Source organism: Leptolyngbya sp. FACHB-541 (assembly GCF_014695875.1).
In the GTDB taxonomy this organism is placed as follows: domain Bacteria; phylum Cyanobacteriota; class Cyanobacteriia; order Elainellales; family Elainellaceae; genus JAAUTN01.
Genome location: NZ_JACJPC010000098.1, coordinates 1 through 230,686, shown reverse-complemented (window position 1 = coordinate 230,686; position 230,686 = coordinate 1). Strand labels below are relative to the sequence as shown.

Here is a 230,686-nt window from a genome sequence, read left to right as displayed (position 1 = left end):
GTTGCGATCGCCTCTTCGGCGGGTGGGCTAGATGCTTTGATTCAAGTTTTGTCAGGTTTGCCTACCGATTTTCCTGCTGCGGTCGCGGTCGTGCAGCATCTTTCTCCCCACTATCGCTCTCAAATGGCAGAGATTTTAAATCGGCGAACTGCCCTATCGGTCAAGGAAGCGAAGACCGGGGATCTGCTCAAGCCAGGATGTGTTCTCATTGCACCCCCTGATCACCATTTGTTGATCAGTAGCGATAGATCGGTGATACTCAATCAAGCTGCAAAAGTTCGTTTTTCTCGCCCTGCGGCTGACATCTTATTTAACTCGATTGCTGCAATCTACAAAGAACGGGCGATCGCAGTTGTGTTGACTGGTAAAGATGGCGATGGTGCAGCTGGCTCTCAGACAATTAAACAGATGGGTGGAATTGTGATTGCTCAGGACGAAGCTACTTCCAAATTTTTTAGTATGCCGAACGCTGCTATTCAAACGGGAGTCGTTGACTTTGTGTTGCCCCTGACTGATATCCCTACCACTCTAGTTAGGTTGGTGATGCAGCGGGTTGCATAAAGGACTATCGAATGAACACAAACGATGAAGATGCTGTATTTGAGGCACTTCTAGATTATCTCAAACGAGCCAGAGGTTTCGATTTTACGGGCTACAAGCGCTCTTCATTAAAGCGACGAGTGCACAAGCGGATGGCATCAAGAGGCATCAACCGCTTTGAGGATTATCTAGATTACCTGGAAGTCTATCCCAACGAGTTTGCAGAATTGTTCAATACGATTCTGATCAACGTCACCAGCTTTTTTCGGGATCAGGCTGCTTGGAGCTATCTACAGGAACACATCATCACTTCTTTAATCTGGGGAAAGCCAGAAGACGAACCGATTCGGGTTTGGAGTGCGGGCTGTGCGTCGGGTGAAGAAGCCTACACTCTGGCGATCGTTTTGGCTGAAATTTTGGGAGATGAGCAGTTTCGGCAGCGGGTCAAAGTTTATGCCACAGACGTAGATGAAGAGGCGTTGGCTCAGGCTCGTCAGTCTAGCTACAGCACTAAAGAGCTTGAGCCAGTTTCGCTGGAGTTGCGAGAGCGATATTTTGAGCCATTGGGCGATCGCTTCACCTTTCGGGCTGACCTACGCCGTTCGGTGATCTTTGGTCGTCATGATCTGGTGCAAGATGCTCCAATTTCTCGGCTTGACCTGTTGGTTTGCCGCAATGCGCTGATGTATTTTAATGCTGAAGCTCAAGCTCGCATTCTAAACCGCTTTCACTTTGCGCTGCGAGACCCTGGCATCTTATTTTTAGGCAAAGCGGAGATGCTGCTGTCTCATGCCAATTTGTTCACACCCACGAATTTGCAGCATCGAATTTTTAGTAAAGTCCCGCGGATTAATTTGCGCGATCGCTTTTTGTCCTTTTCACAAGCCAATGATGATAGGGTAAGCACCGATTTATCTAGCTATGTCCGGCTTCGAGAAGTCGCTTTTGATAAGTCTCTAATTCCACAAATGGTTGTAGATGTCAACGGCAACCTGATATTTGCTAATTCGTCTCTGCGCGTCATGTTTGGGCTGGTGCAACAAGACCTGGGGCGACCGCTGCAAGACCTGGAAATTTCTTATCGACCGCTAGAGCTGCGTTCTCAAATTGAGCAGGTCTATGCCAACCATCAAACGATCATCGTGAGGGACGTGACCCGCCAACAGTTAGATGGCAGAGTTCAGCATTTGGACGTGCGAATTGCGCCTCTAGAAGATGACAACGGCGAAGTTATGGGAGCTAGCGTTGCCTTTACTGATGTCAGTCGCTATCACGAGCTTCAGCAAGAAATTCAAAACTCTAATCAAAAACTAGAAACCGCGAACGAAGAGCTTGAGTCTAGCAATGAGGAACTAGAGACGACGAACGAAGAGCTTCAGTCTACCAATGAAGAACTGGAGACGACGAACGAAGAGCTTCAGTCTACCAACGAAGAACTGGAGACGATGAACGATGAACTCCAGTCTACGAATGAGGAGCTTCAGACGATCAACGATGAACTACGTCTACGTACCCAAGAACTGAACGAGGCAAATGCTTTCCTAAACTCCATCCTGACTAGCATGAAGGCTGGGGTGATTGCCCTCAATCGTCAGTTTCAAGTGATTAGCTGGAACAGTGAAGCAGAAAATCTGTGGGGGCTACGTAACTCAGAAGTGCAGGGCGAATCGTTGTTTAACCTGGACATGGGTTTGCCCGTTGACCAGTTACGAGACATGATTCGTCGCTCTTTAATAGGAGAAAAAACCTCCCTGGAAATTACTTTAGATGCCGTCAATCGCAGGGGACGAAAGATTAAGTGTCGGGTGGTGTGCAATCCCATGTTTGACTCTGAAGAAACCACCCAGGGTGTCATCTTAGTTATGGAAGAAGCTTGAACTTGCTCCACCCAACCTCCATCAGAAGATTTGTCAGTCAATCAGCTATTCGCAACTTTCAAAAGGAAGACAGATTTTTTTTCTACCGCAGATTACCAATCTCCCTGTGGAGACGTGGCAAGCTGATTTGAGAACGCTAAAATCTCAGTAATCTGCTAATTTCTAAGCTGGTGATACTTGTTTGAACTGAGACGTAACAGATTCTTTCGTATTAAGCTTGGCAGTATCAAGCCCCTCCTGAAGTTTCTAGAGGCAGTTGATTAATCACTCTATGCCCCCTTAAGCTTTGCAGTAAAGCGATCGCCCTATGAACATAGCTGACTTTGAGCAACAGGTCAGAGGTGCCCAGAACCGGCTAGACAACATCCTTCAAGCTGCCAGCCGCAACTCAGCTCAATCTGATTCATTTGATCTCTCCTTAGAAGGGCTAACCGAGGAACTGCACGTTTCTTTGGAAGAACTCTACGTCGCCCTTGAAGAACTAAACACTCAAAACGAAGAGCTAAAGATTAGCCAGAAGGCACTCGTTGCAGAACGTAAGCGTTACCAAAATCTGTTTGAGCTTGCTCCAGATGGGTATCTGGTGACTGACCTGAACGGGATGATTCGAGAAGCAAACTGGGCAGCAGCAACGATGCTAGGCATCCCCCAAGAGTTTTTGGTTGGTAAGCCACTGATAAACTACGTCATCGATGCAGATCGAAAAAGGTTTCGCAACAAGTTGAGCGAGTTGCTGAGCCTGCGCCGCCTCACCGATTGGGAGATTCAGATGCAGCCCCGCAAGCGGGAGCCGTTTCCGGTGGCGATCGCCATTTCGACGATTCGCAACTCGGCAGGCGAAATCACTGACATGCGCTGGATCATTCGAGATATCAGCCAACTCAAGCAGGCAGAGGCAGCCATTCGCGACCAGCTTGCCGCAGAAAAGCAACTTAGCGAATTAAAATCTCGAATCATTCAAACTATTTCTCATGAGTTTCGTACTCCTCTTACGGTCGTTCGTACCTCAATTGAAATTTTGGAGCATTACAGCGATCAGTTAGACGAAGCCAAAAAAGAAAATTACTTCCATCGAATGAAAGCTGCAATCCAGTACACGACCCGGCTATTTGAAGGGGTCTTGATCCTAGATGAAGTGGAGTCTAATCGACTAGAAATCCAACCTTCCCCAGTTCAGTTAGAGCAGTTTTGCCAAGAGCTGATTGATGAAGTTCAGTTGACTAGCGCGATCGCCCACACGATTCATTTTGTCTATGAAGGAGAACAGCGCCCCGCCAGTTTTGATCGCATTTTGCTGAAGCAAGTGTTTGGAAATCTGCTGTCTAATGCGGTGAACTATTCCTCTGACTCCAGCAATATTTACGTAAAGTTGACGCACGAGGAAACTCAGGTCATTTTTCAGATCCAAGATGAAGGGGTTGGCATTTCTGCTGAAGAACTGCCGCATTTGTTTGAGCCTTTTTATAAAATTGGGAACGGCAAAAACGCTTCAGGAGCCGGACTGGGGTTGGCAATCGCTAAAAGAATTGTAGATTTGCACGGAGGCACCATTGGCCTTCATAGTGAGGTTAACGTAGGTACGACTGTTATCGTGACGCTGCCCTACGCGACCCCATAGATGCCCTGCAAATTTCTACTGAACTGACATGAATTTACCAACCGCGATCACCTTCTCTCGTCTGCTAGGGGTGCCGCTGCTGCTGTACTTGCTATATCAGCCAACGGAACAAACTCGCTGGATCAGTGTGGTGATCTTCCTGATTGCCGCCGGTACAGATTGGCTGGATGGCTATTTGGCGCGGCGACTCAACCAGGTGACTGATCTGGGCAAGTTTCTCGATCCGCTGGTTGATAAGCTGCTGGTGTTGGCTCCGCTGTTAGCGCTGATTGAGTTAGGTCAGGTGCCTGCCTGGGGCGTATTTCTAATTTTGGCGAGGGAATTGACGGTTGCCGGATGGCGGGTCAGCCAAACCACCATTTCTGGCGCAAACATCTGGGGCAAGCTGAAGACGGTGAGCCAGATTGTGGCGATCGCCCTTCTCATCGCTCCGTTACCTGCCGCTTGGATAACGCTTTCGCTAGTCGCCTTTTGGATCTCAGTACTGCTTACCTGGATCTCTGGTGCCATTTACCTGATGCCCAAAACCGCTTCATCTCCAAGTCCCCAGTAAGGGGCATAGCATTCAGTTCTCCCCACGTCCCTGTAGGGGTGCGGTGCGCCCCTCCCACTGCAACATCTTCCAGCCGTTTCCAGATGGGTAAAGCCATAGCGTAGGGGGGCAGTTCGCGAACTGCCCCTACCGTTACAGCAAGCTCAAGGTGTTGGGTTCCGCTCTGCTCCACCCAACCTACGGTTCTACAGGTTGTGTAGGTTGGGTGAAGCGCAGCGGAACCCAACATTTAAAGCCTGCTATCAGCATTCAATATTAATAACCAATCAGGACTGCAAAATCTCATCATCAGTCGAAAAATCGATCGCACTCTGATCACGACCACTGGTCATGTAATCGTTTTGAAAAGAATCCTTTAACCCACCGACCAGGTCAAACTGCGGCTGCCAGCCCAACTCCTGCTTCGCCTTGTGAATGTCTGTAAAAAAGTGCTGAACCCGCATCGGAAAAGCTTTGCGCTTGCCAAAGTCAAACTGCTTGGGGTCGTAATGCACGATTTTTGTGGACTCTGGCGATTTCCCTGCTGCTGCTGCACAAGCACGGGCAAGCCCATCAAAGGTGACAGCGCGATCGCCCGATATGTTATAAATCTGCCCGCTCGCCTGCGAGTTACCTAAAACTGCCGCCATTGCTGCTGCCAAGTCCTGGACATGACCAAACTGGGTTAGATGCATTCCGTTTCCGGGAATAGGAACGGGGCGATCGCGCACAATTCGATCAAAAAACCAGGCTTCTAAATCGTTATAGTTTTGCGGCCCGTAAATATAGACCGGACGAATCGACGTAAACGGAATGCCTGCTTCTGCCAGATAAGTTTCTGTCTCAAACTTCCCTTTATGGCGGCTCTTCGGATCAACGAGATCGCCTTCTACGTGGGGCATCTGGTCAGACTTGAGGTACACCCCCGCCGAACTGACGTAGACAAAGTGCTGCACCCGGTCTTTGAAGATTTCGGCAAGGGGCTGCGTATCGCTCAATTCGCGGCCGTTGTTGTCAAACACCGCATCAAATTGCTCGGAGGAAAGCTTGTCTTTGAGTTGGGCAGCGTCGGTGCGATCGCCCTGAATTTGCTGCACTCCCTCTACTGGAGCAGGCTTGTTGCCGCGATTAAACAGCACCACCTCATGACCCTGCTCTATCAGAATTCGCGTCAGGTAAACGCCAATAAACCGCGTTCCACCCATGATCAAAATCCGCATTCTGTATCGCCCCTTTACCTACGCTAAGGATTATAGAGGCTACAGCCGCAGTTGGGTGATCGCAATCTTGCCCGAAAAGCACACGTCCACATCAGCACCCGGATCGCGGGCGCGTTTGGGGTATTCGCCCACGTAGCGCAAATATTCTCCTTCAACCTGGTAGACGGCTGGCAAAGGCTGAGTGCAGAGTGGACAAAAAACAACTTCTGGGTCAGGTGATCCGGGCTCCAGGTGAGGCAGGTTGACGTTCCAAAAGGCTCCTGGCTCAACGGGTTGTTGCATCAGTTTGTCTAACACCTGTGCCGTCCAACGGGCTGCAAGCTGCCAGTCGATCGCCATACCCCGTCGAATAAAGTGGGAAACCGCAATTCCGGGTACCCGATGTAAAACGGCTTCTCGCACTGCCGCTACGGTGCCAGACAGATATACATCTGCTCCTAAGTTGCCGCCCGCGTTGATCCCCGAGAGGACAAACTTGGGTTTGAAATTAAGGTGATGCAGCGCAATGCGAGTGCAGTCAGCCGGGGTACCTGCGATCGCAAACTCTTGATCAGAACGGCGCTGAATGTGAATGAGGCGATCGCTCGTCACCTGATGGCTACAGCCTGAATGAGGCTGCTGAGGTGCGACAACGATGCCCCGTCCCCCAACAGCCTGCCAGAGCGCTCGAATTCCGGGGGCGTCAATGCCGTCATCGTTAGTCAGAATTAGGGTCACAGCGTTAATTGACCAACTGGAGCATTTCGTCTGCCATACCCGATTCCTGGACGCAAATTGCGTAAAGCTGAATGGAGGTTAATCCGGGTGTTTGCTGTCGCGCCTGGTCAACCGACATGCCAGGTGCCGTGCAGAAATTATCAACAACCTGAGCGTACTGTTCTGCCGTACCCAGCAGTCCCTCAAGGTTTGCTGAACTCTGTAGGCTATTTCGCAACTTTCCGACTACTTCGTTTGCCAAAAGTGCTGTAGAGTCTTCCGCGTCAGCAGGCAAAAGCTGACTTTGGACGATGACAGACTGAATTGCATTGTAGAAAGTTGCTGTACCTTGGGGGTTTGAGAAAACCGTCACCAACATCTCTGGCGTAACTCTGGGATCAGCTTCCACCACCGTTCTAAAGCCAACTAGCCCACTTGCCGCCAAGATATCTGAAATAGTGTCCAGGTAGCTTGTGTAAGAGACTTCTGGCTGGCTTGAGCCATCTCCACAGACGACTGCACCATCGCTCCCTGCCCCTGCTGCCAGATCAACCTTTCCCCGGTCGGCACAGGCTGAGATAGTGTTCTGGATGTCTATGGAAAACATTTCTAGCAAGCGCTGGCTAGCTGGAGAGTTTTGCAGCGTGCTGAGATTGTTAGGAGGGCTAAGTTGGGCGATCGCAGGCAGTGCACTAAACCCCAGCCAAGCTAGGGAACTTAGTCCTAAACAGCTACCAGCAGAACCTAACCGCTGCACAAACTTTTGCGTTGACATGATTCAGGAAGTGAAGTGAGGAGTAACTAGCGGCCGCAAATCACTTGCCGCATTTTTCGCATATTAGCAGGCAAATCAAGCCGCATTGCTTCCTGAATAAACACAGAAGGCACCGGAATCGTTGGAGTTGCTTGCACAGAATAGCTTAGTAACGTACCGGACTGGGTACCAGACTGGTGATCCTGAAGCTTTAGATCAGCCGAAAAATCTGTAAAGCTGCCTCTTTCCATCCGAAATTGAATCTGCTGACGGGCGCTAGTATGAACGGTTTCGATTACTTTCAGATAAATTTCAACCTGGGCTGAAAGCATGAAAAATGTTTTTTTGGCGACCTGGTAGAGTCGTTTGCACCCCTGTAGCCCTTCTCCGTGAGTTAATACCTCACTACACACCAAATCAGGAAAGTATTGAACCCAGCGGGGGTAGTCTGTCACTTGCTGCCAGACCTGCGATCGCTCCAGAGGCAGGTACATCCAGGCGGTGACTGCTCCTCCCCAGGCAGAGTGCGATCGCGTCTCTAGCAAAATTTCTCCGTTTAAGAGCGCTTTCTCTCTAGCGACATCAAAGCTTTGACCTGACTCGGAGTCAGCATAGCCCAACACAGCAAATCCGGTCATCTCAGTTCAGCAACTCCTGGTGAAACAATTAAGTGGTTCAAACTAAGGGGCTCAAACTCAATAATTCAAGTAGTTGGTTTTCGATTTTGCAGGAACTCCATCCACTACCATAACCACGTCCACTGAGGAAATCACCAAACTAATTTCAACCAATTATAAAGATATTCGTGAATTTGTTAAATTTTCTTTGCGAATATGCTGTTTCGCCTACAGCTTAATTCGGTTAGAACGGGCTGACCCTTGCCATGTCACAATGGGGGTTGAAATTTCTAAAGGTGTGAGGAGAAGAGTTTGTGGGTAGAACCCCCAATCTTGCCATTACGATCGTTCTATACGTTTTTGGTTTTCTGCTGGTAGCAGTGGCAATCATCCTATTGCTACAGGCTTACGGTGTAGCGATTCCTAGACCCGCAGTCGGGGCGATCGTGCTGTTGTCCATCGGGGTTGGAATTCTGACGGGCATTCAAAGCCGCAGATGGACGTAACTCGGTGTGTATAAGCTGTAGGTTGCTGTCTGAGGAAGAAAGATGAGCAGATCGGTCAGGACAGAAACCGCGATTTTTCTGTCATTTGTGGGGATCACACTGGTAGTTTGGGTGCTGAGAGGCATTGGGATTTTGACGTTTTTGCCAGGTTTGGTGATCTGGCTCTTAATTTTCCTGTCGATTGGAGCCGGGGTTTTTGACTTCATCCAGCGCATAAAACGCTGAGAGCTGTGGACTCTATGGGATTTTACTTACGCCCAATGCGAAACCCTCGCACCAATTTTAGACGGCGTGATTGAGGCTGCTCTGTATCAGGTTTAACGATCGCTACATCCTCAGTTTCATCATGGTGATGCCGAACTAGCTTCGCCCGTCTTTGCATCGATTCGCCAACGGTTACATTCAACTGATCTCCAATCAACATCACTAGAGAACTCATGTAGAGCCACAAGAGCAGCACAATTACGGCTCCAACGGCTCCATAAGCTTTGTTGTAGTTGCCAAACTGAGCAACATAAAAACGAAATAAGTTGGACAGGATAGCCCAGGATATCGCTGCCAGGACTGCACCTGGGAGAATGGGTTTTCCTGGAACCCACTGACTTGGGCCAAAGCGATAAACAAAGGCAAAGGCAATCGACACAATGCCGAGTGCTAGAGGAAAGGTCAACAGTCGCCACAACGTTTCTAGAAGGCTGACATCCGCTAGCCGACGAACAACCAGGTCGCCTACAAAAATGAGGGTCGAGGCAAGCATCAGCAGCAAAATCGTCCCGATCGTCAAGCCAATGGAAATCAGCTTTTTCTTCCAAAAGGGGCGAACTTTTTCTGGAGGAATTCGATGAATCTGGTCAAGCGCGGTCATGGCTGCACTCAGCGCTCCAGAAGATGCCCAGAGTGCGATCGCAAAACTCAAGGAAAACAGCCCACCGTTGCTGCTCTCACTCAATTCTTTAGCGACCCCCTGAATTAGCCCCAGTGCCTCTAAAGGCGCTAGTTCACTCACCTCATCTGCCAAACGCTGAAAAGCAGTCTGCAAGCGTTGAAACAAGCCAATTGCAGTAAGTACAGCCAAAATTGCGGGAAACAGGGCCAGCATTGCGTTATACGCCATCTCAGAAGCTAGACCCGGTAGACGCTGCTTGCCTACGCAATCAATCGTTTTCCTGATGGTTGCTAGATTAAGGTGCTGAAAAAATCGAATAAAACGAGCAGATATCATAGGTAAATGGCAGCAATACCTTCTGAATCACTCTGCCAGATTTAGAGCGCGATCGCCACTCAACAAAAAATAGCCCAGATGAGACTTCTCATTTTAACGCGGGGCTGTTCGTTACCTACAAGGACATTTCGCGAAACGCCTCTACCGGATTCGTAACTTCAAATTAGCAATGCCTAACGTCTAAATCTCCGTCTGGATCTGAGTGGGTAGCCGCACCGTGAAAGATGTCCAGCCATCTGTGCTTTCCGCCTTGATTGTTCCGCCAGACTGTTCTACCAGCTTTTGTACGAGCGCCAGCCCTAATCCCGTCCCGCCCCGTTTCCAGGGATCAGCATTGGGAACCCGGTAAAATTTCTCAAAAATATGGGGCAGTTCAGAATGAGGAATATTTGCCCGATTGCGAAGGGTAAAGACCGTTATTGAATTTAAGTTCAAGCCGAGGTTTGATTCCTGAGACACCTTGAGATAAATCTCACCCGCAGGAACAGTATATTTGCAGGCATTGTTCAACAGTTCTGCGAGGATTCGTCGCAAGACAACTGGGTCTGCCACCATCGGCAGCAGATTAGAAGGGTAGGAAACATCTAGGATTTGATCGTGAACTGTAGTTCGAGCATGGAAGGGTTCTGTGATCCCCGGTAGCCAATCTTGTAGACGAATGACCTCGAAGGTGATGGGGTAGCAAGCATCTTCTAGCCGCTGCAAATCGAGCAGGTCGTTGATCAGTTCCGCTTCACGGGTCGATTCTGCGTCCAAAATTTCTAGATACCGCTGCCGCTTCTCTTCCGTTGTGGCAGTTCTGAGCATGTGAATTGCCATCTTGACGTTGGAGATGGGAGTCCGCAATTCATGGGAAACGGTGCTGAGGAATTCGTCCTTGAGGCGATTGAGTCTTTCTAACTCACGCACCTGAACCTGAGCTGCTTGATACAGTCGAGCTTGACGAATGGCGATCGCACACTGGTTCGCAACCTGCCTGACCAGGCGAATTTCAAACTCGCTGAACACATAATCTTTGTGGTTGATTAACCACAGGTCGCCTAAAACGACTTGCTCAACACCCTGAGAAGACTCTGAATCAACGAAAATTGGGCAGGCCAGCATTGCAACCTGTCCCCGGACCGGGTTGGGGGATAGGGAGCAAAATTGAAAGTAATAGCCCTGACGGAGCTGGCTGTAAATTTCTGGGAAATGGTTCATCTGAGCGACTCTTCCCTGATACGCAGGAATCGAGTCAATGTATTCGTAGTGAATGGTGGACGTGCCCTGGTCGAGGTCGTACAGCGCTGCGTTACAGCCGCTCAAGCCCAGCACCAGGGTCAGCTCACGTACAGCAGTTTCTAGAATCTGACTTTCGTCAAGCGAATCTCGCACTTTATCAGTAATTCGCTTCAGCATTGATTCAAATGCCACTGCTCTCTGTACTTCAATCGTGCGCCGCTGCACTTCTTTTTCTAAGTCGGCGTTGAGTCGCTGAATCTGTTGATAAAGCTCTGACTGGTGGAGAGCGGTTGCTAGATGGTCTGCTAGCTGTTGGAGTGCATCAATTTCTGACATTTGCCAGTTACGGGGGCTACGGCACTGATGCACCGATAGAAATGCCAGAACCTGCTCGTCTTGAATAATTGGAATGGACAGGAGCGCTTGAATTTGGTAGTGATGGAGCAGTTCCAGACTTCTCGGTGAAAGACTAGCTTGCTCAATGTTGTGAATGGTGTATGCACCTTTTTGTTGGTAGACATCAAGACGCTCTGTTACCCACTCTTTTTCTACTGCAAAACCTAAAACGGAGGTCCAACCTGATTCAAGTGCCTCGGTTACATTTACCCAGTCGCCATTTGGTCTGGCGCGAGAAATCAGCACTCGATCTGCTTGAAAAAATGACTTGGTAGCAGTTGCCGTAGCGTCTAGAATTTCTTGAGGGTTGAGCGATTGACGAATGCGACGAGCGATCGCCCCCAGCCACTTTCCCTGTTCTACCTGCTGTTGAAGCTGTGTTTCGGTTTGTTTGCGATCGCTAATGTCTTGAATTAGCCACCGTAACCCCGCTACTTGACCTGTCAAGTCAAAAACTGCGTTAATGCTGAGAATTGTATGAAGCAAATCTCCCTGAGGCGTAACGAAGCAAATTTCTGCTGACTGCTCTGCTGAGTCTTGCTGTGACTGAGCTAACATCAACAAAAATTGGTCTAAACTTTCAGCAGCTACAAAAGCAGCTAGAGACTTGCCGAGCAGTTGACCGTTAGCAACTCCAAATAGATGTGCGGCTACTTGATTTGCCTCCTGCACAAGCCCTGCTTGGTCAGTGATCAAGTAACCTGCTGGGGCTTGGTCAAACAATTCTTGGCACGAATGAATTTGAGCTATTTTCGGCTGCTGATTCAAGTTTTCTATGTTCACATTCTCGCCTCTTGCCGTTGCAATAGCGGTTGTTGGGGCTAACACGACTGGACTTAGAGAGGCATTCTTCGGCGATTTTAGCTTTGGTCTCAACTCTATGAGTGGGACTGCTCTATTTCTTGAGTCCAGTTGCCCAAAATCGGCGACTAAAAGATGTCTCTCCTAGCATTATTCCCGCGATCGCTTAAACATCTCCTATGTACGGAATGTTTTAGATTTTTATGACTTAATCGAATCTTGCAAGAGTCTATCCGAATCTGAAGGGTTGGGGAAAGCAAAAGAGGGGAAAGAACTTGCGCTCTCTCCCCTCTTAGTTTCTGGCTGATCTGCTTGCCGCTTTAACTTTTGCCGCAGACCCTTTAGCTGCTTCAGTTTTTGTCGCTGTCGGGCACTGCCCCCTTTGCCTTTGTCGTTTCTACCTTCCCGGCGGGGAGATTCCCACCGCTTGAGCTGTTGAGACATTGATTTTCTCCTATCACCTATCAGGTTATTGGCTGACCGTTGTTCTCCAGATAAGTTTTTTAAGAAACCTATTCTGGAGAAACTTGATTCAAATTAATGGGCAGAGCGAGACTCGAACTCGCATGACCGAAGCCGCCACATTTTGAGTGTGGTGCGTCTACCAATTTCGCCATCCGCCCTCTGGTTTAGCTTCACCATTATAGCCGATTGTGCGGTTTTGGAGTAGTGATTGGTAAGTTTGGCTGCCTGCCCAGCGATCAATTTCTCTTGCTCGCAATACTGGAACGGGGTGAGTCAGTTGAGCAGTTTGAGCTTGCTTCAGCAATTCGCCTAGTTCACTGTCGCTGATGTCATCGTAGGAACGAGCCTGTGCCAGAAATGCATCCAGGTTTAGCTGAGAGGACAAGGTGGGTGAGCCACCGGTCAACTTCATCAGTACGGATGCGACGATACGGGGATCTTGGGCAACGAGCAAGGCAGCGCGATCGCAGGTAAATTCAGCGCAGCGAACCCACTCCAAAATCTGTGCCTGAAGGTTTTGAGCGATCACTCCTCCTAACGGGATCAGGTTTCCTGCTGCCAACACGACTAAGTTGGCTAGAGTCAGGTAAACTCCGTGATCGCACTTGAGATGCCCCAGTTCGTGAGCGATCACTGCCTGAATTTCTTCAGGAGTGAGTAGCTCAATCAGTGAGGTGTGAATCACGATAAACGGTTGCTTGCCTCGCACCGCAAACGTGTAGGCGTTGGGTACTGGATGTTGACGAATGTAGAGTTGTGGAGTCTCCAAATCTAGAACCTGGCAGGCTTCGACCAGCAGCTTGTGCAAATCGGGCAACTGCTGCTCACTGACTAAAATGCTGGATGCAATATTCTCTAAATAGAAAAATTGTTCAGCGATTGGCCCAAGTAGATTGCGAATGAGCAAATCCAAGCCAGGAAGCTGTTTTAGCGCTTGGGTTGCTTTCAAATCTAAAGGGTGACGAAATTGGTCAGATTTAAGACCAACCAGAAAAGTTTTGGAGAAGGACATGGCGAACTGGAGGGAAACTTTGTAAAGCAGGTTACACCCGGCTTCGAGTTTAGTATAGCGAGAAGTTTAGCTTGTCGGGGGAGCGATCGCCGGGGCTAAGAGGCGATCGCATCAGTTGGACTGATTAAGCTGTGACACCTGTTTCTGATGAGTCAGTTGAGACGGGTTGAATTATCTCTGATGGGTCTGCTGGAACTCGTTGCAGTTTAGCTCCTAGTTTTTGCAGCTTGACCTCCAGATTGTCGTACCCCCGATCAAGGTGCTGTAGCCCTTGAATTGTGGTCATTCCCTCTGCTGCCAGGGCTGCTAGCACTAGGGCAGCAGAAGCCCGCAGATCGGTTGCTACGACTGGAGCACCCGACAATAGAGGGACGCCTCGGACAATGGCATGAGTTCCTTTGACGCGGATATCTGCGCCCATACGATTTAGCTCTGCCACGTGGCGCAGACGATTCTCAAACACGGTTTCTGTAATGACGCTATCGCCTTCGCTGAGGGTCAGCAGCGCCATAAACTGTGCCTGCATGTCTGTTGGGAAACCAGGATAGGGCAAGGTTTCGATGTCTGTAGCGAAGTGAGTTTGAGCGGGAATGATCCGCAGGCGATTAGGAGCGTCAGCTACCACTTCTGCACCGATCGCCTGAAGTTTGGCAATGACTGCCGCGAGGTGGTCTGGCACAACAGGAGCGAGGGTAATTTCAGAATGGGTAATTGCTCCAGCAACCAAAAAAGTCCCCGCTTCAATCCGGTCGGGAATGACGGAGTAGTCGGTGGAGTGCAAACTCGGTACACCTGAAATCAGGATGGTGTTGGTTCCTGCTCCGCGAATTTTTGCCCCCATTGCTCGACAGAAATTTGCCAGATCAACAACCTCTGGCTCCTGAGCAGCATTCTCAATCACCGTTTCTCCATCGGCTAGAGTCGCTGCCATCATCAACGTTTCGGTCGCACCTACGCTGGGGTAGTCCAGATATATTTTGGCTCCTTTGAGCCGCTTGTTTGCTCCTGTGGTGTAAGCATGAACCGTGCCATGCTCAATTTGCACGTCAGCCCCCATTTGCTGTAGCCCTCTAACGTGCAGGTCTACAGGTCTAGCACCAATCGCACATCCTCCCGGTAGTGGGACTCTGGCAACTCCTAACCGCGCTAGCAGTGGGCCAATCACAAAAAAGCTAGCTCGGAGTTGGCTAACCAACTCGTAAGGGGCTTTAGATTGTCCAATGTGCCGTGCATCGATTTCTAGAGCGTCACCATGCCGTTCTAATTTCACGCCCAAGGACGACAAAATTTCGCCCATCCGCTGTACATCCACTAAGGATGGGACGTTGCGAATACGGCAATCTTGAGGGCAAAGCAATGAGCCTGCCATAACGACTAAGGCTGAATTTTTGGCTCCGCTGATTTTTACTTGTCCTTGCAAAGGGGCTTTGCCCCAGATTTTGAGTACGGAGTCGCCTTCCTCGGGTAGAGAGCGAGGGCTTGATGAACTACTTGATGAACTAAAAGAAGGAGTAATGGGTCTGTCCTCCAGAATCGGTTGGTTATCTGTGACTTCAAATTTGGTTCTGATTCTACCGGAAAGTGTTGAGATGTCGAGAATTCTGACTTACAGCAATTTTGCTGAACTGAAGCTAGAATTCCCTACGGGCTAGAATTAATTTAAGGATTTGCTTGACTGTTGCTCAAGATTAGGGGATGATAGCGAATCGCAGCCCTAAAAAGCGCTAGTGCGGAACTGGCGGAATTGGTAGACGCGCTAGATTCAGGTTCTAGTGTCTGCAAAGACTTCCGGGTTCAAGTCCCGGGTTCCGCATTTTTGAATGCGAAATTAAGTCCCGATTTAGCTTGAGCTAGATCGGGACTTAATAATTTTATGAAACAAGCTAAGTTCTGTAATTCGTCAAACTTATACGTTTGTCGTCTTGTGTAACAAAATTTCAATCTATTCTTCGACAAAATTTTGCTTGTTGCGATGCTGACTAGTTTGCAAAATCCGCTGGTCAAACAGATGCGAAAGCTGCATCGAGCGAAGGAACGGCGGGAACAAGGATTATTTTTGCTGGAAGGGACACATTTGCTAGAGGAAGCTTGTGCAGTGAACTGTCCTTTGGCAGTAGTGTGCTGTACTCCTAACTGGCAAGACCGTCATGCTCAGCTTTGGGAGCGGGCGAGTCAGCAGGCGAGTCGGGTAGAACTGGTGAGTGCTGAGGTGTTGGGAGCGATCGCCACCACGGTTCAACCTGATGGTGTAGTCGCTGCGGCAGAACGGCGATCGCATGATCATGCTCTTGATTCGAGGATCAGTTTGGCTGTCGCGTTAGAAACGCTGCAAGATCCAGGCAATTTGGGTACGGTGATTCGTACGGCAGCGGCGGCTGGTGCTGACGGTTTGTGGGTGAGTGCAGATAGTGTTGATTTGGACCACCCTAAAGTGCTGCGAGCATCCGCTGGACAATGGTTTCGGTTGCCGATGGCGACTAGTAAAAATTTGCGGGCAGAGATCTTGCAGCTTCAGACACATGGCGTGCAGGTGGTGGCAACGTTGCCTACGGCTGAGTTGACTTATTGGCAAGCAGACTTTAAGCCACCGACGCTACTTTTGCTAGGAAACGAAGGTGCTGGGCTGTCAGAGGAACTGACAGCAATATCTGATGTGCAGGTCAAAATTCCTCTGGCAGTAGGCGTAGAGTCTCTGAATGTGGCGATCGCAGCTGCTTTAATCTTGTATGAGGCGCAGCGGCAGAGGGAGAGCTTAGGGGCTGGGAGCTAGGGAGTGAGGAGGAAGTTTTGCTTTATTCCCTACTCCTTTGACTCAGGAGGCTCGTTTGAAAGCTGAGTTTTTGCTTGAATGAATTGCTCAATGTCGGCAGCGGCATCTGCCAGCGCGTCTAGGTCAAAGGCGGAATTAGCGCTATCGGCTTGCTGTTTGGCGTTTTCGGGTGGAGAAGTTGTGAGATCAGTGACCTCATTGGGCAATTGCAGAGTGGTTTCTAGCTGGGCGATCGCCTGCTCAAATGCTTTAGCGGCAGCGCGACGGAGTTCTTGTGAACCTTGATCCATGGTGCTAGCTCCTCATTCCAAAACGAGATCATTGAACGCACTTCGTATAAGAACAGAATGCACCGCTCATTAAGCAGATCTATCAGGGATGGATAGGCTGATTTTTGAGCGGATTCTAACATCCGTTTCGGAATCGTGTAACTGGGGTTCAACAGTTAGGGAGTGCTGTTTGCCACTTAGCATCCGTTACTCTGGCTTTTGAAATCGAGCCTACACAGGTGGAAAACTACTCGGCTTCGAGGAAAGTGACTGTTGCAACGGCTCCTCTAGTTCCCAAGGGTTCGGGGGATGCTCCATTGAGACTGGCTAAGACGGCTCCAGCATTTCCGGCTCTAATGACTACCTGTTCTTTTGCACTCCAAGTTTGCTGTTCTCCTTGGGGCAGGATTCCTTCATACTGAATTTCGCCATCAACGGTAACTCGTAGCCAGGATGCTTCAGTTAGGTTAATACTGACTTCGATGTCGTCAGTGGGGACGGCTGAGGGCTGAGGTGAGGCAACAGGGCTTGCTTCGGTCTGAGGAACAGTAGGAGTGGAAGAACTAGATACATTGGATTCAGCCGTTTCTTGCGAAAATTCGCTTGACTGAGGCTTGATCTGTCCGATTAGGAAGATGCCTCCACCAATGATGAGAATTCCGGCAATTCCATAGAGTGCGTAGAGCGGATTGAAGCGAGTTGACGTTCTGGAAGACTCTGAGTTAGTTAGTTCTGGCTCAACATCTGAGCTGGTCGTATTTGGGCTAAGTGTTGGTGTGTAAACGGCTTTTGCCACAGGAAATTCCCGCTCAGAGACGACTGGCTGAGATTTTACGGGCTGTGGTTGTACAGGTTGTGGTTGTATTGGTTGTGGAGAAGCAACTTTGGGTTGCTCAATTTTAGCGGATGTAGCAGTGGTGCTATCGAGTGAAAACTGTTTGGATAAAGCCATTCCATCCAGTCCTACAAGGTCTCCATAGCGACGAATAAAGCCCTGAATAAAGACAGGTTCAGGTAAGACTGCTGCTTGACCGACTTCTATGGCTTGTAGCAGGCGCAGGGGGATAAAAGTTTTGGCTGCAACTTCTTCAAGGGATTTAGACTGCTGCTCTCGCGTTTGGTGCAGCTGCACGCCAATTTCTTTGAGTTGCTCTAGCTGAATGGGATTTAACTTGCTCACCGACTACTCCTTACTCCTCGGACGTTGATGCTTACTCAGGGGAGTTAAGCTACTCCATCTACTAGTACCAGAAATAATTCGGATGGTGCTGGTCTCATAAAAATTTGTCAGCTTTTTTAATCAGCTTTTTTAAACGGTGAGCAGCAGTACTGCGTAGATTCCTGCTCCTAGAACAAACGATCCAAAATGGCTTTCGCGATCTTCGGGTAGTTCCTCCTTAAGGACGTTGAGGATAATTCCTCCTGCTAAAAAGGCAAAGAGGAGGGCGATCGCTGCTTCGTGAATGTGAGTGCCATAGCCAATTGCTGCTCCTACAAGGACTGCGGCTGCCAGTATCCAGCGTCCTGTTTTGTCGTAAATGTGTTTATGGTTGTCGCGCAACCCGTAATCGTTGACGATGAAGTGAAACCCTAGGGCGATCGCAAACAAGAGTAGGCTCCAAAGTCCCGGTTCTTCACGATGGAACAACAAGTAGCCGATTAGGGCGTTATAGAGTGCAAAGGAGCCAATGTGTAGCCAGAATATGCCAATTTCGGGAATATCGCCTTTGCCGGAGTCCTGGTTGCGCTGTCGTGATACGGTAACAGCCCGCTCTAGTCCGTAAAAGACCGAGATGCCCAGGAGAGCCATCAGGTAGATGTGATGTTCTAAAAATAATAGAGACTGGTTTACCGAGGTTTCGTCCAAGGTTTGACGGATAGTTTCTTGAGCTTCGCTCAGGTCAGGCAGGATGTGAACAAATACATAAGCTACAGAAATTCCGCTACTGAAGGAGAGCCAGCGGCTACGCGGAATGGTGTTGAATGATCGGATGTTACGCGCAAATAAGTGCACCAGGGAGAGGGCGATCGCCAAAACCCCAGCCAAAAGAGCTAAACCAGAGCCAAATTGCAGTTCTGAATTCATAAGCGCTCAACTGCTGACCGAATTCCTCCAGCCAAAAAGAAGTTGCTAAAAGCAATCCCTGTTAGCACAACGTTTGACAGCATGAGGATAAGGCTGTCATGCAGGTTTTGAATTTTGTCAAAGCCTTTAGGGCAGACAATTCTAACTGCATAAGTCTCCCGTCGATTATGACGTAAATGATAAGTAAAAATGAGTAGCTTTTTCTCTACCTTTAGTGAGTACAATTGCCGAGGATTATAGTTTGCTCGCTCTGCCTACTCTAAACGTGAGCCGAAAAAAAGAGGGTTGGGAGGCGAACCCCCAACCCTTGATGATCTATGTCCAATAAAGGATTCGAGCTTTGGAAAAACGTTGAGCAATCTCACGCTCAAAGAACTGCCGTAGCTCTTTCATGATGTCAGTGTCATAAACATACTTGGTCCCACCAAACTTGTTGCGCTTAACGCTACGGGTTGTTTCGTCCATGTCCAGCTTGGTCTGTGGATACCAGGTGGTCAACACTTCTTTGGATTTGGGTGTAAAACGATGAGAAATGAGTTCAAAAGTCAGATCACAGTCAAAATCTAGAGCTTCGCTAATGGAGTCTAGAAGCTGAGTATAATGCTCAACCCAATTCTCCATGACCATGATTGGGGCAATCACCAGCCCGATGGGATAACCTCCTCCAGATTGCGATCGCGGCAGTGCCAATTTGCGTAATGCCTGGAGCCGGGCTGCAACGGATGCAGTGCCTCCTTCAAACCGACCGGAGATGGGTGTGGCATTGACACTGGCGCGACAGCGAGTGTGCCCGTTGTGTGGTAAGTCTAACAGTCCATCTACTGCGTCAAATTTGGACACCCAACGAAGATGCATTCCCTCGTGTTGACCAAAGTAGCGAATGCACTCAGCAAGGCTTCCCGTCAAATGTTCAATACCCAGCGGGTCGGTGTAACAACTCACTTCAAAGGAAGTTATCTGTCCAGGCTGCTTATAGTGAGTCAGGTTGTCTAAAATCTGCGGTAGGTTGGCAAAGGCGCGAATCACAGGAGGTCCAGACAGACTACCAGCTAGATAACAGTACTGACAGTGAGCCGGACAGCCCTCTGCTAAGTGAAATTGCCAGTCGGCAGAGGGAGGAATCGGGCTAAGTTTGAGGGCACTGGGCGGGGCGGTGACGACGGCAAGAGTACGTTTAGAAATGTCGTAGGTGTCGCGATCGCTCTCTCCTCTCAGCCCTGTCAGACGATTGCGAGGCAACTCATCAACAGGCAAGTTGAGGGACTGTACTCGTGAAAGAATTTGCTGTCCCCAAGGCTCTTCCAAAGCAGCTGGGGTAAACATGACCCGCTCGGGCATCCAGAGCCGGGCAGACCGTACAGGCTGAGTTGGGATAAGAGTGGTTGTGTCAGTATTCTGCAAAATCTAATCCTCTAGTACTTCACGAATGCGTCGCTCTAGACGCTCCAAGTCAAGTCCACCTTCGTCACGAGCAATCCGACGAACCGTAGCATTGACGTTACTCAAGTCATTCACCAAATCTCTCAGAATCTCCTGCTGCTGCCGAGACTGAGTCACTTCACGCGGCTCTTGCACCAGGTCACGCACAATGGAATCTTCTGCACGTGATGCAATCAACGGGTCAGACTGCCCCTGAAGCTGAATAAAGGTTCTACGACCGGGTCCGCGGTCTTCCTCAATTGGTATTACGGCAGTCACTTGATCTGAACGCACATACTTACCAAATCCTAAATGAACCAATACAGATGACTGAATTTTCATGTAATGTTGTGCTTCTTCCTGCTTACCTCTATTCCTATTATCGCTTCTACAACAGAAGCTTGGATTGCTTAGGCAGAGCGGCTTTTACCTTGTTTTGGTAGGGGTTTCCTCTGGCAAATTAGGGAGCTATTTTGACTTGCGTTTGAACTCACGTTTTAACGATTTAGGAGCGGTTTTTGAGCAGTTCATGGATGCTCTGAAGCTCTGCCAAAATTGCTCGCAGCAATTCATGAGTAACCGTCTCAGCAGGTTGTTGAATTTCGATGGTGACTTGCTTAATTCCTAATACATCTTTTGCAAATCGGGCTACCTCATTGGGATGAAACAGCAGTGGGTCATCTTTGTCGAGTCGCAGTTCAGGATTTAGCTTCTGAGGGTCATAGGGCAGGTTAGAGTTCTCTGGATCGGTGTTGGCGTAGCGATATACCGAAGCGCGAGAGCGGTTCAAAGCTTTTTGCACGGCTTCGACTGACATCAATCCCTGAGGGTTGCTTGAAGTTTCAACATCCATGACTTCTTTCCATCTTGAGACTCACTAGTATCAATACTAGTCTTATTTCTAGAACGATTAGTCTTAATTCTTGCAAAAGCTGATTTATATTGAGACTTGCTTGTCTCAATTTGAATCCAGAGATGATACTACTGAGTCTCTATTGAGATGAGTTTTTTGTCTTAGACGGAGACTTCATTGTATCGGTATGAGTCTACAACTGAGTTTACTTAGTCTAGATTTGAGAAAAGGTTTTAAGGTCTGATTTGTTTTCCCTACTTAGAGGCGTAGCATTCAAGCAAGAATCGCGAGTTCATTTCAAGGACACCTCTGAAATTCATTCTTTTGAAGAAAATGCCCCTTGAAATTTAGGTTTTGTTTTAAGTAAGAATTTGTACAAAGCGATCGCCTGCTTCAATGATCCTCTTTGTTACCACACTTCCTTAAGCTTTGTCTTGGGATGAGACTCAATTGTATCGCTGTTGGTCTAAATTTGATACTGCCTAATCTCACTGCAATCTTGAGATTTTGAACTTATCGAGTTGATGAAGCCATATCTACTTCTAGATGCAAGTAGCTAGCCCCCAATAGCTTTTGCAGAGATGCAATAGAGTGTGTCCTCTACAAGTACTACAAGATGCTTGCTTGACATGTGTTGCTTTTCAACTAGCTTTGCCGCTCTAGCACAGCCTTTCTAGTCTCACAGTAAGACTTAGACTTGCTTTTATGAGTCCAATTTTGATACAAATGAGTCTAGAGTGGAGTGTGAGTTCTGAGATTGTTGACTAGAGTAATAATTCCGTTTAAGTCATTTCGGAGCTTGTACAAACGCGGTTGATCCTGTTTCGGCTGAAGCCGATTACATGCCAAGTATCTTTCTGAGCAGAATTTACTTATGTCTCTAAAGGAGGAACGAGACCTCAATAAGGTCACACTGAAAACAGAGAATAGGCTAGAAGAATTGCAATACATTGGTGTTCGTGCGCTGTGTGAAACAGTCCCAACAGAAAATTTATGTAGTTTTTCTGGGCTGGAAATGCACGATAGATGAGACGAAATAGAGGAATTGAAGATGACACAGCAGCTCAATCAGAAAAAAGTTGCCATTCTAGTTACGGATGGTTTTGAGCAGGTGGAAATGACTGAGCCTAAGCAGGCTCTTGAGCAAGCAGGGGCTCAGTCCCATATCATTTCACCCAAAAGTGGCACTGTTCAAGGTTGGAATCACTTTGACAAAGGTGACAATTTTTCGGTTGACTTGATCCTAGATAATGCAAATCCTGGCGATTACGATGCTCTTTTGTTGCCGGGTGGCGTAGCGAACCCCGACCAATTACGCACTAATGAAAAAGCAGTGAAATTCATTAAGTCGTTTTTTGAAGCGGGCAAGCCCGTTGCCGCAATTTGTCATGGGCCATGGACGTTGATTGAGGCAGATGTTGTGAAGGGGCGCACGGTAACTTCCTGGCCCTCTCTTAAAACTGACTTAAAGAATGCAGGTGCAAACTGGGTCGATCAGGAGGTCGTAGTTGATCAGGGATTGGTAACGAGTCGGAATCCTAGCGACATTTCTGCGTTTATAGACAAGATGGTCGAGGAGTTTGCAAAAGGACAACATCAGGAACAGCGTCGTTCTGCTTAAGAATTGGCTGAACTAAAGTCTAGAGATCTAATATTATTCAGGCGAGAAGCATAGTTCTGCTGTGTTTCTCGCCTGATTTTTTGCTGAGTAACAAGCTGTTGTGAATCACGGTCATACGAGTCTTAAAGCTTTTTGCTAAGAGAAGTACTGGCGAGATTTTAAGTAGAAAGGGCTGAGTAGCCAGTTAGCGTCTTACTTCGAGGTTAAAGCGTCTCAAATTAAGTCTTGCCGTAAAATTAGTTGGTCTTAACATAAGACGCTCAACTTGAATGCAGGAGTAAATGGCCGTGCGGATGAAAAACTAGGGTATGAATGTTAAATTACTTTGCGGGTAAGTTGTTCTGGTTCTGCTAGTTTCAATTTACTAATTAGTTTTAGGTGTTGAAGGAACGGCAATTTCAAAAGACTAAAAATGGATTTTAATTTGCTTATAAGTCAATTTCTGCTTGGGTGTTTCTCGATCGTTTTAGCAGAATTAATTCGAGATTTTTATCATTTGGCAGGGCATTACTGGCAGCCTATTCAAGCTTTTCATACGTTGCACCACAAGGCTTATCGTCGAGATTTAACGATGGTCAGTCTTGAAGCTTATCGTAAGGCGCAGCTTTATAATGATGTGCCCGAGGCGATCGCCATGACCCTTATTACGGGCGCGATCGCAGGTCTTGCTCAAAGTTATGGATTTGCAATTGGCTGCGTTTATTCGTTGGGTTTTTTAGTCTCAGCTTTAGCTCGTTCTCAAGGCCTATTGCTGCAAACTGATCTAACCCATAAGCCAGGAGATTTGGTTGAAATTCCGACTCGATGGACGGTGAATCGAACCTATCACTGGCGACACCATTTTGATCAGGGAAATTCCTATTATTCTGGTCACTTTACTATTTTCGATAAGTTATTAGGAACCAGTTTGTCGCTTAAGGGAAAAGTGGTTGCGGTAACGGGTGCTTCTGGCTCTATGGGACGGGCGCTGATTCAACAGTTGTCTCAGCAAGGGGCAAAGGTGGTTGCGTTGACGACTTCAGATGGGCTGGAGTTTGATACTCCGACTGAGGTGATCCGATGGCATCCGGGACAGGAGAATGAGTTGGGCGATCGCCTCAAAACGGTTGACATTCTGATTATCAACCACGGTATTAATGTGCATGGCGATCGCACCCCTGAAGCAATTCAAAAGTCGTTTGAGATCAATACTTTCTCTGCCTGGGCGTTGGCGGAGCTATTTTTGAGTACGGTACAGAAGTCAGAGCATAAGGCAATCAAGGAGCTTTGGATTAACACGTCTGAAGCGGAGGTTAGTCCGGCACTCAGCCCTCTATATGAATTGTCAAAGCGAACCCTTGGAAATTTGATTACTTTGCGACGACTAGATTCCCCTTGCATCATTCGCAAACTGATCTTGGGACCATTCAAGAGCACTTTGAATCCGGTTGGGGTGATGAGTCCAACTTGGGTTGCTTGGGCGATCGTGGCACTTGCCAGACGCGACTTTAGAAACATCATTGTGACAGTTAACCCAATCACCTATGTAGCGTTTCCGGTGAAGGAGTTATTGCAGTCTATTTATTTTCGGTTGTTTTCTCGGAAATGAGGATCAAGCATCTACTTCTTGGAAGGTGAACCTCAAGGTTTATGAGTCTGGCAATTTATTGCGTCTTGTGCAAAGGCGATCGCAAAGAGGGCAGTTGAATTTAGTCCAAATTTAGTCCAGTCCGTTCTAGAATCCTCTGAAACTCCTTTCGAATAAGAATTGTAAGAATTTGAGTAGTTGCGGTGTAGGCAACTACTCAAGAGAAGATAGCTTGCTAATCTGCTCAAATTCATAATCATGAGCAAGGCGGCTCAAGCATTTTGCCAAGAAGGTGTGGACTGTCGGAATTTGTTGGATTAGCTGGTCAATTTCTTCCTCGTCGCAAAGTTGGGATGCACCGAGTAGTGCAGCAATCCAGGCAGTTGGCATGACCCGTAGACTCTCGCGAGTGAGGAACTGGCGATCGCCCTCCTCGCTTGCATCAGGTATTGACGGAGGCACCGCCTCGTAAATAAACTGCACCCCCAAATGCTCAGTCATTTTGTCGCAAAGGACATTTTCTCGAAATGGTTTGGTGACAAAATCGTTGCAGCCTGACGCGAGTGCCTGAGCGCGATCGCTCCTTGAAGCTTGAGCTGTCAGCGCAATAATGACAGGCTGATCTTGTGAACCAGCGCGAATTGCTTGCGTTGCCTCATAGCCATCCATTATGGGCATTCTTACATCCATCCAAATTAGGTGAGGCTGCCACTGGTGCCAAAGGGCGATCGCTTCCTGTCCATTGGCTGCTTGCTGCACATCAAACCCCAACTGCATCATTAGACGAGTCAAAAGCAGGCGATTCTCAGACTGATCGTCTACTACTAAAACCCGGTAGTTCAGTTGGCCTGGAAGCAGTCCAATCACCTGCTCTGGGGAAGAAGTACTTTGTACATCAGATGCTTGAGCAATCTGAACTGGAATGTGAACGTAGAAGATACTACCCTGTCCCAGAGTGCTGTTGACTGAAATTTCGCCGCCCATCAGCCTGATAAACCGACGGCTAATTGTTAACCCCAACCCTGTTCCACCGGGAGTCATTTTCCCAGAATGGCTTTGTACGAATGCATCAAAAATGTGGGCGATCTCAGTTGCAGCAATTCCCATGCCCGTATCTTGCACTTCAAATGAGAGTAGGTGAGTTGTATGGGATTCAGTTTTGGCAGGGTTCGACTGCTTGACGTGCAGTGTTACACTTCCCTGTTCCGTAAACTTAATGGCATTGCTCAGCAGATTGAGCAAAATCTGACGCAGCTTGCCTGCATCAGCAATGAGATATTGCGGCACATCTGAAGCCAGTTCAATTTCAAATTGCAAACCCTTTGACTCAGCTCTCTGTTGCAGCATTTCCTGCAAAGATTTTAGCAAAGCCATCAGGTCAAAGCTGCTTTCATCTAAAGTTGTGCGTTCTGCTTCTAGTTTAGATAGGTCAAGAATATCGCTGATTAAATTGAATAACTGTTCGCCACTGCGATGAATGATTTGAATGGTTTCAAGTTGTTTATCCGAGAGAGAGGCATCACGGCGCATCACTTGAGTGAAGCCTAAGATTACGTTGAGTGGTGTTCGCAACTCATGACTTATATTGGCTAGAAAAATGCTCTTTGACTGACTCGCAGCTTCAGCCGCTTCTTTGGCCTGTTGGGTCGCTAGCTCAGCCGCTTTGCGATCGCTAATATCCATACTGATGCCCAGCAGCCGAACTCGCCTTTGAGGATCAGGCAACGGAGTTAAAGTCGTCAGAAAACTGTGAACTTGATCCCCAAATGGCAACGACTCTTCATAGGCGATCGCTTCACCTCGCCACAAACACTGATAATAGTTCTTGCGAATTTGAGCAGCCATTTTAGCGTCCCACAATTCATCCAGGCGTTTGCCTATAAAGCTGTTAGCCGATCTGCCAGTTGTCTCAATCGCCTGATTCATGCTGACAATTTGAAATTCCCCATCCTCAAGCTGCTCAACCACCCAGATTGCCTCTGTCGCTGAATCGTAGATGCTGCCCAAAAACTGTTCTCGCTCCTGCAAAGCCAGTTCTGCTCGTCTGCGTTCTGTCACATCGATCGCCACGCCACCCACTAGCATTTCATTGAGTGCTGCTGGAAAAGGAAACTGGTAAACTAAAAACTCACCGGTCATTCCATCAATGCGACAGATAGACTCGACCGTCTCATTCGCTTGCCCCGTCTGAGCAACTTTGTAAATGCTTCCCAAAAATTCCTGCCCAAACCCGACCGCATCAAGGGTGTCGGTTTGGTCAACGCTGGAATGGATAGGTAAGCGAAACATTTGAGCATAGCGCTGACTGGTATAGAGCAGTTGTCCTGACTCATCCGTAATCCAGGCTGCTGCTGGGCTTTGATCCATAAAAGTCTGAAAGCGCTGCTCACTCTCTCTCAGTGCCCGTTCTGTGCGCTCTCGGTGAAACAATTCTCGTTGCAGCCGGTTATTTGCGACTTGCAGTTCAACGGTGCGTTCTGCGACACGTTGTTCTAGTTCTACCTTATTTTGCTGCAATTCCTGGGTGCGTTCCGCTACCTGCTGTTCTAGGCTCACGTTCAAATTTTGCAGTGCTCGTTCTGCCCGTTGACGACCATAGTCCAGTCGGTTAAAGATATAGCCATTCCAGCCAATTAATGCCGAAAGAACAAACACATTCGTAGTACTAGACAGAGCAGATTCGGCTGTGGAACTGTAGAAGTTTAGCCGCAGTCCTACTTCACTCAATCCTTCTGAGAGAATCGGCACTGCGATCGCCAGCGGCAACAGACGACGAATCATTTGGTTTCCGGCTTGCTTGCCTAGCAGCAGCAGCATAATTCCTCGATCAGGACGGCTACAGAGAATGCCGCTACTCAGGAGCAGGAAGGCGATCGCCGTATGCGGAGCCATTCCCACGTAAGAAGTTGTCGTATAAGAATAGACTCCACCATAAATATGTCCCAACAGCCCAACCAAACCGAGAAACCAGATCGCTAGCGACACCCCCTGTGAAACGAGATCAATCTGCCAAAGCTGCAACAACAAAGCCAATCCCAGCAGCAAAAGTGCGGTTGCAGAGTTGATTGCCATTCGCCCTGGAGCAACCATGCTGCCCAATGGTTCTGGTTGCTGCATGAACAACTGATCAATTCCCAAATCTTTGCCAAAGCAATACTCAATCAGAGTGAGAGTAGCCAGCAGGGTGATTAAAAGTGAGAAATTAAGAATTAAAAATTGAATAGCCCATCTCCACAGTGCCGACCGAACACCATGTTGCTGATACCAAAGAAGATGCAGCGTTGCTCCGCCCAAAATAAATCCTAGAGCAATATTGACCTTCATGCTGGTCGAGTGGGAAAAGCAGGTCTTAAGCAATGGGATATCAAACATCCATCCCAAAATGACCAAAAAACCGATCGCCATCACTATAGATGCGACTTGTCTAGAGAAAGATTGCAGTCTCAATATCCAAGCTGAATTACTTTGATTAGACGGTTTCAGGATATACATCAGAGGGATTTAGTAGCAGTATGTGTTACGTCCCTTTTCCTTAGCGGCATACAGTGCTTTGTCAGCCGTAGTAATCAAAGATTCCAGTCCATCGTGATGTGAATGAGGAATGGCACTAGCAATGCCAATGCTCACCGTGACAAACTCACTTACTTGAGAAGACTTGTGCGGAATTTGTAAATCTGCCATAGCATTCTGAATGCACTGAGCAACATAGATAGCGCCTTTGGAATCAGTGTTTGGCAAAATTACAGCAAACTCTTCGCCCCCATAACGAGCAGCTAAATCCGCAGGGCGCTTAATACTTTGTCCGATCGCCTGCGCCACCCGTTTTAAGCAATCATCTCCATTTAAGTGACCGTAGTGATCGTTGTATCGCTTAAAAAAGTCAACATCACACAAAATTAGCGATAGGGGCAACTGTTCTCGCCTGAGTCGCTGCCACTCTTGTTGAAGCACCTGATCAAAGCATCGTCGATTAGCAATTTGGGTTAAACCATCACTATTAACAAGCCGCTTTAACTCTAAATTTGTGCGTCTCAGCGCTTCCTCAGCTTGTTTACGTTGCATAAACCCGCCGAGCTGTAGGGCGATCGCACTCACCAAGTTAACTAAATTAATCTCAAACTCACTGTGGCTACGCTTAAAAAATAACAGAACCGCTAAAACCTGCTCTTCCAAAACAATCGGCACCGCAAACGCAGACGTTAGACCAGCCAACTGAGCAACAGGCGATCGCAAAAACATAGATGTGCTCTGAGAAATATCTGCAATCCACTCCGGTTGGCGAGCAGTCCAAATTGTTTTAAGCAAGCTGACATTCTGATCAAAAGACAGATCTCGGCTCATCTCATGAAATTGCTGAAGCCGAACATCCTCAGCATCATAATCAACTCGACTGAGGTGAAACGCTGTATCATCCAGGTCAGAAGTCCAGGCTTCACTGTAGTCCCAGGCGATCGCCCGTCTCACCTCACACAGCACCGCATCCAGCGCTGCCTCAAAATTAGTTGCCTCATCCACTGCCTGAATAATCGTGAGCAAAAGCTGAGTTTCTGACTGGGCTTGTTTGCGCTCCTGAATCTCTCGCTGAAGCCGCTGAGTTTGCCACTGAAGCATCAACTGCTGGTGAACTCGCGCCAGCACCTCCTCTGCCTGGAACGGCTTTGTAATATAGTCAGATCCGCCAACTGCAAATGCCCTTACCTTATCGGCAGCACTATCCACTCCACTCAGAAAAACTACCGGAACTTCACGAGTTTCAGGAGAAGCTTTCAATGCCGTACAAACCTCATAACCATTCATTCCCGGCATCATAATGTCTAACAAAATTAGGTCAGGGGGGTGAATTTGTGCAGATTGCAGGGCGATCGCCCCATTCAACGCCTTCCTGACCTTATATCCCTGCTGATCTAAAATCGAAGACAGAACCCGTAGGTTATCTGGCTGGTCGTCAACAATCAGTAGATTCCCAATAGCATCTCCGACCACTAACTTGCCCCCATCCTTGTAAATTAAACTCCCAACCTTTTCAGACTTATAGATTTATCCCTGTGGGCAAAAGATTTAAACCGTAATTTCCCCGTTCTAAACCGAACCCCCTTAAGATTTCATTAAAAACTCTTTCGGCTCTATGGGTTTTTACTAGTAGCTTTTAGACATCATGTAAAGATCTAGCAATACTCAGCCTGATTCTTGGAGATTGGATGTGACGTAACAGAATGCAATTCAACCTTCAGCTAGATGAGCCAAAAGCTAGAAACCTGTCTAATCATTGACAACATCGCAAAAGAGAAAGTCCAGCAATGAGGCGCTTCAATCTTTTTACCCTGATCTATTTAGCCGCAGCGACAGTATTTGCCATCATTTGGTTTTCGCTCAGCAGCACTGGAGCAGCACTCGCAGCTGGATTTGCCCTGACGCTCATGGTGTGCAGCCTATTTCCCTGGTGGCAACGCACAATTGGTGATATGGGTAAAAAGGGGAACTACATTGTTGATGCGATCGGAATTTTGGTGCCCTTAGCAATTCAGATTTACGGCTTGATCTCAGGAGAATTAGGGTTGAGCTACTTTCTGATTGGTTTTGCGATTGTAATGCTAATTTCCACAATTGAAGATGTAGTAGTGCTAAATCGCTTAGAAAGGGCACAGCGGCAAGTGTAAAGGAAACACAACCAAATAGGGTTATTAGGCAGTTGGCTTATGCTTAGCCAGTTTCAACGCTGATAGCAACAAAACTGTACCCAAGTTTAAGTACAACAGAGAGCTTGATACGTACCTTAAAAGATTGCTGCCAACAAATGCACCCAAAATTGAACCAGATGCCATTGAAACGATAAATTTCTGTTCTGATTTAGCTTCCCTGAACCTTTTCTGACTTCTGTACTTAAACAGACCCATCACAATAGTTGGAATACTGATCGCAAGACTCAAGCTTCCTGCCAGCTTAATATCAACCGAAAACAACAAAATGATTGTTGGGATAATTAACTCTCCACCTGCTACACCCAACATACTGCTAAACACGCCAATTACGATTCCTGCCAAAAATCCTAAGCTGATTCTTAAAAGGCTCGGCAATTGCAAACTCTCCAGACTAAAGATGAGATGATGCCCTATCAGTACAACGCTAAGAAAAATTAGAAAAACGACGACAACTCGGTTTAATACTCGCTCGTTAATTTGAGTTGCATAATGCACTCCAACATAAGAGCCGATTAGAGAGCCAGCCAAAATATTTATGATCACTGCCCAATTTGCAGCAACATTTTCTAGCCCCACAACGCCACTCCGAAAAATGAATGAAAATATTACTGTGACAAGGCTGACAAGGAGGTTGATAATGACTGCTTGTAAAGTTCGATAGTGAAAAACACTGACTAAAACGGGTAAGCGGAACTCTGCACCGCCCAACCCAATCAGTCCACCCAGAACCCCGACTAAAGCACCCCAAGCAAACGCCCAGAAGTTTCGCATTCAAATCTCCACATCTAGCGACAACAAGATTGTGAGCGGCGTGCTTTGAGGTTGAGGTAATCAACTTAGCAGCACTTAATTCTAATCCGGGTAGGGTGCGTTGCTATCAAGCAACGCACCAGGTCATAATGCTCGATCACCAATTAGCTTCATGCGCATCTCGAACAGCTTGAGACAAATTTTCGGGGGTGCCAATGTCGAGGTAGCGACCTTGCTCAAAAACCTCAGCTTCTACTCGAAAACCCTGATCGATCGCTGCTTGAATCACATCGCCAATGGGCAACTCTGGTCGCGGATCGGTCAAAGATTCTGAAGACAAGGAATACTGGGAAGCGATCGCCTTCAAGTACTCATGCATAAATTGGGTGAACTTCGGCGTCCAAGTGGCGATCGCCCACATATAGCGCAAATCAGTTTGAAGCGGCTTCTCAATCACATAACGAACCCGCCCCGACAAATCAAAATCTACCATTCCTGCCTTGCTCGGCTGCTCAGTTGGAAACAATCCCAGCACGACATCAGCACTCCCGTTTGCCTGACGTGCGAGAATTTTGGCAAACGCATCCTGCGGTTGAAACAAAATATCGGGAAATCCCAGCGCAATCACCGCATCCTGCACAAATGGGTAAGCCTGATCCAGTGTATAGGGAACTCCAAACGGCACGTGCACCGTCAGATAGGCAAGATGCATGTCCAGCATCGTACCATCGCCAAAATAGTTTGGAATATCCCACTTTCCCGGACGCAGCACCAAGTACGCTGTTGTAACGCCCGCCTGCCGCATCTTCTCCAGCAGATAATGGCAGACTACCTTAGGGCGCAAACTGCCATTCGCACCCCGGCGAAACCCAATCGGATAAAGCTCCTTACTCATCGGTAAAGGAGCAATCCTTGTCGCCCGACCCCCTGCAGGCAACAGTCCAATAACTCGTTGCGGATAATGACTTACCAAATCTTTAATTTTCAAAGAAGTAAATAAAGATCTGACCCAACCAGTACTGCGGCATCTGCGTATTGATCAACATATAGTGACTCAAGCTGCATCCGACAAATCCGCTTGCCAACCCAAGGAGGAATTGGTAACAGGAGAGCTTTACGATACGACACGCTTACGGATTTGATGGTATAGAGCTCTTGCGGCCGCAAGAGCTTTTTTAGAATTTCGAGGTATTTCTGGACGAGCCTTAGACCAAGGAGACAGTTTGAGGTATCGCCAATAAAGTGCCCTCTCATGAGCGATGCACCAACTGTGCCAGGGTTTAAGTGAGCCAACAAAATGAATAATTATAGATTCTTTATTAACATGGGATGTACCCTCACTTAAATCGACTAAAGAGTTCCATCGTCTGTCCAAGTTTAAGAAACGACCGTCAATAATTTTATTTAGCGCATCTTGATCCATATACTTGGCTAAACGAGAGTTCTCAGCGAGCCATTGAAGGCATTGATCAGCAATAGCTTGCTCTCGCCACAACGAAAAGTTAAAGAGGATGACACCTGCATTGAAATAGAAGTCGCTCTTTAAATCAAGCCTTGCTTTTGTTGTAACAACCCTTCCTCCACAAGCAGCAACAATATACTTGGAAATATCAAGGTTGTAAAGTTCAAGGATAGAACCGTTAACGATTAGGTCAGAGTCTAGATAAAGCAATTTATCTATTGTTTTAGGCAAGAAGTTAACTGCTACTAGACGGTAGTATGTTGCCAAAGAAATATGCGCAGCGACTCTCAGTTGCTTGAGGCTATTTTCCTCAACTTCATAAGTATAGAAGTTAAGATTCGGGAAGTCGTTAAACTCATCAAGTTTAGATCGAAAATCAGAACTAACTTGATTAGTAATGATATAGATATCCTTTTGTACTTCTGGATTGTTTAGAATCAGTGATGTTACAGCGGCTCCAAAATGCTGTTCGTAGTTTGTGTCAAAGCAGAATAGGACGTTCATATCACAACATTTCCTTCAATTAAACCTAATGCCTATTTAGTTTTAAGTCCGGATAGAACGAACTTCTTTGGAATAAGGGGCTTACACTCTTTGTTTAGAAAGAGCGTCACAAGGAATTAGTACAACCAGTGCAACGCAGAACCAATACAGGATTTTCTCATTATTTATAATGTGTAAACTTTAAACATTAAGGGCAGCTAATACTCTCTTAAATACCGTGATGTGCCAAAAGGTTTAAAGCATAACTTTATCGCTATCTCTAGATGCTTTGTAACATTAATTACCCAAGTCAATCGATCTTATCGAACCTAGAATTATGAAGTACAGCATTCTACAAGAGAAGATAGACAGTTTAGATTAACAACTACTAAGTTGCTTAGAGCCTAGCATCGGAATTGTCCACTGTCCACTGCACTATCCTTCCTAACTCTTCTTAGAAATAAGACTAGCTAACTTCACGAATACGTAAGACCACTAACCCAACGCTAGAGATGCACCCCTGTGTTGCAGAGACGTATCTGTAAATATCTAGGAATATAGCGGTCTTACTCAGTTTGTGAAAGCACCCACCCGCTTCACAAATCATTTTAGGATGGATGGCACTGACTTGACCTTTAACCCAGGGATTCATCTCCAGGCTCGTTAGTTCAGTACTATTCCGTTTAGGATTAACCCTCATGATTGCTATGTGGATGAAAAGGGAGCAGGCAGCCCACCAACTGGTTCAATCAATTTGCTGGGACTTCAGGAACATCCTTCTTCCAAGAAACATCCTCTTTCTAAGGATTAAGCTTACAGAATCTTTAATTTTCCAAGAATAGATGAAGATCTGACTTGACTACTACTAAGGCAACTACGTATTGACTAATATATAACCGAGCCTCAAGCTTTACACGACGATTCCGCTTGCTACCAAATTTGTGATTGATCCCATTGGATTCCTATGCTGAAAACCAAATCGACCAAGAAGTCAAAGTGGAAGTCGAAACAGCAGGATAGTTCTGAAGCTCCAGTTCCGTCACTTAAAGAGCGGATAGCTCAAAAGAAAAAAGCTGACCGATTGCGTAAAGAGATTATTAATTTTACGATCTTTGCAGCTTTCTTTGCCGCAATTATCGGTCTCATTGTAGGGTTAGCTGGCGGCTGGAAAGTGGGAGTTGGCTCAGGAGTCGGTATTCTTTACACTTCGCTGTCCTTTAAGTATCCCCGTCATGCACTATGGGCATTTCTGATTTACCTGCCCTTTGGCGGCACCATCACTTACTACATTGGTAATAGCCCTCTGCTTCAGCTTGCCAAAGACGGCTTTTACATTCCTGCCTTATTTGGCGTAATTCAATACTGCCGCCGGGAAAACCTGCCCTTACTTATTCCTAAGCGATTGGTCACTCCGTTAGCGATTTTGCTTGTCCTCTGTTTGTTTACCTTGACCTTTGTTAATGGAATGCAGCAATTTTCGGCGGCTACTGGTCCTTTAGAAGGAACTTTATATGCAGCGGACGAAGGAATTTTGTATGAAGATGCTGACATTTCCGCAGGCGGTAGCCCATTCCTGATGGGAGTTCTTGGACTTAAGGTTTTAATAGGATACATTCCTCTAATTGTCTGTGCTTACTACCTAATCCGAAACAAAAGCGATTTGTTATTTTTGTCTCGACTGACCGTCGTTTTGATTTTGACCTGCTGTGGTCTTGCCTTTGTTCAATATTTGTTTCTAAAAACAGGGCGATGCGAAGGCACTCGGTTCGCAGAAGGATCTAGTTTATTCAGGGCTTCTCTAGATGCCAAATGCTTTGTTGGTGGCTCTTTACTTTATAGCCCAGAGCATGGGCAAATTCGCCTACCAGGGACATTCGTTGCACCTTGGCAGTGGGGTTGGTTTCTGATTTCGGCTGGTTTCTTCGGTTTTGCCTCCGCTTTTAGCGATCCTTTCGCACGTTGGAGGACAATGGGACTGCTGTCAATGGCGGCTGTCTTTGTGATGTCTGTTCTATCAGGGCAGAGGGTTGCGCTGGGGCTGGTTCCAGTCTCTATTATGGTACTTCTTGTCTTGACGGGTCAGATAGTCAACTTAAAGCGATTCCTTCCTGCTGCATTTATATTAGCTATTCTTTTAGGAATTGCTTCTGTAAACAACCCAGCAATCGTGCAGGAAAGGGTTGATAGCTTTTGGGGTAGATGGGAAGCTTCTCCTCCTCAAGAGTTCATTGTGAGTCAGTTTGAATGGGCATTAGGGGTTCAAGAGGGCATACTGGGCAAGGGGTTAGGTAGGGCTACCAATTCGGCACGGGTATTTGGCGACACTGCATTTTTTGAAACCTACTATCCCAAGTTACTCTACGAAATTGGACCACTCGGAACACTGGCATTTTTGGCAGTGGTGACAGTTTTAACCATAGAGACCTTTAGGGCTTATCGCTCTGTTAAAGAACGCAACTTGAAAAGCTTTGGTGCTTCTTATTGGGTGTTTGTTCTACTAATTAGCTACAACACCTATTACTATCCTTTGGATGTTGATCCGGTTGCCGTTTACTACTGGTTTTTTGCTGGGGTTGTGTTAAAACTACCCAAGTTAGACCGTCAGGAAAAGCTAGCTGCACAAGGCATAGAAGAGCCGGTGGGTAGGAAGAGGAAGCGCTTAAAACGAGCAGGATTCAGTTAGTTTTGTGTTAAGAAGGGTGTGGGTTAGCCTAGCCTAATCCAATCGAATGAGTTGGCGATCGCTTTTTGTTAATCGTTTTTTGTTGATGTATACGCTTATCAAGGTTTATTAGGAGCGTCTCCCTTGACTTTGCCTCTGATCTCTGTCGTCATTCCAACCTATGGTCGCGAGGAAGTTCTACGGGACACCTTAACCAATGTCATCCAGCAGGACTACCTAAACTATGAAGTGCTGGTAGTAGACCAAACGCAGAACCATGAGCCTGAAACTGAGGCTTACTTAAACGAACTGGCGGCTACTGAGAAGATTCGCCTGTTTCGGGTAGGCTGGGCCAGTTTGCCAGGTGCTAGAAACTACGCAGTTCGTCGTGCTTTGGGAGAAATTATTCTCTTTATTGATGATGACGTGCAGTTACCGCCCGGATTTATAGCTGCCCACGCTCGAAATTTTGCCCGGTCAGAAATTGGTGCAGTCGCAGGTCGAGTATTTGACCGGATGAAGCTGGCAGATGCTGATCCAGGTTTGACGATCGAATATTTGCCTGCTGAAGCGATGGACCCTGGAATTGCCTGGTATCACATTGATTTGGTGCATACGATTAAGCCTCAGCGTGTTTTGACGGCAAGAGGCTGCAATATGTCCTTTCGCCGTGACCTGTTTGAGAAGTATGGGCTATGGTTTGACGAACGGTTCCGGGGTAGCGCAGTGCGGGAGGAGTCAGATTTTTGCCTGCACATTCGCCAAACGGGGCTGCAAATTTGGTATGACCCAGAGGCACACCTGGTGCATCTAGGTGAGGAAACGGGCGGCTGTCATGACATCAGTACGCGATCGCTCAAATACCAAATTACCTTCTACCACAACCACTTCCTTCTGGGGCTAAAAAACCTCACCTTTTCTCAGGCACTGCGACTATTTGCCCGACTGTTTGACTGCCATGTGCTGGGTCGTCCACCCTGCCATAAAAGCGGTTCTCCCCTTAAGATTTTAAGTCGAGCTGGATTCTACACGGCTGGCTTCTTAAGTGCTCTATGGACAGTGCTCCAATCACTTTGGAATGATGGACAGTCCTATAGCCGTCTGGATCAGGAAGATAGCAGTCCCCAAATCAGCCTAAAGCCTAACCATCAGCCGCAAAGTTAATCAGCCGTGGAGTTGTAAAGTGAGAATTCTGGTAGCGAGTCACACCTACATCGTTGACCTGAACTGCGAAAAACTCAGACTCATGGCTGCGTTGGAGCCAGGTATTGAAGTTACGATTGTAGTGCCTCGACGCTGGCGACCCGGAGGCGTACAAAATAAGCTGATTGAAACGCGATTTCGACAGGAAGGTTCGTTTCAGGTTGTACCTGTCTCTAACTTCAGCGAAAACAACCAGGGACTTTTACTATTTGGGGCTGACCTAGTTTCGTTGCTGCGAAAATTTCGTCCTGAAATTATTCAAGTTGAGCAAGGTTCTAAAGCACTGGCTTACTTTGAGCTAATTACCCTGAATCGCATCCTACGGCTCAACGCTAAAAACGTGTTTTTTACCTGGTGGAATTTACCCTACGACCTGAAGTTTCCGATCTCCTGGCTAGAGAGCTACAACCTGCGCCACACGCAGGGACTAATTGTAGGAAATCAGGATGGAGCCGAGATTTTGCAGCAGCGAGGCTATCGGGGAGCCACAAAAGTGATGCCTCAGCTTGGGGTAGATGAAAAACTGTTTTGCCCTCGGCTCCAACCCGAACTAGCAGCTAAAGTTGGCGTTAAGCCGCATGAATTTGTGGTGGGTTTTGTCGGTCGGTTTGTCCCAGAAAAGGGACTGCTAACGCTGCTTAAAGCCGTTGAGAAATTGGGCGATCGCCCCTGGAAACTGCTACTGCTCGGTCGCGGTCCATTAAAGCAAACGCTGATGGATGAAGCAACCGCAATGGGAATTGGCGATCGCATCATTTGGGTCGAGAGCGTTCCCCACGATGACGTGCCTCGCTATATCAACTTAATGAACTGCTTGGTCTTGCCCTCCGAAACTGATAAGCAGTTTAAAACATTAACTTCTGCTGGCTGGAAAGAACAGTTTGGACACGTCTTAATTGAGGCAATGGCGTGTCAGATTCCGGTTGTCGGGTCAGATTCGGGCGAAATTCCCTATGTGATCAAAGATGCAGGTTTGATTTTCCCAGAAGGGAACGTGGTTGCTTTGTCAGACTGTTTAGCCAAGCTGATTGACCAGCCAGAGCTAGCTCGTGATCTTGCCCAGCGAGGCTACAGCAGAGCCATGACCCACTACACCAACCTGGCTCTAGCAAAGCAACAGCTTGAATTCTATAAGCAAATTCTTGGCAACCGCCACTAAGTCCAGCCACTATGCATCACCCGCTGCGGATTCTCCAAATTGTTCCCTCGATTTCCTTGGTTTATGGCGGGCCGAGTCAGATGGTGCTGGGTCTTTCTAAGGCGTTAGCGGCTGAAGGCGTTGAGGTGACAGTACTAACGACTGACTCAAATGGCGACGTAGGTCAGCCACCCTTAAATGTACCGCTCGATCGCCCCGTTGCTCAAGAAGGTTATCAAGTTCGTTACTTTCGCTGCTCCCCTTTCCGCCGCTACAAGTTTTCGTTGGGGTTGTTGCGCTGGCTAGCTGACCATGCCGATGAATTTGACTTGGCTCACATCCATGCCCTGTTTTCTCCCATCAGTAGTTTTTCGGCTAGCGTCGCTCGTTCTAAAAATCTTCCCTACTTATTGCGTCCGTTAGGAACCCTTGATCCTGCTGACTTACAGAAAAAGAAGGCACTCAAGCAAATTTACGCGGCGCTGTTAGAACGTCCAAATCTGGCTGGAGCTGCCGCTGTCCATTTCACTAGCCCCCAAGAAGCCAAAGTCTCAGAACGCTTTGGAGCCGTCACACAGGATTTGGTAATTCCTTTGGGAGTTAACTGGCAAAAATCAGACCTAACAGATTCTCAAACAGCCCGTAATTCTGTACTGCAAAATTTAAAGATTCCACGGCAACAGGATGTTCCCCTGGTGCTGTTTATGTCACGGATTGATCCTAAAAAAGGATTGGATTTGCTGTTTCCAGCACTAGAAAGACTGCTGGCAGAGGGATTAAAATTCCATTTCGTGCTGGCTGGTGGTAATCCACAAGACCTAGATTATGAGAATCGCATTCGCACCCAGGTGCAAAGTTCATCTCTAGCGCCACATTCTACAATCGTCGGATTTGTTACGGGTGACTCAAAAACGGCCTTGCTGCAAACGGCTGACCTATTTGTGCTGCCGTCCTACTACGAAAACTTTGGTATCGCTGTCGCAGAAGCAATGGCGGCGGGCGTGCCCGTCGTCATTTCAGATCAGGTACACATCTGGGAAGATGTGAAACAGTCAGAGGCAGGCTGGGTCAGCGCCTGCGAAGTGAATGCCCTGACAGACCAGCTGAGAGCCGCAATTCAATCTGTGCCGGAGCGGCAACGGCGTGGCGCAAACGCTCAGGCTCATGCGCTCAAACACTATAGCTGGAAGGCGATCGCCCAACAAACAATCCAGGCATACCAGCAAATTTTGGCGAAATAATCCTTACCCTTCGTTTTGCCGAACTAAACAAGCCAGCGCCTCTTCCATCTCGACTTGAGGAAACTCTGCATAAAAGCGGCTAACACTGAGGAAGGTTTCGGGAGCGGCTAACACAATCACGCGATCGCCCCAATGCTTTAACAAACTGACCAACTCTAAAGGAGCAACCGGAGCGCAAATCAAGATTTTTGCAGGTCGTCTTGCCCGTAGTGCCCTGGCTGCGACTGCCATTGTCATTCCCGTCGCAATGCCATCATCTACTAGAACGGCGATCGCCCCTTTGGGATCGATCTGTGGACGGCTAGCAGTAAACTGTTCCAATTGCTCCTGTGCTTTAGCCTGTGCCTCTTGCAGTGCCAATCGCCAGGAGCCACCAAGCGGTTGAATAAAAGCACCCTGACGAGAGCGAATGATATGCCCATTTGCCGTGACTGCACCAATTGCTAGCTCTGGGTTTTCGGGACGAGTTACCTTTTTGGCAATCACCACATCAAGTGGACAGTTTAGCGATCGCGCCACAGGAGCCGCTACGGGCAACCCGCCCCTCGGCAACGCATAGACAATAGCCCTCATAGGCAGCAGCAAGTCCAACTGTTCAACTTCCTGAAGAACGGCTTGTGCTAACTTTTCTCCAGCTTCCTGGCGATCGCGAAACAAAGGAATAGGCGGCATCGCTCCCTCCAGGTGCGGTGGGATCAAGCCTATCATGCCTGATTTTGTCGTCTAATCAGGAAAATCTTGAATTCCCAAGCTAAATAAGTCCTGGCTAGAAAAAATTGGCTCTAAAATTTAAAAGATTGCCCTAACTGCAAGCAACAACCAAACTGTTTAGAGAAGCCCTGTCTAGAAAGACGACAAGTTTAGGAATTCTTTCCTGCTCTCGCTTGCGGTCAATACGCCGACACTTTTAAGAACTACATGCCTGATCAAATTGACTTGTTTAACCTGTCGGAGGTCAAAGACACCGCGCCCCCTGCCGACTTTAATCCAGACCTGATCCCCACTGATGTAAAGGTGCCAATTCCGCCTGGCACTTACCCGACGCTTGATCAAATCCCCGATCACTGCAATCGCTGCCACCGCTGTGACTTAGGGGCGACGCGTACTCATGCGGTAGTTGGGCGGGGCAATCCAAAAGCAGACATCATGATCGTGGGAGAAGGTCCAGGGCAAAACGAGGATGAAACCGGGATACCCTTTATCGGCAAAGCGGGACAGCTTTTAGAAAAAATTCTAGAGTCCGTTAAGCTCAGCAGTCAGGATGACGTTTACATCTCCAACGTTGTGAAGTGCCGTCCGCCCAACAATCGCACTCCGACGACGGATGAGATGGAAGCCTGTAAGCCCTACCTGATGGAGCAGATCCGCTTAGTTGATCCCAAAATTATTCTGCTAACCGGAGCAACGGCAGTAAAAGGCATAACGGGTGACAAACGAGGCATTACTAAGATCCGAGGGGAGTGGTTGGAATGGGATAACCGGCTCTGTATGCCAATTTTTCACCCTGCCTACCTGCTGCGAAATCAGTCACGGGAAAAAGGCGGCCCCAAATGGCTGATGTGGCAGGATATTCAGGCAGTACGGGCTAAGCTCGATGAAATTCGGGGATCAGGAGCCTAACTTACAAAGGCTGTATGTCTCCAGCCCGGCAGTCCCTTAACCAAGTCTGAATCGCCCGACCAATTACGCCATTACTGGTGTCTGTCGGGGGGGAAGGGGGTTCGTCGGGAGGACTGCCGATTTGGGAGAGCATTAGCACAAAGCGCCAACCACTCTCTGTTTGGGTGAGAAACAGCCAGTGATAGTGCTGAAACCGCACAGCTTCACCGGCTACATACTGCCGTTCTAGAGTCGTGAAGAAAACTTGGTCAGGATCGTCTTCCGGTGCCGTTGGCGTGTACTCACCGGGTCCAAGGCTCAGCGGCTCAAATTCGGGTCGTCCTGCCAGTAAGACGTAGCCGAAAACATCGAGCGATCGCTCCCGATTTCGTGCCCGCTGGCTCACCCGGTTTGCATAACTCGGCAAATCTCGTAGCAGCATTGCAGTCAAGCTTTCTAAGTCATCCGGGCAAGTAACCTCAGGGCGAATGTAGTCAGCGGCATCAGCGTGTCCTGGTAGTGCGGTGGGATGGTCTGAATGGGTTGTTGTTGCAAGAGATGGCGCAAATCCGCCTGCTACCAGCCCACCCGCTATCCAACAAAGCCATTTCTGTGTGGCTTGCCACTGCATTAAAGTTGACTCCTACGATTACAGGACGGTGGCTAATTCATCACAAATTCGCTCAAAGGCAATGACAGGATCTTCTGCCGCCGTGATCGGACGACCAATCACCAAATAATTGGCTCCTGCTTTTAATGCAGCCGCAGGGGTAAGCGATCGCCTCTGATCCCCTGCTTCTGCCCAGGTCGGACGCACTCCCGGACAGACGAGCAAAAAGCGATCGCCACAGGTTTGGCGCAACTGTTCCACTTCCTGGGGTGAACAAACTGCCCCAGCTAGACCGCTCTCCTGAGCTAATAAAGCCATTTGCAGCGCATAGTCTGTTAGCTCCAGCGGAATTTTTAGCTCAAACGCCAGCGATCGCAAATTCAAACTAGTCAATACCGTAATCGCAACTAGCTTGGGTGGGGTATGGCTGGCGGCGATTGCACCCTCCAGTGCTGCAGCCTGTGCAGCCTTAAGCGCTTCACTGCCTGCCGTCGCATGAATCGTCACCAGGTCTACCCCATAACTCGCTGCCGCCCGACACGCTCCCGCAACCGTATTAGGAATGTCGTGAAACTTCAAATCTAAAAAGATTTGCTTCTGGCGTTCTTTCAACACCGTCAAAATTCCAGAGCCGCTGCTGACAAACAGTTCCAGCCCCACTTTCCAAAAGCTGACCTGCGGCAGGCGATCGATCAGAGCGATCGCCTCCCTTTCACTAGAAACGTCTAACGGAACAATGATGCGATCGGCTGGAGACATACTAAACCACTAAGCGAACAAACCTATTTTTGCCGACTTGTAGCACCTTGCCGTTGAGGTCAGCCGCCGTTTCAAAGATGAGATTGACATCTTGAATGCGATCGCCATCCAGCCGCACCCCCCCATTTTGAATCTGTCGTCGCGCCTCAGAACTGCTGCTACACAAGCCACTCACGCTAACAATATAGAAAAACTTGGCAGGAAACTGCACCGATTCCAGAGAAAATTCTGGCACCGCCTCAGCGCTAGCCGTACCACCTTGCACCAGGGATTGGGCTGCTTGTTGGGCTGCTAGGGCTGCATCTTTACCGTGATATTGAGTCACGATGTCTAGAGCCAGCATTTTTTGGCGATCGCGCGGAGCCTCGGGCAACTGGTCAAGTGGAAGGTTAGTTAAAAGCTCGAAGTACTGCTCAATTACGCTGTCTGGGGTCTTTTCCAGCTTGGAATACATACTCAGCGCATCTTCCGATAACCCAACGTAGTTGCCCAAAGACTTTGACATTTTCTGCACACCGTCCGTTCCAGGCAAAATCGGCATGAGCAAACCGAACTGGGGCGATCGCCCAAAATGCCGCTGCAAATCTCGTCCCACTGCAATGTTAAATTTCTGATCCGTTCCGCCCAGTTCCACATCTGCATTCAATGCCACGGAATCATAGCCCTGCATCAGCGGATAGAGAAATTCATGCAGATAGATTGGGTTACTTTGCTTGTATCGCTCCGCAAACCCTTCTTTAGCCAGCATTTGCCCGACAGTCATCGTCGCCAACAGTTCCAAGATCTTGGACAGATCAAGCTGTGACAGCCACTCCGAGTTATAGCGGATTTCCAACCGTCCCGGAGTCTCAAAGTCTAAAATGGGTCGAAGCTGTTCGATATAAGTTTGGGCATTTTGCTTGACTTCCTCAGCGGTAAGCTGCCGACGAACTTCTGACTTTCCAGTTGGGTCGCCAATCCGGGCAGTAAAATCACCGATCAGCAAAATCGCCGTGTGTCCCGCATCCTGAAATGCTCTCAGCTTACGGAATGCAATGCTGTGACCCAGGTGAATGTCTGCCCCCGTCGCGTCAATTCCAAGTTTGACTCGTAGGGGTTTATCCGCTTGAGCGATGCGCTGCACCAAATTTTCGTCAGGCTGGTCAGAATCAGGCTGATTGGGGAAAATTTCACTCAAACCGCGATTCAGCCATGAAAGGGAGGTTGCATTTGCCGATTCAGAAGCCATACTTGGCACAGATAAATCCATTTAGCACTGCTTTATATTCAAGCATTTGACGAGCAAACTACTATAATTGCAAAACTTATAGGACATAGAAAAGCCCTAGTCTAATTCTTACTGTCCGGGTGGAGGCGATCGCTATCATGCCCTCCACGAACAAGAGAAACAATACGTTACGCTAACGCTAACGCAGCCTAAACTAGAAAGCCATTCAGGCAACTTCTGTAAATCTCCGGACTCTCAATTCAAAGCTCAAGACGCAAACCAGGTACTTAATAAATTTTCTGTCAACTCTCTGCAGAAGCAAGCCACTCTCCTCTGTAAGCGTAATATCCAAAAATAACCGCTTATTTTGTTTCCTTTTATCCTTGACTTCTGCCTCTACTCTACGTTTTCACAACCCTCTCTGATTTTCGACTAAGGAATTAAACTGCTGTGTCGTCTAACCCTACTGTCAAAAATAAGCAAAAACAATCAGAAGACCTCGCTCCAGTCTTTCAATTTGTCCAGACAGTGGGCAAGGTGACAGCCGGCACGTTGCTGGGCATCACGATGCTGACCAGTTCTGTGATTGCAGGTGGGCTTGTCGGTTTGGCAATCAGCTTTCGTAATCTGCCGGACGTGCGGATGTTACGAAACTATATTCCTTCAGAAACGAGCTACGTCTACGACATCAACGGCACTCTGCTAGACAGCATTCATGATGAAGTCAATCGGGATGTCGTTGACCTCAACAGCATTTCTCCAGACCTGAAACGGGCAGTGATTGCGATCGAAGACAGCCAGTTCTTTTCCCATCACGGCATTAACCCTGGCAGTATCGCCCGGGCTTTTCTGGCTAATTTGGAGGAAGGACGAACGGTTGAAGGTGGCTCCACCTTGACTATGCAGTTGGTGAAAAACCTGTTCCTTACACCGGAGCGATCGCTTAGCCGCAAAGTCGCAGAAGCCGTATTAGCCCTCCGACTAGAGCAGGTTTTCACCAAAGACCAGATTTTGGAAATGTACCTGAATCAGGTCTACTGGGGACACAACACCTATGGTGTAGAAACTGCAGCCCAAAGTTACTTCAACAAATCAGCCTCTGAATTAACTCTGGCAGAGTCCGCCATGATGGCAGGCTTGATTCAAGCACCAGAGAGCTACAGCCCCTTCCTCGACTATCAGCTTGCCAGGCAGCGGCAGTCTGTCATTTTGAGCAGAATGCGCCGGTTAAACTGGATCACCGCTGAAGAAGAAGCCACTGCCAGACAGCAGCCCTTACGTTTGGGGCAAGTGACCTCTTTTCGGGCAAGTCAAGCTCCCTACGTAACTGAAGCCGTACTGCAAGAGCTAAACGAGCGCTTTGGTCAAGATTCTGTCATTAAAGGCGGAATGCGGGTCCAGACTACAATCGATCTGAAGCTCCAGCGAATCGCCGAAGAAACGGTCACACGCGGCTATCAAACTATCCGACGGCGAGGCTTGAATGCAGACCAGATGGCGCTAGTCGCCGTTGATCCTCGGACGCATTTCGTGAAAGCAATGGTTGGCGGAGTAGACTACAACAACAGCCAGTACAACCGAGCAATTCAGGCAATTCGTCAGCCTGGTTCAGCCTTTAAGCCATTTGTTTACTATGTTGCGTTTGCCTCTGGCAAATATCGCCCCGACTCAATCATTAATGACACTCCCGTCAGTTATCCCGACGGTTACGAAACCTACAGTCCGCAAAACTACGGTGGTGGCTTTAGCGGCCCAATTACCTTAAGATCTGCCCTGGAGCAATCCCGAAACGTTCCTGCTGTACGTCTGGGACAATCAGTCGGACTCAATCGCGTTATTGAAGTGGTGCGAACCTTAGGCATTACTAGCCCAATCGAACCGGTCACATCACTACCACTCGGCTCTGTTGACCTGACTCCCCTGGAGATGGCGGCTGCTTATGCGACCTTTGCAAGTGGTGGTTGGCAATCCCAAACGACCTTTATCGTTCAGGTGACTGATAGCACAGGTAAAACACTGCTAGACAATACCCCCCAGCCTCAATTAGTTCTAGATCCTTGGGCAGTTGCCTCTCTCAACGATGTATTGCAAGGAGTCGTGACTCGCGGTACAGCTACATCCGCGCGTTTAGATCGCCCAGCCGCAGGAAAAACTGGAACTACTTCATCTGAGCGAGATATCTGGTTCGTCGGCTATGTGCCACAGCTTTCGGTTGCCGTTTGGATTGGCAACGACGACTATCGCCCCATCGGTATTGGAGCGACTGGCGGTGGTTATGTCGCTCCAATTTGGCGTGACTTTATGCAGCAGGCATTACAGGGCGTACCTGTAGAAAACTTCCCGCCTGCCTCAAACTTTCCGCGCCCTGACTAGACCTGTTTCTCTAATTCAGACTTCATGCGTTCGAGGGTGTAATGCATCTGGTCAAACATCTGCTGAGGCGTTACACCAAATTGACCTAGCTGGGTTTTTAGCTGCTCAACAGTCATTTGTGCCATGAAGTCTTCGGATAGTTCAAACCGCTTCATGAAGATGCGGTAGCGTTCCATCATTTCTTCCATTTTTTCGATGAAAAGCTTCTTGCCCTCACGGTCAAACTTGCCGTAGTCACCGCCTAGCTGCATGAGGTTCTGGTAGTCCTCAAACAACTGTCTAGCCTCTTGCTGAACAATTTCAGAGTCAAAGAATCCCATTTCTATTCACATCCACTGATGCTCTTGCCTATGCTCTCTAGGTGATAGAGAGTTAACTATGCTTTTTATTTAAACCTATCTTAATCCAACCTCGAGTAGGCTAGAGGGTCGGTAATCCCTACAGTTGAAGTTTTCCAACAGAGCTACTATTGCTTTTTGGCGAACAAACCAAAAAGCCCTCCTTTTTTAGCAGGACTGGGTGGATCTAGCTTGATTTTTAGTTTCTTGGCATACTCCAGAGCCAGTGAGTCTTGGGGATTTAGTTTAAGCGCCTGCCGAAAGTGGACTGTTGCCATGCCAGTCAGATTTTGCATGAAATAGGCTTTTGCCAACAAAGAATGAAACTCACTCTTGGTTGGCTCTAACCGAATTGCATCTCGCAACTCTTGTACTGCCATTGACCAGCTTTCTTTTTTCATGTACTCTTGCGCACGAACATAGTGGCGTTGGGCGTAATTGCCATTAGACTGTTGTTTTGGATCGGCTGAAGCAGCGGTTTCTCGTTTGATCTGCTCAGCCGGAACCAACCCGGTTGGTTTCGGGCGAACAGGCTCACCCATTTTTAACTGGAGGTAAACCAAGTTGAGTTCGGTAAGTTGTTGGGTGATTGGCTCAAACTGACCAAGCGGTTGATATTGGGAGTCAGCTAACTGGGCGATCGCCTGCTCATAAAACACATCCACGGAGTGCATGGGTGTTTTAATCAACTGCCGAGCAGGGTCGCTTTGGGGCAATAAAGGCGCTTCATGATTCATTCGCCGCACATGAATTCTAAGCAGAGCCAAGCTTTCAGCTCGACCTTTGTCTTGCTTGAGTTTTTGGTAAGCAGGACTGATCAAATGAGCAAAGAGCTGACTGGCGAGATTCCGGTCTGCTGGGTCTGCGGTGGTGTATCCATCAGGATGTAAAAGCTTAGCCACAGCACGATAGCGCTTCAATACTCGGCGATCGTCAGCCGAGACAGACAGTCCCAACACAGCATAGGGATCTGAAAATTTTTTCAGCCAATCTGTGGAAAAAGGGATCTGTGACATTGATTAGGCTGCTCTTAAAAGTGGGTCAGTGTTAATCAAATACGAACTGGTCTTTAGCATTGATGAAGATGACCCTTGCTTGAGCAAATTTTGGTATGCCCGATTAAAAAGGTGCCGATGTGTAGAAACGCTTTGCTTTTTTCCCAGCAAGACAAATTTAGCTAGGTAAGGTAGCGCCTTGTTTTCATGGCTCACACCCTTCAGCACCTTTAGAATGCAGCTTATGACCCTGTCTCAAAATGATACTGCCTTAATCTATCAGGTAAGTTAACCTACCGATATAGGTTGTTGTCAGCATGGCAGAGCTGCGCTCTTACCAACAAACTCTGTTTGATAACTGAGCAACTCCACTCTAATGTATCTCTTAAGGTAGATGTTGTGCGACTGAGCTTGGAGAACGAAGGGGTAGATTTCAATACCTGTTTACTCTTTTTCCGCTAAAAGAATAGGGATGCATTCTCACGACGCGGGTGCATCCCTGTTCTTTGAGTACCTAATCTTTGGTCGGTCAATGGAGGGGTCGTGCGGTTAATGCCTGAAATAGGCTGTTCAGTTGAGACAAAACGCCTTGAGAAGGCTGAAGCTGGGTCGAATTCCTTCGAATTCCTTTCTTCATTCCAGCTTGGCAGCAGAATCGATATGATGTGGAAGTAGGTTCTGTAGCATAATGGCGCTGCTAACCCCCATATTCGTAAACTTAAAAGACTTTAGCGTCCCTAGCATGTTGAGCAAGTTCAAAAACCGTAAAGTCGCCGTCGCTCTAGCATTTGCTGGAATGGTAATGCCCGTGTCGGGGTTGCATAAGTTCTATCTGGGGCAGCCAATTTGGGGTGTGTTGTATTTGTTACTGTCGTGGACACCCATTCCCAAAGTTGCCAGTGTAATTGAAGGGGTCTGGTATTTAGCCCAAAACCAGGACGACTTTGACCAAAACTTTAATTCTGCTTTAGCATTGGGAACAGTTGCAGTTCAGTCGCCTGGGGTAGATCCGGCCCAGGTGGGCGCGATCGCCGATGCTCTCCGTCAGCTTGACACGCTGCGCCAGGACGGACTGATCTCTGAGTACGAGTTTGAGCAAAAGCGCCGCCAGTTGCTTGATCGGATTGCTTAGGGCAGGTATTTTGATGGGGGCAAGCAGTCCGGAGGAGTCAAAGGAATGGGCATTTCTGACTGGTTTTCACCTGGGCGACTGAGTGCTGTTGCAAAAGCTCCCTTGCGAGTGAAGCTGCTGAATGATCCCTACTACCGCTTGCAGTCTAACGAAGAAGTACGGCTTGCGGCGGAGCTAGGCATCTACATTGACGTGAATCAGGCAGGGGTAGATGATTGGTTGCGGCTGCCAGGACTGTCGATTCATCAGGCGCGATCGCTTACTGCTCTGACTCAGTCTGGAGTTCAGCTTCACTGCCTAGAAGATTTAGCCGCCGCGCTAGGACTGCCCCTACAGCGTTTGCGCCCGCTAGAGCCCGTGCTGAAATTTTGCTACTACGATGCTGAAAGCATCTGCACGATTCGACAAATTAGTCCGAATACAGCTTCAGTTGAGACGCTGAGTCAGATCCCAGTCGTGGATTTGTTTTTAGCTCGGGCGATCGTGCAAAACCGCCAGACTTATGGCGCTTATCGCAGCCTAGCAGACTTGCAAAAGCGGCTATCACTTCCCGGTCAGCTTACTGCTGAACTGCTGCACTATCTGCACTTCTAGCGTTTGACTTGTCAGAAATTTTGCCGACTCGCTCTAATGGAAAGAAGCGGAATACTGCCTGGCCAATAATATTTTCTTCAGGCAAGAAGCCCCAAACGTGGGAGTCGTTGCTGTTGTTGCGATTGTCTCCCATGACGAAAAATTGTCCCGCTGGTACCAAAACTGGAGGCATTTCATATTCAGGCGGTTCAGCAATGTAATCTTCTGCCAAAGGCTCTCCATCAACGTAAACTGTGCCTCCCTGCACCTCCACAACTTGCCCTGGTTCGCCAATGATGCGCTTGATGAATGCCTGATCGGCGGTATACCCCTGAAATTGCAGCTGCACAGGTGGGTCAAAGACAATGATGTCGCCTCGGTGGGGTGGATGAAAGCGGTAGGCGACTTTTTCCACCACCAGGCGATCGCCCACATCTAAAGTCGGCACCATCGAGTCTGAGGGAATATAGCGCGGCTCCGCAATAAACACTCGGATTAGAAGTGCCAGAAAGAGAGCGATCGCTAAAATTTGTAAGTTTTCACGCTGAGATTGCCAAAACCCAGGTTTTGCAGAATTCTGTAAATTTTGCGGCTGAGATTCGGTTTTCGCTTCAGCAGGTTTTGCTTCAGCAGTCATCGGCTTTTCATCGGTCATTCGTTATTCGTCACTGGTTGTGAAGTGCTAGCAAATTTTACAACGCTGAGCCTACACCCCTTAACCAAAGCTCAGCCGCCGGACTTCTTCATTCGCTTCTAGCTCCAGCCACAGGTTGCGGTTGCGAGCTTCGATCGCCTTTAGTTCATCGAGCTTGCCCATGATGGTACTAGTAAAGTCATCTGCTTCGGGTAGCTGCTCTGCCAGGTACGAGGCTTCTAGCTCAATCTCAATCATCCGAATTGTTTGAGCGTACTGGTTGATCAGATGGCGATCTTGATTAATTCGCTGTTTTAGCAGCTTAATCGCTCGGTCGATTCTAGCAATGCGGGTCGTGTAGAGAGCTGCGCCAACGCTCAGCATTTTTTCTTTGAGTGCGGTTAGCCGTTTGATAAAATCACGGTGGGCATAGCCTTCATGCCGCAACTGCTCAATGCGACGGGTCAAAATCACTTTTTGATCGGCAAGCTCAAGTTCGCTCATTAACCGCGCATCCCCTGGAACGTCAGGCTTAAGGTCAGGGCTGGTGAGTTCTGCGGTGTCAACCAGACGACTGTACATCAAGAGGGCGATCGCCCCCAGTCCGGTTGTTGCCACGACTCCGGCACCTGTTGCCACGCCCAGGGCGATCGCTAAAGAAGCGCTCCCACGCGTAGCCAGTAGGTAACCCAAGCCAGGAATCGGAGAGGGCAGATGGTACTTTTGCCCGGTCGAATGATTATTGATGGTTAGCAGTTTCTTGATACCGCTGCCGCAGGTCGAATACAAAATCAAAATCTTGTCGCCAGGACGCACCGGAATCTGATCCTGCAAACCGGGTGTAGAAAACTTCAGCAGCCTTAAGCTGCGCCCCGGAGTCGTAATCCGAAACTGGTAGCGACGCTTGTAAAAGCTAGGCAACTGATCAGACAAATACAGCATTGCTTCCGGCTGAGAAGACCAGCCTGAAAGCTTACCGTAGACTGCCCCATAGTTTTGCCGACAGGAGGAGCACTGAATTTGTAAAAGCCCATCGGGACTAATCTGCCCCAATGCCCGGTCGCAACGAGGGCAGTTAACAGAAAGATACATGAGCAGTGTGGAGATGCGTGAGGAGGCAGCAGGCAGCGATCAATCTGAAATGGCTATTTAGTTGTAACAGGGATACTGAATTGTAATAGGGTTTTATCGGTTCTGTTTGGGGTGGGTGAGAAATTCCTAGTTTTTCTTAAAGATCTCCAAGAAGATTTTAAAGAAGGATTTCCCCTAAGAATTTCCCGTGTAGGGGCGCTCGCCCACCCTACAGTGTCCCTAGCACCATACCAAACAGCAGTACAAAACCAATCCAGACATTTTGGCGAAAGATTTGACCGTAGAGCGAAGGATGCGGCTTTTTGGGGCGTAACTGAATGTAATGCCAGACCCAGGCTAGACCCGCAATTCCTAGCACTAGCCAGAAAGCAATTCCTAGCCCCATGCCGATTCCCAAAACTGCTAATAGCAACGCTGTGCCCGCAAAACAAAGCCCGACCACATGAGCCGCCGCTGAGCCAAAAAATAAAGCGCTGGAGCGAACCCCAATGCGGCGATCGTCTTCCCGGTCAGCCATCGCATAGACCGTATCAAATCCTAAGGACCACAATACTGTTGCTCCCCACAGTAACCAGGTTGATGGTTCCAAAGTTCTGGTCACGGCTGTCCAACTGATTAGCACAGCAAACCCCCACGCCAGAGCCATGACTAATTGCGGCACGGGAAAAACCCGTTTTGACAATGGATAGAAGACAATGAAAGGAACCGCCGCCACGCACAGCCCAAAGCTCAATGGATTGGTGACCGGGTTCAGGTAAATTGCTAACCCCAGGGCACAAATGAGTGCAACCAGTGCAACGACGATTCCTGTCTTAATAGAGAGGGCACGAGCAGCAAGGGGGCGATCGCGAGTTCGCGCTACCCTTGGGTCAATGTCCCGATCCCAGAGATCATTGATCACGCATCCGGCAGCGCTGGTTGCCAAACTTCCCAACACGATCACGCTCACAAGTGGAATTGGCGGAGTTCCATTGGCTGCCAGAAACACCGCCCAGAGTGCCGGAAGCATCAAGATCAGCCGTCCAGAGGGTTTGTCCCAGCGCAGCAGGCGCACGACAGTGAGCCAGGTGGGTTCAGGTTTTCGTTGAGGCTGCGTCAGCATATTGATATCAGCAAAGCGATGAGAAAAACAACTGAAGCCGAAGATTTAGACTCGATCAGCAGTTTCGCTCTCTAGGATATCGCTTTGACACGGGGTCGAGACCCATGAGCAATTCAAAACTCAAAACTCCCCTAAACTTGCAATTCTCCCTTACGCTAAGGGATCAGAATTTCGTTAAACATGATCATTACGGTTGCTAGCTACAAAGGAGGCGTGGGTAAAACAACCACAGCAATTCACCTGGCGGCTTATTTGCAGACCCAGGCGGATACTCTGTTGATTGACGCTGACCCAAACCGCTCTGCCACCAGTTGGGCTGAGCGGGGAGAGTTGCCGTTTGAAGTTGTCGATGAATGGAATTCGCCCAGCCAAACCCGCACCTTTAGCCATGTGGTGATTGATACTCAAGCTCGACCGATCAAGGAAGATTTAGCAATTTTGGCAGATAGCTGCGATCTGATTGTCCTTCCCACCACGCCCGATGTGCTGTCTCTGGATGCACTGGTGTTGACCCTGGAATACCTTCAGTCGATTGGCGCAAACCGCTATCGCATTCTCCTGACCATTGTTCCACCTAAGCCCAGCAAAGATGGGGAGATGGTGAGAGGAATGCTGGTTGATGCCGGTTTACCTGTCTTCAAATCCTGGATTCGTCGTTATGCAGCATACCAAAAGGCAGCACAGACAGGAATTCCCGTCTATGCCGTGAAAGATCCTAAAGCAGCCGATGCTTGGCAAGATTACGAGCGAGTTGGAGAAGAACTTTTAGGAAAAGGGTAAATAGTGACGCGGCTCAGCCGCGCCACTATTTACTCTTAATCTTTATAAACGTCGAGTTCGTCGAGTGAGAGAGTGGGTAGGTCGGGGGGCATGACCATGCGATCGACAATGATCTTGTGGCTTTCTCGTTGGGTCGCCATTTCTATGGCGATCGCCTCAAACTGTATCTCAAAACAGCCAAAGGGGACAGTCAGTTGGGTTCTCACTTCCATCTCACCTGAGCCGTTGGGCAAGAAATTCATTAGCCAGTGTGGCCCGTCCAACAGAGAGCGAGTTTGGCGATCGTGAAGCCATAGCTTGACGTAGATGCGAGGAGTTAAGGCGGGCAACTTGACGATGACACAGACTGACTTGCCAGCAGTCAATTCGCCTTTAGGTAGCTCAATTTGCGGCGTGGGGACGGGTTCCTCATCAGGTAAAGCAAGCGTTGTATCGCTTTGTCTCTCCCATCTGCCGTTACGAAATCTAGCAGGAGGAAGGTCATCGTCTACAACCACTTCTTGAGCCACCAGATCCGCATCGACTCCCAAGGTGATGCCATCCACAAAGGGTGACTGATCTGAGGGCGCATTGAGGGAATCTGCTGGGTCAGCGTCCGTTGCTAGAGAGTTGAGCCGCGACCAAAAGCGATTTTTCAGCTTCGCAGTTGGAAAAGCTCTGTCCTGTGTTCTCAAAGGCTCTGTTGCAGGTTCAGGTTGCTGCTCTGGGATAGAGGAATGATTTGTTACTGGGATTTCTGGGCGATCGCCCTCTTCCCCCTCACTCAAAATTTCTGGAGCATCTATTTCTGGAGTTTCTACAGCATTTGAGATATCTTCTGCAATGGTTTCTGTGAATGAATCAACTTCCTCAGCGGGTGATTCATTCATTGAAGCTGATTCAGGAGAAACTTCTGAATCAGCTTCAAACACTTCTACTAATTCCAAATTCGCAATTGTCTGTGCCAATTCTTCTGGCAATTCATCGATCAACTCTTCCGGTAGTTCAAACGGAGTTTCAGAAGCTTCAGGGGTTTGCGTTTTGGTAAGCAAAAATTGCTTAACCGCTTCCGCATTGCCGGACAGCGTAAAGTTTGGATCGTTGGCTAGTGGTAGCTCTAGCGGCTTGGCGGGCACTTCTCCTGGTTTAGCAGGATACAGTTGAGGGGGCAAAGAAGAAGCATTGGAGGGCTGAAACTGCACCACCGAACCGGGAGAGTTTAGGAGATCCAAAAATTCCAGGTTGAGAATGTCTGTGTCGTTCGCAAATGCCAGCGGTGTTTGAAGGTCTAGTGGAGTTGGCTCAGTGGCGATCGCCTCCAACAACTCCTCCATGTCAGCCGCCACAGTAAACGACTGAGTTGCCAGCACCCTAGTCGGAACGCCCACCTTCGGCACGGCATAGAGCAGAACCTCGCCCAAAAACAAATGAGTTTGACCCTGAGCAGGTGTTGCGATCGGACAGCTAAATGAGAAAGGAACTGCCTTATCTGCTAACGGCTGATGCACTTCTGCCACAACGTGACTGGTTTTCGGATCATGCAGGCGAATTTGCATCTTGCTGACGCGCACCGTTGGATTAACCTTACTTTCTGACAGCAGTTCAACCTGTCCCACCAGGTTAAAAGACCGCCCGCGCCGCACCACATAGGATTCTCGCTCCAAAGTTATCTGAAGTTGAGGAGACGCAACCGCTGTGGCATTTTCTAATAAAGGTGCGGTGAATGTAGACAAGTTAGTAGTCTCATCCACACTTTCACCAGCCTGCTCAATGGCTGGATAAACGGGTGCTGACCCAGCCTCAAATTCCTTGAGAATGGATTCCACTGCCTCGTCAATAGTCTGGTTAAGGGTTTGGTCAAATTTTTCTGGGTCATATTCTTCAAATATCGCCTCAACCACTTTCTCTGACATTTGTTCTGCTGCTTGCCGCAGAGAAGAAGCATCGAGCGATTCGGGCAGTGCCTCGGTGGGCTGAGTCACCTCTACATCAGGAGCCGCATTAGCCACATCCATTGACTCTGCCAACGAATCTGCGAGTTCTGCTGCTGCGGCGTTGATGGCAGCGATCGCTCCCTCTTGAGCGATCGCCATTTCGGTTTCCTCTGACCCACTTGTTGCGTCATCAGATAGCAATTCATCAGCAGATTCATCGGACAGCGTTTCCAAAATCTGTGTTTCTACTTCTAGTGGAACTTGTTCTACTTGCTCCAGTTGGACTGCGGTGACCTTAGTTGCTTCTGTCACCTCTTCTACAGGTTGTTCTGGTTCAGATGAAAGAGGTGCATCAGCTTGAGTTTCAGCTTGAATAAAAGTTGGCTCCGATGCAGCTATTCCTGACTCGGCAGTTTCAGCCACAATCTCATCAGGGGCAACCTGAGAAGCTGTATCTGAGGTCGCAACAACGGGTTCCAGAGCGGGTGCTGATGGCTGGGTCGGTTCAGCTTGGGGTAAAGGAGTAGAAGGAGCGATCGCCCCATTTTGCGCTGGTTGGGCGGGTTGCACCTGCGAGTGGAATGCCTGAGCTGCACTTGCTCCAGCCGCTTCAGCCAGCGATTCTGATCCGGAGCCTTCCCAGTCTGGCTCCCAATCATCCACTTCAGGATCGTTATAGAGAACCTGAAGCTGAACCGCATATTCCCAGCTTTCCCCGATCATGTCAGCCATTAGGTCGCTGGTGCAGCGCAACTCCCACCGCCCCGGCTGTAGCCGCGTAAAGGGAATGACCACGAGCAGCCCCTCTCGATTGGTCTGCCCCGATCGCTTCTGCACTCGACGCTTAGGCGGCATCTCAACCGTCGCATCATGGATCACCCGAATCTCTACTGGAGTTCTGACTCGACTCGATCGCGCCACAACTCGATATCGCCCTTCCAGAATCTCAACGCTTGGAGATTCCAATGGCAACCAAGAGCGATCGCCCTCTTTCTGTAGCAGAAATTCCCAATACTCCATCTCGAACCTCCGCAAGGAGCTTCCCAGTCTAAACCAGACAATAGAGGCAGTGTGTAGTGCTCTACATCTGACACTCGTTACTTATCATAAATGACTTCTGGGAATGGCTTTATCTTCGCTATTTAAGCACATTGCATTGGATTTCCTGTGTGAATTGTTGCCGGGTTCTACCACGCAACAATTCACGCTCCTGAAACAGCATTCATACAGAAAGTCTATTGATTTAAGGTTGGGGATTAGGGATTGAGAATTGAAGTCAAAAAATAATTTTTATTCTCTACCCACGACTGACTGCCGCAATGCTGGATAGAGCGAACAATATCGCTGCCATGCTTCTTCTAAAGCAGTTTCTGGAGAATTTGGACGGATTACGGCATCCGGCGGGGTTGAGTTTTGGGGAAGGGCGATTGCCTCATTCACCACTTCAATTCCCATCCCCGCCAAAATTGCTGCGCCTCGTGCTGAAGCTGACGCAACTGCAACAGGACGCAGCGGTACTTGTAGCACATCCGCTAATAGCTGCTGCCACTGGGGTTCAAGGGTGCCGCCGCCAGCCAGCTGTAACTCCCTCACCTCAATACCCGTAGCGGCGATCGCCTCCAATCCCTGCCTCAGCGAAAATGCTACCCCTTCCAATGCCGCCCGCATCAGATGAGCCTGAGTGTGGTGTAGCCCCAGCCCAACCCAAGCCCCTCGTGCCTGTGGATCTAGCAAAGGCGTTCTCTCTCCCGTCAGGTAAGGCAAGAATGTTAACCCTTCGCAACCTGAAGCAACGGCAAACGCTGCTTGATAAACCTCTGCCCAGCTTAAGCCTAGAATGCCGCGCACCCATTCCAACGCCAGTCCCGCATTTTGCATAGCAGCAAGCGTGTACCACTGGTGAGGAAGTGCCGATCGGTAAAGGTGAGTTTGCCGGTGAGGATCAGGAGTGGGATGCGATCGCAGCGTCACAATTTGAGCGCCTGAACCGACCGTAAGCTGCACCAAACCTGGCTCAAGCAGTCCACTGCCTAGCGCTGCGGCTGCCGTATCCCCCGCCCCTGCAACCACAGGCAACCCTGATGGTAAACCTAAATGGGCTGCGGCATCATCCGTCAAATAGCCTGCAATGCTGCTGGAGGGAATTAGCCGAGCCAACCCGTCCGATCGCAGCTTTAGCGCCTCCAGCACATCATTTGCCCAGCCATCCTTCAGCACGTTATAGAGTAACGTTGCCGATGCGTCCGAAGGTTCCGTCGCCACTTCACCCGTCAAGTGAAACCGCAGCCAATCTTTAGGCTGAAGCATCCATCGAGCTGTGGCGTAAATTTCTGGCTCAAATTGCCGTAGCCAGAGCAAACTTGCTCCTGCCATTCCTGCTGTGATTGGGTTAGCAAGCTGATTGAGCAGCGTGGAATCTAGCGCCCGGTAAGCATTCAGTACCGCACTGGAACGAGTATCTGCCCAGAGAATAGCGGGTCGCATTGGCATTCCTGCCAGGTCGCTCAGGACAACGCCGTGCATTTGCCCGGATAGTCCAATGGCTTGAATCTGGTTTGCCTGGTCTTGAACCGTAGCGCGGGTGGCGATCGCCACTGCTGCCCACCACTCATTCGGATCAGTCTCCGCCCAGCCCGAGTGTGGTGATTTCACAGAATAAGGGCTGGAAGCTTCCCGAACGACTGCGCCATCTGTAGATAACAGCAGCACTTTTACCGAACCCGTACCTAGATCGATCCCCAACAGCATAGCGGTAGCCCTAAGTGTTCTGCCGTGTAGTTCACCTGATGTTCAAAATTTGAAACCGAGTGAGCTACGCGACAATCTCATGGGCACAATCAAAACATAAAGCAGGCAGGATTTCTTCCTTCACGAGCTTTAACCTGTTGAGTTTTGTATAGGAGCAGTAGCATGTTGAGAATTGAATCCCAGACAATTTCGCATCACGGTTGGAAAATTGAGGTGGTGCGCGAAGCAGAGGAGTTTTTCTTTCAGTGCTATCATCCTGACCTACCCGACTTCTGCAACGATGGCTCTGCCCATTCCACCGCTGAGACAGCATTTGCAGCGGCGCGTCATTTCATTGATCGAGAAGTTGCAATCCAGGCTTTGTTAGAAGTGGTTGAAACCTGGATGCGAACTGGCAAGATCAGCGAGGACGAATACTGGAATCTCACTGATTTTGCTTGAGCTAGCATTCTCTTTATAGCTCCGAAGGGACAGACTCAGACTGAGGTTGGGGCTGGAGGATGGCGATCATCTGCTCTACACCGCGTTGAATTCGACGGGTAACGGTCATGGGGCTAACCCCAATTTTTTCAGCGACCTCTTTGCGAGATAGGTCACTGTAGTAAACGAGCTCAATCGCAGTGCGAGTTTTTTCCTCAAGCTGTGCCATTGCTCTTTGAATCTGTTGACGGTCTTCTTCCCAAATTTGCAGCGTTTGGGCATGGGCATCGGTAAGGGTGTCGCCCAGGGTAACAGCAGAGTCAACCTGCTGACTCACAGTGGCATCCAGGCTGAGCAGCAAGCGGTTCTTGCCGGATAGCTTAATTTCTTGCCATTCGTTGATGCTGACATTGAGGCGTTCGGCGATTTCGCTATCTTTGGGATTGCGACCTAGTTCTTTGGTGAGCGCTTCTCTGACTCTTTGTCCTTCCTTTTGCATCTCTTGCCAGCGGCGCGGGATTTTTACAGCACTGCTGCGATCGCGCAAGAAGTGCAGCATTTCGCCCCGAATGTAAGGCACTGCAAACGAGCTAAAAGCATAACCATGACCAGGATCAAACCGCTCGATTGCTCGAATTAAACCGAGATAGCCAATTTGCTCAAGATCTTCAAACGGTTCGCAGCACTGACGGCTGACGCGATGAGCAATCTTCCGAACCAAACCTGCATTCAACCGGACCAATTTATTGCGGACAGAAACAGTCGGATTCTGGTGGTAGGCAACCAGTAGTTCTATCGCGGTGGAGCGGGGGGAAGATTGAGTCGTCATCTCTTTAGGACACCTTGCGTTTGAAGTTGTGCCTATTGTCCGTAGAGAAGCCCGTTTGAGACGATCGTTATTCTACGGGTTTATTGGGAAGGCTCTTGAGAAATGCCAGCATAAATACGTAAGCCCTTATGATTTGAGCCAGTCCAGGGATGAATCCTCTCCTCTGTGCGTAAGCGGATTCACTCGCGCTGTGGTTGGACTGAATCGCTGATTTCTTCAAGAAAACGACCGTTTGTCTGTAGAACTGCCCTAGATTCTTTTGGCGCTATTGAGCAGCTTTACAAAACTTTTGCATATTGCAAGAGCGTGCAGGTTACTGTCTTGCACGTCAGCCAGAATTGCTTTGGGCAGAGACGATTTACAAGCCGATGACACTCGTAAATCGTCTCTGCTCACCTGCTTTACCTCGTTATACCAATTCCAAAAGTTAAGGCTACAGATGGAAGGGCACCCCGTGGAGCAGGGTGCCCTTCCATCTGTAGCCCTTTTTGAGAAACGTTATTATTTCAAATGCGAGAGTTAAAAGTTGCATAAGGGTTAAGTTTTGGCATGGTCCAATTGGCGTACCACTGTTTGAGGTAGGGGAGCAGTTCGGCTACCAATGTCCTGTTCTTCTGTTGGTTTGCAGCAGCGTCCATTTGATTGGCAATTTCTTGCCCCACGGCTTGCAGGTCAAATCCAGTAGGCTGACCGTCTTGCAGGACAATCTTGCCGTTGACGAAAACGGTGTCTACATCTGCTGCACGGGCACGTATTAATACGACGTGTAGAGGATTTGCTTCCGGTGCAATCCAGGGATAGGTGATGCGATCGCACTTCACCAATACCAGATCTGCCTTGTAACCTGGAGCAAGCTTACCAATCTTTTGCTGCATCAACAGTCTTGCTCCTCCCGTCGTTGCCATATGAAAAACGTCTGTAAAGCTCGGAGCAGGCGTATTAATTTGTGGGGTTCGATGCAAACGTGCTGCTAACCGTATCTCGGCGAACATATCTTCATCATCTCCCAGAGTTGTTCCGTCCATTCCCAGCCCAACGGTGACACCTGCCTCAAGCAACGAATTTAAGGGAGCAATACCCGCCCGGAGTCGCAGATTAGAACTGGGATTATGGCTGACCGAAGCTCCTGTTTCTGCCAAGATCTCGATATCACTTTCGGTTAACCACACGCCGTGGGCGATCGAGAATCGAGGACTGAGAACCCCCAACTCGTGTAAATGAGCTATCACAGATTTGTCATAGAAACGTGGTCCCATGAGTTTTTCATAGAATGATTCCACAACATGAGTTTGAATGCCTGTATTCAATGACCTTGCCGTTTCAGCAATTTCGATCATTAAATCATCACTCACCCACTGTGGCCCCGGTGGCCCAAACCAGACATCAATGTGAGGATGTGACTGATAGTTGATCACCAGATCACTAATGATCGACAAATAATCTTCTGGAGACAAGGTTTGCTGAAGGGGAACAAGAGTGTTTACCTGTTGGCGAAGGGAGTCAGGCAAACTTGCTAAAAATGCATCGTCTTCATAATGAACCAGGAAACTAGAATAGTTTGCACCGGGAGCCAAAGCCACTCGTAGCCCTGCTTGCTCATAGGCACGAAGCCGCCCTTTGAGGTTGTTTATGCTGGCTTCCGGGGTTCCTGAAATACTGGCAACATCCAGCACGGTTGTGACACCACTTTGTAAGAGAAGAGCTGCACTGAATAAGGTTTTCAGCGTGGGATCTTGCGATCGCAGTGCAGTATTAGCAAATAGCCAAGGTTCTAGGAAGTCATCATCCACACCCTGTAAAGAGTTGGGAACTCCGTTACTGTGGTGATGGGCATTAATGAAACCCGGTAGGATAGCAAACTGACTGGAGCCATGTACATTTGCGTCAGGATATTTGGCACGTAGAGCCTCCCAGGAATCTAGCTCTAAAATGGTGTCGTTCTGAAATGCGATCGCTCCATCAGATAGAGTTTCGTCTCCTGTAAAAATCCAGCGACCTCGCACAAGTTGAACAGCAGTCATCGGTGATGTTTTCATAAGAACTTCAATCAAGGAAATCTGTTAGTTGCTTCAGCAACCTCTTGTAACACAACCGTGCTGACCGCGCAGCGTTTTCAGATACTGGGGGTACCCTTGTGGGTACTTCCGATTCTGAATTAAATTTCTAACAATGATAAGCGGAGCTTTTAAGTTGAAAGGCTACTTACAACTCAAAAGCTCCGCTTACGATACTTAATGCGATCGCCTCATCTTCAACTTTCAGCTACTTCTAACAATTCTGCTGCAAGTAGCTAGCAGTTGTTCTCTCAAGTCAGGCAAACCAAAATTCAGTATCCTGTTTCACCCTTAAGCCTTCCTTATTCAGATTATCTTTCAAGCTAAAAAAGTTTGTGCTTAGGTCTTAGCACGGTTTGGCGAAATAAAAGGGCTGGAGCACTGCAAGCAAAGCACTTTTCCATCAACAACAGACAACAACTGTTAGTAGTTGTCATCTCCAAAAAATGTAGAGAGCAAAACATGACTATTAGTAACGATGTGTTAGGTGATACTTTTGGTTTTGAACCGATTCAGCTTGACATCGAAAGCGTTAATGGCAGAGTGAGCAACGACAATTTGCTCCTAACAGTGAATTTTGCTAATTCCATTGCAGCTCCATCTACAGGCTTGGCTGAAGCTGTCGTTGGTTTTATTGATTTAGACCTTGATCAAGATCCCTTAACAGGCATCTCCTCTAATCAAAGCTTCTTTGCTCTCCTTGGACAACAAGGAGGTTCATTAGGAGCCGAGATCTCAATTGATCTCTTTAGTGAGCAACTGACCACTGGCTTTGTGGATCTAATTAATACGGCTGATTTCACTATCCTTGGACAAGCACCTATTGTCTATCAAACCAACTCTCTTGAAATACAAGTGCCTCTGGAGTTGCTAGGAGATGATGGAGCACTCAACTACAGCACTGTGGTTGGAACAGTTGTGGAGCCAACAGATGCCGCTCCAGATACCGAAGTTGGAGTAGTTGATTTAACTAACGGTGGAATTGGCGAACCGAATGACACTATTTTTGAGGCAATTGCCACGGAACTTAGCTCTGAGAATCTAGGCACTTTCACTTTTGCAGGCTTTATTGGTGACAGTCTCTCTGCTGATCCTAGTTTAGATGTAGACTTCTTCCAATTTCAGCTTGATGCAGGCGATCAGGTCACGATCGATATTGATGCCAATGAGTTTGGTTCTTCCGTAGATACATTTTTGCGAGTGTTTGATTCTGCGGGGAATCAGATTAGCATCAACGATGACACCGCAGCACCTGGCGAACTTCTATCGCTGGATTCATTCCTAGAATTTACAGCTACTTTTTCTGATACTTACTATGTCGGGGTCAGTAGTTTCCCCAACGATCTCTATGATCCCTTTGTAGCGGGTACGGGTTCTATCTCCGGGACAACGGGTGATTACAACATTGAAATTTCTCTCGCTGCTCCGATCGAATTCATTGGTACTCCGAATGATGATCTGATTGTGGGTACAAACGGGTTTGATCTAATTTCAGGCTTGGAGGGTAACGATAACTTATTGGGTCTTGCGGGCAGCGACCAAATCTTTGGTGGAGATGGTGATGACGTAATCATCGCAGGAGATGGAAATGACACCATTGAGGGGGAAAACGGAGCTGATGAGATCTATGGTGACCTAGGGAATGACACCATTGCAGGTGGCAACGGATTTGATGTGATTTTGGGTGGAGATGGCAACGATGTTATTTCAGGCGGTCGTGGTAAAGACCGAATTTTTGGTGATTTTGGTGATGATGTTCTTAGAGGAGAACAGGGCGACGACATCATCAACGCTGGAGAGGGAAGTGATTCAGTCTTTGGCGATGCAGGTGGCGATCGCCTGTTTGGAGACTTTGGGTTTGACTTTCTCGAAGGTGGTGCAGGTAATGATTTTGTTGATGGTGGTGGAGACGATGACTCAGCCTTTGGAGGTATTGGAGATGACCAGCTTTTCGGCAGCTTTGGGTTTGATTCTCTCGATGGTGGAGACGGCGCAGACGTTCTCATAGGTGGTGTTGATAGTGACTCTCTAAACGGAGGCGACGGTAATGACACCCTGATCGGCGTTGATCCCTTCAATCCTAGTTTTGGATTAGGTTTCTTTGAAATCGATTTCTTAACAGGTGGACTGGGCAGCGATACTTTCGTCCTGGGGGATAGCGGCAGTATCTATTACAATGATGGCGATCCCGCATCTGGGGGCGACAATGACTACGCCTTAATCACGGATTTTGACCTGAACCAAGATGTCATTCAGCTTTCTGGCTCAGCTGATTTCTACAGCCTGGACTTCTTTACCTCAAGCTTGGGGACGATTGATGCGGCTATTATCCACGATCCAGGAGTTGAAGCAAGAGGAGAATTGGTCAGTGTGATCCAGAATGTTTCATCCAATCTAAGTATCAGTGAACCTTCCTTCGTATTTGTTTAATCAAGGCGCATAGCCTCACTAAGTTCGACCAAGAACTATCAGAGGAGGTGTGATGCTTTGTACGGTTGTGTCGCAAACAATTTAGAAACCTATGTGTGGGGCTGAATCGTACACATTACAACTCTACTAATCGTGCTTCAGCAATTTTTTGCGACACAACCCTTCATCTGACTACTCTTCGTAGAACCGTTTTCGGATAAGTAAGCCATAGCGTAGGGGCGGTTCGCGAACCGCCCCTACAGCGGTTTGGGATTTATCCAAGTGAAAATGACTGGTAGAACCATAAATGGTTCAAGGCTTGACAAATTTGCCTACCTACTAGTAGGATGAACTCATGAAGCAAACCGATACCAAGACTCAAATTCTAGATGTCGCTCAAGACCTGATTCAGCGCTTTGGCGTGAATGGCATGAGCTACCAGGACATTAGCGAGAGTGTCGGCATTCGCAAGGCAAGTGTTCACACTCACTTTCCTAAAAAAGATGATTTGGTGATAGCGCTACTTGACCGCTATAGCGATCGCTTCTTCAGAATAGTAGACGGGATTTTAGCCTCCAATGATGCGCCAGAAGTAAAGCTACGCCGCTATTGCGGACTGTTTGAGACAACACTTAGAAGTGGTGATCAGGACAAAACTTGTCTCTGTGCCATGCTTGGGGCAGAAACCGTAACCCTGAGTGAGCAACTGACCGAGCGGGTTCGCAGTTTCTACCAGGCAAATGAGGAGCGACTCACCGACCTTTTAGATATGGGTCGGCAAGCTGGCAGTTTTCGCTTTCTTGGGGAAACTCAAGCTATGGCATCGTTAATCTTTGGAGTGTTGGAGGGGGGAATGTTAGTGGTGCGAGTCCACGGAGGTGCAGAGAAGTTTCACCAAATGACCGAACAGTTAATGCAGTTGGTCAAAGGATAATTTTTTTGCCTCTAAAACATCCAACTGGTAGGAAGTAAATCTCATTTTGAGGAAAGAGAGCTATGAGCCAGGATCTTGCAGGTCAGAAGTTAGTTGTGGTTGGTGGTACAAGCGGCATTGGCAAGGCAGTTGCTCAGGTAATTCTCAGCCGAGGTGGGGCAGTGGTGCTAATTGGCAAACGGGGCGATCGCCTACAGTCAGCAACTAATGATCTCAGCCTGTTGGGAAAGGTTTTTGCAGAGCAAGCCGACATCACCAATCCAGGTGAACGGAATGACTTAATTGCTCGAATTAATGCCAATCACGCGGATGCAACACTGTTGGTGAATGCGGCTGGAGTGTTTTTGCCCAAATCGTTCCTAGACCACACTGAAGCTGACTACGACCTGTATTTGAACCTGAATAAGGCAACTTTCTTTATCACTCAAGCGATCGCCAAAAACATGGTTGATCGCGCTCAAGGAGGGGCGATCGTCAACATAGGCTCCATGTGGGCAAAACAAGCAGTCCAGGCAACTCCTTCCTCCGCCTATTCGATGGCAAAAGCAGGGCTACACTCTCTAACTCAACATTTGGCGATGGAATTGGCGAGTCACAAAATTCGAGTTAATGCAGTTTCTCCTGCTGTCGTGGAAACTCCCATTTACGAAGGGTTTATTCCAGCAGACCAAGTTCATTCAGTGCTACAAGGATTTAACTCGTTTCATCCAATCGGACGCGTAGGTCGTGTAGAGGATGTCGCTGAGGTTGTTTCCTTCTTGCTATCTGAGCAAGCTGCCTGGGTGACAGGAGCCGTTTGGAATGTAGACGGTGGCGTGATGGCAGGGCGAAATCAGTATAGCTAATGTGAATAAGGCGTGAGTGGGGTGTTAATCAGGAGGTGTTAAATGGTATCTGTACAAGATTCAACTGGCTTTAAGCAACTGTTCAAAGAGAACCATCTGACTGTTGGCGTGTATTTCCCAATTGAAGCTTACAAGGGCAGCATTCCAACCATGCAGCATCAGGTGGTGTTGGCTCAACGGGCAGAGGCTTTGGGCTTCGCTGCACTGTGGTTTCGGGATGTGCCACTCTATGATCCAAGCTTTGGCGATGTGGGACAGATTTATGATCCCTGGGTGTATCTGGGCTACATTGCCGCGCACACGCAACGTGTTGCACTTGCCACAGGTAGCATTATCTTTTCCCAGCGACACCCGCTACATTTGGCAAAAGCGGCAGCATCCGTAGATCAATTATCTAATGGACGATTAGTGATGGGCATTGCATCAGGCGATCGCCCCGTAGAGTTTCCAGCCTTTGGTGTTGACTTTGAATCGAGGGGCGATCGCTTCCGCCAAACCTTTTTCGACTTCAAGCAGGCGTTGACATCCGAATTTCCAGTCATTCGCTCGCCCCTGACTCACTTAGAAGCAGCCGATGTGTTGCCAAAGCCAGTGAACGGACACATTCCACTTTTAGTAACTGGGCACAGTCGCCAATCGCCTGAATGGATTGCTGAACATGCCGATGGTTGGCTGTATTACCCGCGTCATCCGCAAATGCAGTCTCAGATGATTCAGGATTGGCGTGACCTCACACAACGGTTTGCACCGGGAGTTTTTAAACCCTACGCTCAATCTCTTTATGTGGACCTGGTAGATGATCCAACTCTCGCTCCTAATCCAATTCATTTGGGTTATCGATTAGGGCGCGATCGCCTATTGGATCTGCTATTACATCTGCAATCAATCGGCGTGAATCATGTTGGGCTGAACCTCAAATATGGAGAACGCCCTGCCGCCGAAGTGTTAGACGAGATTGGAAAAAACGTTTTGCCTCACATTCATTCCTCGGTACCCACTTATGAATCCGTATGAATTAGTTAGCTGTAGTTTTTACGATGAGTTAGAAGCACTAGCAACCTTGCGTCGGGTTTGCACGATCCTTTACCGCACCGAAACCGACGAAGAGATCAGCTTAGAAGGACAAATCATTGACCTCTACTCTGTCAACAAAGTCGAATTTATGAAGTTGAAAGACGCCACGGAGATTCGGCTCGATCGCCTGATTTCAGTAGACGGCAAGCCAATGCAATTGGCTGATGACGGCACCTGTCAGATTTAGAGTAAATCGCTCAACCTACTGCTTTAGCTGGTGAAACTCACCCTTGGAGGGAATTATGCAACTCACCAAACAAATGCTCGATCAACGAGCAGATCAAGTTTACGATGTCCTGGTCATTGGTGGTGGAGCCGCTGGACTGTCTGCTGGAATCTATCTGCAACGTTATCTGCTGTCTACCCTAATTATCGACAAAGGTAAGGCCCGCTCCTTCTGGATGCAGGAACTACACAACTATCTGGGTTTACCCCCCGATACACCTGGACAGAATGTGCTGAAACAGGGCAAAGAACATTACCTTTCTCTTGAAGGGGATTACCTGAATGGGTACGTGGAAGAAGTCATCGATGAAGGCGAAACATTTGCAGTTCACGTTAGAATTGGGCGCACAAACCCTACTAGTGCAGTCTTTCGCAGCCGTTATCTAATTGCAGCGAGTGGCATTATCGATCATCTTCCCAAGCTAGCCGATATGCAGAACGTGTTTGACTATGCCGGACATAACCTGCACGTTTGTCTCGTCTGTGATGGCTACGAGATGCGCGACCAACGGGCAGGCGTATTTGGCAGCAGCGAATCCAGTCTGGAAGTTGCATTTCCGCTCGGTTGGTTTACACCCTACATTACTCTATTCACTAATGGTGAGTTTGAAGTGAGTACTGAGTTTCGCGATCGCCTCACTCATCATGGCTACACCTTAGTCGAACAGCCCATCAAGCAATTCTTGGGCGAACACCACCACATGACGGGTGTAGAACTTGCCGATGGCTCAGTCATAGAACTCGATGCCGGATTAGTGTCAATGGGTTCAAAATATCACGCCGATTACCTGAAAAACATTGATTTGGAATACCAGGGTGGTAACTTGGTTACCGACAAAATGAACCGAACCTCTCACCCTCGCATCTTCGCAGTGGGCGACTTAAAGGTGGGAATGAATCAAGTAGCGATTGCCGCTGCCGATGGTGCATTAGCCGCAACCCAAATCTGGCGAGATATTCGCCGCCGTGAAGGAACTCGGCGATCGCCAGTTACCACTCATGCTGCGTAACTACCCAATAGTTTGAGGAATGCAGTGGGCGATCGCCCACTGCATTTTCTCTTTCAGCAACACTAAATCGGCTAACCAACTGCTACTGGGAACTATGACTTCAGTTGTACGTTGCATCACTGACAAGTCGCCTTATTCTACCTAATTAGGCAATAGCTTTACTTACCTTCTGATGAATTGTCTCACTGCAATTGAAACTTCTGGAAATGCTACAGGACTAATTCCTCTATCCGTTAGTGTTCGTTTTTCCCGATAGTTAATATAGTTAATTTTGAGTATTACAGAGGCAACACTTGCAACACTCAAAATCACCCTCTATTTAGAACGCTCTACTAAAAAAACTTGGTCAGAGAAAATCCTGATCAAAATACTTTTGTTAGTAGGAATCTCTAGCACGAAAGCAGAATTTTTATGGCTGATGTATTTTTTGCGGCATCTTACTGCATCAGCCGTGGACTTTAACAATATCGGTCGCAGTTTTGGCGATCGCTCCATTACTTTGTGGCTGCACTTCAACTAGTGTGGTCAGTTTTAACTTGCTGGATGTGAGGAGTTCAAGATGAGCAAGGGTAAAAAGCAGACTTCACCTAAAGTTGGGTTGGGGTTGCTGTGTTTATTAACGGGTTTAATGGCTGTAAAACCGCTGAATGCGGCTGAGACTGAAACAAATGATGTAGATCCGGAAGGCTTAACTGGAAGTTTGTCCGAAATAACAGTAGGGGCGATCGCTGAAGAAGATGCATCAAACCAGGAGTCAGATGATGAGTTAAATCATGAATTGCTGGATTCCCAGTTAGAGCATACGGCATCTACAGAAACTGCTGTTGAGGCAGTTGAGATTCCAGAGGCGTTGTTTGTAGATGTGCCAGAGGTCGTTTTCTCGGAAGCAGACGTCACAGTAACAGCCGAGACTCCAGAAGCGCTGGTTGCAGATTCTTTAAGTCCAGATGTATCTGGTTTGAATACACCCAATTCGACTCTGCCCAACTCGACTGTAACCAGTTCAACTACGCTTACACCAGTTCCCTCGGTCAACTCACTGACAGAAGACACAGCATCTAATTCTATTGGGCAAGTCACCTCGGTGTCTCAACTGTCAGATGTGCAGCCGACAGATTGGGCATTTCAGGCGTTGCAGTCTTTGGTGGAGCGCTATGGTGTGATTGCGGGATATCCAGACGGCACGTATCGGGGCAATCGCGCCCTAACTCGCTATGAGTTTGCAGCGGGGCTAAACGCAGCCCTCGATCGCATTAACGAATTGATTGCTGCTGGACTAGCTGAGGCGGTGACTCGTGAGGATTTGACTACGCTGCAACGTCTCCAGGAAGAATTTTCGGCAGAGCTGGCAACTTTGCGAGGTCGGGTAGATACATTAGAGGCGCGGACAGCCGAACTGGAGGCGAACCAGTTCTCTACCACCACCCAGTTGAATGGGGAAGTCGTTTTTAGCATTGCAGCGGCGAGCGGCGGCTATCCGGGGGGCGATGACCCGGATGCAACACCAGGAATTCTCTCTCACACAGGCGGAGCAGAGGGAAATGATGCTCAGATCGTGTTTAACAACCGAGTGCGGCTCAATCTAACGACCAGCTTCACGGGCAGCGATCTGCTGATTACAGGGTTACAGTCCTACAACTTTGGGGGTGGCTTTGGCAACAGCACGGGCAGCATTCCTGGCGCTTTGGGACTGGGCGATCCGGTATTTGGCACGGCTAGCAATCTAGGTCTGGCTTACGCTCCGCAATTTGGCACAACCAATCCCCAGAATCTTTCTAACAGCGGCTCGAATGATATTGACTTGTATAAATTGCTGTACATCTTTCCGGCATTCGGCGATGTAACGCTGTTTGTTGGTACGAATGCTGAGGTAACAGATGCGTTTCCGGCGATCGCTCCCTTTGCCAGTGACAGTCAGGGCGCACTTTCTCGGTTTGGTGGCTACAACCCAGCAGTGAGGGTTTCTGGTGGCACATCAGGTACAGGCTTAGCATCAGCGGCAGGATTTATCTGGGATATTGCGGATGGCATCGACCTGCGTGGGTTGTATGGCAGTGTGAATGCCTCATTGCCCAACAACCAAGGATTGACGGGCGGTACACCTCTGGGAGCAGGTTTATTTAATGGCAGCTATGTGTTGGCAACACAGCTCACTCTGACTCCCAGTGATACGCTCAACATTGGGCTGAACTACGCCAACAGTTACCACCAAATCAACATTCTGGGAACGGGGCTGAGTGCGTCTGACATTGGCTCTGTCTTGTTTAACCCCAACGCTGAGCAGTTGGCGGCAGTAGGCGGAAATGAGGTTTTGGCGGTCGCCAACGAAGGCATTCGGCTCAACTCCATTGGTGCAACTGTCAACTGGCAGTTTGCTCCCGGCGTAGACCTGACCCTTTCCGGTGCCTACATCTTTGCTGATCTAGTCGATGTCGATGCCTCAACCAACTTCATTAGCTGGATGGCAGGTCTACACTTCCGTGACATTTTTGGTGAAGGCAACACGGCTGCTCTGCTAGTGGGGCAACCCCTAAGCCGAGCCTCGGTTGGCGGCGAGGCATACAATCCTGAAAATGCTGACCCGTTTCACCTAGAGGGTTTTATTAACTTCAGGCTCAACGACAACATTAGCATTACTCCCGGTGTGTATGTTGTGTTTGACCCAGAAGGTTACAGCGGCAACAGCACAACAGCTGTAGGAGCCCTGAGAACAACCTTTACGTTCTAGAAATCAATGAAACTGGCTTACAGCGGGTTTCACTTGATAAACCACAATCTTTTGTAAGGGCGAACGTCCGTTCGCCCCTACGATGTGGCTGACTCATCTGAAAACGGCTGTAACTAAGATCTGCGGCTTCTCTAGAGAAGCCGCAGATCTTAGCGCTCATCTTCGACTGACTTCAGTGCCATTCAATTCAAGATGACTGATTTATGAGAAACACATTTTTCCAATTTGTGCTTCTCGTAAACCCTTTGGAAGAGTTGTGTAGTTGTAGCCAGACGGGTTTAAGAGAAGGAGGTAGGGCTCAGCCTTGCCTCCTTCTCTCAAGAGGTTAGCGCCTTGGAGGTAAAGATACTCAGAAAAACGCAACAAAAAAACATATACACACTGCTGAAAATCTATCCTAGAGCATAATTTTTGAGTCGCCTTTTTCCCTAAAACGGAATGAGGCCAAACAGATGCAGGTGTGAATGATCTTAGACCAAACCAATCAGCAGCAGGTTGAGGAAGATATCTTTGTCTTTCCAGCGTCCTTTGCTCAGCAACGCTTGTGGTTTATTGAACAACTGCTTCCTGGTGACTCTCTATATGTTATTCCAATTGTTCTGCGGCTCACAGGTGTGTTGCAGCGATCGCTCCTCCAGCGCAGCATTCAAGCCATCATTCAACGCCACGAAAGCCTCAGAACTACGTTTGAGGTCGTCGAGGGGCAACTGGTTCAAGTCGTTGTTTCGCAGGGTTCTGAAGGGGCGATCGCATCTGAACTACAGATGCCCCTTCGGTTAACTGATCTGCGAACATTACCCGCAAATAGCCGTGAAGATGTGGCAATGGCTCAGATTTGGGAGGAAATTCAACAGCCGTTTCACTTACATCGGGGTCCACTGTTTCGGGCTCATCTGTGGCAATTGCAAGAAACTGAGCATCTGTTGCTGTTGGCATTACATCACATTGTTTTTGATGAGTGGTCAAGTGGCGTTTTGATTCGAGAATTGGGCGAACTGTACACGGCTTTTGTAGATGACAAACCGCCTGTGCTGCCCGAACTAACCATTCAATATGCAGATTTTTCTCATTGGCAGCGGCAGTGGTTGCAGGGAGATGTGATAAATGCTCAGTTGCATTACTGGAAGCAGCAATTGAAGGATGTTCCAATTCTCAACTTACCCGGTGCAGTGTCTCGTTCAGCAGTGCAGTCTCTAGGACAAAGACATCAAGGTGCCAGTCAATTGCTGGAATTTCCACAGTGGTTGTTGGATGCCCTGGAGGAATTAAGCCAGCAGTTTGGTGTAACTTTATTCATGACCCTATTGGCAGCATTTCAGACATTGCTGCATCGCTACAGCGGGCAAACTGACATTGCGGTTGGATCTCCTATTGCTAATCGGCATCGGAGTGAACTAGAAGGCTTGATTGGGTTTCTAGTCAACAGTTTAGTGTTGCGAACCGATTTAGCAGGCGATCCGACCTTTCATGAAATGTTGGAGCGAGTGCGAGATGTTACTTTAGCCGCGTATGCTCATCAGGATTTACCGTTTGAAAAGTTAGTCGAGGAGCTACAGCCCATCCGCAGTCTGGGTCAAAATCCGTTGTTTCAGGTAGTCTTTGCGTTGCAAAACACACCGATGGAGCAACTGGCGTTACCCGGATTAGTCCTCAGCCCAGTGGAGCTAGAAACCAAGACCGCACGTTTTGACCTGGAGCTATATGTCTGGAAGTGCGGAGATAACTTCAGAAGTCTGTGGGGCAAGGGTTGGCAGCAGTCGGACGGGTTGCGTGGGGTAATCGTTTACAACACTGATTTATTTGATTCAGCTACGATCGCATCTCTACGTCATCACTTCCAAACTTTATTAGAAGGAATTGTTGCAAATCCAGAAACTCCTCTCTCTGCACTACCCTTATTAACAAACACAGAACAGCAGGAGTTGCTGCAACGCTGGCATAGCAATCAGTCTAGTTATCCAGCCAATATTTGTATTCATGAATTATTTGAAGCGCAGGTGAGACAAAGACCGACTGCGATCGCTCTCCAATTCGGCAAACAACAGTTCACCTACCAGGCATTAAACCAGGGCAGTAATCAACTGGCGCGATATTTGCAGCGGCTAGGCGTGAGTACTGGAACCTGTGTTGGAATCTGTTTGGAACGGGGTGTGGAAGCGATCGCCTCCATGTTAGCCATATTAAAAGTGGGGGGAGCTTATGTTCCCTTTGACCCTAGTTACCCAGTGGAACGTCTGCACTTCATGCTGGAGGATGCTGGAATTGCAGTGGTTTTAACGCAGGCAGATTGGGCAGATTCATTCCAAACAGATAACGTAACGGTTGTTTGTTTGGAGCAGGAATGGAACACGATCGCCCAAGAGTCTGATGAAAACTTGTCTACTCCTTGCACCTCTGATCAGCTTGCCTACGTGATCTACACCTCCGGTTCAACTGGAACCCCTAAAGGAGTGATGGTGCCACACCAAGCCGTAAATCGGTTGGTATGTGAGACAAACTACGTACAAATTGGACCAAGCGATCGCATTGCTCAGGTCGCAAACCTTGCCTTTGATGCAGCCACTTTTGAAGTCTGGGGCGCACTCCTGAACGGTGCTCAAGTCATTGGAATAGAGCGAGAAATCACGCTTTCACCCGTTGATTTTGTGAATGAGTTACAGCAGCAAAACGTGAGTATTTTGTTTCTCACCACTGCACTGCTAAATCAAACGGTGAGCCAAATTCCAAATGCCTTTCAATCACTCAAGTACCTGCTGTTTGGCGGTGAAATGGCGAATGTTGATCGGGTGCGATCGCTACTGGAACACGGCAAACCTCAGCATCTAATTCATGTCTATGGCCCCACCGAAAACACAACCTTTTCTACCGGGTATGAGGTGCAGGATATTCCAGGAAACGTCGCGACAATTCCTATTGGTCAAGCGATCGCTAACACTCAAGTATATCTATTGGATGCCCATTTGAAGCCCGTTCCCGCAGGGGTTTCTGGTGAGATTTATTTAGGTGGAGATGGATTGGCAAAGGGATATTTGAATCGTCCAGAGCTGACAGCAGAGCGATTTGTTGCTAGTCCATTTGGGGGACGTGGGAAAGAAACTCCCAACCCTCAACCCCCCGCCCCTAATCCCCGACTCTACAAAACTGGCGATCGCGCCCTTTATCGTTCTGATGGCAATCTTGAGTTTTTAGGAAGAACCGACCATCAGATCAAGATTCGTGGATTTCGGGTGGAGTTGGGGGAAATTGAGATGGCAATCGCTCGCCATCCAACCGTGCAAACGGCAGTGGTAATCGTGCGTGAGCAAAACGGGGATGCACAAAACCGTCAGTTGATTGCCTATGTGGTACCTAAAGCAACAATACTAACTGAACGAGAGTTGCGATCGTTTCTCAAGCAGAAATTACCGAGCTATATGATTCCTGCTGCATTTGTGGTGATGGATACGCTTCCACTCACTGCCAATGGCAAAGTTGATCAGAAAGCATTGCCTTCACCAGAACTGACCGTGACCAGGGAACCTCCCATTTCCCCTACTACTTCCCTGGAAGCAGCTCTAGTAGAACTGTGGACTCAGCTTCTAGGGCGGAAAGTAGGCATTCATGACCATTTCTTTGAACTGGGGGGACACTCCCTGTTAGCGACTCAGCTTGTTTCCCGAATTCGCGATCGCTTTCAAGTAGAATTGCCGCTCCGCAACATCTTTGAAACACCCACAATCGCTGAATTAGCACAACAGATTGAGTCACTGAGCCAGGAAGCAACACTACCTAATTTGCATTACGGTCAACCATCAGATTCGCAACGACGTGAGGAAGTAGAGTTATGACCCAGAGTACAATTGCTGAGTTTGTTTCTCATCTCAAGAGCCTGGATATACAGCTATTGATCGAGGGCAAACAAAACACTTCCTTGGATGAAACTCGTTTGCGTTGCAACGCCCCAGCAGGAACCCTAACCCCTGAATTGCGCCAAGAATTAGCTAATCGCAAAGCCGAACTGGTTTCCTATCTACAAGAAAAGGCAGAGGATAAAGAGAAGGCACAAGCTAAAAAAAACTCATTTCCCTCTATTACTCCTACACCTTACACCCCTACACCCCTACACCCCACCCTCCTATCCTTTGCCCAACAACGTCTATGGTTTTTATATCAACTCACTCCCAATAGCCCCTTTTACAATGTGCCTGCTGCCATTCGTTTAATTGGGAGACTAGATCAAACGGCGTTGGAGCGATCGTTTCACGAAATTGTACGTCGCCATGCAGCCCTTCGCACCACTTTTACAACAGTGAACGGACAACCCGCTCAAGTGGTTGAACCAGATGTCAAAGTTGAGTTATCGGTCGTGAATTTGCACACGGTCGCCAGTAGTGAGCGAGAACGCATCAGCCAGCAATTAGCTACAACTGAAGCCCGACGTCCATTTAACCTTGCGACCGATCCGCTACTGCGAATCACGCTGTTGAAATTTGACCCCACTGAGGCAGTTTTGTTGCTGACTCTGCATCACATTGTTGCTGATGGCTGGTCGTTGGGAGTTTTGATTCGAGAATTGGGCTATTTCTACACTGCATTTGTAGAGGGGCGATCGCCCCTTTTACCTCCCTTACCGATTCAATACCCTGATTTTGCTGACTGGCAGCGTCAATGGTTACAGGGAGAAGTGTTAGAAAAACAACTCACCTATTGGCGCAAGCAATTACACGATTTGCCAGCATTAGAATTACCTCAAGATCGTCCCCGTCCTGCCGTTCAGACCTACCAGGGCGCAACCTATCCACTACACATTTCTCCGGCTCTCACTCAAGCACTAGAAGCTTTGAGTCAGCAATCCGGCGTTTCTTTGTTTATGACTCTGCTAGCGGCGTTTCAAACGTTGCTCTATCGCTATACAGGGCAAGAAGATATTGCGGTTGGTTCTCCCATTGCTAACCGTCACCGTAGTGAGTTAGAGGGGTTGATTGGCTTCTTTGTAAATAGCCTGGTGTTGCGATCGGATCTGTCAGATCGTCCTACTTTTCGTGAATTGCTGGAGCGGGTGCGAACCGTTGCCCTGGAAGCCTACGAGCATCAGGACTTACCGTTTGAGAAGTTAGTAGAAGAGTTAGATCCCGATCGCGATCTCAGCCGCAATCCTTTGTTTCAAATTGCCTTTGCGCTGCAAAATGCCCCGATGCAGCCGTTAGAATTGCCGGAATTGAAGTTAGAACCTGCCCCTTTAGAGTCAAGCAGCACCCGATTTGATCTGGAGGTTCATTTATGGGAACCTGCCCACGGATTGTGGAGCGTCTGGAAATCTCAGGAGGGCTTGAGCGGCTTTATTGTTTACAGTACCGACTTGTTTGAACGTGACAGAATCGAGCGCTTGGTCGGGCATTTTCAAACCTTACTGGAAGGCATTGTTGCTAATCCTGATGCTCGGCTGTCAGATCTGCCTTTGCTTACACCCACAGAACGTCAACAGATTGTAGTTGAATGGAATCGATCCCCTCTAGTCCCCCTTGAGAGGGGGGAAACCGGAAGCAGAGAATCCTCCCTTCTCAAAGAAATCGGAGGCTCGGAAGTCCTCCTTTCTAAGGGGAGTTTAGGGGGATCAATACAGGAATCCTGCTTCCATCATCTCTTTGAAGCTCAGGTTCAATCTACTCCAGAATCGATCGCCCTCATCTCAGAACAAGAATCACTCACTTATGCAGAACTTAACCAGAAAGCCGACCAACTGGCGCAAACTTTGAAGAATTTGGGAGTTAAACCTGACTCTTTAGTTGGGCTGTGTGTCGATCGCTCTGCCGATATGGTGATTGGGATTCTAGGGATTCTCAAGGCGGGGGGAGCTTATGTGCCGCTTGACCCAAATTATCCAAGCGATCGCCTCCACTTCATGTTGACCGACACACAAGTTTCAATTGTGTTGACGCAATCCTGGTTAGTGGAAAAGCTACCCGCATCGCAGGTGCAGATACTTTACCTGGATCAGCTTGATGTTTCCACTTGTGATAGTTTTCTTAACCCTGTCACTCCCGATCATCTTGCCTATGTGATCTACACTTCTGGCTCCACAGGTAAACCAAAAGGAGTTTTGCTTTCCCATCGCGGTTTGTGTAACGTTGTTGAGGCACAGCGGCAACTGTTTCAGCCCTTTCACAATAGTCGTGTCCTGCAATTTAGCTCTCTAAGTTTCGACGCTTCAGTTTTTGAAATTGCTTTGGCGATCGCCTCTGGTGGAACATTATATATTCCCCCTAAGTCTGCTCAACTGCCAGGAATGGCACTGGTGCAGTTTCTCCAAGACAATGCAATCACCCATGCTCTCCTCACTCCGGCAGTGTTGGCAGTTCTCCCCTTTGCAGAACTTCCTGACCTTCAGGTACTTATTACGGGTGGGGAAGCCTGCTCCAGTCAAGTAGTCGATCGCTGGGCAGCAAATCATCGCTTCTTTAACGCCTATGGACCGACTGAAACTACCATCTGGGCAACCGTTGCTCAACTTTATCCTGGCGATCGCCCGCTCATGATTGGTCGTCCCATTGCCAATACCCAAGTATATATTCTAGATGCGGACTTAAATCCTCTTCCTGTAGGTATTCCGGGTGAGCTATACATTGGTGGAATGGGGTTGGCGCGAGGTTATCTAAATCGTCCAGAATTGACTGCTGAAAGGTTTATTGATAGTCCATTCTTAGCGTGTGTGGGGGAAACTTCTAACCCCCAATCCCTAATCCCTAGTCCCCAGCTCTACAGGACAGGCGATCGCGCCCTCTATCGTCCTGATGGAACCATTGAATTCCTGGGTCGAATCGATAACCAGATCAAAATTCGAGGGTTTCGGGTAGAGTTGGGTGAAATCGAAGCAACCTTACAACGCCATCCAGCAATTCAAGATGCGGTGGTGTCTGCCTCTAGTAATTTATCCAACCAGCGCCTAGTTACCTACTTCAGCCTCGATCGCCACCACCTTCAAAAGTCCCTTCAACAACCCCTCCAAACTCAACACCTCCAACACTGGCAAACCCTCTACAACCAAACCTACCAACCCTCAACCCCTAATTCCCAATCCCCAACCTCCAACCCCCAATTCAACATCACGGGCTGGAATAGCAGCTACACCGGGGAACCCATTCCCCTAGAGCAAATGCAGGAATGGGTTGGCGATCGCGTCCGGCAAATTCTTGCCCTGAAACCTAAGCGAGTGTTGGAAATTGGCTGCGGCACCGGATTGTTGCTTTTTAAAATTGCGCCTCATTGTCAGCAGTATGTGGGAACGGATTTCTCAACGGTTTCCCTGGAATCAATTCAGCATCAGTTAGGAACTCTCGATTTGCTTCAAGTTGAACTGCTGCACCGCACTGCAACGGATTTTGAGGGGATTGATCTAGCATCCTTTGATCTGGTGATTTTGAATTCGATTGTGCAGTATTTTCCTAGCGTGGACTATCTGATGCAAGTGTTGGAGGGAGCGCTTCAGAGGGTAGCAACTGGGGGTGTTTTGTTTATTGGTGATGTGCGAAGTTTGCCGTTATTGAAGGCATTTCATACCTGGGTAAAATTTAGTCAGTCAGATGACGGAGTAGAGCGATCGCGACTTCAACAACAGGTGGAGCGATCGCAATTTGAGGAACCCGAACTAGCAATTGATCCGGCACTTTTTTACGCTTTACAGGATAAATTTCCTCAAATTCAGCAGGTGCAGATTCGGCTCTCACGAGGTCGTAGTCAGAATGAGATGACGCAGTTTCGCTATAACGTTTTGCTGTATGTAGAGCAGTCTCAGGGCGATCGCCAATTGTCCAGATCTGCGGCTTCTCAAAGAAGTCGCACTGAACACCTACACGATTGGAAGCGTGATCCAATCACGGTTGAAGCAGTTCAAAAGTGTCTGATCGAGAGTGAACCAGAGATATTTTTAATCACCAATGTAACTAATAGTCGGGTGAATGCAGCGGTCAAAACGGTGAACTGGCTCTGCGATCAAACCTCTCCAAAAACAGTGGGACGAATGCGGGAGATATTGCAGTCTACGGAATTGGCGATCGCTCCTCAAGACTGGTGGAATCTAGAAACTGTTTTGCCCTACACCGTAGAGATTACCTGGTCAAAGCAAACCCACACCGGAGATTATGATGTGCTGTTGGTTCGGCATGGCGTTGATGCAACGGTTGATTCTAATTCTCAACCATTCAACCAGTACTGGAATCACTACACGAACGATCCGCTTCAGTCGTCTTTTGCCCGACAACTCATTCCAGAACTGCGTCAATTTTTGAGAAAAACTCTGCCAGATTACATGGTGCCCTCGGTCTTTGTGCCGTTAGAAACACTACCTTTGACAGCTAGTGGCAAAGTTGATCGGCGTGCCCTTCCAGTTTTGGATGAAGATTTCACTCACTCAGCAAGCCCAGCAAACTCACCATCCACACCTACGGAAACAACTCTGATTGAGATTTGGAAGGAACTGTTGCAGCTTAAACAAGTGAGTACTCATGACAACTTTTTTGAGTTGGGTGGGCATTCCCTCTTAGCTACGCAAATGACCTCTCGTGTTCGAGATGCTTTTGGGCTAGAACTACCTCTGAAATATGTGTTTGAAGCTCCTACGATCGCCCAATTGGCTTCTGTCCTCGAAACACGCAATACTCCTTCTACTTCCCATGCTCCTCCATTAGTCCGGCTGGATCGGTCTGCCTATCGTCGCAAGCGATCGCCATCACTCAACGGCACTTCCCAGCCCTCTCAAGACTTGCCTAAAAGTGCTCCTCCTGACAGCAATCCGATTGCAGTTGCTAATCCTGTTCCACCATCCCGATCGCCTCTGGTTCCCTTAACCCTAGGGGGAAATAAGCAACCTTTCTTCTGTGTGCATCCGATGTTTGGAGTGGTGTTTCCCTATCTGGAATTGGCGCATCAGTTAGAGAGTATTGCGGAGCAGTTTCCTGAATGGGGCGATCGCAGTTTTTATGGTCTTCAACCTATGGGGCTGGATGGCAAATCTGCTCCGCTAAACCGGATTGAAGCGATCGCTACTTCCTACATTCAGGCAATTCAGGCGTTGCAACCGCAGGGCCCTTACTTCTTGGGTGGCTGGTCATTTGGGGGATTGGTTGCCTTTGAGATGGCACAACAATTAACTCAGGCAGGTCAGGAGGTTGGACTTCTGGCAATTCTAGATACTCCTGCCCCTTCTAATCAACTTTCTCTGGGCCAAAGTCTCAAGTTCCTATTAGGAACTGCCCTCTGGTCTACACTGCCCTTTTTGCTGGACTATGGTTCTCTTGCAGCAAATCGGTTGCAATCGTGGCATCCCTGGTTTGCTCGTTGGCAACAATCTGATGCCTCTAGCACTGCGTTTCGGGCGATCGCTCGTCTCCTGCCAGAAGAGTCCCGTTTACAGCTGTTGAATGAGTCTGCAATTCAATCCCTGCTGCCGATCGTTTATGCCAACAGTCAGGCAGCCTATCGATATGTGCCAAAACCTTACCCTAATCGGATTACTCTGTTTAGAGCGGTTGAACAACCGGATGCCATTAGGGATGAGCCATCTTTGGGTTGGAATGCATTGACGAGCGACATTCAACTGCACCAGGTACCAGGCAATCATTTATCATTGCTGAAACAGCCCCATGTGCAAACCCTGGCTCAACAACTGGGGCAATGTTTGTCATGTGCCACACAGTTCAGCGGTGAGTCAGGATGAATCAGTATTTTGCAACGGTGGCAAACGGTCTAGAGCCGCTCGTTGTTAAAGAATTAGAGCAGTTAGGGGCACATTCCGTTAAACCAGGGTTTCGTGGGGCTGCTTTTAAGGGCGATCGCACCCTCCTCTACCGCGTTAACCTGTGGGCGAGACTTCCATTCCGCATTCTGATGAAGCTACACCAGTTTCCTTGCCAGAGTGCAGACGACCTGTATCGAGGTATCCAAAGCATCGACTGGTCAGCCTATCTCACCCCTGATTTAACACTTGCCGTAGACGCAACGGGTAAAACGGAGCAGCTTAACCACACTCACTTTACGGCGCTTCAAGTTAAGAATGCGATCGTTAACCAGCAGCAAGAAGTGTTTGGCGATCGCTCCAGCGTAGAACTGCAAGAACCCGATGTGCGAATCAATGTGCATCTCGATCGCGATGGTTGCACGGTCAGTCTAGACAGTTCGGGAAACAGCTTGCATCGTCGGGGCTATCGTCCTGCAGTTGGAGCCGCCCCACTCAAAGAATCCCTGGCAGCAGCATTAATTCAGCTTTCGGGCTGGCAACCGGAGCAAATGTTTTATGACCCGCTCTGTGGCTCTGGAACCTTACCTCTGGAAGCTTGTCTCAAGTCATTAAACATTGCGCCAGGGCTGTTTCGAGAGCGGTTTGGGTTTGAAACCTGGCTTGACTGTGACCGCGACCTGTTAGACCACCTGATTCAAGAGGCAAAATCTAGCCAAAAAGAGGCACTTCCCGCACCAATTTGGGGCAGCGATCGCGATCCACAGGTGATTGAGCAGGCGATCGCCAATGCCCAAAACTGCGGCGTATCTGACCAAATTTGGTTTTCTGAAATGGAGCTTATTGATGTAGTCGCTCCGACCGATAGCGGCGTGGTGTTCTGCAATCCGCCCTATGGAGAAAGGCTGGGACGCGACAGCGACCTGGGAGCCTTCTACAAACAGCTAGGCGACGTTTTGAAACAGCGCTTCAAAGGCTGGACTGCTTTTATCTTGAGTGGCAACAAAGAACTTGCTCAGGCGATCGGGCTAAAGTCAAGTCAGCGAATCCCTGTGTACAATGGAACGTTGCCCTGCCAGTTGATGAAATATGAGCTTTACTAAAGATCTAGACTAGACATTATAAGGACTCCGTTTCGGAAAGAAGCACTATTTGGTGTACGGGCGAAGCATTCGGCAAAAAAATTGTGCTTCAGTGACAGAGATTGTGACCGAATGCTTCGCCCCTACCGCTCCCGCTACTCCTAGCAACCCTCGCCATCCATTCATGCTCCGACTCACCGAAGTAAAACTGCCGCTCGACCACCCCGAAGAGGCAATTCAGACTGCGATTCTGAAAAAACTACAAATCACGCCCGCCGAGCTAATCCGCTATTCCATCTTCAAGCGCAGCTATGACGCTCGTAAAAAAGGGAATGTTGTTTTTGTTTACATTTTGGACGTAGAAACCACTCAAGAAAAGCGGCTACTTCAGCGGTTCAAAAAAGACCCGCACGTCATGCCCACGCCCGATACGCGCTATCGCTATGTGGCAAAGGCTGGTGAGGGAGCGATCGCATCCACTCATCGTCCAATCGTGATTGGGGCAGGACCCTGTGGTATTTTTGCGGGGCTACTGCTGGCGCAAATGGGGCTGCGACCGCTGATTTTAGAACGAGGAAAGCCCGTTCACGATCGCTCTGTAGATACCTTTGGCTTTTGGAGCAAGCGAAAGTTTAACCCGGAATCTAACGCGCAATTTGGGGAAGGCGGAGCAGGCACCTTCTCTGACGGCAAACTCTACAGCCGTGTCAAAGATGCCAATCATCACGGGCGAAAAGTGCTTGAAGAACTGGTGAATGCCGGAGCCGCACCCGAAATTCTCTACGTCAACAAACCCCACATTGGCACCTACCGACTCGTCAAAATTGTCGAGAATATGCGCTGCACAATCGAATCTCTGGGTGGTGAAATTCGCTTTCAAAGCCGAGTAGAAAAGATTGACATTGAGCAAAAAGGTGAGAGGCAGGTGCGCGGTGTCGTCCTAGCGAATGGGGAATACATCCGCACCGAACACGTCATCCTAGCAGTGGGACATAGCGCCCGCGACACCTTTGAGATGCTGCATCAGCAGGGCGTTTACATTGAACCCAAGCCCTTCTCAGTTGGGTTTCGAGTCGAGCATCCTCAGTCGATCATCGACCAGTGCCGCCTCGGATCGCAAGCAGGTCATCCGATGTTAGGAGCAGCCGATTATCAGTTAGTGCATCACTGTTCAAATGGGCGATCGGTCTATAGCTTCTGTATGTGTCCGGGGGGGCAAGTCGTAGCGGCAACCTCAGAAGTTGGGCGAGTCGTCACAAACGGCATGAGCCAGTACGAGCGCAGCGGCAAAAATGCAAACAGCGGCATTGTGGTCGGCATTACCCCAGATGATTATCCCGGCAGTCCCTTAGCCGGAATGGAGTTTCAGCGCCGCCTGGAAGAGCGGGCATTTGAACTGGGCGGCTGCACCTATGAGGCTCCAGGGCAACTGATAGGTGACTTTTTGGCCCAGCAATCTTCTACCACTCTCGGCAGCGTAAAGCCTTCCTATCGACCAGGGGTACACCTGTGCGACCTTAGCCCTAGCTTGCCAGATTATGCGATCGCCGCCATCCGCGAAGCAATTCCTGCCTTCGATAAGCAAATCAAAGGGTTTGCTATGCATGATGCTGTTCTAACCGGAGTTGAAACTCGCACCTCTTCTCCCATTCGAATCAAACGCAAAGATGATTATCAGAGCCTTAATACAGTGGGATTATATCCGGCTGGAGAAGGAGCCGGATATGCCGGAGGCATTCTTTCAGCTGGGATTGACGGCATCAAGGTCGCCGAAGCTGTCGCCCTCAGCCTGCTGCATCAAAAAGTAAGTTGAGTGCGGAAGTTACGCTCAAATACGGTTGGATTGCTGTCAAAACTGCTGGCGGACATACAACAACCTTGGAGCGATCGCAGGTTCTAACTTCAGACGGTTACATAAGCGTTGCCTTTCCACCTAATCTCGGCTTGTATCATCGCCGTAGAAGAGTGATTACGCCATGCTCATGCCCCTCGATTTTCTCTTGCGCTGGCTGTCCAGTTTACTGACGATCGCGTTTCTGGGCAGTGCGGGATATATTCTTTATCAGTGGTACGAGGGAGAACTGGTGAGCGATCGCTGGCTCATCCTGGGTGTAGTCATGTTGCTCTGGTCATTTCTCGGGTTCTTACCCATTCTGCTGCTGCGCCGCGCCGGTCGAGATGAACCCAAACCCATTCGTAGCAATCGAACGCAGCAACTCGTCCGTCCTGATGGCAGCGAAATTCACGTTGAGTTTTACGGTCCCGACCAAGCTCCCACTCTGATTTTGACGCACGGTTGGGGTCCAGATAGCCTGGTTTGGTATTACGCCAAGAAGCAACTGACCGACCAGTTTCGTGTCATCGTGTGGGATCTGCCAGGTTTGGGCAAATCCAAAAAGCCCAAAAACCGCGACTATTCCCTGGAAAAATATGCCCGCGACCTGGAAGCTGTTCTCAACTTGGCAGGAGATCAACCAGTCGTCTTGTTGGGGCACAGCATGGGAGGTATGATCCTGCTGACGTTCTGCCGCTTGTTTCCACAGCATTTGAGACGACGAGTGGCTGGCTTAATTGTTGTAGATGCCACCTATACCAATCCCCTGAGAACAACCATCCTCAGCAAACTGTTGTTAGCCTTGCAGAAGCCTTTGCTAGAACCGTTGTTGTATCTGGCGATCGCCCTTTCCCCCTTACTCTGGGTCACCAGTTGGCTAAGTTATTTGAATGGATTTACATTATTGACTACTGAGATTTCTGGATTTACAGGCAGAGAAACGCGAGGGCAACTTAACTTCTCCACCCTAATCGGACTGAAAGCAGCTCCTGGCATATTGGCACGAGGAACGCTGGCAATGCTGAGATTTCATGAGGCGGAAACATTACCTCAAATCTCTACTCCAACCCTGGTAGTGGTGGGCGAATCTGACATTGCTACCCGACCCTTTGCCAACCAGCGCATCAGCCAGGATGTGCCGCAAGCCAAACTCGCTGTCTTGTCTCCTGGTGGGCACATGGGTCTAATGGAGCGCAATCAGCAGTTTGCAGAAGTAGTTCGGTCATTTAGTGCGACTTGTTTGGAATTAAGACGGTGAGTTCCAGTAGAGAACCATTTTCGCCAGATCAGACAAGCCAAACATCGGGGTGCCCTTCTATTTGCCCTGCTAGGAGTAGGGTTTGCGGCTTGGGGCTTGGCGCAACCAGAACAACCCAAAAAGGTTTGAAAAGTTAAGTTGAGCAGTACTCAGAGCTACATGACTTGAGCCACAGGAAGGATCAAGATATCGCGTGGGAGGTTGTTTTTCTACACACTGTTGTTTCCCTATAATTACCAGGAGTCACCCCAACGCGCCGTTTGAACTGCCAGCCAAAATGGCTTTGATCGTAAAATCCCGTGAGGGATGCAACTGTGGCGATCGCCATTCCTTCTGCTAAGAGTTTTTTGGCATGGCTAATCCGGAGTTGAGTTTGATAAGCAGTGAGTGATAAACCAATTTCCTGACGAAACACACGACTCAGATGGAAGCGACTTAACCCAGCAAGCTCAGACAACTGATCGAGCGTAACATCTGTAGCAAAGTGAGCATGAAGGTAGTCACACACTTGTTTAATCGCAGTTCTGGTTGACGACAGGGGAGAGCCTACAAGACGGTTTTCAGCGTAGTTCGTCAGCAGGTAAGACAAAAAATCCCAGAGATTTATGTCTCGTTCTAACTGCGATTGCAGGTCGGTCTTTTGCTGTAATGTGATAAACAGTTGGTTGAGTTGAGGGTCAGCCAGATAGATATCTGGAAAAAAGGGTGAAATCTCCGACGCAGCTAGATCAGCAGATGCAGATTGAAACCATTTGGGATGGATAGTCATCATCCAGAATGTGATTGGCTCTGGAAGAAAGGTGCGATCGCTTGGTGCATGAACTTCACCCGAATGGATAATACTCAGACTGGCGATCGGAATATCATGGGATGCGCCTCGATAGTGGTATTGACCTGCACAATCAAAACTTAAACCAAACTGATATTCCTCGTGGCAGTGCTTCGGCAAAGGTTCTACTATACCTGCGGTATAGCAGTATTGTTCTAGCAGGATGCCATCTGACTGCCATGCTTGAACTGAAATGTCTGCTGCTTTTGCGTTCATAGGCAATGATGTGATCGCAATCTACGATATCTTAAGCCAAAGCAAAGCGATCGTATGACGGGTTCTTGCTCAAAAATCAGGTCTTGCCCCGCTGCTGACGAACCTGAAGGCAAGATCTGACAAAAATAGCCCCTGTTTCGCAAGAATCGATGAGACAGGACGTAAAACCATACCTAAAATCTATCTCAACGTTTTATGCTTGAACGCAGTATGACAAAAACTCAACTCACTACACAATTCACTTTATTACAGGTAATAGGAATCAGCTTTATCACGGTTCTTCTCTCTTCTCCTGCCCAAGCAAAGAATTTGGAGAAGGGACAGAAGCAAATTCAATCAGGCACTGTCACTCACAAAGCCGATGAAACGAACGGAACTGATGAGCAGACAAGCTTTTATATTCCTGTTTTAGAGAATCCTACAGAGAACAGTGAGTTAGTGGGTCAAGTCACCTCTGTTAATCAACTGTCGGACGTGCAGCCTACAGATTGGGCGTTTCAAGCACTTCAGTCTTTAGTAGAACGATACGGGGCGATCGCTGGATATCCCGATGGCACCTATCGCGGCAACCGGGCAATAACCCGTTATGAGTTTGCGGCGGGTTTGAACGCTGCGCTCGATCGCATGAACGAACTGATCGCTGCTGGCTTAGCAGATGCGGCAACTGGTGAAGACCTGGAAACGATTCAACGGTTACAAGAAGAGTTTGCTTCAGAATTAGCAGTTTTGCGAGGACGGGTTGATACCCTAGAAGCGCAAACCGCTACCATCGAAGCCAATCAATTTTCCACAACGACTCGACTGACCGGGCAAGCCATTTTTGCCGTGAATGCGGGTGGCTTTGAAGGAGAAAACCTGCTCAGTCCAACTGGAGCGATCTTTAGACAGCAAGACCCAAATGCAACGTTTATTTATCGGGTTAACTTGGACTTAAACACCAGTTTTACGGGAACCGATTTGTTGAGAGTCCGAATAGATACGGGAAGTGGTGGCCCGAATGATAATGCAGGAGGATTTTTAGAACCTAACTTTGGCAGTACCTTAGACTTTTCGGCTAAACCTCCTAGCAATGGGAACTTTGGGCTGGGTCGTCTGTACTACACCTTTAGCCCACTAGAACATGTGGCAGTTTCTATTGGTCCGAATATTCGCACCACCGACTACATTGATCGAAACAGCTATGCTAACCTTAGCTTCCGCGACTTTAGCACTTTAGCGTTAACCAATAATTATGTTTTATTTCCCGTTAATGGACCCAGTGCGGGTGCTGCTATAGATTGGAACGTTGGTGATAGCCCATTCACCGTTCGAGCCTTGTATGCTGCCGCTGATGCAGGTAATCCAACCAACCAGGGTATTTTACGGGGAACTGCCCCTTTCACTTCACTGCTCTATCCAGGCAATACCTCAGCTACCGCAGATAGGGGCGATCGCGGTCTCTTTGGCGATACCCATCAAGGCATGGTTGAACTAGAATACGCCCCTTCTTCGACGCTGGCGTTACGAGTGCAATATAGTGGCGGTCGCATCTTTGATCAATCTTTTGATGCGGTTGGGGTGAATGCAGAAGTGGCGATAGCCCCCTGGCTGGCGCTATTTGGACGATATGGATACAGCCAATATCGCGATACCGCATTTGGCGAGATTGAACCTAACTACTGGATGGTAGGCATTGCCTTTCCTGATTTGCTGCAAGAGGGAAACTTAGCCGGGCTTGCAATCGGTCAACCCTTCATTGCCACTGAAATTGGTAATGCAACTCAAACTAACCTGGAAGCCTTCTATCGATTTGCAATTAGTGACAATATTCAAATCACACCTGTTATTCAAGTTGTGAATGATCCTGCAAATCGCAGTGAGAATGGCACCGTTGTCACCGGTACCGTGCGAACCACTTTTTCCTTCTAAACTGATGAATTTCGATAGACTTTGGGAGATGTTCCAGCCAGATTGCGGAAGTGTTTTGCTAGATGAGTCTGATTTGCAAAACCGCACTCCAGGGCAATTTCAGCAATCGATAGTTCGCTTTGTTTTAACAATTGCTTGGCACACTCTACACGCTGCTGCAAAACATACTGATAGAGAGAGATTCCCATTGACTGTTTAAACAAGTGACTGAGGTAATATCGACTAATACCAATACGGTTGGCAATCGCCTCTAGCGAAATTTCCTCACTCAGATGCTCTTGAATGTAATCTAGCGTTTGTTTCACTACACTCAGCGGCAACTCATTCATTATTAATTTGCCTAAAAAGATAAACGAATTTTTGAATGCTTGATCTACTCATAGGTTCCATCTGCTCTCCATTTGCTCAACCTATGAGAAGTTTAGTGAGATCAGCGTTAAACGTCGCTGTCTGAACGTTTGATTAAGTTTAGACAAAAGGCTAAATTTAATCTGAACTGAGGGTAGGGGTGTGAGTGGGGGGCTAAGGCGAGTTCCTGTAATAATGATTTTTAGAACCCATTGCCATCGCCAGCATCACATTCCTTAGCCTTGTATGTCTCAAAATGCTTCTGAAAGTAGCGTTCAATCCTCTGAAGAGGCGACACCCTATCGGTTTGAGCAGCTTGCTAAAGCAAATGCCGTACTCAAGAAAACTTTAGATATTCTGGCTAGCGAACCGGAACTCGACACCGCTTTGGGTCATGTGCTGCGTGTCATGACCGAGTGCTTGGGTTCACCGTCTGCGGCTCTGTGGTTGGCTACTCCAGATTCAGATGCCTTTCATGTGCATCTAGCCTATTACAAGGGTGAGGTGTTTGAGGCTACACCAGATGGTAAACAACTGCCAGGGCCCTGGCCACAGGGGCACGATCTGTCCTGGAAAACCCATATCTGCGATCGCCATCCTACCATTTACGACGTTGAAACTGCACCAGAACTAACTCCTCGGCAACGTCAGTTTATGCAGCATTTAGGCGCAAAAACCCTGTTGGGAGTGCCGTTGCTGTTGCGAAACGAGATCATTGGCAGCTTTACCCTCCGATTCATGGAACGGCGAGAGTTTCAAGCCGATGATCTGGAACTCATGCAAGCTCTGGCGCACTACGCTACTTTGGCGATTCAGTTATTACGAATGGCAGAGCGCGATCGAGAAGCTGCCATTCTAGAAGAACGCAATCGCTTAGCGAGAGAAATCCACGACACGCTGGCGCAAGCATTTACTGGAATCTCGATTCAACTGGGAGTGGCAAAGTGGCTGTTGCAGCGAGACCCTACTGCTGTAGCTGAAATCATCGATCGGGTTGAAAGCTTGACCCAAAGCGGCTTAGCAGAAGCACAGCGATCGGTATGGGCACTTCGTCCTCATGATAAGGAATATGCTGATCTGGCACAGCAGTTGGCTAGCAGTGTTGAGCAAATCGGCACAGGCTCACCGATCCAAATCGATCTGCAAATTGTGGGTACGCCTCGGTTGCTCTCTCCAATCATTGGAAAAAATATGTTGCGGATTGGTCAGGAGGCGATGACTAACACATTGAAACACGCTCAAGCAACCACACTTCGGATTAAACTCACGTATGAAGGGGCGATCGCTGAATTGTGTGTACAGGACAACGGGCGGGGCTTTTTGCCCAATGTGGATACGGGTGGATTTGGATTGATTAGTATGAGTGAGCGGGCCGATCGCATCGCTGGGCAACTGACCATTCATAGTCAACCGGGACAGGGCACAGAGATCTGTATTCAAGTTGCTGTGAATTAGGAGAATAAAGCGGTGTCAGAGCAACCAATTCGGGTTTTAGTAGTGGATGATCATCCGATTGTTCGCAATGGTTTGGTGTTGATGGTGCAGTATAAGCCCGAAATGGAAGTTGTTGCTGAGGCTGCAAACGGCTTGGAGGCAGTTCAGTTATTTCAGCAGCACCACCCAGATGTCACCTTGATGGATTTGCAAATGCCCGAAATGAGCGGAGTTGAGGCGATCGCCACCATTCGCCAAGCTCATCCAGAAGCCCGCATGATTGTGTTAAGCACCTACGACAGTGACGAAGAAATCTATCGGGGGCTCCAGGCTGGTGCAAAAGGATATATTCTCAAAAATGCTCCAGTGGATGAAATTGTGAGAGCCATTCACATTGTGCATTCGGGTAAAAAATATATTCCTCCAGAAGTGGGAGAGAAGCTAGCAGAACGTATGAGTCGCCCTCAGTTGACTCAGCGAGAACAGCAGGTACTAGAGTTGATTGCTCAAGGCAAAAGTAACAGCGAAATCGCTGAAGCCCTACATCTGTCCGAAAGCTCAATCAAATATCACGCTAATCATGTGTTTAGCAAATTAGGAGTGAGCGATCGCACTCAAGCCGCACTGTTGGCAGTAAAAAAAGGGATGGTGAATCGGACGCTAGCTCCCTGAGCAGTTTAGTTCTCTCCTTTGCTTTTGCAAGCTAACCGAGTTCGGGAATTGCTTGCTCAGGTTAAGCGTGAGATTTACAGGCTGCTTTCAGAGCAGTAAGTAGAAGGTTGTTATGTCAGACGTAATGAATATTTATTGCTCATTTTCGTCTTGCTGTTGCCGATACAGAGACTCAGAGATAATCTGCTGTATCTCAGAGCGGAGTTGCTCGTAAGCTTCTGCCGCACACCAAGAACGTAGATATAAAACAGTCTTCTCGCGACTAACGGAAGCGACATTACAGGTAGGTTTTGGGGTATTCAATACCAGAGGATGGGGTTGGACTAAAGATAACAAGTGAGTAATGGTTGGTTCTATTGGGCGATCGCCAATATCTACTTCTAAATCAACCCGCCGAGTTCCCATTGCGGTCAGATTTTTCAACGTTCCAGAAAACAGGTTGTTGTTAGGCACAATAATTTTTATATGATCTGGAGTCAGAATCGTTGTTGAGAAAATTCCCACACTGTCAACAATGCCTGCAACTCCCGCGCCTTCGATTACATCTCCAGCCTCAAACGGGCGGAAGGCAATTAACATGATGCCAGCCGCAAAGTGAGAGAGTGTATTCTGCAACGCTAAGCCAATCGCTAAACCTGCCGCTCCTAAAACTGCTACCAGGGTTGTTGTCTGAATTCCAATAACGTTGAGGGCTGCAATAATTCCAACGACAAGTGTGAGAAATTCAGAGGCTTGAATGAAAAACTTTCGTAAAATTGGTTCTACTTGAATGAGCAGCCTGCGAGCTGTGTGACTAACCAGATTGACCCCAATGCGGGTGAGAATCAGGATGCCAACTGCCCATAGCAGCTTCAGCAGAATCTGAAGTGCGATGTCACTTAGACTTTGTCCTGTTGTTGGAGAGGGAGTCGGAGCAGCAACTTGAGCCAGGAAAAGAGGCAGCATATCGATTGAACTGTAGGCTTTAAGGAAAATCACTCTTCACTTTAAAGCGTACAGTTCACAGTCCTTAAACCCGAGTAGGACAGTCGCTAAAGCGTCTCAAGGCGTGATTGCATTCAAAACACGTCAATTGTTGGAAATTTTGCTTGGGCTTGCAGGCAGTCCCACAGATAAACCGCTAGACCCAAATCCCCTGTCCACAGCGGATAGCGCAACTGCCCGTAGAGCTGCTTAGAAAGACGGTATTGCTCAATTGCGTGCATGGCAAAGGCTTTGGACCGATCGAGCCACATCTGGTTTCCGGTTCGGAGGAACAGCTTGAGAAACGCATAGCCGTTGCCGCCAGTGCCGTGGCACAAATTCGACCCTTTCTTCAACGGACCTGCGTGCCAGGTTAGTTCGCCGCCCTGCTCTAAAATGCGATCGAATGGCTCATTAATACCGCTCGGCAGCAGTGCCAAAGCTGTCACCATTCCAGGTGCTCCATGACAATACTGCACCAGTTCTGGAGCTTGACCGGAATTCGCTGTATCATAGGCTGCGTGCCAGTTTGCCCTTTCACCATCTGTCACTGCAGTATTCACCAGAGTCATCATAGCTTTGGCTGAAATCTGTTGGAACTGATCCTCCTCTAATAAAGACTGTCCAATTAATAATGGCGTTAAATTACTGGCGAAGCCATGTACAGGACCCAAAAATTGCTTCTGACTGCCGTACAAGTCGATCGTCCATAAATATCCAACCTCACCAACAGGTTGCCATTCCTGTAACAGTAGGTTTGCCTGAGTTTTGAAGATATCTTGCCATCTCGGTTCTTGTGTCCACTGATGCATGAAATAGGCAGCCAGCATTGAACCTGCAATTCCCCACATCAGCTCTCGAATCGGTTGAGTATCATTCTTATGAACCGATCGCCAGATTTCGTTCGCTTTATCCTCAGAGGGGGCGAGTTTATATTGCAGCAGGAGCAGCGACAGTTCCCCAAACAGATAAGATGATTGCTCTGGATAAGGACTGACCTGCGGATAGCGCTGGCGATTTTGCGCTAATGTTGCGTCGAGATGAGTAGTAATATCAAAGGCTGAATCCACTGCGCCAACGGTCTGCAAGTAATCGATCGCCCACAGTACACCCGCTTTGCCAAAATACAGGTCACTGCCAAGACCGTAATCATCCATTGGATGCCCAGACAATATTGGTACGGTTTGCAGTTGGGCGATAGTTTCGTGGACGATCGCTGCGATCGCCTCCTGAGCCGTATTGGGGTTCCAATCCCGTTGCAAGAGTGGATAGTGTCTGGCTGTATCAAATAAGGTCATCTCTTTACCTCAGTGCGATCACGACCCTCATTTCATTTATTTATTGTCATTGTAAATCGCAGTCTTTTGAGCAATTGCTACAAAGGGTTGTACCGCAAGGTGGGCATTTCTGCTACAAGGGAGAAGCAGGTTATTTCTCAAACCCATGACAGCCACCCTCAACCCTTACCTCGCTGACAACTTTGCCCCCGTCCAAACAGAGTTAACTGTTGAGCAATTAACCGTCATTGGTGAGCTGCCACCTGAGCTAAATGGAATGTTCGTCCGCAACGGGCCCAATCCTCAGTTTCCACCTTTAGGTCGCTATCATTGGTTCGATGGCGATGGGATGCTACATGGTGTTCACATTCAGGATGGCAAGGCAAGCTACCGCAATCGCTACATTCAGACTAGAGGGTTTAAGCAAGAGCGGCAAGCAGGGCAGGCATTATTTGGGGGACTGCTCGAACCCTCGCAGGAAGGCTTCAAGAATGTCGCAAACACAGCTCTCGTGTGGCATCGCGATCGCCTGCTGGCTCTCTGGGAAGGGGGTGAACCTCACGCAGTTGAGCTGCCCAATTTAGACACGAGCGGCACATACACCTTTGAGGGTAAGTTGTCTTCCCCTGTCACTGCCCATCCCAAAGTTGATCCGGTGACAGGGGAAATGATGTTCTTTGGCTACTCTCTGGGGCAACCACCCTACGTTAAATACAGCGTTGTGTCTGCCCAGGGAGAGTTGTTGCAAACTGTTCCGATCGACCTGCCTGTGGGAGTGATGATGCATGACTTTGCCATCACAGAACACTACACCATTTTTATGGATTTACCCCTTACCTTTCGGTTGGAACGGCTGCAACGGGGAGAACCTGCCTTTGCTTTTGAGCGCGATCGCTCCAGTCGGTTTGGGATTTTGCCTCGGCACGGTGATAACGAGTCGATTCGGTGGTTTGAAGCACCGAGCTGTTATGTCTTCCACACCCTCAATGCCTATGAAGAAGGCGATGATATTGTTTTAATTGCCTGTCGGACAAACAGCACCAGTGTTTTAGGCGCATCTCCCAGTTCCCATGAAGGAGATAATCGTCAGGTTAGAACTGATGTGCCGTTGCTCTACCGCTGGCGTTTTAACCTGAAGACGGGAACTGTGCAGGAACAGACGCTGGATGATCATTCCTGTGAATTTCCTCGAATCAATGAACAGTATTTAGGCAGACCTATCCGCTACGGATACGCGGGCAGCACTGCGCCAATCGAACTGCCAAAATTTGATGGTTTACTCAAGTTTGACCTGGATAAACAGAGTGTTCAGAAGCACTCATTTGGTGAAGGTCGTTATGGCGGGGAAGGTGTATTTGTGCCACGACCAAACGGGACTTCAGAGGATGATGGTTGGCTCATGACATTTGTGCATGATGAAACTCAGGACAGGTCGGAGTTAGTGATCATCAGCACCCAAGCGATGATGAGTGAGGCGATCGCCCGCATCCAGATGCCGCAGCGCGTCCCCTATGGCTTTCATGGCACCTGGGTTACGTTGCCTTAAGAACTATTGCATCGTCCAACTAGATAACCTCCCGACGATGATCAAACAACACTTTTCTCGCTGTTCACTGTCGATAATGGTGAGTTCAGTTACACAAAACTCTAGAAATATGGACGATTTGAAACGGCTTCAGCAAATTTTGCAAGGCTCTGCGATCGCCTCTGTCTTACCTGCGCTCGCAGAGCTCAATTTACCAAACTGGTGGCTAGCAGGTGGAGCAGTGCGAAACACAGTCTGGCAAGCAGTTTTGGGTGAAGATTGTAAATTAGTGATCAATGATTTTGATATTGCCTTTTTTGATTTAGCAGGCGATCGCGCTCAAGAATTAGCAGCAAAGGCGACCTTGAGCAAACAGTTCCCTCATTACAAATTTGATGTGAAAAACCAAGCCAGCTTTGCCCGCTGGCGAACAGGGCGTAGACCTTATCACAGCACTAAAGATGGAGTCGCAGACTGGCTCCACACGGCAACCGCAGTCGGAGTGCAGTTGGATCAGCAGGGACAATGGCAATTTTTCACGCCCTATGGTCTGAACGATTTATTGCAGGGAGTTGTCTGCCCAACGCCTGCTCACGTTCACAATCCTGATGCCGAACGCAAAGCAGCGTCATTTATGGAACTGTGTCCTGCACTACGCTTGGCAGCTCCTCTCGAAGATTCTTCAAGTGAACCGTTGTCAGGTTCAGAACATGCGTAACAAACTCACTATCACAGGTCGTAAAACCAAGCGACTGATAGAACTGACCTGCAATAGGGCTGGTTGTACGAACATGGAGCCAATCAAAACTCAGTGCTGTTTGGATAACGTGGTGAACTAATGATCGCCCAACTCCCTGACGGCGATCGCTCTGCGTCACGTATAAACGTCGTATTTGTCCAATCCGAGTTGAATTGGCGTAGGGATCTTGGTTTAACCCACAGATGCCAATGATGTGGTTTCCCTGCTTTGCCAGGAATAATGCTTTTCCGGGGCGATCGAATCGATTTACTCCTGCCCTCCACTCGTTGATTAAGCGATCGATTGCTCGAAAGCCAGCCGTTTTGCTCTCAGCCAGCATTTCGCCTAACTCCTGTACAGGTAAATCTAGAATTCTTTGAACTTCGTACATTGTCCTTCAAATTCTACGGCACTGCCGATCTGATGTATCAATTTCGCAGGGACATGGCATTGCCATGCCCCTACAGAAGGGATTGAGATCCGTGAACCACACCCGCATTCACCAGCGCTAATTCTACAGGTTTAATGATTGAAGGGTTAGGCCTTATCAGAACGGCGATCGACTTCTCCAAACCAACAGAAATTGCCATTCCAGCGAAGATGATTTGCTCAAAAACAACTCCCTCTTTCACCAGATGCACAGGGACAGGTTTGACTTCGTCTACCCTTGACGCGGGGTGACAGAAATTGAGTGGATTGTATTGTGCTTGGTCACTCACAATTTGGTTCAGTAGCTTGTGGATATCAGTCATGGCTGGCACCTCATTGCAGTAGGTTGTCTATCTCTGTCGCAGGGTGGCTGCACGTTGTCCCGTAATGAGTACACTGGAGTAAAACTGATGCAAACGTGATTGTGTAGGTGAGTATGGTTGCTGATGACTCCGCAAATGTACCAGAGCAAGTTGCTCAAGAAGATTGGTTTAGCCGTGGTAAATCAGATGCACTAATGGGCTATTCCAAACAACCTCCTGAAACTGATCCCGAACAAGCCAGCCAATATGACTTGGGATATGGGGAGGGGAGTATTCAATACTCTCTTGCTCAAAGATCTGAAGCATCGGATGATGCGATCGCTACAGAGAAATAAACCTGGTAGATCACTGCACAGTTATATTCACTGTTAAATATTTGTCCAGAATTTTGATGTCACCAAACTGATGTAGACGTATATTGATTCCCTTAGCCATCAGTTTCTAGCACTATGAGATATCGAGGTGGAACCTCATCTACTAGCCAGACCCCGTTGTCTGAGCAGTAAAAGGTAAATCCGGCTTGCTGCATGAGGGCAGTATCAACTTTCAAAATCACAGGGCGACCATGCCGCATTCCCACTTTTTGGGCAGTTTCCACATCTTCAGTCAAATGCACATGATGCCGTGACATCTTGAGCAACCCTGATTGCAAAATTGCAGGAACAGATTGTTCGCCCGTCCCGTGATACAACACGTCTGGTGGAATTTGGGGTTCTAGTTGCAAATCGACTTCAGTGCTGTGTCCCTGATTAGCACGAATACGAGTTTTGGTTTCATCAAACGAGAACCTTTGTTTATCGCTGGTGGCGACTATATCCTCTAATTCTGTACGAGTAAGAGGAAACTGATGGGCTGCACAAGCAGACAACAGCTCATCAGCGCCTACCCAACCACCAGGAGCCAAAGTGAGTCCAAGATGCTCTGGAGTATGCCGCAGATGTTTGCTGAGGTATCTGCTGATTTTTGTCTGCCGTGCTTTGTCCATTGCTGCAAATTCCTATGCTTTTTCACTTATGAAGATTGCTTTTTGAGCGATCGCCGAAGTAAATGTAGTTAAAACATCTTTTTTCCTCTCTCATAGTTCTTGTTACTTTTTATGAAGTGATCTAAATCACAGGAAATTCATCGCTCTACAGATAGGTTTAGCTAGTCCAATGATAGGTTTGTCGAGACTAAATTTGTCAGAAGAGTTTGAGCTTTAAGGGGTCGAGTTTTGACGAGCTACAGTGATATTGATGATGAGCTAAAACGATTGAAGAAAGCAGTCTTGTATCCTGGAAACCCGTCGGATTCATCAACCTATGAAGAAGCTCTAAAATCGGGAACTCAGAGTCTACAGGAAAGCATTAAAGTTTTAGAAGATCTTTGCTCGGATTTGAGAAGCAAGTGTCAAATGAGTATGAGCAAGGCAACTACTAGCCATAACAAGGCTCAAACTGCTTTGATTGAGCAAGATATGGCTTCAGTGTTTCAGCATTCGATCGATAAACAGGTTCACATTCGGCTAGTGCAAGCATTGAAAACAAGAATTGAACAAGTCGAGACTGCTAAAGTATCTCTAGAGAAGCATTTAGGTAATTTAAAGGCGTTGCTTAAATGCTCCTAACTTCTGTTCTTTTGATATACTCACTTTGCAAGGGGTCGCCCTTCAAAGCGAATATGTACCATTGCTATCACCTCTTACTTATCAACAAAACAGCGGAAGGAGGAGGAGTCGAACCTCAATAGCGTTACACTATCCTCTGGTTTTCCAAACCAGTTGCCGTCCACACAGCCGCACCTTCCATCAGCGGAAACTGGAGGAATCGAACCTCTACAGAATTGACTGCACGCCTGTTTTCGAGACAGGTTGTCGCCCATCGACCGCAATTTCCATTTGGGGTGACTGACGAGAGTCAAACTCGCTAACACTGGTGTCACAGACCAGCCCCTCCACCACTTCGGGTTCAGTCACAGTGGATTCTGGTCGGATTTGAACCGGCATCTTTCTGCTTGCAAGGCAGACGCTTTCCCAATTAAGCTACAGACCCACGATTGCCACCTGGCAATAACTTGAATCAATGGCAGGAGTGGTAGGGCTCGAACCTACACAAGCCGATTTAGAAGACCGGTGCCCATCCATTAGGCGACACTCCCAAAGTTTGGTAGTCCTGGCAGAATTTGAACCTATAACCGTGCGGTTAATAGCCGCCCGCTCCGCCTTTGAGCTATGGAGCAATGAGTCAGTAGTCAATCTGTTGCAAGCTACACTTTGAAAGGCTTGCAGAAGATGATCAATACTCACGAGTGGGAAGTGACAGAATCGAACTGCCTTTTCACCGTCTTCAATGGCACGTGAGCACCAGATTCACCAACTTCCCGTTTTGGCGGAGGATAGAGGAATCGAACCCCTAGCCCAAGGACTACCCTGGTGTTCAAAGCCAGTTGCCGACCATTCAGCGGTATCCTCCACAATTGGCGAGAACGGAGGGAGTTGAACCTTCACTCTTCGGTTTCGTAGACCGACGTGTTCATCCAGTTACACCACGTTCTCAAAGATTTTAAAGACGTGCTGCTCGTCCACTTCGCTTCTGCACCATCAACGTCGTGGTAATGTCGTGCAAGTCGAAAAAGCTGTTATTCATACACAGGATTTGCACCTGTATGTGACTGTTTTTCAAAACAGTTGCCTTTACTATTGGGCGAGTATGTAGCTTTTCCGGTTAGGGCACGACAACGCACAGACGAGGATTTGAACCTCGAACAACGGTTTTGGAAACCGTGATGTTGCCGTTACACCATCTGTGCATTGGTTGCAGTGGTGGGAGTCGAACCCACATAAGCTCGGTTATGAGCCGAGTACCTTAACCATTAGGTGACACTGCAATGGTTGGACTCCAGGGCGGGAATTGAACCCGCGAATAGTTGGTTTTGCAGACCAACGCCTTCCCACTTGGCGACCTGGAGGGGTAATCTAAAAGTTTGGTGGAGACGTGGGGAATCGAACCCCAATCCTGCAACCGTCCGTTTGTTGGCTTCGGAGCAGTCGAACACCAATCGCGTCCCCACAGCGAGGATGACAGGAGTTGAACCTGCAGCTTTCTGTTTCGAAGACAGGCGCTCTATCCATTTGAGCTACATCCTCATTTGGAAGTATCGACGGGAGTTGCACCCGCTTCTCCGTGCTTGAGAGGCACAGCGACTGCTTTGATTCAGACTAAGCTACATCTCCAAGGTGGCGATTCAGTTGTCAAGGTTCAGGTTCGCTGATGTCAGCAGGAATTAGAGGAAGCAACGCCGTTCCAGGTAATGAGTTTGCTGGAGGTGATGAATTGCTTTAATACGTTGGGTTGAAGATGATCCCTGATTAGAAGGTTTATCTCGAAGGGGTGCAGAAGCACCAGAGAAATGAGTTTGTAAGAACTCCGAACACTTTGAGAGAAGACCTATTGATTGAAGGGAGCGAGTAGTCATTGGATTAGCTCCTTTGTGTTTCATCTCATGCTACAAATATAATACAACGTACTACAAAATGTCAAGGGCATACTACAACTTTTTTGGGAGGGAGTTTGGAAGGGAGAGGGGGAGTGCCTCAAAATGTCTGCATCACCCTCTCCTACCAGGGTTGTCCATTACGCCAGGGAAGAAACGTGTGCTTCACTCATTTGCCATAGCTTGTAGATGAAGAACTCGGTGCGATGCGAAGCAGTTCCCTCTTCGGGGTAATCGCTTATCGCCGTTAGAAACATCCCTTCGTGAGCCTCTTTGCTTTCGGCAACCCAGCTTCCGTTCAGGCTCACTTCTACAAACTCCTGATCCACAGGAATGAGCGTGACGGTTGAGCTGCCTTCTTGCTGCAACGCGATCGCTAGTTCTTCCAGTTCAGGAATATCAGCAGGTAATAGAAAGGAGGCACGACCTGGTTCAACGTGGAGCGGTTGTCCTAACCGCATTGCCAGAACGACGCGCTGTGCGATTAACATCTCGGGTGCGGTCATCGTCCGCTCCATGTACAGTCCGACTTCGGTGTAATTCAGCTTTAACATGGGTAATTTACTCCTCAAAAAATAACCCCCGCCTCTGATGACCAGGAGCGGGGGTTTGGGAAATTGATATGGTTTTCCCTAGGTGGGTGTCAGGGTTGCGCTGCACCTCCCGCTTGCGGTCAGTTGATCTGAATTGAACGATTCGGAGTGAATGCGATCCGAATAAATTGCTATATCAATGCTTTTACGGACATCAATGCCTTTCCTGACGGATCTGCCGCCGCTAAAGCGATATGTCCCCTCGAACGCAAACAGCGCCAGTGCGCCTAAACCTGGCTGGGATTGGCACGATATGGCGTTGCTTGGGGTGACAAAGAGAAGGCGTATCATGGAAGGCTGTAGTATTCGTATTACAAGTCTGGACTATTACATACTACACTTGTAGTATTGGGTTGTCCACTCTTTGATCAAAATTAGGACGTTCGATCATGAATACACGCAAACGAGGTACTACTCCGGAGATGCAGGTCACGAGTATCCGGTTGGAATCTGAGCTAAAAGAGCGATTGCGAGAAATTTCCGGTGAGCAAGGCTATCAGACTCTCATCCGAGATATACTTTGGCAGTTTGTGGAGCAACAAACAATATCAGATGATAAGGAATTATCCCAAGTGGAAAATTGCTTTGCATCGCTTTCTGATAAAAGTAGGCGATCCTCGGATCAAGAAGTTACAACAATGCACTTCCACTCATCTCGGTTGTCCATGTCAAATATTCGAGCAACTTTTAGCGCGATCGCACACAAAGAGGAGAGATGCGCCATTACCGGACAATATATTCATCCCCAACAGAAAATATGGTTGGGATTGACAGATACTGGCGAACTTGTTCCTTTGAGCTTATACAATTAACTGACGGGAGCATGTTTCCTCTTGGCAGAAGTCTTTGCGCCACAGTCCTCTAGCCAGCAATGCCTCATACAATTCAGCGTCTGCCTGTCAGGTCCCATAGCGTAGACGTATCGGTAGGCAAACTGCCGCCAGGCTGATAGGGATATGCCGCCGAGCCAGTACTCATCTGACTTCTCCCAGGTGCTGTTGAAAATATTGACGATACACAGAGCAGCGCGGTTTAGCCTCGTTGCTTGTCAGCCGAATGAGTTCCATACTGTGAAGCTGATAGGCGGCGATTGGCTCTAGCTGAACAGAACTGGTTTGTCCTTGGTTTAGCAGGAAGATTGCTTTGACAGAAAGAATTGCTACATACTATCAGCCACAAAACTTTAGACCCGTAGCCGATAACCTACACCCCGAACCGTTTCAATACGATTGTCTCCCAGCTTTTTTCGCAAGTGCCCGACATAGACGTTGACAATGTTAGTGCCGGGGTCATAATCATATCCCCAGATACGATCGAGAATCTGTTCTCGTGTAAGTACTTGCATTGGATGACGCAGAAAAAATTCTGCGAGTAGAAACTCTCGGGCTGAGAATTCGATGGAGCGATCGCCCACCCATGCCTGACGAGTCAACAGATTTAGTGTGATATCAGCTACCTGCAATGAGGTATTTGGCTGAGTGCGGGGTACTTTATTGCGAAGCTGCACTCGGATGCGGGCAAGCAATTCTTCAAAGCTAAAGGGTTTAGTGATGTAATCATCTGCGCCACCCTCTAATCCAGCGACCGTATGTCCTACGCCATCTCGTGCTGTAAGAACAATGATCGGAATGGTTTGTCCCTGTCCGCGAAAGGCTTTGAGGACGGCTAACCCATCCTGATCGGGTAGCCCTAAATCTAAAATCACCAGATCAAAATCTCCGGCATGGCTTACTTGCAGTGCTTCTCGCCCGGTGTTAACGGCGATGGTCGTGAAGCCGTGTGCCTGTAGCCCGGATTCCAGAAAGTCGATGATGCGGAGATTGTCTTCGATGATGAGAATTCGACTCATGGATAGTGGCTGGAGTAGCGTCAAGTGGAATCACAATCGTAAAGGTAGCACCATGACCGGGATGACTGGAAAGCTCAACCCAGCCGCCATGAGCATGGGCGATCGCTTCCACAATAGAAAGCCCCAATCCATGATTTTCGCCCTGAGTTTCCTGTGCTGTGGTGACAAAGCGTTCAAAAATACGCACCTGATCTTCTAGGGCAATTCCTTCTCCTGTATCGCTCACCCAAATGTGAGCATGGTTTTCGCGGATTGAGGAACCGAGGGCGATCGCATCCCCTACTTGAGTATGGCGAATAGCATTCTGCACTAGGTTCATTACAGCTTGGGTAATCCGCTGGCGATCGACCCGAATTGGGCTTAAACCTTTCGATTCCAGCTTCCACTGTCGATTTGCTAGAGAACGGACTTTGAGATACAGTTCCTCGGTTAACCAGTCCAATTCTTCCAACTTGAGCGTGAGAAAATCGGGTCGTTCTGCCTTTGCCAGGAGCAATAAATCATTGACGAGGCGATTCATTCGCTCGAGTTCATCAATTGCCAGTGCGATCGTTTGTTCCTGTCGTTCCGGGCGATACTTTAAAGTTTCGAGATAGCCGCGAATCACGGTAATCGGGGTTCGCAATTCGTGACCAGCATCTTTCAAAAATTCCTGCTGGCTCTCAAACGCAACCTGAAGTCGATCTAGCATCGCATTGAAAGTGGTCGTCAATTTGGCAATTTCGTCTGTGCCCTCTACCGCAATTCGCTGAGTCATATCCGACTCGGTGATAGACTGTGCGGTTTCAGTTAACGTTCGCAGCGGAGACAGCACTTGTCCTGCGGTTGTCCAGGCGATTACCGCTGCAATTCCCATGACCCCCAACATGACCGGAATGATCAGTAACACTGCTCCATCCACCAACTGATAAATACTATCAGCACAGTGAACAATCACTAACACTCCCTGAGCTTGTCCATCAATAATGATAGGTTCCGCAATGTAAAACAGTTCACCCGCTGAAGTATTGACGCTTCCTTGCTCGGCATTCACTAACTGTCCCCATTGTTGAATTAAGGCAGCATCTTGTGTTAGCAATTCCGTTGGAAACAGGTCAGTGTATTGATAAACCTCGCCTTGTAGGAGAGCGATCGCATAGTCGTCTGCATCTATTGGTTCGTATTGGGACAGGAAAACATCAAAAATCGTAGCAACTTGCTGTCCAGCGGATGCATTAGAACTTGGACGATACTCACGCACAAGTTGTTGAAACTCATCGGTTTGGCGTGAAACATATTCCTGAGAGTGGTCACGAATCCGCTCATATAGAATATGGTGAGTTACCAAAATAGATGCAACCCCAGAGAAGGTAGTGAGTAAAAAATACCAGATCAAGATCCGAGGACGGGTACTGTTAAACCATTGCCGCCATTGCCTGAGAGGAGGCATGTAACTCATGGCAACCTCCTCAGTTGGCGAGAGAACAGGATTTCTAAATGAATTCGCTGCTGCTTTGAGAATTTAACAGAAGCAGTTTCGTCAGTATGGACACTCCCTGAGTTCACATAAGTCATCTGCTGTTGCAAGTAACTCATGTATTGCTGCACAGAGAAGTAGGATATTGATTGAGCCATGATGAACTGCACTCCAGTAGGGCTAGTTAAGTGATGTTTTTTTCAAGGCTTTGCCTACTCGTCGCCAGAGCGATCGCACATACTTTTTCTGATCAACCATGTGCAGCGCAACAAATCCTAGAAATGTGTACGCGATCCAGAAGTGTAGATCTCTTGCCAACTCTACAATAGCCGCCTTCTCAGGAAAAATGTCCGGTAGCGTCGCAATCCAGAAGAAAGGAACATTCCCGCTTTGATAAGAATTGGATAGAAGAAAACCACTCAGAGGAACTGCTAGCATAAACAGGTAAATTGCTGTGTGCAGCAGGAATGTGCGAATCCACTCACCTGTAAACTTGGGCAAGCGGCGCGTATACTTGCGCCACCAGACGCGCTGCAAAATAAAAATTCGCCAAGTTAGCAATGCCATTGTTAATGCACCAACTGACTTGTGCAAGGTGTAAGCGTTGTCCTGCAGGGCTGTATCTTCTGGTAGCCGTACCATTCCAAACCCTCCAACCCATAGCAACAAATAGCCACTTGCCATGATCCAGTGAATTGACCATAGCTGTTTGAAAGCTAAAGTTAATCTGGGTTTAGCTACCGCTTTTTGAGGCACTAATTGAGAACTCATGGGAAATCTCCTGCATTTCAATGACGTTTTTGCTCTGTCATTCAATATCCGAGAGTTCCATAAATTCACAATAAACCGTTGATAAAAACTTTTTTATAAATCTGGCAAACAACGTTTCTTTTGCACAAATCCCTTTTTACAGCCGTTTTCATTTTTAATCATTACGTGCAAGCTGCAAGATTACAGAGCAAGTTGCAAGATTACAAACTTTCAACAATTTCCTTGACTACATGAAGATTGGGATTGAATCGGGCATACTACCCTATGCCTCTGATATCTTAGAGCACTCAGCGACACATCGTTTCCCGCTTCTCCCATGCAAAAACCGATCTATAGCCCTCAAGAAATTCGCAGCACCCGCTACAGCACCCTTGCCAACCTATTGCGCTACAGGTTTGACAATTTTATGGCTAGGGGTACTGTCGCCTTAGTTAGTGGATTAGCACTAGTTTCTTTCGTGTTTATCTTGCTGATGGCAGTTCTGGTCAATCTGTCTGGAATTGCACCAGAAGATGGCGATCGCCTCAGTTTGCCAGAAGCTGTGTGGGGGGTGCTGATGCGAACGCTCGACTCAGGTACGGTCGGTGGCGATACGGGCTGGGTGTTTCGTCTAACCATGCTATTTGTCACCTTTGGCGGCATCTTTGTAGTGAGTACCCTCATTGGTCTACTCAGTAGTGGAATTGATGCAAAGTTAGAAGACCTCCGCCAAGGTCGCTCACGGGTAATCGAAACCGATCACATTGTGATTTTGGGCTGGTCCCTCCAGGTTTTTACCCTGATCTCTGAGTTGGCTCTAGCAAATGCCAACCGACCCGATACTTGCGTTGTTATCCTCAGTGAAGCAGACAAAGTGGAAATGGAAACCGCGCTTCAGAGTACCTTAGGGAAACTGCCTCGAATTCGGCTAGTTTGCCGCACCGGCAACCCCAGTAATATGGCTGACCTGGGAATTGTGAACATCCAAACCGCGCGCTCAATCATTATCCTGAATTCTGCTCAAGATCATGCAGATGCCCAGTTAGTGAAGACACTGTTAGCGATTACTAATATTCCGCGATCGCACTCTCAGCCTTATCACATTGTTGCTCAGGTCCAGACCGCTAAAACCCTGGATGTGATCAACATCATTGGGCAAAGCGAAGTAGAAACATTATTAACGAATGACCTAATCTCGCGTATCGTCGTACAAACCTGTCGGCAATCAGGATTGTCTGTGGTTTACATGGATCTGCTTGATTTTAGCGGGAATGAAATCTACTTTAAAGCGGAGCCCACACTACAGGGAAAAACGTATGGTCATGCGCTTCTGTCTTACAATGACTCCACTGTAATTGGGATTCAGCGCATTAATGGAGCGATTCAACTCAATCCGCCCATTCATACCCCTATCCAAGCAGGGGAACAAATCATCTTAATTAGCGAAGATGACGACACCATTCACTTATCAAATCTCGCTGATACGTTAATTGATTTCCAAGCTATTCGGGCAGCAAAACAAGCTTTAGCCAGAGCCGAACACACTTTGATTTTGGGCTGGAACGATCGCGTCTGCATGATCATTCAGCAGCTCGATCAGTATGTTGCGTCTGGTTCTACTGTGACGGTCGTAGCTGAGTTTCCAGATGCCGAAGTTGATTTGTCAAAAGAAACACTCGAACTACAGAATCAAACGGTGCGCTATCAACAGGGTGATCCAACCGATCGAGAAGTGCTAGAAAGCCTCAATTTAACCGAATACAATCATGCTGTTGTTCTATGCAATCCAAATTTGGAGGTTGAGCAAGCAGATGCCCAAACTCTGGTAACACTGCTGCATTTGCGGGATATTTCCGATCGCCATCACCATAACTTTCAGGTAGTCACTGAAATTCTGGATGTAAGAAATCAAGCGCTCGCTCAAGTTGCTCGTCCAGATGATTTTGTCATCAGTGAGCAACTCATCAGTTTGATGCTGGCGCAAGTGTCTGAACAGAAAAACATTAATGCTGTACTGAGCGACTTATTCAGCCCAGAAGGATCGGAGATTTACCTCAAACCCGTTGCGGACTATGTTGAGATCGATCGCCCCGTTAACTTCTATACGATTGTTGAGTCTGCTAAAAAACGAGGAGAGTCAGCGATCGGGTATCGGTGCAAAGCGGATGCCAATAACCTGGCGAGATCTTATGGCGTTGTGATTAATCCATCCAAAAATCAGCTTGTCGAGTTTAAGCCTCAGGACGCGATCATTTTGTTGGCTGAGTCTTAAAGTGACAGTCAGTTATGAGCTGCTAGACACTACAGATCTCGGTTCTAGAGGATGCTTTTATTCAACTCTAGCTGAATAAAAGCATCTTCCTAAAGACAGATTTTCTTTCCCAATAAACTCGGTTTGAATGGAGATCCGTTTACGCATACGGACTGCTGCTCCATGAAACGCGATGCGACTGGTAAGTTTGTCAACAACTGGGCTTTAGAGACTAAGCAACGAGTTAGCATTTCTCTCACCAGTACAGCGTGGCGATCGCTTGACCAAGCAGCTCACAAGCAAGGAATATCGCGCTCTGAAGTGATTGAGCACTTTGCTCGTAGCCTCGAGGCTGGGCATTTTACCGATTCTAGTGAGATTAGTACTCAAATCACTTTGCTGCAAAATCAAATCTTGGAGCAGCAGCATGAAATTGCCACCTTGCAGCATCAGAAGCAGGAATTAGAGGCGCTTTTAGAAGATACTCCAAAGGCAGACAAAGCAACGGAGCATAAGGTCGCGACAATTTTAGAAAGCATTACGGATGCCTTTGTTGCCTTCGATCGGGACTGGCGCTACACCTATGTCAATCAGGCAGCAGCTCAACTTCTGCACAAAACACCAGAAGAACTGATTGGCAAACACGTTTGGAACGACGTTTTTCCTGAATTGGTAGGTGGAGTCGCCTACCAAGCGATGCATCGGGCAGTCGCAGAACAAGTTCTTGTTACATGGGACGAATTTGGTGAATCAATTCAACGCTGGATAGAAGCTAATGCCTATCCTTCTGCAGAGGGAGTCGCCGTTTATTTTCGGGATGTGACGGAACGCAAACAAGCAACGGAAGCACTAGAAAACCAGCAGAAATGGTTGGAAGCGGTGCTGGATTTGATGCCAACGCCAATGGTGTTTATCGAACCGGGAACGGCAAAAGTCACCTTCTCCAACCGGATTGCAAACCAGTTGGCAGGGGGTGATTTACCCAAAAACAAGTCTCTGGATGAGTATGTTGATGCCTATTACTGTACCGATGGGAATGGCGATCGCATTCCCACAGAACGAATGCCTGCAGTGTTGCTCGCCCAGGGAGAACGGCTAGAGAACTACGAGATGAACTGGTATACCCCCGGCGGTATTCGCTCAACCCTGTGCTGGGGAGAAACGCTGCCCGCCATGCATGGACATCCTGCGATTGGAATCGGCATGTTTCAGGATGTGACCCGCCTCAAACAGATTGAAGAGAACCTGCGACAAACTGAAGAACGGCTACAGCTTGCCCTTACGTCCGCTCAAATGGTTGCCTGGGACAGGGATTTAACAACGAACCAGGTTGTGTGTTCTCCTAATGGGGCAGAGGTTTGGGGCGTTCATATTGGGACAGCAGAAGATTTTATGGCGGTGATTCATCCAGAAGATCAGCAACAGATTGTGCAGGCGGCTGAACGGGCACTTGCGGGTGACCAGTCCTATGTTCAGGAGTATCGGGTGATTGGTCCAGATGGAGTGCATCGCTGGATCAAGAGCCAGGGACGTGTTTATCTGGATGAGGCTGGGCGCGGTATTCGTATGAGTGGTGTTTCACTCAATATTACTGAGCGCAAGCAGATTGAAGCCGAGCGCGATCGCCTGCTAAAGCAAGAACAGGCTGCCCGACGATTAGCCGAAAATGAACGTCAGCGGTTGAGAGACATTCTCATGCAAGTCCCCGCCATGTTTGCAGTGTTGTCAGGGCCTGAGCACATCTTTGAGTTGGCTAACTCCACCTTTCTTACCGTTTCTGGACGTAGTGAAGACATTATTGGCAAAACGGCACGAGAAGCCTTTCCCGAAATGGAAGGTCAGGGCTATTTTGAGATTCATGATCGTGTCTATCAAACTGGGGAGATTGTTCAAGGAGATGAGTACCTGTCTTGTTGGGATGCAGATGGTAGCGGCAATTTAGTTGAAGGAGTTTTCAATTTTGTTTTTCTGCCGCTGAGAAATATCGACGGTCACATCGACAGTATTTTGATTCATGGAATCGAAGTCACTGCCCAGGTACAAGCCCGTCAGCAGACAGAAGCCTTACTCGAAGAGCTTCAGCGAAAGGAACGTCAGCAGCAATTTTTGATTGAACTGAATGATGCCATTCGCACTATTCAGGGTTCGAAGGATATTATGTGGCGGGTCGTGAGCGCTACAGGGCAACACTTTAATGTCACTCGTTCTACTTACGGTGAGATTGATCCTACTCAAGAATATGTGATTGTTGATCGCGATTACTGTAACGGGGTGAACAGCATTGTTGGCAGACACCACATGAATTCGTTTGGTTCTGAAATTGTGGTCGAGCTGAAGCAGGGTAAAACCATTGTGGTCGAGGATGTCGATCACGATCCTCGCACGGCCGGGGTTGGAGCGGCGGCTTTTGATGCAATTCAAACCAAGTCTGTTCTGTGTGTTCCCCTGGTTAAATCAGGGCAATTTGTGGCGCTGCTGGCGTTGCATCATGCGGTTCCTCGCCATTGGACTCAAGAAGAGGTGGCAATGCTGGAGCGAACCGCTGAAAAAACCTGGTTAGCTGTGGAGCGATCGCGAGCAGAAGCAGAATTGCGGGAAAGTGAAGCTCGTCTGCAACTCTCACTCAAACTTGGACGGATGGGCACCTGGGACTGGGATATACAGCCAGGTACAATCGCTTGGTCAGCAGGGCATTTCACCATACTAGGTCTACAGCCTTGTGAGTGTGAACCGAGCTACGAGATTTGGGCAAGTCGAGTTCATCCTGACGACCTGGCAGAAACGGAAGCAAAGCTTCAGCAGGCGATGCAGGAGCAAAGCGAGTACCATCACGAATATCGCCTACGCTGGTCAGATGGCTCGATTCACTGGGTCGAAGCAAGAGGGTTGTTTTCCTACGACACGCAAGGACATCCTAAGCACTCAATTGGTGTTGTGATTGACATAACGGAGCGCAAGCAAGTTGAACAGGAACGAGAACAATTGCTTGAGCGTGAACGCATTGCCCGATCGCAGGCAGAAGAGGCTCAACATCAACTGGCAACCATCTTTGAAACATCCCCGATTGGACTCGCATGGTTAGACGCTGAGCAGCGGTATATTGCCATCAATGAAGCGTTGGCTGAAATCAATGGACTAACCCGCGAACAACACTTGGGTTGTTCAATTTCAGATATTTTTGGTGAGTTCGAGCCTACATTAGTTGAGGTCTTCCATCGGATTTACACGGCAGGAGAACCTTTTATCTCGCCAAATCTCGCACTCAATGTACCCGCACGAGGCGATCGCCGTCCTGGTTATTACAACGTTCACTATCTACCAACGGTCAACTCAAACAATCAGGTCGAAGGTGTCCTCGTTTATGTCGTTGATGTGACGGAGCGAGTTAGGTTAGAGCTTGCTCAACAGTTTCTCTCTGAGGCAAGTGCTGTGCTGGCATCTTCCCTGGATTATCAAACCACACTAGAGCAAGTCGCACAGCTTACCGTACCGAAGTTGGCAGATTGGTGTACCGTTCATACGGTTGAGGAGGATGGCTCGATCGACCAGATTGCGGTCGCTCACATTGACCCTGCCAAACTGGAATGGGCTTATCAGATTCGAGACAAGTATCCTTTAGATCCTGATGCGCCTCGTGGCACAGCATTTACCCTGCGAACCGGACAACTCGACTTCATCCCAGAGATCCCTGACGAACTGCTGGTGCAAGCGGCTCATGACCCAGAGCATTTAGAAATTCTGCGACAGGTTGGCTTTAGTTCTGTGATGACGGTGCCTCTACGAACTCAGTCCCGGACGATAGGAGTAATTTCCTTCATTGCTGCTGAGTCTGGGCGGCAGTATACCTCACTCGATTTGCAGTTAGCAGAGGAATTAGCTCGTCGCGCTTCTTTAGCCATCGAGAATGCTCAGCTCTATCAGGCAGCCCAACAGGATCGGTCTAAAGCAGAAGCCGCTAACCGCGTCAAAGATGAGTTTTTAGCAGTGCTGTCCCATGAATTGCGATCGCCACTCAATCCCATTCTGGGCTGGACGAAAATCCTACGCAATAGACAATTAGACGCAACCAAAACCGAACAGGCTCTAGAAACAATTGAACGCAACGCCAAGCTACAGGCGCAACTCGTTGAAGACTTGTTGGATATCTCCCGTATCCTACAAGGAAAGATGGTCTTAAACACGGCATCTGTGAATCTGGCTACCATCATTCAATCTGCTTTGGAAACGGTCCGTTTAGCAGCCGAAGCAAAACAGATACAAATTCAAACCATATTGAATCCCGTTTCAGGCACCGTTTCGGGTGATGCAAATCGGCTTCAGCAAATAGTTTGGAACCTTCTCTCTAACGCGGTGAAATTCACGGCACCGGGAGGGCGCGTGGAGGTCAAGTTAGAGCAAGTTGGTGCATCTGCTCAGATTCAAGTTAAAGACACTGGAAAAGGGATCAAGCCGGAGTTTCTTCCTCACGTGTTTGACTACTTCCGCCAAGAGGACGGCACCACAACCCGACAATTTGGTGGACTCGGATTGGGATTGGCGATCGTGCGTCAACTCACCGAACTGCACGGCGGAACGGTTTGGGCAGAGAGTCCAGGACAAGATTTGGGAGCAACCTTTACCGTCCAACTGCCACTCAATATCGTCAGTCAGGTGCGATTCACTCAGGATGAGCCTTTAGCAGCACCAACAGACTTGTCCCATATTCAAATATTGGTGGTAGATGATGATGCCGACATGCGAGAGTTGGTGTCCTTTGTTCTCAGCCAGTCTGGGGCACAAGTGACCACTGCCGCTTCCGCTATCCAGGCGTTGACCCTCCTCAACCAGTCTGTGCCTGACCTGCTGCTCTGTGATGTTGGGATGCCAGAGATGGATGGTTATGCCCTGATTCGACAAATTAGGAAATGGGCACCTGAGCAAGGCGGCACCCTTCCCGCGATCGCCCTAACTGCCTACGCTGGAGAACTGGATCGGCAACAGGCAATCGCTGCAGGATTCCAACTTCACCTTTCAAAACCTGTGGAGCCAAAAGAATTAATCCGGGCGATCAGGTCATTAAGCGTGATTTGAGATGCAGAGGCAAGGTTTGAGAACTCTATAGCTCACCTGTTTCCTTTGGCGATTACATTTCTGATTCCCCAAAAGTTAATCCATCCTTGTAGGCTAGAAAAGCTGCTTTTTTGTTTAACGGTGTTCGATTCATGCAAAAGACTAATGCCTTCGCCATTCTTGCCCCCGTTCCAGAAAGGCACTTGATTTCAGGGTTAGAGGCGATCGCCACGCAACTTGATTCTGATGACTTGCCGCCTGACCATTCGCCCAAAGTTGCCTTTGGCAGCATGGACTTCGAGGTGTTGGGCGAAGTCGAAAAGCTGCGGAATGGAAAGGCGATCGAAGTCTTCATCTATGCCTCCGATGCCCAAGGCGATCAACCCCTAAACCCAGAAGTGACCTGGCGGGGACTGTATGTAGGCTATGTCGGCTCTCGTCGCGGTCGCTATCCGGGTAAATCGATTTATCGTCCCCCGTCCACTGCAACTGACGCTCCAACCTGGGCAGTGTTTTGGGAGGTGCAAGAGTTAGAGCAGCTTAAGCAGGCAGTCCCAATCGGCAACTTGCGAGGAAAAAACAAGAAAACCAACTATCAGGCTCGATTTATTCCAGAAGGACCCGTTCTGATTGAATATCCTGCAATTCGTCAGCGTTAACTCACAAGGCGATCGCAATTCTGAAACCGCTGAAATTTGTTATTACGAAGAAAGATCATGCACCAGAGTGTGTTCACGATGTTTCGCTGTAATAGGAACCTTCTGCGATGAGTCCCTTACGTTTTTTGATGGTGGCGATCGCGCTGGCGATCGCTGCTTGCACTCAAACTCAAGCAACCCTGGAGCAAGAAACAACCTCCGCTCAATCTACCCCTCAATCTACCGAAACGGAATCTACTGAAACTGAGGTCGCTCAAGCACCCCAACCGCAAAACCTGATTCCGACTGAACCCTTAACCCCCACGCCCATTCGCATTACTCCGGCTGACCTGCCCGAACCCTACGCCAGTCAAAGTGCTTCTCAGCGGCCCAACGTTGTACCCATTCCTGAGAATCCGTCCTTGCAGGTACCCGAGGGGTTTACGGTCAACGTTTTTGCTGAAGGGCTAAACGAACCGCGCTGGCTAGCTTTAACGCCTTCCGGTGACGTGTTGGTGACAGAAACCCCAGACAACCGCATTCGCCTGTTGCGAGACACCAATGGCGATGGCGCAGCCGATGTCAACCAAATCTTTGCTGAAGCCGCAAACGGGTTAGACATTCCCTTTGGTATGGCGTTTGCCGATGACTTTTTCTTTTTAGGCAACTCTGCCGAAGTCCGCCGCTATCCCTATACTGAAGGGCAGCAGCAGCTTACCGGTTCCGGCGAAAGAATTGCCGACCTCCCCGGTGGTGGCTACAACCAGCACTGGACACGCAACGTAGTCACATCTCCTGATGGTCAGCAGCTTTATGTGTCCGTCGGCTCTCGTTCTAATGCCGATCGCGAACCGCTGCCCCGTGCCTCTGTGCAAGTGATGAATCTGGACGGCTCAAACCCACAGACCTTTGCCTACGGACTACGGAACCCCGTTGGTTTAGACTTTCATCCCGAAACTGGCGAACTTTACACCACGGTGAATGAGCGGGATGGTCTGGGGGACGACCTGGTACCAGACTACTTCACCCGAATTCAGCAAGGGGATTTTTATGGCTGGCCCTATGCTTACTTCAGCCCTGACCGACTTGATCCTCGTCAAACTTCCGGTGGACAAAGCATCAACCCAGAACTAGCAGCCCAAACCAAAGCCCCTGATGTCCTTTTTCAGGCGCATTCAGCCGCTCTGGGGATACAGTTTTACGACGGTGAGACCTTCCCCGAACGCTATCGCAATGGCGCGTTTGTTGCCTTCCGTGGCTCTTGGAATCGCAGCGCTGGCACAGGCTACAAAATCGTGTTTGTGCCGTTTGAGAATGGTCGCCCAACCGGAGAATACGAAGATTTTGTCACCGGGTTTCTGACCGATCCATCTGGCCCAACCACTTGGGGGCGTCCAGTCGGGGTACTCGTACTGCCCGATGGTAGTCTCCTATTCACAGAAGAACCGAATGGACGGATATATCGGGTTCAGTATCAGGGATAGGGCGGAATGGATAGGGAGAAGTAATTCATGACTCCTTCTCCCTATCCACTGCCCAACCCTTAAGATCAAGCTGTCCCTAACCTAAATTGCTGTGTTCGGTTTTTTAATTGTTTTACTCGCTTCCTTCTTTTTCTGTTTTCAGAATGTCATCGTCAGGGTTCTCTTCAACCAACACGCTGTTTTAGGGGTGTTTCAAACGGGTGGATTTGTTACGCCAAATCTGCAAAATTCGTTTTTGCTGATGTTTATGCGAATGGTATTGGTGGTGCCGTTGATGGCATTTCTAGTGCCCAAGCTGCATCCGCCAGCCTGGAGAGAACTCCGTCAGTTGTGGCAGGTAGAACAGCGATCGCTCCTGGGGCGATCGCTCCTCGCAGGATTTCTCATGTTTCTCTATCTGGCGCTGCTTTACGTCTCGATTGGGGTGATTCCCGCCGGGATCGCACTAACGCTGTTTTTTACCTATCCCGTGTTTACAGCGCTGTTTTCCTGGCGTTGGTTTGGCGATCGCCCGTCTCTCCTGCGCTGGGGCATCATGGGATTTGTCTTGTTGGGTAGCTTTTTGACTCTTCCCCATGTCGATCCCAGCAGCACCAGTGGCAGTTGGCTGGGCATTATCACGGGCATCACCTCTGGAATCGCTTACGCTCTTTATACCGTCGTTGCCCAAAAGAGTTTTGAAAGACTGCATCCCTTTCCTTTCACCTGGATTAGCTTTGCCACCACATTAGTTTTGTCGGCAGCCTGTTTGCTGGTTTGGCAGATCCACGAGGCTCAGCTTCCGTGGCTGGCTTTATGGATTGGGGGATTGCTCTCCGCCATTTTTACCTTTGCCGGACATCTGCTCAACAATCTCGGAATTCGTCTGATTGGAGCAACTACAGCCTCCATGATTGGCGCCAGCAACCCAGCGCTAACGGTTGCCCTAGCATGGCTGACGATTCAGGAAAGGTTGAATGTTGTGCAGGTTTTGGGAGTGGCGATCGTCACCCTCAGTGTTGCTCTGCTCAGCCAGGAACGTCGATTTGTTAAGGGATAACCTGATTCACGAATCAAACTCGATTGTATTTTTTGGGTAAAGTTAGAGCAGTTCAGTTGCGATTTGTGTAAAAGTCGTGCCAGCATTTCTACGTATCTGTCGGCTATGGAAAACTTATGCTTTCAGTTAAATTTATCTAGTTATGGTGCGAAGCAGCACGGATAATTCGTTTTGCTGTTCGTTTCAACCCAAACCGTAAAATTTATATGAATCGAGTTCTAAATAATACAATTGGTTTAGGGTTTTTACTTAGACTAAAACTTTAAGCTTTCGATCAACTTTTACTAAGGTGTAGCTTTTGAGTCGTTTCGTAAAGGGCAAGGCGGGCAATGGTGAGTACTGAGCAGGCTAAGGCTGATGAGTTAGCGACTGATTCTCAAAATCAGCAGAACCCTGGCGCGCTTCGATTAGTTGACCAGATTAGCAAGGTTCTGATTATTGCCTACCGCGAATCGACTCAGGTGCTTGAAGCAGCCCTTGTCAAAGAGGGGTTTGAATGTGAAGTGGTGAGGCAGGTTGACCGCGAAGAGCTACGCGGCTCATCGCCCAGCTATCTCTGCATGCTTAACCATCAGCGGGCTTGGCAACAGGCATCCGAGGCAGAGCAACCCACTCTGATTGTTGAAGCAGATTTTGTGCCAGTTGAAGGCATGGGCAAGCTGCCAGTGCCCTACGAGCCAGATGACCAAAATATGGGAATTACCTGGTTGTACACCTGTGCTCCGCAGATCTATAGCGTTTCTGAGCGTGGCTATGCGCGCGGCTTTTCGACTGCGATGGTGGCTTATGTTCTCACACCTCGAAGTGCGGGCGCGTTAGTCGAGATGGTCGAGGAAATTCGCGCAACTAGTGGGGCAAACGCTTACACGACTTGGGATTCACAGGTTGAAGGATTTTTGCGGGCAAGGCGGTTTAGGAACTATATTCCTTTCCGCAATTATGGCGAACATGGCGGACGACCCAATCCAGAACATCGGCAGAATGGGCTGAGTGCTGTACATCGAGCGGATGTACTGTATGGCAAGCTGGCGTTTTTGCCGCCCTACGCAGTTCAGGAAGATGGGAAGGGCAACCAGCTTCAGCTTGTGACCGCGAGACTGCAAGCCCGCCTTAAAGGAATTGCGCGACTGGCGCGGGGGCGTTTCCTGCGGTTTAAGATCGTTCGCACGTCAAGCGTCCCAAGTCGGCTAATTGGGTTTGCGCTACGCAGACAGCTTTCACCTTGGCTCTAACAATTCTTCGAGGGAAAGCCTTAGAGGGAAGGCACCCCGCTTCGCGGGGTGCCTTCCCTCTAAGAATTAGTACTCAGTTTTACGGTGAAGGCGGTTGAGGGGTTGGTTGCATGTCATCCCAGTTGATCAGTTGGCGATCGCTCCCCATTCTCACCTGACGCTGACGCAATCGCGGATAGTCGCATACGTCAAAACTCCGTCGCTCTCCACCCATTAGATAAACCAAATCTTCCTCAAACGGATTGCTCAAACTGTGGGGCAGTGAGGGGGCAGTAAAACCCATGAAATCCCCGGCGGCGACTTCTATGAAACGATCGCCAATTTCGGCAATGCCGCGACCTGAAAGGATGTAAATAAATTCTTCCTCCTGGTGGTGAAAGTGAAACTGGGTGGTTTCTTTTCCGGGTTCAACTCTCACCAGATGAATAGCTAAACGAGTCATCCCTACGGTATCGCTAAGGGATTTTGTGTTTCGCACCGCCTTTGAATTAAGTGCATGAGTTTTAACGATTTCAGGCATTGCGGCGATGTAGCTGGCCTTGAGCAGCGGCGCTAAATCCTGATCTTCTTCCATTTTCTCCTCCTACCATCTCACTCCTACAAGTCCATGACTGCACAACTGATCAAACCCATCCTCACCCTGCTTGCCGTGCAATCCGATGATTCCTCCAGCGGAGTAACGCTGTGGAATGCTCCTGTGAAATTGATTAAAGCCATTCTAAGCAAGCAGCCCGAAATTAGTGAAGCGATGAAAGCTAAGGGGCAGCCTGTTGATTGGACAGAAACTCCCGCTGTGAGGACAGCAAGTGGGGCGATCGCTTCCACTAAAGATGCAGCAGGCGAACTGTCCCAAAAAGTCGCTCACTGGTTAGCCACCGTCGCCACCTCAGCCCAGGAAAACATCGGACAACTGACCGCAGGAAGCACCCAACCCCTTCAAAATGCTGCCTCACAGGTTAAGCAGGCGATCGCCCAAACGACTCATAGCGCGACAGACTTTCTCCAGTCCACTCAGTCGTCTATTCAAGCCACCATTCAAGGCACGATTGACAGCGCCACCACCTCGACTACCAGCTTTTTTCAAACGGCTGCTCATACCCTGCAAGATTCCACGGCTGAGCTCGGTACGGAGGCTGCGACAGGTCTAGGAGACTCCGTTGAAACAGCTACTTCCTTTACCTTAGAAAAGGTGGGGCAGGCACTATCAGGAGCTTCCTGGCTGGTCGTCAAAAGCTATTTATGGGTCAGCAGCAAAGTCTCAACCGGCGCACAGCAAGCAATCTTAGAGACAACAGGCGCTGAAACGATAACTCCTGATCCCACGCCAATTGTGACTGCTGCTCCAGAAGTAGGTAGCTGGGTGATTTTTGCGGAAGTATTCGGGGTGCTGGTGTTTTACGCAGCCCTCGGTTGGTACGCTTTCTGGGTTTGGCAAAACCTACCCTATCGACCCGGCAAACGGCTTGTCGGTAAGCCCGACTTTGACCCTAGCCGCTGGATCTGGTGGAGTCAAGCCAGTCCTGAATCCGGACTCGATCAGCCCCATCCAGAGCAATCGTCCCACCCAGAACAACGGTGGAACTGGCACAATTTACCCTATGCAGAAGTATTGAAAGGGCTAATTAGCAGAACTGGAACTTCCGAACGTTCTAACGACCAGTAATCTTTTAGCCATAAAAGTTATACCGATTTACTCTCCCATTAGAAGATTAGGGAAGCATCCCCACGACGCGGGAGTGCATCCCTAATCTTTTAGGATCGTCCTCCCTGAGCATTGAGCAAGTACACATCCCGTTCTCCGCGAATGACGGCATGGTTAATCACTGTGCTATTACGACCTGCCTCAAACTGGACTTGCTCTGTATGCACAGCAGTAGCCGAATCCAGTAGGTCACTCGCCTCCAGACCAGCCTCATTTGTAAAGCGCGGTCGCACCTCTTCGCAATCGGCACTAGCCAGTTCCATGTCTGGCGTAACGATTTCGCTGGGGGTGATACTCCAGGTTTCTTCAGTATCCTGTACGTCATACTCAATCCAGGTGCGAATTTGGGCAGCTAGTTGATCTCCTTCCACAGAGCCGGAAATCTTTTGAGCAAAGGAGGAATAGTAGTTTTGAGCCTCGTTGCTAATGGTGGCGCGACTGTCTCCGGTGACGGTTTGATCCGCTGCTACGGTTAAGCGCAACACCGTCGATTGCGTGGGCTGGTCAGCACTGTAACAATATTGTCCCGGTACGATCGCCTCTGTAGAAGTATCTAAGGGCGGTTCTGAGGATGCAGACGAATCGCTTAGAGCCGGTGCAGCAGAGCTAGAACTGGACTCTGGAGCAGGAGGTCGTGATTGATCGGTACAGGCGATCGCGATCGGAATCACCCCTAGAATTGCCAGAGCTAAAAATTTGCGCGTAAGCATAACACTATCTTCTCGACACAGTTGATGGAATTGATACAGTTGGTTTCGTCGTAATCATCCTACTCAATGTGCTGTTAGGGCTATTGGGGTATTGCTGATCTGATGTATGAATTTCGTAGGGGCATTGCCATGATCAGCGCTGACGTGATTGTTGGAGCGATCGCCACAAAAACTTCCCAACCCTCCAAAGCAGAATCGCAACTAAACCCAAGTTAAGAACTACCAGCCACAAAAGGTGAATTTTTAGGACATTGCTTACTCTTCCCGCGTTCAAAGCAACATAAAACAGCACAGATGTCCAAAGCAGAACCAGAACCAAAGTGCCGACCACTCTACCGACTGACTGAGTGAATGACCAGGGACGAAGAATTAAGTAAAGGCAAGTAATTTCAATCAAAGAGGCAAAAACATTGCGTGACAAATCATCTTCAAAGTTTTGGGCAAATGCTGCCCCTTCAGCATCAGTTGGAATAGGAAGATTATCAATAGTCTCCAGGTACATCAATCCTAAAAGAATGACCCAATAGACGGCAAGGCCATAGAGCCTTGACCAACGAAAAAAAGATCGCATATTCCTCAACCCAAGAAAGATTTATGAGGTGAAAAGTGTGATTCAAACAATTTGTAGCAGGGGTTAGCGCAGGGTAACTCATGCTGCTCCAGTGAATAAATGTATTACGTTATGACTAGTTCACTCTGGTTTTATGTGAACTATAAAAGCAATTTATTCATAAGGAAAAAAGACCAATCAACAGTACCACTAACAAGACGAATCACTCTTCATTGAATAGCCTCAACTAAAACAGACTTAATTCTTAATATCTCTTCATTTCCTAAAGAAAGTATTACTGGAGCATCACGATCTCTAATTGACCAAAAATTAGATTGATATCTTGAAGAATAGGAACTCATTCCTGAAAGAAGTCCTAATGTAGTAAGTTTTTCTACTTCAAGAATTGGCCTGTAAAAGTGTCGAAAAAGAAGGGCAGGACGGGGAGAGCCAGTAACTCCTACATAAACAGTCCTGATTTGCAGTGTACGGAGGCGGTAAAACAGACTGAGAAGATTATCAGGATGCAGAGGTTTCAGCACGGAGACTCACTTAAAACTGCGACACCAAAATATCTCAAGTTATGGATGGGGCGATCGCCAAAACATTCCGCTTTCATTCCGCTTCTAATCCAAACCCTTTCCACCAACCTACCCGGCACCTGACACCCCACACCCCCCTCCTCCATCAAGATTTCACAACAAAGTTTAAGACATGAATCAGGCAGTAAACCCGACAATAGAAGTAGATGATTCAATCGGCTAATGGTGCAAGTTGCGTAACCGAGTAATTGCGCTGAAATGGAAATGAGAGCTTGATGCACCGTTGGCTGAGCAAAAGTTACTTTTAGGGATTTATTAACTGTGGTTCTACAAGTATCTGAGAGTACCTACGAAACCAAAACTCAGGCGATCGCCCGCAAACTACTCTCTGCAACGCGGGAAAATCGGTCTTTCCTGGCTCAGATGCGCGACCAGATGCGCTGGGATGACAAGATGCTGTCCTGGACGATGAATAATCCGGGTTTGCGGGTGCAACTCTTTCGCTTTATTGACTGCCTACCTGCGCTCCGCAGCAAGCCTGAGATCGCCCGCCACATGCAGGAATACCTGAGCGACCCGACGGTCGAACTGCCAGGGGCACTCAAGGGAATGCTCAACTTTGCCAACCCCGACTCAATGCCAGGACAGGTCGCCGCTTCGACTGTTTCAACAGCAGTAGAAACCCTGGCACACAAATACATTGCCGGGGAAAATATCAGGCAGGTGATCAAAACGATCGAGCAGCTTCGCAAAGACAAGATGGCGTTTACGGTCGATCTGCTGGGCGAGGCGGTGATTACCGAGGCTGAAGCACAGTCCTACCTCGATCGCTATTTGGAATTGATGGAACAGCTTACCGATGCAGCCAAACGCTGGTCAACGGTAGACGCGATCGATCAGGCAGACGGGGAAGCGCTGCCCAAGGTGCAGGTATCGGTGAAGCTGACTGCATTCTATTCCCAGTTTGATCCGCTGGATGCGGAAGGCAGTGAAGAACGGGTGAGCGATCGCATTCGTCTCCTACTTCGCCGCGCCAAGGAACTCGGTGCTGCCGTTCACTTTGACATGGAGCAGTACGCTTACAAAGATTTGACGCTGGACATTCTGAAAAAGATCTTATTAGAAGATGAATTCTGCGGCCGCACGGATGTTGGCGTAACACTTCAGGCTTACCTGCGCGACAGCTATGAGGATTTGCAGGGCGTAATTGATTGGGCAAAACAGCGTGGCACTCCACTCACTGTGCGTCTTGTGAAAGGAGCCTATTGGGACCAGGAAACAATCAAAGCCGCGCAAAAAGATTGGCCGCAGCCCGTTTATGCCGATAAAACCTCAACGGATGCAAACTTTGAGCGCATGACGACTCGCCTGCTCGAAAACCATGAATATCTCTACGCCGCGATCGGGAGCCACAACGTCCGATCGCAAGCACTCGCGATCGCCATCGCCGAAACGCTGAACATTCCCCGTCGCCGCTTTGAATTGCAGGTGCTATATGGAATGGGGGATAAGTTGGCAAAAGCGATTGCAGATATGGGCTACCGTGTCCGGGTTTACTGCCCCTATGGTGAACTTATTCCTGGCATGGCTTACCTGATTCGCCGACTGCTAGAAAACACCGCCAACAGTTCCTTCCTCAAACAAAATCTGGAAGAGCGTCCCGTTGAGGAATTGCTATCTCCTCCTCAATTTGAAGAGGATAATCGGGAATTGGCAAACGGCAACGGACACTCCACTCAATCCCTAGCCCCCAACTCTCACCTAGCCCCCAACCCCCTCTTTCCCAACGCTTCTGACACTGACTACGCCATTCTCTCGGAACGCGATCGCGCTCAAAAAGCCCTGCAAACCGTGCGTCAGCAGTTGGGCAAAACTTACCTGCCGCTGGTCAATGGCGAATATCAATCGACCCAGGAAACGGTGAATTCGGTGAATCCCTCCAACCCGTCGGAGGTGATTGGTCAGGTCGGGTTGTTGAGCGTGGAGCAGGCAGATCAAGCGATCGCCGCCGCTAAAGCAGCCTTCCCTGCCTGGAGAAAAACGCCCGCAACAGAACGAGCAAACATTCTGCGAAAAGCTGCCGACCTAATGGAGCAGCGACGGGCAGAACTATCGGCGTGGATGGTGCTGGAAACGGGCAAAGCGCTGAAGGAAGCAGACGGTGAAGTCTCAGAGGCGATCGACTTCTGCCGCTACTACGCTGACGAAATGGAGCGGCTGAGCCAAGGCTACAGCTACGACCTGCCAGGGGAAACAAACCGCTATTGCTATGAGCCGAGAGGAATCTCGCTGATCATTTCTCCCTGGAATTTCCCACTAGCAATTCCCACGGGCATGACCGTTGCGTCGCTGGTGGCAGGAAACTGTACACTGCTGAAACCCGCAGAGACCTCTTCTGTAATTGCTGCAAAGATGGCAGAAATCCTGGTAGAAGCGGGAATTCCCAAAGGCGTTTTCCAATTTGTGCCTGGAAAAGGCTCCAGTGTAGGCGCTCACATGGTGAAGCATCCTGACGTTCACATGATCACGTTTACGGGTTCTCAAGAAGTGGGCTGCCGAATTTATGCAGAAGCAGCGATCGTACAGCCTGGACAAAAGCACCTGAAGCGAGTCGTGGCAGAAATGGGCGGCAAAAACGCCATCATCGTGGATGAAAGCGCCGATTTGGATCAGGCAGTTCAAGGGGTGGTGCAGTCTGCCTTTGGCTATAGCGGTCAAAAGTGTTCTGCCTGCTCACGGGTGATTGTACTGGAGCCGATTTATGAGACGTTCGTAAATCGGGTCGTGGAAGCGGCGCGATCGCTCAACGTAGGAGCCGCAGAACTGCCCAGCACTCAGGTGGGTCCCGTAATTGACGCAGCCGCCCAAAACCGGATCAAAGCCTACATTGAAAAAGGTAAAACCGAAGCAACAGTAGCGCTAGAAGTACCTGCCCCTGAAAACGGCTACTTTGTTGGGCCGGTTATTTTCACCGACGTTTCACCCGATGCCAAAATCGCCCAGGAGGAAATTTTTGGTCCAGTGTTGGCAGTCCTGAAGGCGAAGAATTTTGATCAGGCAATAGCGATCGCCAACGGCACCCTCTATGCCCTAACGGGCGGACTCTACTCTCGCACCCCCTCTCACATTGAGCGGGCCCAAGATGAGTTTGAAGTCGGCAATCTGTATATCAACCGGGGAATTACCGGGGCGATCGTGGCTCGTCAACCATTTGGCGGTTTCAAACTCTCCGGCGTTGGCTCCAAGGCAGGCGGGCCAGACTACCTGCTGCAATTCCTCGAACCCCGTGCCGTCACCGAAAATATCCAGCGCCAAGGCTTTGCTCCGATTGAAGGAGTAGAGTAAATTGCCAAATGGAGAAATGTTTTTGAATGCAAAACCTTTGATTTCACATTCAAAAACATCTCCACGCAGTAGGTTGGGTGGAGCACCGCGCAACCCAACATCGCAGTATTAGACCTAGCATTAAGCGTAGGATGGATAAAGTTCATCCTACGCTTAATGCTTCTGTTGGGTTCCGCTTTGCTTCACCCAACCTACGTGTGGCAACGGTTCTGGGAGTTGTGTCAGGTAACCAGGTAGAGTAGTGAGGGTAAATTGAATGAGGTAAGCACGGTGGGCATTGGAGAAATACTGGTTTTGATTCTGCTGCTGGTTGTCGCCTTTGCCGTCTTCGGCTTGTTTCTGCGCATTACAAAAGCAGTGATTAGCATTGGAATTACTCTCTTTTTGCTACTCCTAGCGCTCTACTTTATCTTCGGCATCACCCCTTTAGACTTATTGCGACAGATCGTGCAACTCTTTCAGGGATAACCAGTAATTAATCACTAATGACACTCCCTAATCGCTCAGCAAGGTCATCTAGTGCTTTCGAATTTGTCACTGGCGTTTTGTAATTCACCATACTGCGCGATAAGACTCGTAGCACTTCCTCAACGGTTGTTACACCCGTCGTTCCTTTTCAAGGGTGGCAATGGGCAACCACAACCCTTTATTTCCCAAACTTCGTTTCTGATACGGAATCCATTTCATAAAGAAGCCCTATTTGGTGTACGGGCGAAGCATTCGGCAAAAGAATTGTGTCTCAGTGACAGGGATTGAGACCGAATGCTTCGCCCCTGCCGATACCGCTACTCCACAGACGGATTGGGTATGAGAAGTTGCCTTACCCCTCAGGTGGCATGAGCCTTGCCAGCGCATCCTTCACTGCTGGAGGTAGTTGGCCCATAATTTTGCCTTTTTCTCGATCGACTGCGACCAGGGCGACCTGCGCCGTTACGTAAAGCTCCTGGCGATCGGGAGAATGGATTTGGTAATCCCAGTTGATTCGCACACCTTCCATCTGGGTCATTCTGGCTTTGACAATCGCCGCCATTCCCATGCGAAGCGGTCGATGATAGCGGATGGACAAATCAACAACGGGAAGATCGCAGCCCAGCGCGACCAGGTCGGCAAATTCGATGCCAAGCGATCGCAAACATTCCACTCGCGCTTCTTCTAACCAGGCGATATAGGAACCGTGCCAGACCGTTCCGGCATAGTCCGTATGGTGAGGCTGTGCCCGGACTGGATATTCAAACCAGCTTTCCGTCACTGCCTGCAACGAGTTTAGATGGATTGCACTAGTTGGCTCTAGCTGTGGCTGCATAAAGGATCACTCCCACTCAACGCAGGGCTTCTCAGAGAAGCCATATTTCCACCCTAATTCTTACATTACTTAGACCTTTCGACCTCTACACAAAAGTACCTACTGCGTAGTTAAGGTGTGTGGCCAAGCGGTTAAATTCTTTGTCTTCCCAGGTTAGCAATAGCCATAGCCCAAAGTGCCTGTCCTATAGACGTTAGGGAAGCTAGACGATCGGTCTAATCATGCTAAGTATTCAGATTGCCCTCAAGTTACTTTAAAGATTCAGTGAAATTGCGTAGATAGATCTATTGATAGAAGAGGTTGCCCAACTATACTCTTGGGAAGTTGCGTAAGAGTAACACCTTCAAGTCTTTGGAGGCAATGGAGCCGCGCTGGCGCATCGTTGGTCGTGAAGGATGGAATGATTACAGTGAAATCGATGCTGTCATATCCGTGCGACGTTTTATACCGCTCAAAACCCTTCGTGTCAAACCTGCATTGAAGCTATACAATGCTTGGCATATAGGAGTTCCAGCCATTCTCGGAAAAGAGCCAGCATTTCAAGCAGAACGCAAACGAGATCTGGATTACCTCGAAGTTAACTCACTAGATGAACTGTTAAACAGCTTGCAAGCCCTGTGCGACGATGTAGAACTGCGGCAGGCGATGATTGCTAATGGGCGGCTTCGAGCTAAGGAGACTTCTAGTGTGAACTTAACGAGGCTCTGGCGACGGTTTTTGACCGATACTGCCACAACTACATACGAGCGCTGGTTTAACGGTTCAATCTGGGATCGCCGAGTATTTCTTCAGCGGCGCTACATGGTGGTTAAACAAGAGCGCGTTCAGAGGCGGCTACAGAATACTTTGAATTCTGTGCAGTCATTTAGGCGGAAGTTTGTTAGCAATCCCGTAAAAGATTTGCTTGGAATCACCCAAGACTAAAGCCAGTTTTCAACAGGATCAGGGGATAGGGGTTTAGCTCCTACCCCCTCACAGACGGAATGCAGAAAGAAAACTGCGCTTGCTTACAGCCATTTTTCGATGGGTAAGCCATAGCGTAGGGGTCGTTCGCGAACGACCCCTACAGGGATTTGTGGTCTATCCAAGTGGAAACGGCTGTAAGAAATTCAGCGAGAGTGAAAAATCGTGTCCTATGCAACGTGCAGGACACGATTTTTACTATTTCAGTGGCGCAACACGCACCTGAAACAGCGTTGTCGAAGTCACATCAAGTTGGACAAGTAAAGTCATGCAGACCGCAGCTATACACCACTTTCTTGCCCAACTTCTGGGTGCAGCTATATCGGTCAAAATTCGCCTTAACCCTTTGTTATCAATCTTCAGAAAACGAATTGAAGCGCTGCAGCAAGGGTTATGATGACTGAGCAAAGGCGAATTAAGAGCGATCGCCCAGCGATTTGTTGTTTGACATTATTTGTATCAAACTATTGCAAATCGTTGGATTTTTTGTCGAGCAATTTTTACTGTTTTAGCGGTAGCAGCAGCTTGTTATTTAGTTCAAAACGCTTTAAGTGAGAGGCAACGATGATAGAAAAAATTTTGCTGGCAGACTCAGGCATAGGACAATCTGAAGAAATGCTCAAAGCTCTGATGGAGATTCCATCTATTCAAGGAGCATCTGTGACGATCTTGCATGTCGTGCCGCCTCAAGCCAGTGCTGATGCAATGACCCAAAATTGGGAAAGTGGCGGAAAAACCTTAGCAAAAGCAGTTCAAACGCTTCAGCTTGACCCAAACCGCACAACTGCTATGTTGCGAGAAGGCGACCCGAAAGATGTGGTTTGCCGAGTCGCCGAAGAAATAGATGCCGACCTGATCATCATGGGATCACGGGGGCTAAAGCGGTTGCAATCAATTTTAGAGAATTCCGTAAGCCAGTACGTGTTTCAACTGGCTTCCCGTCCCATGCTGCTGGTCAGAGATGACATTTACGTTAGAAAAATTAACCGCGTCATGGTGGCGATGGACAACTCTGCTTCGGCTCAAGCGTCCTTAAAATTGGCGTTGTCGTTCCTGCGAGATATTAAAGGAGGGCAGCTGATTCTGGCTCACACAAATCCTGATCTGAAGGTCAAGCGGGATGAAATGGAAATTGATCCAAATCAAGATCCAGTGTTGATTCCAGCAATCGCTGAAGCCAAAAAGCTGGGGATCAACTACCGCTGTGTGGCTCCAGTCGGCAAACCGGGAGCGCGGATTTGTGAAACCGCCGATGAACTCAACGTTGATTTATTAGTATTGGGTTCGCCTGAGCGACGTCCCTCGGTGGCAAAAGCGTTACCTGATTTGGATCGTCTTTTGGGACAATCCCTTTCAGACTATGTACGGGTTTATGCAAACTGTCCCGTCCTGCTAGTTCGAACCGTTTCCTAAACAAAGTAGCCCGAACAGTGTAGATTGATGGGCGTTGCTGCAAGGCGTGAATTTTGTCAGGGCGTTTCGCGGAACGCCCTGACGAGTTTGGATAAACGTCTGAGTAGTGTTCTTCCAGCAACGCCTGTTGTCCTAAACCCTTGCCCTAGATGAAAGCGCCTGCTCCCCGCAACCGCACCCTTCAATTAAGTGAGACAGAGCGATCGCACTACTGCCAAAAGTTAATTCATCTAAGTGAACCCGTTGAACCAGCCGCTCTCCTGGATCGAACCGTCTGCCAGGATCTATTTGAAGTGCTGGATTATTTGCCAACAAAATTTGTCGATTTGTTATTTGTCGATCCGCCCTACAACCTGAGCAAGCGCTTCAATCAACAAATTGTCAGGCGGCGATCGCTAGCTGATTATGAGGTTTGGGTTAATAGCTGGCTTTCACGCTTGGTTCGCACGCTTAAACCGACTGCCTCTGTTTATCTTTGCGGCGACTGGCAATCTTCTCCCGCCCTCTATGCCGTTGCTTCCCAATACTTTATCATCCGCAACCGTATCACCTGGGAACGTGAGAAAGGACGTGGCGCAAAGGCAAATTGGAAAAACTGCGCCGAAGACATCTGGTTCTGCACCGTTTCTGAAGACTATTACTTTAATGCTGCTGCTGTCCAACTAAAGCGACAGGTACGCGCTCCCTATACAGACACTCAGGGTCGTCCCAAAGATTGGGAACGCAGCCCCAACGGTAACTTTCGCTTGACCGCAGCATCTAACTTGTGGACAGATATCACAATACCATTCTGGTCAATGCCCGAAAACACGAATCACCCCACCCAAAAGCCGGAAAAGCTGCTGGCAAAAATCATTCTGGCAAGCTCGCCTCCCGAAGCAGTTGTGCTTGATCCATTTCTTGGCTCTGGCACGACTTCAGTGGTGTCTAAAAAACTCGATCGCCGCTTTGTTGGGATTGAACTTGACCAATATTATGCTTGCTTAGCCGAGAAGCGATTAGAACTAGCAGAGAGCGATCGCCAAATTCAAGGATATGGCGATCGCGTCTTTTGGGAACGCAACAGCTTCCCTTTACAAAAGCACATAGAATCGTAATGTTTCTTAATTAAAGAAGCGCCAAGTGTAAAAACCTGGCGCTTCTTTATTCAAAGCTAAATCCTAATAAATTGTCAGTCAATCGATAAATCGATTAAGAACCTTTTCCTTCACGGCTAGCCGTTTGAATGTAAAGGATCAACAGAAAAACTGTTGGAACCAACACAAACAGAATAACGGCAACAAATCCTAAATCATTAACTTGCATTGAATCCAGCCCCTAAGCTCATTCAAAAAAGACAGACCTGACACAAGAATACCACCCAGTGAGTTTTGCATTTCGTCTATTCACCAAGCAGCGTTACAAAAACTAGGGGAGCAACCTCGTAGTCTACTCCCCTAGTTTTTGTCTATTTACTTATGGCTTTGTTTTCACACTCACTGGTCCGTTGACCACTACTTGGCAGGCAAGCCGATAGGTTTCTGGCTTTTTTTTGAGCTTGCGATTTTCCACTTCGGTTCTAGGCGATAGGTTTTCCATCCCTTCTACAATTTCAACAATGCAGGTACCGCACTGCCCGTACCCACCACAATTCATCATCTTGCCCATGAAGGTGTAGAGGTCAATGCCATTTTCAAGGGCTTTGAACCTCAGGTTTGCACCGTCGGCAGCAATAACTTCCCGTTCTTCTTCAACAAACTTAATATCAGCCATACCGCTTCTCTTCCTTGCGCTTCGTATTCATAGCGCTTGCATTAGCTCCCCACACTGGTTACACTTCTACATACACTTTCATTTTTACAAGCTTATTGTCAAACTGTCGAAATTGTTCTGCCTTGGGTCTGAAAGGGCAGACAGCAGTAAGTCTTGGTTGGTTGGCTAGTATCTAATTTCTGATAGTCTTATCTCTGATAGGCTCATCAGTATTATTAGATGCCTTAATAAAATGCTGAAGGAAGCGTTGAAACATATAGGAGGAGCGTAGTCAATGGGACTACCCTGGTACCGAGTACATACAGTCGTCCTGAACGATCCAGGGCGATTGATCGCTGTGCATCTGATGCATACTGCCCTGGTAGCGGGCTGGGCTGGCTCGATGGCTTTATATGAGCTAGCTGTTTTTGATCCCAGTGATCCCGTCTTGAATCCCATGTGGAGACAGGGCATGTTCGTTTTGCCATTTATGGCACGTCTAGGGGTTACCGAATCCTGGGGTGGCTGGAGCATCACTGGTGGTCCAGCAGTTGACACGGGTTTCTGGTCATTTGAAGGAGTTGCCGCAGCACATATCGTGCTTTCTGGTTTGTTGTTCCTAGCTGCCTGCTGGCACTGGGTCTACTGGGATCTGGAGCTGTTTAGAGACCCACGCACGGGTGAACCTGCACTTGACTTGCCCAAGATGTTTGGTATTCACCTATTTTTGTCTGGACTACTTTGTTTCGGGTTTGGTGCATTCCACCTGACTGGTCTATTTGGACCGGGTATGTGGGTGTCTGATCCCTACGGTTTAACGGGCAGTGTGCAACCTGTCGCTCCATCTTGGGGACCAGAGGGCTTCGATCCGTTTAATCCAGGTGGCATTGTAGCTCACCATATTGCGGCTGGTGTAGTCGGCATTATTGCAGGCTTATTCCACCTGACGGTGCGTCCACCTGAGCGACTTTACAGAGCATTGCGCATGGGGAACATTGAAACCGTTCTCTCTAGCAGTATTGCTGCTGTTTTCTTTGCTGCGTTTGTGGTCGCTGGTACCATGTGGTACGGCAGCGCTGCAACCCCAGTTGAGCTGTTTGGTCCAACCCGCTATCAGTGGGACAGCGGTTACTATCAGCAAGAAATTGATCGCCGTGTACAAGCCAGTGTGGCAAATGGTGAAAGTGTCTCAGAAGCCTGGGAAGGAATTCCTGAGAAGCTGGCGTTTTATGACTATGTCGGAAACAACCCTGCCAAGGGTGGCTTGTTCCGTACTGGACCCATGGACAAAGGCGACGGAATTGCTCAAGGTTGGTTAGGACATCCTGAATTCCGGGATGGAGAGGGCCGTCTATTGACAGTGCGTCGTCTTCCTAACTTCTTTGAAACATTCCCAGTGATTTTGACTGACAAAGATGGCGTTGTCCGGGCGGATATTCCGTTCCGTCGGGCTGAATCCAAGTACAGTTTTGAGCAAACCGGTGTCACGGTTAGCTTCTATGGTGGTGAATTGGATGGTCAAACCTTCAAAGATCCGGCAACTGTGAAGCGCTATGCCCGTAAAGCTCAGCTCGGTGAGCCGTTTGAGTTTGACCGTGAAACGCTGAACTCTGACGGTGTATTCCGTACTAGCCCTCGTGGTTGGTTTACCTACGGTCACGCGGTCTTTGCACTGCTCTTCTTCTTTGGACATATCTGGCACGGTTCTCGGACACTGTTCCGCGACGTGTTTGCTGGGGTTGATCCTGATCTGTCTGAGGAGCAAGTCGAGTGGGGCTTCTTCCAAAAAGTGGGTGACAAGTCAACCCGTCGAAAAGAGCCTGTCTAAAATCCAAATCTTTTCTAGAATGGCGGGACAGCAGCAAAGCTAATGTCTCGCCATTCTAAAGATTCAAGAGAATGATTTGGGATGAGAGAGAATAGTTTTGTGTCGTTTGGGCTACAGCTTTTAACTTATTCTCTCTTTTGTCTGTAAACTATTAGGTGCTGGGCGAATAGGAACGCGAAAATTATGGAAAGTGTTGCTTACATCCTGGTTTTGGCTGGTGCGATTGGTGTTTTGTTTTTTGCGATCGCTTTCCGTGAGCCACCCCGGATTAACAAGGATTAGAGCATAGCGTGATAAATGTTCACATTCCAAGATCACAACTTAATTTAGCTTGGAAAGTGTATTCTCAAGTTGTGTTAGTAACCTGAGCCATCCTATAAAGGTTTGGCTCAGGTTTTGTTCTTAAATAGACGTATCCCTTTTGGGTTTTTCCATGCGGTGTCCATTCTGTCAATTTACAGATAATCGAGTTTTGGAATCTCGCTCCGCCGAGTCGGGGCAAAGCGTTCGACGACGGCGAGAGTGCTTGCAGTGCAACCGCCGATTTACGACCTACGAACGCATTGAATATGTTCCCATTACCGTGATTAAGCGAGGGGGCGATCGCGAATCTTTTGATCGTTCTAAGTTATTACGAGGGATCGTTCGCGCCTGCGAAAAAACTGGAATTGAGCAGGTTGCACTCGACAATATTGTGGATGAAATTGAGGCAGAGCTTCAGCAGCGGGCCTTGCGCGAAGTGCCTAGCAATGAAATTGGTGAACTCGTACTGCACCACCTACAAAGCTTAAATGAAGTTGCCTATGTGCGCTTTGCATCGGTGTACCGTCAGTTTCGCGGTATCCGAGATTTTGCAGACACGCTAACTCACCTGCAAGCATCTAGCGATACCAGCACAGACAATCATCAAAGCTCAAAAATAGACTCCAACTTAAATCTTGAAGAAAGAGTAGAACCTCAGTCTTTTGTGACTCATTCATAGGTTCTAGCAGTGTACGTACAAATTCTCCTAGATTTTCCAAACGCTCTATTCTGGAAGATTTGAGAACTTTGAAAGTTCTTGCAATCGTGAGCTTAGAGTTGGAAATCCCCCATCCTTGAGGCGTAGGGGTCGAAGCGCAGCGTTTTGATGCAGGTGAAACTTGTATTTACCAGCACTTATATATTTGTTGAGAATCGTTCTTCTAGTCGTTTGAGCACCTAAAGCAGACGAGTTAGAATCACCCTTCCCTATTTCAACCGTAGGATTGCTCGTTCAGAAAAGCGAATTTTTTATCTCCGATTGATTGCTGGTTACTGAATCTCTCTAAATCCATTCAAAAGAGTATATCGAAGGGATTTAATTGGGTTATGATAGTTCGTCTAGGGTCAAATGCTGCTGAGATGCAAATCTCATACAATAAGAGCTATTAGGATGCTTGCTACAGATGCACATTTAGAGCAGTGCGTATGCATCAATAAGAGACCACTACCATTACGGAGAAACCACTAGGAAACAATTAGCATGGTCAATCAGGAAAAAATAGATATTGGCTTTACTCACGAAGACTTTGCCGCCCTTCTCGACAAATATGACTACCATTTCAGCCCTGGAGACATCGTCGCCGGGACAGTTTTTAGTCTTGAGCCGAGAGGCGCTCTGATTGACATTGGTGCTAAGACCGCTGCTTACATTCCAATCCAAGAGATGTCAATCAACCGGATTGATAGCCCCGATGAGGTGCTGCAATCCAACGAAACTCGCGAGTTTTTCATCCTGACCGATGAAAATGAAGATGGACAGCTTACCCTCTCTATTCGTCGCATTGAGTACATGCGAGCTTGGGAAAGGGTTCGTCAACTTCAGACAGAAGATGCGACCGTTCGTTCTAACGTGTTTGCAACGAACCGGGGCGGTGCGCTCGTGCGAATTGAAGGACTGAGAGGATTTATCCCCGGTTCTCACATCAGCACTCGCAAACCCAAAGAAGATTTGGTGGGCGAAGAGCTTCCGCTGAAGTTTTTGGAAGTTGATGAAGATCGCAACCGTCTGGTGCTGAGCCATCGCCGTGCTTTGGTTGAGCGCAAGATGAACCGCTTGGAAGTGGGCGAAGTGGTTATTGGTACCGTGCGTGGACTCAAGCCTTACGGTGCATTCATCGATATTGGCGGTGTAAGTGGTCTACTCCACATTTCCGAGATTTCTCACGATCACATTGATACGCCTCACAGCGTCTTCAACGTTAACGACGAAGTCAAGGTGATGATTATTGACCTGGACGCAGAGCGAGGTCGGATTTCGCTCTCAACCAAGCAATTGGAGCCAGAACCCGGTGATATGGTGAAAAACCCTGACCTGGTCTACGACAAAGCTGAGGAAATGGCTGCCAAGTATCGTGAGCGCATGATGCAGCTCTCTCAACCGCAGTCAGAAGAGCCAGAAGAAGAGCCAGAAGAGGAAGAAATCGTCTTAGATGAAGACGTGTCAGCTGAGGAAGAACCAATTTTAGTGACTGAGTAGCTGCTAAAGCTGCCAAACTAGTGGGCTTCAAGGCATAATTTGGGGTGGTGCAGAGAATCTGTGCTGCCCCAAATTTTTTGTCGGAGGTTGCTTGGTCACGATTCGCTGTAAAGACGCTACGTTCACTAATATTCAGGCGGTCATCTTTGACAAAGATGGAACGCTGGCTAACTCCGAGCTTTTCTTGCGGAACTTGGCACATCGGCGATCGCGTCTCATTGACGCTCAGATTCCCGGTGTGCAAGAGCCATTGCTGATGGCCTTTGGGGTGGAAGGCGATCGCATCAATCCTGCTGGAATGATGGCTGTTGGCAGTCGCCGAGACAGTGAAATTGCCGCTGCTGCTTACATTGCTGAAACTGGACGCGATTGGATTGAAGCACTGAACATGGCTCACTCAGCCTTTATTGAAGCCGATCGCTCAATGCCACGAAAAGCTGATCACACGCCATTCTTTGAAGCTGGACGGGAGCTACTTCAAACGTTGACGGCAGCAGGGCTAAAGTTAGGCATTCTCTCGGCAGATACCACCCCTGGGGTTAAAGATTTTAGCGATCGCTATCAGCTAGAGCCCTACTTTCAGCTTCAAATGGGGTCAGACGAAGGATATAGCAAACCAGATCCCGCCCTCTTGCAGGAAGCCTGCCGTCGTTTAGCGGTTAAGCCGGAAGCAACGCTAGTGGTCGGAGATTCCCAGGCTGATATTCAGATGGCTCGTGCAGCAAATGTTGCGGGCTGCATTGGAGTTACCTGGGGTTGGACAAGCCCTTTTGCCTTAGAGGCTGATGTCTTAGCTGGACTGTTTAGCGATATCCAGATTGCGATCGCACAAACTCCAGTTCAGTAATCAAGAAACAGGAAAACGCGCTATGCTATTTGTTCCGAATCCTAAGTATGGTAATCTCCATTCTTATCACTATCTTTTTGTCCATCTAGCCTAAGAGAGGTCATTGCCCTTGTCTCGTCGCTACCTCTTTACTTCTGAATCGGTTACTGAAGGTCATCCCGACAAGATCTGCGATCAAATTTCGGATACTATCCTGGATGCTCTTCTGTCCCAGGATGCTGCTAGCCGGGTTGCCGCTGAGGTTGTCGTCAACACAGGTCTAGTGCTAGTTACGGGTGAGATTTCATCCAAAGCTCAGGTTAACTATGTTGACCTGGTGCGGCAGAAAATTGCTGAAATTGGTTACACTGACGCGATCAATGGCTTCTCTGCCCATAGCTGCGCGGTCATGGTTGCCCTGGATGCCCAGTCTCCCGACATTGCCCAAGGTGTTGACCAGGCTCAGGAAACCCGAGTGCAGAAGAGCGAAGAAGATCTAGACGCAGTAGGCGCAGGCGACCAGGGCTTGATGTTTGGCTTTGCCTGCAATGAGACGCCAGAGTTAATGCCTTTGCCAATCAGTTTGGCACACCGTATTTCGCGCAAACTGGCAGCGGTTCGCAAAACAGGACAACTGACTTACTTGCGCCCCGATGGCAAAACTCAGGTGACAGTTGCCTATGAAGGGGGGCGACCTGTTGGAATCGATACAATTTTGGTCTCAACCCAGCACACTGCAACCATCGACGACATCACAGATGAGGCAGCAGTACAGGCTCGGATTAGAAAAGATCTTTGGGCCCTAGTTGTGCAACCTGTTTTTGCAGATATCGATATCAAGCCAGACGAAAGTACTCGCTTCTTGGTTAACCCAACAGGCAAGTTTGTAATCGGTGGACCTCAGGGCGATTCTGGACTAACCGGGCGAAAAATTATTGTCGATACCTATGGCGGTTATTCCCGTCATGGCGGTGGCGCTTTCTCGGGGAAAGATCCCACGAAGGTCGATCGCAGCGCAGCGTATGCAGCTCGATATGCAGCAAAAAATATCGTGGCAGCAGGGCTAGCAGAAAAATGCGAAGTTCAGCTTAGCTATGCAATTGGTGTGGCTCGTCCGGTCAGCATCATGGTAGAAACCTTTGGTACTGGCACAATCGATGATGAACGCCTGCTTGAGCTAGTCAAAGAACATTTTGAGCTACGCCCTGCGGGAATCATTCAGGAATTTAACCTGAACCGGCTACCGGGCGATCGCGACGGACGATTCTATCAAGACGTTGCAGCCTATGGTCACTTCGGACGCACCGATCTAGACCTTCCCTGGGAGCAAACCGACAAAGCTGTTCTGCTCAAAGAAGCAGCATCTCACCTACTGTCAGGCGCAGCGGTGTAAAGGCTGAAGCCGATATTAAGCAATAAGCTTCTATTGTGCGAGTAAACCGCACAATAGAAGCTTATTGCTTTTAGGACTACTGCCTCTCCATATCTTTTTTCGCGGATTGGGTTTGCTCAGCAATCCAGTTTAGATAAGGCTGTGAACCTGCCAAAATTGGAAGAGCAATAATTTCGGGAACTTCGTAGGAGTGAATTTCGCGAATTTTGGCTTCCAGGTCAGCAAATTGATTCAGGTCAGTTTTTATCATCAGTTGCCATTCTTCTTCCTGGTGAACCTTGCCCTGCCAGGTGTAAACAGACTGAATTGGCATGAGGCTCACACAAGCTGCAAGACGAGCTTGAATTAGGGTTTGGGCGATCGCCTCTACCTCTGCCCTTGAAGCTGCTGTAACCAGCACCACCCCATATCGATCAAGATTCTGAGTCATCCTAAATTTTCAATAATTAAACAGCAAACATTGCGTATTTCCATCCTATGCTCAGCAGAAATGGGGTGAGGTTGATAATCTAGAACTTATCTGGATTTTCTGCCCAAAGGTCATTTCCCCTTATGACGACAAATTCTTTTCTTTCCCGCCTGCACAGTCCCGATCGCCCCGTAATCGTGTTTGACGGGGCAATGGGTACGTCACTTCAGACACAAAACCTGACGGCTGAGGACTTTGGCGGCGCAGAATATGAGGGCTGCAATGAGTATTTGGTAGAAACCAAGCCCGAAGCGGTGGAACAGGTACACCGAGAATTTTTAGAAGCCGGGGCAGACGTGATCGAAACCGATACGTTTGGCGCTGCCTCTATCGTGCTAGCAGAGTATGACCTGGCAGATCAGGCTTACTCGCTCAACAAAAGAGCGGCTGAATTAGCAAAACGGGTCGCAGCGGAGTACTCTACGCCTGAAAAGCCGCGATTTGTCGCAGGATCAATGGGCCCAACCACGAAGCTGCCGACATTGGGACACATCGACTACGACACGATGAAGGCATCCTTCGCAGAGCAGGCAGAAGGGCTATTTGACGGCGGCGTAGATCTATTCATTGTGGAAACTTGCCAGGACGTACTGCAAATTAAGGCAGCGCTGAATGCGATCGAGGAGGTCTTCCAGAAGAAAGGAGAGCGGCGATCGCTGATGGTTTCCGTGACGATGGAACTTCAGGGCACGATGCTGGTCGGCTCCGATGTCAGCGCCATGTTGTCTATTCTGGAACCTTACCCAATTAATATCCTGGGGCTCAACTGCGCCACTGGTCCCGATCGCATGGCAGAACACATTCGCTATTTGTCTGCCAATTCGCCCTTCGTCATCTCCTGCATTCCCAACGCCGGAATTCCCGAAAACGTTGGTGGACACGCTCACTACAAACTCACCCCTCTGGAACTGCGAATGGCTCTGATGCACTTCGTTGAAGACCTGGGTGTGCAAGTGGTTGGTGGCTGCTGTGGCACCCGACCCGATCACATTCGTCAGTTAGCAGAAGTTGCGCCAACGCTGACTCCGAAGCAACGGGAGGTTAGGGAGGCACAGGTTAGGGAACAAGCCGCCATACCCCACACCCTACACCCCACACCCCATTCCCCGAACTACACCCCTGCTGCGGCCTCGATCTATACTGCTCAGCCTTACGACCAGGACAATTCCTTTTTGATCATTGGAGAGCGGCTGAATGCAAGTGGCTCGAAGAAGTGTCGGGATTTGCTGAATGCGGAAGACTGGGATGGGTTAGTGTCTTTGGCAAAGGCGCAGGTGCGAGAAGGGGCGCACGTTTTAGATGTCAACGTTGATTACGTTGGACGGGACGGGGTGCGCGATATGCGAGAACTGGTGTCGCGCCTGGTGACGAATGTGACGCTGCCGCTGATGCTGGACTCGACTGAGTGGCAAAAGATGGAAGCGGGGCTGAAGGTGGCAGGCGGCAAGTGCTTGCTCAACTCGACTAACTACGAGGACGGCGACGAGCGCTTCTTTAAGGTGCTGGAACTAGCGAAACAGTATGGCGCGGGAGTCGTCGTCGGCACAATTGATGAGGAGGGGATGGCGCGAACAGCGGAGAGGAAATTTGCGATCGCCCAACGCGCCTACCGAGATGCTTTAGAGTTTGGCATTCCAGCTTACGAAATCTTCTACGACCCCTTAGCGTTACCCATTTCTACCGGGATTGAAGAGGATCGGGCGAACGGCAAAGCGACAATTGACGCAATCCAGCGAATTCGGGCAGAGTTGCCGGGATGTCATATTGTTTTGGGCATTTCCAATGTCTCCTTTGGCTTGAATCCAGCGGCACGGATGGCGTTGAACTCGATGTTCTTGCATCTGTCGATGGAGGTGGGGCTAGATGCGGCAATTGTCAGCCCTAACAAAATTTTGCCGCTCGCCAAGATTGACCCCAAACATCAGGAAGTGTGCCGTCAACTGATCTTTGACGAGCGTAAGTTTGAAGGAGATATTTGCGTTTACGACCCACTAGCAGAGTTAACCACACTGTTTGAAGGGGCGACGACGAAGCGCGATCGCAGCCAGGACGAAAACCTGCCTGTGGAAGAGCGGCTCACCCGCCACATCATTGACGGCGAACGAATTGGGCTAGAAGAACAGCTCACCAAAGCGCTAGAAAAATACCCGCCCCTAGAAATCATTAACACCTTTTTGCTTGATGGCATGAAAGTCGTTGGTGAACTGTTTGGTTCCGGGCAGATGCAGCTTCCTTTCGTGCTGCAATCCGCAGAAACGATGAAAGCTGCCGTTGCCTACCTGGAACCCTTCATGGAAAAGGAAGATTCCAGCCAGGCAAAGGGCACCTTCATCATTGCCACCGTCAAAGGCGACGTTCACGATATCGGCAAGAATTTAGTCGATATTATCCTGTCGAACAACGGCTACAAGGTGATCAACCTGGGCATCAAGCAGCCCGTTGACAACATCATTGACGCCTACGAAACCCATAAAGCCGACTGCATTGCTATGAGCGGCTTGCTGGTCAAATCAACTGCCTTCATGAAAGAAAACCTGGAGGTGTTCAACGAACGCGGCATCACTGTTCCTGTGATTCTGGGTGGCGCAGCCCTCACCCCCAAATTTGTCTACGAAGATTGCCAAAACACCTACAAAGGCAAAGTGATCTATGGCAAAGATGCCTTCTCAGATCTGCACTTCATGGACAAACTGATGCCCGCCAAAGCCCAGGCAAACTGGGACGACCTCCAGGGCTTCCTCAACGAAGTCAGTACGCCAGAAACCAGCGCACAACCCCAATCCCCTCCAACCTCTAGCCCCCCGTCCTCAGCCCCTAGCCCCTCTCTCCTCGAAGACACCCGACGCTCCGAAGCCATTTCCCTGATCACTCCCCCCACTCCTCCCTTCTGGGGCACCAAAATCTTGCAGCCCGCAGACATTCCCTTTGAGGAACTGTTTGGCTATTTGGATTTGCAGGCGCTGATCGCAGGCCAGTGGCAATTCCGCAAACCCAAAGAGCAGTCTCGTGAGGACTATGACCAGTTCTTAGCAGACAAGGTTTACCCGATTCTGGAAACCTGGAAACAGCAGGTTGTAGAGCAGAATTTGCTGCATCCTCAGGTAGTTTATGGCTATTTCCCTTGTCAGTCTGAAGGAAATTCGCTTCACCTGTACGATCCGGCAATTCCTGTAGACGTATTGCAAAAAGGGGAATCGGAAGCAATTGCCACCTTCAACTTCCCGCGTCAGCGATCGCTCCGTCGTCTTTGCATTGCAGACTTCTATGCACCCAAAGAAACGGGTCTGATTGACGTATTCCCGATGCAAGCTGTCACTGTGGGTGAAGTTGCTACGGAATACGCTCAAAAGCTGTTTGGCTCCAATCAATACACCGACTACCTCTATTTCCACGGGCTAGCGGTGCAGGTGGCAGAAGCAGTGGCAGAGTGGACTCATGCTCGAATTCGTCAGGAGTTAGGCTTTGCGGCTGAGGAGCCGGATAATCTGCGGGATATTCTGGCGCAGCGCTATCGTGGCTCACGCTATAGCTTTGGCTATCCGGCTTGCCCCAACATCCAAGATCAGTACAAGCTACTGGAATTGCTAGGGGGCGATCGCATTCACCTGCACATGGACGAAAGCGAACAGCTTTACCCAGAGCAATCGACAACGGCGATCGTAGCTCATCATCCGGTGGCGAAGTATTTTAGCGCTTAGGTATTGGGGATTAGGGATTGGCAATCCGTCTGTAGAGTAGTGGCAGCGGTAGGGGCGAAGCATTCGGTCACAATTCCTGCCACTGAAGCACTATTCTTTTGCCGAATGCTTCGCCCGTACACCCAATCGTGCTGCTTTACGAAACGGATTCCGTATGAGCAGCATTTCTAGGTGGAGCCTGGAAACGAGGCAAAAGATTTAGGAGAGACCTTCCTCTGCCAAAATTTTTATGCTATCGCTGTATCAAACAACAGCCCCTCCCCTGTCCCTATGAAAGCCAGCGAAGTTCTAAGCCGTTACGCTGCCGGAGAACGAGACTTTCGCAGGGTAAACTTGCGGGGACAGTCGTTTAAGGGACAGGATCTCTCTGGGGCAGACTTCAGCGAAGCAGATATTCGCGGCACGGACTTTGCCGAGGCTCAGCTACAAGGAGCAAACTTCACGCGAGCTGTAGCTGGAGTACAACGGCGCTGGGTCGTTGGGCAACTGCTGCTTGTGCTGATAATTGCAGTTCTAGCAGGTGTACTGCAAGGTTACTTTGGCTATTACGTCGCCTACCACTTTCCCCGCTGGTGGGATGGCTATGACTGGCGCTACTATGCAGCATACTTGCCTACCACGGTCGCTTACTGCATCATCATTCCTATTACATTCACAGCGATCGCTCGTCAGGGCTTTACGTCTAAAGCTGCAAGTACGATTGCGATTGTGGTTGCAGTCGCAGTGGCGGTCGCAATCACAATCGCAATCCTAAGCCCATTCACAATCGAAGTCGCAGGCGCAGTTGTAGGCGCAATCCAAGTCGCAGTAGCGGTCGCAGTAGCAGTAGCAGTAGCAGTTACGGTCGCAGTCACAGGTGCAGGTGCATTCGCAGGCACGGTCGCAGTAGCAGTAGCAGCCACAGGCGCAGTCGTAGGCGCAATCGCAGGTGCAGTCGTAGTCGCATTCGCAGCCGCAGGCGCATTCATAGGTGCAGTCGCAGTCGCAGTCGCTAGTCTGCTCCTGGGCATCTATTGTAGTCGTCGTGCCCTCAAGGGAGATGAGAAATTTGCTTTGATCCGCACGCTTGGTGTTGGTTTTGCGGCTATGGGTGGCACCTCTTTTCGTGGTGCCGATCTCACCTCAGCAAACTTCACCAAAGCCATATTGAAAGGCACGAATTTTACAAACACTCAAAAACGAGAAACGAGCTTGGAATGGGTGTGTTGGCAAGATGCCCAACGGCTCGATCGCGCTAGGGTTGGCAATTCCATGCTGGCAAATCCAGCCGTGCAGGAACTGCTGGTGACTCGTGATGGTTATAAGAAATCCTATGTTGATGCCAATTTCCGCACCGCTAATTTGAATGGTGCCAATTTAGAGCAGGCTGACTTGACCTTAGCAGACTTGACCTGTGCCACCTTGCGACACGCCAACCTAAAAGGGGCTATGTTGGCTGAAGCGTTGGTTCTCCACACCGATTTCACTGGAGCCTACTTGACTGGAGCTTGTCTGGAAGCCTGGAATGTTGATAGCCAGACGATTTTGGAGCAAGTGGATTGTCAGTATGTCTATCTCCTGCATCACCAGCAAGAACGTCGTCCCAGTAGTGGCAATTTTGCCCCTGGAGAGTTTACAAAGCTATTTCAAGAAATCCTGAGCACAGTTGATCTGATTTTTCGCAACGGAGTGGACTGGAAGGCGTTTGTGGCTGCCTTTCAACAGGTGCAGGTAGAAAACGAAGACACGCCCTTAGAAATTCAAAGTATCGAGAATAAAGGAGATGGAGTCGTCGTCGTGCGGGTCAGCGTCCTGCCAGATGCAAATAAGGAAAAAATTCACGATGAGTTTAATCAGCAGTACGAACTAGCTCTCAAAACTTTAGAAGCTAAGTATCGCGCTGAATTGCAAGCTAAAGAAAGTGAAATTACGATTTACCGGGAACAAAGCGTCAATATGTGGGGAGTGATCAACTCTCTGGCAAATAGACCTCTCAGCATCCTTAATGAGAATAAGCTTATGAATAATAGCAGCGACCAAAGCCGCAACATTAGTGTTGGCAGAGATTTCACGCTCACAGGTTCAACGCTCAACCTGGGCGAAATCAGCGGCAGCGTAACGAATACGATTAACCAGTTGCCGGATGATGGAGGTGGCGATCGCCCCACCCTAAAAGACCTACTAACTCAACTGCAAGCGGCGATCGAAACCGACGCTGACCTGCCCAACCCTGACAAAGCCGACCTGCTAGAGCAGGTGCAAAACCTCGCAGCGGCACAGCAAACCGAAGAACCCGCTCAGAAAGAGGGATTGGTGCGAAGGGCAAAGAAGATGTTTGAGGCGACTTTGAAAGGTTTACCGGAGACGGCGGAGATCGTAGAGGCGTGCAGCAAACTCTTACCGATGATTTTGCGGGTATTAGGGGTTCTGGTTTAGGAAGCGTAACTCCTGCTCATTCAATGTGTAGGGTGTGTTAGCGACAGCGTAACGCACCGAGTGGTGAATGATGCGTTACAGCGATCGCCCAACGCATCCTACGAGATCTATTCAGCAGCTATGCGCGATCGCCAAGAAGCTACGCGGAACCGTAAAGGAGCTGTGCGGAACTATCGAGCAGCTATACGAAATCCTAAAGAAGCTAATCACTCCTTTAAAGCGTGAAGGATAGCCCGGCAAAGCCACGCTACCCTTCACACAACGCATCTATAGAAAAAGCACGTCTTACCCAAGTTTGTAAAACGTGCTAATGGAGAGACACCACAACTAAATCTGCGGTCTGTACCTCTAGCGTTCTACATACGTTGCAACGCGAGGAGTCCGAGTACCAGCCGAAGCTCCAATCAGGGAAGCGGCTAAGCTCAACAAAGAACCAATCACAAACGACCAACCTGCTTTAGCAGCGTTGCCTGCAATGTCGCGAGTTTCTTGAGGTGTTGTATTAGCTACACTGGGGTCAGGAACTTCTACACCACCGGCAGGCTGCACCTGATTAATGACTTCTCCAGCGTTAGACGCAACAATGCCAAAGAGTCCCGACACACCGCTGGTAAGCAACCATGCACTGAGAGCCAAGGTGGTTGCCCAAAGGATTGCACCATTCAACAGACCGGTGTTGCGGTTCATGGGTCCGCAACTCCGAGCCATCACCCAGCTACCCAAAAATAGCGAGATTAATAAACTGATGACTGTCCAGATGCCAACAGCAGTGCCCACCTCTCCAGCAGCACTGTTAGGCGCGTTTGAACCTGCAAGCGTCGTTAGACCGATCGCCGCTCCAAGCGCGCTTAAAATCAACTGCGATACCAAAGCAATAACCAGACCAGCAAGGATGGGACCCCATCTAACCCGGTCGTGATAATCTGTGGCTGCAACAACGGGCTCTACTACACCGGGCCGATTTGCATATGTCATACAAGTGAACTCCCTTGCCAATTCGTTTTTCTAGCAGTTATCTGAGCCTCTACTTTAGGATCAGTCCACTGCTCTTTTTCTCTCCCCTGAGGGGAGGTCACGGCTCTTTCGGAAGGGAGAATTCTGTTAGCGCAGCCGGACGGCTGTTCCGGTGGCGGTAATCAGCAACAGGGCTCCAGTTTCGTCAATGTTAATGGTGCCTGTGTCTATTTCGATACCGATGACTGCATTGGCACCTAGTCGCTCAGCACGTAGCCCCAGTTCGGCGATCGCCTCTTGCTGCCCCTTTTCAAACACTCGCTCATAGCTGGCAGTGCGCCCTCCAATGATGTCGCGAATCCCAGCAAAAAAATCTCTCAGCGCGTTGCTGCCGTAAACCACTTCTGCCGTGACGACTCCCAGGTAAGATTCGACCACTGCTCCCTGAATTACGTCAGTTGTTGATAAAATCATTCCCTTGCCCTCTCACAAGATTCTTTCATGACACTACCATTCTGCGATCAGACAACGATCAAGCGGATCAAATCATGCCTGGGAGTCAAGGTCTTGTGTCTGGATATGTTTCTCGGTAGATTTCTGTTCTAGAAATCCGTTTAACCTGTCATCGTAAATGAGTCCTGATCTGGTTTTCAGATCGCTGTAGCTAATCAACAAAGTAAACAACGGTAGGAAATGCGCGGGGTTGGCTGTGAATAAGCAAGCTGTGAATAAACAAGCTGTCGGTGGTGCCATCTGTCAAGCCATAAATTGGCCACGATCGGCTGCATTGATGACATTGACAGCCAGTGTAGTCATGTCAGGGCTGTTGGGGGCGATCGCTCAACCCACTCAAGCTCAGGTACAGGGTCGGCAAATGCAGGGTGTTCTGCTGGCGCAAAATAATAATCGGCAGCTTAATGACCTGCTGCGGCAAGGGCGGCAACAGGTTAATGCAGGAGATTATGCAGGAGCACTGGCGACCTATCAGCAAGCCGCTAGCATCGACCCAGAAAATGCCCGCATCTTTTCAGGAATTGGCTACTTGCAGGCGCGGCAAAATAACTACCAGGAGGCGGCAACGGCTTATCAGCAGGCGATCGCCCTGGACAATGATAATGCCGCTTTTTACTACGCCCTGGGTTACAGCCTGGCAAATCTAGAGGACTACAGCGGAGCTGCCGAAGCATACCGCCGAAGCACTCAGCTAGAACGCAACAACGTTGATGCTTACCTCGGCTTGGGGGTTGTACTAGTTCGGCAAGAAGACTATGAAGGCGCACTGCAAGCCTATCAGCAGGTAGCAGCTTTGAACCCCAACAATGCAGTCGTGTTTGAGTCAATGGGGTCTGTGCTAATTCAGCAAGAACGGTATACAGAAGCAGTGGAGACCCTCCGACGGGCCTTGCAGCTTAACCCACGACGGGGCAGTATTCAGCTAAATTTAGGGGTAGCTCTGGTAAATTCGGGTGACCTTGCGAATGGACTAATCGCTTTTGAACAAGCCGCTAGCCTGGAACCGCGCAATGCTCAAATTCACTTGCAAATTGGTGACATCTTTAGGGCTCAAGGAAATTTAGACCAGGCGCTTGCGTCCTATCAGCGGGGTGCTTCGGCAGAACCAAATTCACCAGAGGCACAAGCCCTGATCGGCAGCGTTCTGTTGGAAAAGGGAGATTATCTGCGGGCGATTGTGGCGTACCGGCGGTTAGTTGAGCTTGCCCCTCAAAATGCAGAAGGATTTTATGAGCTGGGGTTGGCGCTGCAAGGGCGCGATCGCACGGATGAAGCGATCGCCAATTTAGAGCAGGCACTCACGCTCTATCAACAGCAAAACAATGCCGAAGGCGTAGAAAAGGTGGAAGAAGTGCTGGATGAAATTCGCTAAGTTGGATAGAAACCCATGAGCGTTGAGCGCTGCTACACTTCTGAATCCCTACCGTTTCGGTGGAAAAACGCCGAAGCCAGTCAGGTCGATCAGCGCTGGCTCGGCGGCATCATTCGCAACTCAGCCCCCTTCTCAGACTGGTGGACAAAGGCGCGTGTGGTGCAGCTTGCCTATAAGGCTGAGCATGGGGCTGATGCAAGAACCTATGCAGGCAAATCGAGTGAAGCAGCGATCGCTGAAGCGCTCCATCAGGAATTGCTGATCTATTGCCAGCTCCACAATGACTTTCAGAATCTGGGTGAATGTCACGAAAAATATCCTGGTTTCTGCCAAGAAGTAAACGAAGCGTTCGTGATCAAAACCCTGAATAGCTGGAAGCAAAAACAGTTTACTCAGGCAATCAGTCGCAACTTTGAGGTGTATGGCGATCGCCAGAATCCTCACGTTTACCTGGTCGTCAGCACTGCTTCTGTATCTTTAAAGGTTGAACGGCGGCTACCGCCCAACCATCGCTTTCGCCCCCTGTTCAACATAGACGAGCTAGCTCGGACAATTCAGAAACAGAATGTCAACACGCTGACGCTGCGGACTCATGGCTATGCCACCCCCGCTAAAGGCTTTTATGACGGCTTTGCGGAGGAGGCAGATGCTTTACAAGGCACCAACACGATTTCAGCGCAGCATCTCTACGTCGGCTATCACTGGCCCAGCGAACAGCCCTTCTTTAACCTGGGGTTGCTCAAAGACCTGGTTAGCAATGTCGGAATTTTGCTCAAATTTGTCGGCAGTCTTTTTGTCATCAGTTTGTTGCCCAGCCTCCTTTTGGCATTGCTCTATGATCTAGTTTTACCCTTGCAGGTTCGCTGGTATTGGACTTTTCCAGTCATTGTATTTGTTCTGTGGCTACTTGCTTTTGGGCTGTTGCGGGCAGTTGTCTATCAGCGCGATCGCTATCGAGCCGTTCACTATGGCGCGCCTGATTTAGCAGAGTTCTTTTGGCGGCTCGATCGGGTTCTCAAGCAGCTTCAAGCCCCTGCGGCTTCCCTAAAAGAGTCGGTTGACTTACCCAAAAGCATTCGCACCAAAGTTAACCTGGTTGGACACAGCATGGGTGGTTTAGTTGTCGTCAACACCCTGCGCGTCCTTTCTGATCGCTTTGGTAAAGACGATCGCGCCACCGAGCAAGAAAAGCAAATGGGCGAATGCTTGGATTTAGGCAAGCTGATCCTGGCATCTCCAGATATTCCGCTAGAGCTAATCCAGGAAGGCAGAAATAACTACGTCCGCTCGGCAATTCGGCGCTGTGAGCAAATTTACCTGATGTCGAGCGATCGCGATATCGTCTTGCGCTACCTCTCAATCTTGAGCAACTGGTTTACCGAACCCAGCATTGAAATGTCAGGTTTGCGCTTGGGCAATATCTACCTCAGACGAGCCAACAAACCAAAGGATATGCTGTGGATTCGCAACGCGCTGCTCTCCAGACGGGCAGTCGAAGCAACGTCTGCCTATGACTTGTTTGAAAGCTTCAATTATCTCGACTGCTCCAGAATGGTAGGTGTGAATGCGATCGGGCTGGGGTTAAATCCATTCACAGCCCTGCTGATCGATTTGGGAAACATCCTGCCTTATCTGCTGGGCAAGATTGATGTACACGGTGGCTACTTTCGCACTTACGCGCCGACCTTCAAGTTCTTGCAATTCCTCATGCAAAATGACAATCCTTCTGAGGCAGAGATCCGTCAGGAGCTGGAGCGATGTGACCCCCATGACCAAATTCTGCTTTTGCCCCAGCGCTCAATGGGTGATGACTAACGGTTGATGGCTGATAGGCAATGGAACTTCAACCCAGAACTAGTGGCTCCAACTAAATTAATTTTTTTTGCGATCGCCTGTCTAAATTGTCGGAAAATCCTGGTGAGGTAAGAATAGAGCAGAGTATGGTGTTAGTATTTATCCTGCATCTACTCGGTTGACTTTATGCATCAGGTCAGGTTTAGTCGAGGGCTGGGTCAAGGGGTGAATAGAGTATCTGGTTTCGTTGCCGTAGTTTAACCGCAGCAAAATTATCAAAACCATGAGCGATACTACGGCGTTTTTAGCTGGCTGTGCGGTCACAGGATTCGCAGCAGTGCTGTTGCTGCGAGCAGGTTTGCCGTTTTCGTCCCCCGCCGAGATGCAGCCTTCTCCGGCTGTGACAGAGCAGCAGTCGCCATTACCCGTTCCCCCTTCAGCTAGCGGGCTAGGAGATTCTGATAATTCGCAGTTGCAGCGAGAATTAGACCGACAGCGCGCGATCGCGGATGCCCTAGAAGACAAGCTAGACGATCAGGAAACGACTATCACAAGACTAGAGTCGCGCCTGCAAAACCAGGAAGACGAGATTGAGCAAGTCCTGGCTCAGCTTCAAGAACAACAGCAATCTGTTGCAGATATTACGACTCGACGAGCAGACGAGGCTTCTCTAGATCAAAACTCCTCTCAGTCGGGTGTCCTCTGGATGGTGGGCGGTTTAGTGTTGGTGCTGATCGTAGGCGGCAGCGTCGTCTTTATTTGCGTCATCATTGTGTTGCTCTTACCCCAACGCCAGCCACCTCGAAACACCACTCACATCATTCATCAGCCCAACATTCCCCCCTCCTATCCCTACGTTGAGCAGCAGTTCTTACCACCTGCCCAACCTAGAACCCGACGCACCGATTACATCGACTACAACGGATAATTGGGTTACTGATTCTGAAGCATTAAGGGTGAAACCTGAAGGTTTCGCCCTTAATCCTGATTGCATTGATTGCAGTAGATGACTTACAGCAATTTCCACTTGGATAAACCACGAATCCCTGTAGGGGCAGTTCCTGAACTGCCCCTACGCTATGGCTTACCTATCGGAGAATGGCTGTAAGTGATGTTTCGCTACAGTCTGAAGTCACCTCGACTTTGTAGAATACATCACATCAGCAATGCTCGATCGTGACTACGGGGACTGTATGCATAGCTTTATTCCACCTAACAGGTTCTTTCCATATCTCACCTGGACTGAGGTTCAAGCGATGCCCGACAAGGCAAATGTGGTGTTGCTTCAACCCGTGGGGGCGATCGAGCAACACGGCCCGCATCTGCCGTTGATCGTGGATGCCGCAATTGGGGTAGCGGTCTTGGGAAAGGCCTTAGAAAAACTGAATTCTGAGATTCCTGCCTATGCGTTGCCGCCGTTGTATTACGGCAAATCCAACGAGCACTGGCACTTTCCGGGAACGATTACCCTGAGCGCTCAAACCTTAATCGCGACTCTGACTGAGGTTGCTGAAAGCGTGTATCGTGCAGGTTTTCGCAAACTGGTGCTGCTTAACTCCCACGGTGGACAGCCTCAAGTCATAGAAATTGTGGCGCGAGATTTGCACCAGCAACACGAAGATTTTATGGTATTCCCCCTATTTACCTGGCGAGTGCCTCACTGTGCAAGTGAGTTTCTTTCGCCCAAGGAAAAAGAACTGGGCATTCATGCAGGTGATGCCGAAACGAGCCTGATGCTCTCGGTTTTGCCCGACCAGGTACAAATGCAGAAAGCGGTAGCAGAGTATCCTCATGGGTTGCCCGAAGAGAGTTTACTCAGCATGGAAGGAAAATTGCCTTTTGCCTGGACGACTCGTGATCTAAGCCAGAGTGGCGTGTTGGGCGATCCAACAGTGGCAACTAAAGAAAAGGGCGATCGCCTGCTTGACTCCGTGTCCGACGGTTGGGTTCAGGTCATCCAGGATATTTACAAATTTCAGCAGCCATCTGCCTGGAAAGGAAAATACTAATCGGGACATCTACCACTACAGAAAGCTTATGGAGCGTCTCATTTCACTGTTCGGGCTGCTCATTTTCATTGCGATCGCCTATTTGTTTTCGACCAATCGGCGAGCTGTACGCTGGCGGCCTGTGCTGTGGGGAGTTGCGCTACAGCTATTTTTTGCCCTATTTATCCTCAGAACTCCTGTTGGCTTTGCCATTTTTGAATTCATCGGCAATTTAGTGACGCAATTTCTCAACTTTTCTGATGCAGGCGCATCCTTTGTCTTTGGTGAAAACTTTGAAGATTTCTTCTTTGCCTTCAAAGTTTTGCCAACTATCATCTTTTTCTCCGCCTTCATTGGTGTGCTTTATCACTACGGCATCTTACAGCGCGTCGTCCAATGGATTGCCTGGTTGATGATGCGAACCATGCGAACCTCGGGTTCGGAATCGCTCTCAGCAGCAGGCAATATCTTTGTCGGGCAAACCGAAGCACCGCTGCTAATTAAGCCTTACGTTTCTTCCATGACTCAATCAGAGCTACATGCTGTGATGACGGGTGGGTTTGCGACCATAGCAGGTGGCGTACTGGCAGCCTACGTTTCCTTCGGTATTCCAGCAGAGCACCTGATCGCCGCATCCGTGATGTCTGCCCCCGCTGCTCTGGCAATTTCTAAGCTGCTTTACCCCGAAACCGAAGATTCACCAACAGCGGGCGATATCAAGATAAAAGTCGAGCGTACGTCTGTTAATGTAATTGATGCTGCTGCAAGTGGAGCGATCGACGGCTTAAAGCTTGCCCTCAATGTTGCCGCCATGATCATTGCATTTTTGGCTCTGCTGGCAATGTTTAATGCTTTGTTGGGCTGGTTGGGTAGTTTAGTTGGTCTGTCCAACCTTTCCCTGGAGCTAATTCTCGGCTACCTGTTAGCCCCGATCGCCTGGCTAATGGGTGTTCCTTGGGCAGATTGTCTTCAGGTAGGAGCCTTACTGGGCAAAAGGACGATTCTGAACGAATTCATTGCTTATCTAGACCTGAGCGAACTGATTGGCGCAGGTGCCAGTTCCGCAGGCACAGAGGCAACCGCCACCATCTCAGAACGAGCAGTAATCATTACCACCTATGCCCTCTGCGGTTTTGCCAACATCGGCTCCATTGGCATTCAAATTGGGGGCATCGGCGGAATTGCTCCTGATCGCCAACATGACCTCGCTCGCTTAGGCGTTCGAGCCATGATTGGAGGCACGCTAGCTTGTTTTATGACAGCGGCGATCGCTGGAATGCTTTTGTAAAAAAGTTAATTTTTCATCCGCTTCCCGCACGAAAGCTAACTTTTAAAGTCCTACTCCCGATACTCCGGCTCCGGACCTAATTCTCCAACTCGTCCGGGTGGCCAAAAGCGCACAGCAGCTCTGCCGATAATGTTCTCTCGTGGAACGTAGCCCCAGAAGTGGCTATCGTAACTGTTGTTGCGGTTATCACCTAGAACCAGGTACGAATCTTCGGGCACGACTTCCGGGCCCCACTGATACTCTGGTTCAGCAGCGATGTAGTTTTCTCGCAGGGCTTGTCCGTTTACATAAACTCGCCCTCCACGAACCTCAATAGTTTCTCCCGGTAAACCAATGACCCGTTTAATGAACGCGTCTTTCATCGAGGGATTTTCTTGTTTCAGCCGATCTGTCGGCCAAAACACCACAATGTCTCCCCGCTCAGGATTACTAAATCGATAGCTGACTTTCTCCACGATTAGGCGATCGTTGACTTCCAGGGTTGGCAGCATCGATTCAGAAGGAATATAGCGGGCCTCTGCCACAATTTGCCGAATCCCGAAGGCCAGAATTGCACTCAGCCCAATTGTCTTTAACCCTTCTATCCAGGGATTTTCTGCGACTTTGTGATGTCCCCCCGGTGGCTCGGGAGCAACTGGTAACTGTGAGCCATCTGCCTCTGATGGGCTGATGGGAACAGGCTGATTAGTTACAGGATGAAGCTCGGCTTCTGGATTGGGGTTGTGGTCGGATGGAGTAGGCATTGAGGGCTCTAAACTATTAGCACCGTTGTGTTTACTGTGGTCAAAGTTATCAGGCACGGATTGCTGAAAACGGGTCATAAACTGTACTAGTCACAAAAATATAGCGATTTTAAGCACTAAGCTGCAGGTTTTAGGTTGAATCAGGATTTTAGCCTAGTAGTTAGAGGTTGCCTTGACCAGAATTTTGATTAGAACGTTAGAAAAGTGGTCTTATAACTACTTTGTCTCTACTTCAACTGTACAAACAAATTTGACTACTCGTAGAAACTATAGCTAATCATGTCTAGTGTTACCCATCTGTTATTACCCATCTATTGATTCGTCATGCCCAAATTCTGCTACCAGGTGGTGAGTTTTTGCTGGGAGACATGGAGGTTCGCGATCGCCAAATTACTCGCATTGCTCCAGACCATCTCTAAAACTATCTACGGGGGAGCGATCGCCCGTCCAGGAAATTGACGCACCGGGTCTGAGTTTGTTGCCAGGAGTGCTCGATCCCTAGGTTCACTTTCGCGAGCCTGGTCTGGAACATAGAGAATACTTGTTTACTGCAAGCTGTGCTTGTGCCAAAGGGGGCGTAACTTCACGTCTGGAGATGCCTAACCCCCGACCGCTGACTACAACTCAGGCTGCACTGGACGACAAATTGCGTCGAAACCCTCATCAGATTGAGTAATATAGCGGGAATGCCTTAGCTTCTTTGGGTTTCACAAAAACTCGCTGCTGTGGCTCTAGTTTGAGTTGGTCAAAGCGATCGCGAGTCAAATGAGCCGTGACGACCTGTCCGTCGTCCAGCGCTAACTCTGCCTGCACTTCCCAACCCAGATGAATCAGGCGAGTAACTCTGGCGGCAACGGTAGTGCCGTTAGGCTGCGTTTCGATTAGTACGTCTTGAGGACGCAGAAAAACCTCTGGGTGAGCCGAGTCAAACCCATTCCCTTGAAAAATATGGGATGTGCTGGGCAACACATTGACTGGACCAATAAAGCTCATCACAAAGGCGCTAGCCGGATTGTCGTATATCTGGGCGGGACTGCCGACCTGCTCAACCTTGCCCTTGTTCATAACGACGAGTTCATCCGAGACTTCCATTGCCTCTTCCTGGTCGTGGGTAACGAAGACGGTCGTCACGTGGACTTCATCATGTAGACGACGCAGCCAGGCCCGCAGATCTTTTCGCACTTTGGCATCAAGTGCCCCAAAGGGTTCGTCAAGCAGCAGCACTTTTGGCTCCACAGCTAGCGCTCTTGCCAGAGCAACCCGTTGACGCTGACCGCCAGAGAGCTGAGAGGGGTAGCGATCGCCCAACCCTGCCAACTGCACTAACTCCAGCAGTTCTTCCACCTTTGCTTTGACTTTCGCTTTGGGTGTTTTGCGAATCTCCATGCCAAAAGCGATATTCTTACGCACGGTCAGGTGCTTGAACAAGGCGTAATGCTGAAACACAAAGCCAATGTTGCGGTCCTGAACGGTTTCATGGGTCGCGTCTCTACCCGTGAGAATGACTCTGCCTGTGTCGGGTTGTTCTAACCCAGCAATCAACCGTAGCAGCGTAGATTTGCCTGATCCTGAAGGCCCAAGCAGAGCGACCAGCGATCCGGTCTTGATTTCTAAATCAACTTGATCGACCGCTTGAAAGCTGCCAAACTGCTTTGAAACATTCTCAATAACAATGCCCACTGCAACCAGACCTCATGCTGAAGGGAAATGACCTTGATAGCAGCAAATTATCAGCACTTCATCTCAGTCCTTAAATTTGATGCTACTGTCTCACGCTCAACGATCCCCAGCTACTTTATAAATTTACTGTAGATTTATACCACAAATTCTTATAACTAAACGGTGAATCGGTTAAGCAAGAATCTGTATCTAGCTCCTTACCCCGCTAAGAGAAGGAGCCGGAATGGAAACGCTTGCTCGCTTAAGCCAGATAGCTCTCAGTCCAGCAGCTTTTGCGCCTTCATAGTCTTCTTTAAAGCTATCGCCAATGTGCCATGCCTCACCGGGAGAACAGTTATGTTTCTGCAATGCGGTCGCAAAAACTTGGGGATCAGGCTTTGCAGCCCCCACTTCTGTGGAAATGGTGATCGAGCTAAAGAATTCGGCTAGCTCCAGAGCGGATAGGACGGCGTAAATACGAGAGTCAAAGTTAGAAACAACCCCCAGTTCAACGCCCTGGTCGCACCACTGCATGAGAGTAGAGCGAATGTCAGGATAAACGAGCCAAGGTTCAGCCGTCTCGAAGTGGCTGTAGAGAGCGGTAAAAAACGCTGAAAAATCCGCGAATTGGTCTAACACTCCAGCTTTTTGGAACGTTTGAGCGGCGATCGCCCACCACCAGGCAAATTCTCGCTCTGGAATCTCTGACCGTGACACCCTCGGAAATGCCATTGGAGAGGCTGCCCGAAAGCTTTGGAAGAAAGCATTATCCAGGACTTCAGCCTCTACCACTACTCCAAATTGGCGAGCCAGCGAACCATAAACTTCGCCCACGCTGCCTTTCACGCCAAATAGCGTGCCAACGGCATCCAGAAAAATCACCTTGGGATGCTTCATCAGCGTCTACCTACCTAGAGCAATAGCTAACGATACATCAAGACTCTAGATAGAAAGCATCTCACGCAACGGGCGCACGATCCAGTTCAAACCGACCTTAAGTTGGTGATCCAGAGTAGGCATTCGGTAAAGATATGCTAAACGACGCGCAACGTAGGCTAGCTGTCCGTCTAGCTTTACTCCCAAGCCAGTAAAGGTAGCATCATCGGTACCCAAAGTCATCATCTCGCCAAGATGCTGATAGCGGAACGGCAACAGCGGACGATTGGTTAACGATGCCCAGATATTCCAACCCACATACTCTGCTTGCTGAAAAGCGGATTGGGCAGTCGCTGGAACTTTTTGTCCATCTACATCCTGGCATTCTGCTAGATCGCCCAGTGCAAAAACTTCGGGATAGTCGATCGCCTGAAGAGTTGGCGTGATTACAAGCTGTCCTCGTGAGTTATGCTTCAGCGGTAGATTTTGCACAACCTCTGCAACTTTGTTGCCGACTGTCCATAGCACCACTTCAACGGGGATTGTATCGACCTTTCCTTTGTACTCCAGCGAGATGGTGTTTTCGCCCAGCGCTTCTACCTTGGTTTCCAGGTCAATCCACACCCCCCGATCCTCTAGAGCTTTCTGAGCCGCTTCCCGGTTAAATTCTGGTGAGGTTCTAAGAATTTGGTCGGTTAATTCTACCAACCGCAGCCGTCCTCGTTCTTTTAACCGATCTGCTAGTTTGCAGGCTAACTCAACGCCGCTATAACCTGCTCCGACGATCGCAACTCGAATTTTGTCTGCCTCAGATGCTTCCAGGGTTCGCAGTCGTTCTTCTAGACGATAGGCATCGGCAATCGTGCGAAAGGGAATCGCGTATTCGGCTGCCCCCGGCACGATATCCAGAGGGGTTTCGCCGCCAAGCGCTAAGACGAGGCGATCGTAGGACAGTTCTGGTCCGTCCTGAAGCTGCACCTGCTTGGACTGCACGTCAATTCCGGCGACAGCCGCCTGATAGAAATGTACGCCTGTGCCTGCTAACAGTTCAATGTAAGGAGGAGCAATTTCCCAGGTTTGCAGTTCGCCTGTGAGCAATTCGTAGAGCAGCGGCGAAAATAGGAAGCGATCGCGCTGGTCAACCAGCACGATTTCGGGCTTTTCGAGTTTGCTCCAGGGGAGTTGACTCAGCCGCAGCGCGGTGTAAAGACCGCCAAAGCCGCCACCGAGAATGCAAATACGCTTGGGTTGTTGGGTCATGGTAAGGAAGTCAATCCGCTCAGGACAACTTTACTTACAGGATAACAAGGCAATCCGCTTTGTTGGGAACCAGACTAGCGATCGCCTTAGATCACTACTCAAATCTTACTTAGCAGACATCGCGGGTTCTTCTAACCCCACTAGCCTTGCACTTAGCTCCCACAGACGCACTGCCTTAGCATCATCGCGAGCTTCGGGGGAAACCTTTTGCACAAACGATTTGCCTTCTTTTTTCTGGCGATTGCCCCAGCTCCAGTAAGTTCCAGACTGACCATATTCTGGCTTGGCAACAACATCTGCAACCCGTTCACCGGATAGTTCTTCAGTCACAAAACCACCGGTAATGTACTTCTGGAAGAGCGGAAAAATCTTCTGGAAGAGTGGGTAGTGGTTGCGGAATAGCGCAGTTGTCGCCACACATCCGGGATAGAGAGAACTGAAGATAATACCTGTTGAGTCATGCAAGCGTCGATGCAGCTCTCGCATCGTCAGCACGTTACAAACTTTGCTGTCTTTGTATGCTTTTACGGGTTCAAATTTTTTGCCATCGATCATAGAAATTGGCGCTTTGAAACCTTGCTCAAAGCCCTGCAATTCTCCCAGGTCGGGACGTGGAGGAATCTTTCCACCCAGTTCGTCGGGGTTGTGAGTGACTGTGCCCAGGATGACTAAACGCTTGTCGGATGCAGGAGATTTCTTCAAGTCCTCAAGCATCAGGTTGCACAGGAGGAAATGCCCAAGGTGGTTGGTGGCAACGCTTAGCTCGTAGCCTTCTGGCGATCGCAATGGCTCTTTCAACAAGGGCATGTAAATCGCTGCGTTGCACACTAGTGCCTCTAACGATCTGCCGCTTGACCTAAAGTCTGTTACAAACTGTCGCACACTCTCCAAAGAAGCCAAATCAATATGCAGAAGGGTGTAGCTATCTTTAGACATTCCTACAGATTGGGCTGCCTTTTCTGCTTTCTCCAAATTTCGACAAGCCATCACTACGTGCCATCCACGCTGAGCTAGCGCTCTTGCCGCCTGTAGACCTACTCCCGAAGAAGCACCTGTAATTACGACTGTTGACTTCTGATGTTGATCCATCTCGCTTCAGACTCTCTGTTCAGACTTGGTTAAGTACCAGTAATCGGCCCTGATTATGCTCTCACAAATTTCATATCAATTAAGATGTCGTTACTGATTTGTAACTAAACTCTTAGAATTTGTAACCTTTTGTAGAGTGAACCCTGATTATGGGTTGAAAAGAGGTCTACCCTAAGGTCCTACCAGGCAAGTAGTTTTTTTCCTAACCTGTGCAGAGAAGCTACATAAATAGGAAAAAAACGACTATGACATCCAACGTGTCTCCTGAAACTAGCGTTGAAACTAGCGCTGGAACTAACACCATTAATAAACAGGTAAACAATTCTCCTTTAGTGGGTGTCCTGCTCATTGTTCTAGGTATTGTTGGGCTTGCCCTACCCATCTTCTCAACCCTGGTTGCTGAAACTTGGGTTGCCTTCATCCTGATTTCTGCAGGAGCTGCTAAGGTCGTTTATGCGTTTCAAACGCGCGATCGCGGCGGTTTCATTTGGAAATTGCTGTTGGGAGTCCTTTATGTAGCGACAGGTCTTATGCTGTTCGTCTATCCCCGAACAGGCATCCTTACTCTGACTTTGCTGCTAGGTAGCTTTTTCTTGACAGAAGGCATATTTGAAACAATCTTGGCGTTTCGTCTGCGCCCGCAGCAAAATTGGACTTGGGCTTTAGTGAATGGGATTGTAACACTGGCGTTTGGCGGTATAGTTTTGTTCCAATGGCCCTTTAACGCTCCCTGGCTAATTGGCACACTGGTTGGTGCAAGCGTTTTGTTTAGCGGCGTTTCACGGGTAATGCTGTCATTTGGCCGTGGTTCTGATTCTGCAATGAATCAAACTGACCCAGCTGCTTCAGTTTGAGGATGATTTTGTTACTAGTCGTTAGTCTTTTGCAGATTTGATTAGTGATTTACTCCTCTCCTAATAAAAGATCAGGGATGCCCCCGCGTCCCGGAGGGCATCCCTGATCTTTGTAGTGCCTAATCTTTAACCGGGAAGGGAGTAATGAGAGAAAATTGAAATCCCTCTTCCATTGCAGGAGAGGGATTTAGAATAGGCGAGATTTATCGGCTATAGAGATGAGTGAGATGGAGTAGGCGATCGCTCAATTCTTGAGTCAAAACATTAGAATCGGTGTAACGCCAGCGCCAGTTACCTGCGGATACGCTAGGGTCATTCATACGAGCATGGTTATCCAAACCCAATACATCTTGCAGTGGAATAACAGCCAAATCACCAACCGAAGCAAGTGCTAGCTGGATTAATTCCCAATTGATCTGTTTAATCTCTTCGGTAGATGTATAGCCTAAATATTGAGCCACAAACTGCTTTTCTCCAGCACTGGCTCCTGACCACCAACCTAAGGTTGTGTCGTTGTCATGAGTGCCGGTGTAAACCACGCAGTTATTGAGGTAATGGTGCGGTAGGTAAGGATTTTTAGGGTCTTCACCAAAGGCAAATTGTAGGATTCGCATTCCGGGAAATTGGAAGCGATCGCGCAGTTCCTCAACCTCGGGTGTGATAATTCCTAAATCCTCTGCCATGATTGGCAAACTGCCTAACTGGTCGCTTAGTGATTCAAAGAACTCGGTATCTGGTCCTTTGATCCACTCACCATTGATTGCAGTTTCCTCTCCAGCAGGAACTTGCCAGTAGGCTTCAAACCCTCGGAAGTGATCAACTCTAACAATATCAACATATTGCAGTGTTGCCTGAAACCGCTTTACCCACCAGGCATAATTGGTTTGCTTAATTTGATCCCAGTCGTATACGGGGTTCCCCCAAAGCTGCCCAGTAGCGCTAAAGTAATCGGGTGGAACCCCAGCAATGTAGGCAGGTTCAAAGGTTTGCGGATCTAGTTTAAATGTTTCTGGACTTGCCCAAACATCAGAGCTGTTGTGGCAAACGTAGATAGAAATATCACCTACAATTTGAATATTTTTCTGATTGGTATAAGCCCGAAGTTTTGACCACTGCTCAAAGAATTTGAACTGCAAGAATCGATGGAATTGAATACTTTCTTGCAACTGTTCTGCGGCTGCTTTGAGTGCATCTGGTTCTCGTCGGGCGATCGCCCCTTCCCAATAGTTCCAGCTTTTCCCCTCATTCGCTTCTAGCAATGACATGAACAGCACATAGTCATCTAACCAATAGGACTGTTCTTTAGAGAACTGTTCGAGCTGTGGATTCGGCGTGCTGAGGTTCTGAAAGCGTTCGTAAGCCAATTTGAGAAACTTAAACTTATGTGGAATCACCCGATCGAAATCAACCAAATGAGGAGCAGCATTTTCCTCAGAGGGTAGTGGGGACAGTTCATCTGCGTTCAGCAAACCTTCTTCTGCCAAGGTTTCCAGGCTGATCAGGAGAGGATTTCCGGCAAAAGCGCTGAAATTCATGGTGTATGGAGAATGCTCATATCCAGTTGGACCTAATGGCAAAACTTGCCACAGCTTTTGCCCACTTTTCTCTAAGAAATCCACAAATTCGTATGCCGATTTGCCTAAATCACCAATTCCAAATTGACTGGGTAGACTGGTTGGGTGCAGTAGAATGCCGCTAGCACGTTGAAAGCTCATGGTGATTTCTAAAGACACAGATCAGTCCAAAACTATCTCTTATTTAGGACAAGTCTCAATAGGACGTTAGATAGATTTCCAACTCAAATTTCATAGAATCACAATCTTAATTTGCAACAAAGGTTACAGAAATCACCAAAATCTCTATCTCAAGCGAGGTCAGATTTACCCGATTTCAGCAGTACGCTTATTAAGGTATTTCTCAAACGTACATAAAGGCGATCGCTCTCTCCGAATCACTTTAGCAGCTACGATCGAGAACCGATTAAAAATCCCAAGTTAAAAATTAAGGTAGGGCACAGTATGGAGCCGAGTCAAAGTCGGGGACAGTTAGTCATCATTGGTGGGGCGGAAGATAAAGAAGGAGACTGCACTATCCTTCGAGAGTTTGTAAGATGCGCTGGAGGGGTCAACGCTCGAATTGCAGTTTTAACCGCAGCAACCAGCCTACCTGGAGAAGTTGGAACCCAATACGTGCGGATTTTCGAGCGTCTGGGAGTGGAAGATGTTTGTGTCATTGATACCGATTATCGGGAAGACGCAGACCGTTCTGAAAATTTAGAAAAGGCTGAAAAGGCAACGGGCGTATTCTTTACTGGCGGAGACCAGGCACGTATTACTGACCTGATTAAAGACACTAAACTCGACAGTGTGATTCACAGACGCTACAACGAAGGAATTGTTGTGGGGGGCACTAGTGCAGGAGCCGCAATGATGCCCGACATGATGATTGTTGAAGGAAAATCTGAAACAAACCCTAGTGTTGATGCAGTCGAGATGGGACCAGGAATGGGTTTTCTTCCTGGCATCGTGGTTGACCAACACTTTGCCCAACGAGGTAGGTTAGGACGACTAATTTCAGCCCTGGTACAACAGCCTGCCGTGTTAGGAATTGGCATTGATGAGAATACGGCTGTAATTGTGACGGGTGATGAGTTTGAAGTTGTGGGTGAGGGAGCCATCACAGTTGTAGATGAGTCAGGTACCACTCACAACAATCTGGAAGGATTACTCAAAGATGAGCCTCTGGCGGTTTGTGGTGTTAAGCTCCACATCCTGCCTCACGGCTATCGGTTTAACTGGAGGACTCGCCAACCCGTTATTGCAACCCCAAATCTGGTAGGTCAGCAAACTGCATAACTCCCCATTCTCCATTGGTTAACCAGCTTGGGTCTATTTGATTGAGTAACTCTACTTGTTCAGGCTGTAAGCCTGCTACGACTTCCGATTTGAGGGTTCGTAATGCTAATAGAGGAGAGGGAAAGTAGCATACGATCTCTTCAAATCGGGTCGTAAATGACCAGTGCCGATCTCCTAGTAAGCGGCGATAGTTAGCATCACCTTTGACGATGACTAAATTACTCTGAGACAACTCATGATGCAGTGTTTGGGGTAGTTTCCAGAGCTCTAAAGGTGAAACCCAGTAAGGATCTGCTAGGAGTTGTAGTCGTCCGATCGCCAAATAACTCCTGAGCCTTTCTGCCAAACTCTGGACACTCGTGTCCCTATCGTTGGATAAAACAGTCAGGGTATGATGAACGTCTGCAATGGTGGCATCTGAGACAAACGCAGGATGAATCTTAACATGCAGATAAACAGTAAAGGGAGAAGGTTGAGTTAGCAATAGATCAATCAGGAAAAGGTCACAAATTAACTCAAAGCCTGCATTATCTGCGACTAAATCAATTCGGGGGTGCGATCGCCATCTCTCTTCCCCTTTCCCTTGCTTCCCGAACCAATCCAACAGTCTATCCGTATCGTCTACCAAAACGTGAGTTTTTTGAGCCTGCTTAAATTCAGTTTCAACATCACTTTCAAAAATCAAATCAACAGTAGGCTTTAAGCTTAAATCAGCTTGATTTCCCCAGAGTGCGTTATGAAGTAGCACAACAAGGTTTGTACCCCACGTCACATCCTCTTTGCTCTGAACAATTTGTGACTGATGTAATGAGTTAATTTGAGAACTTACTGCACGAACTTTTTCTAGAGATGTGGTTAAGCTAGCATGTTTTTGGGTGTGAAAAGGATCAAAACCTTGCCATGCTCCAGGTTGGAAGTACTGCGTTGCTTCTAAAAGACGACGGTAGAAATAAACCTCGGCAAAGAACCAGGGCACCTCTATCCAGGAACAATTGAGGTAAGGATGCAGATAGGTTGACCACTCCGCTAAATCGGGGGCATTTTCATCTTCAAGCAGTCGTACTTTGCCCTCAAATAGCTCCTGCAACAGGGTTTCCAGAGCGATAACAATGTCTGTTGGGAAATCATTTTCATCGATTGTGCGTTGGGCGATCGCGGGCCACCGCTGAGTTAGGGTCAGATGAGCAAAAGACCCCGACTCGGACATCATCAGCGGCGGCGGCACAGCTAATCGAGGATGCTGAAATGGAGGCATGGCAAAAGTTAAGGTGCAGCATTGGAATTATTGGGGCGATCGCTTAGATCCATTAGCAAACTAAGAATACTTTACTTTTTGGGATTGCTGGATGCAGCCACAGCCTGTGGTTGTTGCTTTTGTCTGTAAAGGCATTTCTCCCAACCCCCCTACGGTTGAAGCATTCAACTAATCAAATCAACAAATTTCTTTTTTGTATTCTAGACAACATCTATCTAGGGGCTGAGGGCATTGCTTGAGAACATCCTTTAAGTTCTGTAAAGGTCATCAAGACTACTGTGACAATTGAAGAGGTATTTATGATTCGCAACCAAATTTCTAAGCGTTTGGTTTTAGGTCTAGTTGGGTTAAGCAGTGCGCTCGTTCTGTCCGCCTGCAACCAACCCACCGATACTGCTGAGGTCGAGTCAACAGAGGTTCCTGCAACCACAACAGAGGTTCCTGCAACTGAAGACCCTGCTGTCGAAGACCCTACTGCTGAGGGCGCAACTGCTGGTGAAGGAGAAACGGTTGCAGATCTAGCGGCATCTGATGAATCTTTTAGCACCCTAGCAACTGCCATTGAAGCCGCAGGACTGACTGAAACGCTTTCAGGCGAGGGCCCTTACACGGTTTTTGCACCTACCAACGAAGCCTTTGAAGCACTACCCGAAGGCACTCTGGATCAGCTTCTACTTCCTGAAAATAAGGACGTCCTAGCTCAAGTTTTGACCTACCATGTCGTGCCAGAAGAGCTTCCTGCTAGCGAAATCGCAGCCGGAGAAGTGGAAACAGTTGAGGGCACACCTGTCACCGTTGAGGTTGATGAAGCCGCTGGCGGAGTCATGGTCAACAATGCAACGGTGATCGAGCCTGATATTCAGGCTAGCAACGGGGTAATTCACGCTGTCGATCAGGTCATTCTACCGCCCGGAGCCGAGTTGTAGAGAACTGACTTGTCCAGCTTCAGGACTCTTTTCCTGATCGAGTTAAGTTTTAGAGTTTAATACCGCTTCACCTGTCTAGACTAAGCTTGAACGAGGATATGCCAGCCATATCCTCGTTTTACATATTCTCGTTTTGTCGTGAGTGCAGTATTGGTCACTTGAGAATTGCATCTAGAATAGGTTCTGCGTTGAAGCGAATCACGTCGGTGCAAGGCAGCCCTGTTTCTAGCTGGGCATGTTCGATCGCTTCCTGTGCTTCTTCTTCGCTCAGGTGAAAGGTGTTAAGGGCGATCGCCACCACTTTCACCTCAGCAAATGCTCCACCAGCAGAGGCAACCGTTTCGTACACTTGAATAACTTTGGGTAAGGGTGGGATGGGAACATCTGTGAATTGCTGAACGTGAGTTTGTCCCGCCCGATGAACTAGGACCAGATGAGTAGGTTGACTGCCCCGCATCAGAGGAAGAGTAGCAGTAGAGGCTGGATTCATCAGCGATCCTTGCCCTTCAACAAACAGAATGTCGTAGTCATACCCATAGCGCATCATGATTTGCTCAACTGCGCCAGAGGCAAAATCAATTCTGATTGCGTCTAAAGGAATGCCGTCATGACCCAGCATTAGCCCTGTCTGCCCTGTTGCTAAAAATCGGGACTGTAAGCCTCGCTCTTGTGCAGCTCGATTTAGCTCTAAACTGGTAGACATTTTGCCGACGCTCATATCGGTGCCAACGGTCAGAACTCGTAGACAGGGAAGCGATCGCGCCTGACCACTGCCTACTGTTAAACCTTGTGGCTCTCGGCGCACATCCCAAATCAACTGACCGGGTTTTAGCAAGCTGCTGAGTTGGGGATCAGTTGCCAGGGGTGTATGCAGTCCATTCACAACTGACAAACCCGCAGCAACAGCTTGTTTTACCTCCTGCCACCAGGCTTCGGGCAGCGCTCCGCCAGAGGGAGCGATCCCAATCATTAACACGGTAGGCTGATAGGCGAGTGCCTCTGCTACTGATGCAACAATGGGCACCGGACGCGAAATTCCAATCAGCTCTGAAAGCGATCGCCCTGGAGATTGCTCATCCACAACTGCCACAATCGACAGATCGCTATAACGCAGTAGAGAAATGCCCGTTTTTCCTTTTGCCCCTTGCAGCCCTTCATGCATCAGCAGGGCAATGCGATCGCTAGCCGTGAACACGTTGCACCCCCAATCCTGGTAAGTCGTTTGGCACTAGACAGCCATTTTCCAAAGAGGCCCCAACAAACGGATCATCAATTAGGTTGAGATGACTATCCAAGTCTAAATGATCTGCAAAAGGAGCCAGATGGGCTGCTGCGGTATTGGCTAAAGCGCTGTCCGAGTAGCAGCCAAACATAATTTGCAAGCCACAGGCTTTGGCTGTGTGAATCATCCGGAGTGCCTCACTCAAGCCGCCCGATTTCATTAGCTTAATGTTGATGCCATGAACGCGATCTGCCAGTTTGGGAATGTCGCGACTATCAAAACAGCTTTCATCTACGAAAATGGGCAATGGCGACTGGCGATACAGTTCCAGTAAATCTGACTCCTGCCCTTTATCGAGCGGCTGCTCGATGTAGGTGACACCCTGTTCCGCTAGCCAGTGGCTCATGGAAATAGAATCTGCCAAATTCCAACCGCCATTTGCGTCAATACTGACTTTTGCCCCTTTGGGCACTTCTTGCTGCACTGCTTTAAGCATTTCCTGGTCTGCCATGATCCCACTAGGGCTACCGAGTTTCACCTTAACGGCTTGAAAGGGAGCAAGCTGTAGCCAATGCAGCAACCGTTGTCGAGCGGCTTCAGGAGAACTGATACCAATGGTGGCAGAGGTGGGCACGATGCGATCGCGCTCCAATCCCCACAGTTTCCACAGCGGCAGCCCCAGATACTTGCCGCGCCAGTCATGCAATGCCAGATCAAGTGCAGTCTGGGCAGCAGAGGGCAGATTGGCATCTGTCAAAATTTGCTCAATCCGCTGCTGGTCAAAGGGAGTCAGCGACTTTAATTGAGGCGCAATTTGCTGAAGCTGAAGAACAAGCTCTTCGGTGGGCTGAGGACGACCTACCGAAAAAGGTGAAGCTTCTCCCCAGCCTTCAATTCCGTCGTGTTCTAGAATCAGCCAGACGTTTGTACTTTCTGCCGACGTGCCGCGACTAATGGTCAGGGCAAATCGCTTGTGAACCGTAAATGTCTCAACCCGAATCTGCATGATGCATCCGCAAGCGTTGCTCCAATCTTACGAGACTTGGAGGTAATTGGAAATTTCTAACAGATTGCCATCGGGATCACGAATGTAGAGGGAGGCGATCGCCCCCATTGCTCCAGTTCTTGGCACAATTCCCTGCTCAATTTCTACTCCGCAAGATTGCAGGTGAGTCATCACCTCAGTTAAAGGTGTAGTTGTAATCAAGCAAAGGTCGGCAGAGCCAGGAGTAGGCTGGGCAGATTTTGGCTCAAACTCTTTGCCAACTTGGTGCAGGTTAATTTTTTGCTGACCAAAGTGGAGGGCATAGCGGCGATCGCCAAACATCACCACCTCCATTCCTAGAACCCGCGCGTAAAAATCACAGGTCGCTTGTAAATCAGCCACCGTCAAGACCAGATGATCCAGCCGCTCAATTTTCACCGTGTTCTGCAAGTTAAGTCTGCAAGTTAAATCGAGTAAACCTGCCCATCGATTAGCAAACGCGTGATCCCCTTAGCCTGCAAATAAGGTCCAACTTTGTGTAGCATTCGCCCATCGGGAACCTTGACGACTCGCTGCATTCGGCGAGAAAACCGTCGAGCAACTCGATGGTTGTCAAAAATTGGCAGCGTTCTTGCTTGAATTTCCTCATCAGGAATTTGCCCCAGGTCGGCAAAATCTCTGAGTGGGCGAGTAATCAACTCGGAGGCGCGATCAACGACCAGATAAAAGATCTTAGGAATCGGAGCTTCCGACAACGGCAAAACGCTTACCCGTTCCTTTGACTGAATATGTACAGCGGTGAAATCTTGCGAATCTCCACCTGCTCCATACGAGTCATCCTCGTCATCATCCAGGTCGTCATCCAGGTCTTCTAAATCTTCTTCCTCATCATCCAGTTCTTCAAAGTCCTCTCCCTCATTCAACAAATCTTCTGCTAGCGTCTCTGCAACACGAGGAGTTGTTTCTAAACCATAGTTTTGGTCCGACTGCGGCTTTGCAATTTGGTCTTCCATTGCCGCTGAAAACTCTAGCAGTGGAATCTGCGTCGCAGAAGACAAGTTTTTGTCAGCCACCTCTGCGATTTTTGCTTCAACGCTGTCTACCTCTGTCGTTTTGGTCAACGGAGGTGCAAATGTTGTCTCATTTGCTTCAGCGATCGCCGTGCGTTTCCGCTCACGACGCTGAGGAGCTGGAATCTCCCGTAGTTGAGGCTTTGGCTTCGCTTCGGCTAACTGAGAGACCAATGGCTCTGGTTGAGAAGGTTGTTCAGAGGGTTCAGGTTGAGAAGGTTGTTCAAAGAATTCAGGTTGGGGAGATGATTCAAAGAGTTCAGGTTGAGAAGGTTGTTCAAGTGGCTGAATCGGCTTAGATTCTACTTCAGGCGGTTCAGAAGACTCAGGTGCAAAATTAAGAAACCGGGTAGACAATCCACCTCGCTTTTGCTGCACCAGGGTTTCATACTCCTGTTCCGACAAGCCTTGCTTCAGGATGCGGCTAATGGTGGTATTGCTCACGCCATAGCGACTGGCCAGAGTTGAGGTCGTCTCCTCTGGGTGGCGATACAACGTGAGAATCGTTTGTTTATCAGAATCAGACAATTTTTGGGGAGCCATGCCGCAAATCTTTCCTCAGCCAGCGATCGGACTGTCAGCTATTAGACCGTTTCTGTAGAGAAGCAAATTATATCTTTGCTTTTTATCACTACCACTACTACCATTCTGCCAATTCATCAGGATTATAGGGAGTTCTTTCATCCCTTATCCTACGCTCTCCTCCTTCCTCCTCGGCGAGAACGGGTTGACAGATCGTACTCTAAGGCTGCACCAATGCCAAACAGAACCGCGCTAAAGATGAAGAATACCTCTGGCAAAGCTCCAGTTTCGTAATCCTCAACATAGGTAGTGGCATAGAAGAACCAGATGTCTGCCAGATAGAGTGAGAAAGCGGCAGCGGCAATGAACCGCCAAGATAGGGAGAATCGTCCTCCCCAAAATGCTAACAGCAGGGTTGTTGCCATCACCACCAGAATAATGTCACCAATGATGTAGAGCAGAGTAACGATATCTCCCAGGGGTTCCAGGTCAGCCGCTAAACTCGTAACCCAACCTGGGGCAGTATTTGCTTCTAGGGCATCGGCTTCGGTGGAGCCCTCTGGCAGCGCTGGGGCTGCATCTGGTGGAGCACCGGGATTAGCAGGAGCAGTTTGTTCAATCCCGGTAGGAGCAGCCGGAAGTTCAGTTTCTTCTGGTGCGGAAAGCAGCAGATAGGCAAGCAAAATCCCTGCGATCGCAATTCCTAAAACCGTAGCCCACTGCCACAGAGCTAGATTCAGCCGCCTGGAGATAACCGCCAACAGCATTCCCCAGCCCAAGAAGAAATAGGTCAAGATAAAAAAGAAATCTCCAGGAGAAAGGTCGGGCGATTGCCCCCAACCTAACTCCCACTGAGCCAACAGCAAGTTAGCGATAAAGTAAGACAACATTCCCAAACCGATCGCTAACCAAACAGTTCTACCACTGACGATCAGGCTACTACGCCAGTTCCGAAAGCAGAGGATAGCAGCTCCCAAAAAAGCCACATCCTCAAGCACGTAAGTCGTCACTCCGTACCAGCTCGGTCGCCCTTGCCCGGGTAAAGGCACACTAAATAAGAGAAAAAATAGGAGCGCAATAATTGCCCAAGCGGTTAAGGACAGGACAATCACCTGGACGGATAGAGAGGAATCATTAGAAGTCTTTTTGTTCAAGGTACCGCTCCTACAGAATGCAGAGTTGGGACGGTTGAGCAATTGATGCGATCACTATAAATCTTTCTGCGGAAAGTCTTACAGAGAATCTCACTAAATTGCTGGGCGACAACACACGACAACAGCAGTCAATTAGAAGCGCACATGATGTCCCTACACTTTGTCACGCTGAGAGGGTTTGGTAAAAATCACCCTGACTGGTTGCTTTACTAGAGATCGGGCTTGCTTATTGGTTCATACTGCCTCTTATTCCATGCTTGATTCTGCTGAATTTAGATGTCGTTGAACAGAGGGATGGATTATGACTATCCATTCCTCTGGTAGGGGCGGTTTGCAAACTGCCCTTTAACAGATTTCGCAATTTTACAGCGTTCCTCGACAATTAGCGCTGTTGATTGTAATGCAGGACTCTTGACTGGTTCAAAGCAGGTTTCTAGCTTGTACGTCATGTTTAGCAAACGCTCAACCTAATCGCCGAATCGTAGGCACGCTGCGCTGCCATCGAATCCGAGAGGGAAAGTCGCTTTCGTCATAGATTTCACCAACTAGCTCCTCTAGAATGTCCTCCAGGGTAACGAGTCCAACGGTGCCACCATATTCGTCTACCACGATCGCAATGTGAAACTGCTGTTGCAGCATTTCTTTGAGCAGGTCAGCGACCCGCTTTAGCTCGGGTACGTAGACAGGTGCATCCATTGCTTGCGTCACGGGCGCATCAGTTTGGTCAGTTTGGCAAACCGAGTCTAATTCTTGCAGGGCTCGCTTTAGATGAACGATGCCCACAATTTGGTCTTTTGACTCCTCTTGAACCGGGATGCGAGAGTATCCGGTTTTTAAGCAAAAATCTACGAGTTCGCGTAGCGTTGCTTCGTGGGAAATCGTTTGCATGTCAATTCGAGGTTTGACCACGTCTCGTGCTACCACCCGATCGAGCATGAGTGCTTTGTTGAGCAACTGATGGCGATCGAGGTCAAGCTGTCCTTTGCCGCCCAGAATTTCGATCATCAGCTGCAGATCTTTGATCGATTCTCCTTGCTGTACTACGTTGCCCTGAAAAGTGCGGATGGCGAATTGAGCGATCGCCTCCAAAAACTGAGCAATGCCAAAAAATGACAGCACTCTAGACAGCCAATAGATTGGGCGTACCACCACCCTAAAAATCGGCATGACGTTGTTGATTGCCAGCGACTTGGGCGTAATCTCGCCAAATATCAGGACTAGCAGCGTGATTACACCTGTAGCGATCCCCACTGCTGCATTGCCAAACCAGATCGTGAAAAGATTACTGGTAAGAATAGCCGAAGTATTATTAACCAGATTGTTGCCGATCAGGAGTGTGGTGATGAACCGAGCCCGATTTTCTAGCACCAGGGTAAACATTCCACCGGGATCACCCTGTTCTTTGATCAGTGCTCTCAGTTTCAGATTGTCCAGGGCCGTAATAGCGGTTTCTGACCCAGAAAAGCAGGCAGAAAGGGCCAGCATCACAACCAGAGCTGCCAAATCAAGTCGAACATCTCCTAAAAACGGCTGAACCTGACCCATGAGCGGATGAGTTAGAAAGGCGTAGGAGAACCAGGCAGGGGCGATCGCCAACAATTGCAGTGGGGGAAATAGGGAAATCACGAGGAAGAGTGGAGCCGATAAAGCTACCAGATTGTGAGTAGGTATAAGAAGACGCAAGAAAGTTGAGAGAGTCCATCTTGAGATGATAACCCCCCTCAACTTTTGAGGATTCTACCCTTGAACCGAATACGCTTGAACTAAGCTACAGCTAAATCAAAATTTAGGTCATTTAAATAAACCTCTATGAATCGCTTTTTAAAGCGTGAATGGTAGCGCGGCGGAGCCGCGCTACCATTCACGCAAAAGGTCTATTGATTGTGATTCTTCTAAGGATTTAACAGGCTCCCTGTTTCGACAAAACCACCCAAATCGTCTTGCCAATCAAAAAAAGGTCATACATTACTGACCAGCGATGAAGATATCTCAGGTCAAGCTGCACAATAGCTTCAAAGTCGATGATTTGAGAGCGACCATTGACCTGCCATTCGCCCGTAATACCAGGCTTAACTTCGAGCCGTCTCCAGTGATGCTTGCTGTACTGTTTAACTTCGTTTACTGTAGGCGGACGAGTGCCCACTAGGCTCATGTCGCCCTGTAGCACATTCCAAAACTGCGGCAGTTCATCCAGACTAGTACGTCGCAGAAATTGACCCACTCTTGTAATCCGAGGATCGTTGTCATTCTTAAAGACGTGACCGTTTGCCTGATTTGTGACCTGCTGTTTGAGTGCTTCAGCATTCACGACCATTGAGCGAAATTTCCAAATTTTGAAGTAGCGACCACGATGCCCACAGCGAGTTTGGCTGTAGAAAACGGGTCCTGGGCTGTCAATCTGGATGGCGATCGTAATGGGCATAACCACTAGCGCAGTCAAAATCAGCCCTATCGTTGCTCCCAAAATATCGATACATCGCTTCACTTTGCTGTTGACTGAAGGATGGATGTTGGTCGAACCTCTTAAATAAACCTGAGAACGAACAGATGCAGAAACAGCGGCGAATTCAGAACTGGTAGTGACCATGATTTGGAGTGGTTTACAGGTAAATGTGAATTAAAGAAGAGCCAAGAACGCAAGCAATTGTGGAGACTGACAAAGGGTTTTAAGGTCAGCGGCACTCTGATGAAGCTATTTTTTAAGCAATGTAAGGAAAAGAATTTTCAAATTTTTAAAACCGTTCAGCCAAGTTCCACGTATAAACATTATGGTTAGCAAATCTTTAAAACCGCGCAGCGGAGCTTTGCCTTGTTGAAAGCTTCAACAAGGCAACAACAAGGCTCAGCGAAATCAGTATCTTCTCAGTAAATAAAACTTTACTTAAACAGGTACTTTTACAAGTTTTGAGAACAGAGATTCGCGATTTTAGCTTTTAGCAAGCGTCAGATCGCTAGAAATACTGAGAGATTAAGCAGTTTTCAGCGTTTCTCATTCTCACTCTGAGCTACGATGCCTACATGCATGGCACTCTATATGTAGTAGGAACCCCGATCGGCAACCTGGAAGATATGACCTTCCGGGCAGTGCGGATTTTGCAAACGGTGGATGCGATCGCTGCCGAAGACACTCGCCACACCGGAAAACTGCTCCAGCATTTTCAAATTTCTACCCCGCAGGTCAGCTATCACGACCACAATCGCCACAGCCGTTTGCCCGAACTGCTAGAGCGGCTGCGTCAGGGCAAGGCGATCGCCCTCGTGACCGATGCCGGAATGCCAGGAATTTCCGACCCCGGATACGAACTGGTGAAAGCCTGTGCTGATGAGGGAATTGTAGTGGTGCCTATTCCGGGAGCCAGTGCAGGAGTGACAGCGCTTAGCGTGTCGGGTTTAGCGACCGATCGCTTTATTTTTGAAGGCTTTTTGCCCGCCAAAGGACAGGAACGACGCGATCGCCTGGAAGCTTTGCAGACCGAGGCTAGAACGCTGATTCTGTACGAATCTCCCCATCGCTTGCGGCAAACCCTGAAGGATCTGGCAGAGGTGTTGGGAACCGACCGAGCGATCGCTCTGGGACGGGAATTGACCAAACTGCATGAGGAAGTGTGGCGCGGCAGTTTGGAGGAGGCGATCGCCCACTACAGCGATCGAGAACCTCAAGGGGAATTCACCCTGGTGATTGCCGGAAACGAACTGGCAGAGCCACTGTTGTCAGAGTCAGCCCTGAGAGCAGAATTGCAGCACTTGTTGAGTCAGGGATTGTCGCGATCGCAAGCCAGCCGACAGCTTGCTCAAAAAACGTCCTTGTCCCGTCGTCAAATTTATCAGTTAGCCTTAGCAATCCCGGATGCCGAGGATTCAAAGTTGCTCTAGTTTCACGCCACGGATCGAGTAATCTAGCAGGCGAATTGGATGCATCAGCGGCACGGTTTTGCCTTGAAGCTGGAGGTGCTTTTGAATTTGCAATGAGCAGCCGGGGTTAGAGGAAGCGATTAGCGTCGCGCCTGTGTTGAGTAAATTTTGTACCTTTTGCTGCCCTAACTCGTCTGCAACTTCGGGTTGCAGCATGTTGTAAACGCCTGCACTGCCGCAGCAAAGAGCCGCATCCATCGGTTCTCGAAGCTGCACATTCGGGATTTGACGGAGAAGCTGACGCGGTTGCAGGCTGATCTTTTGCCCGTGCAGCAGGTGGCAAGCATCCTGATAAACAAGCGTTAAAGGTGCGTCAGTGAGGGGAGAAAGTTTGGCGGTGAGTCCGATCGCTCCCAAAAACTCCTGAACGTCCTTCACTTTGCTGGCAAATTCATGCGCTTTCTCACGGTAGTCAGGGTCATCTTGAAGGATGTGACCGTATTCCTTCAATGTGTGTCCACAGCCTGCGGCATTAATAATGATTGCATCTACGTCTGTGCCTTCAAAGCTGTCGATCATCTGGCGGGCGATCGCCTGTGCCTGTTCTTCCTGTCCCTGGTGTTGGGGCAGTGCTGCACAGCAGCCCTGAGATTTGGGAATGACCACCTCACAGCCATTAGCACTGAGGACTCTGGCAGTCGCTTCATTCACTTCTGAGAAGAATAATCGCTGTACACAACCCAAAATCATTCCCACTCGATAGCGCTGCTCTCCCTGCGCTGGAATTACAGTCGGAAGCGTATCTTGAAAGGATTCAGCAGTGACATTAGGCAACAAAGATTCCATTGCAGCGAGTCGTGGCAAGAACCGCTGGAGCAATCCGGTAGAACGCACTAGCTTTGGCAGTCCTAGCTTCTGGTAAACAAATAGCGGCACCAGCAACCACCGCAGGCGATTAGGGTAGGGGAAGAGGGAAAAGATGAGTTGGCGGAAGAGGCGATCGCCCAGTGAACGAGGAACATTTCGCTCAACCTGGGGACGAGTCGCAGCAATCAACTGGTCATACTGCACTCCGGATGGACAGGCTGTGGTGCAGGCGAGACAGCCTAGACAAGAGTCAAAGTGTTGTGAAGTCGCGGTAGACAGCGGCGCTTCGTGATGATTAATGGCATTCATTAAATAGATTCGTCCTCTAGGCGAATCCATTTCCTTGCCAATCACTCGGTAGCTGGGACAGGTCGTCAAGCAAAAGCCGCAGTGGACACAGGCATCAACCAGTTTTTGGTCGGGCGGATGTTTGGCATCAAAGCTGGGAAAGGAGTCCAGGTTTTGATTGTCCAGGTTTTGATTGAATTGATCAGCAGGTTTGGTTGTGTCTGAAGTGTTCATTTGGCGATCGCACCCCTCAAATGTTGCGGATAAAACGATGGGGACTGAGCAAATCTTGTGGATCAAACTGTTGTTTTAATTTCTGCATCCACTCCAACGCATTGCCTGAATAGCCCCAAACGTCAAACTGCTGTTTGAGCGATTGTGGAGCCGATAGCACCGTGAGAAAACCACCCTGAGACTCACAAAGTTGGCGAATTTTGAGCAGCGTTTCAGGAGTCGCGTCCCCACTCATTTTAAGTTTGCCTAAGCCGCTACTTGCATGAATCGTGGCGATCGCCTCGGTCATTTCACTCTGCCTGATTTCACTCACTTTTGCTAAAGTTGCGACTGCGTTGGTGGGCAATATTCCTATCTTGCAAATAATCACGGGTTCAGCAGCAGTATCTTCAAATCTTTCTGGTAATTTGTGCCATAAATTGGACTCATCATCATCGGTCAACTCTTCGCCCTTTAAGTCTAACGCTTGACCCACTTCTAGAAGTTTGGCCGCTTGCTGTTCGACGCTGACCGCAATTCCTTGAAAGCGGCTGACCAATCCCATGCCCTGACCTAGCTGTAGCTGAGCAACAGTACTGTCAGAAAGTAGCTCGATCGCTGTAGGAGTCAGGGCTGAAGCTAATAGCGTTTGGGTTGCCTGGGCGATCGCATCTGGCGTTCCCGTAAGAATGACCGTTTGAGAGGCAGTTGACAGCGGATATACCCGAAATGTCACCTGATTGATGATTCCCAATGTCCCATAAGACCCGGTGAACAGCTTCATCAGGTCATAGCCTGCGACGTTTTTCACAACTCGCCCACCTGCCTTAGCAATTTGCCCATCCGATCGCACAAAGGAAAGCCCGATCAGCATATCTCGAATGCCACCATAGCGTTGGCGCAAGGCACCCGTGTCGGCAGTGGCAACAATTCCTCCCAAGGTCGCCCGATCGGAATAGGTGGGGGCGATCGCCAAAAATTGCCCCACCTTCGCCAGCGCCGCCTGAAGCTCTGCAAACCGCATTCCCGCTTCCGCTGTAACAGTGAGATCCCCTACCGCATGATCGATCAAACGGTTCAGTTTCGCTGTACTTACCACTATCTGAACGCCTTCTGCCAATCCGCCCCAGTGCAATTTGGTGCCAGAGCCGCAGGGCAAAACACGCCAACGATTTTGGCTGGCACAGGTCATCACTTCTGCTAGCTCTGCTGGAGTCGCAGGATAAATAACAGAGTCGATTTGAGTCCCAGGAACCAGAGCTGCACTAAATTGAACCTGCTGCTCGGAGTTCAAACTTTCCCAGGTAGAAACCCCAACTGAACCGACAATTTTCTCAAACTGAGAGGCGATCGCACTCATCCGTGCAGCCAAATCACAACCCGCTCATCTTACAACTGATTGAGGGCTGCGATGTATCAATATTGCTGCATTTGCTTATCGACAAAACACCAGAGCCACTGCTCTCCCAGTTCTGCTGAACTAATGATGGGATGCCCAGTCTCCTCGTAGTGACGACGGGCGTGTTGATTTTTAGAAGAGTCACAGCACAGCATCTTGCCGCAGCTCTGGCAAATTCGCAGATGTACCCAGCGATCGTTGGTCCGAATGCATTCTTCACACCGAAACATTGGATAGTTAGCTTTCGGAATTAGGTTGTCCGGGGTGATTTGACCGAGATGTTGGCAAGACATAGGAGTTAGGTGTTGGGATGCTTGCAATTCTATAAGGAATTTGAGCAATACAGCATTGTAGTTTGGTAGCAAATCTAAACTGAGGAGAAGTGGTAGCGGTTTCCTAAAATGATGGTTGAAGCGTTAGCATGACTGAGATGCTTGAACTTGATCGTTAACTGCTTGGGTCAACAACTCTTCAATATAAGCTTCTAAATCAATCAGCGTTTCAACACTTAGTTGGTCGAGTTTCTTCAGAATCTCCATCTCCTTTTGCCATTTTTGCAGAGAAGTAATTTGGGAGGCAGAGACTTCAACGGTTACATTAGGTACACTGAATCCCTCAAGGCTATATCCATCCTCCTGGGAACTAGACATAGGATAGTGTTCCACTACCGTAGCGGTTTCACCTCGCTTCAGGTTGTACATGGGTAGGTCTTGAAGCAGAACTACTTCAGAAAACAAAGGAAATTTCGCTTTCATCAGCCTACTCCTGATCGATGTAGCGGTTAGGAACTAATGTAACAAACTTCGCTTGTTGATCGGTCAACATCCAGATTGTGATAATTTCGAGTTCTAATCCATTGACCCCTTTCAAAGTTGCCTTAATTGCGTACTTGCTACCGTAAGGCGTTTCTTCTAGGAATTCGGCAGGTTGTGTCAAAATCTGCGATCGCAAATCAGCTTCTGCTGCCAATTTTCTAAGGTGTACCCTGCTTGTTGAAGAAATTTTGATTTATCGTCTTTGGGCAAAGGCACTAACAAGTATTTAGTCAACTTTTCTTCTGCGATCGCCGCACCCAGAGGAAGGAACATCGTTTATCTGCGTCCTGAACCTGATCTACAAGGTGACGAACGTTAGTTAAAGAATTGGATCGCTATTAAATCACTTTAGTAAGAATAAGCTGTCCTCGATCTGCCGCTTCTTTAAAGCAGGTTTTAAACTCCTGAATGGTTCTGCAAAACTCTTCTAAAAAAACTGGATGATCCTGCAAAGTATCGGAATGCTGCAGCAGTTCATTCACTTCAACTTGGTGTAGAACTTGGGCGATCGCCTTCACCTGATCTGAGTTGAGGTAAAGCAATTCTAAACCTGGCTTAATCTGTTCCCCTTCCCAAACAACTCGGCGAGCAAATTCAGCGTCTAGGTTTGGAAACTTTATTTTTAGCTCTTGCTTTAGGGATTTATAAATCTGTTCGCCTATTCGCCCATCAAAAAAGATATTTCGATGAACAAGAGATGGATCGCTTGCCTTCAATTGCTCTAAAAATCGTTCTAAGAGAATGCAATAGGACTCAAGTTCATCCTCAGATTTAAAGATTCCATTCAAGAAATTCTCTGTTGTTCCGTATTCCTGGTATTCCCGTTTGAGTTCTTCTATTGGATTTGGAATATACCCAAAGCTAGTTATAGGAGTTGGGGCAAACCAGTGGAACATACCACCTCCATGTCCCCATAGGTCATCAATTAATATTAGCAGAGGCTGATCGTTACAGATTTGTTCAAAAGATTCAACAGGTATGGCTTGTTTCCTAATAGAATGGCTCACCGCTATTTCAATCCTATCGGTTAGTGCAAATCTTCTTCCCAGATGCCAATGTAGATCCGATCGCTATCATTACGTTCAATTACGCCTTCTAGGTTGCCAGAGGTGAAGGAATAATCGTTGCGTTGGCGATCGCGAATTTGGCTTAGGGCTTGCTCAATTTCTTCGGTCGATCTGCCATTGAGCATTCCGTTTAGCGTCACCCGCATCATCAGCGGATCGACGGATTGGGCAAAGGAGGCTTCGGTTTGGCGAATGCGATCGGTGCTTTTGTCGTAGATGTAGGCAAGGGTGACTTGGTTGGGCACCAGTTCGTATAGGTCAGAGCGTGTGTTGGGCCAGTAGCCGTCTCTAGAACGAGTTGGCTCACCGAGTAAACTCTGCACCTCAGATATAGATGTGCCTGTGGCGAATCCAGGAACGCTGCGGTCGGATAATGCAGCGGCAGTTCCTTGCTGACTTTGTGACGGTGAAGGTTCTGGGCTGGGTTCTGGAGTCTCTGCGATGGGTGGTTCTGGCTCTGGCTCAGGTTCTGGTGAAGGAGAAGCTTCTGGGGTGGGTGACAGTTCGGTTGGTTCGGGTGGAGAAAAGTCTATCGGGGTTTCGGTGGGGGTTGGCTCTGGAGCCTGGGCAGTCTGGGGCGATCGCGTCACAATTGCACTGACTCCGCCAACGATGGCAGCGGCGATCGCCACTCCGACTAACAGCAGAGGTGCCATTCGGTTTGAGCGTTGAGGTTTTTGAACTGGGGGAATAGCTGCCGCCGTTTTGGCAGGAGTTCCGACCGTTCTTTTAGCGGGGCCAACTGTAGCTGCACCAGGAGCCGGGACAGCCCGATTCACCTGGCGAGGAGCGACTGCTACGGTTGCTGCGGTCGTCAGGGAAGGGGGAATATCTGGATTGGGAATAGCTCCGTTTGCCCCTGCAGCCATCCCAATAGCTGAGGAAGTTGGCAGCAACGTTAGCCATTCTGCGACGGTTGCTGGACGATATTGCACCTCGACTGCCATGCCGCGTAAGACAGCCTGACTGACGGCGGGACTAATTTGAGGTTGCAGCTCACGGGGTGCTGGCAGGGTTTGGCGGGTTCTCAAAACTGAGGCGATCGGCACAGTTGCGGTGAGCAAGGCGTATAGCGTCGCTGCCAAACCATAAACATCGGTGGCAGGAGTGCGTTTTTCCTGCGACATATACTGCTCAATTGGCGCGTAGCCGACCGACACCAAACTGGTATGCGTCTGAGTGGTGCCGGGGGTAAACTCGCGGGCAATGCCAAAGTCAATTAGCACCACCTCTTGAGTACCCTGGCGTAAAATGATGTTTTGCGGCTTTACGTCCCGGTGCAGCAAACCATTTTGGTGAACCACCTGTAAGGCGGCTCCAATCTGGCGAATGTAGTGAATGGCGATCGCCTCTGGTAATGAATGATCAGGAAAGACGACTTCTTCCAACGTTTGACCGGGAATGTAGTCCATTACCAGATAAGGGATGCCCTCTTCGGTAAAAAAGTCATTCACCCGCACAATATTGGGATGAACACACATCGCTAACCGCCGCGCCTCATCGCGAAATTGTCGCTCTAGTTCGGCAAACTGCGGGATCTGATGGCTGGCTGGAGTCAGGGTTTTGATCACCACCGCTTGCCCCAAGTCTCGATGCACAGCCTTGAAGGTGATGCCAAACCCACCCTGTCCTAAAGGCTGCTCCAGAGTATATTTGCCGTCTTGCAGCAATTTGCCTACTAGCGCGTTCATTACCCTTTAGTTGCTCTCATCCGTTGCATTTGCTTCATCTGCCTGATCCTGATCACAGACGAATTGCAACACCTCTGCGGAACTGCTGCCCCGCATGGGTTGCGCTAGTCGCCCATTGTCATCATAAACGGCACGGTGAATCACCTGTCTACCTCTGCCATGAACGGTAATGCGTCTGAGCCGTGATACCAGGCTGGTGCAATCTACCGAACGGTAAACCAGTGTGCCATAAACGGGCTGTTCTAGCTCAACTCCGATAAAGGCGTTGTTGGGTTCCTGAAAGTCTCGATATTCCCAATACCAGATGACGCCTTCTCGGTTTTCGATGGAGTTGCGATCGACCAGAAAGCGATCGCCCACCTCATTCTCTGTAACCTCAACCCAATCTTCTACAGCCAGGGCAACAGGGGCAAAGGAAACTACTGCACACAGGGCGGTCAAACCAATCAATAACCGTTTCATATTTTCAGTGAATGAGTGAACCAAAATGAATTGCTAATTGCTATTGAGCACGAGAATCTTGATAATCTTCGACGTTTTCGATTGCTTGCTCGGCGTAAGAATCATCCGGTCGTTCGTCCAAAGCCCTTCTGAAATAGAGCAACGCCGTCCCAAACTCTCTCGCTTGCGTTGCAGCATAGCCTGCTCGCATGTAGCGATCGTAGTCAGAGTCCTGAGGAGCACGCTGTTGTGGCGTTGCAGGCTGAGCAGGTGTAGTGGGTGCAGCCGCAGCCCGTCCTTCTTGCTGTTGATAAGCAGTTACGACTCGCTGCACGTAGTCTGAAATTTCGGCGCTGTTATATTGTTCTGGGTCGCCCCGCATCCACCAGGCGGCAGATCGCCGCACCGCCAGCAGTTCGTTATTATTGCTGGCACGATATTCATCTTGCAGCACGTCACGGATGACGCAGGTGACGACACTTCGGGCAGCATTGGGGTCAGCTTCAAACTGGGCTGGAGTTAGCTCTCTGCCCAAACACGACCTTGACCAACGGGGAATATTGGCTCCCATGATTTGCCAGTCACTATATAAACCGTCATTGGCGTTGCCCGTTTGGGGGGATGCCTGGCGCAACGCTTCGACCAACGCCGCAACTTGTCCATTTGAGACTTGAGCCTGTGCGGGCAGCATTCCCAAACCCAGTACAAATCCAAAACTTCCAAGGCTAATCAGGAGTTGGCTAAATCGTAACCGCATAGATTGAGTCCTACAAACCGTAGGCAGCTTTGATCCTCACAGTGAAGTGCGATCGCCATGTCCACCAAAAGGTCAAATGGATGCCTACACTACAAACAACATCATAACTCTGTCCCTCTTGGATGCACCCCTAACTCGGTAGAGCTTTAAAGTAAGAATTGAAGTACGAATTTTTAGACAATACTAGTTTCCAGCCGTTGACTCAGGCAAAGGGATGATCAACCCAGTATTTGAGACTCAGAGATTGCAACTGAGTCCCGTTTTAGAAGAAGAGCTTGATGTCCTCCACAAAATCTTTATTGACCCGTATGTGAGAAGGTATTTGTGTGATGACGAAGACTGGTCTTTGCAGCAGGTTGAGGAAATGTTGAGTGAGAGTCAAAAGCTCTTTAACGAGAAAAACTTTGGGCTTTGGCTAATCAGAACTAGAGATAATGAGGAAATTATTGGAATGACGGGTTTGTGGTACTTCTTTGAGGAGGAGCAGCCCCAACTGGTTTATGCTTTGCTGCCTCAGGCAACTAAGAAAGGCTATGCAACCGAAGCCGCAGCCAGGATTCTGGAGTGTTGTTTTGACGAACTTGGCTATCAGTATCTTGTGGCAAGCTGCGATCGCCCAAATCTAGAATCTCGCAGAGTTGCAGAGAGAATCGGTATGAAAGAAGTAGAAGAGAGAATCGTAAATGGCAATCCTCTCACGTTTTTTAAGGTTGAGCGGAGTAAAACTTGATTTCAAGCTCGTCAATCAGGCTTTAAACTCGTAAACCTATTTCTATTTACGATTCCTGGCAAAGATACTGGTGTTAGGGCGATCGCCTGGCTATGCAGACGGGATTGAACCCTATACGGACTTTATCAAAATTAATGACCAACCTAACGTCTCTCACCCTCACCCGCCAACTGCTGTCCTTTAATACCACCAATCCACCTGGACAGGAGCGAGATTGCGCCAAATATCTGGCTAAGGTGCTGGAAGACATCGGTTTTCAAACCTGCTGTTATGAATTTGCGCGCGATCGCACCACTGTTGTCGCTCACCTCAACGGGGAAAAAGAGCAATTACCCATTTGCTTTACCGGACACATCGACACTGTGCCGCTCGGAGCAACCACATGGGAAAAAGATCCCTTTGCAGGTGAAACCGAAGCAAACAAACTCTACGGCAGAGGATCTTCAGATATGAAGGCTGGCATTGCTGCTATGGTCATTGCCGCTTCCCGTTTTGCCCAGCAGCCCGGCAGAAAAGCAGGAATGAAATTAATTTTGACGGCAGGGGAAGAAACTTGTTGCGAAGGCGCGTATCACCTGGCAGGGCTAGGAAATGTCCTGGGTGAAGCAGGCACCGTGATTGTGGGTGAACCCAGCACCAACTACCCCTGGATTGGACATAAAGGAGCCGTTCGCTTTGCCATTCGCACTAAAGGAATTACGGCTCACGCTTCCATGCCAGAACTGGGAGACAACGCCATTTACAAGGCGGCTCAGGTGATTCTCAAACTACAGTCCTTTGAATTTGGCATTGAGCCTCATCCCTTCTTAGGAAAACCAACTTTAAACGTCGGAACCATTACTGGTGGGCAAAACATTAACTCAGTTCCCGATGAGACCACGATTGGAGTCGATATTCGCACCATTCCAGGACAGGATCACCAAGCTATTCAACAGCAACTCCAAATGCTTTTAGGTGAAGAGGTTGAAATTACTTGCCTTAATCAAGCTCAAAGTGTTGCAACAGAACCCTCTCACGACTGGATACAAACCATCTTTGAGATTACTAAACCCTATCTGGATACTGCCCCAGTTGCTAAAGGAGCTTCTTACTTTACGGATGCGTCTGTATTCACCCCTGCGTTTGGTCATCCACCCACTGTGATCTTGGGCCCTGGAGAACCTACAATGGCTCATAAAACCAATGAGTTTTGCTACGTTTCAAAAATTGAGGAAGCAGCTGAAATCTATACTCATATTGCAGAACGGTGGTGTAGCTGAACAGCAGGAGTTCCTATTTTTGTAAGAACTCATTCCGTCAAAGTCGCATTGCAGAATTAAATCTTCTCTCAGTGGAGTTAGTCAATCTCTATCTTTGAGGAAAGGTGAAGCGCATGATTGTAGCTGGCGATCGCCTCCTCATGTTGTTCCAAAGCGTGTAAAACTTTGCTCCGCTCGATCCACAGATCAGCGTCATTGCTCTGAATTTGAATGGCTTGATCAAGAGCAGCTAACGCCCGTTCGGGTTGCATCAGATGGAATAAAATGAGTCCTCGCAAATACCAGGACTGATAAAGGTCAGGATTCGAATAGATTGTCTTGTCAATGGTGGCGATCGCCTCTTCATAGCGGCTCAAGTCAAACAAGACCTGGCTGAGGGCATACCCAATTGCCGCCTCGTCAGGAGCCAGTTCCTTTGCGGTTTGATAAGCAGTTAACTCCTCTTCGTAGCGCTGGAGTTGCCCTAAAGCCAAGCCGCGATTGAGCCAGGGGAGGTATTCATTGGGATGAAGGGCGATCGCCCGATCATAGGCAGCGATCGCTTCTTCATACCGCTCTAAGTGACGCAAAACATTTCCCCTTCGAATCCAGGTGTGAGGGTGATCAGAGTGGAATTGCAGCAGGCGATCGTAAGTGGTGAGTGCTTCCTCATGCCGCTGGAGTTGGGTCAACAGTTGTCCGCGCAGTGACCCCAAATTGAGCGAATCAGGTTGATGTTGAATCGCGTGATCATAGGCATCGATCGCTTCCTCATACTGCCCCAGATCCGCTAATGTGTTTCCCTTCATGTACCAGACCTGGTAGTTTGGCTGGTGTTGAATTGTGTGGTCGTAGGCATCGATCGCCTCTTCATAACGTTGTAGCCCCCTTAAAGCATTGCCCCGGTGATACCAGGCTTCAGCAGAGGTGGGAGATTTGCGAATCGCTTGGTCAAAAGCGGCGATCGCCGCTTCATAGTGCTGCTGCTCCAAGCGTTGATAGCCCTGTTCTTGCCAGTGCTGGAGGGGTTTTGGTATCACTCGTTGCACCACTACCCCAATCACAATTAAGCTGACCAGCATGGCTGCTGCCCATTGGTTGAATAGGTCATAGCCCGTCCAAGCCAGCTCCATTGGTACACCTAAGAAAGTGCTAACGGTTTCGACGGTCTGCCAAAATGCCCGATTTGCCTCTGGGCTAAACCACAATAAACCAAAGACGACAAAGATTCCATAGCGGCTCCAACCATTGATCTGCGATCGCACATTAGCAGGGAGCCAGGGTTCGATAATGCCATATCCATCTAGGGGTGGGATAGGCAGCAGGTTGAGAAATACCCCCGCCACCTGAAGGAGAATCAGAAATGCCAGTGCCTCCCAGATCCAGTGGTTGGGCACAGCGGGAGCGAGTCCTAGAAAAAATGGAAGGGCTAGCAGTAAGGTGACCAGGACACTGGCAGCCGGACCTGCGAAGGAAACGGCACTTTCCCAGGCACGGCTCCGCAATCGCTTCACATCAATGTAGATTGCTGCTCCGGGTAAGGGAATGCCACCGATCAGCAAGAATACGAGGGGTAAGACCAAACTGTAGGAGAGATGAGTATATTTCAGCGGGTTGAGGGTCAAATATCCCTTATCTTTGACTGAGATATCGCCGCCCCAATAGGCTACAAGGGCATGACCGAATTCGTGCAGGCAAACCGATATAATCCAACCGACAAAAACGAAGACGGCAACCGAAAGCATAATCAATCTCTACCCTTCTTGCTAGTTGAGGGAAGAATTTGAGTATAAATGGTTTTCCTTCCTCTACGGGAAGAAAAAAGAGGAAGGCGATCGCAATCGATTAGAATCGGTGGATGCGATCGCTGCATTAGACGAGATTGCTCAGCAAGTCAGAGGGCAAATTAAACGGATTTGATAGTATTACTCTTGTGTTTCTTTAGATTTAGCAATTCGTCTTCCCCAAGGCTTCACTGTAGAGATTGCAATGATCACGAACAGAAATGAGATTTGAATTGCTGATCCAACTAAAACTCCTTTTGCATCAAACACGTAAACAGAATTCTGAAATGCATTCAATCCCTCTAAGAGTGCGATTTCTTCAGCCTTATTGCCCCAGGGGAATAGCCAAAAAGTGCCAAAAATCATCAAACCAGTCGTCAAAATCCACTTGGTGATTACCCAGTAGAATTTGAAAAAGCCATAGTTAGTTTGCCAGCAAAGGAGGGTCGCGGTCACCACTGAACCAATTGCCGCAGGAATCACAATCACATCATCGAGAAGGTTAATTGCCGAGTTTAGTGCAAAGAGAATGTCTGAGTTCACAGTGTTCTGGTTTCTTAGCGAAATTAGAAACATACTGAGAACTGCGCCCGTCCACAGTGCCGCAAAGCCAATGTGAAAGGATAAAATCCAATTCTTTTGTTGAAGGCTTAGTTTGAAAGATTTTTTCTTTTGCGTTGCATCAGGTTTGAGTAAGCTCTCATTGGTTTCAACTGTTGTCATTGAATACTCCTTCTTGACATGATGAATCATCCCCACAGAGAAAACCTAAATGTTGGGGTAAATTGTTGGCGTTGCTAAAGATGATTCACAGGTATCCATTCTCTTGTAAGGGCGTTTCGCGAAACGCCCTTACGAAATTCATGCATCAGATCAGCAATACCAAATGTTCTCCAGGTGGGAATGTGATGAGTGTAGCGCTCGCCCCTCACCAATGCTTAACCAGAATTGCTCCGCCTGTGCAGATCTTGCTGAAATTGCTACTGCAACGCTCTAAACTTTTGAGGAATTAACGAAACTGGTTATCCGTATTGCTTTCAATTACTGCTTCAGCTTGAAGGGCGATCGCCTTCAGTTCATCCAGCGTTTTATCTGAAACGTTCTGCCATAGTCCTCGCTGATTCGCTTCTAGCAGTCGTTCTGCCATATCGCGTAAAGCCCAAGGGTTCTTTTGCTGAACGAACTGTTGAACTTCAGGGTCAAACAAGTAAGCCTGAGCAACACCCTGATACATGTGGTCTTCAACGCAGTGAGTGGTTGCATCATAGGCAAACAGGTAGTCCACCGTTGCAGCCATCTCAAAAGCACCTTTGTAACCGTGACGCATCACACCCGCAATCCATTTAGGATTCACCACACGAGAACGGTAAACTTTGGCAATTTCCTGCTGAAGTTTACGAATTTTCGGATTTTCGGGCAGGGAGTGATCGCCAAAATAAGTAGTGGGATTTGCGCCAGTGAGCGATCGCACCGCAGCAGTCAAACCACCCTGAAACTGGTAATAATCATCAGAGTCGAGTAAATCATGTTCGCGGTTATCCTGATTGTGCAACACGACCTGAAGCTGTTGTAGCCGCTGTTTGAAGGCTTCTGGATCGGTTCGGGCTTCTCCCTGTCCGGTGTAGGCGTAGCTGCTCCAGTTAATATAGGCACAGGCGAGATCCTGGTCGTCTGTCCAGTTTTGCGATTCGATCAGTCCCTGTAGTCCGGCTCCGTAAGCACCCGGTTTTGAGCCGAAGATGCGATAGTGCGATCGCCGTTCTGCTTGCTCCTGGGTCAATCCGGCTGTCTGCCAGGTTTCTACTTCTTGCTGTACCTGGGCTGCCAGTGGATTTTGCTCAGGAGGTTCATTGAGTGCTGCAACTGCTTTGACAGCCTGGTCAAACAGGTCGATTAAATTAGGAAAGGCATCGCGGAAGAAACCTGAGATCCGCAAAGTGACATCCACACGGGGACGATCCAAGACGGATAACGGCAAAACCTCAAAGTCTACGACTCGGCGGGCTGACCCATCCCAAACAGGCTGAACTCCTAACAGCGCCAGTGCTTCTGCCAGATCATCTCCCCCCGTTCGCATCGTGGAAGTTCCCCAAATTGATAACGCTAGTGTTTTGGGGTAATCACCATGTTCCTGAGTGTACTGTTCTATCAGTGCTTCAGCCGCTTTGCGTCCCACATCCCAGGCGCTTTCGGTGGGAATGGCACGAATGTCTACGGAGTAAAAGTTGCGTCCGGTCGGGAGTACTTCAGGGCGGCCACGAGTGGGTGCGCCAGAGGCTCCACTAGGAACATAACGCCCATCTAGTCCATGCAGGAAGTGAGTGATTTCTTGTTCGGTTTGTTGGAGGCTGGGGAGAAGGTGAGTGACGATCCAGTGGAGGTCGGGAATATTGCTTAACGAAGCAGTGTTTTTGAGCGTGAAGTCTTCGATTTCACGCTCAAAAACATCTTCAGATCGATCAACGTCAGGAGTTAGAAGGGATTCAACCAGGCTAGCGGCGAGCTGCTCAAGCTGTTCGATTGCGTCACCAACAGTGCGATGCGTAGGGGATTGAGAGGATGAATTTTTTGAACACATCGCGTTCCAAAAATCAGTTCCTAAAGATGAGAGGGAGTCAGCAGGGTTGGCGGTGAGGGGGTCAAAGTCGAGCTGCCAGCGTTGAGCGATCGCACGAGTCAACCCTAATCTGCCTTGTCCTGGGTGACGAGCGATCGCTACAACTAAATCTCGCAGTTGTCGCCCCTGAGGACATTTGCCAAAAATGTGTAGACCGTCACGAATTTGGGCTTCTTTGAGTTCACACAGATAGCCATCAGCACGCGTGATAAATTCTGAGATAAAGGTTTTTAGTTGGGACTGATCGATCGTTTCCAGGTTGTCATTTTGTACTCCCAAATCTTGATGTAGGTTTTCCTGAATAACCAGTGTGGTGATGCGATCGCTAATTACAGCTAAGCGAGTTGGGTCAAGGCTCTGCGCTTCATAATATTCATCAATCAAGCCTTCTAGCTGTTGCAAAGCGCCATATAATTCGGCGCGGGTCATCGGCGGCGTGAGGTGATCGAGAATCACTGCTTGGGCGCGACGTTTTGCCTGTGCCCCTTCACCCGGATCATTCACAATGAATGGATAAAGGTGAGGCAATGCACCTAAGGCAACTTCGGGATAACAGGTTTCGGAAAGTGCAGCTCCTTTACCAGGGAGCCACTCCAGGTTGCCGTGTTTACCGATGTGAGCGATCGCTTGTGCTTTAAAGTGCGATCGCAGCCAGTGATAAAAAGCTAAATACTCATGAGTTGGCTCTAAATCGGGTGCGTGATAGTTTAACGTCGGATCAAGGTCGTAGCCACGAGCAGGTTGAATGCCGATGAAGATGTTGCCGAGTTGGAGTCCGGGGATAGGAAATTGGGGGTTGGGCGTGTGCCAGCGATCGCTGATGCCTTGTTGAACGGCTTGGGGGAGGGTGGCGAAATAGTGCTGATAGTCTTCCAAAGGAAGGCTTTGATGAACTTGGCGGAGGTCTTGTCCTTCAGGGTCGTTAGTGACGCCTTGAGTGAGTCGTTGAATCAGCTCGTCGCCTGATGTAGGAATGTTTTCAATAGAATAACCTCCTTGTTCTAAAGCTTTGAGAATTTTGATGCAGCTTGCGGGAGTATCTAACCCGACACCATTCGCGAGGCGACCGTCACGGGTGGGGTAGTTTGCCAGAATGAGTGCAATTCGGCGATCGCTTACGGGTGTTTGACGCAAATGTGCCCAGTTTGCAGCCAGGTCAGCGACAAATTGAATGCGATCGTCTACGGGTTCATAGCCCACTACATCAGTTTCTAGGGCTGGGTTGCGGACTTGAACAGTCTTAAAGGAAATGGCACGACTAATGATACGTCCATCCACTTCGGGTAATGCCACATTCATCGCCACATCTCGTGGAGAGAGCCCTCTGGTCTGCGATCGCCACTGTTCTACCGTTCCGCCACTGAGGATGACTTGGATTACAGGGACATCTAACTGTTTCCACAGGTCTACATTGGGCGTTTCACTATCCAGTCGAGCCAATGAAAAACTGGTGGCGTTGAGCAACACCTGAATTGGACACCCATCCTTAGGCTGAAAGTGAGTGAGTAAATCGGTTTGCACATCTGGATCGCGTAGGGAAGATACGAAGACAGGGACTGGTTCTAATTGTCGTTCGACTAATGCTTGACAGAGGGCATCAATCGGGGCAGTGTTGCCAGAAAGGTAGTGGGCTCGGTAGAAGAGAATGCCGATTTGGGGGTTGGGGGTTGGGGGTTGGGGCGATCTCGGAGAGATACTCGCAAGGGGTCGCCATTCATACAAACCTACACGCGGAATAGGTTGGGCGGGACGCAGATCGTAGTGCTGACCCAAACTGGTGTTTGCGATGAATTTGAAGGCATTAATGGTGTTTTCGATGCCGCCTTCGATCAGGTAGCGCCAGAGTTGATTGACGGCAGTGAGTGGAACGGTGGAGTGGCTAATCAGGTCAGGGTCGGGGCGATCGTCTCCCGGTAAAACAAACAGAGCGGCTCCAGTTTCCTCTACTGTTTGTTTCACCACTTCCAACCCGTAAGACCAATAAGCTCTTCCTCCAAGTAAGCGCAGGACAATTACCTTTGCTTCTGTTAACACCTCCTCAGCATAAGTATCGATACTCAACTGCTGCTGAAGCTGTAGCAGATTGCTGACTCGCAACTCTGGAAAGCCGGACGGAAGCTGGGGTAATGCTTTTGCCAACGTTTGAATCTCTGTATCAGCCGCTGTTAAAAATACTAGCGGAGCCGGATTTTGTTCGATAAAAACAACACCCTCAGTTTCAGGATTCCATCCTCCCGGAGTTGCAGCAATACGATGCATAAATGAAAGTTACTTGTGTTACTTGGGTTGATGAAAATGTAGGTTGGGTGAAGCGAATGCGCAATTCAACCTACGATGCTGGCTAAACAGTGAGCGTTGCCCACTTTACCACAATACGGCAGGACTCTCCTTCCAAAGGAAGACGATAGCCTCAATCAGCACTTGTTACCTTGACAGGTATCAAAATCTAACTTATCTCCTGTGAGCTAATGAAAGCAGTATGCTGGCATGGTGCCAATGATGTTCGAGTTGAGACGGTTCCTGATCCTAAGATTCTCAACCCCCGTGATGCCATTCTGAAGGTGACAGCCACTACCATTTGTGGTTCTGATTTACATATTTACGATGGCTATATTCCCTCCATGCAAGCAGGAGATATCATCGGTCATGAGTTTATGGGGGAAGTAGTCGAGATTGGTTCAGAAGTCAGGAAGCTGAAAATAGGCGATCGCGTCGTTGTCTCTTCGATCATTGGCTGCGGTCAGTGTCGCTATTGCCAGCATCAAAAGTGGTCACTCTGTGATAACTCCAACCCCAATAGCTGGATGCAAGAACCGTTGTTTGGTTTTGGCACTGCGGGTATTTTTGGCTATTCTCACTTGTTTGGCGGTTATGCAGGCGCGCAGGCAGAATATGTGCGTGTTCCCTTTGCTGATCATGGCGCAATTCCCGTTCCTAAAGAACTTAGCGATGAACAGTTGTTGCCAATCTCCGATGCCTTCCCGACAGGTTTTATGGGAGCAGACTTGTGTAACATCCAGCCAGGAGATATCGTCGCCGTTTGGGGATGTGGGCCAGTAGGCCTATTCACGATGCGTAGCGCTTACATGTTGGGAGCGGAAAGAGTGATTGCGATCGATCGCATCCCTGAGCGACTGAAAATGGCACAAGAGTTCGGCAAAGCCGAAGTGATTAATTACGAAGAAGTAGACGCAGGGGAAGCACTCAAGGAAATGACGGGCGGTCGCGGCCCTGATGCCTGTGTTGATGCTGTTGGCATGGAAGCTCACGGCATGGGTTTAGAAGGATTCTATGACAAAGCCAAGCAGTCTGTGCGACTGGAAACCGATCGCCCCCACGTATTGCGGCAAATGATTGTGTCCTGTGCCAAAGGCGGCACCCTGTCGATCATGGGAGTTTATGCAGGCTTCCTTGACAAGATGCCAATGGGTGCTGCGATGAACAAAGGGCTAACCTTCCGTATGGGACAGATGTTTGGACAAAAGTATATTCCCATGCTGGTTGATCGCGTTCAGAAGGGAGAAATTGATCCTTCCGTTGTGTTTACTCATCATTTACCGCTAGAGGAAGCAAAGCAAGGCTACGAGATCTTCAAACATAAAAAAGATAACTGTATCAAAGTCTTGTTGAAACCATAACAACCTATAACATGCAAGAAAAATGCAGGTGGCATCGCTCACCTGCATTTTTCTTATCTTGCCCCTGCTATCCAGTCTCGCCCTGTGCCTTTAGCAATTACCTTATCACCAAAGGGATAACCTTTGTGAACCAGCCACCAGTAAACTGCCCAGTACACACTTAGCGATCGCTCTACTACCCAAAGTGGTGCAAAAAAGCAGATGTTAATTGGGAAAAATGGCTCGGCTCCGCTGCGTCCTTTAAACGCGATGAGGATAGAGGCGATCGCCACTCCCAGTCCATACCCCAACGCTGCTTTTGTACCCCAAAGCCACGCCAGCAGAATGCCAACGGGAATGAGTGCTAGAAATAGGGTCGTCTTAAATCGCATGACAAAATCTTCGTAAGCCTGACGGGGGCGCTGTTCCCACCATTTTTGCAGGGTTGGGGGGAGCTTTTGGATAAAGAAGTCTGTGGCGTAACCGATACTTGCTCCTTTTACGGCAAAGTGACGCACCATTTCCTCGTTGTCAAACAACACGTCTCCGTCGTAGTGACCCACTCGCAGCATCGTACTGCGTCTGAAACCACAGGTTCCGGGATAGTCGCCGGTTGGTAAGATGCCTCGATTGAGCAACATTCGGGCTGCTTCTAGCCTTCCCCACCAGGGTAGCGGTTTGAAATAGTTTTGGGGACGCACCAGTTCATACTGCTCAAGCAAGGCAACCATTCGAGCTACATTTTCGGGTGTGTAGCGAATGTCGTCGTCTCCGACAATGATGCGCTCACAGTCTGTCAGCGCAACCCCAGTGTGGATTCCATTCACCTTTCCATTCAGGTAAGGGTATTGCGGATCAACCGTAACATGGCGACATAGCTTACCCCATACCCGCTCATTTTCTGCAAAAACATCGGGAGGTGAACCATCAACAACTAATACTTCACAACCTGCCTCAGCTAACAGTTGAAAGTAGTTAGCAAAGTCCGCTAACTCCGCCATTGATACGCTTACCCTGCGAATTGGCAGGAGGTAAGTGCAACAGGGAATCATATTGGTACTCCTGGTTAATTGAATACTCCTAATTTTTTGCTCTGGAGGATTTTGCGATCGCCCGTTCTGCTCGTTCTGCGGCTCTCACAGAAGAAGCGATCGCTGCCACCGCTCGTCTACTCATTGCTCGCTGCTGGTCATATCCTAAAACTAGTTCCCAAGCCTGTTGAGGACATTGGTTTGCCACAGGTAGGACAACCTTATCCAACATTTGGTAACCATCTTCTGTATGAAGCCGTGTATGTAAATCCCAATAGTTAATTACAACCGATGGGAGCCTGAGACGCTGGGCAGCTACTTGATAGTGAGTAAATGCTGCTGGCACCGCAACCTCCAGATAGAGCAATCCACCTACATACTGGAGAAGATAATTTTTTTCTCGGGTCAGCAGAAAGGCTTGATTGTGCAGAGCAAACACTTCCCACGGAACCACATCAAAATAGGTTTCTGGTTCTGTATCCATACCAAGGGCGGCAAGCATCTTGTTGAAATAAGTAGAATATTGACGGTTTAAAGGGGCAAGGTAATTTTCTTGAAGAAATAACCTTGTGAATTCAGTTGGTATGGAGTGATCTTTACTGGTTGCGTTTAGAGTACGACAAAGATGACTGACTGCGGCTAATCCGTCTATAGAGGCGATCGCCAGCAAGCGTTGATAGCCAGCCTGAGTCATTTGAGTGCGAAAGAAACGATCATTTTCAGCCGAAATAGAATTTGAATCCGCTGCAATTCGCTCATTTAGTGTTTTTTCAACACTCACTTTTTTTAATGCATCAAGCTCAAACTGAGCTAATTCCCACCGTTGCCAAACCTTTTCAATCTGGTTCCGCAAACTGTGTAAGTAAGTGCTGCATTCGTGCGTAAGAAACTGTGAATGATCAGCGTTAAGACGACTAAGCTGAACGTTGATCTGATACAGAATTCTCTGTAAAAATCGATGAGCAAGGTGCGAACCTGGTGTTTTTCTATCTGCTCCTGACAATACAGAAGCAAATGCTTTTAGTATTGCTTCAGACACCGTATTTTGAAAAAACTCTACCTGTGAAGATAGAGATAGAACTTGATTAGGATTCTGCTTAAATAGACTGTCTAGATACTTTTCAGCTTGTGCATAGTTTGCAATATCTAATTGATTGCTGCGAGAATATCCTATTTTGGGAGCCTTAAGAGCGGAAACCATAATATTTTGCGGCTTTGCAAACATTCTCTTGAACATCCAGACGAGTAAAGTAACAGGATAGAGAGTGTTTACACGTTATGTTGATTACCCTTACACTGTACAGTTCACCTTTTTGTTTAATCTAGATCCAAAGGTGGTGTCTTACGCTTATCTATGTTAAGTATGCTTGTGTTCCCGCTCACAAGCTATCTCGAAACACTTTACTCTTATCACCTTAAAAGTCTCTAAGGAAAAGGGCTTCAAGCAAATTTTTAGGGCAGGTTAAAGACTGATTTTGCCGTCAATTTTAGAGAAGTTCCAGCATTAGCTAGCGTTTTGGTTATCGATCGCTGATGTTGTAAAAATACCCTAGCACAGTTGCGTCCTGGCATTCCCGAAACAGAGCCGCCCGGATGAGTTCCAGCACCCGTCAGAAATAAGCCTGCAATCGGCGTTGTGTAATTAGCCAGTTCTGGCAACGGACGGAAAAACATCATTTGATCGAAAGTCATATCCAAATGATAGTAGTTGCCCTTCAGCATTCCCAACCTTTCTTCTAGGTCTGGTGGACTTTCAATGTGACGCGCAATGATACTGCTCTTAACATTGGGAGCATATTCTGCTAGCTTGTCAAGGACGCGATCGGCGACCTGGTTCTTTAGCTCTTCTGTCCAGCCCGTACCTTTTATTCCCGTACCTGCCGCTCCAGCAATTTCGTAGGGCACGAAATATTCAATCCACAACGTGTGTTTACCGGGAGGAGCCATTGCGGGGTCAAGCATGGTTGGCACCACCACATACATCGAAGGATCTTCGAGCGGAATCTTACCGACATTTGGATCAGTGTGAGCAACTTCTACCTGACTAACTGAATCTGCAATTAAAACAGATCCAATCAAGTACTCATCCTGGTGATTGTGATGTTCAAAGCGAGGCGCTTCTGATAAAGCACAGTCAATTTTGAGAATGGCTTCATTGTGGTTGACAATACGACGAGAGAGGCGATCGCCCAACTGGGCATCAGCAGCTTTGACATCCGCCTCATCCATTAAATGTAAAAAGGTACGTTTTGCATCCAGACTAGAAATAACACCTTGCTTTGCCCGGTATTCCTGCCCGTTGGCAAGCCGCACCCCTACGGCTCGACCATCATCTACCAGAATTCGCTTAACCTGCTGGTCGGTCAAAATCGTACCGCCCAAGCTTTGCACCAGTCGAATCAACGCCTCTGTTAATGCCCCAGTTCCACCTCTAGGTCGTGCCATGCCAGGGTCATGCCGCAACGACATCATGATCGAGCCAATAGCCATGTTCTTTTGAGAAGGAGGAGTGCTGAGTTCAGCCGCTAGTCGAGCCAGAGGAGCTTTCAGGAACTCTGAATCAAAGTACTCATCAATTACATCCATTGGACTGGTGAACATGGTACGGACCAAATCCAACGTTTTGTTTGGTGAACCAACCAGCGAGAATACGTCTTTAATCTTGCCGATGTCATAGTTACTCAGAATGTTAACAATGGATTTGGGAGGTGCATTAAAAACAGGAGTCAACATCCCAATTACACGTTGCCAAAAGTCAGTAAATTCAGCATACTTCTGAGCATCACGAGCGCTATACCGTGCAATTTCAGCGCATGTTTTTTCAACTGAGCGGTGAGCCAGAAAGTATTTGCCGTCTGGATGCGGACAAAAAACAACCGGATCGCAGAACAGATACTCTAACCCGTATCGATGCAGCTCTAATTCTTGAACAACGGGGCCAAGATGGATAAAGATATGGTCGATCGCACAAGGATTAAACCGAAAACCAGGAGCCTCTTCTGGCAGTAGCTCTTCTGTGGTTGCTCCGCCGCCAGGAAACTCTCGTTTTTCCAGCAGCAGCACTCGATAACCTGCCTTCAGTAAGTAGGCCGCACAAATCAAACCGTTGTGACCTGCCCCAATGACAACAACATCAAATTCCATCTAAACCGTTTCCCTAACCTACTAACCGACGATGTCAATTTAATCGTGATTCCAAACGTAGGTTGTTGGAGCAATGCTGGACCTCTGACTGAAGAGGGAAGTTTGCAATTAGTAACAACTTTATGAGAATCTCAAAGATCTACGTCTTTGGAGAGTTGGTCAAATTCAACTTGCCTGTCGGAATGAAACTAAGCACCTTTGAAACTTGTGTTGAACGTAGACCAGGGAAGTCCAGTGGAGAAGAATCTTACCCATCGCCCCATCATTTTGGCGGGAATAGTCCTGGGTATTGGGCAAGCAGGATTTTTTGACGGCATTGTGTTGCATCAACTGCTGCAATGGCATCACATGTTTAGCAGTGTTGCCACTGATACAACCGTTTCGGGGTTAGAGTTAAATACACTTGGAGATGGGCTGTTTCATCTGGCAGATTGGCTGATTACACTGACAGGAATTTTTTTGCTTTGGCGGGCAGGTAGGCAGGGCAACGTAATTTTTTCCACGCAAACTTTTCTCGGTGCTTTTGTGCTGGGTTTTGGACTATTTAACGTAGTTGAAGGCATCCTCGACCATCAAGTTTTAGGAATCCATCATGTTAAGTCAGGTCCCCATGAGTTGGCTTGGGATATAGGCTTTCTAATCGTTAACGCTGTAATTTTGGCGATCGGTTGGTTAACTTTGCGGTCCGGCAAGCAGAATGCAGAAGCGACTGATTGACTGACAAATCTTCTGATGTAGGTTGAGTGCAGCAGAGCGGAACCCAACTCCTGCTTTAAAGCATGGTTAAAACAGTGGATTAAGCGTAGGTGGGCGAAGCAAAGATTGCTAGCAAATCGCCAGTATCAAGATACGCTAGAGGGAGTATTCTCAACTAATCTAACGTTGCATGATTGTATGCATTGGCGATGTCTTAACGCCTGATGAACTAAGCAAAATTACGTCAATGGTTGAAGCAGCTGAGTTTGTCGATGGCAAAACAACAGCAGGTTGGCACGCCAGCCTGGTCAAGCACAACACTCAACTTCCCAAAGATGCACCAGAACTGGATGATATTCGCAAGCTGATTAGCGCAGCGTTGCAGCGCAATCGGTTATTTCAAATGGCGGTACGTCCAAAGCGGATTCATCCAATGCTGATTAGCCGCTACCAAACTGGAATGGCTTATGGGGTTCACACTGACGATGCATTAATGAATTCTCAACAGCAGTTAATGCGATCGGATGTCTCCTTTACGCTGTTTCTTAACTCACCAGAAGAGTATCAGGGGGGTGAACTGGTAATCGACAGCACTCAAGGCGAACAACCCTACAAACTAGAGGCAGGTGCCATGATCGTTTATCCATCTTCTACACTTCATTGGGTTGAAACGGTCACGAGTGGAGTACGTTTGGCGGCAGTCAGTTGGGTGCAAAGCTTGATTCGTGACCCGCAGGAGCGAGAAATCTTGTTTGACCTGGATACGGCACGGCAGGCATTGTTCAAGCAACAGGGAAAAACGAGAGAGTTTGATTTGCTCTCTAAAACTCATGCGAATTTACTGAGAAAGTGGGTTGAGGTGTGACCTTTAGCTGAGTCATACGGGATAGGAGAAAAAAGAGACAAGGAAAAGCCTTTCCCTTTTTTCTCCTATCCTAAGTCTAGGAAAGTGGACTAAAGCGATCGCAAAAACTGAATCAAGGCAGCACGGTCTTCTGCTGACAGGGTGCGAAAAGACTCTTTTGCGGTAGCGGCTTCGCCCCCGTGCCAAAGAATAGCTTCTTCTAGGGTGCGGGCACGACCATCATGTAGATAACCCGAATAGGGTAATACAGTTTGCGTCAGTCCAACGCCCCATAAGGGTGGTGTTCGCCACTCATTTCCGTCGGCAAGAAAGTCGGGACGACCATCTGCTAACTCGCTTCCCATATCGTGTAACAACAGGTCGGTGTAGGCATGAATGGTTTGGTTCGCCAAAGCTGGAATTTCGTGTTCGCCTGTGTGTAGCTCAGCCACATGGCAGGAAGCGCAGTTCGCAGCAAACAGCCGTTCTCCTTGCTGCACCTGTGGACTGTCTAACAGAGTACGGGCAGGAACCGCGATTGTTTGCACGTAGACCGCAGCTGCTTCGAGGATGTCTTGGTTAATATCCTGGGTGTTATCTGTGTCTGGAAACAGGGGATTGGTGACCCCCATGTCATTAACATAGGCAGATGCGGACTGCTGTAGCAAGGTGGGTGTGTTTGCTTTCCAGCCAAATCGCCCCAATGCCTCGGCTTGCTGAACCACATCCCACACTCGATTTGGGCGACCAGAGATGCTGTCGCGATCGCCATCTTCAGGGTCTGCCAACTCTAAAATTTCGGATTCTGGAACCGCTTCTAATAGCCCTGCCCCAAAGACAGGTTGAGGAATTCGGTTGGAAATAGCGACCCCTTCTGGAAAAGGTGTGCCATCCCAGAGGGACAGTTGTATGTGGGGCGATCGCAATGAGTAAGCGGTGCCATCTCCATAAGTTCCCTGTTGCTCTTGCCAGTCCAACTGCACCACCGCTTCTGGTTCATATCCATACACGCCTTGTTCCTGCACCTGAGTACCAATTCCCAGGACGGGTAATATATTTTCTCCTGGTGCTTCGGTTTCCAAGGCATGGAAGGATCCGGATTCAGGGGGAGCGCCAGAATCCTCGGCTGGCTTTTCAACGGTTAGCTGGCTAAGGCGCACGACTCGCTGCCCTTTTTCTGGCATTCCTCGCCCATTTTTGATGTGGCATCCCGCACAGGATGTGCCGTTAAACAGAGGACCCAGACCCGGATTGACGTTGGCAGGTGCCGTCACAAACGCTGCCTCAAATGCCAGATCCCCCACAGCATGGCGGTCAAGCCAATAGGCATCCAGGTTGGGAGCAGGTTGTTCAAAGGCACGAGACGTGCGATTTTGGATGGTTGTTTCCCCTCCTGCCAAGGGGGGTGATATTTGGGACTGTGCTGGCAGGTGGAGCAGCGTAGAGAGGAAGATCCCGGCGATCGCAGCCACGAATCCCAGAATGAGATGGCGGTGAGGAAAGAGAATAGGGCGTACAGAGAAACTGAATCTCTGCTTGAAGTGGTGAGATGGCTCTCTGTTATTCCCCTGAATCGATTGTCTTACCATTGCTTCCCTATTTCCTCTCCTCTCATTTCTTACCGTGTAAACACATTACTTGTGATTGGCCTCAAACCTCTCATTTCGCCCCTAACTCCGCATTCTGAAGGACTTTTGAACCGCATCCATAAAGGATTTAAAGTGGCTCCAAGTACCTCAGAATGGGGATCTAAGGGGGCTGAAAGGACTTGTGTTTACACCCTATTCTCTATTTCTCACTGTTGCACCAGAGGTAAAACACGCTGTTCAAACGTTTCAAACAGTTCGATGACGCTGGTTTGAGCGGCTTCAATTTGTGGTCGGGCGCTGCGATCGCACAGGGTTTGCTCGATTGGTGCAGGAATTTCTGCTAATGCGGTTGATGCGGTTTCCATCTGCTGACGAATTTGGGCATCCAGGCTAGGATCAACTGCTACAACAAAATCGCTGAGGCTGCGACCATCCGTACCCGCTGCGGGAAATTCTCCTAGGTAAGCATTTTTGGCACTGAGCAAATTATTCTGAAAATCTTGCAGAGAGCTTTGGGCAAAGCGTCCCTCCAGCAGGAAGGGGTTTTGGGCTTCTAGCGCTTCGCCAATTTTGACGTTACCCAGTTCGTCCAAAATACCCATGATGCCTTGAACAATTTCTTCCCCAGCTGCCTGCACGGTGGGGTAAGCGCTGCTGCTTTCACCCGCGTTGACAAACTCACTACGATAAGCAGGATATCCGTCTACGCCTTCTGTCCAACTGCTCAACAGATCATTGGCGGTCTGGTCGAAAACGGGAGCGATCGCCCCCAAATACTCCAGTTCGCGAGGAGTAAATGCCTGCAAAGACTTATCACTTTCGGTGCCAAATAGCAAAAATCCGATGGCGTGGAAGCCCTTCTGACTAGTTTGCAAACCGTCGATGTACTCTGGCGTGAGTGTATCTGAGCTATTGAGAACAGCTTGCACATCTGCCTCGTTCAGCGGCCAGTCATCCAACTCTGCATCTAGTCCCAGGGATGCGGCTGGACCAAAGGCAAATGCTTCACTTTGCTCCCAAGGGGCGCGGGTCGCCAACCATGCTTGACGGGCAGCTTCTAGCGTTGTCTCATCAGGATTGCTGACAAATGCATCAATTGCGGTGGCTAAGTTACCCGAACGCTCTGTCAAAAGCTGGTAGTTGGGGATAATCAGTTGGTCAACAAAGTCTGTAATGATTTGGCGATCGCGAAATTGTCTTGCAGGCGGTAAAAATATCCTTGTTACACCCGTTGGTGTACCAGTAGCGCTGCTGCCTTCGCCACCTTCACCGCCTTCGCCGCCTTCGCCACCTTCGGTTTGTCCAGTGGGTGCAGCAGCTTCGCCGCCCTCCCCGCCTTCGGTTTGTCCAGTGGGCGCAGCAGCTTCGCCACCCTCACCGCCTTCGGTTTGTCCAGTAGGCACAGCAGCTTCACCGCCTTCGCCGCCTTCACCACCTTCGGTTTGTCCAGTGGGCGCAGCGGCTTCACCGCCTTCGCCACCCTCACCGCCTTCGGATTGTCCAGTAGGCGCAGCGGCTTCACCGCCTTCACCACCTTCACCGCCTTCGGATTGTCCGGTGGGTGCAGCAGCTTCGCCGCCTTCACCACCTTCGGTTTGTCCAGTGGGCGCAGCAGCTTCGCCACCTTCACCGCCCTCACCGCCTTCGGATTGTCCAGTGGGTGCAGCAGCTTCGCCACCTTCACCACCTTCACCACCTTCACCGCCCTCGCCACCTTGGACTTGCTCAGTTGGTGCGGGTTCTTCACCGCCTTCACCACCCCCTTCAACGGCTACAGCGGCGCAAGTATTGCTCTGGCTGATTAGCACAGGTGTTTCGCTCAGACTCTCTGAAACTTCAGCATTGGCAGGATCTGCAATGGTAAAGGCGATCGCCCCTGCATGAGCCAGGGCATAGGTACCAATTCCTGTCCAAATTTTTAGCCGTTTCCCCACAGTTTTCTCCTTGCTTTTTTGGAATAAAAATGCATTAATTCCCCAGCTTTTTACCTGGGACGTGTCATAAGCATGAAGTATTGTACCCCTAATTATTGAGATTTCTTCCCAATAAGAAATTAAATTCTTGCGCCAGTTCAGAAGTTTAGTCGCTTAAGCGAGAGCAACAGAAGTGAGAGATGCTTCAGAATCTAATCCTAAATCCGTCTCTGGAATAGCAGTAAATACTGTGCAAGCTCTATGAGTGATTACTTGAGCGGAATACAAAATGTGGCATACAGCAGCAGTGAGGTGTATCGCCGCTATATGCCACACAATTGAGAATCTCTATATTTAGGATGTAGGGTATCAGAACTCTAAAACAATTTCCTAAAACAGAAAATATCGCTGAGCCATTGGTAAAACAGTAGCGGGTTCACAGGTAAGCAACTCCCCATCAGCTCGAACTTCGTAAGTTTCGGGATCGACTTCCATCTGCGGTAGCGCATCGTTCAGTTTCATATCGCGTTTGGTGAGTTTGCGAATCCCGGAAACAGGAAGGGTTGCTTTTTGTAGCTTCAGGCGTTTTGGAATATCGTTGTCTAAACCCGTTTGAGAAATGAAGGTGAAAGATGTAGTGGCGATCGCCCCACCAAAACTACCAAACATTGGTCGCATGTGAACAGGCTGTGGCGTAGGAATGCTGGCATTGGCATCGCCCATTTGTGCCCAAGCAATCAATCCTCCTTTGATCACCATCTCTGGTTTTACACCAAAGAATGCCGGTCGCCACAGACACAAATCGGCAATTTTCCCTTCCTCAACGGAGCCAACATATTCAGCAATGCCATGAGTAATCGCAGGATTGATCGTGTATTTCGCCACGTAGCGCTTGGCACGGAAATTATCATTGCGATCGGAATCCTCAGCTAATGCACCCCGCTGCACTTTCATTTTGTGAGCCGTTTGCCAGGTGCGGATGACCACTTCTCCGATTCGACCCATTGCCTGCGAGTCAGAAGAAATCATGCTAAAAGCACCTAGATCATGCAAGATGTCTTCAGCCGCGATCGTTTCTCGTCGAATCCGCGACTCAGCAAACGCCACGTCTTCTGGAATGCCGCGATCGAGGTGGTGGCAAACCATCAGCATGTCCAGATGTTCCTCTAAGGTATTGAGGGTATAAGGGCGAGTCGGATTGGTGGAAGAGGGCAAGACATTTAACTCACCACAAACCTTAATGATATCTGGAGCATGTCCACCGCCTGCTCCTTCTGTATGGTAGGTGTGGATACAGCGATTTTTGAACGCAGCAACGGTATTTTCGACAAAGCCGGACTCATTTAAAGTATCGGTGTGGATCGCGACCTGAATGTCATACTCATCGGCAACGCTGAGACAGGTGTCGATTGTCGCGGGAGTGGTTCCCCAGTCTTCATGCAGCTTCAAGCCGATTGTGCCAGCGAGTACTTGCTCGGTTAATCCCTTGGGCTGAGAACTGTTGCCTTTGCCAAGCAGTCCAATGTTGACCGGGAACGCGTCGGCAGCTTGCATCATTCGATAAATGTTCCAGGGTCCAGGTGTGCAAGTTGTGGCCGCGCTGCCTGCGGCGGGTCCGGTGCCGCCACCGATCAAGGTCGTTACGCCAGAAGCGATCGCCACCTCAACTTGCTGGGGACAAATCATGTGAATGTGAGAATCGATTCCACCCGCAGTGAGAATTAACCCTTCTCCGGCGATCGCCTCTGTTCCAGGGCCAATGATGATATCGATATTGTCTTGGATGTAAGGATTTCCAGCTTTACCAATTTTGAAAATCCTGCCGTCTTTAATCCCGATGTCTGCTTTGACAATGCCCCACCAATCCAGGATTAGCGCATTTGTAATGACCGCATCTACCGCTCCATCTGTATTGGAAATGGGGGACTGCCCCATGCCATCCCGAATCACTTTACCGCCGCCAAACTTGACCTCATCACCATAGGTGGTGCGATCTTCTTCCACCTCAATGATTAACTCGGTATCCGCTAGACGGATGCGATCGCCTACCGTCGGTCCATAGGTTTCAGCGTAGGCACGGCGATCCATGCGGTAACTCATCGGGGCACTCCTTCACAGCACAACAAGAATGGCAACTCGCCCCAAGTACTATAGAGCAAGTCTGACTAGATATATAGTCAAACAGCCTACAGCAAATTGGGATACATCGCGTTGCTTGGTTGAGCGATCTTTGTCAGAAGACTTAGAGTTACCAGGCAGACGTAGGTTGGGTTGAGGAACGAAACCCAACAAGCGTAAAGATTGTGTTGGGTTTCGCTTTGCTTCACCCAACCTACAAATTTAGGTTAGACGTACTACTACAGTTAATGCTGCATGAGTTGAGCGAGGGTTTCTTTGACTCCAAGTTGATCAAAATTTTGTAAGTGTTTTGCAACCGTTTTGACGAAGTGAGACGACTGGGATAAGTCTCCAAAAATTTCAGTGAGTTCAAACAAAGAGTGAGGATCAGAGCCACCCGTGTTAGCCCGCTGGGTCAACACATCTGCCATTGCATCGTCAATGGGAATGGGGTTGCCCTGCTCATCCTGTCCTTTGAGATAGCGAAACCAGGCGGCGATCGCCAAACTCATGTATTCAACTGCTCCATTCTGGTTCAATGCATCTCGCACCGAACCTAAGAGAAACTTGGGAATCTTGGCGGAACTGTAGAGACACAAACGCGGTAGTTGGTCACGAATTTTTGGGTTGGCAAACCGCTCAATCAAAGTTTTCTTATAATCATCCAGGTCGATGCCAGGAACTGGCTGCAGGGTAGGCGTGACCTCGTTCATCAGGCGATCGACTGCTTGCCGAATCAGTGGATCAGCCATTACGTCATGCACATAGGTGTAACCGACCAATGTGCCGAGACAACCAATCAGCAGATGACTGGCATTCAACAGGCGAATTTTCATCATCTCGTAGGGATGAACATCGTCGGTCATTTGAACGCCAACACTTTCCCAATCAGGTCTTCCGGCACAAAAATTATCTTCGATTACCCACTGTAAAAACGGCTCCGCAACCACTGGAAACCCGTCTTCAATGCCAAACTGAGTTCTCACCATTTCAACGTCGGCAGGAGTCGTTGCAGGTGTAATGCGATCGACCATGTTGTTTGGAAAGGTGACATTCTCAGCAACCCAATGAGCTAATTCTGGGTCTTGCAACTGGGCAAAGGAAATCAGCATTTTTTGAGCAATTTTGCCGTTTCCCTGCAAGTTATCACAGGACAATACGGTGAATGGCTTGTATCCTGCTTGCAAACGTTGACTGAGGGCAGCGGTCAGAAAACCAAACACCCCAATAGGCTCATTCGGATACTGTACATCGTGCTGAATGGTGGGATGATTGACATCCAGTTCGCCCGTGCCTTCAATGTAGTAATATCCTGCTTCGGTAATGGTGAGTGAGACAATTCGGCATTTTGGATCAACCATTGCGTTAATCACGGCTTGCCGATCGTCCGGAGCAAACAGGTATTTTGTAATTGCACCAATGACGCGGGCGCGATCGCTCTCTGGTGATCGCTCCACCAATGTGTACAAGCAGTTCTGAGACTGAAGCGCATCCCGCATTTTCTTGTCATATTCCAGCAAGCCAATCCCACAAACTCCCCAGTGGCGATCGCTCGTTTGATGTAGATAGTTATCGAGATATAGCGCCTGATGAGCGCGATGGAATCCACCGACCCCAATGTGAACAATGCCATTTGTGACCTGATGGCGATCGTATTTAGGAATTTGAACGGTATCGGGTAAATGGGGTAGAGATTGCTCATTCAGCTTTGTTACTGCTGTGCGATGAGTATTCATATTGTTTACTTACACAGTTTTTCTATTTACGCGGTTTATTCAAACAGTGAGAGGACGTAATTCGGCTCTAGGAATAGTCATTCCCTGAGGGTCAAATAAATGACAGCGATCGCCATTCAGATAAATCGGCACCTGATCGTGTAGTTGCACCGGAGTATCTCCGTTCGTTTTCACGACCATCGTGTCGCCACCGGGCAAGTTGACGTAGGCAAAGGTTTCTCCTCCCAGCCGCTCAACCACTTTGACTTCTCCGTGAATGGTGGCATTGGTGCGATCGAACCGCAGGTGTTCAGGACGAATACCAAGCGTGGGGCGATCGCCCAGGGTTAGGTTTCTGGGCTGTACGGGAATAGAAATCGTTTCGCCACCCGGAAGTTTGACCGTTGTTGCAGAACTGTTGACATCTGTGACGGTTACCGTCAAGAAGTTCATGCGGGGTGAACCAATAAATCCAGCCACAAACAAGTTATGGGGATGGTGATACAGGTCTAAGGGTGAACCTACCTGCTCGATCACGCCACCCTGCAACACCACAATTTTGTCTGCCAGAGTCATTGCTTCTACCTGATCGTGAGTTACGTAGATCATGGTCGATTTCAAAGTGTCGTGCAGGCTAGCCAACTCAATTCGCATCTGTACCCGTAATGCCGCATCCAGGTTTGACAAGGGTTCATCAAACAAAAATACCTTTGGATTTCGCACCAGTGCCCGACCGATCGCCACCCGCTGCCGCTGTCCTCCAGACAATGCTCTGGGTTTGCGATTGAGCAACGGTTCCAACTGCAAGATTCGAGCAACGTCCTGTGCCCGTTCATGCCGTTTTGCCTTCGGAACACCTGCCAAGCGCAGGCTAAATGCCATATTCTCAGCAACGGTCATGTGTGGATACAGCGCATAGGTTTGAAACACCATTGCCAATCCCCGCTTATCGGGCGGCACATCATTCATGCGATCGCCATCAATCAGTAAGTCACCAGACGTAATTTCCTCTAACCCAGCAATCATCCGGAGCAGGGTTGATTTGCCGCATCCAGATGGACCTACAAACACTACAAACTCACCATCGTTGATATCGAGATCAACTCCTTTGATCACATCAACGTCGGTATATCGCTTGCGAATATCTCGTAACGTAACGGTTGACATAGAAGACTCCTATTGATGCATTGAACCAGAATCTATTTCACAGCCCCAAAAGTCAGACCCCGAACAAGCTGCCGTTGGCTGAGCCAGCCAAAAATCAGGATGGGAGCGATCGCCAGCGTCGAGGCAGCAGACAACTGTGCCCAAAACAAGCCCTGAGGACTGGAGAATGACGCGATAAAAGTGGTTAATGGAGCAGCATTAGTGGTGGTTAAATTCAAGCTCCAAAAAGCCTCATTCCAAGACAGAATGATGGCAAGTAGTGCAGTCGAGGCAATACCCGGCAACGACAGCGGCATCAACACATGAAACACTTCTTGCTTAGGGGATGCACCATCCATCCGTCCCGCTTCGAGAATATCTTTGGGAACGTCTTTAAAGAAGGTGTAGATCATCCAGACCACGATCGGTAAGTTGATCAAGGTGTAAATAATGGTTAATCCAATTCGTGTATCAAGCAAATTGGAGTCCCGGAATAACAGGTAGATCGGAACCAATACCCCCACAGGCGGCAGCATTTTTGTGGAGAGCATCCACAGCAATGTGCCTTTGGTGCGTTTCGTGGGAAAGAACGCCATTGCGTAAGCAGCAGGAATCGCCAGGATAAGCGCCAACAGCGTAGAGCCAACGGATATGACAATACTGTTCATGGCAAATGAGAAATAATCTGCCCGTTCCTGAATCGTGACGTAATTCTCAAAGGTCGGTCGAAAAAAGAGTTTGGGAGGAAGAGCGATCGCTTCAACTTCAGTTTTGAAGCTGGTGAGAACCATCCAGAAAATCGGGAAGAACAAAAGTGCGGCTGCCAGCCAGCCTAGAGCAGTTACGAATATGTAACGATAGCGTTTTGAGGATGCGGATGACATGAGTTGAATTCCCTCACTAAACGTCCAGATTACGAGCAACAAGACGCATTAAGAAGATCGCCACAATGTTCGCCAGGATGACGGCAATTAAACCTGCGGCTGACGCGCCACCGACATCAAATTCAAATAAGGCTCTGAGATAGATGAAATAGGCGAGGTTCGTTGTTGCTAGTCCAGGACCACCGGAGGTGGTGACGAAAATCTCGGCAAAAATGGTGAGAAAGAATATCATCTCAATCATCGCCAGAACTGCGATTGCCCGTCCCAAATGGGGCAAGGTGATAAACCGAAAAATTGCCGTTGACTTTGCCCCATCCATGCGAGCAGCTTCTACCTGTTCGTGATCCAAAGATTGAATTGCTGTGAGTAGAATCAACAGGGCAAACGGCAACCACTCCCACGACACGATCAAAATCACCGACAGCATGGGATATTGAGCAAACCAGTCAATCGACCCCAAGCCTAGCGATCGCGTCACAAAGGCAAACAGTCCGTTGACCGGATGCATCAGCATATTTTTCCAGATCAAGGCACTCACCGTCGGCATCACAAAGAAAGGGGCGATCGCCAACAGTCGGGCAATGCTGCGTCCCCAAAATTCTTCGTTGAATAGAACGGCTAAAAGAGTTCCCAGGGCGATCGTAATGACCAGGACAGAACCCACCAGTACCAGCGTATTGAAGATCGAGATCCACAGTGACGAAGTGGAAAGCAACGAAATGTAGTTGTTTAGCCCTACGAAACCAGTATTTGCTGGGTTAAGTAGGTTGTACCGCTGAAGTGAAAACCACAGCGTCATCAACAGCGGCACAATCATCCAGATCAGCAAAACCAAGACAGAAGGTGCAACCAGCGGCAGCGTTGCTACCTGCCGTTTAGAGGTCTTTGTATTGTGAGGCTTAACTGCCAATGTAGAGGACATAGCTTTTAAGAGTTAATGTGGGAATCCTGTAGGGTGCGTTAGGCAACGCCGTAACGCATTGTTGTAATTGAAGGCACGTACCTATTGCGATCGCCTTACATCAGGCGTGATTTGAGCTAATCGAGGTGCGTTACGCTGAACGCTAACGCACCCTACCCGATAACGAGAACTAAGCTACGAGATGTAACCTGCTCGTTTCATCGTTTCTACTGCATTAGCTTGAGCTTGCTGCAACGCTTGATCCACTGAAACTTGCCCCGTTAGTGCTGCTGCAAGGGTCTGTCCGACCTGGGTTCCGAGCGCCTGGAATTCAGGAATCGCAACAAACTGCACTCCTTTGTAAGGCACCGGGTCGGCGGTTGGTTTGCTAGGGTCAGCAGACTCGATCGAGGTCAACACAATATCAGCAAACGGAGCCGCTTCTTTATACTCTGCCTGCTCATAAGTTGAGCGTCGAGTTCCGGGAGGTGCAGCAACCCAGCCCCGCTCTTGAGCCACTAGTTGCACATAAGGTTTAGAGGTTGCCCATTGGATGAAGGTCTGAGCCGCTTCAGGCGATCGTGTCGAAGCAGGAACCGCCAGCGACCATGCCCACAGCCAGTTAGAACCGTTGGGATAGCTTGCAACAGGCGCACGAGCAAAAGCAACAGTATCAGCTACCTGAGATTCATCTGGATCGGCAAGTTTACCCGCAGCAACGGTTGCATCAATCCACATCCCACAATTGCCGGTCGAGAACAGAGCCAAGTTTTCATTAAACCCATTAGAACTGACTCCCGGCGGTCCATACTGGTTAAGAATATCAACGTAGTACGTTAACGCTTCTCTCCACTGTGGGCTATCCAAAGTAGGCTGCCAGTTCGTATCAAACCATTTGCCACCAAAGGTATTTACCATTGTGGTGAAGAACGCCGTATTCTCACCCCAACCGGGCTTACCGCGCAAACAAATACCATACACGCCATTATCAGGATCATGTACCGCTCCTGCCCATTCTCTCACCTGCTCATAGGTCGGCTGATCGGGCACCGTGATACCTGCTTCATCAAACAAGTCTTTGCGGTAGTAAAGCATTGAACTTTCCGCATAAAAAGGCAGCGCATAGAGCTTGTCTTCATAGGAAAGTGCATCGCGTACAGGAGACAGAATGTCTTCTACGTCATACTCTGCGGGCAAATTCTCAAACGGAAGTAACCAGCCCTGCTCTGCCCAAATGGGTGTTTCGTAAGTGCCAATAGTGAGTACGTCAAACTGACCACCCCGGTTGGCAATGTCGTTGGTGACGCGCTGACGCAGCACGTTTTCCTCTAACACAACCCATTTCAAGCTGATATTAGGATTCTCTTCCTCAAACTGTTTTGAAAGATCTTGCATGACCACCATGTCGCTGTTGTTGACTGTGGCGATCGTCAAAGTTGTATTCTCATTTGCCTGCGAACCCGATGCCCCTTCAGAATCCTGTGAACTGGGCGAACAGGCATGGATTTGGACTAGCAGAATTCCTATCAGGAATGCCGCAATCATTTTAGCGAAGCGAAATTGACGCATCGCACGACTCCTTTTTTATTAAAAATCTAATCACGACAAACTGTGCATGAAACGCTCGCACAACCGAATCTAAATTGGCAGCATTGAGTTGAACGTGGAGGGGCTTTCTTTGTTACAGAAGTTGATATTCTGCTCCAATGCTGAGCATTTGCTCAATAATTGAAATCATATCCGTCTCTCGAAGATTACTGAGAAAGAAAGCAACATTTGCAATATTTATTCACAAGGAATTAAAAGATGACGACTCAAGCAACCTATAACTTTTCAGGTAAAGCCATTCTGATCACAGGTGGTGCTGGAGACATCGGGCGGGCAACAGCCCATCGCTTTGCAGCAAATGGGGCAGGTGTGGTACTGGTCGATTTGAATGAGGCAAAGCTGGCAGATGTGGCACAGGAATTATCAAGCTTTGATGTTCCCGCTGTCACATTGCGCTGTGATGTAACGAGTTCTAGCGATGTGACCCAAGCCTTTACCAAAGCGGCAGCACAATTGAAACAGAGCGATCGCCAAGTTGATTATGTGTTCAACAATGCAGGGTATCAGGGAGTATTCGCCACAACAGATGAATATCCCGAAGATGACTTCCAAAAGGTGATAGAGATTAACGTTCTTGGGGTCTTTCATGTGCTGAAGGCGGCAGCACGACAGATGCGCCAATCAGGAGGGGGAGCGATCGTCAACATGACGAGTCATGCAGGGGTTTCTGGTCCCCCTAATATGTTGGCCTATGGCACTTCTAAATTTGCAGTCGTGGGGATGACGCAAACGGCTGCAAAGGATTTGGCTCCCTATGGAATTCGGGTGAATTCGCTTGCTCCCGCCTTGATTGGACCTGGGGCAATGTGGACACGACAGACCGAACTACAGGCAGCGGTAGGATCTCAGTACTTTGATGTTGACCCCAAAGTAGTTGAGCAGCAGATGATTAACTCTGTTCCATTGCGACGTTTGGGGCATTTGGAGGAAGTCGCCAATGGGGTTGCTTTTTTGATGAGCGATGAGTCGAGCTATATTACAGGATTCAACTTGGAGGTAACAGGGGGAATATAGGCGATCGCCTCTTGAGCAAAAGCTTCATACTTGTTGATATGCCCAGAACGTAAATCTCTCATTCAGTAGATGTTCTCTCTAAATTGCTTTAGAAACGTCATAATTTTGGGCATAGACGATATTTTGACGGTGAAAGTGATTGTCTTCTTAGCCCTCCTTTCGATCAACGGCATATGAGAGAACCCTGGACAGAACGGCGCGATCGCAAACTTGACCTGGCAGCTCATGCGGCCTGGCTCTACTACATTGCCGGAAACACTCAAGAAGAGATCGCGACAAAACTCAATGTGTCGCGCCAAGCTGCACAGCGATTGGTTGCCCTGGCGGTGAGTGAGAAGCTGATTAAGTTTCGGCTCGATCATCCCTTGAGTGAGTGCATTGCGCTAGCGGAGTCTCTGCGCGATAAGTTTGGGTTGGCGCTGTGTGAAGTTGTACCCACTGATGCAGCTAATCAGGATAACCTGACGGGAATTGGAGTGTGTGCAGCCACTCATCTGGAATCTTATTTGGTCAACAAAACGCCGACGGTGATTGCCTTTTCGTCAGGTCGGACGTTGCGGGCAATGGTCGATCAAATCTCGTCTATGTACCAGCCCCAACACAAAATTGTCTCTATCATTGGCAACATGTCCCAATATGGGCGAGCAGGACGCTATGAAGTCGTGATTCACTTAGCCGATCGCGTCGGTTCTCAGGTTTACCCCGTTCCAACTCCGGTCGTGGCTACCAGCGTTGAAGAACGAGATCTACTGCAAACGCAGCGATCGTTTATTGCGGTCAAAACATTGGTAGAGCAGGCAAAAGCGACCTATGTTGGTATTGGTCAGATTGCCTGGAATGGACCGCTGCACAATGATGGGTTCATTAATGACAACGAACTCACTGAGCTGATTGAACTGGGCGCTACAGGTGAGATTGCCGGATGGGCATATGACCAGCACGGCATTTTGCTGAAACAGGGAACAAACAACCGGGTGGCTGGCGTTCCGCTGGAACAACCGGCAAAGCGGCTAACAATCGGTTTAGCGAATGGCGCTAAAAAAGCCGATGCAATCTTAGCGGCTTTGCGCGGTAAATTGATCACCGGATTGATTACTGACGAAGCCGCCGCTGAAGCAATTCTTAGCAAAATTTGAGCGTGGGAAATATCTCTCGTCGCTCTTTCGTTCCTAGCTGGAAGCCAGGAATGTAGTTCTAGAGGCTCTGCCTCCTACAGCTAGAGGAGGCAGAGCCTCCAGCTTGGCATTTTCAGGTAAAGCCTGGAAACGAGGCAAAGACCGATCGCCATTGCTAACTAACCTCGTTTCATACAGTCGCTTTCCTTGCAGCGGGTTTCGCTTGTGTAAACCATAAATTTCTGTAAGGGCAGTTCGCGTGCCGTTACCTACGGGACTTAACCATTTGATCATTGCTGTAGGTTAGGAAGAGCGATCGCACCTTCTTAAGAGCATCATCGGTTGCAGGAAGAGCCACATTCAGTAGTAGTATGTCGAACTTAAGATGTTGGGTTTCGCTCTGCTCCACCCAACCTACAAATAGCAGAACCGTAGGTTGGGTGAAGCGCAGCGGAACCCAACGTTTTAGACTTGCTGCACTACTACGAATTCTGCCTGTTATTTAATTTTCATTCCTTAGCGGATAGCTTTAAGGGCTTTGTACAAAGATCGATGCTGCTTAAGTGCTGTGTCATAAACAGAATTTTGTTCAGGTTGAACTCTTGCGCTGCTACCAGGAATGAGTTTAAACACACTTTCTAAATCGGCATAGGCTCCAGCTCCTACCATTGCCAGTAGAGCGGCTCCATAGGCGGCTCCTTCTTCGGTTTGAGGCATGACCAGTTCTGTTCCGAGAACATCAGCCAGAATTTTGACCCACACTGGCGATCGCCCCCCACCTCCAGTAACCGTAAGTTGATGCACAGTTGCGATCGCATTCACGATTTCCAATGCCTCGCGCAAACCCAGCGCTACACCTTCTAACACTGCCCTGACTAAATCTGCCTGTGTATGGGCGAGAGATAGGTTTGCCCAGGCTCCACGGGCATCCGGGTCAAGATAAGGACTGCGTTCTCCAGATAGGTGTGGCAAAAACAAAACGCCATTTGCCCCAGGAGGCGATTGATCCGCTAACGTCATCAAATCTTTGAAGTCTACTTTGGGAGCAAACGTGTCACGATACCAGCGCAACGCACCTCCGGCGGCTAAAGTAACTCCCAATAAATGATAGCCACCATCTGCATGACAAAACAGATGCACACGTCCCTCTGGGTCTGGCGTGGGGCGATCGCACGGAACAAAAATTACCCCTGACGTGCCAATACTTAATCCCCCTCGGTTCAAGTTGTTGGATGAGATACCCAGCCCGATCGCAGCAGCGGGATTGTCGCCTCCACCTGCAATAACGGGTAAGCCAGCGGGAAGTCCTATTTGACTGGCAATATCAGGTTTTAAGCGACCTGCGATCGCTGTAGACGCAATGACCTGGGGAAACAAGTTTGGTGAAATCTGAAGTGCATCGAGTAAATCAGTATCCCACTGGCGTTTTGCCAGGTTTAAACAGCCGATACCCGATGCATCAGATGGCTCCGTCACCGATTCTCCAGTTAGTACATAGCCCAGATAATCTTTAGGCAGCAAAATCTGTTGTACCTGAGCATAGGCTTGTGGCTCTTCTGTCCGCAGCCACACTAATTTAGGAAGCTGAAACCCAGTAATGGCAGGATTGCCAGTGCGTTGAATTAATTTCTGTCGAGGAATGATATGTTCAATCTCTTCTACTGCCTTGCCGGTACGCTGGTCATTCCATAAAATTGCCGGACGAATCACATTTCCTGCTGCATCGAGAGGAACCATGCCGTGCATCTGACCGGATAGCCCCAGGGCAATGATTCGATGACTTTCTAGCTGTTGAGCCAGAGTGGACAAGGCAGTTAGGCTGACCGTTACCCAGTCGGATGGATGTTGCTCTGTCCAACCTGGTTTTGGGGTAAGCAATGGATAGCTGCCTACTGCCTGCGCGACTAACCTCCCCTGCAGATCGACGGCGATCGCCCGTACACCCCCTGTCCCTAAATCCAGTCCGATGACGATATCACCCATCTTTTTGTCCTAATTTATGGCTTCTATCAATCTCCCCCACACGTCCATGCTATCAGCGTTCTAATGTCCAACCCAACGCAGTAGCAACTTGACCAGCCAGTTCGAGCGGGTTAAAGGGTTTGGCGATCGCCGCAGTCAGCCCCATTTGTATATAGCGACGACGGTCAGAAGATTGAATCTTTGCCGTCAATAAAATTACGGGAATCGCTTTTGTGGCTGGATTTTCCTGAAGTTTCTGAAAGGTTGCAATGCCATCCATATCAGGCATCATCACATCCAGCAGAATGGCATCCGGTTGCTCCGTTTCGGCTTGATGCAAGCACTCCTGCCCAGAGCTGGCAATTAACACTTCCCAACCCGCTACAGTTTCCAGGCATACCTGCGCCACTTCCTGAATATACTGCTCGTTATCCACCACCAAAATCCGTTTTGCTGTCATCATTTCCTCCGAGTCACTGATTCAGGTCTGCTATTCATAAGGGTGAATCGGAGGGGTGAATTGGAAGGGTGAAATAGAAAGTACTGCCCTCACCCAAAACACTTTCAACCCAGATTTGACCGTTGTGCTGTTGCACAATGCTGCGACAGATGGCTAGTCCCAAGCCGGTGCCTTCATGATTGCGCGAGTCGGAGGAGTCTACCTGCTGAAAGCGCTCAAAGATGCTCTCCAGTTTATCTAAAGGAATGCCGCGCCCCTGATCTTTGACGGTAAACAAAACCAGTTCTTGCTGCTGTTGAACGGTTAACCAAACTGTATTTCCAGTTAGAGAAAATTTAATTGCATTGCTGAGTAAATTGGTGAGGGTTTGCACAATCCGGTCGGGGTCAGCCCAAAGTGGGATCGATAAACTGGCAACAGACAACGTTACTTCACCTTTATCAGCCAGGGCTTGTACCACATTCACGGCTTCTGTAATGAGGTCATCAACATTGCAGCATTGTTTCTCCATTTGCACTTGTCCAGATTCAATGCGCTCAATGTCGAGAATGTCATTGATCAAACGCACCAGGCGATCGGTGCTGTCTACTGCAATGTGCAACATTCGTTTGCCCTGCTGTGAGTCTGCCTTGAGTAGTCCACTGGCAAGCATTCCTAGCGAACCATGAATGGAGGTTAGAGGGGTGCGGAGTTCATGACTCACCACAGAAACAAACTCATTTTTCATCCGATCGATTAGTTTGCGATCGGTAACATCTTGCAGAAACACGGTATAGGATACTTCTCTATCTAAGTTCAGCTTAGAGATAGAGGCTTCTGCTGGAAATTCGCTACCGTCTTTATGGCGACCAAAAATTTCGCGCCGTTCTCCCATGCGGCGAGATTGCACCTCAGAGTGCCCGAAGTCAGCTACATGGTGTCGGTGTATTTGAGCAGTGCCTAAGGGTAATAGGATGTCGAGCGGTTGCCCGATTACCTCCGCTGCGGAATAGCCAAAGATTCTTTCTGCTCCCTGGTTAAATAAAGTAATATGCTGGTTGCGATCGATGGAAATGATGGCATCTTCTGCAATATCCAGAATTCCAGCAAACCGAGCCTGAGAAACCTCCAGAGCTTCTTGAATGCGCTTCCGTTCTTCTAGTTCTGATTGCAATCGTCTGTTGACCTGGAGTAGCTCTGCGGTGCGTTCTGCAACTCTCAGTTCTAAATTATTTTTTTCAATTTGTAAGGCTGCTTCAGCTTGTTTGCGAGGGCTGATATCCCTAATAGTACCTATCATTCGCACAGGTTCACCTGTTTCACTATAAAAAAATTTGCCTCTGCCCTCAATCCAGTGAGTACTGCCATCGGGCCAGATGACTCGATAAGTTTGGTTATAGTCGATTTGTTCTTGACGGGCCCGATCCACTGCTTCCATTAAACTCTCACGGTCTTCTGGATGGAGACAGGCATCAAAGGTTTCATAAGTCCCATCAAACGTACCGGGAGCTAAACCTAACAAGCGTTCATGTTCTTCAGACCAGATCAGTTGGTGAGTTAACAGGTTCCAGTCCCAGGTACCCATTTGAACGGCTTCTAAGGCTAACCGCAACCGTTGTTCACTCACTTTTAGGGCTTCTTCTGCCTGTTGGCGATCGCCCATTTCCCGTTCAAGGTCTTGATTGATGGCTGCCAAACTCGGAAAAACCAGTGCTTTAGGAAGTAAAAAGATGAGACAAATTGCTGTATAAAGCGAGACTGCCGCCGTAATTGCTTTGAGCGCCCCTGATAACCAGTAGGTTGGATGCCAGAGTGTCCATACCTCCATTAAATGGGTCGTACCACAGGCAACAATGAAGCTGCTAAAGAGCAAAAAGATCCAGTTAAAGGGTAAGTCTTTGCGTTTGCCAACAAAGTAGATTAGGGCTAGAGGAATTGAATAGTAGGCGATCGCAATTAAAGTATCTGATACAACATGAAGCCAAACTAACTCTGGCTTCCAAAGGTAACAATGCCCGTGGAGAATAAATCCCTCAGCAGTAAAAACTTGCATTAACTCCTGCATAATACCTCTCGAAAGAAGGCTAAATTATAGCCATTGGTGTAGTCTAAGCTACACTCCGGTGATGTGACCATTACCAGTCGTCTTTGCTCATAGAAGTGCTGAATTTGCAGCTTGATACAGTGTGTTTAAACTGTCTCCATTTTCGGGATATTGAGCTACTCCTGCACTAAATGTCAGCCGAGAAGTATCGAGCGATTGGGCTGCCCGTTTAGACGTATTAGAGTTAGGTGTATTAGAGTTAGGCATACCAGAATCTGCAAAAGACTCTTTCCGCAAGGCGTTTAGCAGATTCTTTAACCGCTGTGTACCGTCTTGCTTGTCTATGCCATACACTCCAATCACGAACTCTTTCTCACTCCAACGAGCCACTACATCTTCTGGCTCAAATGAGCGGCGCAACAGTTCTCCAGTTTGGCGTAGTATTTCATTTGCCGGGGAGTGACTTGTCAGGGAGTGATGGGGGCGATCGCCAGCCTGCTCAAATTGCTCTAAACCTAGAACAAATAGGCATAGAGGTTGATTATGCCGCTTTGCCAACCGGAGTAACTTATCTAGATCTTGAGCTGCCTTTTGCCGAGTTGAAACCTGAGTGAGTGGGTCAGTTTCAGCTAAGTTTTGCAAGAACCGGATTCGTTCTAGACGATTGATGATGCGCGTGACGAGTTCTGGCCCGACAATCGGTTTACTGACAAAGTCATCGGCACCGACCGAAAAGACCTGGTTTACAGTGTCAGCATCGGTATGCGCGGTGAGAAACAGAATCGGTAAGCTGCTCCAGCGGGAGTCATTTCGGACGATTTGGCAGAGGTCAATGCCGTTAATTTGCGGCATTTCAATATCTAGAATCAGCAGGCGAGGGGAGGTGGCTTCCAAGGTTTCCCAAAACTGGCGTGGATCGGCAAGGGTTGTGATGTTGAGTCCCCAGGGTTCTAGCAGCGATCGCACAATTGCCAACAGCTTTGGATCATCATCAACCACCATCACGCCCGCTTTTGCTTGATCTGCCTGATGTAGAACCTGGTTGATCGACTCCAGCACTTGTGAAAGCGGCAGCGATTTTTGCAAAAAGGTGCGTCCTCCCAATCGTGCTACCTCCAAGCGCTCCGTTAACTCATTATGTTCGGTGAAAATGATCGCCGGAATGGGAGGAACCTGTTTATTTAAATCAGCCAACAAAGTGAGGCTTTCTGCCATCGTTGGAGAAATGGCTGGATCTAGGAGCACGATATCGGGCGGTTGTAGATGAATCTTATCTCTAGCACGGGTTAAGTTCGCTGCAACTTCGGCATGAAATCCCCAGGCTGGCGCTTCAGCAATAAGTCGATTGGCTAGGGGGCGATCGCGATCCACAATCAACAGCAATGGATGCTCGTCTTCGATTGGGGTTTGGGTTGTATCTTCAGTTGTGGAACGCTCAACCTCCTGCCGCAGCAAGCTGACCCACTCTTGCAGATAGGTGACTTCATCCTGGCTCAAGGGCGATTCGGTTTTGAGCGTTTGTTCAATCCATCGGGCTAGTTGCGACCCCTCGGACAAGCCAAATGTGCCTAAAGAACCTGCTAACGTATGAGCTTCCTGCTTGGCTTGTTGCCATAATTCTGAGTCTAATTGCTGCTGCTGTAGCGCGGAAATGGCTGTTTCTAATACCCCAACCTGCTCACCCACCCGCTCCTTAAACCGATACCAGACTTTGCTGACCAGTGCCAGAGTTTGCTGTTGAGTCGGCTGACTAATTTGAGCGAGTGAATTTTGGATAGAGGAATGGAGTGTTTCTGTGTCTCGCTGCTCTTTTGAGTCTGGGTGGCTTTTTTCGACTTGCTGTTTTCCAAGTTTCAGGCGATAGCCGATGCCATAAACTGTTTCGATCAAATCGGGCGGGGCACCTTTTGCTTTTAACTTTTGTCGCAGTCCTTTAATGTGAGTCCTAACGGCTTCGTCACTGGGAATTTCTCCAAATGACCAGAGATTTTCCAAAATTGCCCCACAGCTAAATACACGGCGGCTGTTTCGCAAAAATAGCTCTAGCAGTGCGTATTCTTTAGCTGTGAGCGATACTGGTTTGTCACGATATGTTACCTCACAACTTTTGGGGTCAAGCTGCAAGTCTCCCCACTCCAACACTGATTGGGCGATTCCCTGGTTGCGACGCAGCAAGGCTCGAATTCGGGCGGCTAATTCTTCTGGGTCAAAGGGTTTTACGACGTAATCGTCTGCGCCTGCATCTAAGCCGATCGCCTTGTCTTGGCTACTATTTCGAGCCGTTAGCAGGAGAATAGGCATTTGATGTCCGTGCGATCGCAACTGTTGACATAGGCTAATCCCATCTTGTTTAGGCAGCGTCACGTCTAGCAAAATCAGGTCATAGGCAAAGGCTTCTGTTAAATCCCAGGCTGCTTCACTTGTTGCGACTGTTTCGACCGTATAGTTTTGGTTGGCAAGTGTTGCGACTAGTGCTTCGGCTGTGAGTTTGTCATCTTCTACTACTAAAATCTTCATGAATTTAAAGCGCAACTTTAAAGCGGCGATCGCCCTAGCAACAAAATAGCAAGAATTTCCTAGACTGTTTGAGAACATTGCCTGTATCCTGCTGATTACCGATTTTTGAGCAAGATAGGTAGAAGCATGATGTCAGATATTAGTCGTCGCCGAATCCTGACTACGGGAGCAATTGGGGTAGCTGGATTTGCAGCGGCGATCGCCACTCAAACCGCTCAAGCCAACACCCAAAATCCGCCAGAGCCGCAGGCAAGTGTGAATCCTAATGGTCGCTTTGCGGGTAAAATCGTCCTGATTACAGGAGCCACATCTGGAATTGGAGAAGCCACCGCTCGCGCCTTTGCTGCTGAAAGTGCTACCGTTCACTTTTGTGGTCGGCGCGAAACCTTAGGAGAGCAGGTGGCTCAAAGTATCCGGGATGGCGGCGGTAAGGCTACTTATCAACGAGCTGACGTGCGGGTTGAAGAGGATGTGAAATCTTTTGTTGATACCTGTGTGGAGCAATACGGAAAGATTGATATCGCCTTCAACAATGCTGGAATTGAAAGTTCTCCCAGCACCATTGCCGATCGCCCCCTAGCTGATTGGATGGATGTCATGATGACTAATGCCACAGGCGTTTTCCTATCTATGAAGTATGAAATTCCCTACATGTTGCGTCAGGGGGGTGGAGTGATTGTCAATAATGCATCTGTTTCTAGCCATGTCGGCTTTGCCACAATCGCCCCTTACAGTGCCAGTAAACACGCTGTACTCTCACTCACGAAAGTGGCAGCGCTAGAATATGCAGATCAAAACATTCGCATCAATTCAATTGCACCAGGTGCAGTCGATACCCCCATGCTACGACGTGCTCTAGCTGCATGGAATACTGACTTTGAAACTGTTTCACAAGACTATCCGATTAAGCGAATTGTTATGCCTGAGGAGATTGCGAGAAGCGTTATGTTTCTTAGTTCTGATGATGCAAGCTGCATCACAGGTACAGATTTAGATGCAACAGGCGGTTATCTCACAAAATAACTTACGCAGAACATAACAATGGCTAATGGACAAACCCGCAAAGATTTTCTGAAATTTGGAGCCGTTTCTGCTGTTTCATTATTTCTGGGAAGCCAGAGTTCTTCTAGAGAGGCGATCGCTCAAACTCCATCAACCGATCATCCTAATGTGGCGATCGTGCAGCGCTATTATCAAGCTTATGGGCGCGGCGATTTAGCAACAGTTCGAGAAATTTTTGCTCCAGATATTACATGGATTATTCCAGGTCATCACCCTCTAGCTGGAACCAAGCGCGGAGTAGATGAAGTACTTGCTTTTTTTGATCAGCTTGCCAAAGCACAGTTTAAAGCAGAGGTACTTTTTCTTGGAGGTAACGATAATTATGTTGTAGATGTACATCGCGGTTGGAGTAATTTGGAGCAAGACGAAAACATTGATGAGCTGTGGTCGCTGCTATTCCGGATTGAAAATAGCCGCATTGCAGAAGCCATTAATTTTCCTGGAAACCAACACGTGGCTGACGCATTTTTCTGGAAGACCTATGCTCTGAAGCCCATCCCAGACCGATTAGTGTAGTAGAGGATCTTTTTTGTGCAATACACCACACTTGGAAAAACAGGTTTAGTTGTTTCACGCCTTTCCTTTGGCGCAATGACTTTTGGCGAAGGTCAACTTGTGCCTGGAGTGACCAATGATATTGACCAGATGGCAGCAGATCAAATGATCGGACGAGTTCTGGAGGCTGGAATTAACCTGTTTGATACGGCGGATGCTTACACCAATGGCCAATCTGAAGTTATCCTCGGCAAAGCCCTGGCAAATCACCGAGATGAGGTAATCATTGCCACTAAAGCGGGCTTTCGAGTAGGTAACGCGATTACTGATACAGGTTCTTCCTATCGTCACATCATGGTGGCAGCCGAAGCCAGCCTAAAACGGCTAAACACAGACTATATTGACCTCTACCAGCTTCACATTCCTGACCCGATTACCCCCTTAGAGGAAACCTTACGCGCTCTAGAGGACTTGGTGCGGCAGGGTAAGGTGCGCTATATCGGCTACTCCAACTTCCCATCGTGGAAAGCGGCCAAGATGGTAGGAATTCAGAAACAGTACAACTATGCTCCATTTGTTGTGGCTCAAATGTATTACTCACTGTTGGGGCGTGACTTGGAGCATGAAGTGGTTCCCTTTGTGGAAGATGCGGGAATTGGTGTGTTGGTCTGGAGTCCCTTAGCAGGTGGCTTTTTGAGCGGTAAGTACACTCGCGAAAATCCAAACCCAGAGGGGGCAAGGTTAAATGAGTTTAAACTTCCCCCGATTGATGTGGAACAGGGCTATGACGTGGTGGACGTGACTCGCCAAATTGCTCAGGAACATGGGGCTTCCCCGGCACAGGTGGCGATCGCCTGGATTCTCACTAAACCCTTTATCTCTTCAGTTATCGTTGGCGCCAACAAAATGCACCAGCTTGAGGACAATCTGAAAGCCGCAGATCTGCCCCTCTCCGCCACAGAGATTGAGCAGCTTGATCAGCTAACCGCTCCTCGTCCTGTTTATCCAGGATGGATGCAGCCATTAGGATGGGATGCCAAGGTGAAATCGGCTTTGGATGGTTCAGATAGTCATTAACCTAAATTTCATACCAAATCTGTCTGTAGAGTAGCGACATCGGTAGGGGCGAAGCATTCGGTTACAATCCTTGCAACTGAAGCACAATTCTTTTGCCGAATGCTTCGCCCCTTGTATGTAAGCGCAAGTATCAGTGAGACTGCTGATAGACCCGGTCAGGAGTGAAGTACTCTGATTCGCCCCTAAGGATAACCAAGCCCGTTGGTAGATTAGACCTCAGCCTGACGGTGCGCTTTGTTTCTTCTCCAGCGGAGTCTGAACGAGTATCACAGAGTGGTATCAACTCGACCACTACCCTGCATGACAAGGACAGAACCGCCATTGGAGTGGGCTTTTCTACGTCAAAGGAGTAGGTCAGATGGAGTGCAGCTATCTCGGTCTCGATATTGGTAAAACCAAAATTCATGCCGCTTTACTAGTGGGAGTGCGATCTGCCAAACGCAAAGTAGTTGCCAATGATGAGCGTGGACATCAAGAACTGGTCGAGTGGCTCAAACGGCAAAGGGTGGAGCAGTTGCACGCTTGTCTGGAAGCAACCAGTACTTATGGTCATGCGATTGCCCACTGCTTGCACGCCTGTGGCTATCGGGTGAGTATTGCCAATCCCAAAGCGGTGCAAGCGTATGGTCAAAGCCGCATGAGTCGCACGAAAACCGATGCGGTTGATGCCGTTCTGATTGCTCAGTACTGTCGTGACCTCAAGCCCCATGCTTGGACACCCCCGCACCAGAGGTGGAACAGTTGCAACAGATGGCACGGCGTTTACAAGCCCTCGACGGGATGATCGCTCAAGAGAAGAACCGTTTGGAAACCGTCTCTCAAGACTTGAGAGCGGACATCGAGTGTCATATTGCTTTCATGGCACAGCAACAGGACAAGCTGCGCCAACAGATGCAACAGCACATTGACCAGCATCCTCACCTCAAGGGGCAACAACAGTTGCTCGATTCGATTCCAGGCATTGGCAAAGATACCGCCGCTCGCCTGTTAGGGGAATTGGGCAATTGGCAAACCTTTGCTTCAGCTCGGCAACTGGCTGCTCATGCAGGCGTCACCCCGCAAGAGAAAACCTCGGGAACTTCGGTTCATGGCAAGCCTCGATTATCCAAGTTAGGCAATACACGGTTGCGAAAGCTGCTGTTCTTCCCAGCACTCACCCTATTGCGCTGGAATGATTCGATTCAACATTGGCGGGACTCCTTACTCAAACGCGGCAAAACCAAAAAGCAGGTCGTCGGCGCAGTCATGCACAAGGTTATTCGTTGGATCTTTGCTGTCTTGCATTCTCACAAGCCGTTTGACCCCAACCTTGCATTCCCCGTTCAACCTGCTTGACTTCAACCCATATCCACAGTATCTACACAAAGATAGTGTCTCTTTACGAAACAGATTCCGTATTAGAATCGGGTCTCATATTCCAAAATGACTCGGCTGTCGTCATCCAAGTTAGTAGAACCGCGCAGCAAGAATTCGTCGCTTAGTCGATAGCGCAGACCAAACTGAGTGGGTTCCTGAGCAGTGAGGATTCGCAGCACTGAGGCAGAGAGGTCGCCGGTGATGTTGACTCCTAGCTCGGCAGCAAGACCAAAGGTTGATTCATTTTCTTCAGAAGTGAGTGTTGTAGGGAAGAGACGGAAGTCACTCAGTCCCAATGCGTCGCTAACCAAGTTTTGTACGTTGGTGAGCAGGGCGGAACCGGCCAGGTTGGCGATCGCCAAAGTCGTATCTCCTCGGCCCAGCGTATCAACAAAGCCGCCACCGATCAGGGCAATGATTTCGTTCTCACTGCGGGAGGGGCTGCTGGTTAGCTCCAGGTTGTCAAACAGTTGGCTGGCAGGGCCAACAACCGAGGCTTCAATTTGTACCGTTTCTACTGCACCAAAGGTGGTAACTGAGCTAGTATCGGCAATCTCGGAGCTGACAAAGGGGGAGGTGGTGGTGATGGGGGTTCGGGTAACTTCTGGGACAGAAGCCACCAGTCGCACATCCAGGAATGGGTCGAGCCCCCGGCTGGGTTCAAAGGTTGCCGTCTGCTCATAGCCTCGTGCCAGGTTGAACTGAGTGGTAAACAGGTTGACCTGACCGCTTCGCAGGTTAATCGTGCCGTCGGGCCGCAGGTCATCCAGGGTGCCGTCGATGTTTAGCTCTCCGGTGGCGACAAAGTTGAGCAGCGGTTCGCGGGTGATGAGCAGGCGATCGCCTAGCACAATTCGCAGGTCATCTAGACGGGGAGGGGAGGTAAAGCCTTCTTCAGCAGGTTCTTCTGTGACGACAGGGGGTGCGGCAGTCTCTTGATCACTGCCTGCCAGAGAGACGCGACCGTTTGCCAGCCGAATTTCACCGCCAATGACCGGGGCGATCGCCGAACCCCTCACCGTTACTTGACCATCTACGCCACCGTTATAAAGTCCTTTGAAATTAAGCGCCAGTTGGTCAAGCGTCACCACTAGCGGATTGGCTGGAGTGGTTGTTCCCGGTATAAGTTCTGTATCAAACGGATTGAAAATAGGAATGATCCCCTGAGCCGTCACCTGACCGTTGCTCAACTGCCCCTGAAGCGAGGCAACCTGAATGCGGCTACCGTTAAACTCTACCCTGCCTCTAACGTCAGTGAGTGGGTCAGGCAGCGCTCTAGCCGAAAAAGTCGCGCCATCAAACTCAGCAATGCCAGTGGCGATCGGCTCTTTCAAGGTGCCGTCTACTTCCAGGCTGACAAAGCCTTCCCCACCTTCCCAGGCGACCTGGTCGGTAAACAGATTCAACAGCGCCAGTCCTTCATCTCGCACATCGACATCTAGCCGGATGCTCTTGTCGTCTGATTCTACGTCCATGAACGGCAGTGCATAGGGAATGCTGCCTGCGATCGTCAAAGGTTCTGGCTCTGACACCACCACTCGACCGTCAAAGTTAAGCCGTGCATCGTTGTAGCCAAATACCGTTCGCGCTTCTTGCACAGGCGTGTCGTTGATGCTGCCTTCATTCAGGCTAAATTCGCCCAGCACTTGAGGGTTGCCCAAACTGCCAGCCAGCGTTGCGGTTGCATCCAGCCCGCCCTCCACGTCAACGGGAACTTCGAACAAATCGCGCAGTGCCGCAACTGGAATATTCTCAGCCCGCAACTGACCGGACTGCTGTTCGCCGCCGACCTGTCCTGAGAAGGCTAGCAGCGCTTCATCGGATTCTAATCGCAGGGGCAATAGGGTGAGAACGCCTTCCGCAAAGGTGCCATCGACAATGACGCGATCGATGTCGTAGTTTTCCCAGGTCCAGCCTTCGCCCAATAGGTTAAAGTCCAGCGCTACGCCTGTTTGGGGTGAGCCGGAAAGATTGAGCTCAGCTGTAAAGGTGCCTTCCAGTTCTGAGAGGTCAGGCAAGATTGAGGCTTCTTCCCGCTGCTCAATTTGCTGATCCCGCAGGGCCACAATTTCTGAAAATCGGCGCAGTTGGGTAATCAGCGGTTCATCTGGAACGCTAATCGGAATCGGTGCAACGGCGGAGGCATTGCCATAGGTGGGTGGCGCGATGCCCCTGGAAAAGTCCGCCAGTTCAAAGATTTGCAGAGTTTCGAGAATGTCCTGGACCGTGCCCTGGTCGGCAATAATCTGCCCCTCAAACTGGGAACCGGCATTCTGGTCAACATTGCCCGTAATCAGGTAACGACTGCCACCGCGCAGCAGTTCACCACCCGTCAGGCTGGCCACCCCGTTGGCGTAGCGAATTCGTCCGGCAAAGGAATCGGCTCTGAGATAGCCCAAAGCCGGACGGGCGATCGCCACTTCACCCATAGTCGCATAAGTATTCAGGTTAATATCCAGATTGCCCGTCAGTTCGCCACCCACTTCTCCTAGCCCAACAGTGGCGGCTGGTGTGAGGTTAAGAATTTCTAGCGGGAATCTTTCCAGGTTTGCCAGGAGGCGATCGCCTTCTCGTCTACCCTGGGCGATCGCCTGATCGCGCTGCACAAAGAAGGAGATTGGGCGATTGTTGCCATCTAGCGCTACTGCAATCCGATCCTGGTTGCCCCTGAGGTCGAGCCGTAACCCTTGCCCTCCGGCATAGCGAACATCGCCAGAGAGAACCGGATCAAAGGCGACGCCATTCAGCACGAAATTATTCAGCCCGGTTCTTCCGACCACGTTGAGCGCAGCGGGAGTGCCCGTGATGCGTCCGGCAAAGTCAGCCAGTCCTGCAACCTGGATGTTTTGCGGAGTTTGTACAGGTAATGCCGCCAGGTTGTAGTCCTGAAGCTGCACGTTCAGGTCGATGTTAGAGACCGCAGGCGCACCTGCACTCTGGAGCCGTGCAGCAATAAAGCCATTGGCGCTAAAGCCAGGACCGGTTGCCTGACGAATCTGTAGCCGTTCTCCATTCCAGGCGATCGCACTGGTAATGGGACGATTGAGCGGGCCGAGTCCTTCCGAAAAGTTGACCTGACCCTCTGCCCGAACGCCTGCCGGATTTAGGGCATCCAGGCTGCCCGACAGCGTCAAGTTGCCGCTAAATAGCCCCTGCAACTGGTCAGAGAACTGGCTCAGCCGAATTCCTGCCCCTCTCACCGCCGCCTGCCAGCGCCCCTCAGAAACGGAGCCAGTGCCTGTAACCGTCCCGCCTGCTACTTGAAGGACGGTATCGCGAAACTGAAGTCCGCCACCCGCATACAAAATTTCGCCCTGACCGGGATAGGTTGCACCAGGGGCACGCCAATCGATCACTGCCTGAAAATCTCCTAGCGGTCCAAACACCTGCACATCAGCGCCAACTGACCCAACCGTAAAGTTCGAAGAAGTCGCGCCATAGGAACGAGCGAGTGCATCTCCCGGCAAATCTCTGCCTTCAAAATCAAACACCAGTCCGCCATTGTCGCCAAAGGCAATTTCGCCATTGCCGCTGACCGAGCCGCCATCGGCAGGAGTCGCTTGAATTTGGGTGAAGGTCAGTGCTTGAGGGGTGACGCTAAATTCGGCACGGACTGCTGATAGGTCAACTCGATCAACCCTGGCAACTGTCCGGTTGACTGCAACGCCATTCAGTTGCGGCTTGTCAATCGGTCCGACGAGGTTAAGGTCAGCTCTGAAATTGCCTGAAGTGGCGATCGGAAACTCCAAATCGAAGGTTTCCAGTACGTCCTTAGCGCTAGCTGACTCTACCTGAGCGGTAATGTCATAGCCCTCCTGGGTGTGCAAGCTGCCGCCGACTCGCGCCGGAATTTGCCCATACAGCGTTTCAATGTCCTCCAGCGCCACTCGCTGTCCCTCAAACCGCAGTCCCCCGTCCGCTTCGCTGAATTGGTTGGGAACGCCGGGGATCTCCATCGCCACGTCGCGAAATCGAGCTGCCCCAAATAACTCAATCGGTTGGTCTGCGCGAAACTGAACTTCTAAATTGCCGCCCAGTCGTCCTGCCCGAAACCGCAAGGGCAAGGGCAAGAGCGCCCCAACATCGGTGGCTAATAGCTCCTGACCCTGCACCACTAGATTGGTTGCCTGATCTGGCACCAGCGTTTCACCATCAAGCTGGAGTGTGCCGCCGGAGGCAATTTGTCCGGTTAGCTCATAGGCAATGCGATCGTTGTTGTCGTAAAAGCTGGCAACCCCGTTCAGATTCTCAACCGTTATCAAAGTTGGAGTGGTAACCGCTTCTTCCGCAGCCTGCTCATCTCTGGCAGTATCACGTGTTGCAGCGTCGTCATCCGAACCCTCGGCGGCTTCAACTTCTTCTTCGATTTCTGGTTCAACAATTTCAGGCTCAGGCGCTAGCACCAGCTTGGCGTTTTGCCAGCGAATCGTTTCTAGCTCGGTTTTGAGTCCCCCTTCACCTTCCTGGGTGCGAATCTGGGTGCCAATCCAGCGTCCATCCGGTGCAGAATCCACATAGACATCAGGACGGATCAGGGTAATGTTCAGCCCTAGCCTGCGGTCTAACAGCACGGGAAGCAGGCTAAAGCCGACATCGACTGCCTCTACCGAAATCTGATCTGCATCAGTTTCGGTAGGGGGCATAGAGGACGGGCCAAAGCGAATTCCGTTGAACGAAACGCTCTCGACCTCTCCTAAATCGACCGGACGATTGAGCGTCTGGGTGAGATTTTGCTCGACCAGGGGAGACAGTCGCTCTTGAATAAAAATCCAGACCCACCATGCCCCGACTGCCCCACCGACAACGGCAATGCTGCTGAACAATAAGGTCGTGCGAAACAAGAACCTCCTCAAACGACGATTTCTTCTAGGTGGAGTCGGTTCTGGAGTGGGTTGTGGAGTGGGTTCAGGTTCATGACCTGAATTCGGCGAATTCGTCATGTCGTTCTTGGGGGATGACCAGGTGTCTAAGACTCAAGGGTTGATGGCGAAAAAGGCTGCATCGCTGACGGGCAAACGGGCAATAAAACCTAGTGCTGAGAAATACAGGGGAACTTTACAGACTCAACCAGAATGCTGCCAAAGACAGAATAACGGAGGAGTCAACTATTTCCACAGATCGGGTTGTACTTTTTCAGGAAGTTATTCGCGTCGTTCGGAATGAAGCTGCACCGAGTTGAAGCATCCCTGCTTGAAGTCATGCAGTCTTGGTAGAGGGCTTGAGAGGAGCTGAGAGGTAAACAAGGTCCTCTGTAAGGGCGTAGCATTCGGCAGGTCAACTCTAGAGAGCCGGGATTTCTTGCCCGAATGTCTATGACCCCTACGTATTCTTGGGCTCAAGGTTGGACTTCTTAAACGTTCCTTGAAAGAGTGGATCTAATAGGTATCGCCAAATTAAGTTGCATTTTGGGGAAGAGAAGTTGTTTTTCTGTATCTCAGAATTGCGGGTTGAAGAACCTGCGTAGGCTGGGTTGAAGAATGAAACCCAAGGCTCCAGGGATGTTGGGTTTTGCAAAACTCCACCCAACCTACAAATTTCTGAATCTAATCTGAGGGGCGATCGCTCAATCAGTCACGATTTACGGTAGATTAAGCCAGCAGTACGAACATTGAGACAAGCATCTTAGACGTTGAGACGTGTATCTTAACAGGTCTGCAAGTCCTAATTTGCTACGTTTCTAAACCAGAAACAACTGATCCCCACTTGATGGACGAACATAGATAAACGAATGAAATCTTGGCTCAGAAGTTTCAAATTCAGTTAGTTCTAACCAAGCTTAAAGATCTATGCAAGTTTTTGTGTTACTTTACAACGCCGGAACAGAAAACGAAGGCATCCACACGCTAAAGATTGGCGATCGCAATGTCGTTCTCATGTTTGAGACGGAGGACGATGCCACCCGCTACGCCATGATGCTAGAGGCGCAGGACTTTGGCAGTCCCGATGTGGAAGGTCTAGAGGCTGAAGAAGTCGAAGAGTTTTGCCAGAGCGCTGGGTACGAATCTAAACTGGTGCCCGACGGCTCGCTCGCCGTTCCCCCCGAAACCAATGTAGACAGCCCCGACTGGCGACCTGAGGCGGCTCCTCCCGAACTCTCTGAGCCGGGGACGAGCGCTTCTGAGAAGCCAGAATTCTCTAATTCTGAACTAGACCGAATTCGCCGTCAGCTAGAAGGACTGCTGTAATTCATGCAGGAATCTGTGCCGGACATTGAACCGACCCACGAGCGGGGGCACTTGCTGACCGAGCAAAGCAACCCTAATAGCCAAAATCTTGACCAGCTTAGCAGCCTGGAGCTAGTCGACCTGTTTAACCGGGAAGATGCTCAGGTAATTGAGGCGATCGCCGCTGCCCGTGAACCCCTCGCTGCCGCCATTGACCGCACTGCCGAAGCTTTGCGTCATGGTGGACGGCTGTTTTACATCGGCGCAGGCACCAGCGGGCGATTGGGTGTACTGGATGCCGCAGAGTGCCCGCCCACCTTTTGCACCCCCCCCGAGCTAGTGCAAGGAATCATTGCGGGCGGTGCAGGGGCACTCGTCCGCAGTTCTGAAGGGCTAGAAGATCTTGCGGAAGATGGAGCAGCGGCGATCGCCCATCACCAAATTCACGACCTGGATGTCGTTGTCGGCATCACCGCTGGCGGCACCACCCCTTATGTGCATGGCGCACTGCAAGCCGCCCGTCAGCGCGGAGCCACCACCATCTTCATCGCCTGTGTGCCCGCTGAGCAAGTCAGCGCTGAGGTAGACATCGACATTCGCCTGCTGGTCGGCGCTGAAATTTTGGCTGGCTCCACTCGCCTCAAAGCCGGAACCGTCACCAAACTCGCCCTCAATACCCTCTCCACCGGAGTCATGGTGAAACTGGGCAAAGTCTACGGCAATCGCATGGTCGATGTCGCCGTTACCAATCGCAAACTGCACGACCGGGCGCTGAGGATGTTGCAAGACCTGACGGGCTTGAGCCGCGAAGCTGCCGCCGTCCTGCTAGAGAAAAGCGATCGCCGGGTCAAGCTAGCCCTGCTGATGCACTGGGCAGGAGTTAGCGCGGAAGAGGGCGATCGTCTCCTGTCAACCCACCAGGGCAACTTGCGTCAGGCTCTACAAAGTAAGACGGCTTAGGTTCCTGTCCCCTTGAATAGGTTATGGAAATCAAGAAAACCATGCGCCTAAGTTAACCCCCCGTAGGGGCTTAGCATTCGGTAGACATCCCCTGCGATCGCCCCCAAATTTCTGCCCGAATGCTACGCCCTCACAGAAAATACTCGCTACTGCACAATCCCCCTCCTAGCCCCCCTGCTGAGATAGCGAAAGTTTCACGGGCATTAGCGTCCTGACCTTCAGGTTTATGGCGATCGCCATCTTCTAGCGAACCGCCTCACACCAAACTTGCACCAACTAATCCTCAACTCCTGCTGCCGAATCGTTGCCGACCATCGCCGAACCATTCCCGACTGCTGCCGAATCGTTCCTGATTGCAGTTTCTTTGTGTACGGGCGAAGCGTTCGGCAGGGAAATTGTGATTGAGTTGCAAGCTTTGTGTCCGGACGCTTCGCCCCTACCCCCGATCGCCCCGGTGAGACTAGCGTGAGGAGCGATCGCGCAACACCAGCACCATAAAAACAATCCCAGTTAAAGCGACAGAAACCGCTAGAGCAGTCAGCAGAGAAAGCGACGGTAAGGCATCCATGAGACAATCGTTCCCCTAAGTACAGCACTTGCATTCTAAAGCCCAAGTCCTCAAACTCACTTGTGGCATCGCTGAACGTAGATATCACTCACCAAGTATTCATTCCAACTGTAGGGGCGTTTCGCGAAACGCCCCTACAAGATCCATGCATCAAATCAGCAATGCCTGCTCGTCCTACCTTTAAGCTCGTAGCATCTGCGCCTCAATCGCCTCCCATACTGCCGTAGATACCCGAACGGCAGACTGCCTGCACTCCACCAGGAGAAGATTAGCATTCAGGTAGGTGGTGAGTGTCTCTACCTCTGCTTCGGACAAATTGACTAGCTCTGGATTGAGATGTAGAGCATCGAACCAGAGCTTCTGAATGTCTTTAGCCAAGTTAAGGGCTTCTTCTCCGGACAGCTTTCGGTTTGAGAACCGCGCTCTCAAAACCTCTAATTTAGCGACTAAGCTTTTAAAGTTCACATTCTTGAAGATTTTGGCGAGGTTGAGGGCGCGGGCGAGGTCGAGGTCGAGGGTACGGGCGAGGTTGAGGTCGAGGTTGAGGTCGCGGTCGAGGTTGAGGTCGTGGTCAAGGTCGAGGGCGAGGGCGCGGTCGAGGTTGAGGGCGAGGGCGAAGGCGAGGTTGAGGGCGCGGGCGCGGGCGAGTCCGAGGGCGCGGGCGCGGGCGCGGGCGCGAGTGAAATAAATTGCAGCAGCACGTTTAGCAACAGGGTCATAATTTCCTTCTGAACCAGTTGTTATCCAGTCAGCCCAACGCAGTAACTCTTGCAGCTTCGGGGTGAGGTAAGTTTGAGCCTGTTGCTGCATTTTCACCAGTAAGTCATCTGCTTTTTTCAATCCAGCTAGCAGCAGAAATACTTCTCGCCAGCGCTCATCACTCAAATAATCGACCACCAGTTGTTCAACCTGGCGATGGTCTTCCACAATATGTTGAGCCGTCAAAAACTCCTGAAGTGTCAGATGCGAAAACGAGTAAATTCCCTCTGCTCGCTCTACCAGCACCCCATGCTGAACCTCAATTGACCTGAGTACCGCTGCCCCATCAATAAACTTCTCATCCGGCAACATGTCCTTGAGCGATCGCTCAATCTGCTCCACCACTTCCCGCTTCGAGAGAAACAAACGGTCTTCCTTAAACGCTTCGTAAGCGATCTCCGACAGCATCAACTTCTTGCGCTTAGTGTCTAACCCTTTGTAAAAACTGTCTCGCGGCAGTTCCTTCTCAGCCGCCCATTCCTCTAGCAGCACCCGCAGCGCTCGTTCATAGAGAGTGGCGCGATTCGTTGGAAACTGTCCTGCCCGTTGATACAGCAGACAGGCTAGAGTCAGCAGCAGCGGCGTATGTGTTAGCTCCTTTGCGGCGGCATACTCAGCACTGGTTAACTTCTCCCAGCATTCCTGCCCTAGCTTTGGCTGACTGTGAAACCAGTTGGCGATAAAAGCTTGAATCTGGTCATCATCAAAGTCTGCGATCGCCACATCCGTAAACCGCCGAAAGTTGTGACGATAAGCCGCAACCCGGCACGACGCAATGAAACGGTTTTTGTCATGAAGGTCTACAAAATCCTGAATTTTCGTGATCGCATCACTCATGCGATCAGTGGGCACTTCGTCTAACCCATCCAGCAGAATCAGCAGCCTGCCCTGCTCTAGCATGGTGTTGGTAAACCGTTCGTGATCGGGGAATCCGCAGGTGGCGAACTCGTGGGCGATCGCACTCCGAATATCAATCTCCCCAGCCCGAAATAGCTTCAATTCCACAAAGACGGGCAGACATGGGTGATGAAATCCTTCTCTCCGCCTTCCCTTCAGGGCTTCCAGTCCCATTTTTCTAAGGAAAGTCGATTTCCCCATCCCCGGACCACCCAACACCATCAAATATTGCTTCTGATTCGCAATGGTTAACCCTGGCTGCTTTGATGGTTCTCTAAACCCAAACTGTCGCCGCTTGCTTTCCCGATACGCCTGCTCCAAACCTTCAATCGATTCATATCCCTGCAGCGTCGCATTATCCAAACACTGCACCGCGACATAAACCGACTCCAGCGGAATTGGCTCCCGCATTCCCAACACCTTTAAGATGCCGTGTCGCTCAGTGTAGCTGCGGACGTATTGCTGCGAAGCTCTAAAAATTAACTGCTTGGCAGGTTTATCAATCGGGATGTTTGCCATTTCCCATCCCGCTTTGATCACCAGTCCTGTCAGACCTTTGGCAGCTTCCAGCAAGAAGGGTTCAAGTCCTGTCATGAAGGCACCTGTGGAGTAAGCAACCAGCCATTTTTAGGCACAGCTTAGCAAATAGAGAATTTGTAGGTTGGGTGAAGCAAAGCGGAACCCAACACAACCTTTGCACTTGTTGGGTTTCGTTCCTCTACCCAACCTACACTGCTACACGACCCATGTAAAAACGGCTGTGAGGGAAGAAGGGGGAATTTGTAGTAGAACCGTAGATTGGGTGGAGCAGAGCGTAACCCAACACCTTAAGCTTGCTGTAACAGTAGGATGCGTCTAATCCCCACCCCCGTTGCCCCAAAATCTCAAGTTTTGTAAACCGTTTACTGCAAAACAACCCTCAGCATTCAGCCTCTAATCCCAACCGAAAGCTTTGTTAACACAGTGGTTACAGCAATCTTCCACTGCTGACCAAGATCGCTTATCCTAGCTCCATCCGTTGAACTACGGTGGGTGGCTTGCTAGGTTTAGGGTAAGGCAAGCGTGACATCTCCATTGGCTTGTCCTGCTTTGGCTCTGTCTTATAGAACAGAGAAAATTTAACGATGGTCACTGTTTTAATTCTGTTAATTGCTTTAGGGGTATTGGGTTGGGGCTTCTACCGAGCTAGGCCGTTTGGCAAGCTGGGTATTTTGGCGTGGCTTCAGTCCGTAGTGCTGATGGCTCCCTGGCTGGTGTTTTTTGGTCTGTTTGCAGCAGGAATTTACCTGAATTTGGCGGGTGTGCTGCTGCTGCTTGTGGTTTCTATTGGGCTGTACATTTTTCTAGGAGGTCGGTTGAGGGAAGCGGGGCAAGATCTCGCTGCCTTAAAAAAGTTTTCTGCCGTTACAGATGCCCCACCCTCCAGTGAGGAAGATCTAGCTACGACAGGGGCTAACCCCGATAATGCAGAAGCTGATGCTGCACCTGTAGAGAAAAAGGTAGAACCCGTCGCCGCTGTGCGTGAAGATGCCATGGCGATTCCGGCGGATGACCTCAAAGCCATTCAGGGGATCTTTGGTTCGGATACGTTCTTTGCGACCGAGACGATCCCCTACCAGAATGGAGCGATCTTTAAGGGCAATCTGCGTGGTGAAGTGGAGTCGAGCTATAGTCACCTATCGGCAGTTTTGAAGGAAAGAGTGAGCGATCGCTACCGTCTATTCTTTGTCGAAGGCCCTGACGGTAAGCCAGTCGTCGTTATCCTGCCCAGCACTAACGATCCCAAGCCAACCACCTTGGTGCAGTGGAACATTGCATTGATTCTGCTATTGGCAACGATCGCCACCAGTTTAGAAACGGCTGGTTTGCTGCTGGGCTTTGACCTGTCGATGGAACTAGGTCGAGTTCGAGAAGTTTTACCGATTGCCAGCGGCATTCTCATAGTCCTGGCAGCTAACGAAATTGGGCGGCGAATCAGCGCTCGTTACCATCAGGCACGAATCAGCCCTCCCTATTTCATCCCCACCTGGCAAATTGGCTCCTTTGGAGCGCTCACCCGATTTGAGTCAAACTTGCCAAACCGCAGCGTGCTATTTGACATAGCCTTTGTCGGACCGGCCGCCGCTGGAATAATTTCGCTCGGTATGCTAATCATCGGGTTATTATTATCCCATCAGGGGAGTCAGTTCCAAATTCCAGCAGAGTTTTTTCAAGGTTCGATTTTAGTTGGGACGCTGGCACGGGTTGTGTTAGGATCTGCTCTTCAACAGCCCCTGGTAGACATTCATCCACTCACTGTGATCGGCTGGCTAGGGTTAGTCATCACAGCTATCAACCTGATGCCTGCTGGACAGTTGGACGGTGGAAGGATTGTTCTTTCTATCTATGGTCGTAAAGTTGCCAGACGCACTACAATCGCGACTTTGATTGTACTGGGTTTGGCATCTTTGGTTAATCCGTTAGCGCTCTATTGGGCGGTTGTACTTCTATTTCTACAACGCGACCTGGAGCGTCCCAGTCTCAATGAACTTTCTGAGCCAGATGATGCGAGGGCAGCTTTAGGATTACTAGTTCTGTTTTTAATGGCAGCGACTTTACTCCCTATCACCCCCAGTCTGGCGGGTCGTCTCGGAATTGGAGGTTAGGAATGGCAGCGATTCCTCCTGTTATGCTGGTCTTGGATATTAGTACGCTTTCGTCGGCTACTCCACGGGAGTGGATAGAGTTTTCGCGGGTAGGGACTTGTTGTATTCCTCAAGTAATTTATGAGGAAATGCGACTTTTGTTTGATCGCTCTCCTGATCCTGATCTAGAGAGAATTTCACGGGAATTTAACCGCTTTTATCCCCATAGCGGCTGGAAGATTACAGATGTAGTGGGGCATCACGCGGCACTCAAAACGAATACGTCCCATGCTTTAACAAAACGGGCCAGGGTGTCTCTGGCCGTTGCAAAGTGTGCGTATGGGCTGGCGCAAGAGTTTCCGCAAAATCTGATTGTGCTGGTTGCAAGCGATCGCGAGTTGCAGCAAAAAGTCTATGACATGCAGGTTGATAATCTTTGTGCCATTCCTGGCTCAGGGCTGATCCAGTGGAGCCGTAGCGGACAGCGACCGATCGCCGTCATTCAAAAAATCCAGCAGCTACGGGCAAAGGTGGGTACCAAGACAGCTGTTGGCTCCACTAAACCTGTTACTAGCTCCAAAACTGCCACAACTGGAATTAAAAAGACTTCCATTCCAGCAGCTTCGCCTACCCACAACACCAGCATCACGCCCAAAAGAGCTCTAATGCGCCCCTCTTTAGGGATCTCAGGTCTGGTGTCTCAACTGATTGCGATCGGGTTTACCTTGGGAGCACTGGCAGTTGTCGCTTGGATTGTTTGGACACTATTTTTAGGCAAAGAATTCAATCCACAGCAGATTATTCCTTTCTCCAATTCCTCAGAGCAAACTACAGGAACATTCAGCTAGAAGTAGCGATTGTCTTGGGAGTCAAGAGGAAAGCAGGAAAAAGTTCTAATCTGTAGACGTTCATGGCAAGATGACGGGTTTAGCGACCCGTTATCTTGTCGTAAGTTGGTGATGCAGCGGGCTGAGCCGGAGATGGCCAGGTTTTGTTGTCTCGGATCATGGCATTTGTAGAGCGAAGGAATAAGTGCCAAAACTGAAGGAAGGAAGGTCATAACCGCTCTTCGGCTCAAAATTTTGCAGGATAAGGTCTTAAGGTTTTTTAGCCATCAATTTTTAGAGAAAACCTAACCGAAGGATGATGTGTCATTTTGTCAGAGCAGTGCTGCCCTCAACGCCGCGTTCGCCTATCGTTCATAAAGTAATCCTATGAGTAGAAATTCTATTGAGAGCAGATTGCTTTGTTAGGGAGAGCGATCGCTATTTGGGTCTAGTTGAGCAGACTCCAGTAGAGCCGATTTGACAGAGGGTAGCGATCGCGCCCAAAGGAGCCATTCATTTCGTCGCCCAGCAAATTCAGTTAAAATCAGTTCCAGATTGGCAATCTGTCGCGGGTGAGCTGGAGCTGTGAGTTTCGCTGCTTCAGTTCGCCCAATTGTTTAGAACAGGCGATGGAACGGAGCAATATGAATTAGCAATGCCCCAGTTCATTCATCACGTTGTCGATCGCTTGCAAGCGATTGACGGGTTTGCGGCGTTTAGCGCGAAGCGCAACTGCGAAGCAACCACTCTGAAAGGTTCAAGGGCAAGGTGAACGTTCAGGCTAACACCATAAGAATCTGATAAAGCGTTGTAAGAACCTGAAAGAAGTTGAGTATTGGAACTCATTACACTATCAGGTAAATAGGACGTAGATAGCAGCTTCAGGAGTGAACCACTGTAGCTGCCTTTTCCACAATTCTTGTTAAAGATTCTGGAGTACATTTATCATGCTCTTTAGAGCGATTTTCGCTGTGATAACCGCAGTACTGATTATTGCAACTTCATCCATTTCCTCAGGAAGTGCTACAGGTGAAACTGCAAAGACTCAAGTACCCGGGGTTTACTCGTTTAGGTTAGGAGAATTCACGATTACAGCACTGAGCGATGGTACAGTATCGCAAGATCTCAATCAGGTGCTAACAAACGCAAACTCGGCAGAGGTTGAGCAGCTCCTCCATCGCAACTTCCTGACAAACCCTGTTGAAGCCTCAATTAATACGTTTCTAATTGATACCGGAGATAAGCAGGTATTGATAGATACAGGGGTTGGACAATTGCTTGGCGGGCAAGGTGGCAAACTGCAACTGTCGCTAGAGGCAGCAGGCTACACACCCGATGAGATCGACATGATTCTTCTGACTCATATTCATTCCGATCACAGTGGCGGTTTGGTCGAAAACGGGCAACTCATGTTTCCAACTGCCACTGTTTATGTGGGCAAGCCTGATGTTGATTTATGGCTTGATCCTGCTAATGCGGAGCGATTGCCCCTCGATCGCAGATATTTTGATGAAGCCGTCACAACGGTAAAACCCTACCTTGATGCAGGCAAGCTGGAAATGTTTTCTGGCGAGACAACTATCTTACCAGGAATTACTGCGTTGCCAACCCCCGGACACACCCCCGGACACAGCTTTTATGTCGTGGAAAGTGGGGGCGAGAGCATTGAGTTTTGTGGCGATATTCTTCATTTCGGTTCGATCCAATTTCCAAATCCTGAAATTACTGTTGCCTACGATGTCGATGCCAATGCTGCAGCAGAGCAACGAGCTAGACAGTTTAGCCGTTTAGCAGAATCACGCCGTCTAATCGCTACGGCACATTTGCCCTTTCCAGGCGTGGGGCACATCCGCGCAGAAGATCAGGGTTATGCCTGGGTGCCTGTGGATTATCGCTGGCGCGATTAACGACTTTGATTACAGAAATTACTGTTCCTCCGCAACCAGGGATCTATACCTTACGTTCTAACACCGTGAGAATTGCCGCACGCGATCGCGCCACTGTTATTAAGCCTTCTCTAGCGGAGGGGCACTGACTGCCTCTATTAGCCCTGATTCTAATGGGGGCGATCGCTATTTATACCAATTCTTCAAAGTAAGGCTACAGATGGTACAAAGCTTTTGATGGGTTCAAAGACGAAGGATGGCAGGGGTATACAAGCTAGAGATTAGTGAGAGTGAGGAAGACCTCAAAGGGTTACTGAGAGAGCAGAAAACTGCATCAGGCAAAGAACGGATACAACTGCTGTATCTGCTCAAAAGTAGGCAAGCTGCAACGGTACAGCAAGCAGCGCAATTGCTTGGGCGCAACCGAGTCAGTGTTCAGAAGTGGTTACGGCGCTATCGAGCAGGAGGACTCAGCGAGATGCTGGAGAAAAAGGAACCCTGCGGTCGCCCCCGTGCGATTCCAGCCTGGGCAGAAGCGAGTCTGAAAAAGCGGTTGCAAGAGCCTGAGGGGTTTGATGGCTACGGAGCAATTTGTGATTGGTTCGAGACACAGTTGGGGGTTGAGGCGAAGTACAAAACGGTGCATAAACTGGTGTACTACCGTCTCCAGGCATCTCCTAAAGTTCCTCGTCCGGTGAGTGTAGAACAGTCGTGTGAGCGGATGGAAGCATATAAAAAAACTTGAGC

General features: G+C 49.0%; 194 protein-coding genes, 12 tRNA genes and 1 pseudogene (1 of these 207 cut by a window edge). 93 read left to right on the top strand and 114 right to left on the bottom strand.

Annotated features, from left to right (window positions below):
• From H6G00_RS20825 to pgsA, 4 genes are all read left to right on the top strand, one after another.
• A protein-coding gene (locus H6G00_RS20825) for a chemotaxis protein CheB (RefSeq protein WP_190798185.1) crosses the window boundary here: on the top strand, positions 1–561 show its 3' portion. It extends 69 nt beyond the left edge of the window; the window shows 561 of its 630 coding nt (coding positions 70–630); the start codon falls outside the window, past its left edge; it ends in the stop codon at positions 559–561.
• Between the two features lie 11 nt (positions 562–572).
• Positions 573–2,417, top strand: a complete 1,845-nt coding sequence (locus H6G00_RS20820) for a CheR family methyltransferase (RefSeq protein ID WP_190798184.1) — start codon at positions 573–575, stop codon at positions 2,415–2,417.
• Between the two features lie 307 nt (positions 2,418–2,724).
• The gene (locus H6G00_RS20815; protein WP_190798183.1) at positions 2,725–4,035 is read left to right on the top strand and encodes a PAS domain-containing sensor histidine kinase; all 1,311 of its coding nucleotides are present in this window, start codon (positions 2,725–2,727) and stop codon (positions 4,033–4,035) included.
• Positions 4,036–4,063: 28 nt separating this feature from the next.
• The gene (gene pgsA / locus H6G00_RS20810) at positions 4,064–4,588 is read left to right on the top strand and encodes a CDP-diacylglycerol--glycerol-3-phosphate 3-phosphatidyltransferase (RefSeq protein ID WP_190798182.1); all 525 of its coding nucleotides are present in this window, start codon (positions 4,064–4,066) and stop codon (positions 4,586–4,588) included.
• Between the two features lie 266 nt (positions 4,589–4,854).
• Here pgsA and H6G00_RS20805 read toward each other — a convergent pair whose 3' ends face one another.
• From H6G00_RS20805 to H6G00_RS20790, 4 genes are read right to left on the bottom strand one after another with little or no spacing between them, the layout of a single operon-like run.
• Positions 4,855–5,787: an NAD-dependent epimerase/dehydratase family protein gene (locus tag H6G00_RS20805; protein WP_190644905.1), complete on the bottom strand. Its 933-nt coding sequence runs from the start codon at positions 5,785–5,787 to the stop codon at positions 4,855–4,857.
• A 39-nt stretch (positions 5,788–5,826) separates the two neighbouring features.
• Positions 5,827–6,504: a 5'/3'-nucleotidase SurE gene (surE, locus tag H6G00_RS20800; RefSeq protein ID WP_190798181.1), complete on the bottom strand. Its 678-nt coding sequence runs from the start codon at positions 6,502–6,504 to the stop codon at positions 5,827–5,829.
• A gap of 4 nt (positions 6,505–6,508) precedes the next feature.
• Positions 6,509–7,258, bottom strand: coding sequence for a hypothetical protein (locus H6G00_RS20795; RefSeq protein ID WP_190798180.1), 750 nt, complete (start codon positions 7,256–7,258; stop codon positions 6,509–6,511).
• 26 nt (positions 7,259–7,284) lie between these two features.
• The gene (locus H6G00_RS20790) at positions 7,285–7,875 is read right to left on the bottom strand and encodes an SRPBCC family protein (protein ID WP_190798179.1); all 591 of its coding nucleotides are present in this window, start codon (positions 7,873–7,875) and stop codon (positions 7,285–7,287) included.
• A gap of 293 nt (positions 7,876–8,168) precedes the next feature.
• On the opposite strand from H6G00_RS20790, the gene H6G00_RS20785 reads away from it, so the two are divergent.
• Positions 8,169–8,360 carry a hypothetical protein gene (locus tag H6G00_RS20785; protein WP_190644909.1) on the top strand — a complete coding sequence of 64 codons (192 nt, stop codon included), beginning with the start codon at positions 8,169–8,171 and terminating at the stop codon, positions 8,358–8,360.
• 42 nt (positions 8,361–8,402) lie between these two features.
• Positions 8,403–8,585 carry a hypothetical protein gene (locus H6G00_RS20780; RefSeq protein WP_190644910.1) on the top strand — a complete coding sequence of 61 codons (183 nt, stop codon included), beginning with the start codon at positions 8,403–8,405 and terminating at the stop codon, positions 8,583–8,585.
• A gap of 22 nt (positions 8,586–8,607) precedes the next feature.
• On the opposite strand, the gene H6G00_RS20775 is transcribed toward H6G00_RS20780, so the two are convergent.
• From H6G00_RS20775 to murA, 6 genes are all read right to left on the bottom strand, one after another.
• Positions 8,608–9,582: a YihY/virulence factor BrkB family protein gene (locus H6G00_RS20775; protein WP_190798178.1), complete on the bottom strand. Its 975-nt coding sequence runs from the start codon at positions 9,580–9,582 to the stop codon at positions 8,608–8,610.
• Between the two features lie 180 nt (positions 9,583–9,762).
• A complete protein-coding gene (locus H6G00_RS20770; RefSeq protein ID WP_190798177.1) occupies positions 9,763–12,027 on the bottom strand; it encodes a GAF domain-containing protein in 2,265 nt (754 codons plus the stop codon).
• A gap of 174 nt (positions 12,028–12,201) precedes the next feature.
• Entirely contained in the window at positions 12,202–12,444 is a 243-nt protein-coding gene (locus H6G00_RS20765) for a hypothetical protein (RefSeq protein ID WP_190644913.1), read from the bottom strand.
• Positions 12,445–12,541: 97 nt separating this feature from the next.
• Positions 12,542–12,623: transfer RNA gene (locus tag H6G00_RS20760), tRNA-Leu, on the bottom strand.
• Positions 12,602–13,477 (bottom strand): M48 family metallopeptidase, encoded by an 876-nt coding sequence (locus H6G00_RS20755; RefSeq protein WP_190798176.1) that lies wholly within the window; start codon positions 13,475–13,477, stop codon positions 12,602–12,604. The genes H6G00_RS20760 and H6G00_RS20755 overlap by 22 nt, the downstream gene beginning before the upstream one ends.
• 124 nt (positions 13,478–13,601) lie before the next feature.
• Positions 13,602–15,008, bottom strand: a complete 1,407-nt coding sequence (gene murA, locus H6G00_RS20750) for a UDP-N-acetylglucosamine 1-carboxyvinyltransferase (protein ID WP_190644957.1) — start codon at positions 15,006–15,008, stop codon at positions 13,602–13,604.
• 198 nt (positions 15,009–15,206) lie between these two features.
• On the opposite strand from murA, the gene H6G00_RS20745 reads away from it, so the two are divergent.
• Positions 15,207–15,290: transfer RNA gene (locus H6G00_RS20745), tRNA-Leu, on the top strand.
• Between the two features lie 159 nt (positions 15,291–15,449).
• Positions 15,450–16,247 carry an RNA methyltransferase gene (locus H6G00_RS20740; protein WP_190798175.1) on the top strand — a complete coding sequence of 266 codons (798 nt, stop codon included), beginning with the start codon at positions 15,450–15,452 and terminating at the stop codon, positions 16,245–16,247.
• Between the two features lie 29 nt (positions 16,248–16,276).
• Here the strand turns inward: H6G00_RS20740 and H6G00_RS20735 are convergent, their stop codons facing one another.
• The 6 genes from H6G00_RS20735 to H6G00_RS20710 all read right to left on the bottom strand — a co-directional run bounded on the left by H6G00_RS20735 (position 16,277) and on the right by H6G00_RS20710 (position 20,874).
• The gene (locus tag H6G00_RS20735) at positions 16,277–16,537 is read right to left on the bottom strand and encodes a hypothetical protein (protein WP_190798174.1); all 261 of its coding nucleotides are present in this window, start codon (positions 16,535–16,537) and stop codon (positions 16,277–16,279) included.
• Between the two features lie 226 nt (positions 16,538–16,763).
• Positions 16,764–17,696 carry a helix-turn-helix domain-containing protein gene (locus H6G00_RS20730; protein WP_190798173.1) on the bottom strand — a complete coding sequence of 311 codons (933 nt, stop codon included), beginning with the start codon at positions 17,694–17,696 and terminating at the stop codon, positions 16,764–16,766.
• Between the two features lie 129 nt (positions 17,697–17,825).
• On the bottom strand, positions 17,826–18,602 hold the full coding sequence (locus H6G00_RS20725; RefSeq protein WP_190798172.1) for a hypothetical protein: 777 nt from the start codon (positions 18,600–18,602) through the stop codon (positions 17,826–17,828).
• 315 nt (positions 18,603–18,917) lie between these two features.
• The gene (locus H6G00_RS20720) at positions 18,918–19,940 is read right to left on the bottom strand and encodes a spore photoproduct lyase family protein (protein ID WP_190798234.1); all 1,023 of its coding nucleotides are present in this window, start codon (positions 19,938–19,940) and stop codon (positions 18,918–18,920) included.
• 66 nt (positions 19,941–20,006) lie between these two features.
• Positions 20,007–20,363 (bottom strand): hypothetical protein, encoded by a 357-nt coding sequence (locus tag H6G00_RS20715; RefSeq protein WP_190644919.1) that lies wholly within the window; start codon positions 20,361–20,363, stop codon positions 20,007–20,009.
• A 163-nt stretch (positions 20,364–20,526) separates the two neighbouring features.
• The gene (locus H6G00_RS20710; protein WP_190685369.1) at positions 20,527–20,874 is read right to left on the bottom strand and encodes a resolvase; all 348 of its coding nucleotides are present in this window, start codon (positions 20,872–20,874) and stop codon (positions 20,527–20,529) included.
• Positions 20,875–21,925: 1,051 nt separating this feature from the next.
• Here H6G00_RS20710 and H6G00_RS20705 point away from each other — a divergent pair.
• Positions 21,926–22,495 (top strand): type 1 glutamine amidotransferase domain-containing protein, encoded by a 570-nt coding sequence (locus H6G00_RS20705; RefSeq protein WP_190798171.1) that lies wholly within the window; start codon positions 21,926–21,928, stop codon positions 22,493–22,495.
• Between the two features lie 412 nt (positions 22,496–22,907).
• Positions 22,908–24,083 carry a bifunctional sterol desaturase/short chain dehydrogenase gene (locus H6G00_RS20700; protein WP_190798170.1) on the top strand — a complete coding sequence of 392 codons (1,176 nt, stop codon included), beginning with the start codon at positions 22,908–22,910 and terminating at the stop codon, positions 24,081–24,083.
• Positions 24,084–24,275: 192 nt separating this feature from the next.
• On the opposite strand, the gene H6G00_RS20695 is transcribed toward H6G00_RS20700, so the two are convergent.
• Together H6G00_RS20695 and H6G00_RS35625 are read right to left on the bottom strand one after the other, a co-directional pair.
• Positions 24,276–27,467: a PAS domain-containing sensor histidine kinase gene (locus H6G00_RS20695; RefSeq protein ID WP_190798169.1), complete on the bottom strand. Its 3,192-nt coding sequence runs from the start codon at positions 27,465–27,467 to the stop codon at positions 24,276–24,278.
• A gap of 96 nt (positions 27,468–27,563) precedes the next feature.
• Complete coding sequence (locus H6G00_RS35625; RefSeq protein ID WP_347278208.1) at positions 27,564–29,045, bottom strand: diguanylate cyclase; 1,482 nt, start codon at positions 29,043–29,045, stop codon at positions 27,564–27,566.
• A gap of 314 nt (positions 29,046–29,359) precedes the next feature.
• On the opposite strand from H6G00_RS35625, the gene H6G00_RS20685 reads away from it, so the two are divergent.
• Positions 29,360–29,719: a hypothetical protein gene (locus H6G00_RS20685; protein WP_190644924.1), complete on the top strand. Its 360-nt coding sequence runs from the start codon at positions 29,360–29,362 to the stop codon at positions 29,717–29,719.
• Between the two features lie 24 nt (positions 29,720–29,743).
• Here the strand turns inward: H6G00_RS20685 and H6G00_RS20680 are convergent, their stop codons facing one another.
• The 3 genes from H6G00_RS20680 to H6G00_RS20670 all read right to left on the bottom strand — a co-directional run bounded on the left by H6G00_RS20680 (position 29,744) and on the right by H6G00_RS20670 (position 32,477).
• Entirely contained in the window at positions 29,744–30,532 is a 789-nt protein-coding gene (locus tag H6G00_RS20680; RefSeq protein WP_190798168.1) for a sulfite exporter TauE/SafE family protein, read from the bottom strand.
• A 136-nt stretch (positions 30,533–30,668) separates the two neighbouring features.
• Positions 30,669–31,484 (bottom strand): sugar phosphate nucleotidyltransferase, encoded by an 816-nt coding sequence (locus H6G00_RS20675; RefSeq protein ID WP_199318624.1) that lies wholly within the window; start codon positions 31,482–31,484, stop codon positions 30,669–30,671.
• A gap of 141 nt (positions 31,485–31,625) precedes the next feature.
• Entirely contained in the window at positions 31,626–32,477 is an 852-nt protein-coding gene (locus H6G00_RS20670; RefSeq protein ID WP_190798166.1) for a glycosyltransferase family 8 protein, read from the bottom strand.
• Between the two features lie 943 nt (positions 32,478–33,420).
• On the opposite strand from H6G00_RS20670, the gene hpsL reads away from it, so the two are divergent.
• The 4 genes from hpsL to hpsP all read left to right on the top strand — a co-directional run bounded on the left by hpsL (position 33,421) and on the right by hpsP (position 38,700).
• On the top strand, positions 33,421–35,139 hold the full coding sequence (gene hpsL / locus H6G00_RS20665; RefSeq protein ID WP_190798165.1) for a hormogonium polysaccharide biosynthesis protein HpsL: 1,719 nt from the start codon (positions 33,421–33,423) through the stop codon (positions 35,137–35,139).
• A 123-nt stretch (positions 35,140–35,262) separates the two neighbouring features.
• Positions 35,263–36,282 carry a hormogonium polysaccharide biosynthesis glycosyltransferase HpsN gene (gene hpsN / locus H6G00_RS20660; protein ID WP_190798164.1) on the top strand — a complete coding sequence of 340 codons (1,020 nt, stop codon included), beginning with the start codon at positions 35,263–35,265 and terminating at the stop codon, positions 36,280–36,282.
• A gap of 19 nt (positions 36,283–36,301) precedes the next feature.
• On the top strand, positions 36,302–37,480 hold the full coding sequence (gene hpsO, locus H6G00_RS20655) for a hormogonium polysaccharide biosynthesis glycosyltransferase HpsO (RefSeq protein WP_190798163.1): 1,179 nt from the start codon (positions 36,302–36,304) through the stop codon (positions 37,478–37,480).
• A 23-nt stretch (positions 37,481–37,503) separates the two neighbouring features.
• Positions 37,504–38,700, top strand: a complete 1,197-nt coding sequence (gene hpsP, locus H6G00_RS20650; protein WP_190798232.1) for a hormogonium polysaccharide biosynthesis glycosyltransferase HpsP — start codon at positions 37,504–37,506, stop codon at positions 38,698–38,700.
• A 3-nt stretch (positions 38,701–38,703) separates the two neighbouring features.
• Here hpsP and H6G00_RS20645 read toward each other — a convergent pair whose 3' ends face one another.
• Positions 38,704–39,372 carry a phosphoribosyltransferase family protein gene (locus tag H6G00_RS20645; protein WP_190798162.1) on the bottom strand — a complete coding sequence of 223 codons (669 nt, stop codon included), beginning with the start codon at positions 39,370–39,372 and terminating at the stop codon, positions 38,704–38,706.
• Positions 39,373–39,618: 246 nt separating this feature from the next.
• Here H6G00_RS20645 and H6G00_RS20640 point away from each other — a divergent pair, with 246 nt between their 5' ends.
• Entirely contained in the window at positions 39,619–40,320 is a 702-nt protein-coding gene (locus tag H6G00_RS20640) for a uracil-DNA glycosylase (RefSeq protein ID WP_190798161.1), read from the top strand.
• Position 40,321: 1 nt separating this feature from the next.
• Here the strand turns inward: H6G00_RS20640 and H6G00_RS20635 are convergent, their stop codons facing one another.
• Genes H6G00_RS20635 through tyrS form a run of 3 tightly spaced genes read right to left on the bottom strand, consistent with a single transcriptional unit; the run spans position 40,322 to position 42,917 of the window.
• Complete coding sequence (locus H6G00_RS20635; protein ID WP_199318615.1) at positions 40,322–40,930, bottom strand: hypothetical protein; 609 nt, start codon at positions 40,928–40,930, stop codon at positions 40,322–40,324.
• An 18-nt stretch (positions 40,931–40,948) separates the two neighbouring features.
• A complete protein-coding gene (gene pyrF, locus H6G00_RS20630; protein ID WP_190798160.1) occupies positions 40,949–41,668 on the bottom strand; it encodes an orotidine-5'-phosphate decarboxylase in 720 nt (239 codons plus the stop codon).
• 1 nt (position 41,669) lies between these two features.
• Positions 41,670–42,917 carry a tyrosine--tRNA ligase gene (tyrS, locus tag H6G00_RS20625; protein WP_190798159.1) on the bottom strand — a complete coding sequence of 416 codons (1,248 nt, stop codon included), beginning with the start codon at positions 42,915–42,917 and terminating at the stop codon, positions 41,670–41,672.
• A gap of 408 nt (positions 42,918–43,325) precedes the next feature.
• Between tyrS and H6G00_RS20620 the strand changes: the two genes are divergently transcribed.
• Entirely contained in the window at positions 43,326–45,248 is a 1,923-nt protein-coding gene (locus tag H6G00_RS20620; RefSeq protein ID WP_347278207.1) for a penicillin-binding protein 1A, read from the top strand.
• Here the strand turns inward: H6G00_RS20620 and H6G00_RS20615 are convergent.
• Together H6G00_RS20615 and H6G00_RS20610 are read right to left on the bottom strand one after the other, a co-directional pair.
• The gene (locus H6G00_RS20615) at positions 45,245–45,568 is read right to left on the bottom strand and encodes a DUF1825 family protein (protein WP_190644932.1); all 324 of its coding nucleotides are present in this window, start codon (positions 45,566–45,568) and stop codon (positions 45,245–45,247) included. The two genes, H6G00_RS20620 and H6G00_RS20615, sit on opposite strands and share 4 nt — an antisense overlap.
• A 146-nt stretch (positions 45,569–45,714) precedes the next feature.
• On the bottom strand, positions 45,715–46,602 hold the full coding sequence (locus H6G00_RS20610) for a J domain-containing protein (protein ID WP_190798158.1): 888 nt from the start codon (positions 46,600–46,602) through the stop codon (positions 45,715–45,717).
• Between the two features lie 721 nt (positions 46,603–47,323).
• On the opposite strand from H6G00_RS20610, the gene H6G00_RS20605 reads away from it, so the two are divergent.
• Both H6G00_RS20605 and H6G00_RS20600 read left to right on the top strand, forming a co-directional pair.
• A complete protein-coding gene (locus H6G00_RS20605) occupies positions 47,324–47,713 on the top strand; it encodes an NINE protein (protein WP_190644934.1) in 390 nt (129 codons plus the stop codon).
• 45 nt (positions 47,714–47,758) lie between these two features.
• Entirely contained in the window at positions 47,759–48,307 is a 549-nt protein-coding gene (locus H6G00_RS20600; RefSeq protein ID WP_190798157.1) for a ComEA family DNA-binding protein, read from the top strand.
• Here the strand turns inward: H6G00_RS20600 and lepB (H6G00_RS20595) are convergent.
• The 3 genes from lepB (H6G00_RS20595) to H6G00_RS20585 all read right to left on the bottom strand — a co-directional run bounded on the left by lepB (H6G00_RS20595) (position 48,273) and on the right by H6G00_RS20585 (position 51,114).
• Complete coding sequence (gene lepB / locus H6G00_RS20595) at positions 48,273–48,923, bottom strand: signal peptidase I (protein WP_190798229.1); 651 nt, start codon at positions 48,921–48,923, stop codon at positions 48,273–48,275. The genes H6G00_RS20600 and lepB (H6G00_RS20595) overlap by 35 nt on opposite strands.
• Before the next feature lie 78 nt (positions 48,924–49,001).
• Positions 49,002–50,012 carry a hypothetical protein gene (locus tag H6G00_RS20590; RefSeq protein WP_190644936.1) on the bottom strand — a complete coding sequence of 337 codons (1,011 nt, stop codon included), beginning with the start codon at positions 50,010–50,012 and terminating at the stop codon, positions 49,002–49,004.
• A gap of 208 nt (positions 50,013–50,220) precedes the next feature.
• Positions 50,221–51,114: a 4-hydroxybenzoate solanesyltransferase gene (locus H6G00_RS20585; protein WP_190798156.1), complete on the bottom strand. Its 894-nt coding sequence runs from the start codon at positions 51,112–51,114 to the stop codon at positions 50,221–50,223.
• 180 nt (positions 51,115–51,294) lie between these two features.
• Between H6G00_RS20585 and H6G00_RS20580 the strand changes: the two genes are divergently transcribed.
• Entirely contained in the window at positions 51,295–51,894 is a 600-nt protein-coding gene (locus H6G00_RS20580; RefSeq protein ID WP_190798155.1) for a ParA family protein, read from the top strand.
• Between the two features lie 35 nt (positions 51,895–51,929).
• Here the strand turns inward: H6G00_RS20580 and H6G00_RS20575 are convergent, their stop codons facing one another.
• Together H6G00_RS20575 and xylB (H6G00_RS20570) are read right to left on the bottom strand one after the other, a co-directional pair.
• Positions 51,930–54,827, bottom strand: a complete 2,898-nt coding sequence (locus tag H6G00_RS20575; RefSeq protein ID WP_190798154.1) for a hypothetical protein — start codon at positions 54,825–54,827, stop codon at positions 51,930–51,932.
• A gap of 270 nt (positions 54,828–55,097) precedes the next feature.
• Positions 55,098–56,555: a xylulokinase gene (gene xylB / locus H6G00_RS20570; protein ID WP_190798153.1), complete on the bottom strand. Its 1,458-nt coding sequence runs from the start codon at positions 56,553–56,555 to the stop codon at positions 55,098–55,100.
• A gap of 162 nt (positions 56,556–56,717) precedes the next feature.
• On the opposite strand from xylB (H6G00_RS20570), the gene H6G00_RS20565 reads away from it, so the two are divergent.
• Positions 56,718–56,996 (top strand): hypothetical protein, encoded by a 279-nt coding sequence (locus H6G00_RS20565; RefSeq protein WP_190644941.1) that lies wholly within the window; start codon positions 56,718–56,720, stop codon positions 56,994–56,996.
• 13 nt (positions 56,997–57,009) lie between these two features.
• Here the strand turns inward: H6G00_RS20565 and H6G00_RS20560 are convergent, their stop codons facing one another.
• Both H6G00_RS20560 and H6G00_RS20555 read right to left on the bottom strand, forming a co-directional pair.
• Positions 57,010–57,804 carry an RNA polymerase sigma factor SigF gene (locus H6G00_RS20560; RefSeq protein ID WP_190681834.1) on the bottom strand — a complete coding sequence of 265 codons (795 nt, stop codon included), beginning with the start codon at positions 57,802–57,804 and terminating at the stop codon, positions 57,010–57,012.
• A gap of 506 nt (positions 57,805–58,310) precedes the next feature.
• Positions 58,311–59,840, bottom strand: coding sequence for an amidohydrolase family protein (locus tag H6G00_RS20555; RefSeq protein ID WP_242042398.1), 1,530 nt, complete (start codon positions 59,838–59,840; stop codon positions 58,311–58,313).
• Positions 59,841–60,320: 480 nt separating this feature from the next.
• Between H6G00_RS20555 and H6G00_RS20550 the strand changes: the two genes are divergently transcribed.
• From H6G00_RS20550 to H6G00_RS20490, 13 genes are all read left to right on the top strand, one after another.
• A complete protein-coding gene (locus tag H6G00_RS20550; protein ID WP_190798152.1) occupies positions 60,321–62,288 on the top strand; it encodes a pre-peptidase C-terminal domain-containing protein in 1,968 nt (655 codons plus the stop codon).
• A 334-nt stretch (positions 62,289–62,622) separates the two neighbouring features.
• Positions 62,623–63,201 carry a TetR/AcrR family transcriptional regulator gene (locus tag H6G00_RS20545; RefSeq protein WP_190798151.1) on the top strand — a complete coding sequence of 193 codons (579 nt, stop codon included), beginning with the start codon at positions 62,623–62,625 and terminating at the stop codon, positions 63,199–63,201.
• A gap of 62 nt (positions 63,202–63,263) precedes the next feature.
• Positions 63,264–64,046, top strand: coding sequence for an SDR family oxidoreductase (locus tag H6G00_RS20540; protein ID WP_190798150.1), 783 nt, complete (start codon positions 63,264–63,266; stop codon positions 64,044–64,046).
• Positions 64,047–64,088: 42 nt separating this feature from the next.
• A complete protein-coding gene (locus tag H6G00_RS20535; RefSeq protein ID WP_190798149.1) occupies positions 64,089–65,060 on the top strand; it encodes an LLM class oxidoreductase in 972 nt (323 codons plus the stop codon).
• Positions 65,047–65,307, top strand: coding sequence for a hypothetical protein (locus H6G00_RS20530; protein WP_190644947.1), 261 nt, complete (start codon positions 65,047–65,049; stop codon positions 65,305–65,307). Before H6G00_RS20535 ends, H6G00_RS20530 begins: the two co-directional genes overlap by 14 nt.
• A gap of 55 nt (positions 65,308–65,362) precedes the next feature.
• The gene (locus tag H6G00_RS20525; protein ID WP_190798148.1) at positions 65,363–66,355 is read left to right on the top strand and encodes an NAD(P)/FAD-dependent oxidoreductase; all 993 of its coding nucleotides are present in this window, start codon (positions 65,363–65,365) and stop codon (positions 66,353–66,355) included.
• Between the two features lie 271 nt (positions 66,356–66,626).
• The gene (locus tag H6G00_RS20520) at positions 66,627–66,875 is read left to right on the top strand and encodes a hypothetical protein (protein ID WP_190681817.1); all 249 of its coding nucleotides are present in this window, start codon (positions 66,627–66,629) and stop codon (positions 66,873–66,875) included.
• 39 nt (positions 66,876–66,914) lie between these two features.
• A complete protein-coding gene (locus H6G00_RS20515) occupies positions 66,915–69,083 on the top strand; it encodes an iron uptake porin (protein WP_242042397.1) in 2,169 nt (722 codons plus the stop codon).
• A 464-nt stretch (positions 69,084–69,547) separates the two neighbouring features.
• Positions 69,548–72,910, top strand: coding sequence for a non-ribosomal peptide synthetase (locus H6G00_RS20510; protein WP_190798147.1), 3,363 nt, complete (start codon positions 69,548–69,550; stop codon positions 72,908–72,910).
• A complete protein-coding gene (locus H6G00_RS20505; protein ID WP_190798146.1) occupies positions 72,907–78,774 on the top strand; it encodes a non-ribosomal peptide synthetase in 5,868 nt (1,955 codons plus the stop codon). Before H6G00_RS20510 ends, H6G00_RS20505 begins: the two co-directional genes overlap by 4 nt.
• Positions 78,771–79,895, top strand: coding sequence for a THUMP domain-containing protein (locus tag H6G00_RS20500; protein WP_190798145.1), 1,125 nt, complete (start codon positions 78,771–78,773; stop codon positions 79,893–79,895). The genes H6G00_RS20505 and H6G00_RS20500 overlap by 4 nt, the downstream gene beginning before the upstream one ends.
• 163 nt (positions 79,896–80,058) lie before the next feature.
• The gene (locus H6G00_RS20495; protein ID WP_190798226.1) at positions 80,059–81,687 is read left to right on the top strand and encodes an NAD(P)/FAD-dependent oxidoreductase; all 1,629 of its coding nucleotides are present in this window, start codon (positions 80,059–80,061) and stop codon (positions 81,685–81,687) included.
• Positions 81,688–81,856: 169 nt separating this feature from the next.
• The gene (locus tag H6G00_RS20490; protein WP_190798144.1) at positions 81,857–82,966 is read left to right on the top strand and encodes an alpha/beta hydrolase; all 1,110 of its coding nucleotides are present in this window, start codon (positions 81,857–81,859) and stop codon (positions 82,964–82,966) included.
• A gap of 181 nt (positions 82,967–83,147) precedes the next feature.
• On the opposite strand, the gene H6G00_RS20485 is transcribed toward H6G00_RS20490, so the two are convergent.
• Positions 83,148–84,011, bottom strand: a complete 864-nt coding sequence (locus H6G00_RS20485) for an AraC family transcriptional regulator (RefSeq protein WP_190798143.1) — start codon at positions 84,009–84,011, stop codon at positions 83,148–83,150.
• A gap of 210 nt (positions 84,012–84,221) precedes the next feature.
• Between H6G00_RS20485 and H6G00_RS20480 the strand changes: the two genes are divergently transcribed.
• Positions 84,222–85,919, top strand: a complete 1,698-nt coding sequence (locus tag H6G00_RS20480; protein WP_190798142.1) for an iron uptake porin — start codon at positions 84,222–84,224, stop codon at positions 85,917–85,919.
• On the opposite strand, the gene H6G00_RS20475 is transcribed toward H6G00_RS20480, so the two are convergent.
• Positions 85,916–86,248 carry an AraC family transcriptional regulator gene (locus H6G00_RS20475; RefSeq protein ID WP_190644407.1) on the bottom strand — a complete coding sequence of 111 codons (333 nt, stop codon included), beginning with the start codon at positions 86,246–86,248 and terminating at the stop codon, positions 85,916–85,918. The genes H6G00_RS20480 and H6G00_RS20475 overlap by 4 nt on opposite strands.
• Before the next feature lie 265 nt (positions 86,249–86,513).
• Between H6G00_RS20475 and H6G00_RS20470 the strand changes: the two genes are divergently transcribed.
• Positions 86,514–87,722, top strand: coding sequence for a GAF domain-containing sensor histidine kinase (locus H6G00_RS20470; protein ID WP_190798141.1), 1,209 nt, complete (start codon positions 86,514–86,516; stop codon positions 87,720–87,722).
• 12 nt (positions 87,723–87,734) lie between these two features.
• The gene (locus tag H6G00_RS36755; RefSeq protein ID WP_190644411.1) at positions 87,735–88,373 is read left to right on the top strand and encodes a response regulator; all 639 of its coding nucleotides are present in this window, start codon (positions 87,735–87,737) and stop codon (positions 88,371–88,373) included.
• Positions 88,374–88,505: 132 nt separating this feature from the next.
• Here the strand turns inward: H6G00_RS36755 and H6G00_RS20460 are convergent, their stop codons facing one another.
• Complete coding sequence (locus H6G00_RS20460; protein WP_190644412.1) at positions 88,506–89,318, bottom strand: mechanosensitive ion channel family protein; 813 nt, start codon at positions 89,316–89,318, stop codon at positions 88,506–88,508.
• 113 nt (positions 89,319–89,431) lie between these two features.
• Complete coding sequence (locus H6G00_RS20455; protein WP_190798140.1) at positions 89,432–90,634, bottom strand: LanC-like protein; 1,203 nt, start codon at positions 90,632–90,634, stop codon at positions 89,432–89,434.
• 145 nt (positions 90,635–90,779) lie between these two features.
• Here H6G00_RS20455 and H6G00_RS20450 point away from each other — a divergent pair, with 145 nt between their 5' ends.
• Both H6G00_RS20450 and H6G00_RS20445 read left to right on the top strand, forming a co-directional pair.
• Positions 90,780–92,159: a carotenoid oxygenase family protein gene (locus H6G00_RS20450; RefSeq protein WP_190798139.1), complete on the top strand. Its 1,380-nt coding sequence runs from the start codon at positions 90,780–90,782 to the stop codon at positions 92,157–92,159.
• Positions 92,160–92,268: 109 nt separating this feature from the next.
• Positions 92,269–92,856, top strand: a complete 588-nt coding sequence (locus H6G00_RS20445) for a nucleotidyltransferase family protein (protein ID WP_190798138.1) — start codon at positions 92,269–92,271, stop codon at positions 92,854–92,856.
• Here H6G00_RS20445 and H6G00_RS20440 read toward each other — a convergent pair.
• Both H6G00_RS20440 and H6G00_RS20435 read right to left on the bottom strand, forming a co-directional pair.
• Positions 92,771–93,268 carry a GNAT family N-acetyltransferase gene (locus tag H6G00_RS20440; RefSeq protein ID WP_190798137.1) on the bottom strand — a complete coding sequence of 166 codons (498 nt, stop codon included), beginning with the start codon at positions 93,266–93,268 and terminating at the stop codon, positions 92,771–92,773. The genes H6G00_RS20445 and H6G00_RS20440 overlap by 86 nt on opposite strands.
• Before the next feature lie 70 nt (positions 93,269–93,338).
• Positions 93,339–93,629 carry a hypothetical protein gene (locus H6G00_RS20435; protein ID WP_190798136.1) on the bottom strand — a complete coding sequence of 97 codons (291 nt, stop codon included), beginning with the start codon at positions 93,627–93,629 and terminating at the stop codon, positions 93,339–93,341.
• A 113-nt stretch (positions 93,630–93,742) separates the two neighbouring features.
• On the opposite strand from H6G00_RS20435, the gene H6G00_RS20430 reads away from it, so the two are divergent.
• Positions 93,743–93,964, top strand: a complete 222-nt coding sequence (locus H6G00_RS20430; RefSeq protein WP_190684116.1) for a hypothetical protein — start codon at positions 93,743–93,745, stop codon at positions 93,962–93,964.
• A 92-nt stretch (positions 93,965–94,056) separates the two neighbouring features.
• On the opposite strand, the gene H6G00_RS20425 is transcribed toward H6G00_RS20430, so the two are convergent.
• A complete protein-coding gene (locus H6G00_RS20425; RefSeq protein ID WP_190798135.1) occupies positions 94,057–94,614 on the bottom strand; it encodes an RNA 2'-phosphotransferase in 558 nt (185 codons plus the stop codon).
• A 414-nt stretch (positions 94,615–95,028) separates the two neighbouring features.
• On the opposite strand from H6G00_RS20425, the gene H6G00_RS20420 reads away from it, so the two are divergent.
• Entirely contained in the window at positions 95,029–95,235 is a 207-nt protein-coding gene (locus H6G00_RS20420; RefSeq protein ID WP_190798134.1) for a hypothetical protein, read from the top strand.
• A 92-nt stretch (positions 95,236–95,327) separates the two neighbouring features.
• On the opposite strand, the gene H6G00_RS20415 is transcribed toward H6G00_RS20420, so the two are convergent.
• The 12 genes from H6G00_RS20415 to H6G00_RS20360 all read right to left on the bottom strand — a co-directional run bounded on the left by H6G00_RS20415 (position 95,328) and on the right by H6G00_RS20360 (position 97,984).
• A tRNA-OTHER gene (locus H6G00_RS20415) sits at positions 95,328–95,415 on the bottom strand.
• Between the two features lie 4 nt (positions 95,416–95,419).
• Positions 95,420–95,503 (bottom strand) — tRNA-Ser (locus H6G00_RS20410).
• 3 nt (positions 95,504–95,506) lie between these two features.
• Positions 95,507–95,583, bottom strand: a tRNA-His gene (locus tag H6G00_RS20405).
• A 2-nt stretch (positions 95,584–95,585) separates the two neighbouring features.
• Positions 95,586–95,659, bottom strand: a tRNA-Ala gene (locus H6G00_RS20400).
• Positions 95,660–95,690: 31 nt separating this feature from the next.
• Positions 95,691–95,765, bottom strand: a tRNA-Arg gene (locus tag H6G00_RS20395).
• Positions 95,766–96,084: 319 nt separating this feature from the next.
• Positions 96,085–96,162 (bottom strand) — tRNA-Arg (locus tag H6G00_RS20390).
• 183 nt (positions 96,163–96,345) lie between these two features.
• Positions 96,346–96,416 (bottom strand) — tRNA-Trp (locus H6G00_RS20385).
• 2 nt (positions 96,417–96,418) lie between these two features.
• A tRNA-Ile gene (locus H6G00_RS20380) sits at positions 96,419–96,494 on the bottom strand.
• 5 nt (positions 96,495–96,499) lie between these two features.
• A tRNA-Cys gene (locus tag H6G00_RS20375) sits at positions 96,500–96,575 on the bottom strand.
• Positions 96,576–96,679: 104 nt separating this feature from the next.
• A tRNA-Arg gene (locus tag H6G00_RS20370) sits at positions 96,680–96,753 on the bottom strand.
• Positions 96,754–97,240: 487 nt separating this feature from the next.
• Positions 97,241–97,654, bottom strand: coding sequence for an alr0857 family protein (locus tag H6G00_RS20365; RefSeq protein ID WP_190644421.1), 414 nt, complete (start codon positions 97,652–97,654; stop codon positions 97,241–97,243).
• A 78-nt stretch (positions 97,655–97,732) separates the two neighbouring features.
• Positions 97,733–97,984, bottom strand: a complete 252-nt coding sequence (locus H6G00_RS20360; RefSeq protein ID WP_190798133.1) for a hypothetical protein — start codon at positions 97,982–97,984, stop codon at positions 97,733–97,735.
• 98 nt (positions 97,985–98,082) lie between these two features.
• Between H6G00_RS20360 and H6G00_RS20355 the strand changes: the two genes are divergently transcribed.
• Complete coding sequence (locus tag H6G00_RS20355) at positions 98,083–98,505, top strand: hypothetical protein (RefSeq protein ID WP_190798132.1); 423 nt, start codon at positions 98,083–98,085, stop codon at positions 98,503–98,505.
• A gap of 162 nt (positions 98,506–98,667) precedes the next feature.
• Here H6G00_RS20355 and H6G00_RS36195 read toward each other — a convergent pair whose 3' ends face one another.
• From H6G00_RS36195 to H6G00_RS20335, 4 genes are all read right to left on the bottom strand, one after another.
• Positions 98,668–98,826 (bottom strand): AAA-like domain-containing protein, encoded by a 159-nt coding sequence (locus tag H6G00_RS36195; protein WP_199313838.1) that lies wholly within the window; start codon positions 98,824–98,826, stop codon positions 98,668–98,670.
• A 50-nt stretch (positions 98,827–98,876) separates the two neighbouring features.
• Positions 98,877–99,542 carry a response regulator transcription factor gene (locus H6G00_RS20345; RefSeq protein WP_190798131.1) on the bottom strand — a complete coding sequence of 222 codons (666 nt, stop codon included), beginning with the start codon at positions 99,540–99,542 and terminating at the stop codon, positions 98,877–98,879.
• Entirely contained in the window at positions 99,448–100,980 is a 1,533-nt protein-coding gene (locus H6G00_RS20340; RefSeq protein ID WP_190798130.1) for a HAMP domain-containing sensor histidine kinase, read from the bottom strand. The genes H6G00_RS20345 and H6G00_RS20340 overlap by 95 nt, the downstream gene beginning before the upstream one ends.
• 198 nt (positions 100,981–101,178) lie before the next feature.
• Positions 101,179–101,769: a cytochrome b gene (locus H6G00_RS20335; protein WP_190798129.1), complete on the bottom strand. Its 591-nt coding sequence runs from the start codon at positions 101,767–101,769 to the stop codon at positions 101,179–101,181.
• A gap of 316 nt (positions 101,770–102,085) precedes the next feature.
• Here H6G00_RS20335 and H6G00_RS20330 point away from each other — a divergent pair, with 316 nt between their 5' ends.
• The 6 genes from H6G00_RS20330 (at position 102,086) to H6G00_RS20305 (ending at position 113,441) form a co-directional block, all read left to right on the top strand.
• Positions 102,086–104,020 carry an NAD-binding protein gene (locus H6G00_RS20330; protein ID WP_190798128.1) on the top strand — a complete coding sequence of 645 codons (1,935 nt, stop codon included), beginning with the start codon at positions 102,086–102,088 and terminating at the stop codon, positions 104,018–104,020.
• A 162-nt stretch (positions 104,021–104,182) separates the two neighbouring features.
• Entirely contained in the window at positions 104,183–109,069 is a 4,887-nt protein-coding gene (locus H6G00_RS20325; protein WP_190798127.1) for a PAS domain-containing protein, read from the top strand.
• Between the two features lie 131 nt (positions 109,070–109,200).
• A complete protein-coding gene (locus H6G00_RS20320; protein ID WP_190644429.1) occupies positions 109,201–109,707 on the top strand; it encodes a hypothetical protein in 507 nt (168 codons plus the stop codon).
• Between the two features lie 107 nt (positions 109,708–109,814).
• Complete coding sequence (locus H6G00_RS20315; RefSeq protein WP_190798126.1) at positions 109,815–111,170, top strand: sorbosone dehydrogenase family protein; 1,356 nt, start codon at positions 109,815–109,817, stop codon at positions 111,168–111,170.
• Between the two features lie 85 nt (positions 111,171–111,255).
• Positions 111,256–112,209 carry a DMT family transporter gene (locus tag H6G00_RS36750; protein WP_347278209.1) on the top strand — a complete coding sequence of 318 codons (954 nt, stop codon included), beginning with the start codon at positions 111,256–111,258 and terminating at the stop codon, positions 112,207–112,209.
• 329 nt (positions 112,210–112,538) lie between these two features.
• A complete protein-coding gene (locus tag H6G00_RS20305; RefSeq protein ID WP_199318614.1) occupies positions 112,539–113,441 on the top strand; it encodes an LPS biosynthesis glycosyltransferase in 903 nt (300 codons plus the stop codon).
• A 79-nt stretch (positions 113,442–113,520) separates the two neighbouring features.
• On the opposite strand, the gene H6G00_RS20300 is transcribed toward H6G00_RS20305, so the two are convergent.
• Complete coding sequence (locus tag H6G00_RS20300) at positions 113,521–114,015, bottom strand: cupin domain-containing protein (protein WP_190798124.1); 495 nt, start codon at positions 114,013–114,015, stop codon at positions 113,521–113,523.
• A gap of 33 nt (positions 114,016–114,048) precedes the next feature.
• Here H6G00_RS20300 and H6G00_RS20295 point away from each other — a divergent pair, with 33 nt between their 5' ends.
• Positions 114,049–115,104 (top strand): hypothetical protein, encoded by a 1,056-nt coding sequence (locus H6G00_RS20295; protein WP_190798123.1) that lies wholly within the window; start codon positions 114,049–114,051, stop codon positions 115,102–115,104.
• 89 nt (positions 115,105–115,193) lie between these two features.
• On the opposite strand, the gene H6G00_RS20290 is transcribed toward H6G00_RS20295, so the two are convergent.
• Positions 115,194–115,853, bottom strand: coding sequence for a hypothetical protein (locus H6G00_RS20290; protein WP_190798122.1), 660 nt, complete (start codon positions 115,851–115,853; stop codon positions 115,194–115,196).
• A gap of 133 nt (positions 115,854–115,986) precedes the next feature.
• A complete protein-coding gene (locus tag H6G00_RS20285) occupies positions 115,987–116,424 on the bottom strand; it encodes a hypothetical protein (RefSeq protein WP_190798121.1) in 438 nt (145 codons plus the stop codon).
• Between the two features lie 503 nt (positions 116,425–116,927).
• Between H6G00_RS20285 and H6G00_RS20280 the strand changes: the two genes are divergently transcribed.
• The 3 genes from H6G00_RS20280 to H6G00_RS20270 all read left to right on the top strand — a co-directional run bounded on the left by H6G00_RS20280 (position 116,928) and on the right by H6G00_RS20270 (position 120,758).
• A complete protein-coding gene (locus H6G00_RS20280; RefSeq protein ID WP_190798120.1) occupies positions 116,928–117,068 on the top strand; it encodes a hypothetical protein in 141 nt (46 codons plus the stop codon).
• Between the two features lie 198 nt (positions 117,069–117,266).
• Entirely contained in the window at positions 117,267–120,290 is a 3,024-nt protein-coding gene (pruA, locus tag H6G00_RS20275) for an L-glutamate gamma-semialdehyde dehydrogenase (RefSeq protein WP_190798119.1), read from the top strand.
• A gap of 270 nt (positions 120,291–120,560) precedes the next feature.
• Positions 120,561–120,758, top strand: a complete 198-nt coding sequence (locus H6G00_RS20270) for a hypothetical protein (RefSeq protein WP_190798118.1) — start codon at positions 120,561–120,563, stop codon at positions 120,756–120,758.
• A gap of 352 nt (positions 120,759–121,110) precedes the next feature.
• On the opposite strand, the gene H6G00_RS20265 is transcribed toward H6G00_RS20270, so the two are convergent.
• A complete protein-coding gene (locus tag H6G00_RS20265; protein ID WP_190684059.1) occupies positions 121,111–121,593 on the bottom strand; it encodes a thioesterase family protein in 483 nt (160 codons plus the stop codon).
• A gap of 324 nt (positions 121,594–121,917) precedes the next feature.
• Between H6G00_RS20265 and H6G00_RS20260 the strand changes: the two genes are divergently transcribed.
• The 3 genes from H6G00_RS20260 (at position 121,918) to H6G00_RS20250 (ending at position 125,066) form a co-directional block, all read left to right on the top strand.
• A complete protein-coding gene (locus H6G00_RS20260) occupies positions 121,918–122,517 on the top strand; it encodes a hypothetical protein (RefSeq protein ID WP_190798117.1) in 600 nt (199 codons plus the stop codon).
• Between the two features lie 603 nt (positions 122,518–123,120).
• Positions 123,121–123,969: a universal stress protein gene (locus tag H6G00_RS20255; RefSeq protein WP_190684054.1), complete on the top strand. Its 849-nt coding sequence runs from the start codon at positions 123,121–123,123 to the stop codon at positions 123,967–123,969.
• A gap of 149 nt (positions 123,970–124,118) precedes the next feature.
• Entirely contained in the window at positions 124,119–125,066 is a 948-nt protein-coding gene (locus H6G00_RS20250) for a site-specific DNA-methyltransferase (protein WP_190798116.1), read from the top strand.
• Positions 125,067–125,160: 94 nt separating this feature from the next.
• Here H6G00_RS20250 and psbM read toward each other — a convergent pair whose 3' ends face one another.
• Together psbM and H6G00_RS20240 are read right to left on the bottom strand one after the other, a co-directional pair.
• On the bottom strand, positions 125,161–125,274 hold the full coding sequence (gene psbM / locus H6G00_RS20245; RefSeq protein ID WP_190644443.1) for a photosystem II reaction center protein PsbM: 114 nt from the start codon (positions 125,272–125,274) through the stop codon (positions 125,161–125,163).
• Between the two features lie 150 nt (positions 125,275–125,424).
• Entirely contained in the window at positions 125,425–125,721 is a 297-nt protein-coding gene (locus H6G00_RS20240; RefSeq protein ID WP_190798115.1) for a 2Fe-2S iron-sulfur cluster-binding protein, read from the bottom strand.
• Positions 125,722–125,995: 274 nt separating this feature from the next.
• Here H6G00_RS20240 and psbB point away from each other — a divergent pair, with 274 nt between their 5' ends.
• The 6 genes from psbB to metK all read left to right on the top strand — a co-directional run bounded on the left by psbB (position 125,996) and on the right by metK (position 132,247).
• Positions 125,996–127,528 (top strand): photosystem II chlorophyll-binding protein CP47, encoded by a 1,533-nt coding sequence (gene psbB / locus H6G00_RS20235; RefSeq protein ID WP_190644445.1) that lies wholly within the window; start codon positions 125,996–125,998, stop codon positions 127,526–127,528.
• A gap of 183 nt (positions 127,529–127,711) precedes the next feature.
• Positions 127,712–127,810, top strand: a complete 99-nt coding sequence (locus H6G00_RS20230; protein ID WP_190644446.1) for a photosystem II reaction center protein T — start codon at positions 127,712–127,714, stop codon at positions 127,808–127,810.
• Positions 127,811–127,961: 151 nt separating this feature from the next.
• Complete coding sequence (gene nrdR, locus H6G00_RS20225; RefSeq protein ID WP_190644447.1) at positions 127,962–128,510, top strand: transcriptional regulator NrdR; 549 nt, start codon at positions 127,962–127,964, stop codon at positions 128,508–128,510.
• A 522-nt stretch (positions 128,511–129,032) separates the two neighbouring features.
• Positions 129,033–130,028 (top strand): 30S ribosomal protein S1, encoded by a 996-nt coding sequence (locus tag H6G00_RS20220; RefSeq protein ID WP_190644448.1) that lies wholly within the window; start codon positions 129,033–129,035, stop codon positions 130,026–130,028.
• Between the two features lie 91 nt (positions 130,029–130,119).
• A complete protein-coding gene (locus H6G00_RS20215; protein ID WP_190798114.1) occupies positions 130,120–130,875 on the top strand; it encodes an HAD family hydrolase in 756 nt (251 codons plus the stop codon).
• A 109-nt stretch (positions 130,876–130,984) separates the two neighbouring features.
• Entirely contained in the window at positions 130,985–132,247 is a 1,263-nt protein-coding gene (gene metK / locus H6G00_RS20210; protein ID WP_190798113.1) for a methionine adenosyltransferase, read from the top strand.
• 76 nt (positions 132,248–132,323) lie between these two features.
• Here the strand turns inward: metK and cutA are convergent, their stop codons facing one another.
• Complete coding sequence (gene cutA / locus H6G00_RS20205; RefSeq protein ID WP_190798112.1) at positions 132,324–132,677, bottom strand: divalent-cation tolerance protein CutA; 354 nt, start codon at positions 132,675–132,677, stop codon at positions 132,324–132,326.
• Positions 132,678–132,799: 122 nt separating this feature from the next.
• Between cutA and metH the strand changes: the two genes are divergently transcribed.
• From metH to H6G00_RS20190, 3 genes are all read left to right on the top strand, one after another.
• Positions 132,800–136,414 carry a methionine synthase gene (metH, locus tag H6G00_RS20200; RefSeq protein ID WP_190798111.1) on the top strand — a complete coding sequence of 1,205 codons (3,615 nt, stop codon included), beginning with the start codon at positions 132,800–132,802 and terminating at the stop codon, positions 136,412–136,414.
• A 270-nt stretch (positions 136,415–136,684) separates the two neighbouring features.
• The gene (locus H6G00_RS20195; RefSeq protein ID WP_190798110.1) at positions 136,685–138,829 is read left to right on the top strand and encodes a pentapeptide repeat-containing protein; all 2,145 of its coding nucleotides are present in this window, start codon (positions 136,685–136,687) and stop codon (positions 138,827–138,829) included.
• Between the two features lie 63 nt (positions 138,830–138,892).
• A complete protein-coding gene (locus tag H6G00_RS20190; protein ID WP_190644454.1) occupies positions 138,893–139,054 on the top strand; it encodes a hypothetical protein in 162 nt (53 codons plus the stop codon).
• A 123-nt stretch (positions 139,055–139,177) separates the two neighbouring features.
• Here H6G00_RS20190 and H6G00_RS20185 read toward each other — a convergent pair whose 3' ends face one another.
• Both H6G00_RS20185 and H6G00_RS20180 read right to left on the bottom strand, forming a co-directional pair.
• Positions 139,178–139,804, bottom strand: coding sequence for a hypothetical protein (locus H6G00_RS20185; protein WP_190644455.1), 627 nt, complete (start codon positions 139,802–139,804; stop codon positions 139,178–139,180).
• A 126-nt stretch (positions 139,805–139,930) separates the two neighbouring features.
• Positions 139,931–140,257 (bottom strand): YbjQ family protein, encoded by a 327-nt coding sequence (locus H6G00_RS20180; RefSeq protein ID WP_190644456.1) that lies wholly within the window; start codon positions 140,255–140,257, stop codon positions 139,931–139,933.
• Positions 140,258–140,492: 235 nt separating this feature from the next.
• Between H6G00_RS20180 and H6G00_RS20175 the strand changes: the two genes are divergently transcribed.
• The gene (locus tag H6G00_RS20175; protein ID WP_199318613.1) at positions 140,493–141,668 is read left to right on the top strand and encodes a tetratricopeptide repeat protein; all 1,176 of its coding nucleotides are present in this window, start codon (positions 140,493–140,495) and stop codon (positions 141,666–141,668) included.
• A gap of 15 nt (positions 141,669–141,683) precedes the next feature.
• On the top strand, positions 141,684–143,483 hold the full coding sequence (locus tag H6G00_RS20170) for an alpha/beta hydrolase (RefSeq protein ID WP_190798109.1): 1,800 nt from the start codon (positions 141,684–141,686) through the stop codon (positions 143,481–143,483).
• 138 nt (positions 143,484–143,621) lie between these two features.
• On the opposite strand, the gene H6G00_RS36190 is transcribed toward H6G00_RS20170, so the two are convergent.
• Complete coding sequence (locus tag H6G00_RS36190) at positions 143,622–143,747, bottom strand: hypothetical protein (RefSeq protein ID WP_277881927.1); 126 nt, start codon at positions 143,745–143,747, stop codon at positions 143,622–143,624.
• Between H6G00_RS36190 and H6G00_RS20165 the strand changes: the two genes are divergently transcribed.
• The 3 genes from H6G00_RS20165 (at position 143,746) to H6G00_RS20155 (ending at position 146,738) form a co-directional block, all read left to right on the top strand.
• A complete protein-coding gene (locus H6G00_RS20165; protein WP_190798108.1) occupies positions 143,746–144,390 on the top strand; it encodes a hypothetical protein in 645 nt (214 codons plus the stop codon). The genes H6G00_RS36190 and H6G00_RS20165 overlap by 2 nt on opposite strands.
• A 265-nt stretch (positions 144,391–144,655) precedes the next feature.
• Positions 144,656–145,471, top strand: a complete 816-nt coding sequence (locus H6G00_RS20160) for a creatininase family protein (RefSeq protein WP_190798223.1) — start codon at positions 144,656–144,658, stop codon at positions 145,469–145,471.
• 28 nt (positions 145,472–145,499) lie between these two features.
• The gene (locus H6G00_RS20155) at positions 145,500–146,738 is read left to right on the top strand and encodes a NupC/NupG family nucleoside CNT transporter (protein WP_190798107.1); all 1,239 of its coding nucleotides are present in this window, start codon (positions 145,500–145,502) and stop codon (positions 146,736–146,738) included.
• Positions 146,739–146,788: 50 nt separating this feature from the next.
• Here H6G00_RS20155 and lepB (H6G00_RS20150) read toward each other — a convergent pair whose 3' ends face one another.
• On the bottom strand, positions 146,789–147,322 hold the full coding sequence (gene lepB, locus H6G00_RS20150) for a signal peptidase I (protein ID WP_347277327.1): 534 nt from the start codon (positions 147,320–147,322) through the stop codon (positions 146,789–146,791).
• 527 nt (positions 147,323–147,849) lie between these two features.
• On the opposite strand from lepB (H6G00_RS20150), the pseudogene H6G00_RS36745 reads away from it, so the two are divergent.
• Positions 147,850–148,136, top strand: a pseudogene (locus H6G00_RS36745) (dihydroorotase); the annotation flags it as partial.
• An 8-nt stretch (positions 148,137–148,144) separates the two neighbouring features.
• On the opposite strand, the gene H6G00_RS20140 reads toward H6G00_RS36745, so the two are convergent.
• From H6G00_RS20140 to H6G00_RS20125, 4 genes are all read right to left on the bottom strand, one after another.
• Positions 148,145–149,161, bottom strand: a complete 1,017-nt coding sequence (locus H6G00_RS20140) for a TOBE-like domain-containing protein (protein WP_190684017.1) — start codon at positions 149,159–149,161, stop codon at positions 148,145–148,147.
• 189 nt (positions 149,162–149,350) lie between these two features.
• The gene (locus H6G00_RS20135; protein ID WP_190798106.1) at positions 149,351–150,037 is read right to left on the bottom strand and encodes an HAD family hydrolase; all 687 of its coding nucleotides are present in this window, start codon (positions 150,035–150,037) and stop codon (positions 149,351–149,353) included.
• 45 nt (positions 150,038–150,082) lie between these two features.
• Positions 150,083–151,276, bottom strand: a complete 1,194-nt coding sequence (locus tag H6G00_RS20130; protein ID WP_190798105.1) for an NAD(P)/FAD-dependent oxidoreductase — start codon at positions 151,274–151,276, stop codon at positions 150,083–150,085.
• A gap of 105 nt (positions 151,277–151,381) precedes the next feature.
• On the bottom strand, positions 151,382–152,365 hold the full coding sequence (locus H6G00_RS20125) for a protochlorophyllide reductase (RefSeq protein WP_190798104.1): 984 nt from the start codon (positions 152,363–152,365) through the stop codon (positions 151,382–151,384).
• Between the two features lie 245 nt (positions 152,366–152,610).
• On the opposite strand from H6G00_RS20125, the gene H6G00_RS20120 reads away from it, so the two are divergent.
• Positions 152,611–153,219, top strand: coding sequence for an HdeD family acid-resistance protein (locus tag H6G00_RS20120; protein WP_190798103.1), 609 nt, complete (start codon positions 152,611–152,613; stop codon positions 153,217–153,219).
• Positions 153,220–153,422: 203 nt separating this feature from the next.
• Here H6G00_RS20120 and malQ read toward each other — a convergent pair whose 3' ends face one another.
• Positions 153,423–154,934 (bottom strand): 4-alpha-glucanotransferase, encoded by a 1,512-nt coding sequence (malQ, locus tag H6G00_RS20115; RefSeq protein WP_190798102.1) that lies wholly within the window; start codon positions 154,932–154,934, stop codon positions 153,423–153,425.
• A 303-nt stretch (positions 154,935–155,237) separates the two neighbouring features.
• Between malQ and H6G00_RS20110 the strand changes: the two genes are divergently transcribed.
• On the top strand, positions 155,238–156,074 hold the full coding sequence (locus H6G00_RS20110; RefSeq protein ID WP_190644466.1) for a cyanophycinase: 837 nt from the start codon (positions 155,238–155,240) through the stop codon (positions 156,072–156,074).
• On the opposite strand, the gene H6G00_RS20105 is transcribed toward H6G00_RS20110, so the two are convergent.
• Complete coding sequence (locus H6G00_RS20105; protein WP_190798101.1) at positions 156,034–157,329, bottom strand: damage-control phosphatase ARMT1 family protein; 1,296 nt, start codon at positions 157,327–157,329, stop codon at positions 156,034–156,036. The genes H6G00_RS20110 and H6G00_RS20105 overlap by 41 nt on opposite strands.
• A gap of 299 nt (positions 157,330–157,628) precedes the next feature.
• Between H6G00_RS20105 and H6G00_RS20100 the strand changes: the two genes are divergently transcribed.
• Positions 157,629–158,255, top strand: a complete 627-nt coding sequence (locus H6G00_RS20100) for a fasciclin domain-containing protein (RefSeq protein ID WP_190644468.1) — start codon at positions 157,629–157,631, stop codon at positions 158,253–158,255.
• Between the two features lie 154 nt (positions 158,256–158,409).
• Here the strand turns inward: H6G00_RS20100 and H6G00_RS20095 are convergent, their stop codons facing one another.
• The 7 genes from H6G00_RS20095 to H6G00_RS20065 form a co-directional block, all read right to left on the bottom strand.
• Positions 158,410–159,417, bottom strand: coding sequence for a DUF1611 domain-containing protein (locus H6G00_RS20095; RefSeq protein WP_190798222.1), 1,008 nt, complete (start codon positions 159,415–159,417; stop codon positions 158,410–158,412).
• 19 nt (positions 159,418–159,436) lie between these two features.
• A complete protein-coding gene (locus H6G00_RS20090) occupies positions 159,437–160,483 on the bottom strand; it encodes a dipeptide epimerase (protein WP_190798100.1) in 1,047 nt (348 codons plus the stop codon).
• A 27-nt stretch (positions 160,484–160,510) separates the two neighbouring features.
• Positions 160,511–160,900: a VOC family protein gene (locus H6G00_RS20085; protein WP_190798099.1), complete on the bottom strand. Its 390-nt coding sequence runs from the start codon at positions 160,898–160,900 to the stop codon at positions 160,511–160,513.
• Positions 160,901–160,926: 26 nt separating this feature from the next.
• Entirely contained in the window at positions 160,927–162,075 is a 1,149-nt protein-coding gene (locus tag H6G00_RS20080; RefSeq protein WP_190798098.1) for a hypothetical protein, read from the bottom strand.
• 149 nt (positions 162,076–162,224) lie between these two features.
• Positions 162,225–163,208 (bottom strand): hypothetical protein, encoded by a 984-nt coding sequence (locus H6G00_RS20075; RefSeq protein WP_190644472.1) that lies wholly within the window; start codon positions 163,206–163,208, stop codon positions 162,225–162,227.
• Positions 163,209–163,670: 462 nt separating this feature from the next.
• The gene (locus H6G00_RS20070) at positions 163,671–164,753 is read right to left on the bottom strand and encodes a hemolysin family protein (RefSeq protein ID WP_190798221.1); all 1,083 of its coding nucleotides are present in this window, start codon (positions 164,751–164,753) and stop codon (positions 163,671–163,673) included.
• Positions 164,754–165,108: 355 nt separating this feature from the next.
• Entirely contained in the window at positions 165,109–165,795 is a 687-nt protein-coding gene (locus tag H6G00_RS20065; RefSeq protein WP_190798097.1) for a sugar transferase, read from the bottom strand.
• Positions 165,796–166,226: 431 nt separating this feature from the next.
• On the opposite strand from H6G00_RS20065, the gene rsmI reads away from it, so the two are divergent.
• Positions 166,227–167,081, top strand: a complete 855-nt coding sequence (rsmI, locus tag H6G00_RS20060) for a 16S rRNA (cytidine(1402)-2'-O)-methyltransferase (RefSeq protein WP_190798096.1) — start codon at positions 166,227–166,229, stop codon at positions 167,079–167,081.
• Here the strand turns inward: rsmI and H6G00_RS20055 are convergent.
• From H6G00_RS20055 to H6G00_RS20015, 10 genes are all read right to left on the bottom strand, one after another.
• Positions 167,067–168,449 (bottom strand): heterodisulfide reductase-related iron-sulfur binding cluster, encoded by a 1,383-nt coding sequence (locus H6G00_RS20055; protein ID WP_190798095.1) that lies wholly within the window; start codon positions 168,447–168,449, stop codon positions 167,067–167,069. The two genes, rsmI and H6G00_RS20055, sit on opposite strands and share 15 nt — an antisense overlap.
• Positions 168,450–168,465: 16 nt before the next feature.
• Positions 168,466–169,800: an FAD-binding oxidoreductase gene (locus tag H6G00_RS20050; RefSeq protein ID WP_242042395.1), complete on the bottom strand. Its 1,335-nt coding sequence runs from the start codon at positions 169,798–169,800 to the stop codon at positions 168,466–168,468.
• 44 nt (positions 169,801–169,844) lie between these two features.
• Positions 169,845–170,120: a UBP-type zinc finger domain-containing protein gene (locus tag H6G00_RS20045; protein WP_190683972.1), complete on the bottom strand. Its 276-nt coding sequence runs from the start codon at positions 170,118–170,120 to the stop codon at positions 169,845–169,847.
• Between the two features lie 123 nt (positions 170,121–170,243).
• A complete protein-coding gene (locus H6G00_RS20040; protein WP_190798094.1) occupies positions 170,244–170,582 on the bottom strand; it encodes a DUF4926 domain-containing protein in 339 nt (112 codons plus the stop codon).
• Between the two features lie 4 nt (positions 170,583–170,586).
• Complete coding sequence (locus tag H6G00_RS35605; protein WP_242042394.1) at positions 170,587–170,796, bottom strand: DUF6883 domain-containing protein; 210 nt, start codon at positions 170,794–170,796, stop codon at positions 170,587–170,589.
• Entirely contained in the window at positions 170,760–170,915 is a 156-nt protein-coding gene (locus H6G00_RS35600) for a hypothetical protein (RefSeq protein ID WP_242042393.1), read from the bottom strand. The genes H6G00_RS35605 and H6G00_RS35600 overlap by 37 nt, the downstream gene beginning before the upstream one ends.
• Positions 170,916–170,980: 65 nt before the next feature.
• Complete coding sequence (locus tag H6G00_RS20030) at positions 170,981–171,649, bottom strand: hypothetical protein (protein WP_190798093.1); 669 nt, start codon at positions 171,647–171,649, stop codon at positions 170,981–170,983.
• Between the two features lie 20 nt (positions 171,650–171,669).
• Positions 171,670–173,400, bottom strand: coding sequence for a serine/threonine-protein kinase (locus H6G00_RS20025; protein ID WP_190798092.1), 1,731 nt, complete (start codon positions 173,398–173,400; stop codon positions 171,670–171,672).
• A gap of 6 nt (positions 173,401–173,406) precedes the next feature.
• Positions 173,407–173,862: a hypothetical protein gene (locus H6G00_RS20020; protein WP_190798091.1), complete on the bottom strand. Its 456-nt coding sequence runs from the start codon at positions 173,860–173,862 to the stop codon at positions 173,407–173,409.
• A gap of 40 nt (positions 173,863–173,902) precedes the next feature.
• On the bottom strand, positions 173,903–174,598 hold the full coding sequence (locus tag H6G00_RS20015; RefSeq protein ID WP_199318611.1) for a hypothetical protein: 696 nt from the start codon (positions 174,596–174,598) through the stop codon (positions 173,903–173,905).
• A gap of 214 nt (positions 174,599–174,812) precedes the next feature.
• Here H6G00_RS20015 and H6G00_RS20010 point away from each other — a divergent pair, with 214 nt between their 5' ends.
• Positions 174,813–175,328, top strand: a complete 516-nt coding sequence (locus tag H6G00_RS20010; protein WP_190798090.1) for a GNAT family N-acetyltransferase — start codon at positions 174,813–174,815, stop codon at positions 175,326–175,328.
• Between the two features lie 134 nt (positions 175,329–175,462).
• Positions 175,463–176,587, top strand: coding sequence for a M20 family metallopeptidase (locus tag H6G00_RS20005; RefSeq protein WP_190798089.1), 1,125 nt, complete (start codon positions 175,463–175,465; stop codon positions 176,585–176,587).
• A 77-nt stretch (positions 176,588–176,664) separates the two neighbouring features.
• Here H6G00_RS20005 and H6G00_RS20000 read toward each other — a convergent pair whose 3' ends face one another.
• Positions 176,665–178,311 (bottom strand): tetratricopeptide repeat protein, encoded by a 1,647-nt coding sequence (locus H6G00_RS20000; RefSeq protein ID WP_190798088.1) that lies wholly within the window; start codon positions 178,309–178,311, stop codon positions 176,665–176,667.
• 25 nt (positions 178,312–178,336) lie between these two features.
• Here H6G00_RS20000 and H6G00_RS19995 point away from each other — a divergent pair, with 25 nt between their 5' ends.
• The gene (locus H6G00_RS19995; protein WP_190798087.1) at positions 178,337–178,486 is read left to right on the top strand and encodes a hypothetical protein; all 150 of its coding nucleotides are present in this window, start codon (positions 178,337–178,339) and stop codon (positions 178,484–178,486) included.
• A 5-nt stretch (positions 178,487–178,491) separates the two neighbouring features.
• Here H6G00_RS19995 and H6G00_RS19990 read toward each other — a convergent pair whose 3' ends face one another.
• A complete protein-coding gene (locus H6G00_RS19990; RefSeq protein WP_242042392.1) occupies positions 178,492–179,073 on the bottom strand; it encodes a hypothetical protein in 582 nt (193 codons plus the stop codon).
• 286 nt (positions 179,074–179,359) lie between these two features.
• A complete protein-coding gene (cobN, locus tag H6G00_RS19985) occupies positions 179,360–183,226 on the bottom strand; it encodes a cobaltochelatase subunit CobN (RefSeq protein ID WP_190798086.1) in 3,867 nt (1,288 codons plus the stop codon).
• Positions 183,227–183,435: 209 nt separating this feature from the next.
• Between cobN and H6G00_RS19980 the strand changes: the two genes are divergently transcribed.
• Positions 183,436–184,605, top strand: coding sequence for a zinc-dependent alcohol dehydrogenase (locus H6G00_RS19980; RefSeq protein ID WP_190644483.1), 1,170 nt, complete (start codon positions 183,436–183,438; stop codon positions 184,603–184,605).
• Between the two features lie 53 nt (positions 184,606–184,658).
• Here the strand turns inward: H6G00_RS19980 and H6G00_RS19975 are convergent, their stop codons facing one another.
• The 3 genes from H6G00_RS19975 to crtO all read right to left on the bottom strand — a co-directional run bounded on the left by H6G00_RS19975 (position 184,659) and on the right by crtO (position 188,759).
• Complete coding sequence (locus tag H6G00_RS19975; protein WP_190798085.1) at positions 184,659–185,585, bottom strand: glycosyltransferase family 2 protein; 927 nt, start codon at positions 185,583–185,585, stop codon at positions 184,659–184,661.
• A 79-nt stretch (positions 185,586–185,664) separates the two neighbouring features.
• Positions 185,665–186,816, bottom strand: coding sequence for an iron-containing redox enzyme family protein (locus H6G00_RS19970; RefSeq protein ID WP_190798084.1), 1,152 nt, complete (start codon positions 186,814–186,816; stop codon positions 185,665–185,667).
• Between the two features lie 251 nt (positions 186,817–187,067).
• Positions 187,068–188,759, bottom strand: coding sequence for a beta-carotene ketolase CrtO (gene crtO / locus H6G00_RS19965; RefSeq protein WP_190798083.1), 1,692 nt, complete (start codon positions 188,757–188,759; stop codon positions 187,068–187,070).
• 234 nt (positions 188,760–188,993) lie between these two features.
• Here crtO and H6G00_RS19960 point away from each other — a divergent pair, with 234 nt between their 5' ends.
• Both H6G00_RS19960 and H6G00_RS19955 read left to right on the top strand, forming a co-directional pair.
• Positions 188,994–189,476 (top strand): DUF2243 domain-containing protein, encoded by a 483-nt coding sequence (locus H6G00_RS19960; RefSeq protein WP_190798082.1) that lies wholly within the window; start codon positions 188,994–188,996, stop codon positions 189,474–189,476.
• Positions 189,477–189,645: 169 nt separating this feature from the next.
• Positions 189,646–190,320 carry a Fe2+-dependent dioxygenase gene (locus tag H6G00_RS19955; protein WP_190644488.1) on the top strand — a complete coding sequence of 225 codons (675 nt, stop codon included), beginning with the start codon at positions 189,646–189,648 and terminating at the stop codon, positions 190,318–190,320.
• Positions 190,321–190,409: 89 nt separating this feature from the next.
• On the opposite strand, the gene H6G00_RS19950 is transcribed toward H6G00_RS19955, so the two are convergent.
• From H6G00_RS19950 to H6G00_RS19915, 8 genes are all read right to left on the bottom strand, one after another.
• Positions 190,410–191,888 (bottom strand): di-heme oxidoredictase family protein, encoded by a 1,479-nt coding sequence (locus tag H6G00_RS19950; protein ID WP_190798081.1) that lies wholly within the window; start codon positions 191,886–191,888, stop codon positions 190,410–190,412.
• Positions 191,889–192,094: 206 nt separating this feature from the next.
• A complete protein-coding gene (locus H6G00_RS36740; protein ID WP_347278206.1) occupies positions 192,095–193,822 on the bottom strand; it encodes an imelysin family protein in 1,728 nt (575 codons plus the stop codon).
• Positions 193,823–194,191: 369 nt separating this feature from the next.
• Positions 194,192–195,901, bottom strand: coding sequence for an urease subunit alpha (ureC, locus tag H6G00_RS19940; RefSeq protein ID WP_190798080.1), 1,710 nt, complete (start codon positions 195,899–195,901; stop codon positions 194,192–194,194).
• A 263-nt stretch (positions 195,902–196,164) separates the two neighbouring features.
• Positions 196,165–197,655 (bottom strand): mannitol dehydrogenase family protein, encoded by a 1,491-nt coding sequence (locus H6G00_RS19935; protein ID WP_190798079.1) that lies wholly within the window; start codon positions 197,653–197,655, stop codon positions 196,165–196,167.
• Positions 197,656–197,694: 39 nt separating this feature from the next.
• Entirely contained in the window at positions 197,695–198,801 is a 1,107-nt protein-coding gene (ugpC, locus tag H6G00_RS19930) for a sn-glycerol-3-phosphate ABC transporter ATP-binding protein UgpC (protein ID WP_190798078.1), read from the bottom strand.
• 32 nt (positions 198,802–198,833) lie between these two features.
• On the bottom strand, positions 198,834–199,664 hold the full coding sequence (locus tag H6G00_RS19925; protein ID WP_190798077.1) for a carbohydrate ABC transporter permease: 831 nt from the start codon (positions 199,662–199,664) through the stop codon (positions 198,834–198,836).
• Between the two features lie 16 nt (positions 199,665–199,680).
• Complete coding sequence (locus H6G00_RS19920; protein WP_190644494.1) at positions 199,681–200,586, bottom strand: sugar ABC transporter permease; 906 nt, start codon at positions 200,584–200,586, stop codon at positions 199,681–199,683.
• Positions 200,587–200,760: 174 nt separating this feature from the next.
• The gene (locus tag H6G00_RS19915) at positions 200,761–202,134 is read right to left on the bottom strand and encodes a sugar ABC transporter substrate-binding protein (protein WP_190798076.1); all 1,374 of its coding nucleotides are present in this window, start codon (positions 202,132–202,134) and stop codon (positions 200,761–200,763) included.
• Between the two features lie 237 nt (positions 202,135–202,371).
• Between H6G00_RS19915 and H6G00_RS19910 the strand changes: the two genes are divergently transcribed.
• Positions 202,372–203,187, top strand: coding sequence for an SDR family NAD(P)-dependent oxidoreductase (locus tag H6G00_RS19910; RefSeq protein ID WP_190798075.1), 816 nt, complete (start codon positions 202,372–202,374; stop codon positions 203,185–203,187).
• Between the two features lie 173 nt (positions 203,188–203,360).
• The gene (locus H6G00_RS19905; RefSeq protein WP_190798074.1) at positions 203,361–204,323 is read left to right on the top strand and encodes a sugar-binding transcriptional regulator; all 963 of its coding nucleotides are present in this window, start codon (positions 203,361–203,363) and stop codon (positions 204,321–204,323) included.
• A 33-nt stretch (positions 204,324–204,356) separates the two neighbouring features.
• Here H6G00_RS19905 and H6G00_RS19900 read toward each other — a convergent pair whose 3' ends face one another.
• The 5 genes from H6G00_RS19900 to H6G00_RS19880 form a co-directional block, all read right to left on the bottom strand.
• On the bottom strand, positions 204,357–204,596 hold the full coding sequence (locus H6G00_RS19900) for a hypothetical protein (RefSeq protein ID WP_190798073.1): 240 nt from the start codon (positions 204,594–204,596) through the stop codon (positions 204,357–204,359).
• Between the two features lie 222 nt (positions 204,597–204,818).
• Complete coding sequence (gene xylB, locus H6G00_RS19895; protein ID WP_190798072.1) at positions 204,819–206,285, bottom strand: xylulokinase; 1,467 nt, start codon at positions 206,283–206,285, stop codon at positions 204,819–204,821.
• Between the two features lie 52 nt (positions 206,286–206,337).
• Positions 206,338–206,724: a response regulator gene (locus H6G00_RS19890; protein ID WP_190683883.1), complete on the bottom strand. Its 387-nt coding sequence runs from the start codon at positions 206,722–206,724 to the stop codon at positions 206,338–206,340.
• Positions 206,725–206,758: 34 nt separating this feature from the next.
• Positions 206,759–208,756 (bottom strand): PAS domain S-box protein, encoded by a 1,998-nt coding sequence (locus tag H6G00_RS19885; protein WP_199318609.1) that lies wholly within the window; start codon positions 208,754–208,756, stop codon positions 206,759–206,761.
• A 99-nt stretch (positions 208,757–208,855) separates the two neighbouring features.
• On the bottom strand, positions 208,856–211,264 hold the full coding sequence (locus tag H6G00_RS19880; protein ID WP_190798217.1) for a response regulator: 2,409 nt from the start codon (positions 211,262–211,264) through the stop codon (positions 208,856–208,858).
• Between the two features lie 129 nt (positions 211,265–211,393).
• Here H6G00_RS19880 and H6G00_RS19875 point away from each other — a divergent pair, with 129 nt between their 5' ends.
• The 5 genes from H6G00_RS19875 (at position 211,394) to H6G00_RS35590 (ending at position 215,233) form a co-directional block, all read left to right on the top strand.
• The gene (locus H6G00_RS19875; RefSeq protein WP_190798070.1) at positions 211,394–212,287 is read left to right on the top strand and encodes a glucose 1-dehydrogenase; all 894 of its coding nucleotides are present in this window, start codon (positions 211,394–211,396) and stop codon (positions 212,285–212,287) included.
• Between the two features lie 18 nt (positions 212,288–212,305).
• Positions 212,306–212,842, top strand: a complete 537-nt coding sequence (locus H6G00_RS19870) for a nuclear transport factor 2 family protein (RefSeq protein ID WP_190798069.1) — start codon at positions 212,306–212,308, stop codon at positions 212,840–212,842.
• 15 nt (positions 212,843–212,857) lie between these two features.
• Complete coding sequence (locus H6G00_RS19865; protein WP_190798068.1) at positions 212,858–213,898, top strand: aldo/keto reductase; 1,041 nt, start codon at positions 212,858–212,860, stop codon at positions 213,896–213,898.
• A gap of 358 nt (positions 213,899–214,256) precedes the next feature.
• Complete coding sequence (locus H6G00_RS35595) at positions 214,257–214,682, top strand: transposase (RefSeq protein ID WP_242042390.1); 426 nt, start codon at positions 214,257–214,259, stop codon at positions 214,680–214,682.
• The gene (locus H6G00_RS35590; protein WP_242042389.1) at positions 214,649–215,233 is read left to right on the top strand and encodes a transposase; all 585 of its coding nucleotides are present in this window, start codon (positions 214,649–214,651) and stop codon (positions 215,231–215,233) included. Before H6G00_RS35595 ends, H6G00_RS35590 begins: the two co-directional genes overlap by 34 nt.
• 62 nt (positions 215,234–215,295) lie before the next feature.
• Here the strand turns inward: H6G00_RS35590 and H6G00_RS19855 are convergent, their stop codons facing one another.
• Positions 215,296–220,194 (bottom strand): translocation/assembly module TamB domain-containing protein, encoded by a 4,899-nt coding sequence (locus H6G00_RS19855; RefSeq protein ID WP_190798067.1) that lies wholly within the window; start codon positions 220,192–220,194, stop codon positions 215,296–215,298.
• A gap of 846 nt (positions 220,195–221,040) precedes the next feature.
• Here H6G00_RS19855 and H6G00_RS19850 point away from each other — a divergent pair.
• Positions 221,041–221,439, top strand: a complete 399-nt coding sequence (locus tag H6G00_RS19850) for a DUF3110 domain-containing protein (protein WP_190798066.1) — start codon at positions 221,041–221,043, stop codon at positions 221,437–221,439.
• A gap of 3 nt (positions 221,440–221,442) precedes the next feature.
• Positions 221,443–222,378: an N-acetylmuramic acid 6-phosphate etherase gene (gene murQ, locus H6G00_RS19845; protein WP_190798065.1), complete on the top strand. Its 936-nt coding sequence runs from the start codon at positions 221,443–221,445 to the stop codon at positions 222,376–222,378.
• Between the two features lie 224 nt (positions 222,379–222,602).
• Here murQ and H6G00_RS19840 read toward each other — a convergent pair whose 3' ends face one another.
• The 3 genes from H6G00_RS19840 to H6G00_RS36185 form a co-directional block, all read right to left on the bottom strand.
• Complete coding sequence (locus H6G00_RS19840; RefSeq protein WP_190798064.1) at positions 222,603–223,034, bottom strand: hypothetical protein; 432 nt, start codon at positions 223,032–223,034, stop codon at positions 222,603–222,605.
• 92 nt (positions 223,035–223,126) lie between these two features.
• The gene (locus tag H6G00_RS19835; protein ID WP_190798063.1) at positions 223,127–225,196 is read right to left on the bottom strand and encodes an NACHT domain-containing protein; all 2,070 of its coding nucleotides are present in this window, start codon (positions 225,194–225,196) and stop codon (positions 223,127–223,129) included.
• 406 nt (positions 225,197–225,602) lie between these two features.
• A complete protein-coding gene (locus H6G00_RS36185; RefSeq protein WP_277881925.1) occupies positions 225,603–225,734 on the bottom strand; it encodes a hypothetical protein in 132 nt (43 codons plus the stop codon).
• Here H6G00_RS36185 and H6G00_RS19830 point away from each other — a divergent pair.
• The 4 genes from H6G00_RS19830 (at position 225,727) to H6G00_RS19815 (ending at position 230,684) form a co-directional block, all read left to right on the top strand.
• The gene (locus tag H6G00_RS19830) at positions 225,727–227,247 is read left to right on the top strand and encodes a site-2 protease family protein (protein ID WP_190798062.1); all 1,521 of its coding nucleotides are present in this window, start codon (positions 225,727–225,729) and stop codon (positions 227,245–227,247) included. The genes H6G00_RS36185 and H6G00_RS19830 overlap by 8 nt on opposite strands.
• Before the next feature lie 2 nt (positions 227,248–227,249).
• Positions 227,250–228,074 carry a PIN domain-containing protein gene (locus H6G00_RS19825; RefSeq protein ID WP_190798061.1) on the top strand — a complete coding sequence of 275 codons (825 nt, stop codon included), beginning with the start codon at positions 227,250–227,252 and terminating at the stop codon, positions 228,072–228,074.
• Between the two features lie 950 nt (positions 228,075–229,024).
• Complete coding sequence (locus H6G00_RS19820; protein WP_199318608.1) at positions 229,025–229,960, top strand: MBL fold metallo-hydrolase; 936 nt, start codon at positions 229,025–229,027, stop codon at positions 229,958–229,960.
• Between the two features lie 235 nt (positions 229,961–230,195).
• The gene (locus H6G00_RS19815; protein ID WP_190798059.1) at positions 230,196–230,684 is read left to right on the top strand and encodes a helix-turn-helix domain-containing protein; all 489 of its coding nucleotides are present in this window, start codon (positions 230,196–230,198) and stop codon (positions 230,682–230,684) included.
• Positions 230,685–230,686: the final 2 nt, after the last annotated feature.

Coding starts and splice junctions, on each gene's coding strand:
- H6G00_RS20600 (WP_190798157.1), top strand. CDS start 47,759: ATGGGCATTTCTGACTGGTTTTCACCTGGGCGACTGAGTGCTGTTGCA.
- H6G00_RS20315 (WP_190798126.1), top strand. CDS start 109,815: ATGAGTCCCTTACGTTTTTTGATGGTGGCGATCGCGCTGGCGATCGCT.
- H6G00_RS20705 (WP_190798171.1), top strand. CDS start 21,926: ATGACACAGCAGCTCAATCAGAAAAAAGTTGCCATTCTAGTTACGGAT.
- H6G00_RS19885 (WP_199318609.1), bottom strand. CDS start 208,756: ATGCAAGTTTTTACTGCTGAGGGATTTATTCTCCACGGGCATTGTTAC.
- H6G00_RS20335 (WP_190798129.1), bottom strand. CDS start 101,769: ATGAGTTCTCAATTAGTGCCTCAAAAAGCGGTAGCTAAACCCAGATTA.
- H6G00_RS20530 (WP_190644947.1), top strand. CDS start 65,047: ATGAATCCGTATGAATTAGTTAGCTGTAGTTTTTACGATGAGTTAGAA.
- tyrS (WP_190798159.1), bottom strand. CDS start 42,917: ATGGATTTATCTGTGCCAAGTATGGCTTCTGAATCGGCAAATGCAACC.
- H6G00_RS20135 (WP_190798106.1), bottom strand. CDS start 150,037: ATGAAGCATCCCAAGGTGATTTTTCTGGATGCCGTTGGCACGCTATTT.
- rsmI (WP_190798096.1), top strand. CDS start 166,227: ATGCATGGCACTCTATATGTAGTAGGAACCCCGATCGGCAACCTGGAA.
- H6G00_RS20325 (WP_190798127.1), top strand. CDS start 104,183: ATGAAACGCGATGCGACTGGTAAGTTTGTCAACAACTGGGCTTTAGAG.
- H6G00_RS35600 (WP_242042393.1), bottom strand. CDS start 170,915: ATGTTCCTTCCTCTGGGTGCGGCGATCGCAGAAGAAAAGTTGACTAAA.
- H6G00_RS20815 (WP_190798183.1), top strand. CDS start 2,725: ATGAACATAGCTGACTTTGAGCAACAGGTCAGAGGTGCCCAGAACCGG.
- H6G00_RS20475 (WP_190644407.1), bottom strand. CDS start 86,248: ATGAATGAGTTGCCGCTGAGTGTAGTGAAACAAACGCTAGATTACATT.
- H6G00_RS20425 (WP_190798135.1), bottom strand. CDS start 94,614: ATGGACAAAGCACGGCAGACAAAAATCAGCAGATACCTCAGCAAACAT.
- H6G00_RS20725 (WP_190798172.1), bottom strand. CDS start 18,602: ATGAATTCAGAACTGCAATTTGGCTCTGGTTTAGCTCTTTTGGCTGGG.
- H6G00_RS20155 (WP_190798107.1), top strand. CDS start 145,500: ATGGAGCGTCTCATTTCACTGTTCGGGCTGCTCATTTTCATTGCGATC.
- H6G00_RS20255 (WP_190684054.1), top strand. CDS start 123,121: ATGATAGAAAAAATTTTGCTGGCAGACTCAGGCATAGGACAATCTGAA.
- H6G00_RS20780 (WP_190644910.1), top strand. CDS start 8,403: ATGAGCAGATCGGTCAGGACAGAAACCGCGATTTTTCTGTCATTTGTG.
- H6G00_RS20230 (WP_190644446.1), top strand. CDS start 127,712: ATGGAAAGTGTTGCTTACATCCTGGTTTTGGCTGGTGCGATTGGTGTT.
- H6G00_RS20010 (WP_190798090.1), top strand. CDS start 174,813: ATGATCAACCCAGTATTTGAGACTCAGAGATTGCAACTGAGTCCCGTT.
- H6G00_RS20340 (WP_190798130.1), bottom strand. CDS start 100,980: ATGAGTTACATGCCTCCTCTCAGGCAATGGCGGCAATGGTTTAACAGT.
- H6G00_RS20365 (WP_190644421.1), bottom strand. CDS start 97,654: ATGTTAAAGCTGAATTACACCGAAGTCGGACTGTACATGGAGCGGACG.
- H6G00_RS20290 (WP_190798122.1), bottom strand. CDS start 115,853: ATGCTTACGCGCAAATTTTTAGCTCTGGCAATTCTAGGGGTGATTCCG.
- H6G00_RS20285 (WP_190798121.1), bottom strand. CDS start 116,424: ATGCGATCTTTTTTTCGTTGGTCAAGGCTCTATGGCCTTGCCGTCTAT.
- H6G00_RS20710 (WP_190685369.1), bottom strand. CDS start 20,874: ATGGATGTTGAAACTTCAAGCAACCCTCAGGGATTGATGTCAGTCGAA.
- H6G00_RS19950 (WP_190798081.1), bottom strand. CDS start 191,888: ATGGTAAGACAATCGATTCAGGGGAATAACAGAGAGCCATCTCACCAC.
- H6G00_RS19830 (WP_190798062.1), top strand. CDS start 225,727: ATGGTCACTGTTTTAATTCTGTTAATTGCTTTAGGGGTATTGGGTTGG.
- H6G00_RS20170 (WP_190798109.1), top strand. CDS start 141,684: ATGAGCGTTGAGCGCTGCTACACTTCTGAATCCCTACCGTTTCGGTGG.
- H6G00_RS20305 (WP_199318614.1), top strand. CDS start 112,539: ATGGTGAGTACTGAGCAGGCTAAGGCTGATGAGTTAGCGACTGATTCT.
- H6G00_RS19825 (WP_190798061.1), top strand. CDS start 227,250: ATGGCAGCGATTCCTCCTGTTATGCTGGTCTTGGATATTAGTACGCTT.
- H6G00_RS20000 (WP_190798088.1), bottom strand. CDS start 178,311: ATGCTTTCGGTTGCCGTCTTCGTTTTTGTCGGTTGGATTATATCGGTT.
- H6G00_RS20740 (WP_190798175.1), top strand. CDS start 15,450: ATGCTGACTAGTTTGCAAAATCCGCTGGTCAAACAGATGCGAAAGCTG.
- H6G00_RS20490 (WP_190798144.1), top strand. CDS start 81,857: ATGCCCCTCGATTTTCTCTTGCGCTGGCTGTCCAGTTTACTGACGATC.
- H6G00_RS20015 (WP_199318611.1), bottom strand. CDS start 174,598: ATGCGGTTACGATTTAGCCAACTCCTGATTAGCCTTGGAAGTTTTGGA.
- hpsL (WP_190798165.1), top strand. CDS start 33,421: ATGCTGAAAACCAAATCGACCAAGAAGTCAAAGTGGAAGTCGAAACAG.
- H6G00_RS20535 (WP_190798149.1), top strand. CDS start 64,089: ATGGTATCTGTACAAGATTCAACTGGCTTTAAGCAACTGTTCAAAGAG.
- H6G00_RS20715 (WP_190644919.1), bottom strand. CDS start 20,363: ATGAAAATTCAGTCATCTGTATTGGTTCATTTAGGATTTGGTAAGTAT.
- H6G00_RS20065 (WP_190798097.1), bottom strand. CDS start 165,795: ATGGTCACTACCAGTTCTGAATTCGCCGCTGTTTCTGCATCTGTTCGT.
- pgsA (WP_190798182.1), top strand. CDS start 4,064: ATGAATTTACCAACCGCGATCACCTTCTCTCGTCTGCTAGGGGTGCCG.
- H6G00_RS20005 (WP_190798089.1), top strand. CDS start 175,463: ATGACCAACCTAACGTCTCTCACCCTCACCCGCCAACTGCTGTCCTTT.
- H6G00_RS20020 (WP_190798091.1), bottom strand. CDS start 173,862: ATGAAACGGTTATTGATTGGTTTGACCGCCCTGTGTGCAGTAGTTTCC.
- H6G00_RS20460 (WP_190644412.1), bottom strand. CDS start 89,318: ATGCTGCCTCTTTTCCTGGCTCAAGTTGCTGCTCCGACTCCCTCTCCA.
- H6G00_RS20575 (WP_190798154.1), bottom strand. CDS start 54,827: ATGGAGTATTGGGAATTTCTGCTACAGAAAGAGGGCGATCGCTCTTGG.
- H6G00_RS19980 (WP_190644483.1), top strand. CDS start 183,436: ATGAAAGCAGTATGCTGGCATGGTGCCAATGATGTTCGAGTTGAGACG.
- H6G00_RS20110 (WP_190644466.1), top strand. CDS start 155,238: ATGGAGCCGAGTCAAAGTCGGGGACAGTTAGTCATCATTGGTGGGGCG.
- metH (WP_190798111.1), top strand. CDS start 132,800: ATGACGACAAATTCTTTTCTTTCCCGCCTGCACAGTCCCGATCGCCCC.
- H6G00_RS20805 (WP_190644905.1), bottom strand. CDS start 5,787: ATGCGGATTTTGATCATGGGTGGAACGCGGTTTATTGGCGTTTACCTG.
- H6G00_RS20040 (WP_190798094.1), bottom strand. CDS start 170,582: ATGAAAGCGAAATTTCCTTTGTTTTCTGAAGTAGTTCTGCTTCAAGAC.
- H6G00_RS19905 (WP_190798074.1), top strand. CDS start 203,361: ATGAGAGAACCCTGGACAGAACGGCGCGATCGCAAACTTGACCTGGCA.
- H6G00_RS19975 (WP_190798085.1), bottom strand. CDS start 185,585: ATGGCGGAGTTAGCGGACTTTGCTAACTACTTTCAACTGTTAGCTGAG.
- H6G00_RS20610 (WP_190798158.1), bottom strand. CDS start 46,602: ATGTCACAGATCCCTTTTTCCACAGATTGGCTGAAAAAATTTTCAGAT.
- H6G00_RS19920 (WP_190644494.1), bottom strand. CDS start 200,586: ATGTCCTCTACATTGGCAGTTAAGCCTCACAATACAAAGACCTCTAAA.
- H6G00_RS20025 (WP_190798092.1), bottom strand. CDS start 173,400: ATGAACGCGCTAGTAGGCAAATTGCTGCAAGACGGCAAATATACTCTG.
- H6G00_RS20095 (WP_190798222.1), bottom strand. CDS start 159,417: ATGCATGAAGGGCTGCAAGGGGCAAAAGGAAAAACGGGCATTTCTCTA.
- H6G00_RS20540 (WP_190798150.1), top strand. CDS start 63,264: ATGAGCCAGGATCTTGCAGGTCAGAAGTTAGTTGTGGTTGGTGGTACA.
- H6G00_RS20635 (WP_199318615.1), bottom strand. CDS start 40,930: ATGCAGTGGCAAGCCACACAGAAATGGCTTTGTTGGATAGCGGGTGGG.
- H6G00_RS19855 (WP_190798067.1), bottom strand. CDS start 220,194: ATGACGAATTCGCCGAATTCAGGTCATGAACCTGAACCCACTCCACAA.
- H6G00_RS20505 (WP_190798146.1), top strand. CDS start 72,907: ATGACCCAGAGTACAATTGCTGAGTTTGTTTCTCATCTCAAGAGCCTG.
- H6G00_RS20450 (WP_190798139.1), top strand. CDS start 90,780: ATGACAGCCACCCTCAACCCTTACCTCGCTGACAACTTTGCCCCCGTC.
- H6G00_RS19915 (WP_190798076.1), bottom strand. CDS start 202,134: ATGCGTCAATTTCGCTTCGCTAAAATGATTGCGGCATTCCTGATAGGA.
- H6G00_RS20795 (WP_190798180.1), bottom strand. CDS start 7,258: ATGTCAACGCAAAAGTTTGTGCAGCGGTTAGGTTCTGCTGGTAGCTGT.
- H6G00_RS20105 (WP_190798101.1), bottom strand. CDS start 157,329: ATGCCTCCATTTCAGCATCCTCGATTAGCTGTGCCGCCGCCGCTGATG.
- H6G00_RS20355 (WP_190798132.1), top strand. CDS start 98,083: ATGAATACACGCAAACGAGGTACTACTCCGGAGATGCAGGTCACGAGT.
- H6G00_RS19970 (WP_190798084.1), bottom strand. CDS start 186,816: ATGGTTTCCGCTCTTAAGGCTCCCAAAATAGGATATTCTCGCAGCAAT.
- H6G00_RS20195 (WP_190798110.1), top strand. CDS start 136,685: ATGAAAGCCAGCGAAGTTCTAAGCCGTTACGCTGCCGGAGAACGAGAC.
- H6G00_RS19900 (WP_190798073.1), bottom strand. CDS start 204,596: ATGATCAAATGGTTAAGTCCCGTAGGTAACGGCACGCGAACTGCCCTT.
- H6G00_RS20420 (WP_190798134.1), top strand. CDS start 95,029: ATGAGCAAGGCAACTACTAGCCATAACAAGGCTCAAACTGCTTTGATT.
- H6G00_RS20700 (WP_190798170.1), top strand. CDS start 22,908: ATGGATTTTAATTTGCTTATAAGTCAATTTCTGCTTGGGTGTTTCTCG.
- H6G00_RS35595 (WP_242042390.1), top strand. CDS start 214,257: ATGGAGTGCAGCTATCTCGGTCTCGATATTGGTAAAACCAAAATTCAT.
- H6G00_RS20165 (WP_190798108.1), top strand. CDS start 143,746: ATGAGCGATACTACGGCGTTTTTAGCTGGCTGTGCGGTCACAGGATTC.
- H6G00_RS20755 (WP_190798176.1), bottom strand. CDS start 13,477: ATGTCCTTCTCCAAAACTTTTCTGGTTGGTCTTAAATCTGACCAATTT.
- H6G00_RS19835 (WP_190798063.1), bottom strand. CDS start 225,196: ATGACAGGACTTGAACCCTTCTTGCTGGAAGCTGCCAAAGGTCTGACA.
- H6G00_RS20525 (WP_190798148.1), top strand. CDS start 65,363: ATGCAACTCACCAAACAAATGCTCGATCAACGAGCAGATCAAGTTTAC.
- H6G00_RS20670 (WP_190798166.1), bottom strand. CDS start 32,477: ATGAACGTCCTATTCTGCTTTGACACAAACTACGAACAGCATTTTGGA.
- cutA (WP_190798112.1), bottom strand. CDS start 132,677: ATGACTCAGAATCTTGATCGATATGGGGTGGTGCTGGTTACAGCAGCT.
- H6G00_RS20440 (WP_190798137.1), bottom strand. CDS start 93,268: ATGTACGAAGTTCAAAGAATTCTAGATTTACCTGTACAGGAGTTAGGC.
- H6G00_RS20480 (WP_190798142.1), top strand. CDS start 84,222: ATGACAAAAACTCAACTCACTACACAATTCACTTTATTACAGGTAATA.
- nrdR (WP_190644447.1), top strand. CDS start 127,962: ATGCGGTGTCCATTCTGTCAATTTACAGATAATCGAGTTTTGGAATCT.
- H6G00_RS20685 (WP_190644924.1), top strand. CDS start 29,360: ATGAGGCGCTTCAATCTTTTTACCCTGATCTATTTAGCCGCAGCGACA.
- H6G00_RS20580 (WP_190798155.1), top strand. CDS start 51,295: ATGATCATTACGGTTGCTAGCTACAAAGGAGGCGTGGGTAAAACAACC.
- H6G00_RS20560 (WP_190681834.1), bottom strand. CDS start 57,804: ATGACGACTCAATCTTCCCCCCGCTCCACCGCGATAGAACTACTGGTT.
- murQ (WP_190798065.1), top strand. CDS start 221,443: ATGCAGGAATCTGTGCCGGACATTGAACCGACCCACGAGCGGGGGCAC.
- H6G00_RS20080 (WP_190798098.1), bottom strand. CDS start 162,075: ATGGCTCCCCAAAAATTGTCTGATTCTGATAAACAAACGATTCTCACG.
- H6G00_RS20585 (WP_190798156.1), bottom strand. CDS start 51,114: ATGCTGACGCAGCCTCAACGAAAACCTGAACCCACCTGGCTCACTGTC.
- H6G00_RS20055 (WP_190798095.1), bottom strand. CDS start 168,449: ATGAACACTTCAGACACAACCAAACCTGCTGATCAATTCAATCAAAAC.
- H6G00_RS20590 (WP_190644936.1), bottom strand. CDS start 50,012: ATGTATCTTTCTGTTAACTGCCCTCGTTGCGACCGGGCATTGGGGCAG.
- H6G00_RS20300 (WP_190798124.1), bottom strand. CDS start 114,015: ATGGAAGAAGATCAGGATTTAGCGCCGCTGCTCAAGGCCAGCTACATC.
- H6G00_RS20470 (WP_190798141.1), top strand. CDS start 86,514: ATGTCTCAAAATGCTTCTGAAAGTAGCGTTCAATCCTCTGAAGAGGCG.
- H6G00_RS20160 (WP_190798223.1), top strand. CDS start 144,656: ATGCATAGCTTTATTCCACCTAACAGGTTCTTTCCATATCTCACCTGG.
- H6G00_RS20515 (WP_242042397.1), top strand. CDS start 66,915: ATGAGCAAGGGTAAAAAGCAGACTTCACCTAAAGTTGGGTTGGGGTTG.
- H6G00_RS20455 (WP_190798140.1), bottom strand. CDS start 90,634: ATGACCTTATTTGATACAGCCAGACACTATCCACTCTTGCAACGGGAT.
- H6G00_RS20185 (WP_190644455.1), bottom strand. CDS start 139,804: ATGACATATGCAAATCGGCCCGGTGTAGTAGAGCCCGTTGTTGCAGCC.
- H6G00_RS19990 (WP_242042392.1), bottom strand. CDS start 179,073: ATGACAACAGTTGAAACCAATGAGAGCTTACTCAAACCTGATGCAACG.
- H6G00_RS19850 (WP_190798066.1), top strand. CDS start 221,041: ATGCAAGTTTTTGTGTTACTTTACAACGCCGGAACAGAAAACGAAGGC.
- H6G00_RS20485 (WP_190798143.1), bottom strand. CDS start 84,011: ATGAACGCAAAAGCAGCAGACATTTCAGTTCAAGCATGGCAGTCAGAT.
- H6G00_RS20495 (WP_190798226.1), top strand. CDS start 80,059: ATGCTCCGACTCACCGAAGTAAAACTGCCGCTCGACCACCCCGAAGAG.
- H6G00_RS20445 (WP_190798138.1), top strand. CDS start 92,269: ATGGACGATTTGAAACGGCTTCAGCAAATTTTGCAAGGCTCTGCGATC.
- ugpC (WP_190798078.1), bottom strand. CDS start 198,801: ATGTCAACCGTTACGTTACGAGATATTCGCAAGCGATATACCGACGTT.
- H6G00_RS20320 (WP_190644429.1), top strand. CDS start 109,201: ATGCAAAAGACTAATGCCTTCGCCATTCTTGCCCCCGTTCCAGAAAGG.
- H6G00_RS20180 (WP_190644456.1), bottom strand. CDS start 140,257: ATGATTTTATCAACAACTGACGTAATTCAGGGAGCAGTGGTCGAATCT.
- H6G00_RS20265 (WP_190684059.1), bottom strand. CDS start 121,593: ATGCAGCCACAGCTAGAGCCAACTAGTGCAATCCATCTAAACTCGTTG.
- H6G00_RS20130 (WP_190798105.1), bottom strand. CDS start 151,276: ATGACCCAACAACCCAAGCGTATTTGCATTCTCGGTGGCGGCTTTGGC.
- H6G00_RS20775 (WP_190798178.1), bottom strand. CDS start 9,582: ATGATATCTGCTCGTTTTATTCGATTTTTTCAGCACCTTAATCTAGCA.
- psbB (WP_190644445.1), top strand. CDS start 125,996: ATGGGACTACCCTGGTACCGAGTACATACAGTCGTCCTGAACGATCCA.
- H6G00_RS20240 (WP_190798115.1), bottom strand. CDS start 125,721: ATGGCTGATATTAAGTTTGTTGAAGAAGAACGGGAAGTTATTGCTGCC.
- crtO (WP_190798083.1), bottom strand. CDS start 188,759: ATGGAATTTGATGTTGTTGTCATTGGGGCAGGTCACAACGGTTTGATT.
- H6G00_RS20645 (WP_190798162.1), bottom strand. CDS start 39,372: ATGCCGCCTATTCCTTTGTTTCGCGATCGCCAGGAAGCTGGAGAAAAG.
- H6G00_RS36190 (WP_277881927.1), bottom strand. CDS start 143,747: ATGGTTTTGATAATTTTGCTGCGGTTAAACTACGGCAACGAAACCAGA.
- H6G00_RS20220 (WP_190644448.1), top strand. CDS start 129,033: ATGGTCAATCAGGAAAAAATAGATATTGGCTTTACTCACGAAGACTTT.
- ureC (WP_190798080.1), bottom strand. CDS start 195,901: ATGAGTTACCGCATGGATCGCCGTGCCTACGCTGAAACCTATGGACCG.
- H6G00_RS20070 (WP_190798221.1), bottom strand. CDS start 164,753: ATGGGTCAGGTTCAGCCGTTTTTAGGAGATGTTCGACTTGATTTGGCA.
- malQ (WP_190798102.1), bottom strand. CDS start 154,934: ATGAGCTTTCAACGTGCTAGCGGCATTCTACTGCACCCAACCAGTCTA.
- lepB (WP_190798229.1), bottom strand. CDS start 48,923: ATGACTGCTGAAGCAAAACCTGCTGAAGCGAAAACCGAATCTCAGCCG.
- H6G00_RS20615 (WP_190644932.1), bottom strand. CDS start 45,568: ATGGGATTCTTTGACTCTGAAATTGTTCAGCAAGAGGCTAGACAGTTG.
- H6G00_RS20125 (WP_190798104.1), bottom strand. CDS start 152,365: ATGGATCAACATCAGAAGTCAACAGTCGTAATTACAGGTGCTTCTTCG.
- H6G00_RS20820 (WP_190798184.1), top strand. CDS start 573: ATGAACACAAACGATGAAGATGCTGTATTTGAGGCACTTCTAGATTAT.
- H6G00_RS20565 (WP_190644941.1), top strand. CDS start 56,718: ATGTTGAGAATTGAATCCCAGACAATTTCGCATCACGGTTGGAAAATT.
- H6G00_RS20280 (WP_190798120.1), top strand. CDS start 116,928: ATGCAGAGGTTTCAGCACGGAGACTCACTTAAAACTGCGACACCAAAA.
- H6G00_RS20695 (WP_190798169.1), bottom strand. CDS start 27,467: ATGGCGATCGGTTTTTTGGTCATTTTGGGATGGATGTTTGATATCCCA.
- H6G00_RS20120 (WP_190798103.1), top strand. CDS start 152,611: ATGACATCCAACGTGTCTCCTGAAACTAGCGTTGAAACTAGCGCTGGA.
- cobN (WP_190798086.1), bottom strand. CDS start 183,226: ATGCATCGTATTGCTGCAACTCCGGGAGGATGGAATCCTGAAACTGAG.
- H6G00_RS19910 (WP_190798075.1), top strand. CDS start 202,372: ATGACGACTCAAGCAACCTATAACTTTTCAGGTAAAGCCATTCTGATC.
- H6G00_RS20720 (WP_190798234.1), bottom strand. CDS start 19,940: ATGCCCGAGCGGGTCATGTTTACCCCAGCTGCTTTGGAAGAGCCTTGG.
- H6G00_RS19955 (WP_190644488.1), top strand. CDS start 189,646: ATGATTGTATGCATTGGCGATGTCTTAACGCCTGATGAACTAAGCAAA.
- H6G00_RS20680 (WP_190798168.1), bottom strand. CDS start 30,532: ATGCGAAACTTCTGGGCGTTTGCTTGGGGTGCTTTAGTCGGGGTTCTG.
- H6G00_RS20550 (WP_190798152.1), top strand. CDS start 60,321: ATGACTATTAGTAACGATGTGTTAGGTGATACTTTTGGTTTTGAACCG.
- H6G00_RS20790 (WP_190798179.1), bottom strand. CDS start 7,875: ATGACCGGATTTGCTGTGTTGGGCTATGCTGACTCCGAGTCAGGTCAA.
- H6G00_RS19880 (WP_190798217.1), bottom strand. CDS start 211,264: ATGAAGATTTTAGTAGTAGAAGATGACAAACTCACAGCCGAAGCACTA.
- H6G00_RS19925 (WP_190798077.1), bottom strand. CDS start 199,664: ATGTCATCCGCATCCTCAAAACGCTATCGTTACATATTCGTAACTGCT.
- H6G00_RS20510 (WP_190798147.1), top strand. CDS start 69,548: ATGATCTTAGACCAAACCAATCAGCAGCAGGTTGAGGAAGATATCTTT.
- H6G00_RS20500 (WP_190798145.1), top strand. CDS start 78,771: ATGAATCAGTATTTTGCAACGGTGGCAAACGGTCTAGAGCCGCTCGTT.
- H6G00_RS20605 (WP_190644934.1), top strand. CDS start 47,324: ATGTTGAGCAAGTTCAAAAACCGTAAAGTCGCCGTCGCTCTAGCATTT.
- H6G00_RS20545 (WP_190798151.1), top strand. CDS start 62,623: ATGAAGCAAACCGATACCAAGACTCAAATTCTAGATGTCGCTCAAGAC.
- xylB (WP_190798072.1), bottom strand. CDS start 206,285: ATGGGTGATATCGTCATCGGACTGGATTTAGGGACAGGGGGTGTACGG.
- H6G00_RS19935 (WP_190798079.1), bottom strand. CDS start 197,655: ATGAATACTCATCGCACAGCAGTAACAAAGCTGAATGAGCAATCTCTA.
- H6G00_RS20555 (WP_242042398.1), bottom strand. CDS start 59,840: ATGAAAACATCACCGATGACTGCTGTTCAACTTGTGCGAGGTCGCTGG.
- H6G00_RS20640 (WP_190798161.1), top strand. CDS start 39,619: ATGCCTGATCAAATTGACTTGTTTAACCTGTCGGAGGTCAAAGACACC.
- pyrF (WP_190798160.1), bottom strand. CDS start 41,668: ATGTCTCCAGCCGATCGCATCATTGTTCCGTTAGACGTTTCTAGTGAA.
- H6G00_RS20735 (WP_190798174.1), bottom strand. CDS start 16,537: ATGGATCAAGGTTCACAAGAACTCCGTCGCGCTGCCGCTAAAGCATTT.
- H6G00_RS35590 (WP_242042389.1), top strand. CDS start 214,649: ATGGCACGGCGTTTACAAGCCCTCGACGGGATGATCGCTCAAGAGAAG.
- psbM (WP_190644443.1), bottom strand. CDS start 125,274: ATGCAAGTTAATGATTTAGGATTTGTTGCCGTTATTCTGTTTGTGTTG.
- H6G00_RS20330 (WP_190798128.1), top strand. CDS start 102,086: ATGCAAAAACCGATCTATAGCCCTCAAGAAATTCGCAGCACCCGCTAC.
- H6G00_RS20100 (WP_190644468.1), top strand. CDS start 157,629: ATGATTCGCAACCAAATTTCTAAGCGTTTGGTTTTAGGTCTAGTTGGG.
- H6G00_RS20345 (WP_190798131.1), bottom strand. CDS start 99,542: ATGAGTCGAATTCTCATCATCGAAGACAATCTCCGCATCATCGACTTT.
- H6G00_RS19875 (WP_190798070.1), top strand. CDS start 211,394: ATGTCAGATATTAGTCGTCGCCGAATCCTGACTACGGGAGCAATTGGG.
- H6G00_RS20435 (WP_190798136.1), bottom strand. CDS start 93,629: ATGACTGATATCCACAAGCTACTGAACCAAATTGTGAGTGACCAAGCA.
- H6G00_RS20045 (WP_190683972.1), bottom strand. CDS start 170,120: ATGTCTTGCCAACATCTCGGTCAAATCACCCCGGACAACCTAATTCCG.
- xylB (WP_190798153.1), bottom strand. CDS start 56,555: ATGCTGTTGGGGATCGATCTAGGTACGGGTTCGGTAAAAGTGCTGCTG.
- H6G00_RS20295 (WP_190798123.1), top strand. CDS start 114,049: ATGACTGCACAACTGATCAAACCCATCCTCACCCTGCTTGCCGTGCAA.
- H6G00_RS20430 (WP_190684116.1), top strand. CDS start 93,743: ATGGTTGCTGATGACTCCGCAAATGTACCAGAGCAAGTTGCTCAAGAA.
- H6G00_RS20250 (WP_190798116.1), top strand. CDS start 124,119: ATGAAAGCGCCTGCTCCCCGCAACCGCACCCTTCAATTAAGTGAGACA.
- H6G00_RS19890 (WP_190683883.1), bottom strand. CDS start 206,724: ATGACAGCAAAACGGATTTTGGTGGTGGATAACGAGCAGTATATTCAG.
- H6G00_RS20765 (WP_190644913.1), bottom strand. CDS start 12,444: ATGTCTCAACAGCTCAAGCGGTGGGAATCTCCCCGCCGGGAAGGTAGA.
- H6G00_RS20360 (WP_190798133.1), bottom strand. CDS start 97,984: ATGATACGCCTTCTCTTTGTCACCCCAAGCAACGCCATATCGTGCCAA.
- H6G00_RS19870 (WP_190798069.1), top strand. CDS start 212,306: ATGGCTAATGGACAAACCCGCAAAGATTTTCTGAAATTTGGAGCCGTT.
- H6G00_RS19815 (WP_190798059.1), top strand. CDS start 230,196: ATGGCAGGGGTATACAAGCTAGAGATTAGTGAGAGTGAGGAAGACCTC.
- H6G00_RS20090 (WP_190798100.1), bottom strand. CDS start 160,483: ATGCAGATTCGGGTTGAGACATTTACGGTTCACAAGCGATTTGCCCTG.